Genomic DNA, 230686 nt, shown 5'->3' with positions numbered 1-230686 from the left:
AGGGTCGCAGATCAGCTCCGCATTCCCGTCATGTGTTTCGGTCTACGCACGGATTTTCAAGGCAAACTCTTTCCAGGCAGTGCCGCGCTTTTGGCTCTGGCGGACAATTTGAAGGAAATCAAAACAATCTGCTGGTGCGGTCGCAAGGCGACAATGGTTGCGCGCCTTGATGAAAATGGCGCGATTCTTGAAGAAGGTGATCAGGTCGTCATTGGCGGAAACGAAACCTATGTGTCCCTTTGCCGGCACCATTGGACGCAAAGGGCACTTGGCTAGTTTACGCAGAGCCTTCTGAAGCTGTGCCTCATCAGACCGACCAACGACTTCATAGAGCCCTTGCACCCCATTCCAGCGCCTCGTAAAAGGGAGGAAAGCAAGTCAGGAGTGGGCCCAAGATGCTTGGCAAAATGTTCAAATCGCTGTTCTCGTCGTCTGGCGAAGGAAAAGCGAAAAGCAGTTCAAAAGCCACCACCGTGCAGCACGATGCCTTTCGGATCATCGCTGAGCCGCAATCGAACAACGGTCAATGGCAGGTGTCCGGTCGGATTGAAAAAGACTTCGGCGAGACCACCAAGGTGCACACCTTTATCCGGGCAGACACGATGCCCGACGAAGAAGCTGCCGCCAGAGAGATGGTGCGTAAAGCCAAAATGATGATTGACCAACTAGGCGATAGCATATTCGATTGAAACCGGTAGACGGTTCCACGAGGCACTCGCGTTAGAGTAATTTTTGGGGCGTTGGGCTGAAACTCCGGACAAGGAAAATGGCAAGCGTTTTCCGATCCTGACTTCAGGCGCCCGCATCTGAAAGCCGATATGAAACGAAACGTTGTTCTGAGCCTGCCCAATCTATTGACCTATGGTCGCATTCTGGCGGTACCGGCGGTCGCGGCCTGCTTCTATTTTGAAGGCAACACGTCTCGCTGGATTGCCCTGGCTCTTTTTGTGGTTGCGGCGATTACCGATTTCTTTGACGGCTATCTTGCAAGAGCTTGGCAACAGCAGTCTGCGCTCGGCCGCATGCTTGATCCGATCGCCGATAAATTGCTGGTATCCGTTTGCCTGCTTATGCTTGCTGCAGATGGAACCATCGGTGGATGGTCACTGGTTGCAGCCATCATAATCCTGTGCAGAGAAATTCTGGTTTCCGGGCTGAGGGAGTTTCTTGCGGAGCTGCAAGTCAGCGTTCCAGTCACCCAGCTCGCGAAATGGAAGACCACGGTCCAACTGGTCGCCGTTGCATTCTTGCTTGCTGGACCAGCAGGCGATTCCGTATTGCCGGGAACAACGTTTGTCGGCTTGATTGCGCTTTGGCTGGCTGCCACACTCACCCTATATACGGGGTATGACTATTTTCGAGCCGGGATCGGCCACCTCATTACGGAGTGACCGACAGGTCAGATCCGGAATTGTAAAAACAGCCACTTTGTCGAGGAACTAATGAACATCCGCTATTTCGCATGGGTTCGCGAACGGGTCGGCCTTGAAGAAGAAACCATCGAAGTGCCTGCCTCCGTCAAGACAGTGGCAGACCTGATCGGGCACCTGAAATCGCTGGACGAAAATCATGCCGCAGCGTTTGAAGAAGAAGACGCGATCCGTGTCGCCCTCGATCAGCTTCATGTGGAAGCCGATGCAGAACTCGGCGACGCACGGGAAGCTGCTTTTTTCCCGCCGATGACAGGCGGTTGAAGAATGAAGGTCACACCGGTCGCCCGCGTTCAGTCAGAAGATTTTGATGTGCAATTGGAATCCCGCGCTCTTGCCGAAGGACGCAAGGATGTCGGCGCACTGGTGACGTTTACCGGATTGTGCCGAGATGAAGCGGGGACGCTGAGCGCCCTCGAACTGGAACACTATCCCGGGATGGCCGAAGCGGAGCTTATGCGCATCGCTGAGCAAGCGGTGCAACGCTGGCCATTGACGGGACTGACTGTGGTTCACCGATTTGGAAAGATACCGCCAGGGGAGAACATTGTTCTCGTTGTCGCCGCCTCGGCCCATCGGCGCGCCGCCTTCGAGGCCGCCGATTTCTTGATGGATTATCTGAAGACCCGCGCGCCCTTCTGGAAAAAGGAACACTTGGTGGACGGGGACAGTGGTTCCTGGGTTGAAGCAAAATCGGGAGATGAGGACGACGCTGCACGCTGGTCTTCGTAACAAAGCCCTGCTTTCGTTCTATCGCTACCACCGGCTGACAATTCCCGCTATACAATTCAGGCCATTGGCCTCCTGCCTCCATATTGGTTCCGACACCCGTGAAACAGCACAGTGATCCATCAGACGCCGCAATTGGCGGCAATCCGGCTTCGGAATCGAAGGACGGTTCGTGCGAGGTCGTCCGGGATCCAGGCATACCGTTCATCGAATTCGTCACCATCATCGCGATGATCATGGCGCTGAATGCCATGGCGATTGACGTCATGCTGCCTGCCCTGCCTGCCATTGGCGATGCCCTGCAGATCGTTGAGGAAAACAATCGCCAACTGATCCTGCTGTCCTATCTGATCGGCTTCGGTGGCGGTCAGCTGTTTTTTGGTCCGGTCACAGATTCCCTCGGGCGACGCAAAGTGCTGGTCAGCGGGCTTGCCGTTTATAGCGCAGCCAGCATCGCCGCCATTTTCGCACAGAACCTCGATCAGCTCCTGCTGGCGCGTGTGCTCCAGGGGCTTGGCTGCGCTGCCGCAAGGGTCGCCGCCCTCTCCGTCGTGCGTGATTGCTATACCGGCCGGCGCATGGGAAAGGTCATGTCGCTTGTCATGATGGTTTTCATGGCTGTGCCGGTTGTCGCACCTTCCATTGGGCAAGCCATCTTATTGACGGCGGGATGGCGCTGGATTTTTATCCTTCTGCTTCTGGCAGGCCTTGCCATGCTGGTTTGGACGGGGCTCCGCTTGCCGGAAACACTGCCAGGTGAAAAACGTCGGCCCATGGTGCTCTCGCACATTGTCGATGCATATGGTCTGGCGCTGAAAACACGGGTCTGCTTGGGCTACACCGTTGGATTGGCGTTCATTTTCGGCGGTCTTTTTGCTTTCCTGGCAATGTCGCAGCAGATTTTCGTCGACGTATTCGGCCTCGGAAAGCTGTTTCCGATAGTCTTTGCCGCCATTGCGATTGCCATGGCGGTGGCTTCCTTCACAAATGCCCAGCTTGTCGAGGCGATCGGCATGCGCCGGCTGTCTCACGGTGCAGCAGTGATCTATACCTCGCTCGGGATGGTGATCTTTCTCATGTCCGCTTTGGGTTTTGAAAACCTGTGGCTGTTCCTGATCTGCGCAAGCCTTGTGATGATGTCCTTCGGTTTTCTTGGGGCAAATTTCAACGCGATGGCGATGGAGCCTCTCGGCGCGATAGCCGGAACGGCATCGTCTGTCATCGGCTTCATCAGCACCCTGGGGGGCGCAATTCTCGGATACATAATGGGCCAGCTGTTCGACGGGACAACTCAACCTCTCGGACTGGCCTATATGGTTTACGGGCTGTGTGCGATCGGCTGCATCCTTTACGCTGAACGCGGACGGATGTTTCACGCGCTGGAACGCAAAGCATAGCCGCACCGCCGTCCATGCCTTAGAGCCGGCTCACGACCTGACTTTGATCCCGATCTTGCCGACAAACGACTTTGCTTGAAAGCTCTCTTGTGCCTTGCTCAGATCTTTCAGGACAAACGTTTCAGCGACAACGGGACGAATTTCACCGGCTTCTATGTAACCGACCAGATCCGTGAACACGTTTGCTGGCTGAAAGGTGCTGCCGAGGAGAGCCAGGTCGCGCAAATAAAGCGTCCTCAGATCCAGCTCGACGATTGGTCCCGCGATCGCACCTGAGGTGACATATCGCCCGCCATTACAAAGCGACGCGACGAGATCATCCCAACGCGGACCACCCACGAGGTCAAGAACCACATCAAATGCCCGGTCCGGCAATTCAGCATCCCGGTCAAGCGTCTCATCTGCGCCAATTTCTCTAAGCGCAGCTGCCTTGGAGGCACTCGTAAGTGCGGTCACATGAGCCCCGCGACGTTTTGCGAGCTGGATCGCAGCTGACCCGACGCCGCCGGACCCGCCGGTGATCAACACTCTTTCAGCCCCAAGGCCACAGCGCTGGATCATGCCTTCTGCCGTTGAAAATGCGCAAGGAAACGTCGCCAGCTCGATATCGCTCAGGTCGGAAACGACAGTGATCGCATCCAGTGACCGGGTCTTGGCATATTCGGCGAAGCCGCCGTCATGCTCGGAGCCAAAGGTCTGGACCGCCGGCTCATCGCTTTCGGCGTCAACCGCCTGCATCGACCGAACGAGAACCCGCTGACCGATGCGATCTCCAGAAACACCCTCCCCAACAGCGACGATTTCGCCGCAACAATCGGCTCCTTGAACACGCGGAAAGGAAAGCGGCGTTCCGGACCAGCTGCCATCGGCGTCCGCGTCCGTGCCGTAACCTCCGGTCGCACCGGAAGCGGTGTCGCCACGAACGCTTTTGGAATACCAGCCGGTGCGGGTGTTCACGTCGGTGTTGTTAACTGACGACGCTCCAACCCGGATCAGCACTTCGCCCTTTTCAGGAACCGGGACCGTCAGGTCTTCCCGCCACTCCAGCTTTTCCGGTCCACCGTGACCGGTCAGGACGATACCGCGCATCTTCTGCGGAATTTTCACGCTGTCACCTCATGTAGAATGATCGTTCTACTTGCTCATGTAGAACGATCATTCTACATAGTCAACCATGGCGTCCACATTCACCAAGATAGCGGCAGGACTGGAACGGGTTTTCGCCGAAAACGGCTTTGCCGCACCCAGTGTCGGCGAATTGCGGGACGCAGCTGGTGTCAGCCTTCGCACACTCTATAAATACACACCCTCCAGGGAAGAAATGGTCTATGCCGCTCTTGAGCACCGGCATCAGCGCTACATGGAGCTAATCTTCGGAGAGCTACCGGAGGAACCTGCGGAAGCACTGGGAACAATCTTCGATCGGATCGGGCTCTGGATGCAGACGGAATCAACCCGTGGCTGCCTTTTCCATGCAGCCGTTGCAACCGCTCCTCAGGACCAGCGCCTCATTCAACTGCTTAATGATCACAAGGTTGAAGTTGCCCAAAAAACTGCACAAGCCGTTAAGCTGGAAGGCAAGGAAATTGAATTGTCCCTCATCATGGAAGGCCTGACACAGTCCTGGCCGCTTTATGGTGCTCAGGCAGTCGAAAATGCCAAGAAACTTGGCGAAGGGCTGAAAAGCACACAGCATTGATGGCAATGACGGCAGTTTGCCACGAAAGAAAATGCTCAAGATCAAAGTCGGGACACAAATAAGGCGGGCCTGAAGCCCGCCTCGTTCATAAGATCCCCGCGCGATGCGATCAGCCGGCAACGGCCTTCAGCGAGGGCGCTTCCGGGCGCACTGCGGTATCGTAGTCTTCCATCAGGTTCTTGATGATATCGCCGACCTGGAACTGGTGACCGGCAATTTCCGACACCGGCGTGACTTCGGCAGCTGTTCCCGTGACAAAGCACTGTTCGAAGTCAGACAATTCGTCCGGAAGGATCGACCGTTCAATCACTTCTATACCCCGGTCTCTTGCAAGGCCGATCACCGTGCGACGCGTGATGCCGTCAAGAAAGCAGTCCGGCGTCGGGGTGTGGATCTTGCCATCCTTGATGAAAAAGACGTTGGCGCCGGTCGCCTCGGCAATCTGTCCCCGCCAGTCCAGCATCAGCGCGTCTGCATACCCTTTGGATTCGGCGGCATGCTTTGAAATGGTGCAGATCATGTAAAGGCCAGCGGCCTTGGCCTTGTAAGGCGCGGTCTGCGGATCTGGCCGACGATAGTCCGCCATATCAAGACGAATGCCCTTCAATCGCTCTTCCGGTGCAAAGTAACTGGGCCATTCCCAGGCCGCTATGGCCAGGTGAATGGTGTTTTTCTGCGCGGAAATGCCCATCATTTCGCTACCGCGCCATGCGACCGGTCGGATATAGGCGTCGACCAGGTTCATGCGGGCAAGGGTCTCTTCCTTGGCCGCATTGATCTGCTCTGCGGTCCAGGGAATGTCGAAACCCAGCATTCCGGCGGAGGCCAACAGGCGTTCAGTATGTTCTTCAGACTTGAAGATCCGGCCGCCATAGGCACGCTCGCCCTCAAAAACACTGCTGCCATAGTGCAGCCCATGGCTCAGGACATGGAGCTTTGCGTCCGACCAGGGCACGAAGGTGCCGTCGTACCAGATATCACCACTGAGCTGATCAAAAGGCTTCCCAGCCATCTTCCATCTCCCGCCCGCTCTTTGAGCGAATATTGTTGTCCTTGTGCAGAGGTAAATAACGCCAATGACTTGCGCTCTTTTTACCGCTGTATTTTTTGCACAGCACGCCTACTATCGGTATCCTGATGTCCGCTGCGATCTTGATCGGATTCGTTTAGCATCTGATGCGTAAAAAAGCATCTAAAAGACCGATCATTTCGTTCGCGGTGGCTAACAAGTAACAATCGACCAGAATTAAGTCAATATGGCTGACGTAAATTTCAAATCGACACTTTCTCCCGTTTCCGGCGGGGAACACGGGGCCAAATCCGGTGACCGGGATCGGGAGGGCGACGAAAACCTTCCTTACGATCTCATCGAACTTCTGTTCTTTGCCTATCGGGAATTTACCGGCGATCCGGATGACGTTCTGGCGAAGTTCGAGTTCGGCCGCGCCCACCACAGGGTTCTGCATTTTGTGGAGCGTAATCCCGGCATCATGGTCACCGACCTGCTTGGAATATTGAAGATCACAAAGCAGAGCCTCGGGCGTGTTCTGAAGCAACTGGTTGACGCCGACATCATCGAGCAACGTGAAGGTCATCATGATCGTCGCCAACGTCTTTTGTTCACGACCGATCAGGGCCATGCACTTGCTGTTGAACTGACCCGGCTGCAACAGCAGCGCCTTGAACGCGCCCTAATTGGATTGCCAGATGGAAGCGACGAAGTTATCCGCAAGTTCCTGTTGCAAATGATCGATCCAGAAGCGCGTGCAGACATCCTGAAGCTCGTCCGGACGCCTCACGACTTGCTGGACTAATTGAGACCAACAGCCAATCGGAGCGAAGACAACCGCAATGAATGTTCAGGTCCCGGACGACAACGCCAACCACATCCTTCTGGTCGATGACGACAGTCGCATCAGGGATCTCTTGTCCCGATTGCTGAAGGAGAACGGCTATCGGGTTTCTGCTGCAGCTAATTCCGCTGAAGCACGCCAATGCCTGTCGGGACTGGAGTTCGACCTGATCATACTTGATGTCATGATGCCCGGCGAAACAGGATTGGAACTTGCAGGTGCATTGAGGGAAGACTCGGAAGTTCCAATCCTCATGCTGACGGCCCGTTCAGAAGCGAATGATCGTATTGCCGGCCTTGAAGCCGGCGTTGACGACTATCTCTCTAAACCCTTTGAACCTCGCGAGCTGATGCTGCGGATTGCTGCAATTCTGCGTCGAGGCAGCCAGCAACCGGTGATCGCTCAGGAAGAAATCCGTTTCGGTCCGTTTTCTTACAATGCATCGCGCGGCGAATTGAAAAACGGCGATGCCATGGTTCGCCTGACGGATCGCGAAAAACAGATCCTGTCTATCTTTGCCGAACAACCAGGAGCGACCGTACCACGTCACAAGATCGTCGGCGATGAAAGCGGTCTAGGCGAGCGCACGGTCGATGTGCAGATCAATCGCCTCCGGCGCAAAATAGAGACCGATCCGGGCAACCCGATCTATCTGCAGACGGTGCGAGGAATTGGCTACCGATTGGCATGCGACTGAAACGCCTCCAGATGGTATTTACCTCCCTACTGCGTCGCCTGCCCTCAGCTGAACGATTGAAGCCAATGATCGCGCCGCTCAAACCATTTCTACACCTCTACGGCACGGTTTCCAGGTTCATGTACCGGGTGATGCCCAAGGGGCTGTTTACACGGACATTCCTGATCATCGTCGCACCGATCGTAATACTGCAGTCGGTTCTGGTCTTCGTCTTCATGGAACGCCACTATCAGCTGGTGTCACGACGCATGTCTGAGGCGGTCGTGCGAGAAATCGCAGCTGTTGTCTATGTTCTGGAAAACTACCCGCAGGATCCCGACCACCTCAAGATCGAGGAAATGTCCGCGCGGGCACTTGGCATGTCAATCACGATCCTGCCGCTGGAGCCCCTGCCGCCGCCAACTTCCAAACCCTTCTTCGATGTTATCGATCAGGAACTCAGTCTTGCGATCAGCCAACGGATCGGCAAACCGTTCTGGATTGATACCGTTGGACGATCCCGTTTCGTCGAAATCCGCATTCAGCTGGAGGACTCGATCCTTCGCATTTTCACCCGCCGCAGCCAGACCTACGCGTCCAATTCACACATTTTCCTGGTCTGGATGTTCTCAACCTCGCTGGTTCTGGTGTTCATCGCACTTTTGTTTCTGCGCAATCAGATCAGACCGATCATTCGCCTGGCGAATGCGGCCGAGGCGTTCGGCAAGGGCCGTCCGGTTGAAAACTTCCGCGCCAGCGGTGCGCGTGAAGTCCGGCGCGCGAGCGTTGCCTTTATCGATATGCGCCGCCGGATTGAGAGACAAATCGAGCAGCGAACGACAATGCTCGCCGGTGTCAGCCACGATCTTCGCACGATCCTGACCCGCCTGCGCCTTCAATTGGCCTTTCTCGGTGACACACCGGAAAGCGACGCCATGCGCAAGGACGTCGACGAGATGAGCAATATGCTGGAAGACTACCTTGCCTTTGCCAGAGGGGATGGCGACGAGGATATCCAGGTCACCGACATTGCGATCTTGCTGGAAGAGCTCGAAGAGGAAGCCGAGATTTCCGGGCAATCCGTGACGATCCGCTTTAACGGCCCGTCGGATGTTGAAATCAGGCGACTGGCCATGAAGCGATCTCTGGCCAACCTGGTGACCAACGGATGCAAATATGGCTCCCGCGTCGAGGTTGAAGGCCGCATTGCCAATGGTTGGCTGACAATTGTCGTTGATGACGATGGACCCGGAATTCCACCGGATCAACGTGAACTCGCCTTCCGCGCCTTCCATCGACTGGATCTCGCCAGAAACATGGATGAAACCGGCAGCGGTCTAGGTCTTGCCATTGCAAGGGACATTGCCCGCTCGCACGGTGGGGACATTTACCTGGAAGAGTCCCCACTGGGCGGTTTGCGGGCAAAACTGCGCGTCCCCGCGTGACCTAAGTCTCCTGACTGCAGATCGGCAAAACCAAGTCCCATGATTTCGCGCACAAGTTTGCGAACCATACCTTCCGTGTAGTCTTCATAGGTGTTGATCGGTTGGGCAAAAGCGCCTGGGCCCGTAATGACCTTGTTGACGAAATACCCGAAGGTTCTCTCTTCTTTTCGGATGACCAGCGCATTGACGGTAACATCAGCAAAATCGTGGGTCGCATAGGCGACCAACGGATCGTCCCCCTCGTTGTTGATGCCATCCGCAGACACGTCGATGACTTGTCGATCGCAGTGCTCAGGAGCTGTCGAGAGAACATCAGTTGCATGAACGAGCGCTGATCCGAGCGATGTCATGAATTCTCTATGATCGCGCTCTGTGGCCAGTATCGCATCTCCCGCTGCAGAAACACTTGCTTCGTCGTAAAGAAATCTCCAGTCAAGCAGCGTGTTCTGCTGGTAGCGCCCGCTCCATTCAAAACCGTGCAACCAAATGCCATCGACTGTCTCGATGGCCTTTATCACATCTGGATGCTTGAGAGCAGCGGCGATTCCGGATTGCTGCAGCTCGTATTCTTCCTCGGTGATGCTTGCCGAAACATCTACTGCCAGGACCAGGGCTAGCGAACAGGCCTTGGCGGCTGAGGCAGGAAACAACAGCAAGACTAGCAAGGCCATTTGCCGCAGTGCCGATTGAGCCGGAAATAATCCCGGCACGTCGCAGGCAGCTTTCCTGGTCAGATGGAACATGGAGCCGTCGGAGGGCCTTTCTCTGGATCTGGGGCACGGTTTTGTAGGCCGAAGACCAAATCCTAATAGAGACGACCACCGATGGGAACGTCCTTGTCCGGCGTGAGAAGCACAACCTCACCTTCATCGTCCGGCACGCCCAGTGTCAGCACCTCCGACATGACCGGTCCGATCTGGCGCGGTGGAAAGTTGACCACCGCCATCACCAGTTTTCCAATAAGTGTCTCGGGTGTGTAGTGCTTGGTAATTTGTGCAGAGGTCTTTTTGACGCCGATTTCAGGCCCGAAATCGATCTTCATTTTGTAAGCCGGCTTTCGGGCTTCGGGAAATTCCTCGGCTTCTACGATACGTCCGACGCGTATATCCACTTTCAGGAAATCATCAAAACTGATCTGGTCGCTCACGAAAGGATCCTTTCATTCCGCAAGCGACCTTGTCCGGTCAATTCCGCTATTGCAAGTCGGTTTCCGCCTTGCTGGTGCGGTTTCAAGCCCCGGCTGGTGCTTCATCAGCAAAGTCGGCGCTGTCATCGTCCGTTTCGTCGCCGCGCCTCCGCCGATGGTTGCGGCCTTGGGCAGCCTTTTTCAAGAACGAACGCATCCTCTTGGCGGCACTTTCAACGCCCTTGAGGCGCTTCATGAACGAAGTTCCCTTGTCGAGTTCCTTGTCCAGCTTCGCCATTGTCCGCGGCATGCCTTCGTCTGCTTCGTCCAACCACACATCAAGGACACGGCCAAAAGCAATTGAAAGTCCCTGCGAGACCACTGTTGCCTTTACCCCTGACACATCGATGCCAGCGGCAATCAGCATCCACTTTTGGGATCGCACTTCAATCGCATTGAAATCCAGAGCAAGCGCTGGATCCTTTTGGGCGGCAGCCCGCAAGGCCCGAACGGTTTCCTTGCATTCGGCCAGTGTGTCGATCCGTGTCATCAGGACGTCGAACAAGCGGTCGCGGGCCGGCTGATCGCCCATGTCCTCATCCCGTTCTTCCAGGACGCTTGTATCGATTTGCTCATAGAACGCAGCAACCAGCTTAAGCTTAGATGCATATGCGCTTCGCATATCCGACAATTTGACCTTTGCCTCTTCAGCAAGCAATGGGAGCGACACCTCGTCATAAGGGTGTGTCTCAAGCAGCTTCAGAAAAGTCTTAAGGATCTTCTGTTTGGTCTTTGCGGTCGCCATGAACGGGCCTCCAGTTTCCTTCGTAGGTCAAAGATAGGAAGCAAAGGCGCCCGCGAAAAGGGTGACCCCGCGCCGCAGGCCCATTTGAGCAAGGACTATTCGGCCAATTCCTTGGCGCGCCTGATTGCAGCAGCAACAGCGTCTGTCATGACAGGCTGTAGCCCTTCTGCGTGCATCAGCACGTCAAGAGCCGCCGCTGTTGTGCCATTTGGGCTGGTGACATTTCGACGAAGTTGCGAAGGGTGGTCACCCGTCTGGTGCATCAGTTCACCGGCGCCGCTGACCGTGGCAACGGCCAGTTCCTGGGCAATTTCATCAGGCAGTCCTGCGGCCTTTCCCGCTTCACAAAGCGCTTCCGCCAGGAAAAACACATATGCGGGCCCCGAACCGCTGACCCCGGTCACCAGGTCTATCTGATCTTCCGTATCGAGCCAGACCACCTTGCCGACAGACGACAACAACTTGGTCACATCCGCTCTTTGCGTATCAGTGACTTCCTGTGTTGGAAACACTGCAGTGATCCCGCGTTGGACCATCGCAGGCGTGTTCGGCATGCACCGGCAGACAGGAACCTTGCCGAAATGCTGTTGAAATTTGGAGACTGGTGTGCCGGCTGCGATGGAAAGCACAAGCGTATCGGCGCCAACGACCGTTTTAAGCTGCGGCAGTACCTGATCCATCATTTGAGGTTTGACGGCAACAAGCACAATCCCAGCCGTCAAATCTGGCGGAGCAGCGGTTAAATGGCGCACGCCATGCTTGGCAAGCAGCGCGCCCATTTCAGTGGAAAGGTTTGGATCGGCGACAACAATCGCGGCGGGGTCGACACCCTCTGCCAGCCATCCCGACAACATTGCCCCGCCCATCTTGCCGGCTCCGACGAGAAGCAAAGGGCGATCTTTGGAAAAACTCATGCTTCTCCTGCGGTTTCAAACAAGGCCGAGTTCATTGCCTCGGAAGCCGAATACCCGGCCCAGACAACGAACTGGAAGGCTTGATAGAAACGTTCGCAGTTTTCAAGTGCATTTGTGAGCATTGCTTCAATTTGCGCTGAGGAGGCCTCAGCCCCTCCGGACAAAAGCAGCGACTGGCGGAACATGATGACGTTCTCTTTGTGCCAGAGATCGAAATGTCCCATCCAGAGTTGCTCGTTCACCATAGCCAGCAACCGGAGAACTTCGGTTTTGCGTGGTTCGGTGACCTTGAGGTCGAACGCACAAGCCAGATGCAGAGCCTCGACCTCTTCCATCCAGGAAAAGGACACATGGTAGTCGCACCAGCTCCCGCCAAGGGAGATGGTTATTTCGTCCTCGTCCGACCGTTCAAACGTCCAGTCGTTCAAGGCGGCGACAGTCTCGATGGTATCGACGGGATTGCCAGGTCGCTCGAATTCGATCTCGATGAGGCTCATGTGCCTTCTCCCCTTTCGAGCCGGGGCCGAATACCCGATTACAACAACCGGGCGGGCCGCCGGGAAATGTCCCATGCCGGAGGAGCAAAACGCGTCCTTGATGGCCCTTTAGATCGAACCGGTTCCGTCTTGCTCCGACGAATCCCTGTTATCTTTGAGTATAGGATCAGGAATGATTTAAGCGATACATACCAACTGATCCGGAAAAGCCGAAACTTGTGGACGACGCCGCAAGAATTTTGATCATACTGCTCAAAAACACTGCAATTCTGCCGCGTGTGAGCGTCGTATTTCTGTCATTCACAATTAACAGAAATCGCTCACATCAACGTTAGAACTCAGTTCAGGCGTCGGCAGACGGGTCCGAACCCGGGTTTTCAAGCTTTGCGAGGCGCGATTCGAGCTCTTCGACCTTGTCGAGTGCCCGGGTCGCCATTTCCTTGACTGCTTCATGTTCTTCGCGAGAGACGACGTCCATTTCCGAAAGAAACCGCTCGGCCTGTGCACGAAACGCTGTTTCAACTTCGCGGCGCGCACCCTGGGCAACACCGGCTGCGTCTGTCATCAGCTTGGCAAAATCGTCGAGAACTCGGTTTGGGCCTTGGGTCATCGGACCCTCCTATTTGCGGTAGAAGCGAATAGGTGACACGTATGAGGGAATGCGCGCAACTTCAAGAACCAATTGCGCCGCACCCTGTGTCTTGACGAAGACGCCAAGATCCGCCAAGCGTTGCGCCTGGTTTTGCCCGTTCCGGATCTCGCCTTAAGGATTTGCCGTGCCGCCATTATTGGTTCTGCCGTTTCCCGCAATCGACCCAGTGATCTTCGAGGTCGGCCCTTTCGCCCTGCGTTGGTACGCTTTGGCCTATATTGTCGGCATCGTTCTGGCCTGGCGATATATGCGCATTCTCGCTCAAAACGAGCGACTTTGGGGCAACCAGAAGCGACCGAGCCCGGTCGATCTAGATGACTTCGTTTTGTGGGGAACGCTCGGGATCATTATCGGTGGCCGACTGGGGTATGTCTTTTTCTACAATCCCGCCTATTACCTTGCCAATCCAGCCGAAGCGATTGCCATCTGGAGTGGCGGCATGTCCTTTCACGGCGGGTTTGCCGGGACTGTTATCGCCATGATCCTGTTCGCCTGGCGCCGGGGGCTGTCCATATGGACGCTCTTCGATCTGGCAGCCTGCGCAGCACCAATCGGCCTGTTTTTCGGACGGATAGCCAATTTCATCAATGCAGAGCTCTGGGGACGACCAACCGACGTGCCGTGGGCCTTCGTATTTCCAGGCGCAGGGCCGGAACCGCGACACCCCAGCCAGCTTTACGAAGCTGCGCTGGAAGGTGTCGTCCTGTTTCTGGTCCTGCGCGTCTTGAGCCATCGGTTTGCGCTGTTAAAGAGACCTGGCTTCCTGGCTGGAGCATTCGCATGCGGCTACGGCATCGGTCGTTCAATCGTTGAATTTTACAGGGTTCCAGATGCCCATATCGGCTATTTCGGTGGGTTCCTGACAATGGGGATCGTGTTGTCGCTGCCAATGATCCTGGCAGGCATCATCGCCATGATCTGGGCATCTCGCAACAAGACCGGGGCCGCCGTTTCGTGACGGATCTGAAAGAGAGATTAAAAGCGCGCATTGCGGCAGATGGTCCGATCACCGTTGCCGAATACATGCGGGTATGTCTGAGCGATCCTGAAGCCGGCTACTACACGACCCGAGATCCATTTGGCCGCGACGGAGACTTCATAACCGCTCCGGAAGTCAGCCAGATGTTTGGCGAACTGATCGGTGCCGTCTGCCTTGCCGCATTTGATGCGATGGGATCGCCTGCCGAAGTCCAGTTGGCAGAAATAGGCCCAGGCCGCGGCACGTTGATGGCTGATGTTCTTCGCATGGCCTCACTTCGACCGGATTTTCTGAATGCTGCCCGCCTGAACCTGGTCGAAACAAGCCTTCGGCTTCGCAAGACGCAAGAGAAGACACTCCGCGACAGTCCGCTTCAACCCACTTTCAGGTCCGCCTTTCAGGAGTTGCCGGGCGGCCCTCTTCTGCTGATCGCCAATGAGTTCTTTGATGCGCTGCCCATTCACCAGTTCATTAAAACCGCTGATGGCTGGCGAGAGCGTCAGATTGGTCTGTCGAAGGTTGGTGAGCTCATGTTCGGGGCGGGAACTGCCCGTCTTCCAGAGAGCGCAGTGCCTCATGAATTGATTGCAGCGCCCGAAGGAACGATCGTTGAAACTCAACCGGCTGCAAACGCGATTGCCGAAGAAATCGGCAAGCATCTCACAGATCACGGCGGCGTTGCCCTGATAATAGACTATGGCTATCTGAAGACCGCGGCGGGGGACACGCTGCAAGCGGTCTACCGACATGCCTTCGATAACGTATTGAATCACCCTGGCGAAGCCGACCTTACGGCACACGTCAATTTCGAGGCGCTTGCCGCAAGTGCTATCAGGGGCGGCGCGATTGCTCTCCCGGCCAAGAAACAGGGCGATTTTCTGGTCAGTGCAGGACTTTTGGAGCGCGCTGGCGCATTGGGAGCCGGCAAATCACACACTGAGCAAGAGCATATTCGCGACGACGTGGAACGCCTGGCAGCACCCGATCAAATGGGGGACTTGTTCAAGGTGCTTGCAATCACAGGACAGGAAATTTCGTTTCCACCATTTGACAGAGCTGCGTGAAGATACCAAGGATTTGGAATTCGAATCTTTCCCACACCGGAGCAAAGCATGAGACTTGAGGCAGCGGAATTGCAGCTGGAAGGGTTGAACCACGGGTTCTTCACGCGGCAAGGCGGTGTTTCAGGCGGCATTTATGATAGTCTCAACATCGGCCTCGGCTCTGATGACGACCGTGACAGCGTTCTTGAAAACCGACGTCGTGTAGCAGCGGAAATGAACGTCGATACCGCCAACTTGCTCGCTCCCTATCAAATCCACTCCCCGGACGTGATTGCAGTAACAACACCGTGGCAAGACGGCACGGACCGCAGGGCGGATGCCTTGGTCACAAGCACGCCTGGCTTGGCAATCGGCATATCGACGGCTGACTGTGGCCCAATCCTTTTCGCCGACCCGAAGGCCCGGGTTGTTGGCGCTGCCCACTCGGGCTGGAAGGGAGCTGTTACCGGCGTTCTGCAAAACACTGTGTCTGCCATGGTGGATCTCGGCGCTTCGCCGTCCGGCATCACCGCCGTACTCGGACCTGCCATTTCACAATCGGCATATGAAGTCGGACCGGAGTTCCAACAGCGCTTCCTTGAAGCAAATCCGGCGAACGAAATCTATTTCTTACCATCTGAGAAAGCCGGTCACTTCATGTTCGACCTGCAGGCCTATATCGGCGACACGCTCCATGGGCTCGGCCTTGCAAAGGTGGCCAATATGGGCCTTTGCACCTATGCCGACGAAGACAGATTTTATTCCTACCGCCGCACAACACATCGTGGGGAACCGGACTACGGCCGCCAGATCAGTGCAATCGTTCTGACGCGATAAATTGGACAAAGGCTCATGGCACTTCATTTTTCCGACGAAGAATTCAAATCACGTCTTGCGAAACTTCACGCGACAATGGAGGCGGAGAAGCTCGACGCGATGCTTTTGTTCGCGCAAGAGAGCATGTACTGGCTCACCGGTTACGACACCTTCGGCTATTGTTTCTTCCAGTGCCTCGTCGTTACGAGTGACAACCGAATGGTGCTGCTGACACGTTCAGCCGACGAACGGCAGGCCAAACACACGTCCAACATTCCAGATATCCGGATCTGGATTGACCGGGGTTCGGCAAGTCCAGTGTCGCAGCTGAAGGAAATGCTGTTTGACATGGACCTTCTGGGAAGCCGCATCGGTATCGAGTACGATACGCACGGAATGACCGGCAAGATTGCACTTCAGATAAACGAAGAACTGTCCACCTTTGCAGACATTCGTGATGCGTCCCCGTTGATACCCGAATTGCGTTCGGTCAAGAGCCAGGAAGAGATCGTCTATGTCCGTAAAGCCGCCGAGCTGGCCGACAAGGCATACCTGGCCGGCCTCGACGAAATTCGGCCGGGCGCCGACGAGGGCCGCGTCCTGGCCGCCATGCAGGCCACAATCTTCGAAGGTGGAGGCGACTATCCAGGCAACGAGTTCATTATCGGGTCGGGTCGGGACGCCCTGCTCTGCCGCTACAAGGCGGGTCGCCGTGTACTTGAAGCCCAGGATCAGATCACGCTTGAATGGGCTGGTAGCTATCGACACTATCACGCTGCCCTGATGCGCACCGTGGTTATCGGAACACCGAGCGACCGGCACCAAGAGATGTATCTTGCCGCACGAGAAGCGTTGGCTGCGGTCGAAACGCAACTCGTTTCGGGTCGGACTTTCGGTGATGTCTTTGACGCTCATGCGGAACGGATCGACAGCCACGGCATGATGCCGCACAGGCTCAATGCCTGTGGCTATTCCCTGGGGGCAAGGTTCACGCCGAGCTGGATGGATACGCCCATGGCCTACAAGGCCAATCCGGCCGAAGTCAAAGAGAACATGGTGATCTTCATGCACATGATCTTGATGGATTCCATATCCGGAACAGCCATGACCCTTGGTCAGACCTACCTGACAACACAGGACACTCCGGAGAGCTTATCCACGCTGCCTCTCGACCTGCCGGTCAAGTCAGGCTAAACCAAGGGCAAATCTGCGGCCCGGTTCTTTCTTTGCGATTCTCGTGAAGGGCCCGCATCCACGGTAAATTGACAAAGAGAGCCAGGCATCTCCATGGTCCGTTTTTTAAATCAGACTTCTGTTTTTCCTCTGCGCTTGATCACCGGCTTTCTAGTCGCAGGTCTTTTGGCCGCCTGCCAGGCCTCGCCGCAACCACCGACCTCAATCACGTCAGCCGCACCCGCGCCATCTCTGTCTGGCCCTTCAGACGAGGCCCAAGGCGTCACATTTGCCTTTGAACCCTTTACCGGAGCACCCGGCAATATTGCTGACGAACTGTCCGAATTCATCGGAGCGGAGGCACGCAAACAGGGCATCACTCTGGTACGGCGCGTTGGCGCTAGCTCAACTTATCGCGTGAACGGCTATCTGTCCGCCACCGGACAACCCTCAACGGGAACCGTATTCTACGTATTTGATATCGTCGACGGGTCTGGACGCCGACTCAATCGAATCTCAGGCACCGAATCCACCGGAGGCGCATCCGGCGATCCATGGCAGTCGGTCAATTCGGGGACATTATCGCGCATCGCCAATCGCTCGATGGTAGAAATAAAGGCCTGGCTCAACCGATAATGAAACGGTTAGCCGGGTAATTAACGCCGTACGTCACATATTTTAAAAAAAACAGGTGTTCTGCCCCTTACGGCGGTTGTGGTCCAGGTGGTTGATTGCTAAAACGCCGCCGCCTGCCGAAGGATCTCCAGCAGATCTTGCGGCGTCCGGCAACTCGATAAGATCTAGTCCATTTCCGTGCCTTTCAGGGGCTTCCTCTTGAAACACGGTGTCGCACCAGAAGGACTTGCGGCTCATGAAGATCGTCGCGGGCAATTCGAACCGAGCCCTGGCGGAGGAAATCTCCACTTACCTGGATGTACCTCTGGCCAAATGCCAGGTCCGGCGATTTGCCGACCAGGAAATCTTCGTTGAAATTCAAGAGAACGTGCGTGGCGAAGATGTCTTCGTCCTGCAGCCAACCAGCTACCCGGCGAACGACCACCTTATGGAACTGCTCATCATCATCGATGCGCTGCGCCGTTCCTCCGCACGTCGTATCACCGCGGTAATCCCATATTTCGGTTACGCCCGGCAGGACCGCCGAGCTTCCGGCCGAACGCCGATCTCGGCGAAGCTTGTGGCAAACCTCATCACCGAAGCAGGTGCTGACCGCGTTCTAACCCTGGATCTGCACGCCGGACAGATCCAGGGTTTTTTCGATATACCGACCGACAACCTGTTTGCTGCTCCGGTCATGACACGCGACATCAAGGAACGTTATGCCACCGACAACGTCATGGTGGTGTCACCGGATGTCGGCGGTGTGGTCCGTGCCCGCGCCCTCGCCAAACGTATCGAGGCTCCTCTCTCCATCGTCGACAAGAGACGCGACAAGCCTGGAGAATCGGAAGTCATGAACATCATCGGCGAAGTGAATGGTTATGACTGTATTCTTGTCGACGATATCGTCGACAGTGGCGGCACCCTTTGCAATGCTGCGGAAGCGTTGCTTGCAAAAGGTGCAAAGTCGGTGACGGCCTATATCACCCACGGGGTCTTGTCCGGTGGTGCCGTTGCGCGTGTTGCGTCTTCTAAACTCAAAGAGCTGGTCATCACCAATTCAATCGAGCCGACAGCTGCAATCACGGCGGCCTCCAACATTCGGGCCATCTCGATTGCTCCCCTCATGGGCGAGGCAATCAACCGTACGGCGCTCGAAAAATCGGTATCCAGTTTGTTCAACTAAGTCCGACTGTATCGTCACCTTGAAAGAACGCCGGCTTGCCCGGCGTTTTTTGTTGCCTGAAATTCAAGTTGCTCCTGACGTGTCTGAATTCCAAATCGGCAAAAATTTTCCCAATTGATCAAAAAATATCGCTCTAGCGCGCTGCACAGCTTGTGGGCACGCATATTTTGTGATCAACTTTTTCCGCAAAAATACCTTCCAGGGGACTCAAATGCTCACTTCAAAACCATTTTCGAAGGCCCGCAGGGCCCTCCTGTCGGCTGCCTTGTCGGTCACAGTGGCCGCAGGCTTTTTGTATTCACCGGCAGAAGCTGCAGATCCGATCAAGGTCGCGGCCATCTACACCGTTCCAGTTGAACAACAATGGGTCAGCCGCATCGACAAGGCGCTGAAAGCTGCCCAGGAACGCGGTGAGATCACCTACACGTTCTCAGAAAACGTCGCCAACACCGACTATGAACGCGTTATGCGCGAATATGCCGAACAAGGCATGGACCTTGTCGTTGGCGAAGCGTTCGCGGTTGAACGTGCGGCCCGAAAAGTGGCTGCCGAATATCCGGAAACGGCCTTTCTGATGGGCTCGTCCTTCGGTCCGGCGCAGCCGAACTTTGCCGTTTTCGACAACTGGATCCATGAGCCGAGCTATCTGTCGGGCATGATTGCCGGTGCCACAACCAAATCCAACGTCATCGGTATGGTCGGCGGCTTTGCAATTCCGGAGGTCAACCGGTTGATGCATGCCTTCATGGATGGCGCTACAGCGGTCAATCCCGATGTGAAGTTTCTCGTAACCTTCATCAACTCCTGGTACGATCCGCCAAAGGCGAAAGAATCCGCGTTTGCCATGATCGACAAGGGCGCTGACATTCTTTACGCAGAGCGCTTCGGTGTGTCCGACGCGGCCAAGGAAAAAGGCCTTCTTGCAATCGGCAACGTGATCGATACGTCCGGTGACTACCCCGGCACAATTCTTTCATCCGCTTTGTGGCATATGGAGCCAACCATTGACCGCGCAATCGGAGCCGTTGTCGACGACAGCTTTGAACCGGCGGACTACGGTCCCTTCAGCTTCATGTCTTATGGCGGCGGCAGCTTCATTGTCGACGAGAGCCTTGCACCGGCCGATGCCGTTGCAGCTGCGAAAGAAAAAGAGCAGGAAATCCTGGACGGGCTGTTCCGTGTGAACGTGAACGACACCGAACCGAAATCCACCATGTAATGGTGATTGCCGGCGATCATTCGGTCGCCGGCCCTTCCCCGTCCCGCCCGATGGCGGTGGCCCACATTTCTTATTCCGGAGCTCTGCATGACCGCACCTGCACAGGAGGCTGCGCTCGTCCTGCGGTTGGACGGCATCACCAAACGGTTTGGAGCGCTGACGGCGAACGGCGAAGTTTCGCTTGATCTCCGCAGCGGTGAAATTCTTGCGCTTCTGGGCGAAAACGGCGCTGGAAAGACCACGCTGATGAACATACTCTTCGGCCACTATGTTGCCGATGAAGGACAGGTGCTGGTCAGCTCCGGAGATGGCGGTCTCAAAGAGCTCGAGCCAGGCTCTCCCCACGCAGCGCTTGAGGCCGGTATCGGCATGGTGCACCAGCACTTTACTCTGGCTGAGAACCTGAGTGCTCTCGACAATATCCTTCTGGGAACGCAAAGCCTCGCGACACTTTCCACCGCGCGTGCACCGGCACGTGCGAAACTCGAAGACCTGATGACGCGATCCGGGTTGACGGTGTCGCTGGATGCCCGCATTTCCCAACTGTCCGTCGGTGAAAAGCAGCGTGTTGAAATCTTGAAGGCTCTTTACCGAGATGCGCGCGTGCTTGTCCTCGATGAACCGACGGCGGTCCTGACACCGCAAGAATCGGAAACCTTGTTCGCAACGTTGAAGACGCTTGCTGAAGACGGTCTCGGCATCATTTTCATTTCCCACAAGCTTGCGGAAGTGATCGCATCGTCCCATCGCGTCGCTGTCTTGAGAGGCGGCTGCAAGGTTGCCGATCTACCGACAGCAAGCTGTGATCAGCGCAAACTGGCCGAACTCATGGTCGGGCACGAAATTGTTGAAACCATTCGGACCGAAAAGGAGGCCGGAGGATCGCTGTTCGTACTCAAGAGGATCTTCGCCGGTCACGGTCGTGATGCGCTGCAAGATGTGAATCTCGACCTGAAATCGGGTGAGATCCTCGGAATTGCAGGCGTATCCGGAAATGGTCAGGCAACTTTTGCCAAAGTCATTTCCGGACTGGAACCGGTGATTTCTGGCGAAATGCTTCTGGAGGACCAGCCGCTCACTCATCTTGACGCGCGCAAGATGATCGATATCGGCCTCGCCCGCATTCCCGAAGATCGACATCATGACGGCATTGTTGGCGCAATGAGTGTTTCGGAGAACCTGGCAATTGAATCCATTCGCAAACCAGAGAACCAGCGCTTTGGTCTGTTGCGTTTTGCCGCAATCCGCGAGCGCGCCCGCAGCCTGATCAAGGCCTATGACATCCGGTGCCAGAGCGAAGACAGTCCGGCACGCCTGCTTTCGGGGGGAAACATCCAGAAGATTGTTCTGGCCCGCACATTGGAAACAGTGCCAAAGGTCGTCCTCGCGGCTCAGCCGTCCCGCGGCCTTGATGTCGGAGCGACATCTGACGTGCACAAACGTCTTCTTGCGGCTCGCGACAGAGGCGCTGGCGTCATTCTGATCTCCGAAGACCTGGATGAACTGATGCGTCTTTCGGACCGCATTGCCGTGATCCATCGCGGAAAGCTGTCGGAAGCTGACCGGACTGAAACGCTCGACCGGAGCACACTCGGCTTGCGGATGGCGGGCCATGATGGAGAAGAAGCCGCATGATCCGCTTTGAACCCAGAGGCCCGGTTCCCGTTTCAAGGGTGCTCCTTGTATCCGTTGCTGCTGCAGTGGCAGCCTTGTTGCTGGCAGCCATACCCATGGCGTTCGCCGGCCTGTCCGTCTTTGGTGCCTACGGCCTGATGGTCAAGGGCGCTTTCGGATCAATGTTCGCCTTCACCGAGATGCTTACGCGCGCCACGCCCCTGATCCTGACCGGTCTGGCAGCCGCCGTCGCCTTCCGGGCAAAACTCTGGAACATTGGCGCTGAAGGCCAGCTCTATGCGGGTGCTCTAGCCGCAGTTGCTGTCGGCACGGGAGTCTTTGGAGGCCCTTCGTTGTTTCTCATTCCCCTGGTCATTCTGGCCGGGGCCCTGGCGGGCGGACTTGTCATGCTCGGCCCAACGCTTTTGAAAACCCGCCTTGGTGTCGATGAAGTGGTCACCACGCTCCTCTTGAACTTCATCATCCTGCTTTTTGTCCAGATGATGCTGGAAGGCCCGATGAAAGACCCGATGGGAATGGGCTGGCCACAATCGGAACCCATCCTTGATGAAGCTGCGTTGCCCAAACTGATGGCCAGAATGCGCATCCATTGGGGCCTGATCATTGCGCTCGTCGCCTCGCTCGGTGTCTACTTTCTGCTAAAGCGCACGGTCTGGGGTTTCGAAATCCGCGCAGTTGGTGAAAATGCTGCGGCAGCGCGCCATTCCGGTATTCCCGTCACCGCTACCTTCGTGCGGGTTGGGCTGATTTCCGGTGCTCTGGCTGGTCTTGCGGGCGTCGGTGAAGTTGCAGGACTGAAAGGGTATCTGACGGCGGACTTGTCTCCCGGTTTCGGGTATTCGGGAATTGTCGTGGCCATGCTGGCTGGCCTATCTCCCGTCGGCGTGATCATCGCAGCCCTCTTTATCGCCAGCATTTTCGTCGGCGCGGATTCCATGTCCCGCGCAACGGGTGTTTCCAATTATCTGGCGGACTTGATGGTCGCAATGTCTCTGCTCTGCGTCCTGGTGGCTGGACTGTTCTTGAGGTTCAAGATCCGCTTTGTTGGTGCCCCGTCTGCAAAGGAGACAGCAAAATGACAGAGATCTTGGACATTCTACTGTCTGCCAATTTCTGGGCGGCGGCGCTGCGCATCGCTACGCCTTTGATCTTCGGCGTGATCGGGGCACTGATTTGCGAGCGTGCCGGGGTTCTTAATCTAGGTATCGAAGGCATCTTTACTGCAGGCGCAATGGCAGGCTGGATGGCCGTCTGGCTTGGGGCCGGCTTGTGGGGTGGTGTCTTCGTTGCGGCATGCGCGGGGGCACTCTTCGGGCTGATTCACGCGATCCTGACAGTGCCACTCGGCTTGTCGCAGCATGTATCGGGGATCGGTGTAACGCTCTTTGCGACCTCGCTCAGTTATTTCATCTATCGCACGGCCCTGCCTGACGTCTCCTCGCCGCCACGCATCGACGCTTTTCAGCCACTCGACATTCCTGTCCTCAGCGAATTGCCATTCATCGGTCCGGCGCTCTTTCAGCAGACACCGCTGACGTTTCTCGCCCTCTTTCTTGTTGTGGCAACAGCATATGTTCTCTACAGGACCCCGCTGGGACTGGCGATCCGAGCCGTTGGCGACAATCCTTCCGCCGTTGAGTCTCAAGGCCTTTCTGTCTATGCGATCCGCATCGGAACAGTCGTCGCCGGATCCGCCATCATGGCACTTGGAGGTGCTTTCCTAACGATGTCCGCCTTTGACGCCTTTTTCTTCGGCATGGTCAACGGTCGCGGCTGGATCTGTATCGCACTCACCGTTTTCGCTTCCTGGCGCCCTGGCAAGGCGCTGATCGGTGCACTGCTCTTTGGAGCATTCGATGCCTTCCAAGTCAGGCTCCAGACGGAAGTCGGCAGTTTCATCCCCGGTCAGGTCTTCCTGATGATGCCCTATCTTCTGTCGATCGCGGCGCTGATCGTGGTTGCCCGCCGGGCAGACTACCCGAGAGCGCTGCTTGTTCCCTATTTCCGCGGCCAACGCTGAGGTGTGTCCCGATGAGCTTTGACCTTCTCGTAAAAAACGCCAATCTGCCGGATGGTCGAACCAGCGTGGACATTGCTTGCCGCAATGGTCGGATCGAAGCGGTTGAAACCGGCATTGCCGCAGACGCCCAGACCATCATCGACGCTGATGGCAAACTGGTCTCACCCCCGTTCGTGGACAGTCACTTCCATATGGATGCGACGCTCTCACTGGGATTGCCGCGCATGAACCAGAGTGGAACGCTCTTGGAAGGCATCGCGCTCTGGGGGGAGCTCAAGGAGATACTGACCGTTGACGCAGTTATTGAACGCGCCCTGAATTACTGCGACCTTGCCGTCTCACAAGGACTTTTGGCCATTCGAACACATGTCGATGTCTGCGATGACAGGCTGACCGGCGTCAAAGGGTTGCTGGAGGTTCGCGACAAGGTAAAGGACTATATCGACCTCCAGCTTGTCGCTTTTCCGCAAGACGGTCTCTATCGCTCTCCGAATGCCGAGGCCAACCTGTTAAAAGCCCTTGATATGGGCGTCGACATCGTCGGTGGTATTCCGCATTTTGAACGCACCATGGATGATGGCGCCCGGTCTGTCAGAAGGCTTTGCGAAGTGGCGGCTGAACGCGGCCTCATGGTTGATATGCATTGCGACGAGACCGACGACCCCATGTCTCGTCACATTGAAACGCTTGCCTATGAAACCCAACGCCTTGGCCTGGAGGGACGTGTCGCAGGCTCACACCTGACGTCGATGCACTCGATGGACAACTACTATGTTTCCAAGCTTCTGCCGCTGATTGCCGAAGCTGAGGTTCATGCCATTGCCAACCCGTTGATCAACATCACGCTCCAGGGCCGCCATGACACATACCCGAAACGCCGCGGCCAAACCCGCGTTCCGGAAATGCGCTCCTATGGCATCAATGTGGCCTTCGGTCATGATTGCGTGATGGATCCCTGGTACTCCATGGGATCCGGCGACATGCTCGAAGTGGCTTCAATGGGGCTCCACGTCGCACAAATGACGAGCCGAGAAGCAATCCGCTATTGCTTCGACTGCGTTACCAGTCATCCGGCAAATGCCATGGGCCTTGAAGGCTATGGCATTGCAAAAGACTGCAAGGCGGATTTCGTATTGCTTCAGGCGCGCGACGCAATCGAGGCAATCCGCCTCAAGGCGACACGGCTTAAAGTGGTCAAAGGCGGGAAAGTCATTTCCACAACACCAGCGCGTCAATCGCAACTGACATTAAAGGGTCGTCCGGACATCGTCGATCCAGCCTCTTATGCACCATCGGAGAACTGATCTGGAGAGCTGTGCCGGGTTTTTTCCGGCACAGCTGGTCTTAGTGATCTGCAAGTTCGCCCGGCAGGCTCAAGTCTCCAGAAGCAACGTCAAACACGTCAACAACACATAGCAGTGGTGCGTGGATACTCTGGTTGACCCTCAGCGCTGAAGTCACGCCGTCATATTTCAGGCCATCGACGACTGATGCATCACTGAACGAAACATTGATGGTGATTTCCTGTTCGTCCAGAACCGGTGAAAAACCGGGACTGTCGATATAAAGCGGAAGGCCCGGCCAGGTTGCCGGCATTTTGGGATTGGCCCCATCCGGGATATCCTGAACTGACAAGGCGCCCGGCCCGCACGCATCGTTCGGAGTCAGTACAACCCAGTGCGAATGCCACTTCGCGCCGTCATTGCCGACATCACCGTCCCCATCTTCGTCAAAGAGCGGTGTATCATCGAAATCAGGATGGCTCGTTGCAGCCAACGCCAGAATACCTTTGCCACCTTCAAAGCCGACGCTCGCCGGTTCAAGTGACGTTGGCCAGACGTAGGAATGCACAGGCGCACCAGCCAAGTCCCCATTCTTCTCAGGTACTGTTGCCCCGGCGCTTCCCGTAAGCGTCATATGAAAAGTGACGACACGGCCCTTTCGGTGCACATGCGCGGCGAGGATGTCATAGTTTTGGTCGGTCTCCCCATTTTCCGGGGAGAGGATCGCTCCGTCCTGATTGAGTGCGTGATGACCGTGGTCCCCGCCCGCAAGAGATGCGGCCGGCATTCCAGCGACCAAAAGACTTCCAAGGATCTGCTTCAACATTTGCCAATCTCCTTTTCTGAAGGCAGAACCTAATTAATAGCGAGTCGATACTATTGCAAGTTTAATTTCGACTCGCTACATATTGATTCATGACTGACTTCACAGAAGCGCAACAGATTCGAGACCTGATCGATCGCCTGACCCGTTTGAGCGCGGCAGAAGAGTGGAACGGCCCGTTGAACCCTTCGCAATTTGCAGCGCTCAGCTATCTGGCTCGGGCCAACCGCTTTTCGCGAGCGCCTTCGCATGTGGCGGACTATCTGGCGACGACGCGCGGTACGGCGTCCCAGACCCTCAAGGCGCTGGCACGCAAGAACCTGATTGATGAAACCCGTTCAGATGCCGACAAACGCAGCATCCGATATGACGTTGCGCAAGACGGTTTGGACCTTCTGAATGTTTCATCGGGTATGGACGAGGTCATTGATGATCTGCCAAAAGACACATCAACCGCGCTGGCGACCGGACTAAAGGCTCTCGTGAGCGCAATGCTGCTTCAGAGAGGCAATCGGTCCTTCGGGCTCTGCCGGACCTGCAAACATCACGAGAACCTTGAAAAAGGTGGATACTGCAAACTGCTCGAGGTTGGACTGTCGCCGGTCGAAACCGGCCAGATTTGCCACGAACACGCTGCTACATGAGGCAAGTGCATGACTTTGAAAGCGAAAATCCTCAGCATTTATACCGGCAAGCCTGAACAGCTTTGGCAGGACAAGGAACAATCCGCGATCCGAAAGACACTGACCGCCGGTCCGCAACAGGTCGGCCGTGAAGGCCTCTTAACGGACAGTCAGGCAGACCGTGCTGTTCACGGTGGACCAGACAAAGCCCTGCACATCTATCCTTCCGAGCATTACGCTTATTGGCGGGAAACATTTCCCGACCGGCAGGAAATATTCAAACCGGGAGGCTTCGGAGAGAACATTGCGTCGGACGGATTTACAGAAGCAGAGCTTTGCCTCGGCGACGTATTTGCCGCCGGCACGGTTCGTGTCCAGATCTCCCAGGCCCGCCAACCGTGCTGGAAGCTCAACATGCACACCGGCAATCCGGCACAGGCCGCCCATTTTCAGAAAACCGCGCGGACGGGATGGTATTTCCGGGTTTTGCAGGAAGGCCAATTTGAAGCGGGTGACGAGCTGATCCTGGTCGAGCGCCCCTGCCCGGAATGGAACCTGAAGGAAGTAATTCATGCCAGGTTCAGCCCACGCGTTGATCCGCAGATGGCACGCGCCCTGTCTGAGCTCCCTGAATTGGCCGAACCCTGGCAAAAAGCGTTTGCCAAAAAAGCCGATCCGGCTTTTCAGGAGGATACATCCCGTCGGCTTAAGGGGTGAACCACATCCTTAAGACAAAGAAAAATCACTTGGGTTTCAGCGTCATTGCATTTGCGACGGCAAGGTCCAGCCAGTCACGAAGGATGTCATCGGACGCATCGTCTTCTGCCACAAAGAACAGGCCACTCATCACACGCCCTCCCTGCATCATTGGTGTCGCTCCGGGCAACGTTTCCGCTGTTCCATGATTGTCTTTCCCAACCCGGAACATAAACCGACTTTCTCCATCCTTTGTGCGGTCAGCACCGCACACCATATGGCCATTGAGCAAGAAGCACGTGCCTCCCATCATCTTCTTTTCTGAAAGTCCCCCTTTGTCCGCAAGCGCATCACGCAGCCTGTTGTTGAGGTCCTCGTCGATTGCCATGGCAGCTCCACCCGTTTTGTTCTGGACAGTTTTGTCCGGACGCCAAAATCAGTCAACCTTTCAGTTGAGTAATTACTTTCCTCCAAAATAGAACGGAGCACTACCAGTCGCCTCTGGACATTGACCACACGAAATAACGCTCGAATTCGGCGCCTGAAACAACAAAATTGGAGCGGCAGACTTGCGTAATTGCGGGTGTTTCTGTATGTACGCGCTCGCGCCTGCACCCCTGGAGGAGGCGCATGTGGATCGATCCCGAACAACTGAAAGTCTTTTGAAGGCGCAAAGGTTCGCCGATCCGTTCTTAATACACCAAGGAGTTTCCCATGGCTTCCAGCTATGAGCTGAAGGCGTCGGCACGGGACCGGGTGGGCAAGGGGGCCGCACGGGCACTGCGTCGCGAAGGCCTTCTCCCCGCCGTTATCTACGGCGACAAGAAACCGGCACTGCCGATCACCATTCCGGTAAAAGAAACAACCATTACCCTGCACAAGGGTGGCTTTACCGCGCAGATCGGCACGATCAACATCGACGGTGAAAAGCATCAGGTTATCGCCAAGGACTATCAGCTGCACCCGGTGCGTGATGACGTCCTGCATGTCGACTTCCTGCGTGTTGCCAAAGGTGCGACCCTCACGGTCGAAATTCCGGTCCAGTTCATCAATGAAGAAGACTGCCCGGGCCTGAAAAAAGGCGGCGTCTTGAACATCGTCCGTCACACGGTCGAAATGAACGTGCCTGCAGACAGCATTCCTGAAGCTCTGGTTTTGGATCTTGCCAAAGCTGAGCCGGGCGACAGCCTGCACATCTCCGCAGTTGATCTGCCGGAAGGCGCTGAGCCGACCATCACCGACCGCGACTTCACCATCGCAACGATTGCGGCTCCGGCCGGCATGAAAGAAACCGACGAAGGTGAAGAAGCAGAAGGCGCTGAAGAGGGCGAAGAAGAAGCAAGCGAATAAGCTTCACTTCTGTTACAACAATAAGGAGGCGGTCACCGCCTTCTGCCCCGGCGCTCCATCACGGAGCAAATTCGGGGACGACTTCAAAGCAGCCGGTTGGGCTGCTTTTTCGTTTCAACAACGGACGTGAAAGGCACATTATGAAGCTGATCGTCGGTCTCGGTAATCCAGGTGCGAAATACGCAGGAAACCGGCACAACATCGGTTTCATGGCCGTGGACGAAATTCACCGCAGCCATTCGGCTTTTCAGCCCTGGCGCGCCCGGTTTCAGGGTCAGGTTTCCGAAGGACGCCTCGGAACAGACAAGGCTCTCCTGTTAAAACCTTCAACCTACATGAACGAAAGCGGCCGGTCGGTGGGTGAAGCCATGCGCTTCTATAAGCTTCAACCCGAAGACATCGTCGTTCTCTACGATGAGCTCGACTTGCCGCCTGCCAAATTCCGCATGAAAAAAGGCGGTGGTCACGGTGGTCACAATGGATTGCGTTCCATCTCCGCGCATATCGGGCCGGACTACCGGCGTCTTCGTCTCGGCATCGGACACCCCGGCGACAAGAAGCTGGTATCGAACTATGTTCTTGGTGACTTTGCAAAGGCGGATCAGGACTGGCTGGAACCACTTCTTGAGGAAATAGCGAACCATGCCGATCTGCTCGCAACCGGGCAGGACAGTCAATTTGCCAACAAACTGACGCTTTCACTGGAACCGCAAAAAGCACAGCGCAAGGGCAAACCTGAAGTAGTGGGCGAGCGCCCTGGCAGGCCTGCGGCAAAACCAAAGGGGCAAAGCCACATTCGGCAGGCCCGTCAGCCTAAGCCAACGGCCATGCCCAAATCCGGGCCGATGGCAGACATGCTGAAAAAACTGTTCCGTGGCGACTGACCCCAGCTCCAGCGAATACAGTAAATTGGCTGCTGTTACGCCGGAACCAAGCAAAGCACAAACAGGATCCGCAGCTCTCGTCATAAGAACGACATGGTGACACGGCAAGGATTAGGTCGTTCCCCCCGAGAAGACACCAGGAGCATTTGTTCGCGGTGTCCGTCCAGTGGTTCTGGGAGGTAGGCAATGCGTTTTCTTATTGCATTGATCGCAGGCAGCTTTTTGGTGACGACACCGGCATCGGCGTTCAAGAAATTGGAAGGCTATTTCATCGCCTTCGAAACCTGCGAAGCCTATCACAGCAAAAACAGGCAGACCAATCCGGGCAGCATCACCACCTCACCCAATATGGCCTATAAGATGCTCGGGTTGAACAAGGAAGGTGGAGACTATTTCCAGGTTCAGATGGACAACGCTCCCGTATCAACCGCTCGATGGGTCAGTGCGGACTGCGGCATTCACGTGGTCAAGGCCGATACCCGGACAGGTGGCACTGGAACAGGCGGTTCCGATGATGTCATCGAGCAGGAAGGCACAGAGTCCGTCGACAACCTTCTGACCCTCTCCTGGCAGCCAGCGTTTTGTGAATTCCGACCCGGCAAGAAGGAATGCCGTGACCTGAACGATGGCCTTCTTCCGCACACGACCCGCCAGCTCTCCATCCATGGCCTGTGGCCGCAGCCAAAGGACAACATTTACTGCGGAGTGCCGACCAGCATCATAGACCTGGACAAGCCCGATACCTGGGATCGTCTCCCTGCTCCGGCGATCGACACCGAAACCGCCGATGCCTTGCAAGCTGCCATGCCAGGATATGCCAGTTTCCTGCACCATCATGAATGGATAAAACACGGCACCTGTTTCCTGGGCGAAGGTGGCGCTGATGAGTATTATGATGACACGCTTTACCTGACTGAACTCGTCAATCAATCCGCTGTCGGGGACTTGTTCTTCAACAATGTCGGTGCCGAAATCACAGGGGCCGATATCCGCGCAGCCTTTGACACATCTTTCGGCCAAGGCACAGGAGACAGAGTTCTGATCAAGTGCACCAGTGACGGCAGCCGTACCTTGATCAACGAGATCTGGCTCGGCATGAAAGGCAAGATAACTCAGGAAAGCGACCTGGGTGAGTTGATGCGGGCGGCCGATACCGTCGCAATGGGGTGCAACCGTGGCATCATCGACAGGACGGGTCTGCAATAACGCAACGGTTCAGCCTTCCGTGTCTGAACTCGTCGCTCAAAGTCTTGACCTGCCGTCAAGGCTCGGGCATGTAGCCCGGCAACAGTTTCAGACCAAACCGAAAGCGAACTCCCATGGGTTTCCAGTGCGGCATTGTCGGACTGCCGAATGTCGGCAAGTCCACGCTCTTCAACGCGCTCACGAAAACAGCCGCGGCCCAGGCCGCCAACTATCCCTTCTGCACGATCGAGCCGAATACGGGTGAAGTTGCCGTTCCTGACCCGCGCCTTTATGCGATCCGCGATATTGCGGCTTCGAAGGAAGTCATCCCGACCCGAATTACTTTCGTCGACATTGCCGGTCTGGTGCGCGGAGCTTCCAAGGGTGAAGGTCTTGGCAACCAGTTTCTGGCCAACATTCGCGAAGTCGATGCCATCGCTCATGTGCTGCGGTGCTTTGAAGATGATGACATCACCCATGTCGACGGTGCGATTGATCCGCTTGCGGATGCCGAAACGGTAGAAACCGAGCTCATGGTCGCGGATATGGAAAGCCTTGAGCGCCGTATCGCCCCTTTGAAGAAAAAAGCGACGGGCGGCGACAAGGAAGCAAAAGTCGTATTGCCGATCATGGAGGCAGCCCTTGCCTTGTTGCAGGACGGCAAACCGGCGCGCATGCTGGAAACTGCAGACGCAGAGGAAGCAAAGCTCTTGAAGGGTTTGAACCTGCTGACCTCAAAGCCGGTTCTTTACGTCTGCAACGTTGATGAGGCTTCAGCAGCAACCGGGAACGCATTTACCGAAAAGGTTATGGCGAGGGCCAAGGAAGAAGGCGCTGTCGCCGTGGTGATATCGGCCGCAATCGAAGCCGAGATTTCTCAACTCGACAATGAGGAACAGGACGAGTTTCTGGAAACCATCGGACTGGAAGAACCGGGCCTCGATCGCATGATCCGCGCTGGCTACGACCTGCTCGGTCTGATCACCTATTTTACCGCTGGCCCCAAGGAAACCCGTGCCTGGACAATCACGGAAGGCACAAAAGCCCCCGGTGCCGCCGGTGTCATCCACACGGACTTCGAACGCGGTTTCATTCGTGCCCAAACAATTGCCTATGACGACTATGTTTCTCTTGGCGGTGAAAATGCTGCCAAGGAGGCAGGCAAGGCAAGGGATGAAGGCAAGGAGTATATCGTCAAGGATGGTGATGTACTGCTCTTCAAGTTCAACACCTGATAAGGGCACTCTGCAGCTGAAAACCGTCTGACTGTTGCGCAAAATGGATCCGGTGTGGAGTGCATGTCGGGCGATTTGGCTTTGCAGGCTGATTGCAGCGACGCCGGTCGGCTAATGGGGACCGCGCGTGCCATGCTACAGCGCATCCGCCTGAACAGGATATAGTCGCATGAAGTCATTGCTGTTGACGGGATTTGAGGCATTTGGCAACACACCGGTCAATCCGGCCGAACAAGTTGCAAGGCTTCTGGACGGCGATGTCGTGGCCGACACCCGCATTGTATCGAAAATTATCCCGAATACGTTTTTCGTATGCATCGAAGCCGTCAAGGATGCACTACAGAAAACTGGTGCTGATGCCGTCGTAATGATGGGAGAATTTGGCGGACGTGCCACGATAACCGTTGAACGCTTTGCGATGAATTTCAACGATGCCACCCGCTACGGTTTGAAAGACAATGCTGGCGTGGCTTTGCAGGACCAGCCAACCGTCAAAGACGGTCCCCTCGCCTACCAAAGCACACTTCCGGTCCGCGCGATGGTCAAGGCAATGCGCGCGGGCGGTATTCCCGCTGACATTTCCGATACGGCCGGAACTTTCTGCTGCAATCACCTTTTCTACGGTGTTATGCATCACCTTGCTGAGACTGAGAGCAAAGTTCGCGCTGGTTGGGTGCACCTGCCTCACCTGCCACAAGTGGCGGCGATGGAAGGAAATCTCGGAGCACCCAGCATGTCTGCGCAGACGTCGGCAGAAGGCCTTCGCCTTGCGATAGAAGCCCTGGCAAGCCATCAAAATGATCTGAACGTGCCTGTTTCCGGTCGATTGCAGATCTGATCCACAGTGCGTAGGTGTCGGCCTTTGATAGAGGTGCGTCGCAGGTGTCACTCGACAGAAATGATGGGATGCGGCAAACAGACGGTCATCGCCATTTCAGGAAGGTCGAACCATGCCGACGGTGTTTCCCGCCCCGCAACCCGCCATATTGCCAATCAGCGACAGTAAACTCGGGTTTCCCGTGCGACGGGTCTATTGTGTCGGTCGGAACTACGCGGCGCATGCTGTTGAGATGGGTCATGACCCTGACAAGGAACCCCCGTTTTTCTTCCAGAAAAACCCGGACGATCTCGATCCCTCCGGAACGTTTCCTTATCCCCCACTCAGCCAGGATGTTCATCACGAGGTAGAACTGGCGGTGATGTTGAAATCGGGTAACGCCAATATCAAGGCCGAAAACGCACTTCAACACGTTTATGGGTATGCGGTTGCTCTGGACATGACCCGGCGAGACTTACAAGGTGCGGCCAAAAAGGCTGGCCGTCCCTGGGAAGCCGGAAAGGCATTTGAACGTTCAGCCCCAGTCGGCCGGATTGTTCCGGCCGCCGATTGCGGTTTTCTGAGCGATGGCAAGATTTCACTCACCGTCAATGGTGACATTCGTCAGGACGGCGACCTTAACCAGCTGATCTGGAAAGTCCCTGAGATCATCGCAAAATTGTCCGAGCTTTTCCAACTGGGCGCTGGTGACGTCATTTTGACGGGAACACCTGCCGGTGTCGGTCCCGTTTCCAAAGGCGACGTGCTCCTGGCGACCATAGAAGGATTGCCCGAGCTGCGGGTCGCGGTTGGCTAACAGTTCGGCATCCTGGATTGCCAACTTTTCGGCAAGCAGGATGCCCTTGTTTTGGTTCTACGCTCAGCTTCGATCCAGACCGAGCATCAGCAGCGGATTGGGGCCTTTGTGGTTCCGCCATTTGTCGCTGTTCTCAGGTCGGCGCAGGCGAGCAACCCAATTCGTTCTTGGCACGCCATACTTTTTCAACAAATCGTCCACTTCGTAAAAACGATTGTTCTCGCGGGTCATTTTCCTTTCCTTTCCATTATACGGCTTTCGCCGTTTCCTACTGGAAATATGGGTATGAAAACGCACGGGTCCATTGTTCTGAGATTAACGTTTCGTCATGTTTGAAGTGCGCGATCAGAATGAGGCCACTCCCCTGTCCCATATCGGATTCAGATCACGTCATCGAATGGGACGTCCTGCGTTCCGACCGCGTGTGTCCGGATCAACAATCGTCACCCTCTTTGAGAGATAGGCAATTTTCCCCGACCGAGAGGCACGAGTTCTGGATCACGGAAACCGGATTTCTATTCTCAATCCTTTTCGTTCAGGAGCGTCCGGTTGACTTGAGGCCATTGAAAGCTCTGCCCGATGCAGGTTTGTGATGGTTTTGACAAGGGCCAGACCAAGGCCTGCACCGGGCGTTGTTCGACTTTCCTCAAGCCGGTACATCGGCTCCAGCACGCGGCCATAAAGATGTTCCGGTATTCCCGGACCTGTGTCTGCAAGGACAAGGCTTTTGCCCCGCGCAATGAGTGTGAGACGCGCGCTCTCCGGCGTGTGTTTCAAACTGTTTTCAATCAGATTGGCGACGGCTTGCAGGATCAAGCGCCGGTCCCCTGAAATGGCCTCCGTTTCTTGAACAACAAGATCGAAGCTCCGGCCACTGTCTTCTATGACCGCCCGGTAAATGTCCGCCGTTTCCTCGGCAAGCCTGGCGGGACTGAGGGTCTCGAACCTCTGCCGGTGTTCACCAGATTCAAGCTTGGCAATGCGCAGCAAGGCCTCGAACAGGTCGATGATCTCGTCAGTCTGTTCCATCGCCACGCTGATCGCATCTTCGTCGGCCGCTGTCGCTTCAATCATTTCCAGCTGGCCACGCAAACGGGTCAGGGGTGTCTTCAGGTCATGCGCAATATTGGCCGTCAGGTTTCGTGTCTGTCGCAGCAGGATTTCCAGCTGAGATGTTGTCTGATCGATCGATCGCGACAGACGAACGAAATCATCACTGCCGGACCCTGGTTCGATCCGCGCCGTCAAGTCACCTGCAGCCACCTTGTCGAGCACTCCTGAGATGGCGGACAAACGCCGTTGCGCCCGCCAACCCAAAAGGCCTCCGATCCCCAGCATGGCAACGAGTGTCAAACCGCCCGATACAGCGAAGATATTGATCAGGACCTCCAGATAGTCATCCCGATCGTCAAGGTTCGTCCCGACAGCCAAAGTACCACCTGCCGCCTGTGCGATATACACGCGCCAGATACCGTCGAGATCCTCACCAACAACCTTTCGACCAAGTTTGATGGTCCTCAGTCCCGGCCTGTTCTCGGTAAGCTTAGCCAAGGCGCCATACGTTGCGCCGCCAGGTCCCTGAAAGGCAACAAACCGGTCTTCGGTTTCATAGAAAAGGGCATTATCCGGGCCGATCGCAGCGATCCTGCCAGCAACATCGGCCAAACGGGTTTCCAGTTCAGCATCTATGCGGGCATTGATCTCCCGGTCGATGAAGAGGATCGACACGAATCCTGCAAAAGCGACAATAACGAGGAAGACAAGCGTGAGCTGCACAGTCTGACGCAGGACCGACATCTGCATCAGGGCTCGTATCTGATTAAGCAGTTTCAACAGCAGATGCTCCGGTCAGATACCCGATTTTCCGGATCACACTTCGAAGACATAGCCTGCTCCTCGCTTCGTCCGGATCAGAGATCCCTCGAACGGTTTTTCGATCTTTGCGCGCAATCGGCTGATATGAGTTTCAACGACACTGCTTGTCGGGTCGAAGTTGATATCCCACACACGCTCAAGAAGCATCGCCCGGGTCAGGACCCGGCCCTCGTTGCGCATGAACACTTCGAGAAGACGGAATTCTTTCGCGTTGAGATCGATTTTCTGCCCCTGTCGGACGCAAGTCTGTTTCAAGAGATCCAATTCAAGATCGCCCGATTTGAGCTTCACCGGCTCTGCATCTGGAACAGAAGACCTGCGACGGCCAAGCGCTGCAATCCGTGCCAGCAACTCGCTAGAGGCGAAAGGCTTGGTCAGGTAGTCGTCCGCGCCTGCCTCAAGGCCTTCGACCCTGTCTTCAACTGCTTCCATAGCTGTCAGAAACAAGACAGGTGTGCTGTTTTTAGAGGCTCGAATGGCCTTCAGAACCGACAATCCGTCAATACCTGGCGTCATCCGGTCGAGCACAATGACATCGAAATCTCCAGTCGTCGCACTTGCCAGCGCTTCTCTTCCATCCGAAACCCAGTCGACAACATGACCAGCCTCGCTGAGGCTGGAATGCACCCACTTGCCGATGCCACTATCATCTTCAAGAAGCAAAATGCGCATCTTCAGTTCAATGTCCTTGGCCTTAGACGGTCCTTATGCCGCCCTTCCTTTCAAGGCGTACAACGTTCGATCTCAATGAGGAAACCGAATTTCGCTTCTTTACAAAAATGTATATTTCGCGCCAGAGGCGGGCAAACTCCATCGCTTATCTCTTGGTCATCGGAGGGCACGACGCCGCCGCAGACAACCCAAGAGGACGAAGACATGAAAACCACCGCCAAGATTTTTGCAGCCAGCCTGATCGCAGTTGGGCTGACGGGTACCTCCCTTGCCATTGCCGCTCAGAAAAATGCATCGGACGCCCCGCTTCAGTCCGACCTTTCCATCGCGCAGGTCTCCGAAATCGCACTTGCGGCACAGCCCGGGGCAATTGAGGAAATCACGCTGGAAAACGAGGACGGCAAGACTGTCTTTGAAGTCGAAATCAACACCGACGCAGATGAAGTGGAAGTGTTGATCGACGCAGCGACAGGTGAGGTTCTATCCGTGGAAAAAGACAACGACCATGCGTGGTTCGGCGGCAAAGACAAGAAAGCCGGCACTCAAGAGAAGGGGTGACCTCGACCTCAAATGGAGCAGTGGGTCCCTTCCCGCTGCTCATTTCCAATCCCGTAAAGCTAACTTTGGAGACTGATATGAATACCATGAATTCCTACCTTGAAACCGGCAAGACTGCTCTTCGGCGCTGTGGCGCAGCCCTCGCCGGGATTGCCGGTCTCCTTGTCGGCGGCCTTCTGGTTTCCGCTTTTGCAACGCTGGGACTGGCGATCATCGGCATCGGAGCCGTTGCCATGTCGATCCTGCTTGCTGCCAGCGCCCTTGCACCCGGTGAGGACAAGAAGGTTGCAACAAGCTGACCCGGCGCTTTGAAGTCACGTGTCGTACGGCCCGGTCAAAGCACCGGGCAGACGTCATGCCGGAAACTCCAAAAAACGCGCGAAAAGGCCGGCGACCGAAGGGTCGAAATCCAATCGACGGCCTTTTTCTGGCGAATCTCGGCAATTCGTCCTAAAACCGGCTATTGCAAATTGGGGCCGCATCCGCCGGAGCTTACGTGACATTCGATCAAACCGCCCTTTTTGTGTTGTTCGGTGCCGTCTTTGCCCTGCTCGTCTGGGGCCGCATCCGGTTCGACCTGATTGCTTTTGCAGCTCTCATTCTGGGTGCGCTGCTTGGTCTTGTGCCGTCGGGAGAAATCTTTACCGGCTTCGGTCATCCTGCCGTCATCATCATCGCACTTGTACTGATTGTTTCACGCGGGCTTATGAATTCCGGTGCTGTCGAGCTAATTGCCGGACATCTCTTATCTGCCTCGCGAAGCCTTTCCGGACATATCGGCCTGATGTCGGTTGTCGGCGCAGGGCTTTCAGGCATCATCAACAACGTGGCGGCACTTGCGCTTTTAATGCCGCTGGATCTTGAGGCAGCCCGCAAGGGTGAGCGGTCGCCGGGCCTGACCTTGATGCCCTTGTCTTTCGCAACAATCCTCGGCGGTATGATCACCTTGATTGGTACGCCTCCAAATATTGTCATAGCCGAATACCGCTCCGATGCACTCGGTCAACCGTTTGCGATGTTTGATTTCGCTCCGGTCGGACTGGTGGTCGCCGTGACAGGGATCGCCTTTGTCGCTCTTTTTGGCTGGCGTCTGCTACCTGCCCATTTTCGAAAGCCGCCCAAGCAGGAAGGATTTGCAGAAAGCCTGTACTCGGCGGAACTCAAAGTCGGAAACATCCCGGATGACAAGCCACTTAGTGTCGGCGATCTCTACCCCGTTGCCGACGACAAGGACGTGGTCATCATTGGACTGATCCGCAACGGCAGGCGTGTCAGGGGCTTTGCGCGCCGCGAACCGATCAAATCGGGTGACTTCCTCGTCGTGGAAGGCGATCCCAAGGCCATCGAGGCCTTCATGGGGGCAGCGAAACTCGAATTCGCAGGCTCCGAGCGACACAAAGGCGGCTTGAGCGGAAGCGCCTTGTCGTTGCTTGAAGCCATCGTACCCGACAATGCGCGCATCATCGGACGGTCAGCCTTCGACATGCGCCTGCTCTATGGACAAAGCGTCACGCTGCTCGGTATTTCCCGCCAGGGACGCCGCATTCAGAAAAGGGTGCGTCACGAGATTATCCGGCCGGGAGATGTCCTCCTCATGCTCGGTACCGAAGATCGACTCGATCACGCCAGCAGCTGGTTGGGTGTCTTGCCCCTGGAAGGGCGCAAGACCGGCATGATCCAACGCAACAAGGCCTGGCTTGCCATCGCCGGTTTTGTTCTGGCTATTACCGCTGCCGTTGCCGGTCTTGCCTATCTGCCCGTCGCGCTGGCTGCATGCGTCGTTCTATATGCTGCAACCGGGCTGATCAGCGGTTCAGAGGTTTATACCGCCGTTGAATGGAAGGTCATTGTGCTGCTTGGTTCGTTGATCCCTCTTGGGCAAGCCTTTGAAAATGCAGGCAACGCTCAACTGATTGCCGATGGCATCGTTGCCCTGACTGCGGGAGCCCCTGCCTGGATCACGCTAGCCGTGCTGATGGTCGTGACCATGACCCTGTCGGATTTCCTGAACAATGTCGCCACCTGCCTGATTGCGGCGCCGATATCTGTCCAGATCGCAGGCAGTTTGGGTGTCAACTCGGATCCCTTCCTGATGGCGGTCGCTGTGGCTGCATCCTGCGCCTTCCTGACGCCGATCGGCCACAAGAACAACACCATCATCATGGGGCCTGGCGGTTATCGCTTCGGCGACTACTGGCGCATCGGTTTGCCACTTGAGCTGCTGGTGCTGGTCGTTTCCATACCGGCGATCCTGGTTTTCTGGCCACTTTGATCCATTTTACGCGGCCGGTTTGAGCGGCAGGCAGATATCGGTCAGAAGATCAGCAGGGGCCGTATCACGCGGATTGTTGAGATAGACTTCCATACAAGGCGCGTCATCGGGCACCCGTCCGGACTGCGTTAGCCATTCGCCATAGAGCCAGCGATAAGCCTTTTGCATATCGGCATAGGGACCTTTGTAATGAAGAACCGCATAGTCGCCACCGCGCGTTTCCACCGCCTCGAGCGGGGCTGTCATCGCAAATCCATCTGTAACGGCAACACCGGCAACTGACCGAAGTTCGTCTTCCGGAACGCGGGTCGGGTCGGAATAGTAGAGCGCCTTCATGGCACCCGATTGTCCGATCTGGTTGCGTGTGACCAGCATGCCGATCAGCTTTTCAAAAGCCTGACCAATCTGCAGATAGGATCCTTTGTGAGGCAATACGGCAAGCGTTTCGGAAGGCAGGGATTTGATAGTTACATCATGCATGAGGTCGGTTCCTTTTAAGCTGGGGATTGGGGCATCGACGAGGACCGGTTGCAGCTTGGTCAAAACCGTTTCGGCACGGTAGACCGACGGGCTCTGGCCATATGATTGTTTGAAGCTGCGCGAGAAGGCTTCTTGACTGCCATACCCGGCCCGGCTGGCGACTTTGGAAAGTGGAAGGTCGGTGTAGGAAAGATCAGCAGCCGCACGATGCAGCCGAAGCCGTTTCACCGTGGCGACGATGGACTCACCGTAGGTGGACTGCCAGACACGGTGCCAGTGCCAGGGTGAAAGGGCCGCCACGTTCGCGAGCGTCGCAAGATCCGGATCTTCATCCAGGTGGGCGTAGATATATTCGATCACTCGCGTGAAGCGGCGGATATAGCCATTGTCTTTCGAACTAAGATTGGTTGTCTGGTGCTGGGTCATGTGGCCGTCCTGGAAAAGTGATCGGACACTAGCACCGCACCAGATGATAAATCTTGCGGATTTGATCCACCGAGGGATCTCAGGTCACGTAGATTTTCCCGGGAAAGACGAAAGACAGACTGGTCTCTTCGAGCAAATTGCTCATGATGAGCGCCGTTCTTTCAAACTGGAGCTGTCGACAATGAACGCACGGAAACGCATCCTATTTACTGGCGGCTCCGGCAAAGCCGGCAAACATGTCATTCCCTATCTGCTTGAACAAGGCCACAGGGTAGTAAATGTCGATCTGACGCCGCTCGATTATCCCGGTGTCGACAATCTGACGGCCGATATCACCTCCTCCGGTGAAATGTTCAATGTCATGACGAGCTACGCCAATTTCGATGAGCTGGAACCCGGCAATGGTGTCCCGGCCTTCGATGCCGTTGTACATTTTGCCGCCGTACCGCGCATCCTGATCCAGCCGGACAACAAGACTTTCGCCGTCAATGCCGTAGGCACTTACAATGTCATCGAGGCAGCGGTGAAGCTGGGCATCCGGAAAATCGTGATCGCTTCGTCGGAAACGACCTATGGCGTCTGCTTCGCCGACGGTGTTGTCGACCCGAAAATTCTACCCGTCGAAGAAGACTATGATGTCGATCCCATGGACAGCTATGGCCTATCCAAGGTCGTCAACGAACAAACCGCACGTGCTTTCCAGCGTCGCTCCGGATACGACATTTATGCCCTGAGGATCGGCAATGTCATCGAGCCGCATGAATATGATCGTTTCCCCGGCTTCTTCAAGGATCCGGCGCAACGGCGCCGCAATATTTTTTGCTACATCGATGCGCGCGATCTCGGTCAGATTGTCGACCTTTGCCTGGAAAAGGATGGCCTTGGGTATCAGGTCTTCAATGCGGGGAACGACTCCAACTCGGTCGATATTCCCAACTCGGAAATCCTGGAACGGTTTTTCCCGAGCGTTCCCCTGAGTCGCGATCTCGGCGACCACGAAGCGCTGTTTTCCAACCGCAAGATCCGGGAGGTGCTTGGCTTCCAGGAAAACCACAATTGGAGGAAATACGTGAAAACCTGACCACGCCTTCAACCGGTGCTACCGGAAACAGGTTTACTTGCTGGAATCCGGTGGATAGCGTCTGATGGCGCCGGAAAAGGGGAATGGCTAGCATGAAGGAACGCCCATGAATTTTCTGAAGATAGTGGCCTGCGCCAGCATGCTTTGTCTGACCGGGACAGCCGCCATGGCGCAAGGAACCGGCTCGGAAGGCTATTTCCAAGTATACAACAATACCGAGGGCAACATCGTTGTCGGGTTCTACACTGATGACGGCAGTAGCTGGAGCGACAACTGGCTATCGGATGCCCTTGGTCCGGGCGAGAACGTGCGTGCTGAGTTTTATGCTGACACGGGCAACTGCGAGCAGGTACTTCAGATCGGCTGGCTCGGGAACGATGACAGCGAAGTTCTGGACGAGCCGATTTCAATCGATATCTGTGAAGCCAGCAATGTCTATTTGGATGATAATGAAATTTATTTCGACTGAACCTGGTCCAGCCTGGCTTCAGGAAGCCGGATACATCCTGACCTGCTCGACCGAATGATTCCGGAAAACACCTATGACGGATCTCCTTTATTTCGAGGATTTACAACCAGGTCAGGCGTTTGATCTCGGTTCAATCACGGTCACTCGGGAAGAAATCATTGGCTTTGCCGAAGAATTCGACCCCCAGCCATTTCATCTGGATGACGACGCCGGAGAAGCTTCACTGTTGGGCGGTTTGGCGGCTTCAGGCTGGCACACAGGGTCCCTGGTCATGCGGTTGTTGGCCGCGAACCTCCTCAACAGGACAAGTGGCAGGGGCTCTCCGGGCATCAGCAAGTTGCAATGGAAACAACCGGTCTTTCCGGGCGATACATTGACAGCCCGTGCAGAAATTCTGGAAACCAAGAACTTGCGCACCAAACCAGACCTCGGCATTGCTATTTTCCGGATCACGGCGACCAAGCAAAACGATACAAAAGTCATTCATTGGGAAAATCCGATCCTGTTTGCCAAGCGGGACATTGCCTGATGACGAAACCCTTCGACGAAATCGAAATCGGTGAAGCACTGGAGCTTGGGCAACACACCTTCACCCGAGATGAAATCATCCGTTTTGCCGAGCAATACGACCCCCAGCCGTTTCATCTGAGTGAAGAAGCAGCCGCGGGGACCCATTTCGGCCGACTATGCGCGTCCGGCTGGCACACGGCTTCAGTGTTCATGAAACTCTGGGTCGCGAGGCACAAAGAGCTTGTGGCCGAGATGCTCGCCAATGGAGTGACGCCTGCAAGAATGGGCCCGTCGCCAGGATTTGAGGATCTGAAGTGGATAAAGCCGGTTTTTGTTGACGACACGCTACGCTACAGGCGGATCGTCACCGGCAAAACAGAAAGCCGCAGCCGACCGGAATGGGGCTTGATTCATTCTGATATGCTGGCCGTCAATCAGGAAGACAAACTGGTATTTTCGTTCAAAGGCACGGTTTTCGTCGAACGCCGACAGGCCGCGACGCTTTCCTCAATCTGACGGGCTCAGGTGCGCAGCAGGCACCCACATCAAAGCGTGCGGGCAAACAGCACTTCATCGTGAATTTCGATCCCGTAGTCGCCCCGAAGCGGAATACCGGGCTTCTGCTCACGCTCCCGGTCAATTACGCCCTGGCCGATCCGCTCGAGCCGAAAGCCCCGTCGCTGATAAAACCGGAAAGCATCCAGATTGTCGTTGGACGTGCGCACGGTCAGGCGTGGCATGCCGATTGAACGCGCTTCCGTCACCACTGCATCCAGCAGCTGACTACCGACCCCGCCCCAACGGTTGAGGGAGTCGAGTGTCAGGATTTCCCACTCGTCAGCTCGCTTGATCAGAGTCACCATGCCGACAAGCTCTTCACCGTCGTAGGCGACGTATCCCGGCAGTCGTGATGCATCGACCATTTCATTGTCGAGCATGATTTCAGGAGCAGTCCAGCGATCCATCAACAACTGGTGGACGTCGGCGTGGTCACTCTCTTCGGTCGCACGAATAATCACAGGCATCTGGGATTCATCTCCTAACGGCGAAACAACCGTGTCTCCAACGGACTGCGCGATTGCCATCGCACACGCTCCAATTCCGGATCGATGTGTTCTTCTTCCGGAAAACCGACGCATAGATAAGCCACGAGCCGCCAGCTCTCGTCAACCTGAAGAATTTCGGAGACTGCAGCCGGATCAAGAATAGACACCCAGCCCACGCCAACTCCTTCGGCCCGCGCCGCCAGCCAAAAGGTGTGGATCATGCTGACCGTGGAATAGGCAAGCGTCTCCGGCATCGTCATGCGGCCAAGGCCATGTCCCTGTGCGGGGTCTTCGTCACTAAAGACGGCCAGGTGGACAGGTGCCTCTTTCAGCCCGGACAACTTGAGCTGACGGTAAAGCGCAGCCTTGTTGTCGTCATAAGTATTTGCTGCCGTTTCGTTTTCCGCCTCAAAACACGCAGTCACTTCAGACCGTTTGTCCGGGCTTTCAACAATCACGACCCGCCAGGGCTGACTGTTGCCGACTGAGGGTGCAAGATCGGCCAAATGCAGCAGATGATCCAGCAGACCGGTCGGCAACGGGTCCGTTCGGAAGCGGCGTACATCGCGCCGCCATTTCAGAAGCGTTTCGAAGTCCTGGCGGAACCTCTCCGAAAAGTCCGGTTTTTCGTCTTCGCCCACGGAACCTCCCGACATGGCAAGTCAGTGACCTGGAAATTCCACCAGGGTCCGGACCGGGACATTCATGGCTTCCAGTTTCTTGCGACCACCGAGATCCGGCAGGTCCACAATGAAACAGGCAGCTTCGATATTGGCACCCATCGAACGCAACAGCTTACAGGCAGCTTCGGCAGTTCCGCCGGTTGCGATCAGATCATCGACGACAATCACACGGTCACCTGCACTGATGGCATCTTTGTGCATTTCCATTTCGTCGAGGCCGTATTCCAGTGAGTAGGCGATGCGCACGGTCTCGTGCGGCAGCTTGCCTTTTTTACGGATCGGCACAAAACCCGCAGAAAGCTGGTGGGCAACGGCACCGCCAAGAATGAAGCCACGAGCCTCAATGCCGGCAACCTGTTCGACCTTCGATCCCGCCCAGGGTTGAACCAGTGCGTCGACGGCACGCCGAAATGCCCGTGCATTCCCAAGAAGCGTCGTGATGTCGCGAAACAGAATTCCATCGGTCGGATAATCCTTGATCGTCCGGATCGCTCCGATCAGTTCATCCTGGATTGTCTGGTCGGTCATCTATTCACTTTCTTTCGCTGGCTGTTCCTCTCCGACCGGTGCTTATAACAAGAATGTCGGACCGGTCGAAGCAAATTCAATTAGATCAAAACGTGGTGTTTCGTTCAGGATGGCCTGTTCAGAACGCGTCCTGCAACCGCATCAAGTTTGGCAACAAGTGCCGGGTCTCGTTTTTCCGGCGCAGTCATGAACGCAAACTCAAGCGCAGTGTCCGACCCTGCAGGACAGGACTGGTGTTGCCTCGGCAAGTCCCGTGCGACGCGGGCAACCAGGCGCTGTGCGTTTTCGGCATTGTCGTGCAGCACCTTGATGATGGCTTGAATATCAACCTCGCCATGGTCCGGGTGCCAGCTGTCATAATCCGTCACCATGGCAATGGTGGCGTAGCAGATCTCAGCTTCACGGGCCAATTTTGCTTCCGGCATATTCGTCATGCCGATTACATCGCAGCCCCAGGTCCGATAGAGGTGACTTTCCGCGAGCGATGAAAATTGCGGTCCTTCCATCGCCAGGTAAGTTCCACCCTTTGAATAAGCCAGATCCTCCGCCTCCGCAGCAGCTGCGACAGCTTCGACAAGCTTCGGACTGACGGGGGTGGCCATGGAAACATGCGCAACGCACCCCGTGCCGAAAAAGCTCTTTTCGCGGGCAATTGTCCGGTCGATGAATTGATCCACCAGAACAAAGGTTCCCGGTGCATGTTCTTCCTTGAGAGAGCCGCAGGCGGACACAGACAACAGATCGGTCACGCCGCAGCGCTTCATCACATCGATATTGGCGCGGTAATTGATAGTGGTTGGGGAATAGACATGGCCACGGCCGTGGCGCGGAAGGAATACAATCTTCAGGCCTTCAATGGACCCGACGCGAACCTGGTCGGAGGGCTCTCCCCAAGGGCTTTCAACACTGATCCATTCCGAGTTCTCTAGTCCCGGCAAATCGTAGATGCCGGATCCGCCGATAATGCCCAAAACTGCGTCTGCCATGTCCGCTCCAAAAATGATCTAAGTCCTGCCAGCCTTGTCCGAACAAAGCCCGGCTGCCGCTTCGAGGTGGGTTATTTCAATTGTTCTGCAATGGCGTCAAGACCGGCTTCAGCACATTTGGCCTCATTTTCAGTGCCCTCTCCGCCGGCCACGCCTATTCCGCCCAGCAGCTCACCGGACTGCGAGACAATCGGCAACCCGCCGGCAAGTGCAAGGACGCCGGAGAGCGTTCGAAGATCCTCACGCGCCTCATCCTGCGCCAGAGCGTCAATTTCGGATGTCGGCAGATTGAACGTTGCCGCGGTCCAGGCCTTGCGGCGCGCGGCGTCGGTCACATGGGCCCCTCCCATGTTGCTTCTCAAGGTGACTTGCTCCAGGCCGAACCGATCGACGACCGACACACCCACTTGGTGACCAGCTTCATTGCACACCAGCACCGCGCGAAGCGCGGCTTTCATCGCCAATTGCATGTCGAGCACCGACACCCGGTGCGTCGCCGCAGACCCGGCCACAGCGCTCCAGGAAAGGACAAGCGCTCCCAGTAACAACAACAAGCGGTGCATTAACATTCCCCCAAAGAAAAAGCCGCCGGAAACCGGCGGCTTTCATCATGCATTCTGCAGGCAATCAATCAATGCTCAACATTGCGCCATAGTTTCTTCTTGGTGAAGTACAGCAGTCCAGCAAAGACGATCAGGAAGATCATGACGCGGAAGCCGATTTTCTTGCGATCTTCCAGATGAGGCTCTGCTGCCCACATCATGAACGCCGCAACGTCCTTCGCGTACTGATCCACCGTCATGGGCGTGCCATCTGTATATTCCACGGCCTCTTCAAACAAAGGAGGAGCCATGGAGATGAACTCGCCAGCCAGGAACGAGTGGTTATAGTACTGCCCATCTGGCACTTCCACGCCTTCGGGAGCATCCACATAGCCTGTCAGCAGTGAGTAGATATAATCCGGACCGTTTTCCTGGTACTGCGTGAAGATGTCAAAGACAAACCACGGGAAGCCGCGCTGTGCAGCGCGCGCTTTTGCGAGCAGGGAAAAATCCGGCGGGTAAGCGCCGTTGTTGGCAGCACGTGCCGCCTGCTCGTTGGGGAATGGCGAGGGGAACCGGTCGGCCAAAATCGCCGGACGGTCATACATGTCGCCGAAATCGTCTGGTCCGTCGACAACAGTGTATTCCGCCGCGACTGCCTTGGCCTGGTCTTCAGTGAAGCTCGGGCCACCATCTTCGGCAAGGTTGCGGAAAGCAACAAGTCTCAGACCGTGGCAGGCCGAGCAGTTTTCACGATAGACCTTGAAACCGCGTTGCAGCTGGGCCCTGTCATAGAAACCGAACGGACCGGCAAAAGACCAGCTCTGATAGTCGATTTCGACCTTGGCGCCAGCAGCCATCGCCGGCGTCGCAATGGCAAGTGCTGCCACTGCTGCTAGGGAACGAACCATTTTGATCATGGTGCTCATTGTCTCAAATAACTCCTGATCCGGTTCGCGTTACTTCGTTTCCGGAGCTGCAGCTGCAGCAGCCGGTTTGCCTGATCCACCCTTCAACACCGATTCCGAAATCGATGCCGGAAGCGGCTTCGGTTTTTCAAGGAAACCGAGCATCGGCAAGATGACCAGGAAGTGCGCGAAGTAGTAGGCGGTGAAGATGCGCGAAAGCGTCACGTAGATGCCTTCAGCGGGCATTGCGCCCAGATAGCCAAGAGCCACACAGACCGCTGCAAAGATCCAGAAGAACTGTTTGAACAGCGGACGGTAAGCGCCGGAACGCACCTTTGAAGTATCCAGCCACGGCAGGATGAACAGAACTGCAATCGCACCGAACATCAACACAACACCACCAAGCTTGTCCGGAACGGCACGCAGGATCGCGTAGAACGGCAGGAAGTACCATTCAGGAACGATGTGCGCAGGCGTAACCAGCGGGTTGGCCTCGATATAGTTGTCGGCGTGACCCAGATAGTTCGGCAGGTAGAATGCGAACCATGAGAAGAAGATCATGAACACGACAATCGCGAACAGGTCCTTCATCGTGTAGTACGGATGGAACGGAAGCGTGTCCTGTTTGGTCTTCGGCTGAACACCGGTCGGGTTGTTGTTGCCTGTCGTGTGGAAGGCCCATACGTGCAGGATCACCACGCCGAAAATCATGAACGGCAGCAGATAGTGCAGCGAGAAGAACCGGTTCAGCGTCGGATTGTCGACCGCAAAGCCGCCCCAAAGCCAAGTCACGATAGCTTCGCCGACCAACGGGATCGCCGAGAACAGGTTGGTGATAACCGTTGCACCCCAGAAGGACATCTGGCCCCATGGCAGGACGTAGCCCATGAAGGCTGTGCCCATCATGATCAGGAAGATGATCACGCCAAGGATCCAAGAAATCTCGCGCGGTGCCTTGTAGGAACCGTAGTAGAGACCGCGGAAAATGTGAATGTAAACGGCGATGAAGAACATCGAAGCGCCGTTTGAGTGCAGATAGCGTAGCATCCAGCCGAAATTCACATCACGCATGATGTGCTCGACGCTGTCGAACGCTGCACCGGTGCTGGGCGTATAATGCATCACCAGAACGATACCGGTCAGGATCTGCGCAATCAGCACGAAAAACAGGATACCGCCGAAGGTCCACCAGTAGTTCAGGTTCTTCGGGGTCGGGAAATCTACAAAGGAACCGCGCATAAGCGAAATAACCGGCAAGCGGCTTTCAAGCCACTTAGCCGCAGCGCTTTGCGGTACATAGTTTGAATGTCCAGCCATGGCTGTCTCCTAAAAATGTCTGCCGTTAGCCGATCTTGATCGTCGAGTCGCCAACGAACTCGAGCGGCGGAATCAGCAAATTCTCGGGAGCCGGGCCCTTACGGATACGGCCGGCAGTGTCATAGTGGGAGCCATGGCATGGGCAGAACCAACCGCCAAACTCACCTGCGTCACCAATCGGAACGCAGCCAAGGTGTGTACAGATACCGATCTGCACCAGCCAGTTTTCCTTGCCCTCAACACCACGGTTCGGATCGGACGCATCCGCGTCAGCCGGCAGATTGGCGTTACGCGCCAATTGGTCCGGCAAATCCGCGATCGGCACGGACTTGGCTTCGTCCACTTCCGTTTCGGTGCGGTTGCGGATGAATACCGGCTTACCACGCCACTTAACCGTGATTGACTGCCCCTCTTCGACGGCAGACACATCAACTTCAATAGATGCCAATGCCAAAGCGGAAGCATCCGGGTTCATCTGATCTATGAACGGCCATACCAACGCGCCGGCGCCTACAACGCCCATTGCCCCGGTCGCGATGTAGAGAAAGTCACGGCGGTTCGGTTCTTCCGCATCCGTGTTGTGTGCCAAGGTCGCGTCCTCTTTTATGTTCAACCTGTACCGAAAGCCCACGCACGGCCCAAACCCTTCTGCCCCAGAAGGACCTCGGAACCATGCCGGGCTCTACGGAGACCGGGCACCCTCAAACGCGCACCGGTCAAGCGGTTTGTCTTTTTGCACCCTTCGAAACGCTTGTCCAGTTCAACAAACGCCCTAGAACGCATATGTCGCAGGCAAAACCGCTGCCGCGTTTGTTCAGACCCTATTTTGGCACGGAGTGCAAGACCGGAAATGGATTTCCCGGCCCTGCATTTTGTTATGGGTCCACTAGGCTGCCTGAACAGGAGCCAGGAAGCCACCTGATTGATGTTGCCAGAGCTGGGCATAAAGGCCATTCCGGTCAAGCAATTCCTGATGTGAGCCTTCCTCGATGATTCGGCCGTTGTCCATGACAATCAGCCGGTCCATCGCCGCGATGGTCGAAAGCCGGTGGGCGATCGCGATCACAGTCTTGCCTTTCATCAACTCAAACAGGCTTTCCTGGATGGCGATTTCCACTTCGGAATCAAGTGCGGAAGTCGCCTCATCGAGCACAAGGATCGGCGCATCCTTCAAGAGCACCCGTGCAATCGCAATCCGCTGCCTTTGTCCGCCCGAAAGCTTGACGCCGCGTTCACCGACATGAGCATCCAGTCCAGCCCTGTCGTTGAGGTCAGTCAGACCACCAACGAACTCAAGTGCATGGGCCTTGCTGAGCGCTGCTTCGACCTCTTCGCGGCTGACATCCGGCTTGCCGTAGGCGACGTTCTCGAAGATCGAACGATGAAGCAGTGATGTGTCCTGCGTCACCACCCCGACATTTGCGCGAATGTCATCCTGTCGAACACCAGCAATATCCTGCCCGTCGATCAGAATCTTGCCGCGCTCCAGATCGTAAAAGCGCAGCAGCAGATTGACCAAGGTCGATTTACCCGCACCTGAACGGCCGATCAGGCCGATCTTTTCACCGGGCTGAATGTTCAAGGTGAGGTCCTCGATCACACCGGACGCTTTGCCATAGTGGAAGCCGATCCCGTCAAAACGGATTTCGCCTGCAGGCACTTCAAGTGCAGTCGCCTCAGGCACATCCACAACATCGCGCTCACGCGAGATCGTATTGATGCCATCCTGAACCGTCCCGATGTTCTCAAAGAGGCCTGACACTTCCCAGAGAATCCATTGCGACATGCCCTGAAACCTCAGAACCAGTGCAACCGCAACAGCAATCTCGCCCGTGGAAACAGAGCCCGCCTGCCAGAGACTGATCGACATCGCGGCAACTGCGAACAGGAGCATCATGTTCAATGTCGTCAGCGTGATGTTCATTCCCGTAACCAACCGCATTTGCAAGAATACGGTTTTGAGGAAGGTCATCATCGAAGTCTTTGCATAGTCCTCTTCTCTCGCAGCGTGTGAAAACAGCTTCACGGTCGAGATGTTGGTGTATGCATCCACCACGTGTCCCGTCATGACTGACCGCGCGTCTGCCTGTTCCCTGGAAACGTTTTTGAGTCTCGGAATGAAGATCCGCATCGTCACCAGATAACAGCCCAGCCAGGCCATGAATGGAATGGCGAAATAAGGACTGGCCTCAGCCACGACGAACAGTGCTGCAACGAAGTAGACAATCACATAGACCAGAATGTCTGCGATCCGCGTGACAACCTCTCTCACGGCAAGCGCTGTCTGCATCAGTTTGTTGGCGATCCGTCCCGCAAAATCGTTTTGATAGAACGAAATGCTCTGACGCAGCAGATATCGATGCACCCGCCAACGCACCGACATGGGATAGGTTCCCATCAGGCCCTGGTGGAACAACATCTCCCAGATGGCAGCAACGCCCGGCAACAGTACCAGCACAACCAGCCCCATCCAGAGCAATTGTCGCCAATTGTCTTCAAAGAAGGTCTCTGCGTTCTCGGTGCTGAGCCAGGTGACCAGCTCGCCCAGAAACGTGAAGATCAGAACCTCCAGCACTGCGATAATCGCCCCCAGGACAGAGGCAGTGAGCAAAATGGGCCAGACTGGTTTGGTGTAGTACCAACAGAAGGCCCAAAAACCCTTGGGAGGAACGTCGAGTTCTGTGTTTTCGAACGGATCAATGAGCTTTTCGAACCGATCAAACATGATTACCTCTCAGACCCGCTCAACCGTAACACAGTCAAATGCGCCATGGCATCTTCCTGTCCCACGGGTTTCGAATACGGGCGTATCAATCGGCCAGATGCAAATATGAGCATGCTGGCAACGAAACTTGTGAAGGCCAGAGCCAGGACAAAAGTGCCCCAGAACAGCGCACCCAGCTGACCCAGGAACGCGGTCGCGGTGAGTTGCTGGCCTGCGATTTCCAAAGCCTCGATCCGGCTTAGGTTGAAAAAGAGCACCGGAATGAAAAACAGCCCGGCGACTGCAAATGTAGTGCCCAGAAAAAGAGCTGCGGAGGCAACTGTCCTTTTCAAACGCACAAAAATACCGGGATCCGGCTCTTCGGGAGGGGTCACCTCGAAGTCCGGACGGCCCGCCAATGCGGCCAGGTCCGGTGTGAATTGGACTGACATCGGATCGTCTCCGAAATGGGATGTGTCACTGGTGACGGCGGACATACAACGAAACGGTATGCAGCCACATATGAGCGGCTTGTGCCGGTCACCGCAGATCTTAGGATTATGAACGAGGACTGAGCGCGTCGCTAACGAAGGCGGACAGTAATCCCTGGGCAACCCTCAAGGGCGACAAATGGGTGGATCATGCAACGATCTATCATGTAGGCCCTCCTGGTTGCGTGGCGGGGAAGCCACTTGTGACTTGGAAATGAATCAACTTCTAGGAGCTGACTGGAAAATTAGGTACCCGCTTTCGCATCACTTGGGAAGGACAAATTCGCCACTTCCGTGCATGAGCAATGTAACTGTTGCGGATGAGACACAGACCCAACAGCCCCCTCGCCGAAGCGCTGCGAGAGCAACGGATCACCCTTTGGCAATAGCCAAATCAGGAGGATTGTTCTCTTCCAGCTCGAAAGACATCACATGCAATTCCGCTTCCCTCGGAGAAACAGGTGCTGAAACTGCGCTGCCCTGGATCTGCTTGCACCCAAGTGCTCTCAGGACATCGACCTGCCGTGACGTATCCACACCGACAGCAACCGTTTCCAGTCCGAATTGATCTGCTAGCCGAAGCACGGACTGGACAAGCTGATGCCGCTCGCAGTTGGCTTCCAAACCAGCAACGAGGTCTGGGCAGACTTTCATCACATTGGCCGCAACATGCAACAGCTGACCGGCGCCGCCATGCCCGCCGCCAAATCGATCAATAGCGACTTTGCAACCAATCCCTTTCAACGCTTCGATCGCGTCAAGGAGCCCGTCTTTCTCGTCAAAACGGATGATCTTCTCATCGAATTCCACGATCAGCGCTTCGAGTGGGATGCCATAGTCGCTGCTCAGCTTTTGAAGCGCTTCAATAAAGTCTGGTGACTTCAAGCTTGCCTGAGAAAGGTTCAGCGCCATGGTGAAGGGCGAATTTGAAACTTCCCTAAGGTTACGGATCTCCGCAAGACCACGTTGCAAGGCGAACATTTCAATCCTTGCAATGCGCTTCTGGTCTTCCTGGACCGATAGCAGCGTGACGGGGTCGACAAGACCTTCACTTGGATGAAGCCAGCGCGCATAGACTTCGTAACCGACTATTTTGCTCTCTCGAAAACAGTATTGGGGCTCCATCAAAAGCGTCAGGTTGCTGTTTTCCAGATCCTGGTCGAGTTGCGCCATAACCATTCGCCGATGGCGATGCGTCGCGCCAACCGCATCCGAATACCATGCGACCCGGCCCCGGCCCGTTTTCTTGGCTTCATAAAGAGCAATATCGGCCCAGTTGATAAGTGCCGATGCACTGACCTTGGCAGTGTCGGCCAGAACCAGTCCAACGCTGCCGGCCACGCGCAATTTGTGCCGGTCCACGGTGATCGGCCGCTCAAGACCGCTCATGATCTTCTTGCCAAGACTGTCCAGCTCATCCGCACCGCTCGGCTCCGGTATGACAGCAATAAATTCGTCACCGCCGATCCTCGCCACCAGTCCCTTGTCGCCGACCGCGGTTTGCAGAACCTGGGCGGCGTGCCGCAACACGGCATCACCAGCGCTGTGTCCGTGGTTGTCGTTGATGTCCTTGAAGTGGTCGAGATCAAACTGGATGATCCCGAGTTTTCGGCCCGTACCGTTTTTCTCCTGCACGAGTTCCTGCAGATAAGACGACAGCTTCGAGCGATTGGCGACGCCGGTTAGATCGTCGTGTTCTGCCTGAAATTTCAGCCTGTTACGCGCATCTTCCAGTTCCTTGACATGCTCAACCTGAGTGGTCACATCCCGGCAGATCAGGATGATTTTCGTCTGGTCAGACGTCGTCCCTTCAACAACAGCGAATGTCAGCTGGTTCCAGAATGTTTCGCCATTCTTGCGCTGGTTCATGATCAGCTCTTCGACACCTGAACGAAACCGGGTCAGATCGTATTTGAAGTCGGCGATCTCCTCAGAGGGCAGCTGGTTTTCGCTGGGCAAAATGAACTCTTGAGGTCGGCGTCCTCGAATTTCGTCTGCGCTGTAGCCTGTGATGCGGGAATAAGCAGGGTTTGACCACTCGATGCGCCCATAGATGTCCTGCATAACCAGGCCTTCATGGACATGCTCGACAACAAGCTGCAAGATCGCGGCATCGTTTCCGAAACCAGACAGGCTCTCCATCTCGGGAGACGCAGTCTTCCGCGTTCCCAATCGATAAGCGACGAGGAACACGACAACCGCTCCCAAGCAGAAAATCAGATACTGCACTGGCGGCGACGCCAAGATCTCTGCCATGGTCTTCTTCGATTCAAAACATGCTCCGCGTTAGTCTAAGGTATCAATCCTGAACCAATCTCTAAAAGAACGCAGATTTACTTACATATTGTCATTTTTAACTAGAATTTTTCTACAGATCACAAGTATAATCAGACCGCCCTGACGCTTTGTAGGAACTGGCCGACTTGCGATTGAAGGCTGTCGGAATAATTGCCAAGTTCGGAAGCTGCCGACAACATCTCTTCTGTGGCGCTCTGGCTGGTGTTCATCACGGAACTCAGGGTGTTGACGTTGGCAGTGACAAGTTCTGAGCTGCTTCGAGCCGCCAAAGCATTCTCGCCTATGTCCTGACTTGCCGCGGATTGTTCCTCGACGGCATCCCGGATTTTTCCCGAAATTTCACTCACGCGGCCAATTGTTTCTGCAATCGACCGGATTGCTCCTTCGGAGAGTTCAGCCACTTCCTGTACAGACGTCACTTGAGCAGAAATGTCTTCTGTCGCCTTTGTCGTTTGTTCAGCCAGCGCTTTGACTTCATTTGCGACCACGGCAAACCCGCGCCCTGCCTCGCCTGCGCGCGCAGCCTCAATGGTGGCGTTGAGGGCCAGAAGGTTGGTCTGACTTGCAATCTGGCTGATCAGTTCAACGATCTCGCCAATTGCACGGCCTGTTTCCGAAAGCCGCCCGACGACCTCATCGGTCTTTCGTGCCTCTTCAACTGCAGCGCTTGCAATCTCCGTCGCCTGATCGACATCTTCACGAACACGAAGCAATGAACCGGAAAGACGTTCAGCAGACACGGTCACGCAATCGACAGAACCACCTGCTTCCGAAGTTGCCTGATGCACTTCATCAACGGCAACAAGGGAAGAGTTCACAGCTTCGCTCAGCCGGGTAGAATTGTCTTCAACGCTGCCGGCAGCTTTCGTCAGTCCAGCGACCACACCGATAACCGACTTTTCAAAGTCATCGGCAACATCTTGCATCAGTGCTTTGCGTTCCTGGCTCATCGCATCCTGATGCGCCTGATCCTGCCGTGCCTGCTCCTGTGCCTTTTCAACCAAATTGGCTCGAAAACCCGTGACCGATCTGGCGATCTTGCCGATTTCGTCCGTTCGATGTTCACCTTCGATCCGGATATCCAATTCACCTTCCGACAATTTATCGAGACCGTTTTGAAGACGGCGGAGTGGTCGCGCAATTCCGAGCGCAAGCACCACAGCGATGCCGAGAAATGCCAGGCCGACAGGTGAGACTACGAGTCCGATCGTGACCATCTGGTCGAGAATGAGCGTATCAATTTTCGAAACGACATCACCGGTCAGGAAATTTTCTGCTCCGGTCTTTGTTCCAATTTCCTGCAAAAGCGCCTGTCGAAACACATAGAACGCAAATGCGGTACCGGCCATCATGATCGCAGCGGCCGTGAAGACCATTGCAACGAACCGGCCCTTTATTGAGAGTGTCACGCTACTTCCCCGATTGAAAATCAGCAGGCGATGGAAGACCGCGGGATCGCGTCCAATCACCTCATGAGAGAGACACTACCGGAATGCACGTAAAAATTCAGTAACGACCGGAGATGCGGGCAAATACTTAGGCTTGTAAGCAGCTTGTTTTCAAAAGTCAGGTCACAAGCCGTGTAAGGATGTAACCCATACCAGCAGAGAAAGCAGACAGAACCGTTCCCCATGAAATATCAACTACAGCAACAATAACCGGCCAGTTTTTCAAGGTTGCATAGTTGGTTACATCATACGTTGCGTAAGTAAAGAAACCGAACAATGCACCATAGACGATAGCGGTCATAAGACTCTCGCTCTTGAGAGCCGGTGCGACAGCGAAAATAACAATGCCCACAATATAGATAATGTAGAAGGCGCCTGCTGCCGCCATGTTCGGCTTGTCCATCAGGAGATGGCCAATGCGATCAAAATAGAACCGTGTCGCCACTTGCGACAACCACACATAATCCACCCCGAGGAAAACAAGAGCGGTTGCAAAATAGGCGATAACGTTCTGGAGCATCGAGACCTCTGAAGTTTTGAGCTCCTTCTACGCGCTCTGTCAGATACCAGATCAGCTCGTGCTTCATGGGTGCCAACACAACCCGTCGACATGAATTCAGGCTATTTGAGGCTCTTCGACGAGAAATCCACCCGATTGCCGACGCCAAAGTTTGGCATAAAGGCCTTCATCATCGGCCAACAGCACCTCATGCGTTCCTTCCTGCAGAACCCTGCCTTTGTCCATGACAATCAGTCGGTCCATTGCTGCGATCGTGGACAAGCGATGCGCAATAGCAATGACTGTTTTTCCTGCCATCAACCCTTGTAGATTTTCCTGTATGGCAGCCTCCACTTCAGAATCGAGTGCAGACGTTGCCTCATCAAGTACAAGGATCGGCGCATCCTTCAACAATACGCGCGCAATCGCGATGCGCTGTCTTTGCCCGCCTGACAGCTTGACACCACGCTCGCCTGCATAGGCATCGAACCCCTTGCGACCACGTTGGTCTTCCAGGGATTGAATGAAATCGAACGCGTGAGCCCGCCTGGTTGCTTCGGCAAGTTCTGCCTCACTGGCACCGGGCCGACCGTAAAGAATATTTTCGCGGATCGATCTGTGAAGCAATGATGGGTCCTGCGTCACCATGCCAACAGCATGCCGCACAGAATCCTGCGTGACGTCCCTGACATCCTGACCGTCAATCAGGATGCGCCCCGCCTCCACATCGAAAAAGCGAAGAAGGAGGCTTGCCAGAGTTGTCTTGCCAGCCCCAGACGGCCCGACCAATCCAACCCGCTCTCCAGGAGCAATGTCCAAATTGAGATGATCGATCACCCCACCCTTTTTGCCATAGTGGAAACGGATACTCTCAAACTGAACCCTGCCATCGGAAACGACCAATTGGGGCGCATCCGGTTGATCAGACAGAGCAATCGGCTTGACGACGGTTTCCATACTGTCCTGCAGGGACCCGAAATGCCGGAACAGACCGTTCAGCTGATTGAACAGCCGGTTCAGCAGGATATTAAGCCGCAGGATCAGACTGAGTGCGAAGGCGACATGCCCGGTGCTGATCCCGCCATCCTGCCAGATCTTCAGAGCCATTGCTGTAATCGCAACAATCATGACACCGTTGATCACGCTCATGACAATCCGAATGGAGGTCAAAAGCCGCGTAAATGTCGTCAGTTTCACAAGGTAGGATTCGACCGCCCCGCGAGTTCCGCGGTTCTCTGTGATCGTGGAACCAAAGAGTTTGACAGACTGAATATTGGTGTATGTGTCGACCAGTCTTCCGGTTACCCCGGAATAGCTGTTGGCAACGGCTCTCGAAGCATCGCGTATCCGCGGTACGAAAAACCGCGCGGTCACCCCGAAACACACAAGCCAAATCAAGACAATGCCGCCCAGCCTGATATCGAGGTCCGCAACCAGTATCAGCGTGGTGAGTGCGTAAACGACAATGAACCAAGCAACCTGCAGCAGGTTGGTCATGAAGTCGCCGGCGGACAGGCCCGACTGCATGACCTTTTGCGACAGCCGGCCTGCCAGATCGTCCTGAAAATAGCTGAGGCTCTGCCTCATCACGCGCTTGTGGCTCTGCCAACGAACCAGATTGAAAAAGCCTGGCACGATGGTCTGTTCTTCCAGCAACGCCATCAAGGAGTTGTTCAGCGTCCGCACGACCAGCACCACGAAGACCATGCCGAGCAGCGTCCAAAGGTGATCGCTGAAAAAGGTACCCCTGTTTCCGGTTTCCATAAGATCGACGATCGTGCCCAGAAAGTTGAATATCGAAACTTCGATGAAGGCAGCTGTCCCGCCGAGAACGAGCATGGCCACAAACGGCCAGCGTACTTGGGAGACGAAATATCCAAGCGCAGCAACACCGCCCTTTGGGATATCCTTGTCAGGTGCGGGTCGAAATGGATCGATCCAGGTTTCAAAAATGCGGAAGAGCGGGGACAACGAGGCACTCCATGGGCCGGGCGCGAATCTGTTTGATATCCTACGCGCCTGTCTGTCACATGGCCCAGACAATTTCGAAAACGAAAAGCGCGCAGTCGCATGACAAAACGGACTTCAGCTGTTAAGCACCCTTCCCCGCCAGCCGCAAAGACCCGGAAACGATGCCCGACATTGCCCTTTATCAGCCCGATATTCCGCAAAACACGGGCACCATTTTGCGACTGGCAGCCTGTCTGAACACAAAGGTCCACCTGATCGAGCCAGCAGGTTTTCCGATTTCTGACAGTGCACTCAGACGGGCCGGGATGGACTATCTTGAGCGCGCAGCCATGACGCGGCACATTTCATTTGCTGAATTTGAGGACTGGCGTACAGAGCGCCGTGCGCGCCTGGTGCTTCTGACAACGAAATCCGCAACGCCTTACACCGCATTCGGGTTCAAAGACGACGACATTTTACTGATGGGGCGTGAAAGCAGCGGCGTTCCCGATGATGTGCATGCGGGAGCAGATGCCCGCATCACCATTCCGATGGCCGAAGGCATGCGGTCCCTGAATGTCGCAGTTTCAGCAGGCATGGCTCTCGGTGAAGCCTTGCGACAGACAGGCACATTTCCTAAAAGCCTCACCGAAGCTAATTCCTGAAATCAGCATCAGTCAGCCGTCAACCAGCCAGGGGCAAATTCATGAACGCACCTTCACCGGAAAATCGCGGCGGACCGATCCCGGACGGCATCGAACAGAAGAAGGCGGACGCGCCATCCTGGTTTCGGGAACTCAGAGACAGGATCTGCAAGGCATTTGAAGACCTGGAAGACGAAATCAGCGACAAGAACGGCCCATTTTCGGATAAACCCGCAGGCCGCTTCGAGCAAACACCCTGGGAGCGCACCGACAGCACGGGGGCAAAAGGCGGCGGCGGCGTCATGTCGATCATGCACGGCCGGGTTTTTGAAAAGGTCGGTGTGCACATCTCGACTGTCCACGGAGAGTTCTCACCGGAATTTCGTGGCCAGATCCCTGGCGCCAGTGAAGACCCAAGGTTCTGGGCGTCCGGCATCAGCCTGATCGCACACATGCACAATCCGCATGTGCCCGCCGTGCACATGAACACCCGAATGGTTGTGACAACGCGCCAGTGGTTCGGCGGTGGTGCGGATCTGACCCCTGTCCTTGATCTGCGGCGCACGCAGGAAGATCCGGATACCGTCTCGTTCCACGAGGCCATGCAAGGTGCCTGCGAAGCACATGACGTTGCTGACTATCAGCGCTACAAGGCCTGGTGCGATGACTATTTCTATTTGAAACACCGCAATGAGCCGCGCGGCATAGGCGGCATCTTCTATGACTATCTGCATAGTGGCGACTGGGATGCGGATTTTGCATTCACCAAGGACGTTGGCCTTGCCTTTCTCTCAGTCTACCCAGAATTGGTGCGCCGAAACTTTGAAAAGCCCTGGACGGAAGAAGAGCGCGAGGAACAACTGATCCGACGCGGCCGATATGTCGAATACAATCTGCTCTACGATCGTGGGACGATTTTTGGGCTCAAGACCGGCGGCAATGTCGCCTCTATACTCTCATCCATGCCACCCGTGGTGAAATGGCCCTGATCTCTACGGCGCATCCATAAAAAGATGCATCGCTTGAAGGACGTGATCTAGGCTGCCGAACCGCGACGTACTTTCTGTTCAGAACGGTTGAGCTCTCCAAACCCTCTGTCGAGCAGCATGCGCGCAAAAGCGGACACCATTTTCTGATCTAGCTTTGGCCCCATGTCCTGCATCATGGAAATTGCAGTTCGCACAGGCAGGCCTTCCTTGTAGGCACGTTCTTCGGTCAATGCCGTAAAGATGTCACAGATCGTAATGAGCCGGACCTTGGGCGAGATCCTTTCGCCCTTCAGTCCATCAGGATACCCGGTCCCGTCCAGATACTCGTGATGCTGGATTGCCATCTTTTTGATGTCGATCGGCAATTCAAGCCGCGGCTTCAGAATTTCCCGGCCGTATAGAGGATGCTTGTCGATAATGGCCCGCTCCTTGTCCGTCAGCTTGTCGGCCTTGTCCAGGATGGAGAGCGGAATGCGTGTTTTCCCGATGTCGTGAACCAGACCACCGGCAATCACCTCTTCGCATTCCCCCTTCGACCACCCCAGATGGTTGGCAAACATTCCGGCCAAACCGGCAACTTTCAAGGAATGACTATAGGTTGGGCTATGATGCGAATTGACCGCTTCCATCCAGAATGACAAGCCTTCCTGGGACATCGCATCGAAGATATCGCTCGCGCTGCTCTTCAACACACTGACCGGGATCTTTGTACCTTCGGCGCTGGCAAGGCACATGTTTTCCAGAAAAACGTTGCCCTTTCTGTAGGCCTCGACGGTCTTTTGCGGCATCCGCGCGGGTAGAGTGTCCGCTACATCTTTTTGCGTGAGTGAATTCAGTCGGCGCAAGATCAGCGCCAGAGGCGTCTCCCGATCCAGCATCTCGGATTTTCCGAGGGCCCCGGCCTGGATCACTTCTCGACGGTTTTTCTTGGCCACAAAACAAATGACAGGGATCGCGGCAATGCTGCCCCATGCGGCTTTCAACGCAATCAAGCCGGCATCTGTTGCATCGAGCAGCTCCACGATTGCGATCTTGCCCTCACCAACTGTAGCCGGTGAAACCTTGTCCATGTCGATCAGACGGGCATGAAAAAACAGTGGCAACCGCCTGACCGGTGACTCCATCGGGAGCGGACCATCCGAGATCAGAACAATTTCCATTACGGCCTCATCTTGAACCGGCAAACAAGCGTCATGCGGTTACGCCATCGCAAAATTGATGAAGTTTCTCAGGTCATCTTGTCGGTATTTGCTTTAAAAAGCGCTAAATAGCGCCAGACCGGCACAAACTAAAGCTTGGACGGCAATTGCCCGATCAGCTCGTCCTTTCCGAGCGAAAACCCACTGTCCCGCCATGCGATTTCAAGTTGATCAAGCAGATCGCCAAGAGATGGTCCCGGAGCATGACCGCACGCGATCAGATCGGCACCTTTGAGCGGAAACTTTGGCTCCTCTGCCGTACGCAATCCCTTCAGTCTGGTGGCAAAGTCGGTTCCATCCGCCTGACTTTGCGCCAGCAAGGACGCCCATCTGACCAGCAGTCCATCGACGGCTCCCTGGCGACCGAAGTCATACAACAGTGCCGAGCAGGACGGAAAGACGTCGGCCTGCCGGAGGCATTTCATCGCCTCCCACGCGGTTTTCATGCGTTTGCGCTCTGCGTTCGAAAGACGAAATCGATCGCAGATCCGTTCCAGATCTTCGTGCACGAAACCTGCAAGCACCACCAGACCGACTTCAGGATCGAGCACTTCTGAAGCCTGATCCTCAAGGCTACGCAAAGCATCGAAATCGTTGATCCGCGCAAGACCGCCCGTCGCGATTTCCCAAAGTCCGCAATCGTTCATCAGACGAAGTGCGCGCGCAGCCAAGGGAGCGCGCAGAAGACGGCGCATTTCATGACCGATGCGTTCGGCCGACAGGTGCCTCAGACCCTCACGCTGTCGTAAGCATGCCCCTAACCCGGCCTCGTCAATGTCGCCGGCGCCATACGCCGCATAGATACGAAAGAACCGCAAGATCCTCAGAAAGTCTTCTCGAATTCGCTGATCCGGATCACCGATGAACCTTATGCGACGGTTCAAACAGTCGTCGAGCCCGCCAAGAGGGTCATGCAACACTCCATGCCTGTCGACATATAGCGCATTGAGTGTGAAATCGCGCCGCTTGGCATCCTTGACCCAGTCCCGCCCAAAGACGACCCTTGCCTGACGGCCGAACGTTTCAACATCCTCACGAAGTGTGGTCACCTCATAAGGCACTCCGTCACTGACAACCGTAATCGTTCCGTGATCGATCCCTGTCGCGATGGGTTTGAGGCCTGCAGCCTGAGCACGCCGTATCACATCCTGGGGCTGAGCGGTCGTGGCAATATCGATATCGGGCACGGGATGATCCAGCAGCGTATTACGAATAGCGCCGCCAACGACCCGGGCCTGATCTCCGTTCTGCTCAACAGCTGCAAAAACATTCTGGATGCCTTGCGACTGAAGCCAGTCTGTCTGCCGGAAAATGTCGTCAACATTCACCGTCATTTTTTCATTCATATCGGCCCGGAACAAATTGACCGTCACGCATTTCAGACGGCCTCCAACTGGTGCCTTCCGGTGCGCGATTGTAGGACGCCATGCCCACGAGACCGCCGACGACGAGAACCAGACCTGTCAGTGTCAGCCAGGCAATTGGCCCTTTCGACCAGTTGCCGGGTCGATCTTTTTTGTTGCTCAACCATAGCCACAATGCATAGGCGAAGAATGGCAACAGGAACAACAGAAGGTGGGTAAGAAAAACACGCAGCATTAGCCATAAACCGTTTCGTAAAGGGACCGGATGATACCGGCGGTAACACCCCAGATGTATCGTTCACCGTAAGGCATCTCGTAGAAATAGCGTCGTTTACCCTGCCACACGCGGCTTTGCTTGATGTGGTTGTCAGGATCCATCAGAAAACCGAATGGGACTTCGAAGACATCTTCGACTTCATCCGGATTTGCACGAAATGCAGCATCGGAGCCGATCAATCCGATCACGGGGACAACGCGGTAACCGGATCCGGTCAGATAGGGAGACAGCCGCCCGATCGGTGCGACGCGATCGGGTTTCAAGCCGATCTCCTCATCTGCTTCACGCAATGCTGCTTCAACTGGTCCGGCGTCGGTCGGATCGATTTTTCCACCCGGGAAGGCGACTTGACCTGCATGCGATTTCAGGTGCCCCGTACGCTGTGTCAGGACAACGCTCGGCCCGTCCTCGCGCGGCAAGATGCCGATCAGTACTGCAGCATCGCGCGGAGGTCCTTCCCAGCGGGCATAAGGCCCAAGATCAGGGTTCAGAACATGGTCACCAGTATCCTTGTCCGCGTTGTCACTCTCCGCGAGCGAAAGACGCTGCCGCAAGAGTTCGGTGACATCCGCACCGGGCAAAAATTGGTGCAAGGTGGAAGTGCTCATGCAGTCAGACAGTCCTTCTGCGGTTCAGTGCTCTTCGGTTTCACGCAGGAGGTCGGGCTCCACCGCAAAAAAAACACCTCCGCTCCAGATCCCCAGCTCCGTTTCAGTTTCACTGTCCCGTTCTTCCATCATTTCCGCCAGCTGATACATCAGCGCCCGTGTAAACAGCGCCTCCAGCCGGCCTCTGACATGTACATAGGGTTTTAAGCCGCCGCTGTCCGGTTCTTTTTCAAATCTCAAGGGATGGTCGGGCCCGGCCTCGACGAGATCACCGAGATTTGTCCGCAGCGTCAACACCTGGTTTTCACCCGTCCCTTCAACAGCCAACTCAACAGCCAGGAAGGGTGCATCCTCGACCGTGATACCGATCTTCTCAACTGGTGTGACAAGGTAGTGTTTGTCGTCTTCGTCCCGTCGTAGCACTGAGGCGAACAGCTTGACGAGCGCTTGCCGGCCAATGGGCGAACCGAGGTAAAACCACGTTCCATCCCGGGCAATGCGGATATCGAGATCACCGCAAAACGGCGGGTTCCACTTGTCGACCGGAGGTAAAGACCGGCCAGGCTTATCGGCTCGGCTCATCAAGGCTTTCAGTCCCTCAGGCATTGCCTGGCCAACAGTTTTTGTTCCATCCGCCATTTGCAAAAAGTCCTTGCAGCTGTCCTTCGACACACACCGGGATTTTTGACAATTCCCGATGACCTTTATTCGATCCAAGCCGGTTAAGCCGGGGAAGTAGTCACAAGCTTTTCCCCAGGCCAGGGAAAGAATCTTGGACCTTTCCACTGTATGGCGCACAATTGCGCCTTATCTACTCATTTATATGGTGTCAGACTGCTTGAGTCGCAGCAACTCCGGACGAATGAGCATTCATACCCGGCATGTTAATCGGCCGGAGTTTTAAAAAGTTACGGGAAAGGTGATTCATGAGCGTTGTTTCCCCCTCCAGCCCAACAGAAGCTGACCTCGCCGCGGTCGCGGAAAGCGCGGAGCGCGCGGTCAACCGCATCAGCGATGCAAAGGTTGATATCGCCCGCATCATTTTCGGCCAGGAGACAGTTGTTGAGCAATCGCTCGTCACCATTCTGGCCGGTGGACATGGTTTGCTGGTGGGTGTCCCGGGTTTGGCAAAAACCAAGCTGGTGGAAACACTTGGTACCGTTCTTGGCCTTGATGCCCGGCGTATCCAGTTCACCCCGGACCTGATGCCTTCTGATATTCTCGGCGCGGAGGTCATGGAACAAAGCAGTGATGGTGGCAGGTCCTTCCGCTTCATTCCAGGCCCTGTTTTTTCTCAGCTGCTGATGGCAGACGAAATCAACCGCGCTAGCCCCAGAACGCAATCCGCGCTTTTGCAGGCAATGCAGGAATATCATGTCACAGTGGCTGGTCACCCGCATGACCTGCCACGCCCTTTCCACGTACTGGCAACTCAGAACCCGCTTGAACAGGAAGGCACTTACCCACTGCCGGAAGCGCAGCTCGACCGGTTTCTGATGCAAATTGACGTGCACTATCCGGACCTGGATGCTGAGCGGCGTATTCTTCTGGAAACGACAGGCGCTGACCAGGCTGAAGCCCAGGTCGCCATGACATCGGAAGAGCTGATGGAATATCAGCAGCTCGTCAGGCGCATGCCCGTTGGGGAGTCAGTTGTAGAAGCAATTCTCAAACTGGTGCGGTCTGCCAGACCGGACGAGGGAACAGCCAATTCCGGTGTTACGGATTTGATCGCCTGGGGTCCCGGTCCGCGCGCCAGCCAGGCGCTCATGCTGACAGTTCGCGCAAGGGCACTTGTCGATGGTCGCCTCGCTCCCTCCGTTGACGATGTGTTGGCTCTTGCCGAACCGGTTCTGCAACACCGAATGGCTCTCACATTCGCAGCGCGGGCAGACGGACACACCGTCCGGGACGTCATTAGAAGGGTGAAGGAATCTATCACCTGATCTGACATGGTCTTTTTGAGGGAGCTGGACTGAATGGATTCCGGAAACAACACGGCAGGCATAGACCAGGCGACATGGCCGAACGTGATCGGCGAAGCCAGGTCTGTAGCCGATGCGTTACCGGATCTCCTTGTTGAAGCCAGCCATGTTGCAAGCTCGATCATCGCCGGCTGGCATGGTCGCCGCCGCGCTGGGCCGGGCGAAAGCTTCTGGCAATTTCGGCCCTTCAACATGGGCGAACCGGCAAAGCGGATTGATTGGCGCCGTTCTGCCCGGGACGATCATCTTTACGTGCGCGAACGCGAATGGGAGGCAGCCCATACTGTCTGGCTCTGGTCGGACCTCTCATCTTCCATGGTGTTTCGCTCGCGCCTTGCTGAAGTCACCAAACGCGACCGGGCAATCGTTTTGATGCTTGCCCTTGCCGACATGCTGGCCGAAACGGGCGAACGCATTGGCCTTCCCGGATTGACCCGGCCCTTTTCGGATCGTCGGGCCGCAGAGCGCCTGGCAGATGCACTCGCGCACTTGTCCAAACCTGTGGCACTTCCCGACACCATGTCGATCAAGAGATTTGCCGATGTGGTGCTGGTCTCAGATTTCCTCGATCCCATGGACGAGATTGCGGAATGGATAGCCAGGGTCGCCAGCACCGGCGCACGCGGGCATCTGGTTCAAGTGCTCGATCCGATTGAAGAGACCTTTCCATTCGATGGCAGGATTGAGTTTACCGATCCTGAGAAAGGCATCCGGCTGACCGCGGGACGTGCGGAAAACTGGCGCGAAGACTATCACAACCGGTTGGAAGCCCATCGGGCTGAAATTCGGGATATGGCGCGGCGGGCCGGATGGACCTATGTTCTACATCATACCGACCGGCCGGCATCCGAGCCTTTGCTGGTTTTGCACAGTGCGCTCTCAGGTGCGCTTGATGTGATGCAGAAAGGAGGCGTCTGAGCCGTGTTTGCAGGCCTGCCCCTGACGTTTACCGCACCGTGGATCCTGGCGGCCCTTGCCTTGCTGCCGGTCATCTGGTGGCTTTTGCGGCTCACGCCTCCGCGTCCGCGCGAGATCCAGTTTCCGCCCACTCGGCTCCTCTTGGATATTGATCAGCACGAGGAAACACCTCAGCGCAGCCCATGGTGGCTGACACTCCTGCGTTTGTTGCTGGCCGCGCTTTTGATCATCGCCCTCGCCGGTCCAATCTGGCGCTCATCAGAACCGGTTGCGACCGGAGACGGCGTCTTGTGGCTGCTGGTCGACAATGGCTGGACTTCAGCAAGCGGCTGGGATGCACAGGTGAGTGCAGCAGAACAGATCCTCAACACAGCATCTCAAGACGGCCAGCCTGTGCTTTTCGCGGCAACAGCTGAAGGACCGGGCCAGAGCTTCGTGCCGGAAGCAGCTGCAAGTGCACTTGAAAGGCTAAGGGCCTTGGAGCCCCGGCCCTACCCCCCAAGGCGCAGCGAACTGAGCATCGGCTTGCGAAAGTCCGCACAGGAGACACCGCCTGGCGCGGTGGTCTGGCTGTCCGACAACACGCACACCAATGGTGCGTTCTTGTCAGATCTTGCACAGATCATCGGCGCGGCCCCCGTGACGGTGATGTCCGGACTGGACACGCCAATGGGTCTGAAAGACCTTACCAACGATGCCGAAGCTCTTTCACTCAAGGTCATCAGGCACCCAGATCAGAAAGTGGGAGCCGCCACTGTTAGAGCGCTTGATCTCAAGGGACTGGTGCTTGGCGAAGTTCAGGCAACCTTCGATGCCGATGCGACGGAAACAGAGGCACGGTTTGAACTCCCAACGGAACTGCGCAACGACATTGCGCGTGTTGAGATTTCAGGCGAAGCGGCGGCTGGTGCTGTCCAGCTTGTAGATGACAGCTGGCGACGCCGGACGGTTGGTCTTATCTCGGGACAATCCGGCGACCTTGATCAGCCGTTGCTGTCACCCGTCTACTATCTGGAACGAGCGCTCGCACCCTTCTCGGACATTCGCCGCCCTCGTGACGCGGACATTGCAGAAGCCGTTCCAGGATTGATCGATCAGGGCATATCCGTGCTCGTTCTTGCAGATGTCGGCCGGCTCCCGGACACAACCGCCGACACATTGCGCGACTGGGTTCAAAACGGTGGAACACTGGTTCGCTTCGCTGGTCCGCGCACTGCAGGCGGCAGCGACGACCTGATCCCCGTCCGCCTTCGTGCCGGTGACAGATCGCTTGGCGGCTCACTCTCCTGGAAACAGCCTCAACACCTGGCAGCCTTCCCTGAAGGATCGCCGTTCTCGGGCCTCAAGGTGCCGGAAGAAGTCACCGTCACCCGGCAGGTTCTTGCTGAGCCGACGTCGGAACTTCCGGAAAGAACCTGGGCCATGCTGGAAGACGGCACACCGCTTGTGACAGCAGCTCCCATGGGAGCCGGCAGTGTCGTCCTTTTCCACGTCACCGCCGATTCAACGTGGTCGAACTTGCCCCTGTCGGGTGTCTTCCTGAACATGTTGCGCCGGATCCTGGCCGTGTCCAACGTGGCAGCCGCCTCGGAAACGGCAGAAGATGGACAACCCAGCCAGAGTGTTCTGCCTCCGCTGCGTCTTCTGGACGGGTTTGGCCGCTTCGGTCCGCCACCGGTTGAAGTCACACCGGTAAACAGCACGGTCTTCCGTGACGCACTGGCCAGCCGCCGCACGCCGCCCGGTCTCTACGGCACAGAGGATGGGTTCAGAGCACTCAATCTGCTGCAACGCGATGACAGCCTGGAAACGCTTGATTTGACGGCTCTTGGCGAACGAGCAGAAGCCGTGCCTTATCCTGCCTCCGACCCATTCGATCTGAGATCTCTTTTCTTTACACTGGTCTTTCTTCTCATGATCGTGGATGCGATTGCAGTTTTCCTTTTGGCAGGTGGGTTGGCTCGTGTTGGCTTGCGGAACCGAACCGCCAGCCTGGCGATCCTTGTGGCCCTTGCTGCGATCCCGTTGACGGGGATTGCGCCGCAAAACGCCCAGGCCCAGTCAACCTCATCTGAATTGCAGGCGCTTGAATCAACGCTTGATACCCGCCTTGCCTATGTTCTGACCGGCAATCCTGAAATTGATGACGCCAGCGCTGCGGGTCTCTCCGGACTGACGCAGTTTCTAGCAGAAAGAACAGCTCTGGAGCCTGGACCACCGGCGGCGGTGGATATCGCCCGCGACGAGCTGGCCTTTTATTCCCTGCTTTACTGGCCCATTGATCCGGCCATGGACAAGCCCGGCGACCAAACCATTGCACGCATTGATACTTTTATGCGCAATGGCGGCACGATCCTGTTCGACACCCGCGATCACATCAACGCTTCGACAACCGGCTTCGGGTCGACACCGGCGACGCTGAAGTTGCGGGAAATCTTGGAAGATCTGGACGTACCACCGCTTGAGCCGGTGCCACAGGACCATGTTCTGACCAAGGCTTTCTATCTGTTGGAAACGTTCCCTGGTCGTTACGCAACCAGTCCATTGTGGGTGGAAAGTCTTGAAGAAACCACGACCCGTGGCGACCGCCCTGTTCGGGCGGGTGACGGCGTTTCACCCATTCTGATCACCGGCAATGATTTCGCAGCCGCCTGGGCGATTTCGGACAGCGGAGAGTTCGTCTATCCGACGGTTCCCAACAATCCGATACAGCGCGATTATGCGTTCCGTTCGGGCGTGAACATCGTCATGTACAGCCTGACCGGCAACTACAAAGCCGATCAGGTTCACATCCCTGCTCTTCTAGAGCGGTTAGGACAATGAGGTCTCACGAGCGCTGATGGTCTGGTCACTCTCCTTCGACCCGCTTTTGCCCCTTTGGGCCCTGATTGCCGGTGCTGCCATTACACTGTTGCTCACAAGCCTTTCCGGCTTCTTGAGCCTGCGGGGTTGGTTCCTTCGGGGCCTTACGATGGCCTTGTTGCTGCTGGCGATTGCCAATCCGGCAATCGAGCGCGAAGACCGTGAGCCACTTTCCAGCGTGGTCGCCCTCGTCGTCGACAAAAGCCAAAGCCAACGTCTGGCCGAACGCGAGACAACAACGGACGAGACAGCGGCAGAAGTTCAAAGCCGTATCGAAGCCTTGAGTGGTTTTGACCTGCGCGTTCTGGAAGCCCGGAACTCAGGGGCAGGCAATGGCACGGAACTGTTCCAGACACTTTCCAACGGGTTGGCGGACGTTCCCCCTGAAAGGGTCGGCGGCGCAATCATCATCAGTGACGGGCAGATCCACGATCTGCCGGAAAGCGCAGCATCGCTCGGTTTTGACGCACCAGTCCACGGTCTGATCACCGGCACTGCCGATGAACGCGACCGCCGTATCGTTCTGGACAAGGCCCCCCGATTTGGTCTTGTGGGATCGGAGCAAACGGTCAGTTTGACGGTCGTGGATCAGGGACAAGGCACAGGGCCAGGTGACGCTGTACGCCTCACCGTCAAACGCGACGGCGACGTCATTACGGAAAGAACAGCCCGCACCGGCGAGAAAATCGATATCCCCGTCGGGATCGCCCATGGAGGCGACAATATCTTCGAATTCGAGGCAGAGCCACTTACTGACGAATTGACCACGCTGAACAACAGGGCGGTGGTGACGATTGACGGCATTCGGGAAAACCTGCGCGTCTTGTTGGTCTCCGGGTCGCCTCATGCTGGAGAACGCACATGGCGAAACCTGTTGAAGTCGGACGCCTCGGTTGATCTGGTTCATTTCACCATCCTGCGGCCGCCTGAAAAACAGGATGGTACCCCCATCAATCAGTTGTCGCTGATAGCCTTTCCCACCCGAGAGCTGTTCTCCGTCAAGATCGACGAGTTCGATCTGATTATATTCGACCGCTATGTCCGGCGCGGCGTGTTGCCGATGCTCTATTTCGACAACATTGCCCGCTATGTTCAAGATGGTGGCGCGGTGCTTCTGGCTGGCGGACCGGATTATGCGGAAGGCGGAAGCCTCTACCGCACACCGCTTGCGCCAATTCTGCCCGCCCGTCCGACGGGAACCGTTTTGGAGCAGCCCTATCACGCAACGCTGGCCGAACTGGGCGAACGGCACCCGGTCACGCGCGGTTTGCCAGGCTCGGAGCAGGATCCGCCGGACTGGAGCCGCTGGTTCCGTGCAGTCGATACCGAACTCGACAAGGGCCAAACCCTGATGTCCGGTCCAAGCGACACACCGCTGCTGGTATTGAACCGGGAAGGCGAGGGCCGTGTCGCCATGCTGCTCTCCGATCACGTTTGGCTATGGGCGCGCGGTTTTGAGGGTGGCGGACCGCATGTGCCACTGTTGCGCCGCTTGGCCCATTGGCTGATGCAGGAACCGGACCTTGAGGAAGAAGCTCTTAGCGTTTCCATGCGCGGTTCTGAACTGACTGTCGAGCGACAGACCTTGGGTGAGAGCGTCAGCAATGCCACAATCGTCACCCCGACGGGTGAACAATCCGATATCACATTGACGGAACAACAACCCGGCCTTTGGACTGGAAGCCTTCCGGTAACTGAAACTGGCCTCTTCACCGTAACTGAGGGGGACATGAGCACCCTCATCCATGTCGGACCGCAGAACCCGCGCGAATACACCGACGTGCTGTCGACCGCCGATTTGCTTGATCCGATCAGTGAAGCCACCGGTGGTGCAACGCAGAGGCTGCGGGATATTGGCGGCGATCTTGATGTTCCGCGTGTGGTCTCCATGCAGCAGTCAGCCAGCTATGCCGGCAATGGCTGGATAGGCCTGAAGACCACAGAAGCCAGCGTTCTAAATGGAGTGGATCACTATCCGCTCCTGATCGGCCTGCTGGGCCTGGCGGTGCTTCTGGGCGCTATTTCACTGACCTGGTATCGCGAGGGCCGCTAAGGTTCCTGGCCACCACGCACACCGCCATTGGGCATGTCGCCGTCGTTCAGTAGCGCGACCAACAGCCGCGCAGGGTCGACAGGTCCAGGCAGTGTCACGCGACCGAACGGGACCTGCTGAAATCCGAATGGGCTGTAATAGGGTGCGTCTCCGACAAGAAGAACCACTCTGTCACCCGCCGCGGCAGCAGCGTCCATTGCCGTGCGCATGAGTGACTTGCCCAGTCCTCTGTTCTTGAAATCCGGAGAGACCGTCAACGGCCCAAGCAGGAGCGCATCGGCGTCGCCGATTAGAACGGGTGACAACCTGATGGATCCAGCCACTTGCGACCCGGCAACCCCCACAAAGCTGAGATCTGGCCGATGCGGCACGCCTTCGCGAATCCGGAACGCGGTTCGTGCAAACCGACCTGGACCGAAGGCTTCGGCCTGCAGTGCTTCAATAGCGTCGTTGTCTGTGATGTCTTCGGGCCGAATGACCCACGGTGTCTGTTTCATGAATTGGTTCCCGGCGGGCAATCTTGCAGGAAAGCACAGCTGCCAGAAACCGGTCTATCAATCTTTCTTGGAAAACCCGGGATCTGGTCAGACGCGACGAAGCGGACGAGAGATTTCTCGTCGGATGGTTCGTCGTCGAAGTGTCAGACCTGTGGTCATTGATCCCAGTCTCGCCATGCGCCTTTCCACCATTGCGGGGACGGCTGCAAATTCATGGAGGAAAGCGGTTAGCACGCAAGCCCTTCCCGGTCCAGTGCTTTTTGCCGTTCATAGAAGCAGTAGATTGTTCACGCTTTCCGAACACAGCATTCAGCCGATTGATTTTGCGGTCGGACACACGACTTAATCCAGCAGCGAAAACAAAGGAGATGGACATGGGTTTGCTGGTTGACGGCGTCTGGACAGATCAGTGGTACGACACGAAATCGACCGGTGGCCGGTTCGTTCGCAAGGATGCTTCATTTCGAAACTGGATCACACCGGACGGTGCTGCCGGTTCTTCGGGCAAAGGCGGCTTCAAAGCTGAAGCAGGCCGCTATCATCTGTTTGTTTCCTATGCCTGTCCGTGGGCACATCGCGCTATGGTGTTCCGCAAGCTGAAGGGTCTGGAAGACCTTATCTCGCTCTCCGCCGTTCAACCCTTGATGCTGGAAAACGGCTGGGAATTTGCCGAGACCGAACCGGTGGCTGGTGCGAAATACGCCTGGAACATCTATGCCAAAGCTGACCCTTCCTATACCGGTCGCGCAACAGTGCCAATTCTTTGGGACAAGCACCAGAACACGATCGTCAGCAACGAGTCTTCGGAAATCATTCGAATGTTCAACTCCGCGTTCGATGATTTGACCGGGTCGAAACTTGATTTTTACCCCGCCGCGCTTCGCATCGAGATCGACGAGGTCAACGAGCGGATCTACCACACACTAAACAATGGTGTTTACAAGTCCGGCTTCGCCACGACACAGGAAGCCTATGAAGAGGCCGTAACAGCATTGTTCGATACGTTGGACTTCCTGGAAGACCGCCTTTCGACACGTCGCTACTTGGCCGGCGAACAATTGACGGAAGCCGATTGGCGCTTGTTCACCACTCTGGTGCGTTTCGATGCCGTCTATGTCGGCCATTTCAAATGCAACATCAGACGCATTGCCGACTATCCAAACCTGTCCAACTATCTTCTGGAGCTCTACCAGGTGCCTGGAGTTGCTGAAACCGTCGACATGCCGACGATCAAGCAACACTATTACGGTTCACATGAGAGTGTGAACCCAACCAGAATTGTCCCCGTCGGCCCGGACCTCGATTTTCTGGCGCCGCACAATCGCGACAGGTTGAAGGCTGCGGCCTGACGCAGTGCGAAAAGCGCTACCTGGTTTCACCAACGGCTGCCGGCGGTTCCTTCGCCGGCCAGCCATTCTTCGACACGTCGAACGGTTGCCGAGGTGACACCAGACGGAAGGTTCCCTGGCGCGAAAAAAGCTGCTTCAACGATCTCAGCGTTGGGGCTCAGGTAGTTTTCTGCCTCGGTCCATTCCGAAACAAGAAAAAGTCCCACATGGTCCCTGCCTGTTGCTTCTTCGTTGAGATAGACATTCATCAAGACAGGTTCACCTGAGGTCGAGATACCGGCCTCCTCAAGCACCTCGCGGCAGGCCGCCTCGACCATTGTTTCGCCCCGGTCGACGCCACCGCCAGGCAAATACCACCCTTCCAGATAGCTGTGTCGGACCAACAAGATCCTGTCCTTCGCATCAAGGACCAGTACCCGCACGCCGAGCGTATAGGGATTTCGGACGAGCCCCAGTCCCTGGATCATTCGCTTGGTCCAGTTTGAAGGCAGATAGGAAAGGACCTTCAGCATTCAATGCGGGCCCTCACCGGGCCAGCCAGAATCCGGCATCCAGCTTTGCGAACCATGCAGTTACCCCCTGTTAACCCATGCATTGCGTGCAAGGCAGCCCAGCCAGAATAACGCTCCTCATCGCGACTGCGAATGCCTATATATCAGGCAACATGATGATTTCGAAGGCAGCGCAATTCAGGCTGTCTGACCCCTGAAGGATACTCCGATGTTGAACGCTCTTTTCAGCAAACGCCGCCGTCGTCATTCCCACTATCAGTGGAAACCGGCTGTTGATCTCAGCAACCCCCGCGTTGTTGCTGCTCTGACGACGTTCGCGAGCAACTGATCAGCGACAGAAAAATCTGCCATTTTGAAAGAGGCGCTGCGTTATTTGCTTGACGCAGCGCCTTTTGCTTTGAAGATGCGCGCCCATGTCGCAATTCACGCTTGCCCACATCTCGGATCCGCATCTTGGACCTCTTCCGGATCCCAAGTTGCTCCAGCTTTTTTCCAAACGCATTCTTGGGTACCTGAACTGGCACCGGAACCGGTCCAAAATCATGGGTGCCAATTATCTGGAACAGCTTGTTGCGGACATGAAGGCGCAGGCACCTGACCACATTGCGGTCACTGGTGATCTGGTCAATATCGCGCTGCCGCTGGAGATAACCGGGGCACGGGCCTGGCTGGAAGAGATCGGCGAGCCGACAAACGTATCAGTCGTTCCCGGCAACCACGACGCTTATGTTCCCGGTGCATTTCGCAAGGCCCGAATGGCCTGGTGGCCCTATATGTGCGGTGATCAGGCAACCGCAGAGCCCGATCCGTCAGCAAAGTCCGGGGCAACCTTTCCCTATGTTCGCAAACGTGGCGATATCGCGCTCATAGGTGTCACAACCGGACGAGCCAGCGCACCTTGGTTTGCAACAGGCAGAGTGGGCAGCGCCCAGAGCAAGCGACTGAGAACCATTTTGGAAGAACTCGGCCGCGAGCGCTTGTTTCGGATCGTCATGCTGCACCACCCGCCCTTCAAACATGCCACCCGTTGGCACAAAAGACTGTCAGATGCGTCTCGCGTGCGTGCGGTCGTCAAGAGAGCCGGGGCTGAACTCATCCTGCACGGCCATACTCATATCGACAGTTTTGAAGAGATCGACGGCCCACATGGGCCCGTTCCGGTCGTCGGTGTTCCCTCAGCGACCAGCGCTCCGGGAGGCAAGAGCCGACCGGCACGGTACAATTTGTTCACGATCGAAAAAGGTAATGAAGGCTGGTCTTGCCGGATGGAGGAACATGGTTTCGATGTTCCCCACGAGCCGGTAAGCCTACTCGAACAAAGAGACATTTCGATTCCCGTTGCCCGATAGACCAAACGTTTCGGACTCAAAGAGGATTGGCAAACCAGGCGAACGCGACCAGCCCGATCACGCCGGCGGCAAGACCAATTCCAAATGCTCCAATGACGGACAGCCAGGGTGTGCTGCTTTCCTTGACGCGCACCACTTTTGAATCGAGCGCCACCTGGCGCAAGCGATTGTTGAGCCAGTCGCCTTCAAGTGCCTTTTCCCGTTCAAGCACCCGCTCGGCGATGTACTCCGTCAGGCAATCCGCCATGTCATCGATATTGGCCGTTTCCAGAATAACCACCCTGCCCAGACGGGTATCTTTCAAAAAACGATAGGTACGGCGATCACCGCCAACCACGACATGACTTGTTGCATCGATCCACAAACGCGGTGTTGAGCCTGAAATGATCTGTAGCGAAAACTGGTCGTCGTCCTCCGGGATTTCCTTGAAGACGTCCTTGAGTTCATCGGCCAGCATATCAAGCCGGGCCCGCTCGGTTTCCTGCAGCTCAACCACCACATCGGACCGCTCGACTTCACCGAGCTGAACTTTCCGGATAGCATCGCGTAATGAGCGCATGCGTGTATGTGGAACAACGTTATCCTGCATTTCAGACATGAGGCGCCTGACTCCGTGCTTCTGCCGATTGGTGAATCAAGTCTTAACCGACTCATTTCGGAGCGAAACAGCCTTGACGCCGTTACCACCAGCTATCCACCGGCATTGATCTGAACATGGTTAACAAAGCTTAAGGGATTTTTAACCCTGACGCCAGCAAGCCCATGCTGGCGTGTGGCATGTTCATGGGTTATGCAAAAACAATCCGCACCAGGTTCAAGGAGACGTTGCGATGAATGTGGACGGCAAGAAGTATCGCACCATCTGGCTTGCAGCAGACGGTGCGTCGGTCGAAATCATCGACCAGACAAAGTTTCCATACGCATTTGAAATCGTGAAACTGCACACGATGGAGGATGCCGCACATGCGATCCGCGTGATGCAGGTGCGTGGCGCTCCCCTGATCGGCGCAACTGCTGCCTATGGCGTAGCATTGGCCATGCGCGCGGATCCGTCTGATGATGCCTTGCACGCGGCCTGTTTCGCCCTGCTGGAAACACGTCCGACCGCGGTCAATCTCCATTGGGCACTCGACCGTGCTCGCAAAACTCTCATTCAGGTCGCTCCGGAAATACGCACCGAGGCAGCCTTTACGCTGGCGAACGACATCTGCGATGAGGACATTGCCATCAACATGGCAATCGGCATGCATGGCATGGAATTGATCGCGGCCATTGCAAGGACCAAACGTGAAGGCGAGCCAGTCAACATCTTGACGCATTGCAATGCCGGCTGGCTGGCAACGGTCGACTGGGGAACGGCAACAGCCCCTGTCTATATGTCTCACGACAGCGACATACCGGTCCATGTGTGGGTGGACGAGACCCGGCCCAGAAACCAGGGAGCTTTTTTGACCGCTTGGGAACTAGGCCATCACGGCGTGCCGCATACCGTGATTGTCGACAATGCAGGCGGCCACTTGATGCAGCATGGCGAGGTCGACATTGTTATCACCGGTACAGACCGCACGACAGCCACCGGAGATGTTTGCAACAAGATCGGCACCTATCTCAAGGCGCTCGCAGCCAAGGACAACAATGTGCCCTTCTTTGTTGCCCTTCCCTCACCGACCATCGATTTTTCGCTTTCCGATGGCGTTCGGGAAATTCCAATCGAAGAACGCGGTGGCAACGAAGTCAGCCAGATAACCGGCCGCACTGAAGGTGGTTCGATCGAGACGATCAACATCGTTGCCGATGGCTCTGCAGTCGGCAATCCGGCTTTCGATGTGACCCCTGCACGTCTTGTCACCGGGTTGATCACGGAAAGAGGTGTGCTCGATGCCAACCGCCAGTCGATCGCCAATGCCTTCCCGGAACGCGTCAAGGTCAGCGCGTGATCCGCTCAAGTTCGAGAGCGCGCCGAAGTGGCAGAACCATCAGGTACGAGAATCGAAGCGCTAACCGATAACCGGAATATGCGGCGCTCTTTCTTTGCCGTGAAGACCCAGAAGCCTTGGATCGTCGGCAATCTCGACAGCACGCTTGTAGGGCCTGTAACCGCAGGACATATAAAATTTCAGCGCCTGCGGACTGTCACCCGTACATGTGTGGAGCCAAAGACGTTTGGTCTGCGGCCGTGCCCAGGCCATTTCGACAGCTTGCGCCATGAGCCAGCGCCCTGCCCCCCCGCCAATTGCTTCTGGCACCAGGCCAAAATAGGCAACTTCCGGCTCTTCGGGATTGGCAAAGTCAAGCTCCAGAGTGCCGATTGGCTTTCCATTTCTAAGTGGCAAGTAGTTTTCCCGCGTCGGCTCACCGAGCATGTCACTTAAAGTGGCATCGTCATAAACAAGACGTCCGAACCAGATCCAGTCTTCACCGACCTGCCGAAACAGAGCGCGATAATCATCTAAATCAGGAGCAGCCCACCGCTCCAACGCAATATCGTCTCGAGGTGCCGCAATGGGCTTTTCCGGTGCACGAAGCATTTCCAGATAGGTGACGATAAAAGCGATCTTTCCATCAGGCACATCCGTATAGCCATCCACATCGAGCACTTTGGTGGTCATTTTCCCTCCAGGAAACCGTGTCTTCAGTTCGCAAATAGCAGTTGGAAGCCCCCTCACCAAGGGGTCAATTCGCGTATTGCGACGAGTTAACCGGCTGTTAACCAAGACTTGAGACCTTGGCGGGGTATCCAGGAAAGATGCGAAGATGCCCAAGGTCGGAAACTACGTCCAGCGCGACTATCACAACAAGTTCCGTTCACAACGGAAATCGACTTGGTCTGACTACAACAAGGCCTGGGCCAAACGACGCCAGGCATCCACTCAAAAAATGCAGGAACTTCGCAACCTTGCCAGCAACTTCACCAACATCGGTGTTCAGGCGAGCCAGGCAAACACTGTTTTCCTGATGCAAAACCAGGGTCAGGGCACGGCCTATGCGAGCCCCACTGCGGTCATGTCCCGCATCAACGTGATTGTCTGACTCAAAACCTGACGCCACCGTAATTGCCGATAGACCTTAATACTGTCGCATGTGACGACAGTCGTTGTGGCTCGATCAGGCTTCATCCCGTGGACGTGCACTGCTTTTCATCAAAGCTGTCTTGACCCACAATCAATTGCTGCAATCTTGAGAATTCGCTCACCAGCCGCCAGGCCTGATTCTAGTCAAAATTGTGTATAACTAAATTGCCACGTCCCTCGATTTCAGAACAGGGACCAACGAGTTGCGCCATGAAACCAAACATTCTGATCGTGGATGACGACGCACATTTACGTGGCATCGTCCGGATCGCCGCGGAAAACGCCGGGATGTCCACTGCCGAGGCCTCAAGCGGGCAACACGCGCTCGACATCATGCAGCAACAAATGCCGGACCTCGTCATTCTGGATGTCGGCATGCCGGTCATGAACGGCTTTGATTGTTGCAGGCACATTCGAAGTTTGTCGCGTGTGCCAATCCTGTTTCTGACCGCTCGCGATGAAGAAGTTGATCGTGTGGTTGGTTTCGAACTTGGGGCCGACGACTATGTTTCAAAACCCTTTTCTCCACGCGAACTCGTCTTGCGGATCAAAGCCATCCTTGGCCGCGGCAAAGGAACGGATGAGGACTTGCTGCAACACGGAGACTTACAACTCGACACGCGGGCACATCAGTGCCACCTCGGATCCAAAGAGTTGCCGCTGACCGCAACGGAATTCGCCTTGCTGACAACGCTCTTGCATCAACCGGACAAGATGCTCGACCGAAACACGTTGATTGAAGGAATATATGGCCGCAACAGCGCTCTGTCGGGTCGGACAATCGACAGCCACGTGCGCAATGTCAGAGCTAAGGCGGCTTCGCTCGATTGTCCTGATTTCATAAGGACAGTCCGCGGTGCCGGGCTGCGTCTTGGAACTTGCAGACTGGAGCAAGACACGCAGTGAGCGGGCGAGTTCAGAGATGGCAACCGCCCGTGTCATTCATGGTGCTGGTGGTCTGCTGTGTAATGTTTGCAGTGCCCGTGAGTGCAATCCTGATCCTGAAACTGGGGGTCAACCGCTTCATTCATGAGACCGAACAATCACTTATCCAACAAGGGGCAATCTACTCCAGCGCCTACGCTGCTGCGTTCGAGGCAGCGACACGCGAGACCGGCGGTGAAAAAATGCCCGGCTACTATCTGCCCCCCCAAAAACGGGTTTTCTGGAACGCGAGCGCAAGAACATTTCGGCCGTTGCTGGACCTGCGACAGGATAAGGTCCTCCCGGTTCGACCTGGCGCAAAACCAGTTTCGCTTGCTCCTGAGCACAGACACCGGGCAATAGCACCAGATCTTGAGCTTTTGTCAAAACGAGCTGGTCGCACAACGCTTTCAAACGTCTTGTTTCTCGATCACAAAGGCCGGGACCTTCATGCGGGCACTCCGGAAGGTTTTGCGGAGTTGCCCGAGGTCAACAAGGCTCTCAACGGCGGAATAGGCGCAGTACTGAGGTGGCGCAGTGGAGCTGAAAGGTCATCTTCCTTCATCCGACTGAATCGAGGAACCGGATTCAGGGTGTTTGTCGCCTATCCGGTGATCAGCGAAAATCGCGTGATCGGGGCTGTTTATCTCTCCCGAACACCCGACGAGCTGGGCACTTATCTTTCTGAGGAGTGGCTCTCAGTCATTGTCGTCGCAGCTGTGACCGCTATTGGCGCTACCCTTCTAGGTGTTTTGCTTGTTCGGCAGATTTCCAGGCCCATCATGGATCTACGAAACCGGGCACGCGCTCTGGCAAGGGGCGACCTGGAAAACCTGGACCACTTGCAGCACTACGGAACCCGCGAACTGGCGCAGCTCGGTGACGCCGTCGTTTCAATGGCAAGGACCCTTTCGGAGCGATCGACAGAAATCAGCACCTACACGACACATGTCACACATGAACTGAAGGCACCAGTGACTGCCATAATTTCTGCTTCCGAACTACTCGAAGAAAGCTCCCTGCCCGACGCCTCACGCAGGCAACTTCTTGAAACCCTGAAAGCCCAGGGGCAGCGAATGGAAAGGTTGTTAAATCAGCTTCGGGACATAACAAGACTGCGTCAACAAATGAGGGGCTCGCCTGCAAAATTGGCAGACATGCTGCCGGCGCCATCCGATTTGCATATCATCGCGACACCGGATGATGCCATCCTGCCGCTTTCTCTCCGACACGGGCAGACGGTTTTTGCACATCTTGTACAAAACGCAGTCGGCCATGGCGCCGGCCAGATCAGGATTGGCTGGCAGGACAATGTGCTTGAGATCCTGGACAATGGCGAAGGAATTGAAGACAAGGATATGAGCCGGCTAACCGAGCCCTTTTATACGACCCGGCGCGATAGCGGTGGGACCGGTCTCGGCCTCTCGGTTGTGAATGCCATTCTTGAGCGATATGGCACTCGGATTGAGGCGGCACCGTCACCGGAAGGCGCGCTCTTCCGGATTGCATTTCCCGTTGACAGTCAGCCTGAGAGACAACCCTGAACCTGACCTCATACCTGCACCAAATCTGCACCTGACATGCGCAACAGCAGGGCCGTAGTCCTAGACATCGTGGGTATTGTCCAAAGCGTCAAAATCACGCTCCAAGCACGATAATCCACGCAAGGCAAACTTCATGAACGCTCAGTTTTCTACAGCCGCGATTGCAATCGCGAGTCTTTTCATTGGCACCACGATCAGTCAGGCATCGGACAATCCCAGTGAAAAATATTTGAATGCCCACAAGGAGTATTCAGCCGCTTCTTGTCCGCTTGAAGCCGACAACATCACGCATTTCGTCTATTTCGCACGCGACCGTGCTTCGATCCGGGATCATCCCCTCTTGAAGAATGACCGGCTTTCCGGAGCGCAAATCATGTATTCCTGGAGACAGCTGGAACCTTCACAGGGGCGATATGATTTCTCAGCAATAGAAGACGACCTCGTCTATTTGGCCGCCCATGGGAAAAAACTCTTCGTACAATTACAGGACGCTTCGTTTTCACCTCATTTCAAGCCTGTTCCAAACTATCTGCTGTCTTCCCGATATGATGGTGGTGTTTCACCTCAATATACAGACGACGGCGAACTGGAAGGATGGGTTGCAAAACGCTGGAACAATTCCGTGCAGGGTCGTTTTGCAGCGCTCTTGAAAGCGCTCGGTGAAGAGTTTGACGGCGAGATCGAGGGGCTAAATCTTCAGGAAACCGCAATCGGCATCAGTTCTGAGACAGATCCTTCGTTTTCCTCCTCTGTCTACGCGAGTAGCGTGAAAACCAATATGCGCGCTTTAAAATCGGCCTTTCGAACGTCCACCGTGATGCTCTATGCCAACTTCATGCCCGGTGAGTGGCGCCCATGGGAGGACCAGGGATACTTGAGCGGGCTTTACGAATTTGGCGAAGAAACGGGAGTTGGTCTTGGTGGCCCGGATCTGATCTACACCCGGAAGGGTCAGTTGAACCATGCCTTGGCGATGATGCACGAACGGTCCTATTCAGCCCCTCTTGGGATTGCGGTCCAGGACGGTAACTACATCGGCGAAACGAATACGCTGAAAGTTCTCCATGAGCGAAAAAACATAGTTCCCGTCCTCCATGCCTTCGCGAAGGATTTCCTGAAAGTCGACTATATGTTCTGGAGAAATCAGAAACCCTATTTTGAAGAGGATCTTCTTCCCTGTCTCTGACAGGCCTGATCAAACCCAGGCAGTTCTTGATCGGGCTCTCGCTTGAAGAGCGCCCGATCAGATCGAGCCGATGGTCTTCAACTTGATGCGCGGATGCACTTCCGATTGACTCATGATCGTCGTATGCGCCCGGAAGCGCTCGACGATGGAGCGGACGAAGGGTCGGGTTTGCGGCGATGTCAGAAGCACGGGCACCTCGCCCTGCTGGGCTGCTTCTTCGAAAGCATCCCGCACTTTGCCGACGAACTCCTGCAACTTGCTTGGCTGCATGGCGAGCTGACGATCATCGCCTTCACCGACAATCGATTCCAGAAACGCCTGCTCCCATTGCGGCGACAAGGCGACCAGAGGCAGATATCCGCCGGGCGCAAGATTGGCTGCACAAATCTGTCTGCCGAGCCGCATGCGAACATGCTCTGCAATTGTATCCGTGTTGCGTGTCATGCCGGTTGCTTCTGACACGCCCTCCAGGATCGTGCCGAGATCGCGCACCGAAATTCGTTCATTGAGCAGCGCTTGCAGCACCCGCTGCAGACCGGACACGGTGATCTGCGAGGGCACAAGATCCTCAACGAGCTTGGCCTGTTCGCCTTGCAGTTCCTTCAGCAGCTTTTGAACATCACCATAAGTGAGCAACTCGCTGATATTGGCCTTGATCGTCTCGGTCAGGTGGGTGGACAAAACGGTTGCGGGATCGACCACCGTGTAACCACGCAAGGACGCATCTTCACGGTACTGCGCTTCGACCCAGGTTGCCGGCAATCCGAAAGTCGGTTCGGTCGTGTGCGTTCCTGGCAGCTTGACCTGACCGCCCGCCGGATCCATGACCATGAAGTGGTTCGGATAAAGAATGCCGCGCCCGGCTTCGACTTCCTTGACCTTGATGACATAGTCGTTCGCGCCAAGCTGGATATTGTCCAGAATGCGGACCGGCGGCATGATCACACCCATATCGCCGGCAACCTGCCGTCGAAGCGCCTTGATCTGCTCTGTAAGCACGTCACCATCGTTCTGTGCCTTGCCGTTGATCAGCGGCAACAAGGCATAGCCAAGCTCGATACGAAGCTCGTCCATTTTCAGAGCGTCTGTGATCGGCGGTTCGGGCGGTGGCTTCGGTGCGGCCTCAATGGCTTTCTTCTGCGCAACCTTGGCCGCTTCCTGTTTCTTGCCAGCGCTGATACGGAACGCGAGGTAACCGGCGACGCCTGCCAGACCGAAAAACGGTACCATCGGCATGCCGGGCAGAAGCGCCAAGATGACCATGACGGCTGCCGACATTCCGAGCGCTTTCGGATAACCGGTGAACTGGCTGGTCAGGGCCTTGTCTGCAGCACCGTGAACGCCGGCTTTTGAGACCAGAAGGCCAGCTGCAGTCGACACGATCAGTGCGGGAATTTGCGAAACAAGGCCATCACCGATGGTCAGAAGCGTATAGTTGTTGGCGGCCTCGGAAAATGACAGTTCCATCTGGGCCACGCCGATGAAGATGCCGCCCAGAATATTGATGAAGGTAATCAGAAGTCCGGCAATCGCATCGCCGCGCACGAATTTCGACGCACCGTCCATGGCACCGAAAAACGAGCTCTCATCTTCCAGCGCCTTGCGCCGTGACTTGGCTTCGCTCTCATCGATGAGACCTGCTGAGAGGTCAGCATCGATGGCCATCTGTTTGCCCGGCATTGCGTCGAGTGTAAACCTTGCGGCAACTTCTGCGATACGGCCGGAACCTTTGGTGATGACGACAAAGTTCACAATCACCAGGATCGCAAACACGATGATCCCAATGACAAAGTTCCCACCCATGACAAGATTGCCGAAGGACTGAATGACATTCCCGGCCGCAGATGTTCCTTCGTGACCATTGGAAAGGATCAACCTGGTGGAGGCAATGTTCAGGCCGAGCCGCAGCATTGTTGCAATGAGCAGCACTGTCGGAAAAGAGGAGAATTCCAGCGGCTTTTGAATGAACAGCCCGGTCATCAAAATCAGGACCGAAAAGATGATCGACACCGCCAGGAACATGTCCAGCATGACCGGAGGCATCGGCAGGATCAAAAGCGTCAGGATGATCAGAATGCCGGTCGCAAGACCGACGTCACCCTTGCGGAGGGTGTCGATCAACTCCTGCATGCTCGGAAAACCCGCAAAAGCGCCACCGGCTTGAGGTGCTGCCGCCTTCTGCTCCGGTGCTGGTCCGCCCGGTCCGCCTTGTCCGCCTGCTGCCGTGTCCGACATTCTTATTCCGGTTCCTTAAAAGTGCTTCTGGTCAAAAGCTTTGAAACACCATTCGTCAGTCAACAATTGCCTTGTCGAATCTTCACGCTCGTGCTTCACCGGGGCTGGGTACACTGACGCCCTCGTCCGTATATTGGTTCAGCTTGTTGCGAAGCGTACGGATGGAAATGCCCAGGATTTTCGCAGCATGGGTTCGGTTGCCAAGGCAATGATCCAGTGTGTCCAGAATGAGATCCCGTTCAACGTCCGCAACAGTGCGGCCAACAAAGGATCTGGTTACCGCTTCCGCTGTTTGCGCGGCACGTTCCGCAGGGCTCCTGGAAATGGCGAGCGGTGTACCATCCGGCATGCGGATCGCCTCAACGCCTATCTCTGCACCGGATGCCAACAGGACAGCCCGGTGCATCGTGTTTTCAAGCTCGCGCACATTGCCCGGCCAGGGATTGGCCATCAGCGCCTGTCGCGCTTCACCCGCAACGTTGCGCTGTGGGACTCCATTGGCTTCCGAATAGTGCTTGATGAAGAACAGCGCGAGTTCCATGATATCTGCCGGACGTTCACGCAGCGCAGGCAGTTTCAGGTTCACCACGTTCAGCCGGAACAAAAGGTCCTCACGGAACTGCCCCTGTCGGACGCTTTCGGCAAGATCCCGGTTGGATGTCGCCAAAATTCTGATATTGACCGGTACAGGACGCGTGCCGCCAACCCGGTCAATGACCCGCTCCTGAATGGCTCGCAACAGTTTTGCCTGCAGGCGCACATCCATTTCTGAAATCTCATCGAGAAGCAGGGTACCACCATCGGCTTCCTCGAATTTGCCAATCCTGCGGGCAACAGCTCCTGTGAACGCTCCCTTTTCATGCCCGAACAGCTCCGATTCCAGAAGATGTTCCGGGATCGCCGCGCAATTGATCGAAATGAATGGCTTCGACGCGCGGTTGGAGCACTTGTGGACGTGTCGTGCAATAACTTCCTTGCCCGTTCCGCTCTCACCGGTAATCAGCACCGAGGCCTCGGAAGGAGCCACCTGCTCAGCCAACTTCACGACGCTGGCCATCGCTTCGTCACGGTAGATAAGATCACCGCGCTCCTGGGCGACGGCTGCCAGAACCGCAGCGATCATTTCCGGGTCCGGCGGCAGCGGAATGTATTCCTTGGCACCGGCACGAATGGCTGAAACTGCTGCCTGTGCGTCCGTTTCGACGCCACAGGCAACCACCGGAACATGAACCCGTTCGTTCTGTAGTTTCGTGATCAGGCCGGCAATGTCCAGATGGACCTCGACCATCATCAGATCGGCGCCGCGCCCGGATCTGAGGACTTTCAGAGCACCTTCCACATCGTCTGCGTGGGTGACTTGCGCACCGCCCTGCATCGCAATTTTCGATGCCGTCGTCAGCTGTCCGCCAAGTGTTCCGACAATTAAGAGACGCATCCGCTTTTCTTCCTATCGATCCGTCTTGATGATTTCCGTCATGGTCACTCCGAGCTTGTCCTCAACAAGGACAACCTCGCCGCGCGCCACCAGCCGGTCATTCACATAGATATCAATCGCCTCGCCAACCTTGCGGTCCAGCTCCAGAACGGTTCCGGAAGCCAGTTTCAAGAGGTCGGAGACATGCATGCGCGAGTGTCCGAGCACCGCAGAAATTCGAACGGGCACGTCAAAAACGGCTTCAAGGTCGGCAGCGGATTGCGGCGCATGCACTTCGTCTTCTTCCAGACTGCGCTGCGGCGCTTCCAACTCGTCGAGCGGAATGCTGTGTTCCTGCTCTTCGCCTATCTGTTCGTCACTCATACGTCAGTCCCTTTCTCCGCCGACGTGTCGGACACTTGTGCCTTCTTCGCGGTGCCGCGGGCCCTCAAAAAAGACCGAATGGAAGTGTCGATCTCTGCTTCAAGAGCCTTCCGGTCGCGCCGAATGCCACCATCCGCCCATTCGATATGGCAATCGCCTCGGCTGATTTCGGGTTCCCCCAAAATGACAAGGCGGCCTTCAAAACCCTTTTCATGGACAATCGGATCCACTTTCGACTTCAGCGCCTCAACATCCTTTTCCGCAATGCGGATCACAAGATGAGGCGCCTTGCGAAGCGGACCCAGGCATTCTGACACCAATGCCACGGCTTCGGCCAGCGGTTGACGCGCGATCAGGTGGGCGCACAGTCGTCTAGCCACAAGAAATGCAAGGCCAATCGCATCTTTTTCTCGTGCGGCCTGTTGTTCGTCCAGAGAGTGCACGACGTCGCCGACAGCGACGACGAGGCGATTCACTTCTTCTGTTAGCAGAGTCTCCTGTTTGGTCTGCAAGTCCTGAAGCGCCTTTATCCGGCCTTCCTCGAAAGCCTGAGCCTTGGCCTTCTCCAGAATTTCCTCATGCTGGGCGACAGGGATCTTCGGGATTTCCGGCTCAGGCGGAGCAACGATCTCCGGCTCCTCTTCCTGAGCGGAAAAGTCCATGTCAAACAGAAATTTGGACGGGTTCGTCATGCTTCCCATTCTGTTGTAAGTTCGGTTTGGCTGCTGCATCAGTAGATAATCTCGTCGTCACCCTTGGACTTGGAGATCAAGATCTCGCCCTTCGCCGCCAGGTCCTTTGCCTTGTTCACCATGCTTGTCTGAGCTTCGTCGACATCACGCAGCCTTACGGGCCCAAGTGCATCCATGTCGTCCTGAAGCAATTTGGCCGCGCGCGAAGACATGTTGCCGAAGAAGAAGTCGCGCGCCGTATCGGTTGAGCCCTTCAATGCAATGGCCAGCTGATCTTTTTCTACGTGGCGCAGAAGTGTCTGACAGCTTGCTGCGTCCAGTTTCAGGAGATCGTCGAAAGTGAACATCAACGTCTTGATGCGGTCGGCGGCTTCACGGTTGTCTTCTTCAAGCGCCGCAAGGAACCTGGCTTCCGTTTGTCTGTCGAAATTATTGAAGATGTCGGCCATCATCTCGTGGCTGTCGCGCCTGGAGGTGTTGGTCAGGTTTGACATGAACTCTACCCTGAGGGTCTGTTCGACCTTCTCAAGAACTTCCTTTTGCACGGCGTCCATGCGCAGCATGCGGCTGACCACTTCAAGAGCCAGTTCCTCGGGTAGGATGCCAAGCACCCGTGCGGCATGATCTGAATTGATCTTGGAAAGAACCACCGCCACAGTTTGCGGGTATTCGTTCTTCAGATAGTTGGCCAGAACATTTTCTTGCACATTGGAGAGTTTCTCCCACATGTTGCGCCCGGCAGGACCACGGATCTCCTCCATGATGACGCTGACCTTGTCGCCGGGCAGAAAGTTCGCCAACAACCGCTCCGTCGCATCGACGTTGCCCGTCAAGGCTCCCTTTGAGCTGACCCTGCGGACAAAGTCCTTGAAAAGATCTTCCAGCATATTCGGCGTGACCGGCCCGAGATTGGCCATTGCAGCCGAAACCTGACGAACTTCGATCTCATCCAGCTTCGACCAGATCGGCGTACCGTGGGACTCGCCGAGCGCCAGCAACAGAACAGCTGCACGCTCCGCACCTTTAAGGTCGCGGTCTTCCTCGTCTAAGCTGACCTGAAGCTGTTGTTGGAGTTGATCGCTCACGCTCAGGCCGCCTGTTCATCCAGCCAACCGCGGACGATGTTGACCGCTTCGGTTGGGTGATCCTTGATCATGTCGCCCACTTTGGCGATCGAACTTGCCTGCATTGCGCCTTCCTGCTTGGCCTGCTCCAGCCACTCGATAACAAACTCGTCCTCAGCCTCATCCTCCTGCGGCACATCCGTTTCCACGACCAACGTGCCATCGGGACCGATCATCAACTCCTGCGGTTGCTTTTCCTCAGGCGTTACGATGCGACGCAGCAGTGGGCGAACCACAAAGAGAAGAAGAAGAACTGCGATCAGGAAGAGAACACCAAGCTCTGCGAAGCGAATGATGTCATCGCGTGTGAAGTCGAAAAGACCATCGCTTTCGGCCAGAAGATCTTCCTGCGGGGGCAGCGCGAATTGCAGATTGACGACTTCAACCAGGTCGCCGCGCTCTTCGTCGAAGCCAATTGCGGAGCGCACCAGCACTGCAATCCGGTCCAGCGTTTCCTGCGAACGCGGTGTATAGACAGGATCACCATTGCCGTCAGGCTGATAGGTGCCATCAACAAGCACTGCAACGGAAAGACGGTTGATTTGACCGGCCTCGATAACCTCTGTCCGTGTCGAGCGCGAAATCTCGTAGTTCACAATCTCTTCGGTAACGCTTGTGGTATCGCGGTCGCCGCCCTGACCGACATCGCCTTCGGCTTGCGGCAGCTGATTTCCAACTGTGACTTGTCCATTGCGAGAAATCGCCGAACTCGCCTCTTCCTTGGTTTGCGTGGACCGAACGACCTGCCCTTCCGGGTCGAAGGTTTCCGTCGTTTCGGTCAAACGGTTGTAGTCGACTTCGGCATTGACCCGAACACGTGCGCGACCCGGCCCAACGATGGAATTCAAAATCTCCTCGACTTGATTGCGCAAACGTCCTTCGATCGCCTGGTTACGCTCTTGCAGTGAGGCGGTCAGCATGCCGTCTTCGTCATTGCCAACACCGGACGCCAGCAGTCGGCCTGTTTCGTCGACAATGGAAACACGATCCGGATCAAGCCCGTCGACGGCCGTTGCCACAAGATGCTGCACAGCGCGGATCTCGCCGGGACCAAGCGCGCCACGCACACTCAGAACGATGGATGCTGAAGGCGGACGGCGGTCTTTCTGAAACAACTGCCGCTCAGGAATGACGAGATGAACCCGCGCTGCACGAATACGATCAAGCGAACCGATGGTTCGTGACAACTCGCCTTCCATCGCACGCAAGTGGTTGATGTTCTGAACAAAGCTGGTTGCACCCAGAGTATCGGTGCGGTCAAAAATCTCGTAACCGATCGAACCACCTGTCGGCAGACCTTCTGCGGCAAGCTGCATCCGCAAACGTGCAACCTGTTCTTTCGCGACCAGAATGGTTGCGCCCTGACGGGTCAGTTTGAATTGGACACCCTGGCTTTCAAGCTGTGTGACGATGGCAGCTGAATCTTCCAGGGTCAGCTCGTTGTAGAGCGTCGTCATCTGGGGAGACGTGACCCGGAAGATAATGAACGCGAAAACGCCGATCAGGATCGCCGCAACTGCTCCCATGGCAGCAATACGTGCTGGTCCCAACGCTTTTATGAATTCAATCAGTCCGTTCACGAGTGCCCGCCCGCATCTGAAGCATGTCTAAAGCTGTTATTGTTGGAGTCGGTTCGACACACCACACTCCTGATGGGCAAAATTTGCCGCCCAGATGGTTAACAAGCAGTTAACGATTATGTCGCCAAAGCGACGAATTGGCGGCTTTCTGCGGAAACGGCGTGTGCAAAATGCGACGGAAGTGGGGAAAAACTGCCTACTTTATTAATTTTTGGATAAGTTCCAACAAAACGGCAATATCAAATCATCAACAAAAAAGGCCGGCGCAGCCGACCTTCTTCAAGCACGCCCTTCGCGTGCCCGGATATTAAATTGTGCCTTGAGGATCAGGCGCGATATTGCTGGATGCGCGTTGCCCGCAGCCCGGCAAGACCGTGCTTCTCAATAGAGCTTTGCCAGGAGAGGAACTCCTCTACCGTCAGAGTGTATCTCTGGCAGGCTTCTTCAAGGGATAGAAGGCCCCCACGAACGGCAGCTACCACTTCAGCTTTGCGGCGGATAACCCACCGCTTTGTCGAAGTCGGAGGCAAGTCTGCTATAGTAAGCGGACTACCATCGGGCCCGATGACATATTTTACACGCGAACGAATATGTTCGGTCATTGTACTCTCACACTAACCATGACCAAGGTTCAATTGAGACTACATGACGACGCTTAACAAACGCCTAAAGCAAAATTGTGTTTTTATTAACTATAGAATCTAAATTTAGTGAATGATATTTAGGATTCTACAAAGATAATCATTCAATTGTTTAACTAATGAATATGGTTTTATTAACCATAATTACTATCTCGTGCAAATTGCAACGCAATCCGGTTAACCAGTGCAAATGGCATCAGGTCCAAGAGACCAGGTTTGAGATTTTTCTTGAGCAAAGCAACGGTCTCTACCGAACGCATTGAAGAACGTCCGGTCACGCGGCCGGCTGAAATACAGCGAGATTTCAGGTTTGAGCAAGCAGCCTCAATGGTGGGCCTCAGCTTGGCCTGGACACTGAGAGCACCGACGAGACAGGTACACTTCGCCCATCGACACTTAGTACCGCCGAGCCGCTTGACCAGTCGACGCTGTCGACAATGCCGGAGACTGCGGTCGTGACTTTTTCCGGACGGCTGTTGGCATCCCTCAGATCGAACGAGATCGAATAAACACCATCAGCCGCATCGGTTCCCGCATCGGTCTGTCCCGCCCAATTGAATGTGCCCGATCCGGCTTTAAGCTCGACTTCGCCGCTATACACAAGATCGCCACTCGAATTGCGGATCTCAAAGCTGCCTGAAGCGTCTTCTTGCAGCTCGTACCCCCAACTGGCGGCACTGCCGGACAGCAAGGTGCTGGACGCATCTGCGGTAATCTCGTTCCCGATATAGCTGACATAGCTCATGCTCTGGTTGGACTCCAGAGAAGCTATGATGCTTTCGAGGTTCTTGTTCTGCTGAATGGATTGCTCGACGTTGGAATATTGAACCAGCTGATTTGTGTACTCAGCTGAATCCATTGGATCGAGCGGATCCTGGTTCTGGATCTGCGTTGTCAGAATGCTCAGGAACAGCTCATAATTCGCCATCAAGCCGTTCTGGCTTGTCGTGCTGGCGCTTTCAGCGGCCGTCGACGTTGCAGAAGAAATTACAGTCATTGTCAGCTCCTGGGGCGCAGTCCCGCCCCACCTTAGATTTTCAGATCAAGACCACCGCGTTGCTGGGCAAGCGTCATGCGCACGATGTCCTCGACTTCAGGCTCCAGCTCCGCAGCCTCTGCTCCATTGGCGTCGTTCCTGCCAGCGGGCTGGTCACCCTGGCCATTTCCGGACGCAAATTGTTGTTCGCCATCCCGCTTCAGAGAAAACTGCAGATTGTCTGAATCCGGGTTCAGACCCGCAGCTTCCAAAGCGCGTTCAAGCCCACGTTGGTCGCGCAGGAACATGTCGAGTGTTTCCGGCCTCTCAACGATCAGGTGCGCCTGCACGCTTCCGTCCGAGCCCACCTTCATATTGACTTCAACCCGCCCGAGTTCAGGCGGATCGAACCGCATCTGGAAACGGGTCTGGCCGTTTTTCAGATTGCGGGCAATTTCCGCAGCCACCTGAGAGGCCACTTGTGCCGATTGAGCCTGATTAGGCGTTTGAAGGCTTTCAGTGCGCATCGCACCGGTAAGATCGCCACCCCGTACGGTCGCCGAACCGATTTCACTGCTCAAGCTCAGGTCAGCTGTGACCAGTGAGAGATCAGGTTTTTCCGTCGTCACACCGGCGGACACTGCAGCAGCTGCTGCTGCCGGCAGTGCTCCGTTTGCCAGGCGTGCCTCCGGACGTGGTCCTGCGTCAGCGCTCGTGTTTGCTGCAACCGGTCTCTCTCTTGAAGTCTCTGCGTTGACATCAGGCGCTGCATTGCCAGCCACTTTCGCATTGGCCTTGTCGGCCTGAGGAGATGCTTCGGTAACCGGCTGCACCAAGGCATCTGAGCTCTTCAAGCCTTTGTTTGGTGGCGCTGCCTGCGGAGCCACATCAGCGGCTCCGGAAGGAATTCCAGCGTCTTTGGCCTGACTTGCAGGGCTCGCCTGCGTCGCAAGCGTCGGCTTCTGCTCTACTCCGTCCTGTTTCAGAAGTTGCGGCAGCTGCGCACCATCATCATTCGAGACAAGGGGTGTCGAAACTCCGACGGATGGCTTTGCCGTCTCTCCTGCCGGGCGAAGCAATTCAACAGCCTGACCCTTTTCAGGCCCACCTTCCTTCAAGGATGCACTTGCCAGCATCAAGTCACCCTCACTCGGCACTGCGCCGGATACCGGCTGCACTGGCGATTGAATGCTCTGCTGCTGTACGACCTGCTTTGACCCCGCACCAGGGGTTGACGCTCGGAATTCTTCCGGCAACTCGGATTGCCAACGACGCGTATTTGTTGAAACGGGGACAGGAACATCTTGCCCCGTATCAACTCCCGCCTGACCTCCCTGCAGCGGTGCTGCGGGCCCGGCCTGACCGGCCGCGCTCGACACCGGACGAACTGGCTCAGGCAAGCCCGTGCCAAAAGCCGGCACTGACCCGGCCGATAGACCGTTCGCTGCCCCCGAAACGCCGGCACTGGCAACCAGCGCCTGGCCGGAATTGCTTGCACCGACACCGGCCGCGCCGGTAGTAGAAGCTGCGCCGGACACACCTCCCTCAGGCACGAGTGCAGAGAAACCTGTCTCAACGCTCGGCAGAGTTGACAGCGCCAACAGCGGGTCGGCAGCTCCTTCTTCATTTTCCGGCAGATCCTCAGAGGATATTTCCTGCCCAGGCTGCGCCTCTACCGCTTCAGCCGGCAATTGACTGGCGCCAGCTTCATCAAGTGCGCCCAGCGCGACATCCACAAGGCTCGCACCATCTCCGGCTGGCGTTACAGATACCGCATCAGCCAGGGACGGAACCTTCGTGCCTTCCGCCTCCGCACCTGCAAGACCCGCATCGAGCAGGGAAAGCCGACCCTCCGGACCAAGAGATTGACCAGCAGACCCGACGTCGCCGACCTCAAGCGCCCCAAGCTCGCGCGCAAAGTTGGAGACCTTGCCGCCAACACCAGGTATTTGGACCGAACCACCCAGACTGCTTGCACCGGCAGCCAGGGCATTGGCCGAAACATCATTCGTCATTCCAAATGGCAGCACATTTGCCCCCAATTCGCTTACCCGCCACAGCAGGCACATTTCATCACCGGATTGAAAGCAAGCACCGGGCCAGTTTTCAAACACTGGACAAACCATTGAAAAATATAAACTAAAATATGCCTTCTCTGTTATAAACCGAAAAAGCAGGCGGCAAGCTTTGCCGATCCGGCAAAGCGTGCCTGCCATGCGGGGGATGCAATTGGCAGACGCCGGGCTTATCTGTATAGTGCCGCCGAATTTGAAAAGACAAAGGATCTGAGCGGCCGGCAAAAATCCATAGTGGAGACCGGGACCGCTGTTGTCGGCACAAAGCGGTGCCGGTCAGGTTGATCCGTCAGAACTTCTGGAAGTTGAATTTATGCGAAACAGTCTGGATCTTCCCGGCCGCCCAGAAGACACGCGTGTCGTCGTTGCCATGTCAGGTGGCGTCGACAGTTCAGTCGTCGCGGCGCTGATGAAGGCAGAAGGATATGACGTCATTGGCGTCACGCTGCAGCTTTACGACCATGGCGCTGCCGTGGCCAAGGCAAAATCCTGCTGCGCCGGTGTCGACATTCACGATGCGCGAAGGGCTGCGGAAAAGATCGGAATTCCGCATTACGTGCTGGACTATGAGAGCCGCTTCAAGGAACAGGTGATGGACCGGTTCGCCGACAGCTACATTGCCGGCGAAACACCGATCCCGTGTGTCTCCTGCAACCAGACGGTCAAGTTCACCGATCTGCTGAAGACCGCACGCGACCTCGGTGCGGATGCCCTTGCCACCGGACACTATGTGCGCTCGTCCCAGAAGGGCAACAAGCGGGCGCTCTTCCGCCCGACGGATCTTGACCGTGACCAGAGCTACTTTCTGTTCGCAACAACACAGGAGCAGCTTGATTTCGTGCGCTTTCCCCTTGGTGGTATGCCGAAGGAGAAAGTCCGTGAACTCGCGGCCGAGTTCGGCCTGTCCGTTGCCAACAAACCTGACAGCCAGGACATCTGTTTTGTGCCCGACGGTGACTATGCTTCTGTGATCCGCAAGCTGCGTCCCAACGCGGCTGAGCCTGGCGACATTGTTCACATGGACGGACGCGTCTTGGGCCGGCACGAAGGGATCATTCATTTCACGATCGGTCAGCGGCGCGGCATAGGCGTGGCGACAGGCGAGCCGCTTTATGTGGTCCGGCTAGACGCGGACGACCGGCGCGTGGTGGTAGGGCCAAGAGAAGCCTTGGCGACCCGGACCATCCTCTTGCGCGAGACCAACTGGATCGGCGATCAGCCATTGGATGAAGGCGACGAAATCGAAGTCTTTGCCAAGGTCCGCTCAACCCGTCCGCCGGCACCTGCAACGGTTCGGATCCTGAACGGAAAGGCCTTTGTCGACCTTGCAAACGGCGAAACAGGCGTTGCACCCGGTCAGGCCTGCGTTTTCTTTGACGGCGATGATGAAACCGCAAGGGTTCTTGGGGGCGGCTGGATCCATAAAACCGAGCGCACCGGCGAACAGGCCATTGATTTTCCACAAGCGAACGCCCCGGTTTCGGCTGCTTGAGAAGCTGCAAAAAAGAATGCAGGCGGGCGCTCATTCAACGCTTGACGCCCGCCTGCCCGCTCACTATAAGCACCCCACATCGCGCGGACCTTACAAGGTCTTGCCGCTTTGTATGGCGGAGTAGCTCAGCTGGTTAGAGCAGCGGAATCATAATCCGCGTGTCGGGGGTTCAAGTCCCTCCTCCGCTACCATCAATCCCCCGACCCTTTGATGCCGTTTGGATGGCGTCTAACGATCTGCCGAACCAAGATGCCAAATTATCCCTGCATGGGACGTTGCGCATTTCTGGGCAAGTTGACGTCAATCTCGCTTCTGCTCATGGCAATTTCAGCAAAATAGACTGGTCGCTCAGTGATTTTCTAGCATTCGGCGATATCTTGAACTTCGTTTCTTTCGAGGAATTTTTGCTCGGATGCTCTGATCGATGGCCGGCCTGATATTCGGTTCCCCAACCAGCCAAATTCGGTGCCTGCATTCGATATGCTTGGTAAAATAGGTTCTGGCGATATCTTTTTGAACTGACCATCCACGTATTCGGCAATTGCAAACCGAAAGATGTAGCTTGGTGTTAAACCCAGGCGATAGTCAGAGGCGATAATTCTGCCGTCGATCAGATCTGTCCTGACAAAGCCATCGCTGAACCAGACCATCTTTTGATATTCAGGATCATCGAGAACACACGAAACGAGAGCAGAATCAAACTCATGCTTATAAACGACGGCATCGTGATCATCATCGAAGAGCGACACATATAAATTGTAATATTCACCGTCCGCCTGCCCAATCACACGCCAAAGAAGTGTGTTGAAGGGTGTGACGACCGTCTTCACGTTTGTTACGTCGATACCTCGTTCGGCGAAAATGGATTTGCCCCGCGCGTGAACATGTTGTTGGACGATCAAGCCCCAGACCAGATAGCCGGTGCTGAAAACGAGTGACGCTACAAGTATCCTTTTCAAGCCGGCTGACCAGTTTGTACTGGCGATTGCCCACGCGACGGCGACAAGCAACGGCACAGTGAAAACAGGATCAATAATAAAGATGGAACCTGTCCCGACAGGATCTGGGAAGAATGGCCAGAACACCCGTGCGCCGTAGGCGTTCATTGAATCGAGAAGCGCGTGGGTCGTCAGACACAGGAAAACGGTCATCCAAACGAGTATCCGGTTACCCTGAAGAGATTTGAACAAACGGAGAATCAATTCACCAATCACCGGAGCTGCAACAGCATGAATGAAGAACGAATGCGACCAGCCGCGATGATAGACAAATTGATCAATCTTCGTCTCAAACGGGATCAAGACATCCAGGTCTGGCAAGGTTCCCAGCAGTCCCCCGATCAAAACGGCTTTTCTGGGTCCCAGTTTCGATCCAAGGCAAGCGGCAGAGATTGCTGCCCCGAACGTAAATTGTGTTAGTGAGTCCATAATCTACGTACTCTCCAGAGATATGCTCAGTCTTCGATCTCGCTTCACAATACGGTCAATGCGGATTTTGCATCGTGTGAGAGACGTGCTCGATGGCGGTGTATCTATGTGCGCAAAACCAGCCGTTTATGGCTGCCGCAGTCATCTTTCGAACGGGGCAAATTGCTGGAATGCTGTTTGGGACAAGAAATGCCAGGCCAATAGGAAAACACCCCAAACTGTGAGAAAAATGCGGGATCACATACAATTTTCTTCGACGGCAGGACTGTCGTCTGCCCGTCAAGCCTGGTGCAAGTCCTGATCATCTCGGTGGGATCGTCAATGGTAGACTTAGCGCTAAAAGTGTTTTTCATTTCGCATAACCACGCACCTACTTTGCCCGTAATTTCCAAGTGAGCCGGATGGCTGTTCATTTGCTGACCTGCAAACAATTCAATTCACTGGGCGCGACGTCCAAACGTCTACCGCCTCTTGACGCCCGCGGATCTCATAGTGGCCCGCCCTGTAAAGACCCGGTGCAACATCAAACGGATCCGCTGCGCTGGCCCTGACGGCCGCAATCAACTCATTGCTGACGACGAACTCTGTGCCGATCTTGCGTGTTAACTTTTCCATCCGGCTGGCAACATTCACGGTGTCACCAAGAACCGTGTATTCCAGCTTGTGTTCATCACCGATATTGCCAACAACGGCGGGACCGTAATGTACGCCAATTCCGACACCCACCGGCGGGTCACCAGCCCCTTCCCTTTCCGCGTTCCAGTCCCTGATTGTCTCTGCCATCTGTGCGGCGCATCTCAGAGCCCGAACAGCATCGTCAGGCCGGGAGCGTGGAGTGCCGAAATGAACCATCACGGCATCACCGATAAACTTGTCGATCGTTCCGTCTTGATCAAAGGCCACCTTGGCCAGGCGTCCGTGAAAGGTCCGCAACAGCGCGATGAGGTCCTGCGGCGGCAGCTTCTCTGAAATCGACGTGAAATCGACCATGTCCGCAAAAAGCACTGCAACGGGCCGGTTGCCAGGCTCATCAGGCTCCCAACGGCCCTCAGCAAATTCGCGGACGATATTTGGCGAGAAGTAACGCGATAGCATCGCTCGCTGCGCTTCTGCGGCCACCTGGCGGCGAACAAGTGCGCGCGATCGGACCACCACGATCGTAAGGATGACCGAAATCAGTATTAGAAACACCACTTGGTTCGATAGCCGGGCGAGACCGACGGCGTTCGGATCAAGTATCTTGGCGAGCGCTATCTCCGCACCCATGCCCTCATCGAGCACGTCTCCCGATGTGAAAGGGATGGCACCTTCTCGTGTCGCAACCCAGACATATCCAAGCGTCCAGGAACCAACAGCAGCAAACCCTGTCCAGATCACCAGCCCGGGTTTGTAGCTGAGTGCCATGCTGACGACGAAAACACCGAGGTAGAGGAACGCAGGCGTCCGCAGGTTCATCTGCTGCGTCCAACCTTCAAATTCAAAGGGAGTGGGAACGATCAGAACAAAACTAAGCGCCGCCGCATCAAGGAAAATGAACCCCAGCACCAGAAGTTTGTTTTCGGAGTATCGATGCCGTAGCGCGAACGGCACAATTCCAAGAAGTGCAAAGGCCAGGATCGCGCTCACATAAAGCAACGAACGTTCAAAAGGAAGCGTGAGCGATACCCATACGGCCAGGAGGAAAAGAACCGCGTTCCGTCCCCAGAAGACATAGGCAAGGCCGGATGCTTCCTCGCGCGCGATGGCTTCGCTCACGGACCGGGAGGTCATCGGTCGACGTGCGGGTTCAGAAGAATGCAAGTGTATCCCTTCGCACTGCGCTGGTATGGCGGCATTCCAATTGAACGAGATGTTTCGGCAGAAACACGCGATTTGTCTTAGCGGCGCTTGAGTGTGCTCAGAATTCTTCAGGAGCGCGACACAAGGTACTTGCCCGTAACGCTCAGGTAGAAAATGCATGGGTCGTTTCCGGTGCAAGTCACCGCATGAACCGCTGCTGCTTGAGAGCCAAAATAACTGCCCGGGTTGAGTAGTGTGGCCTCGCTTGCACCGGATACCTGATGCGTCGCGGATCCTTCAATAACGACGGCACGCAGCCAAGCGTTCCCGCCGGTGATCGTTCCTTCGAACCCGGCTGGCAGCTTTAGGAAAGATCCGTTTTTACCGACTTCCGAAAGATCTCCCCACAGAAACGCGATCCTGGCTTCATCCGATCCGGACGAAGTGCCCGGTACGTCGACCCAAGACACATCAGCTGCATCGATCCAGACAATGTTGTCTGCTTCAACGTTGACCGGAAATTCGCCATTTGCAAACGCCCGGTCCTTTGGCTGAACGAGATAGGGGCCTTGCTGGATCTCCAGAAATGCACTGGAAAGTCCCACATCTTCACGCGCGGCTGTGATGTGCGTTGCTCCGGCAGGCTGGGTCCAGAACGACCCCGGGCCCATCCACATAAGCTCCGCGGAGGGATCGTCATTGTGCACCGCTCCGCTGATGACCACGGCTCTATACGTGATGTTGTGTATGTGAGGTGGAGAACTGAAGCCTGGTTGGAACCGGATAATGGTTCCGGTTGGAACGTCTTCTCGGATGTCGCCCCACAAGACCCCAGCTTGCGGACCGGCATCACCACGAGCGGGGTTCAAGGGTTGAAAGGCGACTGCTTCGCGTGGCACTACCACGACCGTCTCCGACGATTTGGAGCCTTGTGAAGCGGCCAGAGGTACAGCAAGCGCACCGAAGACGGCCAAGGCGACAGCCAGGATGGAGAAGCGCATCGTGAAAATCCCGATTTTTGTACGGCAAAGACGCCGTCTTGATGTCTCCTCCTTTAAATAGGCTCCAGAAACCATTAATAATCCGCCGAAAATAAAAATTACTATTTGGAAAAAACAAATAATGTCCATCGATCTCAAATCGCTTGAATTGTTTGTTCGCGTGGCGGCGCTGGGGGCAATCGGCAAGGCGGGCACAGAATTCGGCCTGTCTGCAACGGCCGCAACACAGCGTCTGCAAGCCCTTGAGGCAACGGTTGGAACGCAGCTGTTTCACCGGACCACTCGTGCAGTGTCCCTGTCGACCGATGGTGAAATTTTCCTGGCGCATGCAAAGCGCATTTTGGGAGACGTTGAAGAAGCTCTTGCGGACATTCAGCCTGATCCGCGAGATATCAAGGGAGAATTGCGGATTGCTTGTTCCGCTTCTTTCGGGCGCCTGCACATCGCGCCACACGTGACCGAGTTCCTCGACAGGCATCCTGGTGTTTCGCTACAGCTCGCCATGAGCGACTCTGTCATAGACATCGTCGAACAGGGAATTGATATAGCGATCCGCATCGGTGCGTTAGCGCCCTCAACACTCAAGGCGCGCAAGCTGGCCGTAAGCCCGAGACGCCTCGTCGCAGCGCCAAGCTATCTTGAAAGGTATGGCACTCCTTCTTCGCTGGACGAACTCAAGACCCACAACTGCCTCGCAAGGGAAGACATGCGAACCTGGTCGCTTGCAGCGCCTGACGGAACGGTTCACGACATAAAAACCAGCGGCAATTTCTCTAGCACAAGCGCAGAAGCGATTACTGAGGCCGCGTTGTCCGGCCTTGGCATTGCACGCAAATGCACCTGGGAAATTGCTGATCAACTGGCTGCCGGCGCATTGAGGCCTGTACTGGGTAGCTATTCCGTCTCACCCTTTTGGAAAGTGTTTGCTGTCCGCCCACCCTCGAGATTGCCTTCGGCGCGTGTGCGCGCCTTCACCGATTTTCTGGAATCCAAACTCAACAAGATCCCGGAGCTTTGCGGTGATTGAACTCAATTCGATCGCGCCAACGCACCACCACTTATCATTCCAGGGGGATCTGAAGAGCATAGCGCCCAGGTGGAACAATTCTCGCCCTTAAGGCTCCGCCCAAACACTGCCAGATGCAGACACTACACTCGAAGTTTAGAGGGCTGGAAAGTGGAAGTATCCAACGAATATCGCGGTGACCACCTGGGCATTCCACCGGGATTATGCATTTCGATCGAGACGCTTTGACGGATCATCATGTGCGGCCATTGTCACTCGGCTTGCCGAGCACCAAGACGAAGTAAAGGCGACATTCCTCTCTCCAAAGCCAAACCAAGAGCGGCTTTGCGGCTTAGAGAATAGAATAGGTGACTGTCTTCATAACGGTAGACTAGCGCTTAGTTTCAAAGAAACTTAGCTGACTAATTTACTGGAAAAACACAACCATTTTTCAAATATTCTGGGAATAATTCACGAGAGATTTCCACGTAAAAATGCCGATACTTTCTATTTAAAGTTGCTTATTTTGATTACACAATAAAAACAAGAAAAATTCGAAAAATCCCCTTATTTTTGAAGCGTTATCGCTGAGATACAGGCAGGGTCAGAGCTTTTGTTCTGATCGGCTAAGGACTTACGTAAGCACCAAAGAGCGACGTATCGGCTGAGTGATCCCGAGTTTCTTTGGTGTCACCTTCCGCGGGGATAGCCAGAAAATGATGCCGACAATCAAGGACAACAACGCCTTTCTTATGGCCATGGGTCAGGGCAGCCGAATAGAAATCCATGCTCAGGATGCTGAGAAGGAGAGTTGGGTCCAGCTCGCCAAAACGGCGGAGGCCGGATCCTCGTTTCTCACCCTTTCCGGCAAGACCAAGTGGCAAGCGGGAGACAGGGTCGCTCTGGCATCAACAAGCCAGGACGCGCATGAAGCCGAAGAAGCGGTCATCAAAAAGGTAACCGTCAATGCAAACGGCACGACCACGCTCACGCTTGATGCACCTCTGAAATACACGCACTTCGGCGAGAAGCAGACTTACGACAACGGCAAGTCAGGCGCGGACTATAGGGAGTGGACTGTCGACACACGCGCTGAAGTTGGTCTTCTCAGCCGCAATGTGAAAATTCAAGGCGATGAGGACAGTAAGGCAGACGGCTATGGTGGCCACACCATGGTTATGAACGGCGCGGAGATGCATATCTCAGGCGCTGAATTTTACCTCATGGGACAAAAGGGTCTGATGGGCCGCTACCCGCTTCACTGGCATATGAATGGCAATGTCAAAGGCGAGTATGTTGAGAACAGTTCAGTCCATCATTCTTTCAACAAGGGCATTACGCTGCACGGTATCCAGAATGCCTGGATCGAAGACAATGTCGTCTTTGACACCATCGGGCATGGTTATTTCCTGGAAGACGGGTCCGAATTCGGCAACGTCCTGAAGGATAATCTGGGCTTTGTGACACGGCAGACGGAGACGGCAGCCGGAGCGTCACACAAGTCAGACTTTACCGGCGTTTCCACGTTCTGGCTGACAAACCCGCAGAATCATATGGTGGGCAATCACGCCGCCGGTTCGGATAATTCCGGCATCTGGTTCACCCATCAGGACAAGGTGATGGGCACGTCCGCGACCGTTGATGAACACAAGGGATACGCACCCAAGCACAGGATTCACGGCGTCTTCGACGACAATACATCCCACAGCAACAGCGTGAACGGTCTCGCCCACGCACAATCGATCAATGAAGCGAACGGCACATTCTCCGATTCCCACTACAAGGGCGACTTTCTGATCGAGGATTTCACGACCTATAAGTCAGGCGATCAGGGCATCTGGACGCGATCCACCAGCGGCGTGATCATCGACAATTCCGTGTTTGCAGATAACAAATCCGGTTCTTTCCTGGCAGGTCGTCATCTGGTGAAAGACAGTTTGTTCGTCGGTCGCTCCAAGAACGTGACGAACGACAGCGACAGTGAAAGCTCTGGGTCCAGTCAGTTCGGAGCGGCTTCCGGTGAAGGGGTGCGGGGGCACCAATTCTACGATTCACCTGTCGCGCTCGACGGCGTGCATTTCGCAGGGTTTACCAATGACAAGGACAGCGCGCTACTGGCCGGAAGCGGCTTTCACCGACGGACAAACAATTCAACGAAGGACCTGACCTTCGAAGACGACACGCCCGGGCACAACCGGATGGACCGGTTCCTGGGGCCGGGAAACAGATCACCAGAAGACACAAATGCAGCAACATTCGCATTGGTTGATCTGGATGGCAGCCTCGCCGGAACCCGGGGAGCGTCGATCACCCAAAAAATCATCGATCGCTTTCCAGGTGACCGGATCGATGTCCTGGAACAGGGAACAACGGGTTTCAACGCACTGGGAAATGCCCGTTTCGACAGCCAGCAGAATTTGTGGGTCAACAGCGGCAACGTCGATTTTGGCATCCAGCGGTTCGACACAAGTGCTGGAAAGCGCGTCAAGCTGGAGATCGAACGTTCAGACAACGGTGCAAAGCTTCTGCTCAACGAAGATACCGGCGGCAACAATGTCTACCTCGACCTTGTCGCAATAGAGGACCGTGGACAGACGTCTGGCACCGGCTTCGACCACTACACCGTACGCTATCCTGACGGATTGCCGAATGTGATCGACGTAGAACTACGCGACATGAAAAAGGGCAGCGCGGTCTATTACAAATTTGTTGACCTGCCCACCGGGTTAACTGTCCGGGGCGCAGATCAGGTTGGTGGTCTGGGCGCGCTGAAATCCGCAGACGGCACGGCCTATTTTAGGAACGGAGACACCCTGTATGTAAAAGCCGTCGCCGACGTGGGGGAGAGCGTGCCGAATGTTCCGGACACGCGGGTTGCCAAAGACAATTACGGTGACGAATTCCAACTGCATATCAAGAATTCCGGGGCTTACAATGCGAGCGGTAACAACGCACCACAGGATGCCGACACAACAGTCTTCGATCCTTACATCCTCCCAATTCCAGAAAAACCAGAGTCAACCTCTGTCACGTCAGAGATTTCCAGCGGAGATGACCGTTGGTCGAGCAACGCCAGTTGGCAGGGCCGCAAACCGCGCATGGAGGATATTGTCGTCATCGGCAAGGATGATCGGCTGGTTCTGAATGAGAATGCGCGGGTGAAAGGCATCATCATCGATGGCGGCGAGCTGCTTGTCGAAGACGCCAAGGACCTCTCACTGACCGCCGATTGGATACTTGTCATCAATAGTGGCCTGTTCCAGGTGGGCACGGAAGACAAGCCTCACAAACATGATTTCACACTGACACTGACGGGCGACGACCCAAAGAACGACGTACATTTTGCAAATCTGCTGAAGCCCGGCGCGGCCGGTGTCGTGCATTCCGTCGACAACAATGACGGTGAAGCCTTCGCCGGCACTGAGCGCGATCAGGACCTGAACGGCCTGGCAATCACGGGTGACCGCCAATTCGGTGGAGACAGAGACGACGTTTTCCAGGGTACCGACCACAACGATCTCCTCCTCGGGGGAGCAGGCGACGACCAGCTCTACGGAAAAGCTGGAGATGATTTGCTGAAGGGTGAGGCCGGTGCTGATGCTCTTTATGGCCAGGACGGCAATGACACGCTCTATGGCGGATGGGCTGACGACACGCTCAACGGCGGTGATGGTAACGATCGCCTTTACGGTGGCACGGGCAAGAACCAGCTTCAGGGCGGCGAAGGCAATGACACAATTTATGGCGGAGGATATGCCGACAAAGCATATGGCGGGGGTGGCAACGATACGATTTGGAGTTCTTGGGGGGATGACCTGCTGAACGGCGGCGATGGCGCCGATCATCTTTACGGCGGCACCGGGAACGATCTGCTCTTTGGCGGCGATCAAGATGACCGGCTTTATGGGGAGGCTGGCGCTGATGAACTTCATGGTCAAGACGGCAATGACACGCTTTACGGCGGATGGGCTGATGACAAGCTCAACGGCGGAGATGGTGACGATTTCCTCCACGGAGGAACAGGTAAAAATCAGCTCAATGGCGGTGAAGGCAACGATACCATCTACGGCGGCGGTGATGTCGACAAGGCGCAAGGAGGCGGCGGCAACGACACGATCCGAGGCTCCTGGGGCGCGGATTTTTTGAGCGGTGGTACGGGCAACGACAAACTATTCGGCGACACCGGGAATGATGAATTACGCGGCGGCGCAGACAACGACCAGCTTTTTGGTGGTGCTGGGAACGATACCTTGCAGGGAGATGCGGGTGTAGACCTCCATATCGATGGAACCGGACTCGATAAGATCACAGACTGGGACCCGTCAGCTGATAGCTTTGTTTTTGTTCCTGACGGAGAGTTGGACGAGCTCCACGGTCTTAGAGGGGGCGGAAAACTCTACTTCGAAGATATTAGCCAGCTGACGGCAGAGCGTTCCGGCATCGATCTTACGGTCAAGATTGAGGGTGTCGCCGAGGTAGTGCTGAAAAACTTCCACGGCGCGAACACCAAGCAGGATCTTCTGGATATGGGTCTGCTCTTCGAGCATTCGGCCCTGTCGCCGGCCGTGCAAGATCTGTTCTGATTTCCGAAACAATAAAAACCGGGTCTGGATCCGGTTCCAGGGAGCAAAGCTACCCTGGCTGAATGGTGAGACTATAGCCGAAATAGAATTCGAGCTCACTTATGCCGTACATGCGGACAAAATCGGGAACGGAAACGTTCTGAAAATTGGAAGTTTGGTGTTCAGCCTCGACGTATTTGAAATGGCATAAACTTCGCTCGTGCAAACAATTCACTGCAAGGATCAGCCGTCGAATTCTCTGACATGTTGCGACGGCTGATGATCCACTCGGTTGAGAGTGCTGCTGACTTGGCGTTCGGAACGGATCAATCACAGCAAAGAAAAGTCATGCTCTTGGTGACGCGAGAAACCCGGTTAGCATTGACTCAATGGCGGCGACGACACGCTGGTTCTTGTGAGCGTCCAAGGCATCGTGATGCGGATTGGCGAACCGACCTTGATCGTTGTCGAAATAACGGCCGGAAGAATCAGAGAACTCTTTGCTCAATGCAGCACTGATCAGGATATCCGCACCAACGTTCAGGTCATTGCCTTTCACCCCATAAGCCTCCTTCACCATTTTACTGGCCAGGAACGAAGAAGGGTTCACGGCAATAAGGGCTGGTCCGTCCTTGCCGAGTGTTTTCGCAAGATGCATTGACCACATGGTCAGGCCTAGTTTGCTTTGTGCATAAGCTTCGCTGTCGCTCAAGGACGCTCTACCGGTAAATACATTGAGGTCGACAGAGGCCTGTGCAGCAGAAGACAAGTTAACAACGCGCCCCTCGATCGGAATGATCGGCAAAAGCAACTTGGTCAGGAGATAGGGCGCAACGGTATTTACGATGATCCTGAGATCGAACCCGTCTTTTGTCACAGCATTGGGAACCTTGAACACACCTGCATTGTTGATCAGCACATCGAGGGTTTCGTATTTCGCAATGATGTCCCTTGCCAGTGCCTCGACGTCTTCCATTTTGGAAAGGTCGGCGACGAAAGCCTCAGCAGTCCCACCGACCTCAGCCAATGCGATTTCCAACTTTTGTTTGCTACGGCCATGCAAGAGAACCTTGTGACCCATGGCTGCAAGCTTTTTGGCTGTTAAAAGCCCAATACCATCTGTCGAACCTGTTATGAGAATGGTTTTGCTCATGAAAGATTTCCTCTAATTCCAAAGTCGGGCAGAAGCTCTTCTGCCAAGAGTTTGAGTGTTGTTTTTGTGTCTCTCGCATTCAAACGAAGGTTTAAGGCCACATGATTGACGCCAATGTCCTGAAGGTCTGACAGGTATTTTTTCAGAAATTCAGTGCCGGACTGGAAGCCCAGATGAATGGGACGTGGTTTGGCATTGCGGTCATCCAAAAGATCCACATAGAGAGACTGCATCACAGGTCTGTTTTCCGCCTCCCCCTTGGCAAGGCGGTTTCGATACTCACTGATGACACGGTGTTGAGAGGTGACGTCACGCGGAAAGGTGACCCATCCATCCCCGTGGGCGGCAATCCAGTCGGGTGATTGCTGGCTGCCTCCGGTGATCAGCATGGGGATGCGTCCTCCGACAGGTTTGGGCAACATGTCCATGGTTCCGTTCAAGGCACCCTGGTGACCCTCATGACGCGGACGATCATTTGCCAGGGCACGAATGTAGCGGTAGCTATCGCGGAACCGGGCTCCCCGGTCAGGAAAGCTCATATTGAGAGCTGGATATTCTTCTGGGCGGTCTCCCGACGCGACACCCAGGATCAAACGTCCATTGGACAACACATCTGCTGTTGCTGCTGCTTTGGCTATATGAGCCGGATGACGAAGCGGCAAGATGATGCTGGCAGTCCCAAGAGCGATATCGTTGGTAAGCGCTGCAAGCGTGCCGAGATAGACAAACGGATCGAACATCTGCCCCACATCTCCAAACGACGGCACGTCGAACGGGACATCGCGTAACCAAAGCGCGGAGAAGCCGAGAGATTCCGCCAGTTGCGCCATCTCGATATGCTTCGCCATCGTCGGCTTGGCACCAATCGCATAGCCTTCGATTGGCACCACAAGGCCAATGCTCAATCGGTTTGGCGAAAACACCGAATTGTATCCCCGATTGATTATCGGAAAGTCTGAAAGGTTTGCTCCGTCCGGCATGTCTCGTGTCTCTCAATCAGTATCGAATGAGCGTTCGGCTTTCGATGCTCTTCCTGATTGTGTGAACGCTTTCGTCTTCGGTCATATCGAGGGCGCTATGGGCAATCGAAGGCAAACCACAGTTGTCGTAGATGTTGAAGATTGCGACTTCATCTGGAGTCATCCTGGATTGATAAATCCATTCATGATCCGGATTGGCAACAAGCCCGAGTATCTGGCCTTTCCTGTCCGGGTAGATAAGATCAAGCAGCACCCAGTCAGTTTCATTGAGACTGGAAGGTCGAACGAAACCAAGGGGCGCGCTGTTGATCGGATTATCTACAGGGCGCCAGACATTGATAAAGGCGTAGTGGTCTTTGCTCCACTCGGCAGCCTGATCACCACCCAGGATATCGATCAGACGCTGTTTTGCACCGTCTTCGCTGTAATCGCTGTGAACATTGCGTGCCGGGGGACGGACGGCATTTGGATCGTCAATTCGTATTGTATGGTCAAATATGATGACTTCTTTTGCCCCAAGTTTGGTTTTGAGAAGTTCGGTTAGCTCTGTGTCATATGTTTTTTCCCAGAGTGCTCTTTCTGCGGAAAAATTCACCATGGTCGGTGCGTCGGCGAAGGTGACCGAATCCTTGTCAAATGACACTGAAATGTCGCCTTCTCGGGCATCCAGGACAGCAATGTCCGTGGACCGCAGTTCGGGAGAGATCAGATTTCCCTTAATGCCATCCGCGTCCAGGTGAAAGGCCTGCTGTTCCGGCTTATGTACATGGTAATTGACTGTGGCAGTCTTGGTCATCGCCATCTCGCTTTGCTTGCTGCGCTCTTGCTTCCTTTTCCTCTATGGGGAACATAACCATTGTCATTTGCAAAATTAATTGCGAAGATCCCATTTCAGAATTCGGGATTTGAATATAATGGGTTTGGAAACAGACGGCCTGCGTCTATTCATTCTGGCTGCCGAAAAACTGAATATCAGTGCAGCCGGGCGTGATCTTGGGTTCGCTCCAGCTGTCTCAAGTGCAAAACTTGCCAAGTTGGAACAGTCCATCGGAGCAGATCTCCTTCACCGATCGACACGGAAGGTTTCGCTCTCGCTCGAGGGGTCTGAGTTTCTTCCCTATGCGCGAGAGATCGTTGCCCAGGAAGATGCAGCTCGCGCCGTTCTGGGTCAGCGAGACGCCGAAGCAACAGGGACGCTTCGCTTTACGGCCCCCAGCACTTTCTCCCAGCTCTACATAGCGCCAATCCTGCCGGAGTTTTTCAAAGCTCATCCGAACGTCAAACTCGATCTGAGATTGTCCGATATCCGGCTCAATCTGATTGAGGGCAGTTTTGATCTCGCACTCCGCAACGCGGTTTTGTGTGACAGCAGCATGAAAGGCCGCAAGCTGGCGGATGACACACGAATACTGTGTGCATCGCCGGCTTATCTTGAAGTCTTTGGCACACCTGCAACACCTGATGATTTAAAGAAACATCATCTGATAGGGTTCCAGGACGCATCGCCTCGTGAGCTTGTGTCGCAATCGGGTGAAAAAGGTATTTTTGACCCGCAGAGCGCGTCGAACCGCCTTGTTGTCGACGATGGAATGGCCCTGAAACTCACGACTTTGGCTGGAAGCGGTATATCTTCAAACTCGCTTTGGAGCGTGGCCCGCGACCTCGCCGAAGGCAACCTCGTCAGAGTGTTGCCGGACTATCGCATGGCTGAGGAAACCGTCCTTTGGCTCATGTATCCTCATACCAACGTCCTTTCCGCGAAGGTGAAGGTCTTCATGGACTTCCTTCTAAAGCACATCGGCCGCAACCCGCCCTGGCAGGCAACGAGCAGTTAGCCAAGGAAATTCGTGAGGTGAAACGCTGTCGTCGAGTGCTGCCTATTTTTGGCCGCCTGTCAGCTGTAACCTCCTTCTCCAGAACCCTCAACATGCGCAACCCGAAGATCGTTCAGGACCTTACCCGCGCCGGCGATCCCAACCTTGCCCTCACCCGCAACAACTAACGTTTTTTGCGTTGAATTCTCTTCGTGAAAACAAGGGCGTTATCTCTTTGCCGCGAGGCTGGACAGCGATCTTTGGCCAAAGACCGAAGCCTCAAAGGGATATGGCGCGAATATGTGGTATGCGCTCCCTGCAATGGTACTCGGTCAGCAGCGATCCCATCTAAGGTGAAATCGTGGAGACAGCTCCCGGATCTGTCCCCACTCTCAGCCCTTAATCGGAGATCCAGTTGATGACTACACAGGTATCGCAATCAACCGGGCTGGACCACGTGTCGAAAGCCCTGCAAGCAGTGCATAAGCATCTCTTGACCTTTCAAACGGAACAAACCGGTTTCAATGGAAGCCCGCTACAATTGTTTGATCGCGTCACAAAAGATGGCGCTTTTGCCTGGCTGAAGCCACTTCGGGACACGATCGTTTCAATTGACCAGCGTCTCGCGGACGAGAAACCCATCTCAGATGAAGAAACGAAAGCCTTCGGCAACCAATGTCGCAGTTTGCTGGACGCGAAGTCTGGCCTGTTTCGCGATGGTCTGAACGCCGCATACCAGTCTCACCCTGAGGCGATTTTGGCGGTGGCTACAGCCCGAAAGTCTATTGAAGCAATAAGATAGGCGTACCGGGCCGTTTGCCTAGGCGCAGACACAGTCGAACTTGGTGCATGCAAACCAACGCATGAAGTTCAAAAGACTTCAGCAGGGTAGCGCGGCAGTCCTTTGATCCGCCCAGCGCTATCCTGTCTCCCGACTACACTGCTTGAAGACACTTGAAAGATGATGGATCTGTTCGCGCACGAGGACTTGGGGCCACGGAATGTTCTGCCTCATAGCGGCATCGCAAATTTCTTTGGCGCTGTTCTCTCGCATGAAGGTGCCGACAAAGCTCTGGCCAGTCTCATGTCTGATATTGAGTGGCGCAATGACGAGTATAATTTTGCCGGCAAACATATTGTCACGGCGCGAAAAATTGCCTGGTATGGCGATGCGCCCAGTCATTCAAACCAACGGCGCGTTTTTCCCTGGGTGCCCGCATTACTCGAATTGAAAGAGCTCGTGGAACGGACCTGTGGCCATAAATTTCAAAGCTGTCTTTTGAATCTGTACCATTCAGGTGAGGAAGGCCTGGGCTGGCACAGCGATGGAGAGAAAACACCCGTTGCATCTTTATCGCTTGGCGCGACGCGGCGTTTTGTGTTCAAGAACAAGGCTGACAAGGAAACTCTGGAGGTCCAACTCGCGCATGGCGATCTTCTTGTCATGGAAGGGGAAACCCAGGATTATTGGCTTCATCGAGTGCCGCCAATGAAAAGCGTTAAAGAACCGAGGATCAATTTGACATTCCGTCAAACGGCTTAAGGTTATCAGGAAGCCTCAGCGAAGCTCCAATTCCTCAAACCAGTCCAACATGCGCGGTCCCCACCCTTCAGGTGCACTGTGCCCTCCCTTGTGCAACATCAAGTCAATGCGTCCGGCATCGCAGTCGGTCCAGTGCCTCAGCCAGAGTTCACCATCAAAAGTGCTCGTTTCCGGTTGGCGTTTGCCGCAACCATTGGTCTCGCGCAGAACTTTGAGGGATGCCCATACGTCTCCCTGAACAACCGTGTCGTCAAAGAATGATCGGCCCTCCAGGGGAACAACCCTGTCCGTCCAGCCGTGAGTGTGAAAGAGATACAAAGGTTGCACACAGCGCGTTGGCAGTCGCTCCCAGAAAGCACCTGCCAGAGGTGCGTAGGCATCAGCAAACTCTGGTTGCCAGCATGCCATATTCCAAACCATGGATCCTCCGCGGGAAAATCCCGACAGTAGAACCGGCGCTTCTGAGAGATCTGTGTTGGACCGGATATCGGTCAGAACCCTGGCGAGAAACTCTGCGTCGTCGCGCTCAAATTCCATGTTGTCTGCGCGGACCGACCAATCCTTCGTCCATCGCGCTTCGGGATGCTCGCCATTTGGAGCAACGAAAATATAGCCGCGCGAATGCGCCTCTCCCGCAAGACCAGACTTGAGTGCGCTAGCACCAGTGCTGCCACCACCATGCAAATGCATCACAATTCCCAAAGGCTCGGGCACTTCAGGATAGATCACATGATAGCTTCCACCTTCGATGGTACAGGGTGTCTGGGGATCTCCACACGCCTGGGCGTGCAAGCTGGCGGGGCTCAAAAGGGCCGCGAAGGCAACGCAAGAAATTTGGAATAAAACCCTGTCCAACATCTCGGTCTCCAATTGTTTTGTGCCCGTTCAGCCCAAAGCACAATTAATTCAATCAGGTTTGGGTTTTGTTCGCCAAAGGTATTTGCAAGGCAGCAATAAATCGCTGGCCACCACGAGACGTGGTGGCCAAGACATTTCCGTTCCAGATCAATTGATTTCTTGGACTTTCATGACGAGCTCACCCCATTTGCGCTGATTTTCGATGTCATGTTCCAGGCCCTGCTCATCAGCAATGCCAAAGCGCTTGACCGCAGGTGTTTTGCTGGTCGCCTGATAAAGCCAATAGGCCTCGGCCTTCAACGCATCCTGGATCGGGCGGTCGATGGATTCATACACCATCTGTTTACAGGCATTGATCGACTCCGCCGGGAACTGGGCGATACGCTTTGCTAGGGCATCCACATAGGGACCGATCTCATCGGGGTCGAGTGCCTTGTTGATTGTACCCAAACGTTCCGCATCGTCCGCGTCGTAGTCTTGCGCACTGAGGATGATCTCAAGCGCCTTGCCCAACCCGGTCTGGCGGGCCATGCGTGACGCGCCCCCGCCGCAAGGCAGGATGCCCATCCCGACTTCCATTTGCATGAACTTGTATTTTCCGCGCGCAACAAACCGCATGTCGAGAGCAAGCGCCAGCTCATGGCCACCGCCGCGCGCAAATCCTTCGATCTTCGCAATCGTGGCCTGAGGAACTTTGCTGATGCGCTCACACACAGCCTGAAGATCCAGGAGTTGTGCCTCATCGCGAGACACTGCTTCGGTCGACATGTCCTTCAGCAGCTCGGTGTCATAGTGACATACCCAGACCTCAGGATTGGCCGACTGGAAAACAACAACCTTCACCGACCGGTCGCGCTCCAGACGCATGGCAAGGCTGTTGAGATCCGCCAACATCTCCTGCCCCTGTACGTTCACAGTACCAAAGTCAAAAGTCACGGTCGCAATCGAGTCCTGAACGTCAACTGTGAACGTCTGAAAATTCTCGTACTTCATGGGGCTTCCTTCTTTTGTTGCCCTGCACCAAAGGTGTGGGGACTGTTGAAAACGATTTGGAGCTATCGGTGTCGAGCGTGACGCGGGTTTGTTTATGTTATGACTTCTGGTATTTAACAAATAAAGCGGCTCTTAAAGTATTCAGAATTCGGAAATTTGATATAATGGGCATTGATACAGATGAACTGCGATTGTTTATCCTCGCAGCCGAGTTACTGAACATCAGCGCGGCAGGTCGAAAGCTGGGCATGGCCCCTGCAGTTGCCAGCGCGAAGCTTTCCAAACTTGAACACAGGGTGGGTTCAGAACTGCTACACCGAACCACGCGCAAGGTATCTTTATCCGTTGAAGGATCGGATCTCCTGCCGTTTGCACGGGAAATAATTGCTCAGGAAGAGGCAGCCCTTGCTGCCCTGGGTCATGGGTTGGCGAATGCGACCGGCACGCTGCGCTTTACGGCACCGAGTACCTTTGCTCAGATGTACATCGCCCCCATCTTGCACGAGTTCCTGGCCCAGTACCCTGAGGTTTCTTTGGATTTACGCCTCTCGGACCTTCCGTTCAATCTCACCGAGGGCAGCTTTGACCTTGCGCTTCGCTTTGCTCCATTGTCCGAAACGAGCCTCAAAAGAAGAAAGCTGGCGGACGGCAAACGCATTCTTTGTGCGTCTCCATCTTATCTCGACGTATATGGGACACCCGAAACCCCTTCTGATCTGGCGCATCACAAACTCATTGCGTTCGGGCATCTGGATCCCAGGCCCCTCAAATCCACTCAGGGCGATATTGCGATGTTCGAATACGGAGACAAAAAGAACCAACTGATCATGGATGACGGGCTAAGCCAAAAGCAGGCGACTATATCGGGAGCTGGTATTTCGATGAACGCGCTCTGGAGCGTTCACGAGGAACTGTCTTCGGGACTGCTTAAGCGCGTTCTGCCCGATTATGAAGCCGCTGAAGAAAATGTATTATGGATGATCTATCCGAAATCCAACGTGCTTTCCCCCAAGGTGCGGGTATTCATGGATTTCCTCATCGCCAAGATCGGTAAAAACCCACCCTGGGAAAGTGAGTTACCCGAAAAGTCCAGTGACCATGGCAGCCACTGAGCGTAGCGCTGATTGAAGTATCAAATATAAAACGCCGCTCTGCCGGCCATGCCTGACGTCCTGCACCGGGACCGTCTGGTCGGGAAAACCGCAAGCCTCAACCGAAAAATCGCGAAGCAATTTAGCCGCTCCGCGATTCTTCGAGATTCAGAGCTTAAAAGGGCGCAAAATCATCGTTTTTGACGTCTGGCAAGCTCCAGCGTTCCGAGGGTTCAATTTTGGGCACAGACGCGCCTTCGATCGGCAGCTGCCCATGATCTCCGTAAAGCCAAAGAACGAAGTTGAAGCGTTCGCCGCTGGTAATGGGCTCCGATGCATGGGGCACGCTACCGTGGTGGATCAATGCTGTTCCGGGTTCAAACGTGAGTTTTTCAATCCGGCGGGTGGCAGGATCAATGAAACTGACGGCAGAACCGGAATAGTCTTCACCGGGTAGGTTCAGATTGATGTTCAACGTTACCGCCGAAGCATCCGAGTGCGGCCGCAAAGACGTGTCCTTATTCTCCTGCCATTGGATTGAGAATCCGAATGTCTGTGTGTCGAAGCCGACGACATCTGGAAACAACAGACGTGATACGGGACGCATGTAACGGTTCATCAACTCCTGATAGAACGCTTGGAATGTTGGTGCGGCAAGATAGCCCTCGGAGCGAGGATCAAGCATGGCGCCGCCACGATTGAGGACGATGCCATAGGGTGGGCGCAAGGGAATCTCAGCCTCCCCGACCGCATCCATATAAGCGCGCAGAGTGTGAAGTTGGTCTACATTGAAAAACTGCGTGCGATAGACGCCCGGGAAGACTTCTTTCCAAAGCTCTTTGACCTTGTTTTCTTTGGTCGGATCGATCCACGCTGCCTCAATGGTATCGCGTAGACGCGGATCGAAGATCGAGCTATCCAGCGCCGGAGATCCGCTGTTGCGGCCGCCGTCCCATTCGGACCAGGCTTTGGCGAAAAGTTCTTTGTTCTCGGTCCAGAATCGCTGAACGGAAGGCGCGCGTTGCAACATCGCCTCACGCGAAGGCCGCTCAATGGTGCGGGCGTGGTGTAGGGAAGTCTGTGACATGACAGCTAGTCCTTATCAGTATGCGGTTATTGTGCCTGACCACATACTTATTTTATTGAAATCATAATTAAACGGACCAAAATTGAATTCATAATTCTGTTTTTTATCATAATTAGCGATCATCCCGGCCGACGCGGATTTCCAGCCTGTCCCGAAACATTCATAGGGGCGTGTTTGCGAAGAGCACCTTACGGCGCCTTCGCCTCGTGGTCCGCAAGTATCGCTTCCAGATCCTCTTCGGTCGGCGGATGCCAGCCACGGTCTGTGCTGAGATCAAAAACGTCGCGTTTCCCGAATATCTGCTCCTCACGCTCTTTCATGAGAGTTTTGGACTTTTCGATATAAGCGGTGTTTTGACTGACCGGTATCTTGGGATCATGAACAAGCGCCATCTCTTTAAGGATATGACGGTCGTCCTCTGCAAATTTCCGCGCCGCCAGTTCGGCATCAAATGGGTGCATCCCAAGCCGCTCCAACGCAGAACGCCCTGTACGCACGCTGGAATCAAATGTTTCACGAATGATTTCAACGCAGCCCATAGCAAAGAGATCATAAACATGCTGCCGATCAACCGCGCGGGCGATGACAGGCACGTGGGGATAGTTTTCGCGTACGTAAAGGACCAGTGCGTTAATCTGCTCTTTGCCGTCGATGGCAACGATCAGAAGCTTCGCTTTCTCAATACCGGCTGCGTGGATCAAATCGGGGCGTGTTGCATCTCCGAAAAACGCCTTGAAGCCAAAGCTGCGCAACATATCCAAATGGCCGGCATTGTAGTCTACAACGGTGGTGGAGTAGCCCGTTGCGCGCAGCATCCGGTTGACGATCCCTCCGAAACGGCCGTGACCTGCAATGATCACCTCTCCCACTTCATCGATCTGGTCCGCATCACGTTCCTGCGTTTTCACAAAACGTGGCGCAATGACCTTCTCATAGAGGATAAACAACCCCGGCGTCAGCAGCATGGACAGAGCCACAATCAACAACAGCTGATCCGCCAGGTTCTGAGGAATAACATCATTGGCAACCGTGAAGGACAGGAGAACGAAACCAAATTCACCGGCTTGCGCAAGCCCCAGCCCGAAGAGCCATTTGTCAGCCCCTTGCAGCTTAAACATCCAAGCCAGCGCCAATAGAACAAGAGATTTGAGTGCAATAAGCCCAAAAGTCATGCCCAGGATCGAAGCTAAATTGCCGAGGAGTAACTCGAAGTCGATCGCTGCGCCCACAGTGATGAAGAACAAGCCCAAAAGCAGGCCACGGAACGGATCAATATCGGATTCCAATTCATGACGATATTCGCTGTTGGCCAACACCACGCCCGCAAGAAAGGTGCCCAGAGCAGGCGAAAGCCCCACCAGTGTCATCAGCAGTGCAATTCCGATAACGAACATCAGAGCTGCGGCAACAAACAGTTCGCGCAGACCTGCCATGGCGATAAATCGGAATAGCGGACGCGTCAGATAAACACCGCCAAGGATCACGGCTCCGATTGCGCCGATGGTTATCAGCGCAGCTTGCCAGCCCGGCAAACCATCCACCAGGCTTATGGACGCGCCGTGGTCCCCTTGCCCATGGTCGCTTGCGTGACTGCCGCCATGCCCATCGGCTACATGCGCACCGGCTCCATGGCCCCCATCAGCTGCCAAATCCATGAGCTCCGGCATGGCGAGCAGCGGGACAAATGCCAGCATTGGAATGACCGCGATATCCTGGAACAGCAGGACCGAAAAGCTTGATTGTCCACCGTTGGAACGCATCAAACCCTTTTCATTCAAAGTCTGCAGCACAATTGCTGTCGAGGAAAGCGCAAGCACAAGGCCTATCGCAAGCGAAATGGTCCACGGTTGCCCCAGGATCATGGCCACGCCCATGACGAAAACTGTTGTGCCCCCTACCTGCAGGCCGCCAAGGCCAAGCAGCTTGGCGCGCATGTTCCAGAGCATTCTGGGCTCCAGTTCCAGCCCCACCAGAAACAGCATCATCACAACGCCGAATTCAGCGAAGTGCTGAATGGAGATCACATCAACACCCAGGGTGGCCAAAAGTGGACTGATGACAATGCCGGCGATCAGGTATCCGAGAACGGAGCCCAGACCCAGCCGCGAAGCAATCGGCACAGCAACCACGCCGGCGACCAGAAAAACAAAGGCCAGAAGCAGAAAATCGGTCATGAATCACTCCTCGCTGAGGCTAAGAATGTCGCTGGCGCAAGTAAGCTCTTCAGCGGTTGCATCTTTTAGCTTGAATTTGTCATCCCGGATCCGGGTCAGGAGCTCGACATACCCATCGATGTGATGAGTCAGTTCAACGCCCTCGTCTGCCTTCAGTGCACCAAACAGCACGTAAGGCGGTGGAAAACGCATCTGGCACAGTCCAGCTGTCTGCTCGAGCGGCGTCAGGAACGTGCGCATCGTATGCTGCTGATAGCCATCTCGTGTATAGGCCTCATCAGAGCCGCCGGCTGTGATAGCCAGAAGCAAGGTCTTACCCGCAAGCTTGTCACCACCGTGGCCATAGGCAAAACCGTGCTGCAGCACGAGATCCTGCCATTCCTTCAAAAGACTTGGTGTGGAATACCAATAAAGTGGAAACTGGAACACGATCACATCGTGCTCCAGAAGGCGCGTCTGTTCCTTGCCGACATCGATATCATGACGCGGATATTCCGCATAAAGGTCTACAAAAGTAATGCCTTCGATGTTGCTGGCCCGCTTCGCCATTGCGCGGTTCGCCCGGCTGAATGTCTGGCCAGGATGCGCGTAGTAAACAATGATCTTGGCCATCAAAAGCACCTTCCTGCTGTGTCGTTGACAGGCAGATGTGCTGAAATGCCCGTATGTTCTAGTGTTGTTTTTGCCGGCAACCGCATCGCAGATACGGCCAGCACACCACTGTCTTATCAGGAAGCTAGAGTTCGATGACAACTTTGCCGATTGCCTGCCCACTCTCGAGACGTGCATAGGCCTCGTTGACATCGGCAAATCCGAATTTCTTCTCGTCCAGTACGGGCTTCACCGCGCCAGCATCCACAGCTTCAGCAAGGGATTTGAGGATGTTGCCATGAACTTCGCGGCCCACATCGTGTATCATCGGCAACAGCATGAAAACCACATGCAGCGACAGTCCCTTGAAATGCGCGGGTGTCAGGTCAATCTCCAGAAGTGCGACGGTTGAAGATACGTGACCGTTGAGTTTCGCTGCTTCGAAGGAGTTGGCCATATTGGCACCCCCCACGGTGTCAAAGACCACATCAAATCCAACGCCGCCGGTATTGTCTGCCACAACATCAGCGGTTTTCGCGGTCATGAAGTCAACCGGACGTGCTCCCAGATCGGAGATCAGCGTCATTTGCGCAGCTCCGGTACCCGTGGCTGTCACGTCCGCACCCAAGTGATTGGCCAATTGCACAGCAACATGACCGACACCGCCTGCACCTCCCTGGATCAGAACCTTCTGCCCTTTTGACACATTGGCCCGGGTCAAACCCTCATAGGCGGTGATCCCGACAAGAGGCAGCGCCGCTGCCTCGCGCATCGAAAGCGCTTTTGGCTTGTGCGCGACCAAGCGCGCGTCGGCACAGATGTATTGCGCAAGAGTCCCCTGAAGTCCCAACAGACCGCCTGCACATCCATAGACCTCATCGCCTGCTTCAAACCCTGCGATGCCCTCGCCCACAGCTTCAACTGTACCGGCAAAATCCATGCCCAGAACGGCAGGCAAGGCTGGCGATAGAGGGAGATCCGTGCCCATGTTTCGGATCATGGTGTCAACAGTATTGACGCTGGTGGCGGCAATTCTGACGAGGACATGGCCCGGTTTCGCCACGGGTTTATCGATCTCGGCCAGTTCAAAAACCGAGTCCGCACCATAGCTGTTCAGAGACATAGACTTCATGGGTTTGCTCCTGCGTTCTGTATTTGCAGGTTTGGTACAATCTCTTCATTTCAGAATAAACGGATAAAAAACAGAATCAGAATTTAGATTTTCAATATAATAAGGATGCGGATGTCACGTCCGACATGGTGCGATGTCCCGCATGTGCCAATCAGTTGATTTCCAGGGCGGCAACCGGGCCCTCATCCTCAGGCAGGCCCAACCGGGAATAATTGTGCGTCAGCAATAGCTTACGTTTGCCCAGTTTTCCGCACACAGATACCGTGTATCTGTTTGCGGGCACATCGTTTCAAAAAACGTTTGGCAACCATCACTTCAACATTTTATCGAGGAATTTGAGTTGGGTAGCAGCAAGTCGTCCCTTTGCGACTGATCCGGTCCACTTAGTTGGCGCAGGTTGCAGATGCCGCATGTGAAAAGGCCTCAAGCCTGGTTGGCAGTTGCTCAATGGTTCGACAACTGACATTTGCGAAGGCAAATCTCAAATACTGGTCCTGGCCAGGTCCAAAATAACTTCCTGGAAGGGCCAGGACGCCACAGCTCCCGGCCAACCACTCAGCGACCCTGGCCCCTGAAACATCAGGAAAGGGGTGACGGACATAGGCAAAGTAGGCACCGATTTGCTCGATCTTCCAAGCAGGATGATGAGCAAGTGCCTTGCGGAAGGCTGCTGCCCTCTCTGCGATTTGTGCATTGATCTCAGCGCGCCAATCACCCAAGTTCGCCATGGCCCAGGGTAGAGATATCTGTGCCGCCCGTGCCGGGCAAATCTGAACACAATCAAGGATCTTGCCAACTTCACGCAGCACTTTCCTGGACGCGGTCAAAGCGCCGAGGCGGTGCCCAGGAATGGCGTAGCTTTTGGAGAAGCTGTAAAGACTTACGAGTGTGTCCTGCCAACGTCGATCCTTGAACAAACCATGAGGGGCAGCATCGTCAATCAGAAAATCGCGATAAGTCTCGTCCAGGATCAGTTTGATGCCTTTTTCATGGGCAAGATTGAAGAAAGCCTCAATCAAGCCAGATGGATAGACGGCTCCCGTGGGGTTGTTGGGCGTCACGAGGACAATGGCCTTAACACTGTTGTCAATCAGCTCTGCGGCATCTTGCACATCTGGCAAGAAGCCGTTTTCAGCATGCAACGGCAGGGGTCTCGCCTCGATACCCAGCATATCAAGGGTCATCTTGTGATTGAAATACCAGGGGACCGGCAAAAGGATGGCATCGCCAGCTGCGGCAAGCGCCATGATTGAGACAAAGAATGCCTGGTTGCAGCCTGCGGTAATCGCAACCTCTTCAAAATCAATCGGAGCTTTAAACAGACTGGAGCAATTTGCAGCGTAAGCGGTTCTAAGTCGATCGTCACCGAAGATGTCGCCGTACTGCGTTGCCTCTGTAGTACCTGCAGCCAATCCGATCTTTTCCAAAAACACCAACGGCGGCGGGTCACCTGGAACCGCTTGACTCAAATTGAGAACTGGACCCAACCGTCCGTCATATGCCGACAACCAATCTGTCGCCTCCGGGATCGGAGGCGTGGCTGTGTCGATAAGATTCAGATTCAATTTCGAAGTTGCCACGCTTGCGTTGTGAATTTGTGCCTGCACGCTTGTTGAAAGCGCGCAAAAACGACCATAGTTCGCGCAAGCCTCCTTCAAATGGAAACTTATCAATCAAAACATGGATAAATATGAACGTATCTATTTCTGAAAAAGGCGGACTGCTCGGGCCGGAGCGCCTCGCCCTCAACCTGTCCTGCTATGTGACCAAATATCCTCATAAATTTGGCAGGAACACGCGGTGAGACGAGCTGTTCGCCACCCATGACTTTGATCACTTCTGAGCCAATCTGATGAAAAGCAGTTCAGTCGTGCATACTTTTTCATCCAAATCGTGAAGCTTGTATTTTTTTGCAAGAAAAATTCGATTCAATGAAGTGTTAATGCAAACGACAAGACCGGAGCTTACCTCAGATAATTCGAAGCGGTCGCATAAGACCGAAAATCAGAGGTGGAACCGTGACTTTCAAACTAACCCGACGAGGCATCCTGAAGGCAAGTGCTGCTACTGCAGCAACACTCGCGATGCCTTCAGTTGTAACAGCCGCCGGTAAAAGCGATTTCAGCGGCAAGGAAATCCGGCTCTTGACCTGGTCCGACAATACCGGACTGGCAATTCTTGAGAACATAGCAAAACCCTTTGAGGAAATGACGGGCGCAAAAGTCATTGCCGACCGAACCGGTTCAACCTCGGAGATGGTCGCAAAACTCAGGGCTTCTGGTGGCAAGGCGCAATACGACGTGATTACGCTGGCCGGCGTGGGTGCGGTTGAACTTGCCGGTGACGGTCTGTTGGCAAAACCCGACCTCAACATGCTGCCAAATCTTGAAAAAGTGGATCCGCGCTTCCGTTCAGGTGCGGAAGGTCACGGCATCGGTTACCTGCTTTGGACCGGTGGCATGATCTACAATACGAAAACTTTCAAGGAACCACCGAAGTCTTATGCAGAAATGTGGGATACAGCCCACGCTGGTCGCCTGTTCCTGCCACCAGCAACCTGGACAGATGCGCTGGATACGATTTTTGCAACAGGTAAGATGATTGGCGGAGATGGAACGAACTCCGAAGAAGCCTTCGCCAAGCTTGCTGAACTGAGAAGCAGCATATTGACCTTTGGAGAAAATCCGGGCCAGATCTCGGAACTGTTCCGATCCGACGCCCTCGACATTGGCGGCGTATACGCACCAGCATTTTTTGCCAAAGAACTTGCCAATCCGGCAGAGTCCAACATGGGGGCAACCTACGACCTTGACGAAGGCTTTTTCGCGGATCTGATGTATACGATCGTGCCGAAATCCAAACCAGGTGACGACGACGTAGTGCATGCTTTCATCAACTACACTCTAGACGACAAGGTTCAAGGCGTGATGGCCGAGGCCGTCCTAAACGGGCCGATCAACCAGCAGGCCGTGATGAGTGAAGCGGCAAAGGCAAGTCCGTTTATCATCAAGCCTGAACAGTTAAGCGAAAAAGCCGTTGTACATGACAAAGCCTTTGTCGCTGACGTTCGGGAAAAGTGGATTGCGACCTATCAACAAACCTTGTCTTAGAAGGCAAGGATTTAAGTGACCCTCAATCGTGTCGACTGAATTTCTTCCAAAGAAACAGGCGCTGCTGTTCGCAGCGCCTGCATTTATTGCCATTCTTCCGTTTCTGGGAGCGTGTTTCTACATACTGCGTTTTTCGCTGTCGGCTGAACAGGGAACAATTGAAGGACTATCGATCCAGGCCTATCGGGATTTGATGACTCCGTTTTTCGGCAGATCCGTTTGGCTGACCCTGAAACTGGCGTTTATCGCGACGATTATCGTGATGGTTCTCGCAGTGCCGCTGGCCTTTGTCATGACATCGTTACGCAGCTCGTTTTTCAGGCGTTTGCTGACAATTTCCATCCTTCTGCCGCTCATCTTGAACCTCTTGGTCCAAGCCTATGGCTGGATCCTGCTGCTTGGCCCATCCGGTGTCCTGAACTCGACCCTTAAGGCAATGGGGATAATCGAACGTCCGTTGTTTCTACTTTTCAACGAGACAGGCGTTTTGCTGGGGCTGGTGCAAACGTCCTTACCGCTTGCTGTCTTTCCGATCGTCGGAGCTGTAAGAGCCATTTCACCGGAATACCTGGAGGCAGCAAGTTCTTTGGGGGCCGGACATTGGCGCACCTTCAGGGACGTTACAGTCCCCCTTTTACGACCTGAACTTGTCGGGGCAGCTTCCATTGTTTTCGCGTTCAACGCCAGCGCTTTTGCCATTCCTTTGCTTCTTGGCGGACGCCGCGTACAGATGATGGGCTTGGTCATCCGCGACATGATCTCTCCCCTGTTCAACTGGTCGGGCGCTGCCGCTGCCGGAATGATCCTCATTGTTTTGACACTTTTCGTTCTTGTCGCCTCTTCCTGGCTGGTTCGATTGACGACAACTGCAAAGGAATCCAGTTGATGCGGGTCGGACTTCTCCCAACAGAAGGTGGTGGAACCTACCGGTTCGTGATCCTTTTTCTGGCAAGCATTGGAATTCTCATCTCCGCGCTGCCGGTGATCGTTGTGACGATCATGTCGTTTTCCGCATCCGAATATTCGAGTTTTCCGCCCACGGAGTTTTCGTTCCGCTGGTATTTCGAAGTCTTGCAGCTGTTCACAAACGAGGATCCATCCAGCGCGCAATCGGTCGTCGATTCCACCATTACGAGCCTCCTGGTCGCGTTTTTGGTGATGATCATTTCAACACTGGTTTGTGTTCCGCTTGCCTATGCGCTGGCACGCAGCGGCCGAAACTTGCGTGAAGGCATGGAACTGCTATTCACTTTGCCCTTGGTGTTTCCATTGGTGATGCTGGGCATTGCCTTTCTTCTCATTGCCGAAAGTCTGCAACTGGATCTCGGCATATGGCGAATTGCGATTCCGCATATTGCGCTTGTATTGCCGTTTGTCTTGCGCAACTGCTTGAGCGCCATGAACGGCATCAGCGTCGAAATCGAAGAAGCCGCGATTTCACTCGGCGCGTCGCCACTACGGGCGATTTGGGATGTTGTCATCCCGCTGATGAAAGCTGGCATTCTCGCCGGTTTGATCTTTGCGCTCATAATAAGTTTCAACGAATTCACCGTCACCTTCTTCATGTACACGATTGATGTCAGCACGTTGCCCATCTGGATGTACAGTCGAACAGTGTCGTCGCTGGATCCTGCGACTCTGGCGCTTTCCGTCTTCATAATTGTGGTTGATGTTTTCCTGGTGCTGCTTGTCGACAAGCTGATCGCCGGACGTGGCAACCTGTTCTGACAAAAGGCTCAACGTGACTAATACGCATTTGAACATTGAAGCGGTTTCAAAGTCGTTCGGGCCCGTAACTGCGCTTAATCGAGTTGACCTGAAGATTGAACGTGGTTCGTTTGTCTGTCTTTTGGGACCATCCGGCTGCGGCAAGACAACACTGCTGAGAATTATCGCTGGTTTTGAAAAACCCACGGAAGGGCGTTTGCTGCTGGATGGCGCCGATATCTCAGAAGTGCCGCCGCACAAGCGTGGGTTCGGAATGGTATTCCAATCGCTTGCTTTGTTCCCTCACATGAGTGTCGCTGAAAACATCGCGTATGGGCTGAAACTTCGCAGGACGACGGCAAAGGAACAGCGTGAACGTGTAGAAGAACTTCTCAACGTTGTTGAGCTTCCCCACATTGCAGATCGCACCGTTTCGGCGCTGTCAGGCGGACAGCGACAGAGAGTGGCAATTGCCCGAGCACTCGCAATCAAACCAAAGCTATTTCTTCTGGACGAACCATTGTCTGCACTGGATGCGAAACTTCGCGACAACATGCAGATTGAACTGCGTAGGTTGCAGCAAAAATTCGGTGTTACAACGGTTTTGGTCACGCACGATCAAACCGAAGCAATGATGCTGGCTGATGAACTTGTGGTTCTGGACCATGGGAAGGTTCAACAGGCAGCCACACCAACTCAAGTTTACCGCCAACCAGCCAACAGCCTGGTGGCTGATTTCATTGGTGCTGCAAACCTTGTTCAAGCCGAGATTGGTCAGAACAGGCAACTGGCAATCTTTGGGAATAGCTTCAAAGCGGCGGCTGACTATGAACCCGGCACAGCTGTCAACGTTGCTGTGCGAGCAGAGAACATTTCCTTGCGTCCAGCGCAGGCAAATGAGGGGTCAACCGGGCGTGTTGTGTTTGCCCGTGATCTCGGCGCCTTCAAAGAGTGGCTCGTCAGTGTAAAGGATCAGGAAATCCGGGTGCGCGGTTCGGCCTCCGATGACAGCGAATTCCAGGTAGGAGATCTCGTCCACCTGACTGCTGATCCGGCTCGATTAGCTGTCTTTCCCGTCGACTAGTCTGAAGAGACGCAGAAACAGAGGAATTGTTGCGCTTTTCATGGAGAGCCGTTGTGAGGCTGGCCTGAATGGCCAGCCAAAATCAAGGCTCTGTCGTTTCAGCGAAAGGCACAACCAACCGCGTGTCGCAAGGGTAGTCCCGCAAAGGCCGCGGGAAGAAATCGTCGACCGCAACAAACAAGGGTCCCCCAAGCCTAAGCGTCAACGACACTCCGACCCTTGCGCCCCCACGAGCCGCTATTCCTTGGCGGCGATAATCATGACTTCGACCAAGAAATCAGGCGAAACGAGCTTACTTTCCACACAAGCGCGCGCTGGTGGATTTTGCACATCGATCCATGCATCCCAGACGTTGTTCATAGCGTCAACATCTCCCATGTCGGAAACCCAGATCTGTGCGGACAATATGCTGGACTTGCTGCTTCCCACAGATGCCAGGAGACGATCCACTTCGGCCAGCATGGACTGTGTTTGACGTGTCATGTCCGGACCTTCGCCAATCTGACCTGCCAGATAGACTGTGTTACCATGAACCACAGCCTGGCTCATACGGCTTCCTTTCTCAAAGCGCTCGATGGTCATACGTCTTTTCCTTGTGTCCTGGGAAGGGAGGGTGAAAACTGCATGAGGCTCAAGATTTCGAAGAGCATCTGAGCACCTGCATGGGCAGTGTTGGTGCTTTGATCATAGGCAGGAGCAACTTCAACGACGTCGCCACCAACGAAATTGAGGCCCTTGAGACCGCGGATCAGACGCAGTGCTTCCCGCGTGGTCAGGCCGCCTATTTCCGGTGTGCCGGTGCCAGGGGCAAAGGCGGGATCCAGACTGTCGATATCAAAGGACAGATAGGTCGGGCCACTTCCGACAACCTGACGCGTTTTCTCAATTATGTCCGGAAAATTTGCATCTGTTATGTCTTTGGCTTCGACCACCGTCATGCCGGACATTTCAGAAAACTCCCAGATATAACCGGCGGCACCGCGAATACCGATCTGGATCGTACGCTCAGGCGACAAAACGCCATCCAGTACAGCGTTACGGAAAGGCCCGCCATGGTGGAATTTCTCATTCTCATAAGCGCCGCCCGTATCGCAATGCGCATCAATATGCACCATGCCCACAGGTTCGTTTTGGCCGACCGCACGCAAGATTGGATGCGTGATGGAATGATCGCCGCCAACACCGATTGGTATCGCCCCGGCAAGAACAATCTGCCTCACGTAATTTTCAATTTCTTCGTGACTTAGGCCAAGGTCGAACCGGCTGCTGAAGGGCACATCGCCAAGATCAGCGACAGCCATTTCGTGCAATGGCGCTGTTTCGAGAGCATCATTGTAAGGGCCTACGCGCTCGATGGAGCGCAAAGCTCGCGGCCCGAAACGAGCGCCGTTTCGATTTGTAACGCCCAGATCCATGGGCGCACCGTAAAGGGCAACCTGGAGCTCGCTCGCCTGTTCCAAGGTCGCTTGCGGAGCATCGAGAAGTGTCGGAATTCCGGAATAAGGGGCTGGTCGCTTTCCGCCTTCGGCGAATATTTTCGAGGCGATCTTCTGATACTTTGGTGTGAACAATGTCCCGCCATCGGCGTTGCCGAACTTTTCCCTGAGAGCTTCGAGTTTTGGGTTCACCATATGTCGCTCCTCAACAAGATGTTTGGAACTGAATAATGCGGTTTTTAATCGTCACAAAGTTGAACAATCCAAAGAATACTTGCATAAAAATGCATGCGATTTTTGAGGTGTATTTGAACCATGGCCCGACGAAAGAATGCTTTTTCAGGAACCGTTAGCGGTGCAGATATTCGTCTGATGCGGGTCTTCAAGACCGTTATCGAGTGCTCCGGTCTTTCTGCGGCCCAAACAGAGCTTGGCGTTGGGGCTTCAACGATTTCAAGACAGATTTCTGATCTGGAAACGCGCCTTGGTATCCGACTTTGTCATCGTGGAAGAAGTGGTTTTTCTCTTACCCAACAGGGCGAAATCGCATTGGAACATATAGAGCGGCTCCTCGCCGCGGCCGATGAGTTTGCCACCAGTGTCGCTTCGATCAACCGACAGCTTGTCGGGAAAATCGACATAGGCATGATCGATTACACGTTGTCAGACGAACGCAATCCTTTGGTCTCAGCAATACGGCGTTTCAAAGACGATGCGCCGGAGGTCGATGTCAGCCTGATGACTGGAACACCGGCTGAAGTGGAGCGGGCAGTCATCGACGGGAAGCTGCATTTTGGAATTGTGCCGGATTACCAGCGTCATCCCAGTTTGAAGTATCGTCACCTGTATGATGAGGAGGTGGGGCTATTTTGCGCCGGTGAACACCCGATGTCGGTTGCGCTTGATGCCGGGAAAGACCTGAGCCAGGAAGAAATTCTAGAACACGCGCTGGTCTATCGCGGCTATTTTGAAAGCAACAAAATACGAAACCTCAAACAAAATTTCCCGGTTGGGACCATCGTTTTTCAAACCGAAGCTGTACTGGCTTTGGTAGGAGCCGGGGTTTATCTCGGTTTTTTTCCAACTCATTGCACGAGCCAGGCGCTCTACGAATTCAAGGAGTTACGGTCAGATATTTTCCGCTACTCCTCGCCAATTTGCGCTGTGTGGCGCGGTGATCGGAATCAATCACCTGTTCTGCAACAGTTTCTGGAGCTGATCACAGTCGACGCACCCCACTAGCGCTACAAGGTCAGTCCTGTGGATTTTGTTCCGCCTGAAAGCGACCTTCACTCTCTTCGGGACAACTCACTCAGAGAGGGCATTTGGCAAAACAGAAATAGCGGGCGAGATATGTCTCGGTCTGAGCCTGGGTTAATGTAAGCTGGCCAGTTGAACTTCACCGTAAGCGCGCTTTTTGGTACTTTGATAGTTCAAGAAACGCGGCGTTGGCCTCCTGATTGGATCTATGTTTTGGAATTGGTCATTCTTGCGACACCCTACTTCAATCTTGCTGCGACCATGTCGTTTATCGATCCCTTTCGAGCTGCAAACTACCTGATTGGGTCTTCGAAATTCCAATGGAATATTTATTCGGCTCAAGGAGGACTTTTACCATCCAGCAGTGGCCTCGAAGTACATACAAAGGCATTGACAGATGCCGCCTCGTTAAAAGCCGACCTTGTCGTGGTCAGTTCGAGCTGGACGCCCGAACAAAGCTATGCGGATGTCATTAATTCATCGCTGAAACGGTGGGCGCGCGATGGGAGGACAATCGGTGGAATTGACACTGGCGCTTTCGTTTTGGCGAATGCCGGCCTTTTGAACGACAAGAGGGCAACGGTTCACTACGAGCATATCGATGCCCTTAAAGAAACAGCGACCAACACATCAGTTTTGGAAGACCTCTTTGTTGTTGATGGCAGAATTTTTACGTGCTGTGGCGGGACAGCGGCTTCCGATGCCGCGTTGTACTTTCTGAACAGATTTTGCGGATTGAGTATTGCGAATGCGGCCGCAAGATATGTGTTTCATCACGACGTACGCGGACCCGGCAGATCGCAGAATCCCAAGGTGATCGAACCTACGGGACAAGTGACGCCAAATACAGTCAGAAGAGCAATAGACTTGATGGAAGCAAATCTCGAAGACCCGATATCCATCCCAGAAATCTGCAGGCGCATAGCAATTTCGCAGCGGCAGCTGGGTCGTCTGTTCACTCAGTTTGTTCGCAAGACGCCTGTAGAGTACTACCGCGACATCAGACTGGACCGTGCACGCGGACTGGTTACGCAAACGGAGATGAAACTCAGTGAGGTGGCGGCAGCCTCAGGATTTAACAGCCAAGTCCATTTCAGTCGCTCTTATCAGCAAAAATTTGGTTTGCCACCCAACAAGGACCGCGTCGAGGGACGTGTGCCCTTTGAGTTCAGGGCTTGGCCAATGCACAGTCCGACAGCGCACCAGCACAGTGATACTGAGACGAATTCAGATTTGGGCGACTAGCGTAAATCGCGTGTAGCAGTTTGAATTGCCACCAGCATTTTATCTCGAACACGCGACAGATCTTCTGGAGTTTGTCCGCATGCCTGCTCTTCCAGTCCAGCCACGAGTTGCTCGACAATCTGGTCGTCTAAGCGTGGGTCACCGAGGTCGTCCCACCAACCATTGAACGTATCCTTGAAGTGCTCGCAGAACGACCGGAGCCCCCCTTCTCCCGCCCCAAGGTGAAACAGCATGGTCGGCCCCATTGAGGCCCACCTCAAACCGGGACCAGCCCACATTGCCTTATCGATATCTTCGACACTCGCAACGCCTTCGATTGCCATATAAATCGCTTCCCGCCAAACAGCGGCCTGCAAGCGGTTGGCAACGTGACCGGGCATGCCTTTGTTTATGCGTATCGTGACCTTCCCTACGTCCTGATAGAATGTTTCCGCCCTCTCCAAAACGTTCGCGCCGGTTCTTGAGTTTGCGGTAAGTTCCACGAGCGGGATCAAGTGTGGAGGATTGAATGGATGTCCGAGTAGAAAACAAGCCGGGTCTTTCCAACCATCCTGCAAAGCTTCCAACGTTAGGCCGGACGTAGAACTCGAAACAATCGTATCCTGTTTCAAAGCCGCTTCGATTTCGCGATAGGTAGCATGTTTGACAGGAAGACGTTCAGGAACGTTTTCCTGGACGAAATCGGCTTCCGCAACGGCTTTTGCGGCCGTGTTTGCAAATGACAATGCATCAGGTTGAGCCCGATCTACGAGCCCGAGTTTCTCAAGTGCAGGCCAGGCTTTTTCGATATATGCCCGGACGCTCCCTTCTGAATCTGTGTCTGGGTCGAATACTGAAACACTACGTCCGGAGGCCAGGAACAAGGCTGCCCAACTGGCGCCGATTACGCCCGCTCCCAGAATGGCAACATGGGAAATCCGTTTCATTAGAACAATCCAGGGTTAAGCGGTGAGGCAGCAGTCATACCGCCATCGAGTGTGAACATTTGCCCCGTAGCAAAGCTCGCATCGTCAGAAGCAAGCCAAACTGCCATCGCTGCAATGTCTGATGGTTGGCCGAAACGCCGGATTGGATGACGTGCAATCGCATCAGTCTCGGCCTTCTTCGGATCCATCGCGAGGTCGAATCCGGCTTCCAGCATGCCTGTTTCGATCCAACCCGGGCAGATTGCGTTACATCTGACAGCCGGACCATGATCGACGGCAACCGAACGCGTCAACCCATGCACAAACGCTTTGGAAGCATTGTAAAGAGCCAAGGATGGATCGGCGACTGTTCCGGAAATTGATCCGATATTTATGATTGAACCGCCCAAAGACATTTGCGGTATGAACGCCCGACAAACATTGAAGACGCCGCGTGCATTGGTTCCGATAACCCGGTCCCAGTCCTCATCGGAACTGTCCACAACCGTTTTTTCTACCTGAACGCCTGCATTGTTCACCACAATATCGAGTGCACCGAGAGATCTTGCCGCATCAAAAACAGCGTTCGGGTCGGAAACATCGAGGCGAATCCAGCGCGCTTCAAATCCGTCAGGCTGCTCCCCGCGACCGCAGGCGACAACGTCCGCTCCCTCGGCGCGAAAGGCGTCGACGATACCCCGTCCAATGCCAGAACGTCCTCCGGTAACGAAAGCCTTCTTCCCTGAAAGTCTCATCAGTGCGCTACCATGACGTGACGGATCGATGTGTAGGCGTCCAGTGCATAGACTGACATGTCGCAGCCGGTACCCGACCCTTTCATGGCAGCCCACGGCATCTCTGGTGTCGCTACACCGTGCGTGTTGACCCAGGTGAAACCGTAGCGCAGCTTCGACGTCATACGCATTGCAAGTCCGACATCTTTTGTCCAGACGGAGGATGCCAGCCCGTAAGATCCGGAATTCGCCGTTTTCAGTGCCTCGTCAGCGTCGCCAAATCGTGAGACCGATACGACGGGTCCAAACACTTCATTTCGCGTAATCTCAGAATTGTTGTCTGCATCTGCAACAATGGTAGGTCTATAGAAGAAACCACTCCCCTCACCGCTTTCGCCCCCAGCGACCACTTTGCAGGAAGACCGCGCTCGGTCCACAAAGGCGGCCACACGGCTCCTGTGACCTGAAGACACAAGGGGCCCCATCTCCGTACCCTCTGTCCTGGGGGCACCGACTTGTATCTGGTCGACCTGATTGACAATCGCAGTCAGCAGTTTCTCATAAGAGGCTTCGGCAACAAGAATCCGGCATGGCTGCGCACAGTCCTGCCCCGCATTGAAAAAGCTGCCGTAGCGAATGGTCTCGGCAACAGCTTCGAGATCGGCATCGTCAAAGACGATCACCGGCGCTTTGCCCCCCAATTCCAAGTGAACATGCCGGATCTGATTGGAAGCGGCCCGCATCGCGGCCATTCCCGTTGCAGGCGACCCCGTGACGCTGATCGCTTCCATCTGAGGACTGTTGATGAGCTGATCACCAACGGTGGGTCCTGGGCCATGAACGACATTCAACAGCCCGGCCGGCAAGATGTCTTTAAGAAGCTCTGCCATTCGTAAGGTTGATAGGGGTGTCAGCTCTGACGGCTTGAGGACGATAGAGCATCCGGCCGCGATAGGTGCGGCCAGTTTCCAGGCAGCCATCATCAAAGGGTAGTTCCAGGGCGCGATGGCCGCGACCGGCCCCACCGGATCTCGGCGGATCATGGACGTGTGGCCGGCAACATATTCACCTGCCGCAGACCCCGTCATCGTTCTTGCCGCGCCTGCAAAGAAACGGAAAACATCGATTGTCAAAGGCATTTCGTCGTCATGTGCCGATGGCCATGGCTTACCAACATCAAGGCTTTCAAGCTCAGCAAGATCCCGGCTATTGGTTTCAATAGCATCCGCGATCTGCAGGAGAAGAGCTGAACGTTCCGCAGGCGAGGACGACGAGAATGTTTCAAAGGCTTCCGCTGAGCCTCTAACTGCCGCTACGACCTGTTCGGGGCTGGCATCTTTTACCTTGGCAACTTCATTGCCTGTCGCGGGGTCGAGCACACTCCGCGCCTCGCCGTCACCGTCCACCAGTTCGCCGTTTATCAGCAGTTTCGTCTGCATGGTCTGTCCTCTTCAAAATCCGACACGGTCAGCCCCTTTCAAACCCAGACGCTCGCGTGCTTCGGCCGGGGCAGCCACCGTCAGTCCCAGATTTTCAATGATTGTACGAACGCGCTTTACCTGCTGTGCATTGGACGTCGCCAATTCACCTTTGCCGATGAAAAGGCTGTCTTCCAGACCAACGCGGAGATTGCCGCCAAGTATTGCGCTTTGAGTTGCGAACGGCATTTGGTGGCGGCCTGCCGCCAAAACGGACCACTCGTAGGAATCGGCACCAAACAGTTCGTTTGCTTTCTTGTGAAGATGAACGAGATTGTCGATATCTGCGCCCATTCCACCCAAAATTCCGAAGACCATCTGGATAAAGAAAGGCGGTTTGATCAGTCCCTGATCGACGAACCATTTTACGGTGTAGAGGTGGCCGAGATCATAACACTCGAATTCGAATTTGGTTCCATGCTCACCACCAAGCTTTTCTATCGCGTAGCGGATGGTCCGGAAGGTGTTCGGAAAGATGAAATCCTCGGTCATTTCCAGAAAAGGGCGCTCCCAGTCGAACTGGAACTCATGGTATTTCTGAAGCATCGGGAAGATCCCGAAATTTATCGACCCCATGTTGAGCGATGCCATCTCAGGACTGGCATCCGTGGCCGCAAGCAGCCGTTCATCGATGCTCATTCCGAGACCGCCACCTGTTGAAACGTTCACGACCGCGTCGGTCGCCTGCTTGATGACCGGCAGAAATTGTTTGAAGGTTTCGGGCCTCGGATCCGGCTTGCCCGTTTCCGGATCGCGTGCATGGAGATGGATAATTGATGCTCCGGCCTCCGCCGCCTCGATGCTAGCGGTCGCAATTTCGGCAGGTGTGACCGGCAGATACGGCGACATCGACGGCGTATGAATACCGCCTGTCGGCGCGCAGGTTATGATGACGGATCGCGGCATTACAACTTCATCTGCTGCACCTGTGCAGACAGACCTCCGTCAAGTACCCAAAGCTGGCCAGAAGCGTAACGTGCCTCGTCCGATGCAAGCCAAGTCACCAGATTGGCGATATCGGTTGGTGTGCCGTATGTGCGCAGAGGATGCACATCCCGGACAGCTTGCTGCAATGATTCAATGTTTCCACCAGCTCCGCCGGATCCTTCGCCGCTGAAGAAACTCTGCAACATCGGTGTATCTATGTAGCCCGGACAGATTGCATTCACCCGAATGCCTTCGGGGCCATGATCGCAGGCCATGGCGCGTGTCAGAGCATGGACGGCTCCCTTGGTCGCGCAATAGGCCGCGAGACCCGGATCGGCGATGAAGCCATCATAGGACCCGAAATTGATCAGGCTTGCGCTCGACCCAGTTTTGGCGGCCTCACGCATCAGCGGCAAAGCATATTTGGACGTCAGGAACGTCCCCGTCGCGTTAACCGCAAAGCTGCGGTTCCAGTCCTCCAGCGTGGTTTCCTCGATGGTCTTTTCAATTTCGATACCCGCGGCGTTTACGAGAATATCAAGCTTGCCCGCATGGGCACCAACGGTTTCCATCGCATTGATCGCGTCCTGCTCCAGCGTGACGTCAAGCTTCACAAAGGTGCTGCCGTCATCGGCATCGCTTGACAGCGACCCTCCAGGCGTCAAATCAGCTGCGAAAACCGTTGCGCCCTCTTTGATGAAGCGTGCAACGATCGCGCGTCCAATACCTCCGCGCCCTCCGGTCACAAGGGCCGTCTTGCCAGTCAGCATCATGGGTCTTTGTCCGTGGTTGGAGGAAATCGATATCGTCCGGCAGCAGCGGTCCAGTCCATGTGATTGCGTACATACTGGCGGCTGGCATCCGATGGCGGGTCATAATCCCAGGTCTCACCTGCACCTGCTTCCATAGCCGCATGCAAGGCGCGCCGCGCCTTTTGCGTGGCAACCACCTTTGCTCTGAGATCGTCGCCGTCCCATCTTCTTGCGACCTCCGCGGCGAACTCCGCTGCTGCCTCGGCATAAGCGGGGTCGTTCGCCAGATTTGTCGCCTCAAACGGATCCTTGCTCAGATCATAAAGCTGGGGCGGATCAGCGTCACAATGGATGTACTTAAGCCGGCCCCGCCGGATCATGACGACGGGATAGGGCGTCATTTCTGCGCAGTATTCTCCGATTGCCTCATCGACCGGGTCCGGTTCACCGCGCGCCAGCGGCAACAAACTGCGGCCATCGATAGGCATTCCGAGCATGTCTTTTCCACCGCCGCCAATTTCAAGAAATGTCGGCAGCAGATCGACCAGGGAGCAGGCATTTTCCGCGTGCCCATGCACAATGCCGGGTCCTGCCATGACCAGTGGCACGCGCGCGGAATGCTCGAAGAAATTCATCTTGTACCAAAGACCGCGTTCACCCAGCATGTCTCCATGGTCCGCGGTCACGACGATGATCGTGTTCTCAAGTTCTCCTGTCTCTTCAAGAGTTTGAACCAACAAACCCAACTTGCTGTCGAAGTAGCTGACATTCGCCAAATAGGCGTGCCGCGCCTTGCGAATTTCCGCTTCCGTCAGCGGGACATAGGACGCCTCGATACCGTCCATCAGGCGGCGAGAGAACGGATCCTGGTCTTCCGGGGCAGGCGTGAAATGCGGAAGCGCAATATCGACATCGTCATAAAGGTTCCACCACTCCGGCCGCGCAACATAAGGGTCATGAGGATGGATGAAGCTGGCCACAAGCGCAAAGGGGGCATCGAGACCCTGCGCCTTGTCTCTTGCGGCATCAATCAGCCAGCGCTGGGCCGCAAAACCGACTTCCTCGTCATAGTCGATCTGGAATGTCGCCAGGCCAACACCGCTTTCCTTGACGGTCTGCATGTTGTGATACCACTTGTCGATCCGCTCATCCGGTGCTTCCCAATCCGGTGTCCAAGCAAAGTCGGCAGGATAAATATCTGTCGTCACTCTGTTTTCGAACCCGTGCATCTGGTCCGGGCCGACAAAATGCATCTTGCCGGACAGACAGGTTCGATATCCAAGGGCTTTCAGGTAATGGGCAAAGGTCGGGATTGAGGCCTTGAATTCGGATGCGTTGTCATAGGCAGCGATCCGGCTGATCAATTGTCCCGACATAAACGCAAAACGTGACGGGGCGCATAGTGGGGAATTGCAATACGCCGCGTCAAACCGCATGCCTCGCTTAGCGAGCGCATCCAAATGTGGGGTCTTTGCGACGGGATGTCCGTAGGCTCCGGTAAAGTGGGGCGCTAACTGGTCCGCCATGACCACCACAATGTTGGGGCGGTTCACGCAGCACCTCGTGTGTAAGCGTCTAGGACCAGACCGTGAAAGTGGTGGACCGCATGCTCGGATTTCCCCGATCCCTCAGGATCGTGCACAATCCGTCCTTGCGTGAAAGCCGGTGTGCTCATACCCCTTTGAACGCTTTCAACGAGGCCAATGTCCTCAACCTGCAGCACTTCGTCCAAATAGCGGATGGCATCTCGTTCCATCTCATTTGGTTCCGGGGTCTCCAGGAAGAAGTCATAGGTTTCCAGTGTGCGGTCCGGACCGACCGGAATGATATTCAGCACAATCATGCTGGACCGTCCCGGGTAACGCATAAGGCAGGTTGTCGGCCACAACCACCAAACCGCATGCGTGCGAACCGTGGCATTCGAAACATTATAGGCGGTGTTGGAGGATTGACCGGCATCGGCCATATGGCTTGAATAGATCCCATGCGTGGTCACCTTGTAGGTGTCCATGTCCACAAGATCGCAAAAGTCCTTGTGCGCCGTCGGGCAGTGGTAACATTCCAGAAAGTTGTCGACGACATTTTTCCAGTTGGATTTGATGTCGTATGTCAGCCGGTGCCCGAAGGTCAGTTTATCGACGTCCGGCGCCCAATGGCGGATCTCCGTTTCCAGGTCTCCTGACTGTTCAGAAAGTGCGGCAGCATCAGGATCAAGATTTACGAACACAAAGCCGCAGAATTCTTCAACTTTAACCTGATCAAGGCAGATTTCACCGACGTGAAAATCATGAAGGTTTTCAGTATGCGGTGCGCGGGCAAGCTGGCCGTCAAGCTTGTAGACCCAGGCATGGTAGGGACACATGATCCGAGTCGTCGTGCCTTCTCCCGACATGAGCTCATGTGCTCGATGCTTGCAGACATTATAAAACGCTCTAAGGATACCATCACGTCCACGAACAACCACGATGGGATGGCCGGCAATCTCAGCGGTCACATATGAACCGGGTTTTCGTGTCTTCTCGACATGACACACCCACTGCCAGGTGCGACCAACAATCGACTGAATGTCCGCTCGAAACCACTCAGCATCCGTATAAGCTGAAGCAACAAGTGAATTCGACCGCGCCGGATCCACATCGTAGCCGGCTGTAACGTGCGACAAAGATGACATGGCAAAAAGTCTCCATCCTGGAGATTCAGTCTGCCGTTGAATTGGTGAGCTGAGTTAACTTTTTTGGACACCCAATTAACTATTTTGGTCACAGCGCATAAATGTAATTGCGCGACTCAGTTGTTGTCGAATTGGCTCCGGATTAATAAAGCCTTCTTCGCAGGCATTGAGGCAAGCCACGATAGGCTCGGGCACTTTCAGTCACGATTTCAAAGGGAACGCGTGGCACAAATCACCAGGGAAAGTTATCCCGAAAACGAAGGGCATGGTGCCGAGTGCCAATGCTCCCTCTGAGATGATCCTGCGCTTTGAATTGGCCCACCGGTAATCTTAGAAGAACGGGGCATCCAAGATATGAGAAGGTACCACCAAGCAGAAATACAAATCGTCGGGCTGGGGTAGTGCCGGTAGCGGTCCTCCGCTGCGAAAATTTACAGCTTTTGAATTCTTGGCTGCGCACTAGTTTTCGCTGCGTTGTCATATAACCAAACTTGACAACCGGTGTTGCACGAGATGCCGTACGCCCGGCAGTCAGCTGAAAGCACCGGAGCGTTTTTCCAAGTTTCAAAAACGTGCACGCGTGCGACAGAACAGGACGAACTGACGACTTTCTGGTCGGGTTTCCCTTTCGGTCTGGTTTGCAACTTCCAAAACGCCTGAAGAACTCATCGCCTTCATGGTTGCCCGCACATCCATCTCACGCGCAGGAATAGTCTCCAATAAACGAGCGGAAAGATTGACACAGTTCGTTGTGTTCAAAGGTCTACGCCGCCGCATGATAGCAGGTTGTAGCCGCGCAGGATTAGAGCTCAAGCCGACATCATCGGATCCAGCAATTTGTTCCGCATGATCATCGGAAGAAAAAGGTCCCCAAGTTCAGCTATCTTTGAGGCAGGATCGATTGACCAGCCGCACCTGAAGTAGTCCAGATTTGATTGTTAGTGCGCGACTGGGGTTTGGCCCGTCCGGACGATGGTGTCCGGTGCCGGTGGTCGGTAGCCAAGGTGCTTTGTGGGCGCTTGAAATTGAACGGTTTCCAATACCGTTCAATCAGGATGCGCAATTCTTGCAGCAGAACAGAAGCCAATCGCGGCGTCAGGCCAAGGCGGTTTTCAAATGAGTTGCCCAGTCTTGGGAAACGAAGACCAGATCCCGTGGAAACCATCGCTAGGACACTATGCCCGCACGGATTGCCAATGCAATTGCGTGCGCCCGGTTCAACGCACCGAGTTTCTTGGCAGCCGAGATCATATAGCTGGAGACGGTGTTTTCAGAAATCGACAAGATGACACCGATCTCATTGTTGGTCTTTCCCTCAGACGACCAGTAAATGCATTCGCGTTCGCGCGGTGTCAGTTGATCATTGGGTTCAGAGACCGCGTCGGCAACCTCAGACACCTGATTGTAGGTGTAAAGAGCAAGCAAGTGTAACGTGGCCAGTTCGTCCGGGTCGAGTTTGCCGCGTTGGCCTGCAAACGACACCGCCCCCCTTCGTCCCAAAGCATCGTATGTCGGAAAGTATACGCCGCCCAGCATACTAAAGTCCTTGAAAAGACTGACAGAGTTCTGGATTTCTTCCGGAGTGCGCTCTTTGTTGACGGTTTCAAGTTCCCATTCAAGCGGTGCAAGAGACCTCCGCAGCTCTGCGACGATAGGACTGTTCACCAACAATTTCATTTCGTCGTAGGCGCGAATGAGCTCGGGTGGCCAATTGCTGACGATCATGTGCGACGACAACTCGGTCGAATTTTGATCCGGCAAAAACAGCACGGCAAATCGCTCGAAACAGAACTCGTCGCCAAGCTTCTTGAGAAACTTGAAAACATCGTAGTTGGTTCGCACCTGCGAGAGTTGCCTGTAACACTCCCCAACAAATAAAGTCTTGCCCATTGCCCACTCAATAAATCCCGCATCCAGATTTGTTCATTTGTTTGAACGGATGCCGTGACCCAATTGCCTGAACCTTGTCGAAGGGCCAATGCTATCGAACTGCCCAGGCATTTGCTTTCTTCTTCTTATTGGAAGAATTGCTTACCCTTATGTTGGTATTGGGAGATGTTCACGCAATAAAAAAACGACAATGACAGCGAAAAAGCAGTCCTGTGATTTGCCCACGTTTGTAAACAAAGACTTAAGAGAGCACCTGTGTTTTCTCACCCACGGTTAACCTGAGAACTACGTTCAGTTGTTTTTCGCAACCTCTAGGTCATGCTCGAACCAGATCCAGCTTTAGCGCGCAGGGGTGGCTTGATGCACGCATCAGACAACATCAAAGTAACTGAACTCGAAGGAACTTCGGTCAGGCAACACAGCAACCAGAAACTGCGCATGCGCATTTTCCAGGGCATTTCCGGACGGCTCGTCGTTGGGCTTGGGCTCATTGTCCTGCTTGGAGTGGCGATCGGGGCGACAGGTCTTTCTTTTCTTTCCTCGGTTGAACGCACTTTGAACCAGATCACCGATGTGACGGCACCTTCGGTTGAAACAGCTGACGATATGATCGCCAATATCTGGGAAACCAACAAGATCGCCGAGGAAATCATCGCCGACGAAGAAATTTCAGATGTTGAACAGCTTGCCATCGAGTTTAGAGAAAAGTCTGAACTCTTCCACGTCTACATGACAGAGCTGGAAGCTCTTGTCGTGGATGAGAGCTTGCTCGCGAACATTGAAGACGCCAGGAGAGAGCATCGCGAATTCATCAAGCACACGAATGAGATGATCCTGGCGCATACAGAAGAACTCAACGAGGAGAAAGCTGCTGTCGAGTTGCTTTCCGAGTTCGACAACAGCGGTGCACAACTTATCAAAATGCTCGATGAATTTGCACTGGAAAATGAAGAGGAAATGGCCAAGGCACAGGCAGAAGGCGATCGAATAGCAAAGTCATCAAACGCGTCGGCAGCGGACGTGAACTATATCTTGAAGGAACTTTTTGAAAGGGACTATCCGGTCGTTGAGGCTGCCCTGAAATTGCAGCGTATCATTATCGAGATGCAGGACACCGCAGGCGAATACCTCGCGGTAGAAGATCCCGATGCGCTTGAGATCCCGTTTGAGGAGTTCCAGGACCTTGCTGAAAATGCATGGCCTTATCTGGAGATCCTCGACTCATTGGCCGAGTCCGAAGAAGACAAGGACGATGCCGCGAAGCTCCGGGCTGCATTTGAGACATGGTTCTCGACGGCAGCGCTGGATGAGCAGCTTTTCGATACGCATCGAGACATGCTGAAGAAAGAATACGAAGCGGACCTTGCCACGGAGATTTTGGAAGAAGATGCCGACGCCGTCGCGACCGCGTTGGAAAAAGTTGCCTCCGCTGCTGACGCGATCAGTGATGGTGCCGACGAAGCAAGCGCTGTGACTGTCGCCAACGCGCAAATGGCCATCGCCGCAGCCGTTGCCTTGCTGATCGCAGTTTCTGCTGTGCTTATGTTGATCGTCAGGAAAACAGTCGTCCATCCGATCGTGGATATGACCAATGCCATGCAGTCGCTAGCCAACGGCAAGCTGGATGTTGAGATACCCGCAGTCGGCAAACAGGATGAGGTTGGCGAAATGGCTGCGGCAGTCGAGGTATTCCGGGACAATGCCATTGAAACGGAAACATTGAGACAGAAGCAGGTAGAGAACGAACGGCGTATTGAGGAAGAAAAGAGAAACGCTACGTTGAACATGGCCGACGAGTTGGAGTCGAGTGTCATGGGTGTTGTTGAACACGTTTCCAACGCCACACATGAAATGACGGTCACCGCGAAGTCGATGTCAGACTCTTCGGCTCAAACAAGATCAAAAGCAACAACCGTGGCAAGTGCTTCTGAGGAAGCAACAGTGACGGCTCAGACTGTTGCGTCTGCGGCCGAGCAGTTGTCGCAATCTATCCAGGAAATTTCCAGGCAGGTAGAAGACGCCAAAAACGTCGTTTCGAATGGTGAGCAACAGGCCATTTCGACAAACGCGACGGTTCAGAGCCTTGCAGAAGGGGCTCAGAAAATCGGAGATGTCGTAGATCTCATCAATGACATCGCAGAGCAGACCAATCTTCTGGCCCTCAACGCGACAATCGAAGCCGCACGCGCTGGCGAATCCGGTAGAGGGTTTGCCGTTGTTGCGGCAGAAGTTAAAGAACTTGCCTCGCAAACGGCCAAAGCCACCGAAGAGATCAGGCAGCAGATAAGCTCGATGCAGGATTCGACCCAGAAGACGGTCGGGGAAATCGAAACCGTTGTCGAGGCAATGTCCAAAATCAGCGATATGACGACCGCGGTGTCCGCTTCCGTGGAAGAACAGAATACGGCGACACAGCACATTGCCCAAAACATCCAACAGACCGCATCAGGGACGAGGGACGTGTCGGAAAATATCGTCGATGTCAATTCGGCCGCCCAACAGTCCAGCGATGCCGCCGGTCATGTTGTGAAGGTCGTTGGCGAATTGTCGACGCAGGCAGATATTTTGCAAGTTGAGTTGAGCAAGTACTTGGCGACCCTAAGGGCTTCGTGAGAATTCTCAAAAATGTTCGTGCGTCGTTTGGGAATTCGAGACACATCCCGGTAATGGTCAGTGAGGGAATGTCAGCGGATCCTGAATGAAAACAGCCGGCAATATCGCAACGGGACACCAGGTTTACCGAGTGATTGATCCCGGGTTTCGACAATGCGGTCTGGTCTCACGATCAAAATCAGGAAAATTCCGCCCCCCAGTTCGAGAGGGAAGCAACCTGGGCTTTGGTAAGGTCAAGCATCATCGTCATCGCATGATTGGCTTCCAGGCTTCTCCGGTATATCGGACCTGAAGCAAATCGGATTGCGGGGAGATCGGTTGACACAATTTTCAAACCTTTTCCGCTGTCAGAATTCAAAAAACTGCTTGGCAAAACCGCCAGATAATCGCCTTGTCTGAGGAGTTCCAGCGCCGTCAACATGGAATCGCACTGCAGGTTTGCACCTATACTAATCTCCGCCGTGTCATCCAGAGTGGCATTGATGGTGTCCAGATAGGCAACTTCGCTTTGATATGAGAGCCATGTTTGCGCGAGCAAATCCTCTGCGGCGGCGCTGCGGTCATGAATTGGATGTTCTGCATTCGCAACGATCACAAGCTTGGCGTTAAAAAGTGCTTTCCGAACCAGATATGAGGGCAGAGACTCGCGTCTTTGAAACCCACCAAAAAAAGCATCAAACTCCCCCTCTTTCAGACCCTCCACACCTTCGGTGTAGTTGGTCGATTTCAGCTTGATAAAGAGTTTGGGAAACCGTTGATGCATCTTTGCAATTGCAGGAGGCAGTATTGTGGTCATCCAGACAGGAGCCGCGGCAATGCGCAGTTGACCCTGTTCTCCGTTTTGAAGTGCATTGAGTTCAGCTTCTGCGAGTTGATGTTCTCGCAGAAGATGCCGCGCCTGAGCATGTACAAGTTTGCCCAGCGCTGTCAGATGCAGACCTCTGTCGCGCCGCTCGAACAACACGCCGCCAACCGCGGCTTCAAGAAGCTTGAGGCTACGTGTAAGGGCCGGCTGTGTAACCCCCATCATCTCTGCGGCCGCGCGCATGTTGTTTGTCTCAACAATAGCCACCAGCCTACGGAGGAGTTCTGGTTCGTAGATCATTGATCAGATTTTCTAATCAAAAATTTAGAAAAATTCAAATGCGTTATCAATTGAAACACATTAGCATTTTTTCAATTGGGTGCGCCGCACCTACTGGGAGGAAAAAATGAGTACATTTGAACTTTCGCGTCGTTCGTTTTTGACCCGCGCAAGTGCTGCTGTTGCAACGACTGCATTTGGGACAGGAGCTTCGATTGCACAGACCGTGCCCGCTCCGGTGAATACCGTTCCCGAGGGAGCCAAATTCCGCTGGATCGACAGTGGTGACCAGAAAGCAGTCTTCTTCAAGAAGTTCTTTGAGAAATATGGAGAAGCCCGGGGCATCGATGTTATTTATGACCCCCTTCCCTGGAATGAAATTGCCAAAGTCGTTCCCCTTGGTGTTCGCAACAACACTGCGCATGACGTGTTTGTTTTGCCGCGCAACTTCAGCCTTGCAGATGCGGTCAGCCAGGGCTGGGTTCAGCCCTATGACGAATTCATCCCCAACATTGAAGAGTGGAAAAAAGGCTTCCCGTCCGGAGCGTTTCTACCTGGCATCAACGAGTTCGAGGGCAAGACATATGGCCTGCCATTCACCTCGAACAAACGCTACGCATCTCACCTGCTCTACAACAAAGCCTATATGGATGCAGCTGGATTTGACCCTGAAGCCAAGCCACTGACCCACAGCCAGTTCCGGGAAGCGGCGCGCAAAATTACTGAAGCAGGCCAGGGCAGATACTTCGGTTTCATCATTGGTGGATCGCAGCTCAATCGTTGGGCCGACGTTGTGCGAAATATCGGTCGCATCGCTGGCGCGAGCGCGGGCGGGGACGGCATCCTGGACGCTGACATTGACTTGCGTACGGGAGAGTATGTCTTCGATAGCGATGAGTATATCGCCGCGATCGAATTGCTTCTTGCCATGCAGTCCGACCGGAGCATGTTCCCTGGCTTCATCAACCTGAACGCCCCCCAGGCAAGAGCGTACATGCCTCAGGGCGCAGCAGGAATGATCCTACAGGGACCGTGGAACATTCCCTCCTGGGAGAGCCAGAATCCCGATTTCGACTTTGGCCTGTCCTCAGCTCCTGTGCCGGAGTCCGGCAAGCAGGGCAAGTTGACGATCAGTCAGGGTGGTGCAAAACCAAACACCATTAGCTTGTGGTCAGGTTCCGAAAATGGTGCGATCGCTGGAGAGATCTTCCACTATCTTGGCACGCTCGAAGGACAGATCGAGTGGGCAAATGTGGTTGGTGCGGGCGATCCGCCAATCATGCCTGAAGCAGTGGCCAAAGCCGACATGTCGCCGCGTTCGAAACAGATCTTGAACCTTTTCAACGATCAGATCCGTGTCGGTCCCAATCCGCTGGTTCGCAATGGCGAAATGTCCAAGGTGGTTGCCGCCTATGTTGCTCCGGACGTTAATTTTGCGCGGACCGTGCAGGGTCTGGTCGCCGGTCAGCTGTCCGGTGTCAAGGAACAGATGTCCGAACTTAAAGATCGCTACAATAGCGCGCTGGATGCCGCGTTCGCGAAAGCAAAAGCAGACGGCGCAAATGTGGATCGCTCCGAACTTGTCTTTGCAAATTGGAACCCGGACGTCGATTTCGGCGCGGCAGACTACTGACGAAGGTCTCCATTCAGGGGCCACATTCTCGCATGTGGCCCCTAACCCAATTCTGTAAGGTCAACTCTTTCCATGCGCGTCCTTGGAACTCTCCGGGTACACCGGTTCCATTACCTTATGATGCTGCCTGGCCTCGTACTGGCAGGCATGTTTGTCTTTTATCCAATCTTCGCGGCCATGTTCTATGCAATGCATGACTGGTCCGGGTTCACCGCACAAAAGATCTTTGTGGGGTTCGGTAATTTTCTAGCCCTGTTTCAAGACCCGATTTTCTGGAATGCCTTTGGACGCTCAATCGTGTTCCTTCTTGGAACCGTTCCGCTACAGATGGCAATCTCACTCATTCTGGCAATGGTGTTGAACATGCAGCTTCTGAAGCTGTCAACATTCTTCCGCACCATGATCTTCCTGCCGGTTGTGACCCCGGTCGCGGTTATCGGAATTGTCTGGACGTTTCTTTTGAGTCCTTTCAACGGCCCTGTGAACGGCCTCCTCCTGGATCTGGGACTGGTTTCTCAGCCGATCGATTTCCTTGGCTCCACTCAATCCGTCATGCCGTCCGTCATTGGAGTATACGTATGGAAGTGGCTCGGAATAACGCTGATTTACTGGCTTGCCGCTTTGCAGACGGTGCCGGATGAAGTCTACGACGCAGCTCGCCTGGACAACTGCAAAGGTCACCGGCTCGCTTTTTATGTTGTTCTTCCGATCATCAAACCATTTGCACTTGCAATATTGCTGATTTCCTCCGTAGCCGCTTTGAACGTGTTTCCTTTGATCATGTCGATGACGAACGGCGGCCCGTTTTTCGGTTCCGAAGTGATGGAGATTTTCATTTATCGCACTGCCTTTGCAGCTGATGACGGCAGCATTCCGCAGTTGGGGTATGCGGCCGCGGCCGGCGTGCTGTTCGGTGCAGTGCTTTTGGGCCTGACCGCCCTTCAGGCGCTCGCAACACGGCGCACCCGAATGGCAACTGCAGGATCAAAAGCATGATTGCGCGCCTCTCCCCCAAACGGATCGTTTTTGGTGACCATGCGCCAACCCTGCGGATCACATTGACGTCGGTAATCCTTGCGCTGTTGTGCCTTGTCTGGATTTACCCCTTCCTCTGGATGGTTTCGACATCCCTGAAGTCCAATATGGAGATGTTTGCCAATCCGGGCCTGATCCCGCAGGACTTCATGTGGGACAACTACCGCCGCGCCTGGGTCGAAGCGAATATGGGGCGCTACTTCTTCAACACGCTGATTGTAACGGTAGGGTCTGTTTTTCTGGTCACGGTCAGCACGGCAATGCTGGGATACGTGCTGGGACGCTATCGGTTTCCAGGACGCACCACCTTCTTTATCGCATTCGTTGCAACGGTCTTCATCCCACAGGGCTTCACGATCATTCCCGTGTTCGAACTGCTGAGCATGATGGGCCTTTCCTCCAACCTGTTTGGACTGACGCTCGCAACCTCCGGTCACGCGATGGTCGTTTTCGTGGTGCTTTTTGCGGGATATTTCAGCCAGTTACCCAAGGAACTGGAGGAGGCTGCTCGTGTCGAAGGCGTCACCTTCTTCAAGATTTTCTGGTACGTCATGTTGCCTTTGGCACGGCCAATGGTCGTAACCGTGGTCATCATGCAGGTGTTGCACGCCTGGAATGACTTTCTATTGCCGCTCGTCATCACACTTGCAAACCCGGCAATCCGGACGCTCTCCGTCGGGATCTATGCGTTCAAGGGTGAACAATCGATCGATTGGACTGGCATGTCGGCAGCGGCAACGATCTCGATCGTACCCGTCGTTATTCTCTTCGTTCTTCTTCAGCGTTACTTCATCAACGGCCTTGCTGGCGCCGTCAAAGGATGACGAAATTGACAAAGCGTACCAACATCTTGCTCATCACCACCGATCAGCAGCACTTCAGCGCTCTCGGTGCCGTCAATCCAAAAATCGACACGCCAAATATCGATCGGTTGTGCCGGAACGGCACGCGCTTCGACAAGGCATATTGTCCTGCGCCCACCTGCACACCATCACGATCAAGCATTATTACAGGCTTATATCCCTCTCAGCATGGAGCCTGGACGATTGGCTGCAAACTGGACGAGACTATTCCGACAATCGGAAATTCATTGTCTCAGCACGGCTATGCCACAGGACTTATCGGGAAAGCCCATTTTCAACCGCTCGCGGGCGACAGCCTGGAAAAACAGCCACTGCTGAGGGACATCCCATTCTGGCGCGAATTCAATGGGCCTTTCTATGGTTTCGAGCACGTAGAGCTTGTGCGCAACCATGCGGATGAAAGCCACGTTGGTCAGCATTATGCCGCTTGGCTTGAAGACAAGGGATTGACTGATTGGCCTGACTATTTTCAGCCGCTTCCTGGCGACGATGCCTCCAAAGCGCCTGCGCGCGCACCAGATGCTCCCTATTGGGCCCGCAAGGACCGGAATTGGCAATTGCCTCAGGAGTTGCACTACACGCCCTGGATCGGTGAACGGTCTGTCGCCTTCCTGGAAAAAGCAAAGACCGAAGGAAAACCCTTCTTCCTATGGACAAGTTTTCCGGATCCTCACCCTCCCTACACGGTTCCCGAGCCGTGGGCCTCAATGTACGATCCGCAGGACATGGAACCGGGTGAAGTCGTCCCGGGAGAACACGATCTCAACGCACCGCATTTCGCGAAAACTCAAGAGCCTGATCCAGACTTTGCAAGCTGGCATGACCCGCACGAAGCTCACGGCTGTGACAGCCACCTTTATCCAAAGGACGAGCTCAAGAAGGATATGGCCGCCTATTACGGTATGATGAGCTTCCTGGATCAGGAGGTTGGACGCATCCTTGATTATCTTGATGCCGAGGGCCTGACTGAAGACACGCTGATCGTCTTTACCACAGATCACGGGCACTTTTTGGGACAGCACGGACTGGTCGCCAAAGGGCCATTTCACTATGAAGACATGCTCCGAATTCCCTTTATTGTCAGTTGGCCGGGACGAGTACCTGAAGGTCATGTGAGCAAGGCTATTCAAAGCCTGCTCGATCTGACACCAACTTTTCTTGAAGTTACAGGTCTTGGTCCAGCCCCCGAATTGCAAGGAGTTTCGCAGTTGCAAACCTGGCTGGGAACAGGTCCGGACGCTCGCAGTTTTGCAATCTGTGAAAACAGACACAATCCGGTCATGCCCCATGTAACGACCTACATCGAAGACCGTTTCAAGATTTCCGTCTACAGAACCGAAGAGCATGGAGAACTGTTCGACCTGGAGGAAGACCCGAAAGAGATCAAGAACCTGTGGCACGACCCAGAAAGTCAGTCATTGAAAACTCAAATGCTCCTTCGGATGATGCAAGGCGTCCAATGTTCTGAGCCTTTGAAATCTCCTCGCGTTGCACAGGCCTGAAGAGTGAAATTGAACCAGGCATCACACAAGGCGTGCTGCACCCCGAACAGGGGCCTCATCGATCGTCCTGACTGTGCCGAACAAAAGACCCCAACATCAAGCGACGGAAGGCCAGATCTCGACACGGCGGTCATCCCCGGCGGGAACGCAATTCTCGGAACGAGGTTCCCGCTGATACCGAATGATGGAGAGGAAAGCCGGAAGGCCCCTGTGTTGCGTCAATTCAAAATGACGACAACCACAATCACGAATGCAGAATATGCGGCCTTCGTCCAAAGCACCGGTTATGTAACAGACGCAGAGCGATACGGTTGGTCGTTCGTGTTCTGGGCACAGCTTCCCGACAGCACAAGCGAAACGCAGGCAGTCGCCGGGACGGAATGGTGGCGAAAAGTTGAAGGAGCGAACTGGCGACATGTGGCAGGACCGGGAAGCGAAGCAGGCTGGCAACCTGATCATCCTGTCGTGCATGTTTCGTGGAACGATGCCAAGGCATTTGCCAGCTGGGTGGGTGGACGTCTGCCCACCGAGGCTGAATGGGAACATGCCGCACGAGGAGGATTGGGAGATATCCCTTATCCGTGGGGAACCCGGGAACCCGACGATGAAACTTTCCAACCCTGCAACATATGGCAAGGCCGGTTTCCGCAAGACAACCTTGCTTTGGACGGACACCTAACAACGGCACCTGCGAAGTCGTTCGAACCCAATGGCTTCGGCCTCTACAATATGGTTGGAAATGTCTGGGAATGGGCGGCAGAACCTTACAAAATTCCTTCCTTGAAAAGGGCAGTTCGGCAAAAGCTCGCTTCCATGAAGGGGTTCAAGTTGCTCAAGGGAGGTTCATTTCTGTGCCATCGAACCTATTGCTGGCGCTACCGCATTGCAGCGCGAAGCGGCGCGTCGCCCGACACGTCTTTGGCCCATCAGGGATTTCGAGTGGTTTTTGATCAATGAGCGCAACATCCACTAGCGTGGACACATCAGATGCCAGCTGCATACTCCGCGTGAAGGCAAATGCTCAAACAGCCTGACAATCGATCTTTGGTTCGGAAAAAAGAATGTACGCCAAGCACAGGATAGACCTGCGACTGCTGACATATTTTCACACCGTCGCGGCGACCGGCAACATCACAAAAGCGGCTGAAGAATTGAACATCGCTCAGCCGACTTTGTCGAAAGCCCTGAAACTTCTGGAACGACAGACAGGCACAACCTTGATGGAACGCAGCGTGCATGGGATCAAACTGACCCCCATAGGGGAACGGCTCCAGCAACATGCAACCATTGTCCTGGCGCAAGTCGGCAAGGCGCTGGACGAAGTCGACCAGCTCCGCACAGGTGGACTGGGCGAGGTTCGGGTGGGTGCAGGTCCTTCCTGGGTAAGGCGGTTTCTGCCAGAAATCGTCGCTGAGATGATGCAAGAAAGCCGCGACATCAAAGTGGAAATTGTCGGCGGTTTCGATGACAGCCTTACGGAACGGTTGGAAGCCGGCGAACTGGACTTTATTGTAGCTGAACTTCCTCTTGCCGGTGTTGACGAAAATGAAGTCGACAAGCTGACCACCGACAATCTTGTTGTCGTCGGCCGGCCGGAACATCCATTAGCAGGCCGAAAAAATGTCTCCGCTGCGGAAGCTCTGTCACATGACTGGGCGCTCCCACCGGCAAACAATCTGGCAAGACGAAAACTGGATGGTGGCGCAACGACACTTGGCTTGGCACCGCCACGGCCGGAAGTCGTCTCATCATCGCAAACGTTTCTGATGACCGTTGTGCATCTTGCCGATTTGCTCCTCTACACGACCAGGACACAGCTAAAATCACCAGAAGGCAAAGGACTTGTCGAAATGGATGTGCCGCAACTCATCACCAGCCGCGAAGCCGGAATTATCTACCGAACACCCCGCCTGCTTTCCCCGGCGGCTGCACTGCTGGCAGAGCGATTGAAGGAAGCCTGCAAACAGGATCCATTTAATTAGTGGCAGAAATCCAACATTGATCCCATAGCTATTAGCTATGGAATTGCTCAATAATATCATTTTTTCATGCCATCGGGACACGCTACGCTTGGAGCAATCTGAAGGAGTAACTGACTTCGTTCAGATGATGGGAGGATCAAAATATGCTTTTTCGAAATAACTTCGCCAAACGCGCCTTGCAAACCACCGTGGCCCTGGCTGCATTGACAGGTACGGCATTCGGACCAGCTGCAGCCGCGGACCAGGAACCGATCACAATCGTGATCAATCAGTCCCCCTGGTTCGCGGGATTCCAGGCCGTTGTCGAAAAATATGAGCAAGAGACAGGTAACACCGTCGAGCTCGACGTAAACCCATTTGCCGGCAGCCTTGAGAAACAACGCACGGCGGTCCGCTCCGATGAAAGCCCGTTTGATCTTGTCATCATGAACGCGGGCTTCTTCACCGAATTCTATACCGGTGGATTTCTTGATCCACTGAACGCGATCGATCCGGAATTCAAACTCAGCAAAGACATCTATACGTTCGATGACAGTGTCTGCTGGGATGCCAAAGCCGTCCGCATAACATGCGAAACCGGTGAATTGATGTCGGTCCCGGTAAACCCGAACATTCTTATTCTTCACTACCGATCGGATCTGTACCAGGAACACAATCTGTCGGTGCCTAAAACCTGGGACGAGTTGCTGGAGAACGCAAAGGTTCTGAAGAGCAAGAACATGTATGGCATCTCGCAACGCGGTCAACGCGGAGCCTTCGACGTCACCTACGATGTCTTTCCGTACATCTGGGCATATGGCGGTGGGATCATCGATCAGCAAGAAGACGGCAGCTACCGCATTTCCATGAACAGTCCTGAGACACGGGCAGGTATGGAAATGTATTTGAAACTCGCCGAAGAAGTCGGTCACCCGTCAACTGCCGGACAAACCCAGACAAATGTCATCCAGAACATGGCGACCGGCCGTGCCGCGCACATTGATTCCGTACTCGCTCCGGGGCTGTTCGATAATCCTGACAAGTCTGCGGTTGTCGGCAAGGTCGATTATGCGGCTCCTCCAGGCACTGTAGAACATGGTTCTGCGACCCCGTTGGGGCATTGGCTCGCCGGGGTTCCAATGAACATTCCTGATGCCAACAAAAAGGCTGCGCTCGCATTCCTGACCTGGTTCCAGACCGACGCAGCTCAGCGGGCTTATGCAGAGGCAGGATCAGCTCCTGTCAGCCGTGCTGTCCTAACCTCAGAGATGGCGGATACGCAGGAGTTCCGTTGGATGAAAGCGCTTGCCGATGCGCTGCCAAATGCCCGGCTGACGTTCACAATTCCCGAGGCCAGTCAGCTCCTGGCGGTGACCGAGCTGCGTTTCAACCAGGCGATCGGTGAAGAAATGCCATTGAACGAAGCCTTGAACACAGCAGCGGCTGAGATCGCCAAAGTGCTCGAGGACGCGGGCTACAAGTACCAGAAACTTGAAGATCTGAACTAGTCGCACTCCTCCCCAACTCACGGGGCTGTTTGTCACCGGACAGCCCCTTTTTTCTTACGATTTTGCTGGATTCGACCCTATGAGTGCAGACAGGTTTTGGCGGCATGCAACTCTGTGGCCAGCTATTTTGCTCTTTGTCGCGCTGACGATACTGCCATTGGCCAATCTACTCGCACTGAGTTTCAATGATGTCGAATGGGTGAACAGAACACCTGTGTGGAACTGGGTCGGTGTCTCTAACTATCAGAAATTACCCGACGACAATCTGCTGCGCGCAGGATTGCTGAACACCGTGATTTTCGCGGTCGCCGCTGTCGCGATCCAGATGTTGATCGGCTTCATTCTGGCGCTGTTGACCACCCAGATCACCCGCGGCCGCAGCTTCTACCGCACCATCTTCATCCTGCCCATTCTGGTGCCTGGGATTATCATCGGAGCGATCTGGAAATTGATGTATTCCTACGATTTCGGCGTTCTGAACCAGGTGCTCGGTTTCTTGGGAATATCAGCGCTTGATTGGCTCGGAAGCCCGAACTTGGCTCTCCTGTCGGTTATCATTGTCGACGTGTGGCACTGGACGCCATTCTGTTTCCTTCTTTTGCTGGCCGGTTTGGAGTCTTTGCCCGACGATATTTTTGAGGCGGCCCGCATTGACGGCGCTACTGGTTGGCAGATCCTGCGCGACATCACGCTTCCACTCATGATGCCAGCCATCATAGTGACCTTCGTCTTTCGAATGATCCTCGCTTTCAAGGTTTTCGACGAGATCTACCTTCTGACCGGCGGCGGTCCGGGGACCGCCACGGAGGTGATCAGTTTCACGATTTACCGCCGCTTCTTCACCGAAGACCAATCTGGATACGGTGCGGCTATGTCCATTGCCGTCATCGCGATCATCGCCGCAATGATCATCGTCGCGACGAGGGCAACTGCTGGTCGAGGGAGCAAAGTATGAGCGAACGCCTTCGATCTGCAGATCTGCTGCGTCATGCGGTTCTCTTCACCTTTGCCGTAATTGTGCTGTTCCCATTTTTGTGGATCGTTATGGCGGCCTTCAAGACCCAGATCGACCTGCTCATGGGTCGGTTCTTTTTCCAGCCGAACCTGACGGGTTTTGTCGATGTGATCTTCGACAAGACGTCAGACTTCGGCAGGAACTTCATGAATTCGATGATCGTCGGCATCGGCAGCACCATTCTGGTTCTGGTCGTGGCGACACTCGCGGCCTTTTCTTTGTACCGATTGCAATGGCCCGGCTGGGTATTGCATTCGTTGCTCGGATGGTCGGTCATCTTTCACATGGTGCCGCCAATCACGCTTGCCGGCGCCTGGTATACAATGATGCGTTCCGTGGGACTGGATAACACCTATACGGGCCTCATCCTGGCTCATGCGACCTTGAACCTGCCAATGGCTCTCTGGATGATGGGTGTTTTCATCCGTGACGTTCCAAAGGAACTTGTCGAGGCTGCGCAAATCGATGGCGCCAACGTTCCAAACATACTCTGGAACGTCGTTCTTCCCATCGTCCGCCCCGGCATCGCTGCGACAAGCATCCTGACGTTTGTTTTCAGCTGGAACGAGTTTCCCGTCGCGCTGGTTCTGACACAGAGGCAAACAGCGACCGTCCCGCTCGGGATCGGTAAATACGCCCAGGAGAACACAATCGCCTTTACGGAAATGGCGGCAGCTTCGACGCTTTCAATTGTTCCAGCACTAATCCTGCTGGTCTTTGCTCAAAAACTGATCGTTCGCGGACTGGTTTCCGGCGCAGTTAAATAGGTGAATTATGAAAACGGTTTTCGTGCTCTTCGATTCTCTCAACCGGCACATGCTCTCACCCTATGGCGGCACTCGAATTCCAACGCCGAATTTTGACCGTCTGGCGGCAAGGAGCACCACATTCGACAAGCACTATGTCGGTTCGATGCCCTGTATGCCCGCCCGACGGGATCTTCTTACAGGGCGTCTCAGCTTCCTGCACCGCAGCTGGGGCCCCATGGAGCCTTTCGACAATTCGTTCCCCGAAATTCTCGCAAGGGAAAAGGGCGTCTACAGCCATCTGGTAACGGACCATTTTCACTATTTCGAGGACGGCGGTGCCACCTATCACACAAAATATGACAGCTACGACTTTATCCGCGGACAGGAAGGTGACCGCTGGAAGGCCATGGTGCAGCCGCACTGGGAACGCTTGAGGGAAAAATACGCTGAGGGTCAATTTTCCAAGGAGCGACGAACTTACAAGGCGCAGAACATCATCAACCGGGAGTTCATCCGGGAGGAAAAGGATTTTCCGTCAGTACAGGTTTTCGATGCCGGTATGGATTTCATCGACCGGAACAAGGATGCCGACGATTGGCTTCTTCAGATCGAGACCTTTGATCCTCACGAGCCATTTCATGCCCCTGAAGCGTACAAGAAACCATTCGAAACCGGTTGGACAGGCCCTATTCTCGACTGGCCGAGATACGGCCGTGTAGACGAGCTTCCAGAAGAATGCGAGGAGCTGCGCGCCAACTACTATGCAACTGTTTCGTTGTGTGACGCTCTTTTGGGCCGTCTGTTGGATCAGTTCGACCGTGAGAATCTGTGGGACGATACTCTTCTGGTGGTCACAACAGACCATGGTTTTTTGCTTGGAGAGCACGATTTCTGGTCCAAAAACCGGATGAATATCTATGAGGAAATCGCGCATATTCCGCTGTTCGTATTTGACCCGAGAAGACCCGGAAGTCATGGAACGCGCGTCGACGGATTGACACAGACGAGTGATATCGCACCAACATTTCTGCACGCCTATGACGCGAAGGTTCCTGGAGAAGTCTGCGCCCAGTCGTTGCTTCCAATGCTTGACGGTGCCCCTTCGACCTACGAAGCGATCCTCTACGGCTATTTTGGAGGGGCAGTGAATATCACGGACGGGCGCTATACCTACCACAGGTATCCGCCCGACTTGCGAACGCAGGAAATCTATCAGTACACGCTCATGCCAACGCATATATATGAGCCCTTTGCCCTCAAGGAGTTGCGCGAAACAACCCTGGCGGATCCCTTTCCGTTCACCAAAGGAACGCCATTGCTGCGCGTACCGGTCAAGCCGGGAACGGCAATGTCCCGTGCTTACGGGCCGGATTGTTTCATTGAAGACGACACTCGCCTCTACGACCTTGAAACGGATCCAGGTCAGCAAACACCGTTGGCTGAGGCAGACATCGAGGCCAGATTGGCCACCGCAATGGCGCGTATAATGGACACATTAAGCGCACCGCAGGAAGCTTTCGACCGCCTCTCGCTAAGCACCACGATGAGTGCAGCAGAATGAGCGCCAACTGGCCAATATCTGAGCGGGCCCTGCTGGAAGCCTTGGTCGGCGACCGGCGGCAACTGGCCTCCATTCGACAGGTGGAGCTGCAGGACGGTGCAGAACGCGGTGTGCGAGCGCTTGTGTTTTCTACCGGCGCCGGACTTGATTTCTGGGTTCTCCAGGATCGCAGCATGGACATTGGCCTGCTGAGCTGGCGGGGAACTCCCCTTGCCTGGCATCACCCGGACGGTTTTGCAGACCCAGCGCTGCGCCCATCTTCAAGCGACGCGGGTAGAGGTGTGCAGCGTGCCCTGGGAGGATTTCTCGTCACGTGCGGTCTGGACAATGTTCGTCAACCGCGTGGCGATCTTCCTCTACATGGCTCGCTTCCGTTTACCCCCGCGCGGTTGATTTCCTCATTCGAAGACTGGTCGTCACCTACTCCTGCCCTCATAGCGGAAGGTGAAATCGTTTCCGCGCATCTGGGTAAGTCCTGCTACCGAATGCGCAGACGCATCGAAGCACCGATTGCCGGATCGAGTCTCACGATAAAGGACTGGGTGGAAAATATCGGGCCAAACGAAGCTGAACTCATGATCCTCTATCACATGAATTTCGGCTTTCCGGTTGTGGCTCCAGGGACGACTGTCTCACTGAACCATTCACCTGTCCCTTTCAAGGCCCCGATTACGTCCGGCTGTGCGAAAACCGACCTTGAAGCAGATTGCCGACCCTCAGCTGGAACCAACGGTCGCTTCCAGGTGGATCTTCATCGAGATGCCTCCGGGCCATGGCCTGGAATTCACGTGAGGCTTTCAGGAGAGGCGTCTGCGTTGCCATATATGCAGTTCTGGCGGGATCCTCGCCCAAGACGAAATGTCCTGGCTATTGAGCCGGCCAATTGCGATCGCAACTCCGACGGCACCAGCGGACCTGGCACGACGCTCGCGCCCGGTGAGGTGTGGACCTCAACCCTTCAAATCGAATTTTCCGGACCTTAACGGACAGCCGACAAAGGAAACAGTCATGGCAACCGTATCGCTGCGAGGCGTCAACAAGTCATTCGGCAGACATCAGGTCATCAAGGACATCAGTCTTGATGTCGAAGAAGGTGAATTTGTCGTGCTGATCGGCCCGTCCGGCTGTGGCAAATCCACTCTTTTAAGAATGATCGCCGGTTTGGAATCCATTACGACCGGCGAATTGCTGATCGACGGCAAGCGTATGAACGACGTTCCCCCGCGCGAACGCGGCATCTCCATGGTGTTTCAGTCTTATGCGCTCTACCCGCATATGACGAGCGAGAAGAACATGTCGTTTTCGTTGCGGATCGCGGGCGTCTCAGAAACAGACAGAAAGCAAAAAGTGCAGCACGCTGCTGACATACTCGGACTGTCTTCCTACCTTGAGCGCCTGCCTCGGCAGTTGTCTGGGGGGCAAAGGCAACGTGTCGCCATGGGGCGTGCCATCGTTCGCGAACCCTCCGTGTTTCTGTTCGATGAACCGCTTTCCAATCTCGATGCAAAACTGCGTGTAAAGATGCGGGCCGAGTTGAAGGAACTGCATCAGAAATTAAAGACGACGACAATCTATGTGACTCACGACCAGGTCGAGGCCATGACACTCGCAGACAGGATTGTTGTTCTGCGTGACGGAGTGATCGAACAAATGGGGGCACCGCTCGACCTCTATGACGCTCCAGCAAATGCCTTTGTAGGTACCTTTCTGGGGTCCCCGTCGATGAACCTATTTGACGGAGAGATCCGCCAAGGTGAACCGGACGCAGTTTATTTGCCTGATGGAGAACGCTTCCCGTTGTCGCAACGCTCAGAACATCGCGGCCAGGTGCAAGTGGGCATACGCCCTGAGAATCTGAAGCTTGTTGCGCAATCAGATCCCAACACGATTACGGCAGAAGTCGTCGTTGTGGAACCAACTGGAAGCATTACGGAAATCGTTCTCAGAAAAGGCGAAAGGGACTTTACAATTACATCATCCGAACGCCTGAACTTGCAGGCTGGAGAAACGGTATCGCTGGCCGCAGACGCAAACGCCATACAAGTGTTTGAGGCCGACGATAAACTGCTTCTGAATGAAAGCGCTTAGCGCCGCACAACATGGCATCCGCTTTCGGACATTCATTTCATTGGTTCAGACTCTGCTTGAGCTACTCTCTGAAGTTCGGACACATGCGTACGCTGCTGACCTTCAACAACAAGGTATTCTGGTCGTCGATGTGTCTCAGATTGATGTTGGCGGCCACAGCACTTTTGCAGGTTCATTGCTTGTGCTGTTACCCAAAATGGTCCTGTCCACCATGAGAACGACAACGACGGCAAGATGATCGCCCCCCGGTTTGCAGCCTCTGTTCAGGTTGAATGAGAATGCCGCCTTACTTGCGTTGCACAGTCGTGAGCATGTCACCAAAAGGTCCAAAAAGTCGCCGTGTTAATGTGTTGATCAGCTGGCAGTTTTTGGAGCACGGCCCTGCAGCAAACGGCAGCCCGCTATAAAGGCCTCTTCACCTTGAATACACGTGATGGAGTGTCCGTGCCGGGTAAATGCCAGATGGTAGGCGCTCAGGAGTTGCTGAGATCCAATGACGATCAGTTCGCCGGAACGATCTGCTTTCATCTCTGCTGTTGCCGCGGCTATTTCCGAACCGATCATGACGCCGGACACAAATGACTTTCGCTCCACGGGGCTGCGATGCGGATCCGCGACGAACTCAGCGCGCACCCGAAAGGGTGCTTCCAACAGATTGCCGTCCGAGCGCACACATTCGACACCGGCGACAAAGGTGTTCCTGTCCATCTCAGCGCCAGCGTGCCGCATGCAATCTGCAAGAACACTTTGACCACACATCAGGTCGAAAAGTTCTCCAGTCATAAAGGTGCGGATCGATGTGATGCTGCCTTCACTGACATTCACCCATTTGCTGTGAGAACCTGGCAGGCAAAAGACGGCATTCTTTTCGTTCTGCAATGCCATGCCTCCAAGAACCTGCACCTCCTCACCGCGCATGATCCCGCTGACATGCCCGGTGTCTTCGCATGAGGCGACCCCGGGAACGATTTGGATTTCGGCACATTGGGAATGTTGGGCCGTAAATAGCTTTTCGGCGATCATGGCAGCAACGCAAGGCGCGCGAACAAGAGGCACCGCACACCAGCCCAGATCACTGCCGACCATGCCAGCCATCAAGATCTTTGCAACCCGATCTCCCTCAAGCCAATCGCCTATGTTTTCCTGCAAGACTGCTTCACAGCTGCCGGGATCGATCTTCTTGACGCCCTGCACTGAAGCTCTTTGGTCCAGACAATTCCCGGTCTCATCGACAAGGTAGGCCCGAAAACTGCTTGTGCCCCAGTCTACATAAACTGCATTGGCCGTTGGCTTATTCACTTGACACTCTCCACTTCCAACGAGACGGTCCTCAACCTGGCGACGCCCGGTCAACAGTTCTCCGAATTGTCGTAAACAAGCCTGAAACCCATATGAGTGGAGGCGGAATCCGCCGTATTTGCGGTACGGGCGGCGATGCGGTACCGGAAGCAATAGCTTTGATGGCAAAGGAATGAACCACCCTTTAGAAGAGCCATGTCCTTGAGAGACGACATCGCCACTTTGCTGCTGCTATGCCGCATCGGTTCGTTGACGAAAGAATCCGCGGTCCACTCCCATACATTTCCAACCATATTCTTGAGGCCGTAACCGTTGGCTTGAAAACTGTCGGAAGGGGCTGTGGCTTCAAAGCCATCAGATGCCAGGTTCGCATTCGGAAAATCGCCTTGCCAAATATTGCAGGGCGTGAAGGCGTCGTCTGGGTCCTGATCTCCCCAGGGATAACGCACATCGCCCAAGCCACCACGCGCGGCATGTTCCCATTCCAGTTCTGTTGGCAATCGACCTCCTGCCCACTGTGCAAATGCAATCGCATCGTTCCTGGAAACGTGGACGACCGGATGATGCGCCAATGCGCTGCGGGTGTCTTCCCGTCCGCAAAGGCTACTCCAACAGGCACCTTCCGCAACTCGCCACCAAGGCGTTTGCGCAACCGCTTGCGTGGGGGGAAAATCATCCGGCAACTGATGATGGAAAACAAATGACCAGCCGATGCGTTCTGCATCCGTCTGATATCCGGTCGCCTCAATGAAATGTGCAAATCGCTGAGTTGTAACGGCAACCCTATCTATCTCGAAAGACTGGACCTTTCCAAACCGTATGGGTCCTTCGAAATCTGATCGGATAGCAGGAAAATCTGTGCCAAGCATGGCCTTTGAGGCCTGGATTTGAGCGACCATTCGTTCGCTTCGATCCTCGGCGGCAAGAGGAAAACTGCAGGCTGTTTTCCTGATTGCCGTTTCACCGCCTTGCCTCACCGCGCAGCAAGATCGATCTCCATTCAAATTGGCTTCCATGCAGACCTCCCTGGAGCCTCTTCCGCGTTGCGGTCGAGTAAACCAAAAAAAACAAATTGACATTTTGGCCCAACCAATTCAACCTTTGAAGGACAGAAAGAGCCAAATACTGAGCATCTCAGGCTCTGGGAGGAGATTTAAGGCACATGAATCTCGGAAAAGCCGAAAACCAAAAAGACAATGTGAAGGCAGATGAAGAAGATCGTCCGAACATTATCTTTATCATTACTGATCAACAGCGCTTTGATACGATTGCGGCCCACGGCCACGATCATATGGAGACACCGCATCTGGACCGTCTGGTCAGCGAAGGTGTGTCCTTTACAAACTGCCACATCACAGCAGCGAGCTGCGTGCCGTGCCGTGCGAGCCTTTTCACCGGCTACTATCCTCACGTGAACGGAGTGCTGGAAAACGAACAGTTGTGGCAGCACACATGGGTCGAGAAGCTGCGCGACGCCGGATACACATGTGTCAATGTCGGCAAGATGCACACCAATCCCTTTAACGCGGATGCAGGGTTCGACGAGCGCTACATCGTCGAAAACAAGGACCGCTATTTGCAGGGCCGCTGGTACTTCGATGAATGGGATAAAGCACTTGCCGCGCATGGATTGGTGAAACAACAGCGCGAAAAGTATCGGGAAAGGGACGATTACGGTCGGGCGCTTGGTGCTTTCGAATGGGAACTGCCGGAGAACCTGCATTCAGACGTCTTTGTCGGCAATTTTGCCAAATGGTGGTTGGACACGAAACCGAAAGCAGAACCGCTTTTCATGCAGATCGGATTCCCCGGTCCGCATCCCCCCTATGATCCAACGCCCAGATTTGCCGAACGGTACATGGGCAAAAACAACATACCAGCCCCAAAAGTCAGCGATACCGACCTTTCAGGGCAACCGTCTTACCTTGAGCACAAAAGGGTGCACGACGCAGAGGTGGACCACGATTCCATCCTTTGGAACCCTGACAGATCCGACGAAGACATACGCCGGATGCGCGCTTACTACTACGCCAATGTCACGATGATCGATGAAAGCATTGGCCGGCTAATGCAGTCGCTTGAAGACAATGGTTACATCGACAACACGGTCATTATCTTTGTTTCGGATCACGGAGACTGTCTGGGGGATCACGGCGTGTCTCAGAAGTGGTCGATGTATGACGTGGTGACCAAGGTCCCGGCGATTGTATGGGCGCCTAAACGCTTCGAAGGATCGCGTACGCTCGATGGGCTTTGTCAATTGTTTGATTTTGGTCCAACCATTCTTGAACTGGCCGGGCTTGCCGTCCCTGACGACTACGAAGCTCAAAGCCTCCTGCCTGCCCTAAAAGGTGAAGACTGGACGCCCCGGGAACGCGTTTACTGCGAACAGGCCGGAGACATGGCGCTCACAGGCGCTGACTTCATCACCATGGTTCGCGATGAAAGATACAAGCTCGTGCATCTCATGGGCTCTCAGGAAGGTCAACTTTTCGACCTTAAGACCGATCCGGATGAAATGATCAATCTATGGGATTGTGAAGCCCACGCCGAAATCAGAACCAAAATGAAAGAGGACATTTTGAACTGGTTGATCGCAAGCAATCACAAGACACGCGACAGGTTCGCGCTCGCTCGTTAGCGCAAAAAAGGGAATTCACTCACGCGAAGCGGAAACAATACTGAACCATACATCGGGAGGAGAAGATGTCTTTATTCAAATCAACGCGCAGGACGATCCTTGGATTGGCCGTAGCAGCCGCCGCAACCCCCGGCTGGCTCGCGCTCGGCACATCTGAGGCAGCCGCAGAGTTTCCGACCAAGCCGATCAAGGTCTATGTCGGTTTCAAACCAGGCGGTCGCACGGATACCATTGCCCGCAAGATCTCGCAGTACATCAATGACAACGAGTTGCTCGCGCAACCCATGGTGATCGTGAACAAGCCCGGCGCTGCATCGGCAAACGCTGCCCGGGAAGTCCTGAGCGCTGACCAAGATGGCCACACCATCATGCATTGGTCGCATGGAATGCTGATTTCAAATGCGTTGGGCGTCAATGAGATCCATCCGGAGGATTTCACGTCTCTCGGCTTTTCAGGTGGCGGCAGTCCGGTCTGGGCCGTCAGGAGCGATTCTGAAATCAAATCCCTCAACGACCTGGTCACGAAACTCAAGGCAGAGCCTGAGAGCCTGGTCGAGGCAGTTGGCATTGGAACCGTGCCGCACCTTATCGGCGCATGGCTGGCTGATTCAGCCGGGTTCAAAACGCGTTTGATTGGTGCTCCCGGTGGTGCAGACCGACTTGCCAGATTGATTGGAGGCAACGCGGATATCGCCCTGTTTTCGGCTCAGGAATATAAGAAGTTCCAGCCGAACGGCGTGAACGCAGTTGTGTTTTTTGGGGCTGAACGCCTCGCCAATCTGCCGGACGTGCCGACAGCCAAGGAACTCGGTTATGACGTGGTCTGGGCAAATCCCGCCTGGTGGCTCGGCCCAAAGGATATGGATCCGGAGGCCGCCGAAAAACTCTCTGCGGCGATCAAGACCGCCATTGAGAGCGATGAGATGAAGGCATGGTTTTCAGAAAACTCTCTTGATCCGTACTGGACGGCCGGACCTGAAGCAACAGAACAGTCCCTGGCTGTTCTGACGACACTGAAGAAGGTCGCGGAAGACAACAACATCAAGAAATAGGCGCCAGTCATTACCCGTGGCTCGTCAGAGCCACGGGCGGATAGTGCGGAGGAACAAAACTATGTCGGCCAGACAAACGGCGAAGATGGAGGTCTTCGTGGGCGTCGCCCTCATTCTATTCAGCGCTGCAATCTATTCCGCTGCGGGGTCCCTTCCGCCGCCGAACTTCGAGCCACTTGGATCAGCAGCTCTGCCGCGCATATTGGCCGCTATCATGGCTGGTCTTTGCCTGATCATGATGCTCCGCGGTTTCCGCACCCTGCGAGCACCGGCACCGTCTCTGAACAACGCATCTGCAAAGGGCGAGGACGCCCCCGACTTACCGCCTCAAAGACCATACCTCTCTGCAATCGTATTTGTCTGCACGGTGTGTTTTGTCGCCGCAATGGATCTGAAGCTCCTGTCCTTCCCACCTGCAGGCATCGCTTTCATGTCTTTGATCCTCTTTTTGATGAACGACATGAAGGTAAGGCAATTACCTCTAATTGTTGGGTTTTCCGCGGCACTGGTTCTATCCAGCTACTGGGTCTTTACCCGGTTCTTCTTTATCGACTTGCCTTAAGTGAGAGGAACGCAGGTATGCAGCCTTTCTTGGATTCCCTGTTTTATCTACTTCAGCCATTGCCATTCTCGCTTGTCTTCCTGGGTGTCGCACTGGGCATCGTTGTGGGCGGAATTCCCGGTCTGACGACCACGATGCTTATTACGCTCACACTGCCACTGACTTTTTTCATGGACAGCGTGAACGCAATCATCTTGCTGATCGGTATGTATGTCGGGGGTATCTCAGGCAGTCAGATTTCAGCGACACTTTTGCGCATGCCAGGCACCCCATCATCGATCATGACGACCTTTGATGGCTATCCGCTGACACTCAAGGGCCGTGCGGAGCGTGCGCTCGGTCTCGGCATTACCGCTTCTTTTGTCGGAGGCATTGTCTCCTTTCTGTTTCTTGCTGTCCTTGCGCCTCCGTTTTCTCGGCTGGCCGTAACTTTTGGCCCCTGGGAGTATTTCACAATGGTGCTGATGGCACTGGTGATGCTGTCAAGCCTGAGTCAGGGATCGCTGCTGAAGGGCTTGATCGCCGCCTGTTTCGGGATGCTTCTGCACATGCCGGGCATCGACCCCTCGGCCGGCATAACCCGATTGACATTCGGATTTGAATCGCTCGAAAGCGGCCTCAGTCTCCTGCCGGTTTTGATCGGTGCCTTCGCGGTCAGTCAGATATTCAAGGACATCATCAACATTGACATGCGTCCACCGCGCGCCAAACTCGGCCGCCGAGGCATGTTGCTGTCATTCGGTGATTGGACCCGTTTCGCACCGAATTTTCTCCGCTCGAGCCTGGTTGGCACATGGGTGGGGATCCTCCCCGGCATCGGCGCAAACATTGCGTCGATGCTGTCCTATTCCATGGCACGAAGCGCCTCTAAGGAACCCGAAAAGTTTGGCACGGGCCACGAACCCGGCGTGATCGCCGCTGAAACCGCCAACAATGCATCCGTAGGCGGTGCATTAATTCCGCTCATCACTCTTGGCATTCCAGGCTCGGTGGTCGACGCCATCCTGATTGGGGCATTGATCATGCACAATCTGGAACCCGGGCCGCTCTTGTTCATCTCCAACCCGGAAATCGCCTACGGCGTGATCACGGCGTATCTGGTTGGCAATGTGATCATGTTCGCCATCATGATGTTCGCGGTCGTTTACATTGCAAAAATGCTCTACGTACCAAGATCGTACCTGCTCGCCTCGATACTCCTCTTCTGCGTTATCGGTATTTTTGCGGTCGCCAACAGCTTCTTCGATGTCTGGATCATGCTGGCACTCGGTGTCGTCGGCTTCGTTATGGAACGCGCTAAAATGCCGCTCGGGCCTTTTGTAATCGGCTTTGTCCTTGCGCCGATCGCGGAAGAACAATTGCGATCCGGCCTGATGTCGACCGGGGGCAGCATAGAACCCTTGTTCACACGCCCGTTTGCTGCGGCGTTTCTCGCGATCTCCGTATTGTCGCTCTGCTGGCCCCTCCTTCAGGCCTGGTTGAAGCGCCGAAGACTTGCGTCCGCGTAACAGGTTCCCTCAAGGCTAAGAAAAGAAACGGGCCAGGCGATATGGCAACAAAACCCAATATACTCTGGTTCTGTGCCGATCAGATGCGATATGACACGATTGCATCGCTCGGGAATAGCGAGATACGCACACCGAATATCGATCGGCTCGTGGCTAGCGGAACAACCTTCGAAAATTGCTATGTGCAAAACCAGATCTGCACACCCAGCCGGGCCAGTTTTCTGACCGGCCGCTATCCGGCTGCACATCAGGTCTACCGAAACGGGAACAGCCACTTTCCCGTTGAAGAAAAACTGATCACCAAGACATTCGACGAAAATGGCTATGATTGCGGGCTCGTCGGGAAACTGCATCTGTCGACAGCGGCTCATCTTGAATCAAGGCCCGATGATGGATACCGGCACTTCGAGTGGTGCCAGAACCCCGCTTGGGAGCGGGTACCGGCCAGCAACGCATATTGGACCTGGTTGCGAAACAAGGGCGTTGACCCGAAAATGCTGTTTTCTGACGCCAAGCAGTATTTGCGCATTGGACCCGAACCGGAGTTGCATCAGGCAAACTGGATTGCCGAACGCGCCATATCTTTCATGGAAGAAGCGCGCTCGGGGCCCTGGCTCTTGAGCCTCAACCCCTTCGATCCGCATCCTCCCTTCGACCCGCCGGAAAGGTTCCTTGCCAGATTTGGAGACGGCGAAACGCTGACACCGCCGCTTTTCCGGCAGAGCGACATTGCACACCAAGCCCGTTTTTTTGATGTCAGGACACAAAAACGGGTCGCTGTGAACCCTGTTCTGTCGCCTGAAGAAAAACGAACTCAGCAGATCGAGGAAGGCGACATTCGCGGATCGAAACCACCTGATCGATTTGACGGAAAAAAGGTGAAGGCGGCCTACTATGCCATGATTGAAAACCTCGATGCCGCTTTCGGTCGCATCCTGGATCATCTGGAAAACACCGGCGCGATCGACAACACGGTCATTATTTTTACGAGTGATCATGGCGAATTGCTCGGCGACCACGGTCTCATCTACAAAGGTTGTCGGTTCTTCGAGGGGCTGGTTCGCGTACCTCTCATCTTTGCCGGCAAGGGAATTGGCAAAGGTCATCGCTCCAGGGCGATGGTTGAAACAATCGACATCGCGCCGACATTGTTGGACTTGGTCGGACTGGACATCTCTCCCGCCATTCAAGGCAAATCACTCGGCCCTTTGATGACCGGGAAATCCATTCCGGATACGCACAAGGACTGCGTGGTAACCGACTTTAACGACTCGCTCGGCAACAGCGCCGTCACTCACTACACCCAGGCAAGCATGACTTGCGATGGCCGCTACAAGCTGGCGGTTTACCACTCGCATCCCGGCCTCGGTGAGTTGTTTGATCTGCACGAAGATCCCGACGAATTTGTCTGCAGGTGGAACGATCCCGCCTATGCCTCCCTGAAATCGGATTTGCTCGCACGCCATCTCGACCGCATGATGGGCACGGTACCTGCCGGACCTGAGCGAGTAGCGCCTGCTTAGGGGAATTGAAATGCCCCAAACCCTGACTTTTTTTGTCACGCTCAGATCGCCTTATTCCTACCTCGCGGCCGAGCGGATTGCTCAAATAGTCGCAAAAAGCGGTGTCCAACTGGATTTTCGCCCCGTCTATCCCCTGGCAATCCGGAACCCGGAATTTTTCAGCAAGGCAAACCCTGCCTTGCTCAGCTACCTGCGGCGCGATGCCGAAAGGGTCGCCGTCATGAATGAAATCCGGTTTTCCTGGCCGAACCCTGATCCAGTCGTGCAGGATCTGGACACCGGCGAAATCGCCGATCACCAGCCTTACATCTATCGATTGACACGTCTGTGCGCAGCGGCCTGCAGGAGCGGAGAAGGTTTTGAATGCCACAGGCGCTTATCCGCATTGTTGTTCTCGGGCACTCCCGGCTGGCACACCGGTGACCAATTGGCGGCCGCGATGTCGCATGCCGGGCTCGACTATTCAATGTTGGATCAGATGGTCCGCGATGATCCTCACCAGTTGGATGCGGAGCTCGGGCAAAATGCAGAGCTCCAGAAATCGCTTGGACACTGGGGCACACCAATGGTCCATGTGGCCGGCGAAACATTCTTCGGACAGGACCGGCTGGATATGTGTGTTTGGCATATGATCCGGCAAGGTCTCTTACCTGCCGGTGCGGACCGTGCTCTCCAAAAAGAACCAGATTCCGACATTTCATAAATTGGTTAGACCAATCTATATTTTTGTATATAATGGTCATACCAATTTCACCGGAATGGTGACAGTCTCACAACGGATCGGAACGGAAGATGCAGAGGACAGGTGCAGATATCATCGCGGACGCAATCGACAGCCAGGAGGATGTGGATCACGTCTTCTTCGTTGATGCAGTCCTTCGGCACACCTTGATCGAGTTGGAGAAGCGCGGTGTAAAACGCATTTTGGCACATAGCGAAAAGGCAGCGGCCTATATGGCTGACGGCTACGCGAGAGCCAGCGGAAAGACAGGTTTTTGCATGGCTCAGGCTGTTGGCGCTGCCAACCTCGCCGCCGGGCTGCAGGATGCGTATCTCGATCGCGTTCCGGTTGTCGCTATCACAGGACGGAAACCCGACACCCATCAGCATCGGAACGCTTACCAGGAGGTGTCACACGCACCACTTTACCAGCCGGTGACGAAGTTCACCGCAGAGGTTCGCACGGTCGACCAGCTGCCGCGGTTGCTGGGACATGCGCTGCGTGCCACCAAGACTGGAACCAGAAGACCAGTGCATCTCGACTTGGATGGCCTCAAAGGTGACCGCGTTGAAGAGGTAGCCTATGACGGACGTCCGGCCGACATCGCATTCTCCAGTTCAGGAGCAACACTCAACAGCACCGCCCATCCGGAAGACATTGCAAATGCCGCGTCTTTTTTGGAATCTGCGTCCAGGCCAATACTGGTTTGCGGCGTGACAAGCCTCTATGAAAACGCCGGTGACGCAATCAAGGTTTTGGCCGAAAAACACGCCATTCCTATTGCTACATCTGTGGGCGGGCGTTCAGTTGTTGAAACCTCACACCCAAACCACATTGGCGTTGTCGGCACTTACTCGGCACCTTATGCCAATCGCCTACTGAACGAAGCAGATCTTGTCATCTATGTCGGATGCCATGGCGGCGATCAGATCAGTTCAGACTGGACAATCCCCGCACCCACCACACAGGTCATTCAAATTGACGCTGATCCGATCGAACTCGGCCGCGGGCACCCCAACACCTGCGGCTTGGCAGGTGATCTCACTCTAAACTGCCTTGCTTTGGCGAAGAACAGCAAGATCACACACGACCGCAAGGCCTGGCTGGATGCTTGCTCAGATGAGGCACGTAACTGGCTGCAGAAGGCGATCAGCAAAAGCAAGGAGCCTAGAGACCTAATTCCCGCCGAGTTGCTCGCCCATGAGGTCGGGAAAGCTCTCCCCGAGAACGGGATACTTGTTGCGGACACAGGTTTTTCCGCAACATGGACAGCGCAACTCACCGAATTCCGTCAGCCCGGCCAGAAATATCTTCGCGCAGCAGGTTCCCTGGGCTGGGCATTTCCAGCTGCGATCGGCGCTCAATGCGGCGCCATGGACCAGCCGGTATTGTGCTTTTCAGGAGATGGCGCGTTTTACTATCACATGGGAGAGCTTGAGACCCTCAAGCGCTGGAACCTGCCTCTGGTCACTGTCATCAACAACAATTCAGCACTCGGACAGGGCCTGCGCAGCGTGAAAAAGCTGTACGAGAACCTGGATGGCAGGATGGGTGATCTAGTGGAATTCCATCCCACCAATTTTGCCGAGCTTGCCAAAGTTTTCGGTATCGATGGCTACCGCGTGGACAGGGCAAACGAGATCGGTGGCATCATAAAAACCGCCCTAGCCAACAAAAGACCCGCAATTATCGACGTTGTTACGGACCCGGACTGCAATCCGGAACCGGCCTGGAAGATATAACATGACAACCTATGACAATGTGACAATCGTCGGTGCGGGTCTTCTTGGCCATGCGCTTGGTCTTGTGCACGCTCTTGGCGGATGCAGGGTTATTCTGCAGGACATTTCAAAGGAACGTCTGAACTGGGCTGAAGGACGGCTACCAGCGTTGCTGGACGACCTCGTCGAATTTGGCTTGATTGAAAAGACTTCAGCAGAAGCAGCGCTCACCCGCATCAGCACAAGCCACGAGCTCAATGAAGCTGTTGCTGAGGCCGATCTCATCGTCGAGGCAATCGTCGAGGATGCTCATGTCAAACAGGAATTATACTGCAGGCTCGAACCACTTGCCGGTCAGAACGCTGTCCTTGCCAGCAACACTTCATTCCTTGATATCTTCCCGCTTGTACCGCCAGCCTTGCGCGCGCGTTCCTTGATCGTCCACTGGTACACGCCACCTTACTTGATCGATCTTGTCGACGTTGTGCCATCACCTGTTGCCGATCCAGAGGTCGCGACAAAGATGGTCGGCTTTCTGCGCGGAATTGGCAAGAAACCGGTTCTGCTCAAGAAATTTGTTCCGGGCTATATCGCCAACAACATCCAGATGGCGATTGAAAGCGAAGTGTTCCGGCTTCTGGATACAGGTGTTGCCGACATTGTCGATATCGATGATGCCTTACGCTTTGGCCTGTCTCAGCGTCTCAGCCTCATGGGTCAGTTCAAAAAGATTGACTACACCGGCCTTCAGGTTGTGCGCGATATTCATGCGACGGGTCTCTATACGCCGCCGGGCAAGCCAACCGGGACACCCAAGCTGGATGAAAAGCTGGCCGACGGAAGCAGTGGCGTTCTGGCTGGCAGTGGATTTTACGACTATGGCGATACGGACTCGCAGGAACTTTTCAAGCGTAGAGACAGCAAACTCGCCCGCCTGAAATTGCTCATGTCAGAATTTGAAGACGATCTGTGACCGCCAGTCGTCAATAGCTTAGGAACCGGGCAATCATCCAGTCAATGTGATATTGCATTGCCGTGCGGGCAGCTTGCGGGCGCCGCGCCGTCAGCGCGTCGGTAATTTCCTGGTTGTTGTCTACGACTTTCAAGCGGTTTTTCAACGACCTTGTTCCGCGATACCATCCCTCCCACAGCTTGCCGCTCTTCTGCTCCCAAAGAAAGTCAAGCAGTTCAGGAAAAAGGCTGTTTTCCGACGCGTGGGCGATACTCATGTGAAAAGCGCGGGTTGCCTCATGAAACTCGGGAGTATCGTCCGGAGGGACCGCAGCGTTGGCCTGGTTGGCGTGAACAATACGGGAAAGACTTTGCTCAGATGCGTTTGACGCTACTAAAAAACAGGCTTCACCTTCTATAAGCCTGCGCATTTGCAGCACTTCGTAAGGCCCAGGAGTGCTCTTGATCGCTTGCAAAAGCGAAATGTCATCATTTTGGTTGGGCATGACATACGCACCGGAACGATCGCGTATCTCGATGAGCCGCGCAGCTTCCAAAGCAAGCAGAGCTTCACGAACGGTTGTGCGGCTGACGTCAAAATGAGACGCCAGTTCTCGTTCTGCAGGGAGGCGGCTCAAAGGTTTATAATCGCCGTCCTCAATCTTCTTCTTTATTAGAGAAACAACCCGTTCATACGTTCGTTGCACCATATGAAGTCCAAAAATTATCGATTTGCCGACCTTCGTTTTACCAACTCAAACAGAACTTTACATCTGCCAATTTGGGTCGAGCATCTAAGATAGGACTTCCAAATTCATTTTGCTCCTCATGGATCAATCCGGCATCCGCAAAAATGATCAGCCCAACCTGAGCAGTCCGACGTTATGTGCAGTAAATCGGAGGATCAAAGCTCGGAAGCAAGCGTCTCAAGCTGGAAGAGATTGGTGCGAAGTTCAGCTCTGGTGAGGGATGCAGGCTAACAGGTAAACGGCAGTTTCCGAGCTAAGCGATCATTGGCAGCAATGTCGTTTCGCTGTGTTTTGCACGCTCTCCTAAGACAAGAAGCTATCGAGCAATCAAATGCACCGATTGCAGCGAAGAATAACCTCAATAGGCTGCACAGACTACCAGCAGCAAAACCCACCGTCGACGAGAAGATCAACGCCGGTGCAATAGGAGGCGGCGTCGGACAAAAGGAATACTGCCGGTCCGACCATTTCGTTGACATCAGCCATCCTCTGCATCGGGGTCTGGCTTTCGAAATCCTTGGTTTGATGCACCATTTCCGGGCGCGTGTTCATCGGTGTGGCTGTGTAACCTGGAGAAATCGAGTTGACCCGTATGCCGCGATCGACCCATTCCATTGCCATGGATTTCGACATGTGAATGACACCAGCCTTCGAGGCGTTGTAATGCACTTGCATCAGGCCCCGGTTCACAATCACACCTGACATTGAGGCGATGTTGACGATTGACCCACCGTGCCCGTGGGCCAGCATGGCACGCGCCTCGGCCTGGCAGGAAAGCCAAACGCCCTTCATGTTGATGTCCATCAACGTTTGATATTGCTCCTCGCTCATGCTTTCGCAAGCCTCGGCATTGGCGATGCCAGCTGCATTGAGCGCCAGGCGAAGTGGGCCGAGTTCCGCTTCGGTGCGCTCCACTGCTGCGGCCAAGTCCGTTGCCGATGTCACGTCTGCCGTGATTTGAATGGACTTACGTTTCGTTGCCGCGATGAGTTCCGCAGTATCCTGAAGGCCGCCATCGGAGCGGCGATCCACGAGCGCCACATCGGCTCCACATTGCGCCAAGCCAAGCGCAATCCTCTGACCGATGCCGCTGCCGGCACCAGTCACCAGTGCCGTGCGATCAGACAGATCGAACAACGCCGGTGTATTCAGGTTCATAGTCGACATGGGAAGCCTTCTCGCTCTTTCGCCATTCGTTGTTACATCGTTGCCAGTTCCATGACCGAGACGTCGTTTGCCTCGCCCCGGTTCAATATTCCGGAAAGCTTGCCCTGAGCCATGACCATCACGCGATTGGATACTCCAAGCACTTCTTCCAGGTCTGAACTTATCACGATGACCGAGACGCCTTCCCGAGCCAGACCGACTATAATGTCGTAAATTGAAGAGCGCGCGCCGACGTCGATCCCGCGCGTCGGTTCATCCAGAACAACCACACGCGGATTTCGGGCAAGCCATTTGGCAATCACCACCTTTTGCTGGTTCCCGCCCGATAGTTCGTCGGCATTCTGATGGCTTTGCCCTTTGACTCCAAACTTCAATATGCCACCGTCAGCAAATGCGCGGGCGCGTTTTCTGGTAACCCAACCTTTCCGGGCCACCTGGTTCATATTCGCATACGCGAAGTTTTCAGCGATCGAATGCGGTAACACGAGGCCCTGCTGCTTGCGGTCCTCCGGCACCAGAACAATGCCATTGCGGATGGCATCCCGCGGTTTTCGGGGCGAAATGTCTTTTCCATCAAGCAGGACCTGCCCCTTTGAGACCGGATCGACACCTACGATGGCCCGCGCGAGCTCCGTGCGGCCCGCTCCCACCAGTCCGGCAATGCCGAGTATTTCCCCCCGGGCGACATCGAAGTTGATGCCCGTAAAGCTTCCAAGCCCCGAGGACAGGTCACGGACTTCAAGCACGGTGCGGTCTTGTGGACTGGGAATCGGAGGGAACATACGTTCCAGGCTTCGGCCCACCATGGCTTCAACTATTGTTCGAACCGGGACGTCCGCGTTTTCAAATTCCTGAACCTTGGAGCCGTCCCGCATGACAACAATGCGGTCGGCGATCTGTTTGATCTCTTCAAGCCGGTGCGAAATATAAATGATCCCCACGCCGTCCTGTTTTAACCGTTCGATCTGCTCGAACAGTTTGATGGTTTCATCTCCACCCAACGCTGCAGTCGGTTCGTCCAGTATCAAAAGCCGGGCGTTGAGCGTCAGCGCTTTTGCGATTTCTATCAATTGCTGGTTGGCAGTGGACAGGCCCTGCACAAGACGCCGAGGTGAAATGTCGAGACCAAGACGTTGTAGTCCCGCATGAGCCCGTTGTTCCATGGTCTTGCGATCAACGACGCCAGCCTTCTTGGGATAGCGGCCAACAAAAAGGTTCTCGGCAATCGAAAGATGCGGCAAGAGCAGAAGCTCCTGATGGATCATGCCGACACCGGCGTCGATCGCCTCACGTGGACTGGCGGGCGCGAAGACCGCGCCCTGCCACTTCATTTCCCCGGAACTTGGGAGAATTGTCCCGGAGATAATGTTCGAAACCGTCGATTTGCCTGCACCGTTTTCCCCCAGAAGCGCCACAACTTCACCGGCTTTGATGTCCAAATCAATTCCGTGCAGGACTTCGATCGGCCCGAAGGACTTTCGAACATTCCTCAGCGAAAGGAGCGGCGTGGACTCTTCAGCCGTCATGGTCTTGGCGCTTTCAGCTTTCCTAGGCAGGCAGGGTTTCTTACGGGTGCTTTTCCACGAACTTCGCCGCGTTTTCACACGTTGTCAGTACAGCGTTCGGGATCTGACGTGCTGGCACCGAAGCGTCATTGGCAACTGCGATTGCGGAGTTAACAGCCAGAACACCCATAGCCTGCGTGCTTTGTGTAGCCGTCACGATGAAAGGCGTGTCACAAGCCACCAGCGATTCCAGCGCAGCACCGTCGCCGTCATATCCGCCAATGATGACTTGATCGGCAAGACCTGCAACTTCTACTGCCTTTGCAGCCCCCATTGCCAGACCATCGGCTTGACCAAAAATGATATTGATATCGGGATTGGCCTGCAACATGTTCTGAGCGATCTGAAAGCCTTCGTCGGGAGACCACTGCTGGCTCCACTGTTGTGCCACCAATTCTACGCCCGGATTCTCGTCAATGGCCATCTTGCAGCCTTCGAAACGCTGAACTTCCGGTGTCGTGCCTTTCTGACCATGGATGACAACCATTTTGCCTTTGCCGTCTGCAAGGCCGATGATGTGATCGCAGACCTGATAGGCGGACAGAACATTTTCGCCATAAATCACTGTGTCACCCGGCTCGCCTTCCGGCTCACGGTCGACGTTGATAACGGGTATGCCTTCGGCGCGTGCCAGACGCGTCGGAACAGCGGCCGCAGCGGCACCGGCAGGAATATAGATAAACGCGTCAATGCCTTGGGTGATCAAATCCTGAACCTGGCTCACCTGAGTGGCAGTGTCGTTCTTTGCATCGACAACAATGACCTCAATGCCCAGTTTGCCGGCATAGCCTTCAACACCAAGCTTGATCTGGTTGAAGAAGTCAGCTTGCAGATTTGGTACCGCGAGGCCAATCTTTTTGATGCCAATTCCTTCGGCAAAGGCGGCGCCTGATGTCGCAACCATCGCGGCTGCGACGATCAAGCTCTTAAAACTGGTTCTCATGGTATCTCCTCCTGGTTTGGTGGTCCGTTTCATTTTGTTGGACCTTTGGAAGTCCGAGCATTCGGACCATTTGAAAACTTTGAAAACCTGGGGTTGGTGTCATCGGAACTCATCGTGAACCACGGTGCTTGAAGGTTTCGGCGGCCACCGCCAGAACGATGACAAGACCGATAATGACGGCTTGAAGGAACGGAGACACACTGAGAAGATTGAGACCGTTGCGCAGTACGCCGATAATCAGGACGCCTATGATCGTGCCGACCACTCCTCCCGTTCCACCGGACAGGCTGGTGCCTCCAATCACAACTGCAGCAATTGCATCCAGTTCATAAGCGACACCCGAACTTGGTTGCACCGAGTCCAGGCGGGCGGCCAGCAAAATACCGGCCAGCCCTGAAAGAACGGCGCACACGACATAGACCATAACCGTGGTAAGTCGGACGTTGATGCCCGCAAGCCGGGCCACCTCAGGGTTGCCCCCGATCGCGTAAAGAGATCGGCCTTCTTCACGAAACCGCAGAAACAGCATGGCGACTGCGAAAACAACAAGCATGACCGCTACGGTTACAGTCAGAAATCCGAAGTGCCGGATAATGGCTCCCAAGTTGAACCAGGTCGGAAACCCGATGATCTGAGATCCATTGGTAATCATGTTCGCAAGTCCGCGCGCTATCGACATCATTGCCAAGGTCGCAATGAACGCGGGAACCTTAAACTCGGTTATCAGCAGCCCCGACACGGCACCCGCCAGGGCCGCCGACAGCAGAGCGCCGGTGATGGCCACGCTCATGGGCAGGCCGGCCTCAACATTGAGGTACCCCAGCACCATCATTGACAAGGCAAGGATCGACCCGACTGACAAGTCGATACCGCCGATCAGAATGACGAAAGTCATACCAACAGCCATGATGCCGAGAACCGTAATCTGATCGGCAATGTTCAGGAAATTCCGAAAGGAAAGGAAAGAGTCGGTTGCAAAAGACAGGAATGCGCACAGCACCAAAAGCCCGATCAAAGGCCCTGTCGCCCCGCTGAGCGAAAATAAATCCGAATATTTCGGCTTTGCCTCCGACTCGGTAGACGTCGTCATTAGTTCGTTATCCTCCCGTATCGCATATTTATTCATGTGCGATATTTATTTCGTACCTGCTTCTTTTTCGCCTGTCAATTGGGCAAACAAACCAAATTCTCCAAACCACTGAGCTGCCGACTGGATTAGGAAGTCGCTTGACACTCGCTTTGTTTGCATGTTTTTTTGCATGTGAATTTTTATACACAGGCCAACGATGAACACGCATGATCTTCAAACAATTGCAAACCGCATCAGACGACGTGACCTGCAAGCCGTCTTTGATGCAGGGGCAGGACATATCGGTGGAGAGCTTTCAGTCATTGATCTGCTAACGGCCTTGTACTTCAAGATCATGTCCGTTGATCCGGATGATCCATTGGCTCCGGACCGAGATCGGTTCGTTTTGAGCAAAGGCCACACCGCGCTCGCGCTTTATACAGTTCTGGCTGAAAAGGGATTTATTCAGAAGGATGAGATCTCGACCTTCCTGAAACCTCATTCACGGCTGAACGGGCATCCAAACCGCACAAAGGTCCCGGGTGTGGAAACCAATACCGGTCCGTTAGGGCACGGGTTACCCATTGCTGTTGGCATGGCAATGGCCGCAAAGCTGAGCGGGGCATCCTGGCGAACGTTCGTGATTACCGGCGATGGTGAAATGCAAGAAGGCTCAAATTGGGAAGCAATCATGAGTGCTGCGCATTTCCAATTGGGAAACCTGTCACTGATCATCGATCACAACCGACTGCAACAGGGTGCGCGTCTTGAAGAAACCAATGACATTGCACCGTTCAGACCCAAGCTCGAAGCCTTTGGATGGACCGTAGAGGAGATTGACGGTCACGATATGGATCAGATTTGCGCAGCGCTCGCTTCAGTATCAATAACGACGAACAAGCCAAAGTGTATCGTTGCTCACACGAACAAGGGACACGGTGTCTCGTTCATGTCCGACAATGTGGCTTGGCACCACAAGGTACCAAACGAAAGTCAGTACAAACAGGCTATGGCTGAACTGGAAAAGGCGGCGCCATGAATGCAACCTTCGATACAGCCAAATTGCATGACTGCCGGGATGCGTTTGTCGGAGCACTGGAACAACTGGGTGCAGCCAACGAACACATTGTTGCTGTATGCAACGATTCAGTTGGATCGTCCAAACTTGCAGGATTTCGTGACAAATTTCCGGACCGATTGATCAATGTCGGCATCGCCGAACAGAACATGGTTGGTGTCGGTGCCGGACTTGCAAATGGCGGAAAGATACCGTTCGTTTGCGCCGCATCACCGTTTCTGACCGGTCGTGCGCTGGAACAGATCAAAGCAGACGTCGCCTACTCTGAAGCGAATGTGAAACTGGTCGGCATCAGCTCCGGTCTTGCCTATGGTGAACTGGGCGCTACACACCACTCGATTGAAGATTTTGCCTGGGTGCGTGCCCTCCCCAATGTCCCTGTGGTTGCACCAGCAGACCGAAATGAAACAGCTGCGGCCATCAAATGGGCTGCAGACTATCAAGGTGGTCTTTTCCTGCGTCTGAGCAGAGTTGGCGTGCCGGACCTGTTCCCGGAAGATCACGTTTTTAAACCAGGGCAAGCCAATCTGCTGCGCAGTGGCTCAGACGTGACCATCATCGCCAACGGAACTTTGACTTATCGGGCGATGATTGCGGCGGAAATGCTCGACTTGCAAGGGATATCGGCGCGCGTTTTGAATATGGCCACGGTGCGCCCAATCGATACTCCGTCAATCGTCAATGCAGCTACCGAGACCGGTGCCATTGTCACATGCGAAGAGCATACGGTGTATGGCGGGCTTGGCAGTGCAGTCGCAGAGGTTGTCGTGGACGAATGCCCGGTTCCTATGAAACGCCTTGGCGTTCCGGGTATCTTTGCGCCCACAGGGTCAGCCAATTTTCTGCTGGACGAATTCGGAATGTCACCAGAGGGTATTGCCGGAAGTACCGCTGATCTGTTGAAGCGCAAAGGATAGGCCGTGTCGCGTGATGTCATTCTTGCGATTGACGAAGGTACGACGAATTCCAAAGCCGTGCTTGTGTCGCTATCCGGAGAGATAATCGCTTCAGGAACTGCGCCGGTGCCGATCCAGCATCCTCAATCGGGATGGGTTCAACAGGATGCTTTGTCGATATGGACTGCAACTCAAGACGCGATCTCGGAATGCCTCGACCAAGCTCCAGACGCCAGTGTACTCGCCCTCGGGATTTCCAATCAGCGTGAATCGATTCTGATTTGGGATCGCAAGTCGGGTGCGCCACTTGGGCCGGTATTGACCTGGCAATGCCGCAGAACATCAGCAATTTGTGCAGACCTGAAAGCAGCGGGGCATGAAACGGAGGTGATCGCACGCACCGGTTTGCCGCTAGATCCACTGTTTCCGCCAACAAAAATTGCCTGGCTTCTGGAGCATCACGCAGCAGGCATCGAAGATATCTGTATTGGTACGGTGGACAGCTGGCTGATCTGGCAGTTTTCGGGCGGTCGCGTACATGCCACCGACCGTTCAAATGCAGCGCGCACACAACTGTATAATCTTGCTCTGGGTAAATGGGACGACGGTCTTTGCAATTTGTTCGGTGTAAACCCGGCTTCACTGCCTGAAGTTCGGGATTCCGCCCATGTCTTTGGTGAAACCCGGGATGTTGGCGTGTTGCCTGAGGGCATTCCTATTTCTTCTGCCATCGGCGATTCACATGCTGCCCTGTTTGGCCACGGCGCATTCGAACATGGCGACGGCAAAGTCACCTTCGGCACAGGCTCGTCGATCATGACCACGATCCCTGAATTTGTTTTGCCACCGAAGGGACTGACGACGACCATCGCATGGTCACTTGACGGCCAGGCGACCTATGCTCTTGAAGGCAACATTCTGGTCAGTGCGTCGGTTTTTCCCTGGGCGGCGAAAATCCTGGGTTTAGAGAATGTGGATGAACTGCTCAACCTGGCGCAAACTGTCGAGAGCGCCAATGGCGTCTGCCTGGTGCCGGCCCATGTTGGCCTTGGGGCGCCTCACTGGGACGCGCAGGCACGTGCACTGATCTCCGGCCTGTCATTTGTGTCTGAGCCTGCTCATATCGCCAGGGCCGCAGCAGATAGCATGGCTCATCAGGTAGCTGACATTTTTGATGTCATCTTAGAAGCAGGAAAGAATGTAGGAAGGCTTTTTGTCGATGGAGGCCCGAGCGAAAACGGCTTCCTGATGCAATTGGTGGCCGACTTGATTTCGCACCCGGTAACGCCTTGCAAGAATTCTGAAACGTCGGCCGTCGGCGCGGCATACCTTGCCGGTCTCGCCACAGGTTTTTGGCCTGATCTGCATGCGTTGAGAAGCCTAATGTCTCATGACCAACCCATCGAGGTAGGGATTACGAACAGGGAAAGAAAGGAATTACGTGCTGAATGGCGAGATGCCATTGCACGCACAACACTCCGGTTGTAGTGAATAAATATTCACTATCTGTCCTCAAAAGGTCCACCGAATGTCCCGGCTAAACGAACTTCGAATGATTGCGCGCGTTGCTCAGATGTACCACGTGGAAAATCAACGCCAAGCCGATATCGCTAATCATCTCAGGATCTCGCAGGCTACGATTTCGCGAATGTTGAAACGTGCGCAGGAAGAGGAAATCGTGCGCACCACTGTTGTGGCTCCTTCCGGCACTTATGCTGATCTGGAAGCGGGTCTACGCAGCAAATTTGGTCTGTCCGAAGCAATCGTCGTCGAGTGTTCAGAAGACAGAGACGGTGCGATCATGGCGCGGATTGGCGAGGCAGCGGCGCACTTTGTTGAGGCAACGTTGCAGCCAGGCGAAATCATCGGTGTTTCAAGCTGGTCTGAAACGATTTTAAAGATGGTGGACAACATTCATCCAATGAAATCCGGCAAGGCGAAATTTGTCGTGCAGACACTCGGCGGCATGGGCGACCCCACAGTCCAGATCCACGCCAACCAACTCACGACCCGCTTGGCCAAGCTCACAGGTGCCGAGGCATCTCTGTTGAGTGCCCCGGGTGTTGCACAATCGCGCGAAGCCAAACTTGTTCTATCGGGGGACTCCTATGTGCGCGAAACAATGGATCTTTTTGAGAAAGTCACCCTCGCAATTGTAGGCATCGGCGCGGTAGAACCTTCCAGTATGCTGGCACGCAGCGGCAACGTATTCTCCACGCGAGAACTCGCCGCCGTGAAGGAGGCGGGCGGGGTTGGTGACGTCAGCCTGCGGTTCTTCGACATTGATGGAAATCCGGTGAAAACACCTCTCGACGAACGTGTCATCGGCATGACCTTGGACGAGCTTGCCCGGATCGACAGGGTGATTGCGCTTGCCGGCGGACAGTCCAAAACCCGCGCCATCCAAGGCGCATTGAAGGCCGGTGTCATAGACCTTCTCGTGACAGACAAATTCACAGCTGGGCGTCTGGTATCTGACGCCCAAGATCAGACCTTATCGGAGCAGATGTAATGGACAGATTTGCGGGCAAAAGCGTGGTCATCACAGGTGGCAACAAAGGGATCGGATATTCCATTGCTGAGCGCTTCGTGTCCGAGGGCGCGAATGTCGTCATCGCTTCCGTCGAAGACCAGGTGATGGAGGCCGCAACCAAACTTGGTCCGAACACCCGGAGCTTTGTCTGCGACGTAACTGACAAGGAGCAGGTCGCGGCACTCTACGAATTTGCCAAGAGTGAATTCGGTGGGACTGACGTGTCTGTTCAAAACGCCGGCATTATCACCATAGCCAAGGTTGAGGATCTGACCGAGCAGGACTGGGATGCGACGATGGAGGTGAACACCAAAGGTGTTTTCCTGTGCTGCCAGGAGGCCATCCGCCACATGCGGGCGTCGGGCAACGGTGGACGGTTGATCAACACCGCCTCGGGACAGGCCCGTGACGGGTTCATCTACACACCACATTATGCTGCTTCGAAATTCGGCGTTATGGGGCTGACCCAAAGCCTTGCCAAGGAAGTTGCACTTGAAGCCATCACGGTGAACGCCATCTGCCCTGGCATCATCCGAACCGACATGTGGGACTACAACGATCGGATCTGGGGCAAGATGCTTGGCAATTTCGGACCCGGCGAATTGATGGAGAACTGGGTTCAGAACAATATCCCGATGAAGCGCGCTGGCGAAGGAAGTGACGTGGCCGGTCTGGTAGCATTCCTTGCAAGCAAGGACGCCACCTACATTACCGGCCAGACAATCAACGTGGACGGCGGCTTAATCATGTCCTGACGCTCAAAGGCAAAAATCACACGGCAACTTACGCGGCAGGTGTGTCCAGATCCTGATAGAGCTTCACAATGTCCAGGGCGGAATCGGCCGCTTCTCGTCCTTTCTTGACGAAATGCTCAGCGAAGAAATTGATATGGTCGTCGGTTGGCTGGAAATTGTGTGGTGTCAGGGACACTGACAGAATAGGAACGCCGGTTTTCAATCCGACATCCATCAGGCCCGTAACGACGGCAGCTGCCACGAAATCATGCCGGTAGATGCCGCCATCAACGACAAGAGCAGCAGCCGCTATCGCATCATATTCGCCGGTTTCCGCCAGCTTTTGCGCAAGCAGCGGCAACTCGAACGCGCCTGGAACGTCAAAAACCGAGATCTCCGCGTCTACGCCGGACTCATCAAGTCTTTTCTGGAACCCAATGAGAGCTTGATCCACGATTTCTGCATGCCAGCGCGCTTTAAGAAAGGCGAATTTTGGGGGTTTTGTCATTGTTATCTAACCTATCAATTTACAGGATCTCATGGCATCTAAACAATCAGGCCTATGCTTGATTATACCATTCTCTCCCATACAGACTATCACCGTAAGCCCCTAAATTTCCTCGGTTTCTTTTGGTTCACTCGAACCGGGTCGCGCGCGCGGTATATTGCCGCCAGTGGAAAATTTCACCCAGCACTGAGAGTCTACCTCCTCTAGCCCACGCCACTGTTTTCGTCAAAACAAATGAAACAGATCTGAACTCCACAATTTTCCAGCCTGCGAATGCAAGAACCATGGGTTTGGAAACTGCCACTACTGTCTCCAAACCCTGACCTTTGCTCCCAAAACACATCCATCGATTTGACCTGGGCTAAGACCCAGATGCTCTCCTGGCTTCGGACGGCAACGCTTTAGTAACCGATAGCAGCATTTGGAGATCGATTGACGCAGTCAGGCGCACCGCGGTTTCACGCAGAGCTGTCGATTGAAAGGTGGCAGACAAACGCGTCGAGCGATTTTGCAAATTAAACGTCTCTAACCCGCGAAATCGAACTAATCCGATCCATAAAAGGTGCGAGTGGTGACTCGTGCAAGCATTGACAATCCAATTTGACCACTCGAAGAGACTGATCAGCGTTGCAAATAATTCCGGAGCCCATGATGCCGTCTTAAGCCGCGTGGACGGTAATGTTTGTTTCCGTCCCCTCGGTGTCGAGCACCACACGAATGGTGTCGCCAATCGATGCGTGGTCCTGAAGGGTCGCTACTTCCTGCCAAGCGTGATCTCCTTCCTTGCCGACTTCGACGCGAACCTCACCATTCTCACCGCGTTGGGCGCGGATGTTTTCAGCCGCATCGACCGTTGAACCAAAGGCATTGGCCAGAAGCTGGCCGAGGTCGAGCTTGTCGCCTTCTCCGAACTGGTAGTCGGTGATGATGTCGGCTTCCGCCAGGGAATTGAGCACGAATGTGTCAGCACCAGCGCCACCTGTGAGCGTGTCCGATCCGAGACCACCGATGAGAATGTCATCACCGTGGGTGCCAACCAGGATGTTGTGACCGTCGTCGCCGGTGATGACGGATCCGCTGACAGTCACCGTGGCCGCAGTTTCAGGTGCGCCAGCGTCATCGTCGGACGTGTTCGTGTTGTCAGCCACAGTTCCGGGCGCCTCTGAGCTCCCGGAAATGGTAGAGGTCGTCAGAGCCGTTTCGTCCGATTGGACATCCAGTTCGATCGAGCGCGTCACGGTGGTGCCGTTGGCAAAGACCAGCTCCAGTTCGACCGCATCCTTGCCGTCATATCCTTCAACCGGTGTGTAGGTCACCGTGAAGTCTTCGCTGATATCAACACTGCCGATAGACGGATCGCCTTTGATATCGACAGAAGCAAGGCCTGCTGCAACCTCTTCCGCGGTCGCTGTATAGAGCACTATCGCAACCCCGGCCGCGATGACCGCGGACTGCCGGTTGGTGTCTTCGATGTCGGCAACATCATCGTTAGCGGCGCGGAAGCTCACGCCGGCATAGGCGCCCTCAGATCCGTCCACTTTGGTGTAGGTGCCTTCCGCAAAGACCGTGTTGCCGTCGACGGTCCGCTCGGCCCTGGCGGCGTCGAGGTCGATCGAAGAGATGCCGTGTTCGGACAGGTTCTGCAGTTCACCCGCCTGGCTGATGCCGTCGGAATTGGCATCCTGCCAGACCTTGATGTCGCCGAATGCGGCATCTTGAATGTCGATCACGCCGTCAACGTTGTCATCGAGCGAGGCAAGTGCTTCCAGAGAGTCCGCAAAAGAACCACCGTTGAAAACTTCGGAGAACACTTCCGATCCGTTTTCAATGGCTCCGGACCCGTCAAGATCGACCACCAGCATGCCATCATCTGGGCCAACCCAGCCGATGGTCTCAGCTGTTCCGTCGGCGTCAATATCGAAGGCCACCGGACCGCCCAGAAGCTCTGTGCCATCGCCGTCAAGATCGAGAATGATCGGGTCGGAGACTGTCACCAGCAGACCGGCATCATTGATCGTGTAGGTCTCGCCTCCAGATGAGAAGCCAAGGGTGGCGAACGCTACGATGGTCGGGTCGGCCGCGCCCGCCAGGGTGTATGCGGTCGCAAAATCGGCATCCAAGCCGTTACCGGCTGAATTGAATTGAACGAGCAAATCGGAACCACTTTCGAGAACACGCACATAATCGGACGAAGCGCCTCCACTTCCAATCGCCGCCTCAAGGGCGTCTAGATAGCTCTGAAAAGTGGTGCTGTCAGGCGGTGTCAGGGTGATCATCACATCATCGAAATTGATGACCTCAACGCTGTCTGTGATCGTGTCGGCGCCGTCCCGACTGTCGATCGTGTCCTTGATCGTGATTGTTCCGTCGACATTTATAGTCAGGACATAGTCCGCTGCATCACCGGTCAGGGAGAGGCTGTCTGAGCCTTCGCCACCATCAAAGAAGTCGTCACCGGCACCGGATTGGTAAGTATCACCCCCGCCATTGCCATTGAACACGACGCTGTGGCTGCTGGTCATGTCGGACGCATCGACGGTATCGTCATCGCCGCCGCCATTGATCGTGATCGTCGTCGGATCGAGATCAGTGCCGGTGAAATCGCCGGACACAACAAAGTTGTCGGCACCGCCAAGGCCATTGACGTCAATATCTTCAATGCCGTCGAGTTCGGCGATGACGGTCGAAGCGCCGGTCGGCCCGGCCAGGCTGCGCGACACCACGATCTCCGTGTCGGCATCGAGCAAGCCGCCAAGGCCGGTCCGGATGTTGTAGTCGGTTACCGTCTCGATGAAGAAGGTCTCATCGGCGGAGGCATCGCCGGTGACATCAAAGATGTCGGTGTCTGCGCCGCCATCGACAATGTCGCGGCCATCGCCGACGGTCCAGAAGATCGTGTCGTCGCCGGCACCGGTGTCGATCGTGTCATCGCCGGTGCCAAGAGTAACCTGGTCGTTGAAACCCGTTCCGGTGATATCGTCATTGCCGGCGCTGTTATCGTAGATGCTGACCTCTGGCGCATCGCCGGAGAAGGTGTTGGTTGTGCTGACGATCGCGCTGACATCTGTTGCGCCAGAGGTCTCAACACCGATGCCGATCTGCTCAAGTTCATTGTCGATAAAGCTGTTGCCGGAAATAGCATCAGCGTCGGCACCGTCATTGGCCAGGCCGACAAAGTTGTCTTGCAGAACGTTGTCGGTGATCGTTGCATTCGAGCCCGGATTGAGGAAGATGCCGGTCGTGAAGCCCGAAATCTTTGAATTGCTGACGTCCAGCCCGTCTGCGTTGCCAGTTTCGTTAAGCACGCCGCGCGCATTGGCGAAACCGCCCGTGCGCTCGATCAGCATATTGGTGATGGTGATGTCGTCCGCCACGACGTAGATGCCGGGCGTCGTACCTGCCGATGCATCCTGCAGTATGTGTACACCGTCGATCGTGCTGTCTTCTGAGCCTGTGTCAAAGGTGAAAGAGCCGGTGACCACGCTTTCCGTGCCGCGCGACGCATCGTCTCCGGAAACGCCCTCATTAGCGCCAAGGATCGTCAAATCCTTGTCGACGGTGACGTCTTCATCGTAGGTGCCAGGCCCGAGCAGGATCGTGTCGCCATCTAAGGTGCCGGCATTGTCGATGGCGTCCTGGATCGTGGTGTAGGTCGCTTTCAGGGCGTTCGTCGTGCCGTCGAACACCCGCACCAACCCGGTATGCGTCACGGTCACGGAAAACTCGCCCGCGGCGCTGTCGCCGTCGCCGTCTGTCGCCGTGATGTTGAATGTCAGGTTGATCTCATTGGCCGCGGCGCTTGGGACCGCCAGGGTGTCGAGATTGGCCAGCAACGTAAATGTGTATTCGACCGTCGTGTCGTCGAGCGACACGGTGAAGACCTGGTTGGCATCCGGATCGGCGCCGGTGTAGCCCACAAGGGTGCCGTTCACGAAGTCAAAACTTACCGTAGCGCCATTCGACGTAAGTGTAATGCCGGTACCCGAACCGTCGGTCACCGTCACATTGTTCTCAGCGGTCGTTGTATCGGTGAACGTCGCCGAGCGGTCACCCGTCGCGTTGCTGCCATTGTTGCCGTCGTCGGCACCGAAATTGATGCCGAGCGAACCGCTGATAGTGTTATCGTCAGCGCTGGATGTCAGCAGGACATCCGCGTTGATTGTGCCGTCTTCAACGCGGGCTGCAACGATTTCCGGTACGTCGTCGGCGACATTCACCGTCACCAGGCCGGTCAGCGTGACTGCGTCGCCATCGCCGTCGACGGCGTCGATGAACTGACCGAGCTCGAGCGCGATCGGGTCGTCGGTGCCGTGATCGAACTGCTGGAGCAAGGTGAAGACAGCGTCTGTTCCGTCGAGCGTCAGGGTGAAGAGAATTGTGTCGTCATCGTCGAGCGTGCCGTTATCCGGATCGGTCGTGCCATCGTCGACGAAGCCGCTGATGGTTGTGCCGTCCGAGACGATGCGCACTTGAGTGCCGCCGGCAGTCAGCGCACCAAAGTCCTGCGCTGCAAACGTCTGGAGCGCGAAACCTCCGCCGTCGACGCCGAAATCGACGGTAGACGTGAGGTCAAGGGTGGCGATGAAGGAGCCTGCGCCGGCCTGGAATACATAGACCTGGCCAACTTCCGAACCCTGCGTTGCGTCTCCCGGCGCACCGACGGCGATGGTGTTTCCGTCGATTGAAACCGATGAACCCAAGTCGTCTCTGCCGAATGAGGACGGCGTCGGGTCCTCCAGCGTTTGGATCAGGTCTCCCGTCGTCGCGTCGAAAACGTAGCTGCGGCCGCCTTCATTTCCACCCGCATCGCGGGCCGACGCGCCGACAATGACCTGGTTGCCGTCGATGGCGACGGAAGTACCGAAGAAGCCGCCTTGCACAGGATTCGGGTCATCGAACGTGTAAAGCAGCTGGGATGTAGGTGCTGTCGGGTCCGTAACATCGAAGGAATAGAGATAGGCCTGGCCGCCATCTAGTGCGGTGGTGTCGTCCCCTCGCGCGCCAACCACCACGAGATTGCCCTGGATCGCGACATCAATCCCGAAATTGTCCAGGTTCACCGGACTGGGGTCGGTAAAGGACAGGATGTGGTTGCCGGCGGTATCGAACAGATGCACTTCGCCAGAGGACGTTCCATTGCTCGGGGCGGAGACGACAAGGTAATCGCCGTCGATGTCAACCGCATCGCCGAACCGGTCTTCTCTCGAAGGGTTCGGGTTTCTGATGACAATTGACGGATCCGGGTTGCTCGGGTTGCTGGCATCGAACAGATATGCTTGCCCACCTCTTGTCCCCCCGTCAGGAACCCCGACGGCGCCAATCAACAGCAGATTACCCGATATGGCCACATCGGAGCCAAACAGAGCTTCTCCGGGGCGGAACGCCCCGTTGAACAACGGCACATCGTAGCTCGTGATCAGGTTGCCCGTCGTTGCGTCAAACAAATGAGCTTCGCCCTGACGGGGCCCGCCCTGGGTATCGAAAGGAGCACCGACAAGGATGAGGTTTTCTTCAATGTCGACAGAAACGCCGAACTGCGGTCCGCCAAAGAAACCGCCACGACTGAAACCGGCGCCGTCGAAGGTGTGGACGAGGTCGCCGGTGGCCAGATTGAAAAGATGGAGGTCGCCGAAATCTCTACCATTGCGCTCATCGCGCGGCGACCCTACCAACAGAAAGTTCTCAAAAACGGCGACGGACGCCCCGAAACCGTCGGCGCTGGTCACCGCGGGGTCGTCGAATATGACGGGTGCACCCGCCTCGTCCACCGTCGCCGTCACCGCAACGTCTGTCAGCTCCGGGCCATCGTCGGTGATGCGGATGATCTCATAAAATTCGCTCCCTAACGGATCCGTCAGATCTCCTTCAACATCTCCGTCGCCATCGGTGACGGTGAAGTCCAAGTACAGATCAATGGGATCATTGTCGCCTGTCCCCGGATCGGGGTGGTCGAAAGCCGCCAGTTGCGTGAAATCATAACTACCGTCCGACCGAACCACGACCTCAAAGACGTTTTCCAGTGAGGTCTCCGTCTTACCGAAGATTGTTATCACCCCGGTGGCAGTGTTCGTACTTACGTCGGTGGTTACCCGTTCGCCGCCGACCGTTAAATAGTCAGTGTCTTCAATCAACGGAAAGCTGGAAAGAAAAATGTTGTCGCGGATGACGAAGCCATCATCATCGGAGAACACTGCGGCGTTGGTTACGACTGCGCCATCGGCACCCGGATCAAACTGGAGCTGCCCGCTGACTATGGTCTCCAGACTATCTGCTTCATTAACTTCAACAGGATCGAAGGGGTTGGGTTCAATGGGATCGGGCCCGTCATCGTCGAAGGTAAGCCGGTCGCTGATGTCCTCGCGTGTTGAAACGGTATCACCGTCAGCGTCGGTTACCGTGAGCTGAGCCCAAACCGAACCTGGATTAACCGTGCTGTCGTTGCCAATCGCGATGTCTTCATCAGAGCTGTCGGGATCGTCGTGCCAAAGCGACACATACTGGGCAATGCTGATGCTGCCATCATCTTCAATGGCTATGGCAAAAGCGGCCGGGTCGTTAGCGTCCGCAGTCGCGCCAATTGCATCATACCGGCCAACGATCAGATTGCCTTCCACAAAGAGGAAGATCTCCTCTCCTGGGCCAGTGTCTGCTTCACCCGTTGTGTAGAGGCCGGACGAAACCGGACCCGTTGAATCGGCACCTGCGGCATCCACCAGCACCAATTCAAGCGCCTGATCCTGGATAGGTGCGTCGGCACCGGCATCGAGCGACGCGTCCACATCAATCACGGTGTCCCGTGCATAGATGGGACCGAATGGAAGAAGGTCGTCGTCGGAGCCAACACCACCAGCACTGGTGAGCACGCTGGCGAAAAGATCGATCACATCCTGATCGTATTCCCCTGTGGTCTCATCGAACACATTGTCGCTGTGCTGCTCACCGTCGGACGTCTCATCGACGCGAACAGTACCGGGGCTAGGGTCACGACGCGTCGGGGTCGAGTCCAGAAGTACGAGCTGCGGATCAGGCACATCGTCGTTGATGACGACGGCGAAACTGCCGGTCATGCTGTCGCCGTCGCTGTCAGTTGCGGTGAAGTCGGCGCTGAGTGTCAGAGCGTCGCTTTCGTCCTCACCGCCAGAGCCGGTCTGATCAAGGTGGTCCACATTGTCATGCAGGGTGAAGCTGTAGTTGCCTTCGTCAGAAGCCGAAGAGCCATCATCAAGGCTCAGGCTGAACACAAGACGGTCACCGGCGGTGCGGCCCTCGATGGATGTGACCGAACCGTCCGTATTCGTGCCGTTGATAACAACAAGAACCGCTTCCCCGTTGGACGTCAAAGCTGTGCCGCCGGTCGTAACCACCGCAACACCGCCGGTGACGTTGAGGGCGACCTGACGGTCAATGCCATCGGAGACTGTACCCTGGCCTTCGTCCCAACTGTCCGCTCCCCAGTTGATACCAAGCGAACCGGTCGCCGTTGCAGGGGTAAACGCGTCCGTATCCGCGTCAGCCTCCTCGCTCACCATTCCAAGGATATCACCCGCGATCACAGGCGTATCGTCGTCCACAGTCACCGTCAGTGTGGAGCTTGCGGAATCGCCATTGAAATCGGTGGCGGTGAAGCCGAATAGCAGAGGCAGACTAGTACCCTGGTTCGCACCGTCATGATCCAGGTTTTCATAAAGGATGATTTCGTACGCTCCGCCGAAATCCTGAACATCGCCGGTGATGATGAGCTCGACAGTGAAAACAATTTCACCCGAACCGTCAGTCTTTGTCGCGGTCAAGAACTCACCGCCAGGAGAAGCTACGTTTTGCGAGAAGGTCAGTTCCAAGGGCACGCCGTCAGACGTCAGATCTGCCGGGAGGTTATCCTGATCAAATAAGAGACTGATCTCGTTGATCGTTCCGGCGTTCTGGCCGAAACTGAGACCCAAATCGCCGGTGGCCGTCAGGGGAAGATTACCGGCCCCATTGGGATCCGTTCCGTCGGTCAGATTGGCCTCGTCGAGCGAGACTTCAACCGCACCGCCAATAACAGGGGCCGAATTCGGCAAATCCGGTGTCTCGTCCGCGCTGCTGCCATCGCTTTCCGGCCCTTCGCCGGATAAGAGGTCGTCCGTACCCGCGCCATCGCCGCCTGGCGCTTCGCCCGTCAAAAGGTCGCCAAAGCCCAAGCCGTCGCCGAGGTCCCCAATCGAGACGTCTTCAAAGGTCTGGCCGCTTCCCTGCGGGCCACCCAAAGCCGTTGCAAGATTGGTTGTTTCGCCCGCTGCAGTCTGAATCTCGTCGGCAAACTGAAGATTGGCGAGCGCCGTGAATTCATCGATAGAGAGCGTCTCGCCTTCTCCCACCAGGGCGATTTGCGAATTGGCGTCACCTTCGAAGAAACTCTGGATGATGACCATTCCGCCATCAGGAAAAATCATCTGCAGGTCGCTGCCGATCCTGATGAAGGAAATGTCCTCGCTCAGGATCTGCCTGAAATCAACCAGCTGGCCGGACGCAAGAAGCGTGACGATGCTCTGCTGCGCGTCAGGATGTGCAATAACCAGAGGCCCACCTACTGGCTCGTCGTTCGCGTTGTTGGAGACGTTGGCTTGGGCGATCTGCACGATCTCATTCATTACTGCGCACTCTGCACATTGGTGGTTTTAACTAGAGTCTTACTCCCACCATTTACAGTTTTTTTACCCTTATAAATAGCCCACGTTTCATTAACTTTATTAAAGGTAAATGCGCGAGTTCAATTTTGAGCGCAACCACCAAATAAGGTTAGAAAAGCGGCAAGCTAACAAGCACTTTCAGGCAACTATCTGAATTAATTGCATATTTCGGATCGCGGGATCCAAAAACACCGGACTGGTTCTGCAAAGCCGCAATAGTGCGGACGCGGAAACAAAGCTGACTGCCGCGAAAGTGATCTAGCTGGCCCCGTAATAGAGAGCGGCAACCACGAGCCCGAGCCCGATTGTGGACGCTATTCGATCGATCCACCTTTTCAGGGGCCTTCGTCTGCGGTCGTCGAAAAACTGTCCTAGGAGAATCGTGAGAAGGAAGATGGCTGCCAGGCCGGTGGACACCAGAACATCGGGGAAGCGGATGAAGGCCGCTTCCATGCTCAGCCAGAAGCTCTGCCCCGGCATGTCCGTAAGCAATTGCAATCCGTCATAAAAGGCAATGAACCCGCCGACACCGGCCACTGCAGCCAAAACGTTGCCGCTCGTAACCTCAGAATTGCAAGTCAGGTGCTATTTTGTTGATCTTGGATTTAAGTCGATTGAGCATTTCGCCAAGGTGGCAAAATAACACTACTGGAGACATCCCAAGTAAAGGGGATAGGAAAACAGGCAGCGCAGTATTTTAACGGTGCCGCACCAGGTGAATAATCCCTACGAGAGCGGCAAGCTGCTGTGAAAGCCAGAAAATCGTTTCTTCGTCATCTGGGCACTCCTCTTTCACCGGAAGTGCACACAAAATTCGCAATCGGGTCAGACCCGTTTCTGAAGGCATGAGCAGTTTCGCAATTAGCATCACAACCATGCCGCTATTAGGAAGCGACGATCGACACCTCATGATCGAGCAAAAGAAACGCTGATGCCTTTGGGCATCAGCGTTTCACAATCAGGCTCTTGTGCCAGAATATTTTCGCTGCTGCAGGGAAACTCTTCGAACAGCCAGCTGGCAGCTTGCACCTGATTGAACCAGTGGCAAAGGGAAACCGGCACCAGGTTGGGAGGCCTGACCAGAATATCCCGGTCCCCTTTGCCAATTTTACGGCTTATTGCGGGATCGCTGAGAATTCAGCTTCATCCAACATGCCGTCCTGGTTCCCATCGGCTGCTTTGTAGGTTTCTTCCGCAAGTGTAGCACCTGCAGCCTGAATCTCTTCATACGTCACAAAGCCATCCTGGTTTGCATCCAGCGTCGCAAAATCAACGGCTTGCGCAAATGCGGCTGAAGACACGAACAGGGCACCAAATGCAAGTACTGCGGACATAGACTTTTTCATGGGTAATCTCCATCTATCTAGTTCTCGTCCCACGAGGTGACATCTCGGTGAGACACCCGCATAAGGTGCGCAGACTTTACGGCCTCAATTAGATGTTGCTGGGGTATTAAATGGTCACAACAATGATCATAGAGCGGCAGTTAATTTGAATTTTTGTCAATCTCGGCAAGTCTGGTTTGTTTGTAGTTTGTCTTTGCCAATGATGAGCCCAGTGTTTCTAGGGTCGCTCAGCTTTCACCTTCTGTTTCCATTCAAGTTCGACTGGCGACAGGAACTGGTTCCTGAAGTTTGCGCTTTGAAGTGGCGCACGCCATGGTCCGATCCAATACCTCCGCCTGGCTTTCTCGCGGATTTTGAAGGACTACAGCGAAAACAGGTGAAACAACTATTGCTCCAACAGAGGCGTCGCGGTTCCTGCAGCGAAGCAGAAGCCAATCGCAGCCTCAGCTGATTGTTGGAAACTGAGACCGCATCGGCGATCTACGACATCTGACAGTAGGTAAAAGGCGGGCAGGCAGGTGAAGGGTGGCCGGTCGTCAGGGGAACCGAATGTCCAGATCCGCGAACAAGTCGGCAAAATCCGCAGATGGTGCTCTGTCGGTCACGAGATAGTCGCCGGGTTTCAATGTTGGCTGACGGAGCGCCGGCTTGCGCATTTGTGGCTCAAATTTGGAGTGATCGACCGCCATGATCGCACGCGCCGCATTTGCCAGCATTGCGCTTGCAATGTCGACCTCGCATTGCTCGTGGACGAGAAAGCCCTTCCGGGCGTCGACCAGCGAGGCCGACAGCAGAACGTAGTCCACCTGCATCCGCTCAATGACGTCAAACGCTGACCGGTCGAAAGATGCACCGTCATGGTCCCGCAATTGCGTTCCCGCCATGGAGACATTGTTGCCCGGGATCATCGCAAGCGTGCTTGCCACATAGGCCGAATTGGTAACAACAGTGAGTTCGCGCCGGTTTCGCAGTGCCTGTGCAACGAAACCGGAGGTTGATCCGGTATCGATTGCGATACTGTCGCCATCCTGGATGATTTTCACGACCTCTTCGGCAATCGTCACCTTGGCTTCACGGTTGAGGTTCATCCGGGCCAGATATGGCAGATCCGCCGCCGACTTGGTCGAAACCAGCGCGCCGTGCACCTTCTGCAGTGCGCCCCGGTCAACCAGGGGGCGCGAGACCCGGCGGATGGTCTGGTCCGAAACTCCGAGGAGACGCGACAGCTCTTGCACACTGACGGTGCCACGCATGTCCACGGTCTGTAAGAGCGTTGTTTCGTATTTCGACATGAAGCCTGTTTACACCAAAGTTTCTGGTCGAATAAGTCTATTTTGCACTTGGAATTCAACAAATTTCAACAACTCTATTGTGGTGGTGTTGATTTTTGTTAGGATTTGAGCTGTCCCTCAGCATTTGGATCTGCAAATTGACCCAACATTCGGCCAAACACCTGATCATCGGCGGCGGCATTATCGGATGCTCGATCGCATATCATCTGACCCGGATGGGCGAAAAGAATGTGATTCTCCTGGAACGTGCAGGCTTGACGGAGGGAGCGACATGGCACGCTGCCGGACTGGTCGGGCAGCTGCGCTCATCGCGCAATACCACGCGTATGCTTAAAAAGTCGGTTGAAATGTATGACCGGCTTCAAAACGAAGAAGGCATGCAGTTCGACTGGAAAAAAACCGGTTCGCTCAGGCTTGCCGCGACAAGGGAACGTCTTCTGGAAGCAAAGCGTCTGGCCACCATGGCGCGCAGCTTTGAGCTGGAAATGCAGATCATAACTCCTGACGAGGCAAAGGATCTGTTCCCACTGATTGAGGCGCGCGGTCTCGAGGGTGCTGCTTTCATTCCCTCTGATGGCTATGTCGACCCGGCTTCGCTTTGTCAGGCTGTCGCGGGTGCAGCCCGCCGCCAGGGCGCTGAAATCCGCCAAGGGGTCGAGGTGCTCGACTTTGCTGTCTCGAATGGCCGGATCACGAATGTCGAGACAAGTGAAGGCACGTTCGAAGCCCAGACAATCATCCTTGCAGCCGGCATGTGGAGCCGGGAACTCGGCTCGAAACTCGGCATTCGCGTTCCCGCTTGCGCGGTCGAACACCAGTATATCGTCACCGAGCCGACCGGCACCGAAGTTGGCCATTTCCCGACGCTGCGTGATCCGGAGCGCCTGGTCTATTACAAGCCGGATGTGGCCGGTCGGCTGGTCATCGGTGGCTATGAAGAGGATACGCTTCCTTTTGGAGACCGGGGCATTCCAGGTGCTTTCGTACGTCAGTTGCTGCCGGAAAACCTGGATCGCTTTCTGCCGCTTGCGGATCTGGCCAGCCAGGTCACGCCGGTCGTCAACGAGGTCGGCATCCGCCAGGTCATCAACGGGCCGATCCCCTATTCCGCCGATGGTGATTTTGTCATGGGCTGGCAGCCCGGCTTCAACAATCTGATGATGGCAACCGGATTTCTCTACGGCATCGCCGCAGGCGGCGGAGCCGGTGAAATGATTGCCGAATGGGTTGTCGAGGGGCAATCTTCTCTCGACCTATGGCCGCTTGATGTGCGCCGTTTCGGGCCACACCACGGAACTCGCACTTTCATGTATCCGCGCGCGGTTGAACACTATGCCCACCACTACAAGAAGAGATATCCGGGCCAGGAACACGAGAGCGCTCGTCAATTGCGATTGTCACCGCTTTACCAGACGCTCAAGGACCAGGGCGCGGTCTATGGCTCAAAGAACGGCTGGGAACGACCGCTCTGGTTCGCCCCTGAAGGCGTGGCACCGGTTGACCAGTTGGACTTCCTGGATCCTGGCTGGAAAAAATACGCAGCCGAAGAACACAAGGTCGTCCGGGAGCGGGTCGCGTTGATTGACCAGTCGAGCTTTTCCAAGTTCGAGATTGTCGGTGCGGACGCTCTCGCAGTCTTGCAACGGCTGGCTGTTTCCAACATGGACAAGCCTGTCGGCTCGGTCATCTATACCCAGCTTTGCAATGATCGTGGGGGCGTTGAGGCGGATGTAACGATCATTCGGCTGGATCAGGATCGGTTCTATCTGGTGACCGGATCCGGTTTCGGCGTTCACGACAGCGACTGGATCAAACGCAATCTGCCTGAAAACGCTTCAGTACACATCATCGAGGTGACGAGCGGATATGCGGTCATCAACATTGTCGGGCCGCGCTCACGTGACGTTTTGGCGACTGCCTCCGAAAGCGATGTCTCCAATCAGGCGATCCCTTTCTCCACGATGAAGGAAATCGTCGTCGGCGCGGCTCCGCTTCGGGCAGCCCGTATCGGCTATGTCGGTGAGCGCGGCTATGAACTGCATATTCCGACCGAATTTGCCACCCATGTCTACGACACGCTCTGGGCGGCTGGTAAAGCCCACGGCATAACGAATGTCGGGTACAGGGCGATCGAGAGCCTCAGAATGGAAAAGGGCTATGTTTATTGGTCCGGCGATGTCACACCGGACTATACCCCCATCGAGGCTGGCCTCGGCTTCAGGGTTCACCTCAAATCGAAAGGTGATTTCCTTGGGCGTTCGGTCCTGGAGAGGCAAAAGAACAAGGGTATCGAACGCAAGCTTTGCACGTTCGTCACGAAGGACCATCTGCCACTGACAGGAGGAGAAACCGTCCTGCTTGGAGACCAGGTGGTCTCGTCCGCGACCTCGGTTGGCTATGGGTATACTGTCGGACGGACAATTGTGCGCGGATATCTGGACAAGGCGCACTGGAACCGCACTGATTTCAGTCTGGAAGTCTTTGGGGAACGTCACCCGGTCACACAGGCCACCAGTCCACTTTACGATCCTGAAAACAGCGCACTCAAGGGATAAACGGGGGGAACATGACGGAACACGCTGAAAAGGTGCTCACGGCACTGCGCTCCGCGCCGCAATTTGCAGACATTGTCTCGGCAAAGCAGATAACCCGCCTCGGCGGATTGACCAATCTCGTGCACCGCGTCGACCTCGACGATCAGTCGGTTGTCGTCCGTATTCCGGGCGAAAACACCGAAGAATACATCGATCGGAGCGTCGAGAAGCACAATGCAATCGCTGCAGCCCAGGCCGGTGTTTCCGCCGATGTCCTTTACGCCGACGCCGCATCCGGCGTGATGATCACGCGCATGATCGACGGGATCGAAACCATGACCCCCAATCTCTTCAAGTCGCGTGCCGGATCGCCGGGCCGGGCCGGGGCCGCTCTCGCCAGACTGCATGCATCGGGCGAAACATTCCGGTTCCGCTTCGAGCTTTTTTCCATGATTGACGATTACCTCAAGGTTTTATCGACCAAGGATGTCACCCTGCCGGACGGGTATGAGGACGTGGTAGTGATCGCAATGCCCATTGGTGAGGTTCTGGCTGCGGCAAACCTGCCCCTGGCACCTTGCCATTGCGATCCTCTTTGCGAAAATTTCCTGGATGACGGCGAGAGGATGTGGATCGTCGATTGGGAGTATTCCGGCATGAACGATCCTTTGTGGGATCTCGGAGATCTCTCGGTTGAGGCTGGAATGAATGCGGCGCAAGATGCGGAAATGCTCGAAGCCTATTTTGGCCGCAAACCGACAGCCGCGGAGACTGGCCGGGTTGTGATCTACAAGGCTATGTGCGATTTGCTCTGGACCCTGTGGGGGCTTATTCAGCTTGCCGACGAAAACCCGGCCGAAGACTTCTGGGCCTACGCCACCGGCCGGTTCGAACGTTGCCGGACACTGATGCAGGATCCGTCCTTTCAGTCACATGTTGCTGCCGTCAGGGCCGGTTGAGCACCTCCAGAAGTTCGGCATGCAACTCCGTAGTAGCTGCCGTGACAGTGCGTCCGTCTGATGTCATTGTCAGCGGATTGCCTTGCCAGTCCGTCATGACCCCGCCTGCCGCCTCAACCACGGCAGATACCGGCAGATAATCGTAGGGCTGCAAATCGTAGTCCACGACGGCATCGACATGGCCCCGCGCCAAAAGCGCATGCGGATAACAATCGGCACCCAGTCTGCGCAGCTGTCCCGAACGAACGAGGCGCTGAAATGCTTCCGGTTCAGACAGAGCCAGTTTGTCGCCCTCATTGATGAACAGGTGGGCCTCTGCAAGAGAACGGCAGGAGCTGACATGGATGGCTGTCCCGTTGCACGTGGCCGGAAGGTTTTTGCCCCCGGCATAGACTTCGCCGAGTGCCGGCATCCGGATCACACCCATCTTCGGACAGCCTTCGATCAGAAACCCAAGCAACATGCCGAAAAGCGGCAGGCCGGCGATGAACGAACGCGTGCCATCGATTGGATCAATGATCCACATCGCAGCCGCCTCCCCGGTCTGTCCGAATTCCTCTCCGAAGATCGCTTCATCAGGAAAATGTAGCTGGATGCTGTCCCTGAGAGATCTTTCTGTCGCCTTGTCTGCCTGGGTGACAGGGCTCAAATCAGCCTTGGTTTCGGTCTTAGGATTTTTCCTGAAATAAAAAAGGCTGACTGCTGCAGCCTCTTCAGTCATCGCCAAGGCCTTTTCCAACCTGTTCGAAAGATCCGGCATTCCGCGCTTCTCCGCATTTCCGACGATTATTGACTAACGAATGATCGCTTTATGCTCAAAATGTATCCAAAACCGACAAAATTTGAAGCCATATGTTGCTTTTTGTTGATTTATGCTGGCAGTCTAAGAAGGTGTTGTGCCGAGATGGCATCTGCTGAGGGGGTGATGCCTGGGCAGTCCCGCATTGGCAAAATTCGTCAGGGAGGAAAATATGAAGCGCGTTTCTTTAGCACTGTCCGCAATGTTGGCAGTCGCGCCTGCACTCGCGGCCGAGTCCAGTGATCCGATCAAACTTACTCTTCATGACTGGTCCGGCCAGCTGATCACAACCAAGCTCATGGGCGAAGTTCTGAAGGAAGCCGGCTATAACGTCGAATATGTTCAAGCCGACTATATTGCCCAATTCGCAGGCCTGAAGACGGGCGACTTGCATGTCGCCATGGAAATTTGGGAAACGACCGGGCGCGAAGCGATGGACGAGGCCTTCGCGACAGGAAATGTCGTCAATCTTGGCGAAACCGGCCTCCAGGCAATCGAGGAATGGTGGTACCCGTCCTACATGAAAGAGCGCTGCCCCGGCCTCCCCAACTGGGAAGCTCTGAAGGATTGTGCTGAAGAATTCTCGACGCCTGAAACTGCGCCATTCGGCCGCTACCTTGGCGGACCCGTTACCTGGGGCGGCTTTGATGAAGAGCGTGTCGAGGCTCTCGGACTGGACTTCGAGGTGGTTCATGCCGGCACTGACGCGGCCCTTTTCGCCGAACTGGAAGCAGCTTACCAACGCCAAGACCCGATCATGCTTTGGGTCTATGCGCCCCACTGGGCCCCTGCGAAATATGATGGTGAATTCGTTGAATTCCCGCCGTTCTCACCGGAATGCTACGCCGATCCGTCGGTTGGTGTGAACCCGGATGCGGCCTATGACTGCGGCAAGCCGCGCGGCCCAATCTGGAAAGTCAGCTGGGCCGGTGTCGCCGACAAGTGGCCGGGCGCTGCGAAGGCAATCGGGAACTTCAACCTCTCCAACGCCGATTATGGCGCCATGGTCACCGAAGTCGATCTCAACGGCAAATCCGTTGATGACACGGTTGCCGCATGGATGGCCGACAACAAGGACACATGGTCGGGCTGGATTGCCAAATAAGGCCGTTCCATACTTCCTGCACGCAGCAATCCGAATTTGATGCGTGCAGGACACCAGTCCGGATGACTGGCAAGACAGTTTCCCGACACAGGGAATAAAACCTCCACCGAGGACTGGATGACGAAGCCCGTAATTCTCGATTGCCGGAACGTATGGAAGTTATACGGCCCGCAGGCCGATACTTTTTTAAAGACCAACGCCACTCCTTCTTCCGCCGATCTGGAGGCGGCCAATCTCATCGGAGCGGTACGGGCGGTGAATGTCCAGATCCGGAAGGGTGAGATTTTCGTCATCATGGGGCTGTCAGGCTCCGGCAAGTCCACGCTTGTGCGTTGCATGTCGCGGCTTGTGGATTCCACAGCTGGCGAAATCCGTTTCGAGGACAAGGACCTGCTCAGTGCCAGTGAAGAGGAACTGATCCAGATCCGACGCAAGAAAATGGGCATGGTGTTCCAGCAATTCGCCTTGCTGCCGCATCTGACGGTTCTGGAAAACGCTGCTTTTCCGCTCGACATCCAGGGCGTTGACAAGAAGACGCGCGAAGAACGGGCTCGAGAAGTCGTGGAACTGGTTGGTCTCAAGGGGCGTGAGGGCTATTTCCCGCGCGAACTTTCAGGCGGTCAGCAGCAGCGCGTCGGCATTGCCCGCAGCCTCGCCGCCGAACCGGAAATCTGGTTTCTGGACGAACCGTTCTCCGCACTTGATCCTCTGATCCGGCGCGAAATGCAGGACGAGTTCCTTCGGCTTCAGAACATTCTTCACAAGACGATTGTCTTCATCACCCATGATTTTGACGAGGCCATCCGGCTCGCGGATCGAATTGCGGTCATGAAGGACGGGATCATTGAACAGGTAGCGACCCCTGAAGATCTCGTTTTGCAACCGGCAACAGACTATGTCGCTGAGTTCACGCGCCATGTCAGCCGGGCGAAGGTAATCCGCGCAGCATCCGTGATGGAACCGCTGAACGGCGACAGCTTCGCCGGCGAAGTTTTCCATAACGCCGTGATCGAAGCCATTGCCGATCCGGTGGAAGCTTCGGACCTCCCGCACAAAGTCATGGACGGTGACAAGCCGGTCGGACAGATTTCCCGAAAGGCGGTCATCGACGTGCTGGTGGGACGCAGATGATTGCGCGCGCGGCAAAGTCCGGCTGGATGTTCTGGGGAACGCTTTTCGCAGTCACCTGGCTGCTGTCGAGCTACTCCTTTCAGCTCTACAAGGCACTCGATGCCCGTTGGATCGTTCGCTACCCCAAAGGTTGGGAATTGCCACTCGAAGACCGCATCAGTGCGTTTCTTGACTGGCTGGTTGAAAGCGCCGGCTTCTACTTCTTTTCGTTTCGTGACCTGACCCGTGCCATCTCGGCGTTGATCGAAGCCCCCTATCAGGTGTTGCGCAATCTGCTGGTCGAAGGCTTCAGCAGCGGCGTCGGCGATGCCGCCGCACAGATAGCCCCGGCACTCAGCTGGGTTGCGGTGATCGTGACGATCATGGCGATAGGGCACTACGCGCGCGACTGGTTTCTATCCGTTCTTGTCGGGGCCTGTTTTCTCTATCTTGCCGTATTCGGGCAATGGGAAAGCGCCATGGTGACGCTTGCCTCGGTGCTTATCTCGGTTCCGATTGGCGTCGTTGGCGGTCTTTTTCTTGGGATCCTGGCGTATCGGGTCCGCTGGTTTGAGCGCATGCTGCGGCCGATCCTGGACCTGATGCAGACCGTTCCGGTTTTTGCCTATCTCGTACCCATCCTGATCCTGTTCGGATTCGGTCCCGTCGCAGCACTCGTTGCAACGGTGATTTATGCCATGCCACCCATGGTCCGTATAACCATCGTCGCGCTGAACTCGGTACCGAAGGAAGTGATCGAAGCGGGCCGCATGGCAGGTTGCCGCAATCGGCAGATGATGTGGAAGGTCCTCGTTCCGTCAGCGGTTCCGACCCTGATGGTCGGTGTGAACCAGGTAATCATGCTGACGCTCAACATGGTGATCATCGCGTCCATGATCGGCGCCGGCGGCCTCGGCTTCGATGTTCTGTCCAGCCTGCGACGGTTGGATATCGGCGGAGGCATCGAGGCTGGGCTTGGCATCGTGGTGATGGCGATCGCGCTCGATCGGGCAAGCCAGGCCTTCGCGGAAAGGAGCGCGCGTCACCCCTTGGAAGGGAACCTCCTGCAGCGCCACCCATGGTCCGGAACGGTCTTTCTTGTGATCGCGTCAACGCTCATTCTGGGCCAGTTCGTCCCGGCTGTTCAGACTTATCCGGATGCCCTGACGATTACGACGGGACCGTTCTGGTCTGATGCCATGCAATGGATCAACGTCAACTTCTTCGACACGTTCGAAGCCATCAAGACGGTGATCCTTCAATGGTTACTTCTCCCGGTGAAGAAGTTTTTCAGCGGAATTCCCTGGGCCTGGGGGATCGTTGCGACCGCTCTCATCGCCTGGCGGGTCGGTGGTTGGAAGATCGGCTTGCTCGCAGGACTTCTGATGGCTTTCATCGCCGCCTCCGGGCTTTGGTCCAAGGCCATGGTGACGATTTACTTGTGCGGTGTCTCGGTTCTGATTGCGACGATCATCGGCATACCGCTTGGTGTCTGGGCTGCAGAAAGTCCACGCGCCGGACGCGTCATCCTGGGGCTGATGGATACGCTGCAGACCCTGCCCAGTTTTGTTTATCTGATCCCGGTTGTCATGCTGTTTCGCGTCGGCGATTTCAGTGCCATGATTGCCGTGGTCCTTTATGCACTGGCTCCCGCCGTCCGCTACGCAGCGCACGGCCTCAAGGAGGTTCCGCCGTCCCTGATCGAGGCAGGACTGATGTCCGGTTGCACCAGGCAGCAACTGCTTTGGCGCATCAAGCTGCCGCTCGCGACACCGCACCTCTTTCTGGGTTTGAACCAGACAATAATGCTCGCACTGTCCATGCTGGTAATCACCGCGCTCGTGGGCACAAGGGACCTTGGTCAGGAAGTCTATATCGCTCTGACCAAGGCCAACGCGGGCCAAGGTATCGTCGCAGGCCTTTCCGTCGCTTTCATTGCAATCATCACCGACAGGGTCATCAACGCGCTTGCGACAGGCCAGCGCGAAAGGCTGGGGATTTAAGCATGTCTGAAACCGCAATTGCACGAGCCACGGCACTTGCCTGCTTCTCCGACCCTCAGGACATAACCCCATTGGGAGGCGGCATCACCAACATCAATCTTCTTGTGCGCGACGGTGACCGCCGTTTTGTCGTCCGCCTTGGCGACGACATTCCCGAACACGGTGTCATGCGCTGGAACGAACTCGCACTCAGCCAGGCTGCTGAAATGGCAGGCGTTTCTCCGGCTGTCTTTCATCAGGAACCCGGAGTTCTGGTCCTAAATTTCGTGGAGGCGCGAACCTTCCAGGAAGCAGACGTCCGTGACCCGGCGAACCTGAACAAGATAATTGATCTGGTCGCCAGAGCTCATCGGGAACTGGGCGGCCATCTGAGCAGCCCGATCCTCACATTCTGGCCGTTTCAAGTGAACCGGACCTACGTAACGCGCCTGAAAGCCGATAGATCGGCACATTCTGACTTACTCCCTGGTCTGATGGACACCCTCTCCGATCTCGAAAAGGCCGTTGGCCCGGTCGACCTTGTTGTCGGGCACAATGATCTGCTCGCAGCCAATCTTCTTGATGACGGTGAAAGACTTTGGCTGATCGACTGGGAATATGGCGGATTCAACTCACCGCTCTTCGATCTTGCCGGCCTCGCATCCAACAATGGTCTGTGCGAAGCACAGGAAAACACGATGCTCGAGCAGTATTTCGAGGCACCGGCAGAGACGCACTGGCGGGCCTACCAGGCCATGAAATGCACGTCCCTGATGCGAGAAACGCTCTGGTCGATGACATCGGAAATCCATTCGCGCCTTGATTTCGACTATGCCGCCTATACCCGTGAAAACATGGACCGGCTGACCGCCGCCCTTTCTAAATTCCGTGAATTGTGAGAGCCCTCATGACACTTCCCTCATCCTCGAAGATCATCATTATCGGCGGCGGCATTGTCGGTTGTTCGACGGCCTATCATCTGGCTCAGATGGGGCAGGAAGTTCTGCTTCTCGAAAAGGCAGCCCTGACGTCCGGCTCCACATGGCACGCCGCAGGTCTGGTCGGTCAGCTGCGTTCCAACGCCAATATCACGCAGCTTCTGGGTTACTCGATCTCGCTATACGACAGGCTGGAAGCCGAAACTGGTCAGGCGACCGGCTGGAAAATGAACGGCGGCCTCCGCCTCGCCTGCAACAAGGAACGCTGGACCGAGGTCAAACGCCAGGCAACCACGGCCCACAGTTTCGGCCTGGACATGCAGCTGCTGACGGCAAGGGAAGCGCAGGAGCTTTGGCCGCTGATGGATATCAGCGATGTCGTCGGGGCCGCCTATCTGCCAACGGATGGTCAGGCAAGCCCCTCCGACATTACCCAGGCACTCGCCAAAGGCGCGCGGGCTGGTGGTGCAAAGCTGGTTGAAAATACATCGGTTCTTGAGATTTTGACCGAACGCGGGACCATTAAAGGTGTACGCACCGCCAAAGGCGATATCGCTTGCGAGAAACTGGTGCTGTGCTGCGGACAATGGACCCGGGAGCTCGCGGCAACGATAGGGGTCACCGTGCCGCTGGTTTCCGTCGAACACCAGTACATGATCACGGAAGCCTTCGGCGTCCCCTCCAACCTGCCGACATTGCGCGATCCGGACCGGCTGACCTACTACAAGGAGGAAGTCGGCGGTCTTGTCATGGGCGGATATGAGCCGAACGGTATTCCCTGGGCGGTCGACGGTGTACCCGACCCGTTCGACTATCAGCTGCTGGACAGTAACTTCGACCACTTTGAGCAATTGATGGAACTGTCATTGCCGCGCGTACCCGCTCTTGAAAATGTCGGCATCAAACAACTGGTCAACGGACCGGAAAGCTTTACGCCGGACGGCAACTTCATTCTGGGCGAAGCACCTGAGATGGCGAATGTCTTCGTCGGTGCCGGTTTCAACGCTTTTGGCATTGCGGCGGGCGGCGGTGCAGGAATGGCACTGGCCGAATGGGTCGCAAAGGGTGAACCGCCCTACGACCTCTGGCCGGTCGATATCCGCCGCTTTGGACGGCCCCACACCGACACCGACTGGGTGCGAACCCGCACGCTGGAAGCCTATGGCAAGCACTACACGATGGCCTGGCCTTCGGAAGAACACGACAGTGGCCGGCCCTGCCGCCGGTCGCCGCTTTATGATCGGTTAAAATCGGCCGGGGCTGTTTTCGGTGAGAAACTCGGCTGGGAGCGCCCAAACTGGTATGCCGAAGCCGATGAGGAAGCACGCGATATCTACACGTTCGAACGTCCGAACTGGCACGCTCCGGTCGGCAGGGAACACAAGGCAGCCCGTGAAGCCGCCGTCCTGTTTGACCAGACGTCTTTCGCAAAATTCATCCTGAAAGGCCCGGATGCCGAAGCCGCACTGAGCTGGATCGCCGCAAACCGCGTGGACAAGCCGGTGGGCTCGATCATCTATACGCAGATGCTGAACGACCGCGGTGGGATCGAATGCGACCTCACCTGCGTGCGAACGTCCATCGATGAATATTATATCGTCACCGGAACCGGCTTTGCCACACACGACTTTGACTGGATCGGACGCAACATTCCGGACGGATTGAGGGCCGAGCTCATCGATGTCACATCGTCGAATGCGGTGCTCTCGCTTTTCGGGCCAAAAGCGCGGCACATTCTTGCTGCCTGCACCCGGGCTGACGTCGGCAACGACGCGTTTCCCTTCGGTCAGGCGCACCGGATCGGAATTGCCGGCTGTCCGGTCCTCGCGCTGCGCATTACCTATGTCGGTGAACTTGGCTGGGAACTGCACTTGCCGACCGAATACGCACAATCAGTCTATGACGCGCTGCACGATGCCGGGAAAGAATTCGGCCTGCGCAACGCCGGCTACCGCGCAATAGAAACGCTGCGCCTTGAAAAAGGATATCGCGCCTGGGGATCAGATATCGGGCCGGACCATACACCGGACGAGGCCGGCCTCGGCTGGGCTGTCAAGATGAAGACCAATGCCGACTTCAAGGGCCGCAGCGCCGTGCAGCAACAGCGCGAGAACGGCGTGAAGAAAATGCTCGCAACCTTCACGACCGACGGCGACGTCATCCTGTCCGGACGGGAAACGATTTACCGCAATGGTGAACGCTGTGGCTGGCTGAGTTCGGGCGGCTATGGCCATACGCTCGGCAAGAGTATCGGAATTGGCTACGTCCGGCATCCGGACGGCGTTACGAGAGACCATGTCCTATCCGCCGACTATGAAATTGAAGTCGGAACCGAGCGGGTAAAAGCCGACGTCACGCTTGCTCCGCTGTTTGACCCAAAAATGGAGCGGATCAAGACCTGAGTCAGTTAGCGGTCTTGAAAACTCAAAATGATGCTTCGTTTGCTACCTTTTGAGGGCTCCTCACCGGGTGCCCGGAAACGTTACGGAGAGTACGTTCGAGATGCATTAGTTCCAAAGCTTTTCAACACCTTGAATGATCTGCTCGCTTTCGGCAACGCAAGCTTCGACCACCAGATTGAGACGATCTCTCAGTGGGTTCTCGTCGTCGGCGAACAAACCCCATGCGTAGCTAATCTTGGCCGTCAAAGGCCGGATTGACACACCTTCAATCGGCACGCCAAGTGCAGTTACCGGATCACAGAGAGCGACCCCCAACCCTGCCCGCGCCGCCATTGCCGCGCTCAGGGACGAGTTGGTGGCAATTTCAGACGAAGGTCTTATGCCTGCTTCGCCAAGTGCGCGATTGATGGCGTCACGAACACCGTAACCGTTGCAGATGGTTGCCATTCTTTCGCTTGCGAACACCGAGAGCGGGATCGGCTCGTCACCATCAAAGCGGCTCCCCTTCCGGACCACGGCGACGACCAGAGAGTCAAAACGAGCAAGGCATTTCAAGCGGTCGTGCTCACTCGGATAGGCTGAAAACCCAAGGTCGGCCGTGCGTTGACGAAGTGCGTGCAGAACCCGTTCTGAAGTTGTCGTTTCGACATGAACAAAATCAGGCAATACGTCAGCGACGCGTGACAGCACCGGTCCGACCAGTCCTGCGGACATTGTCGGAGTCGCAACGATGTCGATAGCAGCTAACCTTTCGTCTCTGATCGCATGAGCCCGTTCCGTCAATTGCGACAGGTTTGCCATAACACGCTGGGATTCTTCAAAAAATTTGATCCCCTTGGCGGTCGGAGAGATTTTTGGCCCGTTCCGCTCGAACAACGCAAAACCTACGCGCGCCTCCAAATCCTTGACCATTCTCGTCACAGCCGGCTGGCTGATTGACAACCTCTGGGCGGCGGCCGTCATGGACCCGTAGCGGACCACAGCGGCAAAAGCTTCCATTGAGCGAATGTCAGGCCGCCCATTATTCAGTGTTGACATATTAGAGAACCTATCATTACGGTAAGCTATCATTGACGCGTCAGTATGCAAAATTAGCATAGCAAGCTACTATGCGATCGGTAAGGGGACCGGCGCAATGACACTTGGATTTGTGAACGCGGTTGTTGGGGGCAAGTTCGGCCAGGATCAGATCTGTTCGAATACTTCTGCTCCGAAATCCAGGGGCTTCGCTGTTGCAGGCGACTCAATCTGCCAAGCTTTTCCCAGGCAGCCCTGCAAAACGCACTTCTCCAACCCGGGTCGAGGTGTCAACTTGCCAATGATCGTCGGTTCTAAGAAATTCCTGGAGGGCATGTAAGATGACAAAAATACTGTCCTCAATAGACTCGCAAGGCCTGGCGGTGCTCGAAGCCCGTCTCAAGGATGATCTGGATCTGCTTTGCTACCCCTCCAAGGACTGGATACCGCGAAGAGCGGATGTGACAGACGTCGTCATCATTGGTGGCGGAATGTGCGGGATGGTTGCCTGGCTGGCTTTGAGAACAGGCGGAATTCACAATATCCGCGTTCTCGATCGGGCCACCAAAGGCTACGAAGGTCCCTGGCTGGGATACGCCCGCATGGAAACCCTTCGGTCTCCCAAGTTTCTGACCGGCCCTGCCTTCGGACACGGTTCCCTGACATTTCAGGCCTGGTTCCGTGCCCAGTTCGGCACGAAAGACTGGGACGAACTGGACAAGATCCCCCGCACGATGTGGATGGACTACCTTTGCTGGTATCGCAAGGTCCTCAAGATCCCGATCGAAAACAACGTTTCGGTCGATCATGTGGAGCCCGATGGGGACCTGTTGCGGCTCACAGTCTCGGGTGCGGAAACGGGAACCATTCAAACCCGCAAACTGATCTTTGCAACGGGACGCGACGGAACGGGCGGCCCGAATATTCCCGAATTCATGAAGGAGCTGCCGAAGCATCTTTGGGCGCATAGCGCAGACGAAATCGACTTTGCCGCTCTGAAGGAGAAGCGCGTTGCCGTTATTGGTGTTGGCGCGTCGGCAGTCGACAATTCGGCAGAAGCACTGGAGCACGGCGCAGCGGAAGTGCGTCACCTGGTTCGCCGCAAGGAGATGCCGACAATCAATAAAATGATGGGCATTGGCAGTTATGGATTTACTGCCGGTTATGCCGCCTTGCCCGACGAATGGCGCTGGCGTTTCATGCAATACAGCTTCGCAACGCAAACCCCCTCTCCGCGCGGATCAACCTTGCGGGTCAGCCACCACCCGAATGCTTACTTTCATTTCGACAAGGCAACGACGCGGATAGATCAGTCCGGCGGCGGAGCACTCCTCCATTTTGCAGACGGTACATCCTACCAGGCGGACTTCGTCATCCTTGGGACCGGATTTGTCATTGACCCAATGGCGCGGACGGAATTCGGTGAAACGGCAGCGGAGATCCTTCTCTGGCATGACGTCTACACCCCACCTGCCGGCGAAGAGTCTGCGGATCTGGGGCGGTTTCCCTATCTGAATTCCGATTTCACTTTCAGGGAGAAGAACCCAGGCAAAGCTCCATGGCTGAAGAATGTCTACTGCTTCAACTACGGCGCATCGGCGAGCCTGGGCAAGGTGAGCGGCGACATTCCAGGCATCAGTGATGGTGCCGCATGGCTGTCTCGCTCCGTCGCGGCTTCGCTCTACGGAGAGGATATAGAGGCCCACTGGCAGGGGATGCAGGACTACGACACGCCGGAACTTCATGGCGATGAATGGCAACCGACCGAGCTGCCGCTGGAAGCACAACGAAGGGAGAGCGAGGCGGTATGAATATGTCTGACCTCACAATCCTTACCCAGGCCGGTGTTGCACCGGATAGCACCTTGTCCAGGGTGGTATCGATGCGCGGCAACATCATTGGCATGACGCAGTCTGCCGAGGAAGCCGTTTTGCGTCCGAAGGAAACAGGCGCCTTTCCCCACGACCTTCGCGCAGCGATAGCCGCACGCGTCTCGCGCCTCGCCGGAGATGAAGCATTGACGGCATATTATGTAGCTCAGGCCGGACAATACGCGGCTTTGGGAGAGCTGGGAGACCCGTGTGAGCAGCATGCAGATTTGGCTGTGGTTTTGTCTTTCGTCGACAAAATCGCAAATCAGACCCGGGATGCTGCTGCCAACGATATTTCGGACCTGCAGGAAGCAGGTGTTGCCGATGCCGATATCGTTCGGCTGTGTGAATTGGTTGCCTTCCTTGCTTTCCAGATACGTGTGATTTCCGGATTGCGCCTGATGAATGGAAAAAGCACGTGACCCGGATCGTCCACAAATTCACGCGCAAGGTTCCCGAATGGCGTCCGCGCCTGAAGCCGGTGAAACTGGAAGAAGCCACTCAGGAGCAGCTCGACGCGCTCAAGGTGACCCCCTCCAACACCAAGGTGTCGGCCTACGTCTTGACCCTTGCCCATGATGTCGAGAGCCTTTCGGTTCGCTCCCCGCTGTTCAACGCGATCATGTATGATCGTGGCGGCATGTCACGTGAAGAGCGTGAACTTGGTGCTTTGGCGGCATCCATGGTCAATCGCTGCATTTATTGCGCAGCAGTTCATGCGGACCGCCATGCAAAACTTGCCAAAGACGAAACCGTGACGGACGAGCTGTTCCTGAACGGCAGCAATGCCGATCTCAGCCCGAGAAACCGTGCGATTTTCGACTTTGCGCGCAAGGCCGCTGAGGCACCGCCTTCAGCTGGTCCTGAAGATATCGAAAAACTGTCAGATGCAGGCCTCTCAGATGAAGAGATCTTCGATCTGATCTTGTCATCCTCTTTGTTCGGATGGGCAAATCGCCTGATGCACGTTTTGGGCGACCCGGTGGGTCGAAAGGAGACGGCATGAAGGATCAGATGCGTATAGGCATTGCAGGTGCCGGATCAATCGCGTGCGGCACGGCAGCACTTTTGTACAGGAACAAGCATCTTCCGACACTCTGGTCGCCGTCGGGTAGAAGCACGACCGCCTTCGAAACAAAGCCCTTGCAGGCTCACGGGGTGTTCGAAGAAGAATTTATGCCTGCAATAGCCCAATCGGCACAGGAGCTGGCCGAGGCGAACGATGCACTGATCATCGCCTTGCCGGCAACCGGGCACAAACAAATCATGGATGCGCTGGCCCCCCATATTCGCGAGGGGCAGCACGTCATTATCTCATCCCATGCGTCTTTCGGCGCTGTCTATCTTACGCAGGCTTTGGCAGCGCGTGGCGTATCGGCACCCGTCACCGCATGGGGCACGACTATCGTCTCGGGCCGCCGCGAGCAAGGACCCAGGGTACGCGTCAACACCATACGAAACCGGGTTGATCTGTGCACCGTGCCCGAAGCTGAAACAGATCACGGACTGGCCCTTTGCAAGAGTTTGTTCGGCGACCGCTTTATGCCACGCGATGGCTTGCTGGCCATTTTGCTGTCCAATCTCAATCCGCAGAACCACCTCGGAATCGCCCTTTGCAACATCACCCGGATGGAGCGTGGTGAGGACTGGAGCCAGGGACTGAATGTCACGCCGAAGGTAGGACGATTGCTGGAGAAACTCGACCTTGAGCGTCTTGCAATCGCCAAGGCGCTGGATCTGAAGGTTAAAACGATCTTCGAACACTTCCACCAGAGTTTCCACGTGCCTGTTGGATCCATTTCCGAAATGAACCAACAGATGCACACGCATGGTTATGGCGGCCTTGGACCGGCAACGGCAGACAGCCGTTACGTGACCGAAGATGTTCCATATGGACTGCAGGTGACCGTAGTTCTGGGCCGGTTGGTAGACAGGCCTGCCACGTTACATGAAGCCGGCATTAGGTTATTTTCAGCAATGTATGACCGGGAATTCGCGCTCGAAAACGAATTCCTCCATGCGTTGGAATTGGAAAGCTTCAGCCTTTGCGACTTGCAGCATGCGTCCCGCACCGGGGTGCTGCATAGACCATCCACGCCACAAACTTAAACAAAAAAGGATGGACCAAACTTAACCGACTAGGAGACGCTAAGATGACCAAACTTACCATTGACCGCCGACGCTTCCTGGGTACTGCTGCCATTGGGGCAGCAACTCTTGCCAGTCCTGCCTATCTTCGCCGTGCGAGTGCTGCAGGCGGTGAAGTGAACATCTGGACGTACAACGATTTTGTTCCCGAGGCCTTCAAGAAACAGTTCGAGGCGGACACCGGAATTAAGGTGAATATTCGCCTGGTTGATGACCAGGGCAAGCAGTTCAACCTGCTCGCCGCCGAAGCGCCCAATCCCACAGTGGACATCATGACCGTGGCCGGTCACCGTTTCCTGCAATTCATAGACAGCGACCTGCTTGCCCCGCTCGACACCGGTCGGCTGAGCAACTGGGGGAACATCAACCCGACATTTTCCGAGAGCGACTGGTCGACCATCAATGGGCATAAGTGGGGTGCACCTATCCTGTCCGGCATGGAAGTACTCGCTTACAACACCGAGCTTGTCACCCCCGAGGAAGCCAGGAGCTGGGACGTTCTCTTTTCGGAAAAGTATAAGGGCCAGACCGCCTATATCATCCAGGACATGATGTCGATCGTCATGCTCAAGATGGGCTACGACGGGAATATGGTTGCTTATCTCGATGACCCTGAAAAAGCAGCTGCGATTGTCGAAGAAGCCAAGGCGTTCCTGATCGAGAAGAAACCGCTTGTCAGGAAATATTATGACAGTGGCGCTGAAGTACAGCAGATGTTCATCAACCAGGACATTGCTCTTGGGCACAGCTGGAATGGCCCTGCCGCGGCGCTCATCAACGATGGGTTCCCGCTGGCCATGACCATCCCGCAGGAAGGGTCTTACGGCTTTGTCTACACCTACAACATTGCCAACAACGCTCCGAATGCTGACAACGCTTACACGTTCCTGGATGCCATCTTGGCCTCTCCGGAAATCGGTGCGTCGATGACCAAGGCCTCCGGCTTCATCTCCACCTACAAGGATGCATCGAACTATCTGACGGACCTTGAAAAGAAATCGACTTCATTCTCGGACGACGAACTTGAAAACCTGCAGTTCTTCCGCGCTGAAGCGAATGAGATGAAGTACGGGCTTGTCGATCCGGCCGTTGAAGCCATCAAGGCTGCCTGAGCTGTCGCTCTGAAGATCAGAAAGACCTTGTCCGCCCGTGAGGCGGGCAAGGCAATCAAGTCACATTGGGGGAAACTGGCATGAGCGATGATGTCGCTCCACGCACTGGCCGCGGCTCTGACACCATGGAAAGAAAAGGTCTGACCTTCTGGGGCACATTGTCAAGCTGGACGCCTTATCGGGTTGTTGTCGGGCTCGCAACCGCGTCGCCGCGACGTCAGTTCCTGATCCTTGCTACCTTTCCTTTGCTATGGGTGCTCACGCAACACCTTGGACCAATGCTGCAGATGCTTCGGGTGAGCTTTACCGATGCCTATCCGGTTGCACCCGGGGTGGAGCAGCATTTCACCCTCGACAATTATGCGCGTTTCTTTGGCGACTATATTTTCTGGCAGCCGTTTTTCCGCACGCTCATCTTTGCCAGCGTCTTCACTTTTTGCACTTTGATCCTGACTTATCCCGTCGCCTATTTTCTGGCGCGTCACGTCAGCCGCAAGAACCAGATGCTGATGCTTCTTCTATTGCTGATCCCGTTCTGGGTCGGTGAAATCGTCCGCACCTATGCAATCATGATCCTTCTGGGAAACACCGGAGCGGTGAACCAGTTGCTCAAGTGGCTGGGCCTTATCGATCAGCCGATCCCGTTCATGTACACCAGCTTTTCCATGGGTGTCGGGATCGTCTACCTGACTGCACTTTACATGCTTTTACCGCTGTATTCGGCATTGGAAAAACTTCCCAGAAGCTACAATGAAGCTGCCGCCGACCTCGGCGCTTCGGCATGGACCCGCTTTCGCCGGGTTACTCTTCCCCTCACGCTGGAAGGGATCTCGTCAGGATGTACGCTGGTGTTCCTGATATCGACAGGGTTCTATGCAACTCCGGTTCTGCTCGGTGGTCCTTCCACGACCGTATTTGCCGAAACGATCGCCGGGTTCTTCCATGTCGCTGGCGATGAATGGCCGACAGGTGCCGCCTTTGCGACAATCATGTTCATTGCCGCGATATTCCTGACCGGCGTCTTCCAGAAACTGATGAACTCTCTACGCAAAGGAGACAGGAATTGAACCGGGGCAATCGTATCCTGCTCTCTTGTGTCTACTGGGCGTTTGTTCTCTACGTCTTCGTCCCTCTGGTCCTGATGATTGTCATGGGCTTCAAAGACAGCAAGTTTATCGGCTTTCCGATCCGCTCGTGGACACTCGACTGGTACACCGGCGTCTTCGACGATGCGGCGGTACCGTCGGCATTTATCTATTCGGTTGTCATTGCAGTTCTCGCAACGGTCATCTCCGTTTTCGTCGGAACCTGGATTGCAGTCCTCTTGGAAGGCAGGAAGTTCCTTGGCCGGACCGCAATTTTCGGCCTGACAATTTTGCCTGCGCTCGTCCCCGGTATTATTTCCGCGATTGCCTTTCGGATCTATGCAAGGTGGCTCGGCATCGAACCGGGAATGGGCGCTATTGTGTGGGCGCACGCTGTTCACAACGTACCTTTTGTGGCCTTGGTGCTCATGGCACGGCTGTCGACATTGCCGAAAAGCCAGATTGAGGCGGCGCGAGACCTTGGTGCCGACCCTATTCTGGCGTTCTTGCGGATCACCCTGCCCTATCTTGTTCCTGCAATTCTGGGAGCCAGCATCTTTTGCCTGTTGCTCAGCTTTGATGATTTCGTCCGTTCCTTCTTCCTGGGAGGTTATGAGCCGACGTTGCCTGTCCTGATATTCGCCAAGCTCAGATCCGGCATGTCGCCGGAAATCAATGCCATTGCGACAATCGCGCTGATCCTGACGGCTGCAATCGGCATATGGGCGGAACGTTTCACCCGACGTATGAACAAGGAGTCCCGAAATGACTGATACGAATGCCCTTGTTCGCATCGAGGGTGTGACCAAGAAGTTCGGCGAGACCGTCGCGTTGGACAACCTCACGCTTGATATCGCCCGGGGTGAATTCGTCACCTTCCTTGGCCCGTCCGGTTGCGGCAAGTCCACGACGCTCAGAATTCTTGGGGGCTTTGAGCGACCAACATCGGGGCGCGTCATTCTGGATGATGTTGACGTTACGCGGCAGCCACCGGAGAAGCGCCATGTGAACATGGTGTTTCAGGATTATGCTCTGTTCCCTCATATGACCGTTCGCCAGAACATCTCTTTCGGCCTTGAACTCAAAGGGATGAACAAGACTGATATTCGCCTCCGGCAGGATGAAATTATGTCGTTTCTGGAATTGGACAATTTTGGAGACCGATACCCAGGTCAACTGTCGGGTGGACAGCGACAGCGTGTGGCGTTGGCTCGGGCGCTCGCACCTGATCCCGCCCTACTGCTACTTGATGAGCCGCTCGCGGCGCTTGATGCGAAACTTCGCGGTCAGGTTCAGCAGGAACTCAAGGCAATCCAGCGGCGAACCGACAAGACTTTCTTCTTCGTAACCCACGACCAGGAAGAAGCTCTGACAATGTCAGACCGGATCGTGGTCATGAACCAAGGCCGCGTTGAACAGGACGGAACGCCCGAGGAACTTTATTTCCATCCCGCAACCAGGTTTGTCGCCGAATTCATCGGTGAGACAAACCTCCTGACCTGCAAAATGCGCGGTCAAGATGGCGATGCGATTGTGATGGACTGGTTTGGCAAGACGCTAAAAGGTCTGTCGCCAGGTCATGTCCCCCAGGTTGGCGATACCATCACGGCATCAATCCGATTGGAAAAACTCGCCTTCCACGCGGCACGTCCGGAGCACTCTAATGCAGTTAAGGGAACCGTTGTCGGCAAGACTTTTCTCGGCAGCCGCATGACGCTCGACCTGATTGTCGAAGAAGCACAGGGCGCAAGACTTCGCGCCTTCGTAGATGCGGATGTCGGACAATCAATCGGCTCAGAGCCGGTTTGGATTGGATGGGATAGTGACAGCATGGCGGTGCTTCGCACATAGAGCTGAAGACGACACGAATGTCCGTCACAGGCGAATTTGCAATAGTTAGCCGTCTATAGTTTCCAGTTTCAACATTTCGTCTGCGATCTATTGCCGTTGTCGCTTTCCGCTCCAATCCGATTGAAGACACCTTTTGGACGTCGCAGCAGAAGCAACGTCGTGGGTGAGCTGTTCAATAAAGCTCAAGGCTATTTTTTGATCGTGAACGCTGGAACTGTGCCGAAATGCCTAAGAACTTTAGGGTCCCCTTCTAGGGAAAAGAAGCGTCACCAATCCTCTCACGCGTAAGTCTCTCCAAACACCTGAAACAAACGCAGGTCCGGTCCTTTCAGGACCGTGAACGGCTTGGGATTCGTTGTTGGCGATATCCCGGCAATCTCCAAGGGGAATTTCGCGACCATCTATATGATTGGTTGCGTTTTCGGGCTGATACAACTTTCTACAAATCAGTGGTACGCCTGGCACACTTCTACGACAAATTGACAATAGTCTGCCTGTCCGAAGCGAAATTCGGCTCTCTCGGATCAGGGCAGAGAACCAATTGAAACTAAGGTGAATATTTGAATTCTCACCCACCATGATGACTGCAGGCCGCTTCAACCAACACATCATTTCTTCGCATCAATAGGTCTATTGGAATTGATATGAGTTCGGAACTAGCGCGCCTTGTGCAAATAGCCTTGTCTCATCAACATGCTGGACGACTTTCCATCGCATTCGGTCTTTTTGAAGACATTCTCAAACGGGATCCGAACAACGCTCAGGCAAATTTCACGCTTGGCATCGCAGCTTATCAGGCCGGAGATATTGGGTTGGCGATTGCCCGTCTTAATATTGCCGCCGACAAAGCTCCCAAACACCCGCAGGTTCATCAACTTCTCGGATTGGCACTGCTGAATGCCGGTGATCTGAAGTCCGCTCAAAAGTCTCTCAAGAAAGCGATTTTGCTCAGCCCCAACGTTGCCGACTTTCACGCCCAGCTTGGAGATCTTTATACAAGAAAGAGGCAACCAGACCTGGCCCGCGCAAGTTTTGAAGCTGCGCTGAAGATTGAGGCGAACAATGGCTATGCCTTGATTGGTATGGGGCAGCTTGAGGTTTCGGTAGGCAATATCGAAGACGCGGTCACTTGGTTTGAACTCGCGATTTCCCAAAAGAAAGAACTGCCGGCGGCTTACCAATTTCTAACAATGACAAAGACTTACCAGTCGAGACCGGAGGAACTCAGCCAGATCGAAGAGCTGCTGAAAAACGTGGCTCAGGCAAATACAGAAAAGTCCAATTTGCATTGGGCTGCAGGCAAGATTTACTACGACATCGGCGATACTGAGCGCGCGGTGCAGCACTATCGCAGCGCTCGGAAACTTAGATATTCGGACTTTGATCAGGTTAAGTATGAAGAACGCATGGCTTTTATGAAGGAAGTTTTTAACAAGGACTTCTTTTCAAGCCGGCTGGAATTTGGAGACAAGAGCAAGCGACCGGTTTTCATTTTTGGGATGCCAAGATCCGGAACCACGCTGGCAGAGCAGATTATCAGCCGTCATTCGCACGTCGCCAGCGGAGCGGAGATTTCCTACTTCAGACATCTTCAGCAAGACCTTGGCTTGACCCGGGCACCAAGCACGGCACTTGAAACACGGCTGAAGAGCATGGAAGCTCGTGATTTCAAGACTTTTGCCAAAGGCTATTTGAGTGCGTTGAACGATGTCGACAAACGAGCCGACCGTGTCACCGACAAGATGCCGCACAATTACGAAATGCTTTGGCTGATGAGCCTTCTATTTCCAAATGCGGCCTTTGTTCATTGTTGTCGTTGTCCTGCCGATACCTGCATTTCGCTTCTGTCTCACGCACTATCTCCGGCACATAGCTATTGCCTGACGCAGCAATCGGTTGGTCGGTATTTCCATGCATATGCGAATTTAATGGAGCATTGGCAGCAAGTGTTGCCCGTACAGTTACATCGGTTGAGTTATGAAAAGCTGGTCGATGACCAGCTGGGTGAGAGCCATAAACTATTGGAACAATGCGGGCTCGAATGGGAAGAGGAATGTCTCGAGTTCTATAAGGGCAGCAGCCCGATCACGACTTTTTCCAACCTGCAGGTTCGCAGGCCGATATTTCGATCCTCTATAGGACGCTGGCGCCGATACAAAAACCTGCTCACGGATCTCTTCGATGCGCTTGGCTCGTTGGCTCCACGTGAACTGCGCGAAGGAGAACAGTCTCATCTCCCCAAGCCTGGCTGCACGACAAACAATCCTGACAATGATGCCTCAATAGAGAGACAAAGAGGTGCTTGAAGGAGGTCTCTTCATTTCTCGCATCCGGTTGGAAGTCTGTTTTCGAATAAGGCAGCACCTTAGACAAGCATCGCGACCTGACCTGTAAAATGGGTCACCATCCACCTTACCTCTCCTGCTCGCGTATCCAACCTGATCCAACTTTTTCACCTGTCGGCAGTGGACCACGCTTTCCAATTGGATTAAGTTTGTTATGTTATATCGTAACATAGAGGATGAAGATGTTCTTCAACTATCCACATGCCATGGTCGCCGCAGGTGCGCTTGCCATGGCGTTGGGCTCCACCGTGCCCGCAATTTCTGCCGATGAAACAAAGGAAACCTGGCGTCTCTTCATCACCGACCAGGCTGAAGGACTGATCACGGTCGTCGACCCCGCGAAAAACTCCGTGCTCAATCGCTTCTCGACGCTCGGCTATGTGACACACCTCAAACCGACAGAGAGTGGCAAAGCGCTGTTCGCGGTTCAGATGGATCATGACGCAGTCCACGTTGTCGAAACTGGCATCGTCCTTACGGACCACGGTGATCATCAGGATATCGAGATCAAGGATGCAGCGCTTCTGCCGACAGTGATTGAAGGCCCCAGACCTGTTCACGCCGTAATGCATGACGACAAGGTACTGCAATTTTTTGACCTTGATGGCGAAGCCCGGGTCTATACGGAAAAGAACCTCTTGGAGGGCAGCGCTGAGCACAAGGTCGTCAAGACCGCGGCTCCACATCACGGCGTGGTTGTTCCAATCAATGATCACTTTGTCGTATCGGAACCCAATCTCGACACAGCGACGCCTGCAGACAAGTTACCGCCGCGGTTTGGCGCAAAGGTCGTCGACAATAAGGGCAAGCAGGTTGGAGAAGTTGCGACTTGCACAGGTCTACATGGCGAAGCGACATCCGCCGGTCTTGTGGCATTTGGCTGTGTTGAAGGTGTCCTCGTCGCGCAGTCGGATGGCAGTGGTCCACCGAACCTTGAACTCATTGAGTATTCCGCAGACATGCCCGATGGTCGCGTTGGCACGCTTGTTGGCGGAAAAGCCCTCCAGTTCTTTCTTGGCGACTACGGCGATGACCGGCTCGTCTTGATCGAACCGTCCAGCGACACTCCCTTCCGTTTGGTCGACCTTAAAATTCGAGACGTTCACTTCGTTCTTGACCCAATCCGCGTGAAATATGCCTACGTTTTCACTGAAGACGGAAAACTTCACGCTCTCAACGTCCTGAGCGGCGAGCTCGTCCGTTCAGCCCAAGTCACCGAACCTTACAGCAAAGATGGCCATTGGCGGGCCCCGCGGCCCAGGCTTGCCGTTATGGGTGACCTGATCGCCGTCACAGATCCGCGCGAAAGCCTTGTCAGGCTTCTTGATGTGAATACGTTCGAAGAAGATCGGACCATCGCTATTGGTGGCTCGCCTTTCAACATCGTCGCCATCGGCGGATCGGGCCTTCAACACTGAATGTCAAACAGCTCACAAAGGGTCGGCTGTCTCTTAAGGAGCAGCCGACTATTTCGTGTGACCCCACATCTGGACCGAAGCTCTATTCAATCGCAAACCTATCGGATCCACCTGTCTCTTGAGCAGCCTGCTTGGCACATTCAAACAAGGCCCATCTGTCTTCGGGTTCCTTCATCAGACCAAGGTTTGTGACTGTCGTCATGACACAGGCCAGTTCCTGCCGCGCGTCGAAAACGGGCACTGCCTGACCTGTAATGCCGGGAGATAGATGGCCTATAAGTTCTGCCCAGCAGGAATCGCGCATTTGTTTCAGTTCACGCTTTGATGGTTTCTTGTTGCGATACCCGGCAGGTTGCAGTTTCCGGGCAACGTCCGCATGGGCCTCGGACAGGTAAGCCTGGAACAACAGCCCGCACGCAGAGTTGTCCAATGGTAGGACATTGCCAAGACTTACTGTGTTGACGGCAAAATAAGCACTTCTAAACCACCTGACGATGGTTGGCCCGCGTTCCGTCCATATCGCAACACCGGCGCCAAGGCGACATTCTAGGTCTCTTAGTATGTCTCAAATAATTGAGCCGCTGGCAGGACTGATATCCTGTCAGCGGCTATTTTGCTGGTCTGTTATGTCAGGCCTTAGAACGTAATCGCCCGATCACCCGCAGCATCCTTTATCCGGGTCGGCAGTCCGATGCGGTTCAAGATGGCAAGGAACGGGTGCGGCGGAAGTTCTTCGACGTTGGCCATCTTGCTCACGTCCCATTCGCCAGTGGCGATCAGCATCGCGGCAGCAACTGGCGGTACACCTGCGGTGTAGGATATGCCCTGACTGCCGACTTCCTCGTAGGCTTCCTTGTGGTCGGCGACGTTGTATATGAAGACCTCATGATCCTTGCCGTCCTTGACGCCTTTCACGAAGTCACCAATGCAGGTTTTTCCCTCGTATTCCGGCGCTAGTGAAGTTGGGTCCGGAAGGCAGGCCTTTACCACTTTGAGCGGGACAACATCCAGGCCCTCTGCCGTCGTGACCGGCTGTTCGGAGAGAAGACCGATATTCTTCAAAACGGTGAAGACATTGATGTAGTGCTCACCGAATCCCATCCAGAAACGGACGTCGGCTCCATCCATATTTCTGGCGAGAGAATGGACCTCGTCATGGCCACACAGATAGGCCATGCGCTTGCCGACAACCGGAAGATCATATTCCTTGCCGATTTCGAACATCTTGTTCGCCTGCCAGTCGCCATTCTGCCAGGAATATACTGTGCCGGTGAATTCGCGGAAATTGATTTCCGGATCGAAATTGGTGGCGAAGTAGCGGCTGTGGCTTCCCGCATTGATGTCAACAATGTCGACCTCGGTGACTTTGTCGAGATAGTCGTCCTTGGCAAGACGGGCATAAGCATTGACGACACCCGGGTCAAAACCTGCTCCCAAAATGGCCGTCACGCCGGCTTGTTCGCATTCCTTGGCCCGCTTCCATTCATAATTGGCGTACCAGGGCGGTGTCTCGCAAATCTTGCCGGGCTCCTCATGGATCGCTGTGTCAATGTAAGCCGCACCGGTCTTCAAACACGCGCTCAGGACAGACATGTTCAGGAAGGCCGTGCCGACATTGATGACAATTTGCGCTCCCGTCTTGCGGATCAGTTCAGCGGTCGCTTCGATATCGAGCGCATTCAGTTCGTGTCCTTCAAGGACGCCCGGCTGTTTAAGAGCTTTTTTCTCGTGCACGGTCTCGATAATCTTGTCGCACTTGGACTTGGTGCGCGAGGCAATATGGATGTCACCGAGCACATCGTTGTTTTGTGCACATTTGTGACCAACGACCTGGGCAACACCGCCTGCACCGACAATGAGAACGTTCTTTTTCATGTGTTCCTCTACCTTCCTTGGAACGTGAGCCTTGTTTCGTGCAACAGATCTCAGGAGAGACTCTGCTCGTAATCCTGGTAGTTAAATTCGCGGACAGGCACGATCGTCCCATCCAGTTCCTTCATGGCAATGGCCGGCATTTTTACACCGTTGAACCAATTCTTCTTAACCATCGTGTAACCGGCGGCATCCTGGATCGACACACGGTCGCCAGGCTTGAGTTCATTGGAAAATCTGAACTCGCCGAAAATGTCTCCAGCAAGGCAGGATTTTCCGCAAATCATGTAAGGATGTTCTCCCTGATCCGGGGCCACCCTGGCGCTTTCCCGATAGATCAGCAGATCGAGCATATGCGCTTCTATGGACGCGTCGACGATCGCCAGGTTCTTGCCGTTGAACAGGGTATCGAGCACCGTGGTCTCGAGGGTGGTCGAATTGGTGATCGCAGCTTCGCCTGGTTCCAGATACACCTGAACACCGTATTTGCCCGCAAAAGTCTTCAACCGATCTGCAAAGCGATCGATCGGATACCCCTCCCCTGTAAAATGGATGCCGCCACCAAGACTGACCCATTCGACTTGCTCAAGCAGTGAACCGAACTTTTGCTCTATGTCGGCCAACAGCCTATCGAACAGGTCAAAATCAGCGTTTTCGCAATTGTTGTGGATCATGAACCCACTGATCCGATCAACGACCTTTTCAACTTCCGCAACATCCCATTCGCCAAGCCGCGAAAACGGCCGGGCGGGATCTGCCAGATCGAAACTCGAAGAGGACACCTGCGGGTTCAGGCGCAGGCCACGCACAATGCCGTCAGCCTTGTCCGCAAAGCGTTTCAGCTGATTGATCGAATTAAAGATGATCTTGTCGGCGTGCGAGATTACCTCATCGATTTCGTAATCGGCATAAGCAACCGAATAGGCATGCGTTTCCTTACCGAACCGTTCATGCCCAAGTCGCACTTCGTTCAAGGACGACGACGTTGTGCCGTCCAGGTAGTCGCGCATGAAATCGAATACGCACCAGGTTGCAAAACACTTGAGCGCCAGGAGCGCTTTGGCACCAGATCGCTCCCTTACATAGGCGACTTTCTCCAGATTTTGACGAAGGCTTGCCTTGTCGATCAGATAGTAAGGTGTCTGAGGCATGTATCTAAATGTCCAACTATTCAACTGGCTGAGAACCAACGCTGCAGAACTGACCATCTGCAGTCTTTTCACTCCAACTAGGTGGATTGGGACTTCAAATCCAGTGCTAATCTTTGGGCCGAAGCACAAAAAGTGACTTACCAAGCGCCAGTTCGAATGCTGGCTTTTCAGGTCGCAACCGCTCTACCACAAAATCCCGGTACCATCACAAAATCGGGCTGTATCCGAACAAGCCCATTTTGCCAATGAATGATCGTAACCGTGTGCCTTAAATGAATTGCTTCGGTTGCCTGAGAGGTTCCGTCCCGATCTCGCGCGATTAGGTCTTCGTTGACCAGATTGTCTAACACACGTTCCAAGTGGTCAGCCTGAACATCCGTTGAAATTGCAAGCTCGGACAGCCCAATTCGACTAGAACCCGAACGCCCATTTTGCACCAACTCATTAGGGAGGTTCTTTGCACGACTGTGCCGCGCTAGCCGCCTTTCAGTCGCGCGACATAGTGCCAAAACCATCCAAACAAGCCCGAAGAACAATTGTAAACAAACTACTCACAAGGTGATGAGAATTTGCTCAAGAGGTTTAGCCCGTTTTTTGCACCTCTCCCCTATGGTGATTTCCCAGTTTTCTTTCGATACGGAAACGTCTTTTTGGGGGACAGGAACAATGCTCACGACAGGTTTTGATGCGACAACAAATGATGCGGAGACCAATGAAACAGAGACTCCCAATGCGCGCTCAAAATTCTATCCAATCATGGGCTCAAACATCAGCGTACAGGCAATAGTCGAAGGGTCGCTCCTTGCCGATATCGACCTTGACCCCGTTCCCGAATACGGCATCCATTATTGAGCGGTGTCTACCTATCGCCGCCGCTCGCTACGTCGAAATCCCAAATGCAACTGCCTACCAACTGTTGGATTATCAGCGCTTAAGCAATCGTTTGTTTCGACCCGGAAGGCACCATTCTAACCAGGGCAATTGTTCATTGCAGCGACCTGGACTAAAGCGACGCCAGATCCCTGAGCATCAACGCAATGCCCGGGAAGAAGATTAGCAGAGCTGACATCACGAAGAGGATCACGAAGAACGGAAACGTTCCTTTGATCACCTCCATGTAGGGCCGGTTGAAGATCGCGATCGCAGTGAAAATGTCACATCCGAATGGTGGAGTTGCGGACCCGATAGCCATTTGCAACGTAACCATCACACCGACAAGAACCGGATCAAGTCCCGACGCATCGACAATCGGCACGAAGATGGGTGTCAATATAACCAACACCACCAGTGAATCGACAAACATGCAGCCAACGAAGAAGCTCAGCGCGATAACTGCAAGAATATACTTGTCCGATGCACCTTCCAGGTTGAGTGGTTCAAGCAGCCCCTGAGGTATTTGCTCAAAGGAGATATACCAGGAAAACGCCTGCCCAACACCGACCAGAATGAACACAACAGCCGTGATCAGACCTGTGCTGAGTGCCGCATTCAAGACGTCGTTCAGCTTCAGCTCGCGGTAGATCACGCATTCAACAATCAGCGCATAAAGAACTGAAAAGGAGGCGGCTTCAGTCGGCGTCACTGCTCCTGAATAAATGCCGCCCACGATAAGGGCGGGAAACCCCAGAGGCAGCAGCGCTTTCTTGATCGCGGCAAGCCGCTCGGCAGCGGTTTTGCGCTCCACGAGAGCAATCGTTTCGCCTTGAACTAGGCTGTAAACGTAACAATAGCCCGAAAATAGAACCGCCAGAACGACACCAGGACCAATCCCCGCGATGAACAGCTCACCGACACTGGTGTTGGCAAGAGTGCCGTAGAGAATGAGACCGATACTTGGTGGAATGAGAAAGGCAATGTCGCTGGCATTGATGATCAATGCCATGACGAAACTGTCCTTGTATCCTGCCTTCAACAGCTTCGGGCGCATGATCTGACCAACGGAAACCACCGTGGCTTGCGTAGAGCCAGATACCGACCCGAAAAGCGTGCAGCTGAGGCAGGCAGTGATTGGCAGCCCACCCCTTCGATGACCAAAAAAGGCTTCAATCAGTCCCAATAGATTGTTGGCCGTATGACCCCGCGCCATGATATCGGCTGCCAATATGAACATCGGCACGGCAATCAATGCATTCGGCGAAATACCGGTCACGATCTGTTGGATGATGACGCCGGTGTCAATTTGAGAAAAGTGGACCAACCCGACCATTGCCGCAACGGCCAAAGGCACAACCATCGGGAAACTGAGAAACAGCAGCACGATCATCGTCACGACCAGGGTGAAGGTGATGACAAAAATGTCCAGTTCGCCTGCGACTATATCGTTGAGGAAGCTCATAACATCGCCCATCTCAGACACCGATATCTTCAGCTTCACCGTCCTGAACATCCAGTGACAGATAGGTTCCCCTTTGCGTGACATTCATCAGAAACGCGATCAGGTACTGGAGACTGGCCATCGCAAGACCGACGGGAATGACTGCGTAAATCAAATAGACCGGAAACTGCAGAGCTGGCGATAGCCGATTGATTTCCTTGACTTCCTGAACATAGAGGACCGATTTGTAGGTCAGAAACATCAGCAAAAGCCCTGTCGTCAGTGAGATCAACGTCAGCAGGACCTTCTTGGAACGCGGTGAAAGCGCATCATAGACGGCGGTCATACGGATGTTCCGCCCACTTCGGACCGCATAGGCGAAGCCCACGAATGTGACGCCCACAATCAAAAACTGGTTCAATTCTTCAGCGAAAAACAGGCTTTGCCCAAATGCATATCGACCGATTGCATTGGCTGTTGAGTTCACCATCATCAGCAATACCGCGATGATGATGATTGCCTTTTCGGCAAACTCAATCCCTCTGTTTGCAGTTAAGAGAAGCGTTTTCATTTTCAACTCCCGTCTGCCGGCCGTTCATCGGCTCAGCCGCCCCCTCCTCGCGCGTAAAACGCAAAAGGCACGGGAATACATCCCGCACCTTTCGCGCGTCTTTATGGGCCTATGAGGCGTCCTTTACCTCTTGAATCAGGTTTTCAAGAATTCTCTGGGCGCGGTCTCGAGCCTCTGACTTTTCCTCTTCGCCGTAAGCGTTTTCCACGACTGCGTAGTAAGTTTCATGCAGGCCCGTGCTGAGCTCCTTGAAGACCGCGCGCTCTTCTTCACTCAGCACAACAACTTTAAGGTCAGGACGCTCCGCCAGGATTTTGTCCATGTTTTCCTTGTTGATTTGGAGCTGATAGTCGTGAGCAGCCTGCTCCGCAGCTTCTATCGCCTTGTGAACCATGGCCTGCTTCTCAGCACTCAGGCCGTTGAACCATTCGCTGTTGGTAGAGACCGTACCGACATAGGGCTGCTGCCCCGGGAACATCAGGTAGTCTTGGACCTCATGCCACTTGGCGTTGTAGATAAAGTAGATCGGGTTGACCATGCCATCGACGGTCTTCAGCTGAAGAGCACCATAGACCTCCCCCCAGGAAAGCGGCGTTGGCGTTGCCCCGAAAGCTTTATAGGTTTCCACTGGAATTGTTGACGTGAAGGTCCGGATTTTCTGCCCTTCAAAATCCGCAGGGCTGCGAATTTCCTTGTTGGCTCCCCAGGCCATTTCGCCTTCGGAAATCATGGTCAGCAGTTTCAGATTGACCTTTTCGAACCTGTCGCTGAGGTCGTTGTAGATTGTTTCACTGCCCGTCAGAACCTTACGGACAACATCCACATCGCTTCCGAGGACATACGGAACACTGAGTGCCTGCACTTCTGGCACGTAGGACCCCAGGTGACCGGTGCCGACTGAAACAAATTGAACGACACCTTTGGCAGTCAGTTCAACGATGTCGTTTTCGGTACCCAATTGGCCGTAATAGAAGATCCTGACCTTAATATCGCCGCCCGACTCTTCCTTGATCGTCTCGGCAAATTTCTTTGCAAAAATGTCCTGCACATCGTTTTTGTCCTCTTCTGAGGCAAACTTCCATGTCTCAGCGCCGGCACCGGTCGCCAGGCCTATGGCCAGCATTGCTGGAATGACGAATTTCGTGAATAGTTTCTGCATGTTGCTTCCTTTCACGACCCGCTCACGCGGGCCCCTCTGAGATTATGACAAGGGGTAAAAAATCCTTGCCGGTTGTTATGTCGGGGAGCTGTGTGCACAAGGCGCCAAACCCTGCTGCGCCTGAAGGTGTGGTCGCTATGCCAAGCCTTGTCATAGCTGTGGCCGCTGCTGATCCATCTGTTTCGGAAAGTGTCTGGTAGATCACGTTGCAGCGCTCAAGCACGCGCCACGCAACGATTGAGGGTTCTTTGCAGTCCAGACGCCCCATGTTGGAATCCGGCCCGTCGGATCGAGCAGGCCGACCTGCGTCATGGCTCGCCTTCAGACAAGCCGCAGCCTCAGGCTCAACAACAATCAGCTCCGGCTGGACTGTCCAGTTCAAGCGGATCATGTGAGACATCGCAGCTGCGAGGCCTCCGACACCGGCCTGGAGATAGACATGGCTCGGCCAATCGCCCGATGCTTCGAACGAAGCCCGTAATTCTTCTGCGATGACGCAGTAACCTTCCATCACCCATTTCGGGATCTCGGTGTATCCGGGCCAGGTGCCGTCAGCCAGCAGCGTTGCACCGGTTTGCGCCGCATCGTCAATCGCTGCTGCGACGCTCTCGTCATAAACGTCGCCGGACCACACAACCTCCGCGCCCAGCGCACAAAGTCTCTCAGCAAAACTTGCCGGAACGGTTCTTGCCAGATGAATACGCGACTTGGCACTCACCCATTGTGCGCCTGCGGCAACGCCCAGCCCATGATTGCCTGCACTTGCGCAAACAAAGGTCTGCGTGTTGGCCATAGAACGCACATCAGCATCCAGGAAGCGTGGCGGTGTCAGGATTTCGCCGGTCTTTGCAAACCAGGCTTCACCGACGAGGCGGGCGACGGCGTAAGGAGCGCCGAGCGCCTTGAAGGCGCCCAGGCCCATTCGAGAGGTTTCATCTTTGGCCAGAAAGGAAAAGCCGCCGGGCCCTTGCAGTCGTCGCATTGGTGAGACGGCGTAGTTTTTCTGTGCTTTGAAGAAAGCAACCGCCTGTTTGAAATCAGGAGAAAAGTCGAGAATGTCTGTGTGTTTCATGCTCCATGATGTAGCATTTTCGAATTATTTGATTTTTTCATTATCTGGCTTAAGCTCGACGAAATTTACCGTTCAGACATTCAAACCAGAGAATTTGCATCATGCTTGACAATTTGGACGATGCGGACCGAACAATCCTAAGATTGATGCAGCGGGACCGTCGGATTGGGCTGGAGGTCCTGGCTGAAGAATGCGGATTGTCCGTCCCGTCAGTGCAACGGAGGCAGAAGCGGCTAAAGGATAGCGGGGTCATTCAGCAGGAAGTTGCCATTCTCGATGCATCGAAGCTCGACTGCAACATGACGCTTATTGTGATGGTGGAACTGGAGCGCGAAAGCCTTCAGCAGCTCGATATGTTCCGCAAGCTTGCCCGTTCCGAGCCACAAGTGCAGCAATGCTATTACGTGACCGGAGAAGCAGACTTTATCCTGATCTGCACAGCGCGCGACATGCAGGATTTTGAAGAACTGACACACCGGCTATTTTTTGAAAACTCAAATGTAAGACGGTTTCGTACGTCCGTTACCATGGAGCGCACCAAAGTCGGGTTGACCTTGCCGATATAGCCAGATCGCTGCCTAAAGCACGTCGAGAGATACCTTGACCCTGTCCATTACAACCGAGGTCTTGAAGCGGCTGATATTGGACTCGTCAAAGAAATGGTCCTGTGTGAACTGCTCGTATTCCTTGATGTCCCGAACCGTCAGGATCAAGGTGAAGTCGGCTTCGCCAGTCGTGTAGTAGCATTGTTGTACACACTGGGCATTCTTCATCTTTCGCTTGAATTCATCCAAGTGGCGCCGGCTTTCCCTCTCAAGAATGACATCGACAATAATTGTCATGTCCCGCCCCAGCATCGACGGCGAGAGAACTGAAACATCTCTTTCGATCACACCGCTTTCGCGGAGCCGTTTCAAACGCTTTTGCGCAGCTGCGGGAGACAGCCCGACGTCCTGACTGATCGTTTCAGCCGTCAATCTCGCGTCCTGTTGCACGAGCCGCAGTATTTCCAAATCCTTGTCATCCATCGTCTGAAATTGATCGCCTTTTCCCGATTTTTCAATGTTTTTCGTCGCCCAACGACCAAAAAACGACGCCATCCAGCCCTTAAGACATTGTAGTTAGAGATGAGGATACGGGAGGCATTTTCATGCAAACGTTTGACCAACGTCTGACCGCACGACGGCGGGACTTTCACCGCAATCCTGAACTCGGATTTCAGGAAAAGCGAACCAAACTTGAAATTGCCCGCGAACTGCGAGCACTCGGTCTTGACGTGCATGAAGGCTCAGGGGTCATTGGTGTTCTGCGCAGTGGCCGCGGCAACCGGGCCATCGCATTGCGTGCGGATATGGACGCACTGCCGATTGGAGAAACATCATCCCACGGCCATCGTTCCAAAACGCCCGGCGTCATGCATGCCTGTGGTCATGACGGTCATATGACCATGCTTTTGGGTGCAGCGGAACGGCTAGTCAAAGAACCTGATTTCGAAGGCACTGTCGTGTTCTTGTTCCAACCCAACGAAGAACTCGGGCTTGGCGCTAAGGCAATGATCGATGAAGGCGTGTTAAAGCAATTCCCGATTGATGAGATTTATGCGATCCACAATTTGCCAGGGGCACCGACCGGCCAGGTGTCCACCCGGGCAGGTATTATCTGCAACAGCGAAACACTCTTTGAGATCACTGTGACTGGCAAAGGCGGGCATGCCTCCATGCCGCACACCGGCGTTGATGCAATCACGGTCGCTGCAGAGCTTGTCCTTGCCTTGCAGAGCATTGTCTCCCGAAAGCTTCCGCCAGGAGCAGGAACAGTCGTTTCCGTCACCGAATTTGTGACGGATGGACAACGTAATGTCCTGCCTGGCCAGGCTGTCCTGAAAGGGGACTACAGAGCCAGATCGCCGGAGGACCGGGTTGCAGTGGAACAATTCATGCGGCAGATCGCCGACGGTGTGGCTGCGGCTCACGGCGTAAAGGTGACGGTGAACTGTGAGACGGAATTCATCGAGACGATCAACGCATCCGTACCGACGGAAGCAGTCTACCGCGCGGGACGAGCGGCCGGATGCGAGGTTATCGAAGACCGGCAGCCGATGAGTTTTTCCGAAGATTTTGCGCATTTTTGCGCGGCTGTTCCCGGTTGCTTCCTGTTGCTGGGAAACGGCGAGACGGGTGCAAACGGTCAGCCACTGCACGCTTCCGATTATGATTTCAACGATGCCTTGTTGCCAATCGGCGCGGAGTTCTGGGTGCAGCTGGTGCGCGATCGGTTGCCGCGGCGAAAGGACAGTCAATGACCGAAGTGCCTTCCCGCGGATTTCCCGAAACAGAATTTGAGGCGCGGACGCACCGGGCCCAATTTCGTATGGCTGCAGCTGCTATCGATGGGATCCTTTTCACCAGTGAGCCCGAAATTCGATACTTCAGTGGTTTTCAGACTTTGTTTTGGCAAAGCCCGACCCGTCCATGGTTTCTCTATCTACCTTCAACCGGCAAACCGATTGCGATCATTCCTGAAATCGGTGCGCAGCTGATGCACAGCACCTGGCTGGACGACATCCGCACCTGGAGCGCGCCCTGCCCTGAAGACGACGGCGTGAGCCTTTTGACGGAGCTGCTCACACCGCTTGCGAGAGAACGAAAAACACTTGGCGTGATGAAAGGCCACGAAACCGGACTTCGTATGCCACTGGGCGACTATGAAAGGCTGTTACAAGGTCTCCCGAACCTTTCAATTGCTGACGCAACTGGCCTTGTTAGGTCGTTGCGCATGATCAAGTCCGAAAGGGAAATCGAAAAACTGGCACACATTTGTGCCATTGGCTCACGGACATTTGCGAAGATTCCCGAGCTGGCACATGAGGGGCAACCGTTTGAAGACTTGTTTCGCGCATTTCGCCGAGAAGGCCTCGCGCAAGGAGCCGACGATGTTCCGTATCTTGTCGGTGGTGCGGACCAAGGTGGGTACCATGATGTGATTTCACCCCCCTCTCGCCGCCCCTTGGCTCGTGGTGACGTCCTGATGTTGGACACGGGCGCTGTCTGGGATGGATACTACTGCGATTTCGATCGCAATTTTGCCGTCGGAACCGCCGATGAGGCTACCCAGAGAGCTTATGACGTGCTGTGGCGCGCGACCGAAGCGGGGATCAATGCCGCCCGTGCCGGCGTCACTTGTCATCAGCTTTATCAGGTCATGCGAGGCGTTATCGCGGAACTGGACGACCGGGGTGGTGATGTTGGCCGATTGGGTCACGGACTGGGTATGCAACTCACCGAATGGCCTTCGCACGCTCCCTTTGATCACACGCCCATCGCGGAGAACATGGTTCTGACGCTGGAACCTTCGCTGAGCTATGGCGATGCCCGGATCATGGTTCATGAGGAAAACATCGTCATTCGCGAAGATGGTGCGCAGTTGCTTTCCGAACGCGCCTCCCGCGACCTTCCCGTCATCTGAGGTGACCTTATGAAACTGGAATTCGACACGGATGCAGGGATCGGAACGCGGGCAACGATGGGCGTGATCGTTCTTGCGACCGACGAAACGCTGGAGCCAGAATTTTCCAGGCTCATGGCACTCGACGGTGTCGCGCTTTATCACAGCCGCATTCCAATGGTGTCCGACGTTCGTGCCGACACGCTTGCCAAAATGGAGAGAGATCTGCCGTATTCGGCAGGCCTCTTGCCGCAATCGCTTGATTTCGATGTGATCGGGTATGGATGCACTTCGGCCTCAACGGTGATCGGCTCGCAGAACGTTGCCCGTGCCATTCAAACGGTCTATCCCAACGCCCTGGTTTCTGACCCTTTAGCCGCTGTTATTGCCGCAGGACGAGAGCTCGGTGCAGAAAGGCTCGGTTTCATAACACCCTATGTGCCGGACGTATCTGAGCGCATGCGTTTGAAACTGATTGATGCCGGTTTTGAAATTGCGGGATTCGGATCCTTTGAGGAAGGCAATGACAGGGTCGTTGCGCGGATCAGTGAGCAGTCGATCATTCACGCAGCCAAGCGGATCGCCGCGAAAGCTCCTTGCGATGCAATCGTCGTTTCATGCACAAACCTCAGAACTTTGAATATACTCAAGAAAATTGAACACGCGATCAGCGTGCCCATCATGAGCAGCAATCAGGCACTGGCATGGCACATGCTGCGGCTCGCAAACATCAATGACCCGCGACCCGATTTTGGCACCTTATTCGGCCAACACTGATTTTGATGACCTTCGCATCTGGCACGCACAGTTTGGCTTGGGATCGGCAACAATCGTCTTGGTCACCCGGCTCCCTCTTCGCCTTCAAGGTCATGGCGCAAATTGCAGAGTTGTTTGCAAGTCCCGCATGATTCTCACGATCATGCACAAAAACATCTGGACAATCAAAACATCAGATGTTTAATATCATCTCATGTCTGAATTGCTCTACTATGATCTCAAAGACACCGCTGGTGTTGTTCCGTCGCTTTCGACGCAGGTTTGCCGCGAATTAGGCAGGCGCATCGTCGGAGGTGTCGTTCGTGAGGGCGACCTGATCGACGACGAGAACAAGCTTTGCGAGCGGTTTGGCGTTTCAAAGTCTGTGGTTCGCGAAGCGGTCAAACTTTTGGTTGCAAAGGGGCTTCTGGAGGTTAAGCGCGGCAGCGGCACACGCGTCCGGCGGCGCGCCAGCTGGAACCTTTTGGATGATGATGTCCTGGCGTGGCATCTCAGCGTTGAGCCAAGACCCAGCTTCTTAAATCAGCTGCTCGATGTGCGTCAGGTTTTCGAACCGAGTGCGGCGGCCTGGGCGGCAAAATCAGCGACCAAGGTTCAAATCGATGAAATCCGTGCTGCGCAACAAAAGATGGAAAGCGCTTCGGAGATCCAGGATTACGTGGTGGCGGACGCCCTGTTTCACCGTGCTGTGCTTCGTGCGGCAAACAATGAAGTCCTGATGGCAATGGAAGGTGTGATCTTTTCTGCGCTTTTAAGCTCAATCCGACTGACTAATGCCGACCCAAGGGACAACAAGCGTTCCGTCCCCCTTCATCAAAAAGTGCTCGCCGCAATCGAAGCGCAAGACGCTGCAGCGGCAGAAGCTGCCATGAAAGAACATCTGGAGGACACTCGCGAGCGCCTTGCTCACATCATGTCAGGGGCCAGCGGAAAATAGGAAACACTCGCCTGCCTGGAGGGGCAGTTGCAGAACTTCACGCCTGTTGGTGGTCAGGCTAGTGGCCGGCGGTTCGAGCTTGTTTGGAACCATACTCGTCCCGCCGGATCGATCGCTTAATCGAAGGAATTCCACCAGAAGATCCGGCGCTGAAAGCGCTGAAACATCGACGAGGAGGATAGGATGTTTCCAAGCACTATGAAAGGCTTATTGATAACAGGCACGGCATTGGCCACACTTTTGGGAGCCGGGGCAGCCGCCGCGGAGGACATGGTTGCCTTGCTGTTGCCAGAGAATGTAAATCCACGCTGGGAACAGCAGGATGCGGCAGCTTTCGTATCGACAATGAAGGAAATCGCCCCGGACGTTCGGGTGGAAGTCTTCAACGCCAACAACGACACGTCCGTACAACAACGCCAGGCCGAACAAGCGCTCACGCAAGGGGCAAAAGTGCTTGTCGTCATTCCCATCGACGGTGAAAGCTCCGCGGTCATCGCGGATATGGCTGCGGAAGAAGACGTGCCAACAATCGCCTATGACCGAATGATCAATTCGGCGAACACCTCTTTCTGGGTGCAGGCGGACTTGGAGGGAATGGGTTTCGATCAGGCCAGTCACGTCATTGAAAACACCAAGGACGGCGACACCCTGGTTCTGCTCAAGGGCTCTCCGACGGATCCGAATGCTGCGGTCATTCACAATGGACAATTGCGCGCTCTTACCCCCCTGTTTGACAGTGGCAAGCGCATCATGGGGTATGAAAATTGGACACAGGGTTGGGACCCGGCAATTGCCAGGCGCTCTATGGATCAGGCCCTGACCCAGCTCAACAATAATGTTCAGGGTGTTGTCTCGTCAAATGATGGCAACGCCGGCGCTGCCATTGCGGCACTGGAAGAACAGGGCATGGCCGGAACGATGCCGGTTTCCGGGCTGGATTGCACGGTTCAGGCCCAACAGCTGATGCTTCTCGGCAAGCAGACTCAATGTGGCTGGCGTCCGCTTGCCGATATGGCAAACGCAGCGGCCAAGGTGACTGTGAGGCTCATCAAGGGTGAGGACTTTGCCGATCTGGCTCCGCAAAAGGTCAAGAATGGCGTAGGGGCCGAAGTCGCCTATGTTCCAGTTGGCTCCTATTCCGCCATTGGCGCTGAGGGCGTTGCCTACGTCATCGAAAACGACCCATCGATCACAAAGGAAATGGTCTGCCAGGGCGAAGCCGCGGCAACCGATTTCTGCAAGTAACCGGGCAATCCATGTCTTTGGAAAACAACAAGCAGGTGGGGCCGACGGCCCCGCCACCGCACTTGCGCGTTGCGGGCATCGAAAAACGCTTTGGTGGTGTTCACGCACTCAAAGGCGTCGACTTCGAGGTTGCGCGCGGTGAGGTCATGGCACTTGTCGGCGACAATGGCGCCGGCAAGTCGACGCTCATGAAAATTCTGGCCGGGGCGCTCACGTCAGACGAAGGTGATTTCTTCATCGACGAAAAGCCGGTCGTGATCAGCAATCCTCATGATGCCGGCGCACTTGGCATTCAGATTGTTTATCAGGATCTGGCCCTTTGCGAGAACCTTGATGTCGCGGCCAATCTCTCGCTTGGAGCTGAACCGGTGAAATCCGGCTGGCAGTTTCTACCGCGCATCTTGCGCCCCCTCGATGATCTTGAGATGGAAGTTCGCGCCCAAGCCGCCATAGACCGGCTTCAGGTACGAACGCTCAAATCCGTGCGTGCCAAAGTCGGTGGCCTTTCGGGCGGACAACGCCAGGCGATTGCCATTGCCAGGGCCGTCGGCGCGGAGTGCAGTGTCGTGATGCTGGACGAACCGACTGCGGCTCTGGGTGTTGCACAGACCCGACAGGTTCTGGATGTCGTCAAGCGGCTGCGCGACACCGACCATGCCGTTGTCTACATCTCTCACAATATGCGCGACATTTTCGAAGTTTCCGACCGGATCTGCGTTCTGCGCCACGGAGCCAATGTCGCAACCTGGAAAACATCCGAGACCACAGCCGACGAAATCGTCGTTGCCATGACTGCCGGATTGGACAACGGGGCGAATAATGCAGCCTAACTCTTCATTTTCACCGGTTGAACGGTTGCGACGGCTGCGCGAGACGCGCCTCGGTTCGTTCGTGCCAGTGCTTCTCGCCTTGGCAGCAATCTGGCTCTATTTCGGGATAGCACTTCCCATATGGGAATTCTGGGGTGATCAGGATGCAACCAGTATCCGTTTCATCTTTCTCTCACCGCGCAACATATACAATCTGTTCATGCAGTCAGCGGTGATCGCGACACTGGCCGTCGGAATAACCGTTGTTCTGCTTTTGGGAGAGATCGACCTCTCCGCAGCAGCCACGGCGGGTGTTTGTGCCGCCCTTCTTGGCGTCCTCGTGCTCGCCGGTATCCCGGGATGGGCAGCTTGCCTGATTGTCATGGCCGTTGGCATCGTTATGGGGGCAGCACAAGGGTTACTGATCGCATATGTCGGCATACCCTCCTTTGTTGTCACGCTAGCCGGTTTGCTTGGCTACCAGGGTCTGATGCAGAAAATCCTGCCGACGGGAAACCTCAACATAGGCGACCCTTTCGTTCGGGCCATCGCTCGCATCCTGGTTCCAGATATTTGGGGCCTCCTACTCGCAACCCTCCTTGTCGTTGCAATCGCCGCGCTGGCTTTGCGCCGTCAGGCAGAGCGCAAACTTCGAGGCCTTGAACTCGACACCGCCACCACGCTTTGGGGGCAGGTCGCGTTCTTTGCGATTATTGTCTTTGCAGCGGTCCTGACGATGAACGCCTATCGATCGGTTCCACTCCTGATCGTTCTGCTGACAGGTGTCACCGCAATCGTCGGCTGGGTCACGACTTCGACACCCTTCGGCAGATCGATCTTCGCTGTCGGCGGCAATGCCGAAAGCGCGCGGCGCGTTGGCATGAATGTCAAGCGCATCCGGGTAGCAGCCTTCGGGATTGTTGGCCTTCTGGCTGCAATCGGCGGCATATTCGGAGCATCCCGCTACGGGTCCGTGTCTTATACCGCTTTCGCCGGCGGTTCCCTTTTACTGGAAAGCATTGGTGCGGCAGTCATCGGCGGCACGTCTCTGTTTGGCGGTCGCGGTTCTGTCTGGAACGCAATCCTTGGCGCACTTGTTATCGGGTCTTTGGGCAATGGTCTGGACCTATCTGGAGCGAGTGCAGCAGACAAATTGATGTTCTCGGGCGCCATTCTTCTTCTTGCCGTGGCGATTGACGCGCTGTCACGCCCGGCAGGCAACGGACAGCGATAGGAGGTGCCAATGTCGACCGCAGAAACTCAGACGCTCCTCCTGAAAGTTCTCGACGAAATCATTCCGGCCGGCGGTGCACGGCGCATGCCGTCTGCCGGTGTGAAGGCAGTTGCCGATGGTGTCCTCACGGCAACTGCCTATTCAAACCGGTCTCCAGGAGCAGTGACCCGGCTCCTGGAGGCAATCTCACTGAAATCGCCCGACTTCCAAAACCTCTCATCGGACCTGCGGGTTGATGTTCTCAAGGAGGTTGAAGCAGCCTACCCGGCCGACTTCACCGAACTCGTTCGCCTCACATACACCGCCTATTACAGCCGGGCGGATATTCGCCCGATGCTTGGTGTCGGCGCTCACCCGGTGCACCCGGATGGATATCCCGTGGAACCGGAAAGCGACGCTCTGATGGATGAATTGACAACCCCGGTACGTGCCCGCGGCACCGCCTACCGGCTGACTTGAGGCTCTGGAAAGGCAAGATGACCAACGAACCTGTCGACGTCCTGATAATCGGTGCCGGAGCCTCGGGCGCTGCAATCGCCTGGTCCCTTCTGGAAACCAGGATGCGCATCCTTTGCCTGGAACAAGGCGATCATTTGCAGGACAAGGATTTTCCGAGCCGTAGGGAAGACTATGAGCTTGCCCGCTATGGCGCATTTTCATGCGATCCGAATGTCAGGAAACTGAAGCAGGACTATCCGATAAATTCAGATGACAGCTGCATCACACCTGTGAACTGGAATGGCGTCGGTGGATCGACCATCAATTTTCTAGGCCACTGGCCGAGGATGAAACCATCGGACTTCAGAACACGAACTTTGGACGGCGTCGCGGAAGATTGGCCGGTGGACTACGCCACTCTCGAGCCGTTTTACAATTTGAACGATGAGAACACGGGCGTCTCGGGGCTGGGTGGCAATCCGGGATATCCAGACTATTCCCCGCCACTCCCACCGATACCGATCGGACGTCTCGGTCAGACCCTCGCGAAAGGCTTCAACAAACTGGGCTGGCACTGGTGGCCCTCGGACGTCGCCATCCTGAGCAAGGACAGGGATGGCCGGCAAAAATGCGTGAATGCCGGAACGTGCGATCTGGGCTGCGCTGCAGGGGCCAAAGGCGGCACCAACTTCACTTATTGGCCGATACTGGAAAATGCAGGCGTCGAACTCAGAACCAATTCCCGTGTCCGCGAGATCGTAATCGATCAGGAGACCGGCTTTGCAACGGGAGTTCTTTATCACGATGCGGAAGGCAAGCTGCATGAGCAGAAAGCGGAGTTGGTCGTCGTCGCCTGCAATGGTGTTGGAACGCCGCGACTACTGTTGAATTCAAAGTCGAAACTCTTTCCTGAAGGAGTGGCCAACAGGTCCGGTCTGGTTGGCAAGAACCTGATGTTTCATCCACTGACAGGTGTAGCCGGTGTCTTCGATGAACCCATGCGTGGGCACGAAGGTCCGATGGCCTGTTCGATCCTGTCGCAGGAGTTCTACGAAACGGATCCAGAACGCGATTTCGTTCGTGGTTATGGATTGCACTCAGGCCGCTCAACGACCCCGATGACATTCGCGCTTGGAGGCTATGGGA

General features: G+C 55.1%; 209 protein-coding genes, 1 tRNA gene and 1 pseudogene (2 of these 211 running past the window's edge). 119 read left to right on the top strand and 92 right to left on the bottom strand.

Annotated features, from left to right (window positions below; translation table 11 throughout):
- From K1718_RS08765 to K1718_RS08740, 6 genes are all read left to right on the top strand, one after another.
- Window positions 1–276, top strand: partial view of a thymidine kinase gene (locus K1718_RS08765; protein ID WP_152500574.1) — the end only. It extends 303 nt beyond the left edge of the window; the window shows 276 of its 579 coding nt (coding positions 304–579); the start codon falls outside the window, past its left edge; its stop codon occupies window positions 274–276.
- A 119-nt stretch (window positions 277–395) separates the two neighbouring features.
- The gene (locus K1718_RS08760) at window positions 396–689 is read left to right on the top strand and encodes an HlyU family transcriptional regulator (RefSeq protein WP_152500573.1); all 294 of its coding nucleotides are present in this window, start codon (window positions 396–398) and stop codon (window positions 687–689) included.
- Window positions 690–818: 129 nt separating this feature from the next.
- Window positions 819–1391, top strand: coding sequence for a CDP-diacylglycerol--glycerol-3-phosphate 3-phosphatidyltransferase (gene pgsA / locus K1718_RS08755; RefSeq protein WP_265683839.1), 573 nt, complete (start codon window positions 819–821; stop codon window positions 1389–1391).
- A 51-nt stretch (window positions 1392–1442) separates the two neighbouring features.
- On the top strand, window positions 1443–1694 hold the full coding sequence (gene moaD, locus K1718_RS08750) for a molybdopterin converting factor subunit 1 (RefSeq protein ID WP_152500571.1): 252 nt from the start codon (window positions 1443–1445) through the stop codon (window positions 1692–1694).
- A 3-nt stretch (window positions 1695–1697) separates the two neighbouring features.
- A complete protein-coding gene (locus K1718_RS08745; protein ID WP_152500570.1) occupies window positions 1698–2162 on the top strand; it encodes a molybdenum cofactor biosynthesis protein MoaE in 465 nt (154 codons plus the stop codon).
- 98 nt (window positions 2163–2260) lie between these two features.
- Complete coding sequence (locus tag K1718_RS08740; protein WP_247649369.1) at window positions 2261–3556, top strand: multidrug effflux MFS transporter; 1296 nt, start codon at window positions 2261–2263, stop codon at window positions 3554–3556.
- A 30-nt stretch (window positions 3557–3586) separates the two neighbouring features.
- Here the strand turns inward: K1718_RS08740 and K1718_RS08735 are convergent, their stop codons facing one another.
- A complete protein-coding gene (locus K1718_RS08735) occupies window positions 3587–4645 on the bottom strand; it encodes a zinc-binding dehydrogenase (RefSeq protein WP_418068133.1) in 1059 nt (352 codons plus the stop codon).
- A gap of 85 nt (window positions 4646–4730) precedes the next feature.
- Here K1718_RS08735 and K1718_RS08730 point away from each other — a divergent pair, with 85 nt between their 5' ends.
- Window positions 4731–5255: a TetR/AcrR family transcriptional regulator gene (locus K1718_RS08730; protein ID WP_265683833.1), complete on the top strand. Its 525-nt coding sequence runs from the start codon at window positions 4731–4733 to the stop codon at window positions 5253–5255.
- A gap of 109 nt (window positions 5256–5364) precedes the next feature.
- On the opposite strand, the gene K1718_RS08725 is transcribed toward K1718_RS08730, so the two are convergent.
- Window positions 5365–6267: a branched-chain amino acid aminotransferase gene (locus K1718_RS08725; protein WP_265683831.1), complete on the bottom strand. Its 903-nt coding sequence runs from the start codon at window positions 6265–6267 to the stop codon at window positions 5365–5367.
- 244 nt (window positions 6268–6511) lie between these two features.
- Between K1718_RS08725 and K1718_RS08720 the strand changes: the two genes are divergently transcribed.
- The 3 genes from K1718_RS08720 to K1718_RS08710 all read left to right on the top strand — a co-directional run bounded on the left by K1718_RS08720 (window position 6512) and on the right by K1718_RS08710 (window position 9229).
- Window positions 6512–7069, top strand: coding sequence for a MarR family winged helix-turn-helix transcriptional regulator (locus K1718_RS08720; protein WP_265683828.1), 558 nt, complete (start codon window positions 6512–6514; stop codon window positions 7067–7069).
- Window positions 7070–7106: 37 nt separating this feature from the next.
- Window positions 7107–7805: a response regulator gene (locus K1718_RS08715; protein WP_152500566.1), complete on the top strand. Its 699-nt coding sequence runs from the start codon at window positions 7107–7109 to the stop codon at window positions 7803–7805.
- Window positions 7806–7924: 119 nt separating this feature from the next.
- Window positions 7925–9229 carry an ATP-binding protein gene (locus K1718_RS08710; RefSeq protein ID WP_265684680.1) on the top strand — a complete coding sequence of 435 codons (1305 nt, stop codon included), beginning with the start codon at window positions 7925–7927 and terminating at the stop codon, window positions 9227–9229.
- Here K1718_RS08710 and K1718_RS08705 read toward each other — a convergent pair.
- The 6 genes from K1718_RS08705 to K1718_RS08680 all read right to left on the bottom strand — a co-directional run bounded on the left by K1718_RS08705 (window position 9172) and on the right by K1718_RS08680 (window position 13181).
- Window positions 9172–9900 (bottom strand): DUF1194 domain-containing protein, encoded by a 729-nt coding sequence (locus K1718_RS08705; protein ID WP_265683827.1) that lies wholly within the window; start codon window positions 9898–9900, stop codon window positions 9172–9174. The genes K1718_RS08710 and K1718_RS08705 overlap by 58 nt on opposite strands.
- Window positions 9901–10034: 134 nt before the next feature.
- Complete coding sequence (locus tag K1718_RS08700) at window positions 10035–10376, bottom strand: tRNA-binding protein (protein WP_265683825.1); 342 nt, start codon at window positions 10374–10376, stop codon at window positions 10035–10037.
- A gap of 82 nt (window positions 10377–10458) precedes the next feature.
- Complete coding sequence (locus K1718_RS08695; RefSeq protein ID WP_265683822.1) at window positions 10459–11160, bottom strand: TetR/AcrR family transcriptional regulator; 702 nt, start codon at window positions 11158–11160, stop codon at window positions 10459–10461.
- Between the two features lie 95 nt (window positions 11161–11255).
- Window positions 11256–12074, bottom strand: coding sequence for a pyrroline-5-carboxylate reductase (gene proC / locus K1718_RS08690; RefSeq protein ID WP_265683818.1), 819 nt, complete (start codon window positions 12072–12074; stop codon window positions 11256–11258).
- Window positions 12071–12571 (bottom strand): type III secretion system chaperone family protein, encoded by a 501-nt coding sequence (locus tag K1718_RS08685; protein ID WP_152500561.1) that lies wholly within the window; start codon window positions 12569–12571, stop codon window positions 12071–12073. The genes proC and K1718_RS08685 overlap by 4 nt, the downstream gene beginning before the upstream one ends.
- A gap of 343 nt (window positions 12572–12914) precedes the next feature.
- Window positions 12915–13181 carry an accessory factor UbiK family protein gene (locus tag K1718_RS08680; protein WP_152500560.1) on the bottom strand — a complete coding sequence of 89 codons (267 nt, stop codon included), beginning with the start codon at window positions 13179–13181 and terminating at the stop codon, window positions 12915–12917.
- Between the two features lie 166 nt (window positions 13182–13347).
- On the opposite strand from K1718_RS08680, the gene lgt reads away from it, so the two are divergent.
- From lgt to K1718_RS08625, 11 genes are all read left to right on the top strand, one after another.
- Window positions 13348–14181, top strand: a complete 834-nt coding sequence (lgt, locus tag K1718_RS08675) for a prolipoprotein diacylglyceryl transferase (RefSeq protein ID WP_265683816.1) — start codon at window positions 13348–13350, stop codon at window positions 14179–14181.
- The gene (locus K1718_RS08670; RefSeq protein WP_265683813.1) at window positions 14178–15266 is read left to right on the top strand and encodes a class I SAM-dependent methyltransferase; all 1089 of its coding nucleotides are present in this window, start codon (window positions 14178–14180) and stop codon (window positions 15264–15266) included. Before lgt ends, K1718_RS08670 begins: the two co-directional genes overlap by 4 nt.
- 48 nt (window positions 15267–15314) lie before the next feature.
- Complete coding sequence (gene pgeF / locus K1718_RS08665) at window positions 15315–16082, top strand: peptidoglycan editing factor PgeF (protein WP_265683812.1); 768 nt, start codon at window positions 15315–15317, stop codon at window positions 16080–16082.
- Window positions 16083–16097: 15 nt separating this feature from the next.
- Window positions 16098–17255, top strand: a complete 1158-nt coding sequence (locus K1718_RS08660; protein ID WP_265683810.1) for a M24 family metallopeptidase — start codon at window positions 16098–16100, stop codon at window positions 17253–17255.
- A 93-nt stretch (window positions 17256–17348) separates the two neighbouring features.
- Complete coding sequence (locus K1718_RS08655; RefSeq protein ID WP_265683807.1) at window positions 17349–17870, top strand: hypothetical protein; 522 nt, start codon at window positions 17349–17351, stop codon at window positions 17868–17870.
- A gap of 235 nt (window positions 17871–18105) precedes the next feature.
- Window positions 18106–19038 carry a ribose-phosphate pyrophosphokinase gene (locus tag K1718_RS08650; protein WP_152500556.1) on the top strand — a complete coding sequence of 311 codons (933 nt, stop codon included), beginning with the start codon at window positions 18106–18108 and terminating at the stop codon, window positions 19036–19038.
- Between the two features lie 211 nt (window positions 19039–19249).
- Window positions 19250–20257, top strand: a complete 1008-nt coding sequence (locus K1718_RS08645) for a BMP family protein (protein ID WP_152500555.1) — start codon at window positions 19250–19252, stop codon at window positions 20255–20257.
- A gap of 87 nt (window positions 20258–20344) precedes the next feature.
- Window positions 20345–21892 (top strand): ABC transporter ATP-binding protein, encoded by a 1548-nt coding sequence (locus K1718_RS08640; protein ID WP_265683803.1) that lies wholly within the window; start codon window positions 20345–20347, stop codon window positions 21890–21892.
- Window positions 21889–22971, top strand: coding sequence for an ABC transporter permease (locus K1718_RS08635; protein WP_152500553.1), 1083 nt, complete (start codon window positions 21889–21891; stop codon window positions 22969–22971). Before K1718_RS08640 ends, K1718_RS08635 begins: the two co-directional genes overlap by 4 nt.
- On the top strand, window positions 22968–23912 hold the full coding sequence (locus K1718_RS08630) for an ABC transporter permease (RefSeq protein WP_152500552.1): 945 nt from the start codon (window positions 22968–22970) through the stop codon (window positions 23910–23912). Before K1718_RS08635 ends, K1718_RS08630 begins: the two co-directional genes overlap by 4 nt.
- A gap of 11 nt (window positions 23913–23923) precedes the next feature.
- The gene (locus K1718_RS08625; RefSeq protein WP_152500551.1) at window positions 23924–25216 is read left to right on the top strand and encodes an amidohydrolase family protein; all 1293 of its coding nucleotides are present in this window, start codon (window positions 23924–23926) and stop codon (window positions 25214–25216) included.
- 40 nt (window positions 25217–25256) lie between these two features.
- Here the strand turns inward: K1718_RS08625 and K1718_RS08620 are convergent, their stop codons facing one another.
- Entirely contained in the window at window positions 25257–26021 is a 765-nt protein-coding gene (locus K1718_RS08620) for a hypothetical protein (protein ID WP_265683801.1), read from the bottom strand.
- 89 nt (window positions 26022–26110) lie between these two features.
- Between K1718_RS08620 and K1718_RS08615 the strand changes: the two genes are divergently transcribed.
- Window positions 26111–26662 carry a MarR family winged helix-turn-helix transcriptional regulator gene (locus K1718_RS08615; protein ID WP_152500549.1) on the top strand — a complete coding sequence of 184 codons (552 nt, stop codon included), beginning with the start codon at window positions 26111–26113 and terminating at the stop codon, window positions 26660–26662.
- Window positions 26663–26671: 9 nt separating this feature from the next.
- Window positions 26672–27358, top strand: a complete 687-nt coding sequence (locus K1718_RS08610; RefSeq protein ID WP_152500548.1) for an MOSC domain-containing protein — start codon at window positions 26672–26674, stop codon at window positions 27356–27358.
- A 25-nt stretch (window positions 27359–27383) separates the two neighbouring features.
- On the opposite strand, the gene K1718_RS08605 is transcribed toward K1718_RS08610, so the two are convergent.
- Window positions 27384–27725: a TfoX/Sxy family protein gene (locus tag K1718_RS08605; protein ID WP_152500547.1), complete on the bottom strand. Its 342-nt coding sequence runs from the start codon at window positions 27723–27725 to the stop codon at window positions 27384–27386.
- A 326-nt stretch (window positions 27726–28051) separates the two neighbouring features.
- Here K1718_RS08605 and K1718_RS08600 point away from each other — a divergent pair, with 326 nt between their 5' ends.
- The 6 genes from K1718_RS08600 (at window position 28052) to K1718_RS08575 (ending at window position 33625) form a co-directional block, all read left to right on the top strand.
- Window positions 28052–28687: a 50S ribosomal protein L25/general stress protein Ctc gene (locus K1718_RS08600; protein ID WP_265683795.1), complete on the top strand. Its 636-nt coding sequence runs from the start codon at window positions 28052–28054 to the stop codon at window positions 28685–28687.
- A gap of 140 nt (window positions 28688–28827) precedes the next feature.
- On the top strand, window positions 28828–29571 hold the full coding sequence (gene pth, locus K1718_RS08595; RefSeq protein WP_265683794.1) for an aminoacyl-tRNA hydrolase: 744 nt from the start codon (window positions 28828–28830) through the stop codon (window positions 29569–29571).
- A 186-nt stretch (window positions 29572–29757) separates the two neighbouring features.
- The gene (locus K1718_RS08590) at window positions 29758–30777 is read left to right on the top strand and encodes a ribonuclease T2 family protein (protein ID WP_265683792.1); all 1020 of its coding nucleotides are present in this window, start codon (window positions 29758–29760) and stop codon (window positions 30775–30777) included.
- Between the two features lie 113 nt (window positions 30778–30890).
- Window positions 30891–31991 (top strand): redox-regulated ATPase YchF, encoded by a 1101-nt coding sequence (ychF, locus tag K1718_RS08585; protein ID WP_152500543.1) that lies wholly within the window; start codon window positions 30891–30893, stop codon window positions 31989–31991.
- A 169-nt stretch (window positions 31992–32160) separates the two neighbouring features.
- The gene (gene pcp / locus K1718_RS08580) at window positions 32161–32829 is read left to right on the top strand and encodes a pyroglutamyl-peptidase I (protein ID WP_265683789.1); all 669 of its coding nucleotides are present in this window, start codon (window positions 32161–32163) and stop codon (window positions 32827–32829) included.
- 112 nt (window positions 32830–32941) lie between these two features.
- The gene (locus K1718_RS08575; protein WP_265683788.1) at window positions 32942–33625 is read left to right on the top strand and encodes a fumarylacetoacetate hydrolase family protein; all 684 of its coding nucleotides are present in this window, start codon (window positions 32942–32944) and stop codon (window positions 33623–33625) included.
- A 63-nt stretch (window positions 33626–33688) separates the two neighbouring features.
- Here K1718_RS08575 and K1718_RS08570 read toward each other — a convergent pair whose 3' ends face one another.
- From K1718_RS08570 to K1718_RS08560, 3 genes are all read right to left on the bottom strand, one after another.
- On the bottom strand, window positions 33689–33856 hold the full coding sequence (locus K1718_RS08570; RefSeq protein ID WP_173005929.1) for a hypothetical protein: 168 nt from the start codon (window positions 33854–33856) through the stop codon (window positions 33689–33691).
- A gap of 267 nt (window positions 33857–34123) precedes the next feature.
- Window positions 34124–35458: a sensor histidine kinase gene (locus tag K1718_RS08565; protein WP_265683784.1), complete on the bottom strand. Its 1335-nt coding sequence runs from the start codon at window positions 35456–35458 to the stop codon at window positions 34124–34126.
- A gap of 36 nt (window positions 35459–35494) precedes the next feature.
- Entirely contained in the window at window positions 35495–36172 is a 678-nt protein-coding gene (locus K1718_RS08560; protein ID WP_265683782.1) for a response regulator transcription factor, read from the bottom strand.
- Window positions 36173–36376: 204 nt separating this feature from the next.
- Here K1718_RS08560 and K1718_RS08555 point away from each other — a divergent pair, with 204 nt between their 5' ends.
- The 3 genes from K1718_RS08555 (at window position 36377) to K1718_RS08545 (ending at window position 39002) form a co-directional block, all read left to right on the top strand.
- Window positions 36377–36730, top strand: coding sequence for a PepSY domain-containing protein (locus K1718_RS08555; protein ID WP_265683779.1), 354 nt, complete (start codon window positions 36377–36379; stop codon window positions 36728–36730).
- Window positions 36731–36807: 77 nt separating this feature from the next.
- Window positions 36808–37029, top strand: a complete 222-nt coding sequence (locus tag K1718_RS08550) for a hypothetical protein (RefSeq protein ID WP_265683778.1) — start codon at window positions 36808–36810, stop codon at window positions 37027–37029.
- A gap of 197 nt (window positions 37030–37226) precedes the next feature.
- On the top strand, window positions 37227–39002 hold the full coding sequence (locus tag K1718_RS08545; RefSeq protein ID WP_152500536.1) for an SLC13 family permease: 1776 nt from the start codon (window positions 37227–37229) through the stop codon (window positions 39000–39002).
- Between the two features lie 6 nt (window positions 39003–39008).
- On the opposite strand, the gene K1718_RS08540 is transcribed toward K1718_RS08545, so the two are convergent.
- Window positions 39009–39908 carry an AraC family transcriptional regulator gene (locus K1718_RS08540; RefSeq protein ID WP_265683776.1) on the bottom strand — a complete coding sequence of 300 codons (900 nt, stop codon included), beginning with the start codon at window positions 39906–39908 and terminating at the stop codon, window positions 39009–39011.
- 181 nt (window positions 39909–40089) lie between these two features.
- Between K1718_RS08540 and K1718_RS08535 the strand changes: the two genes are divergently transcribed.
- The 4 genes from K1718_RS08535 (at window position 40090) to K1718_RS08520 (ending at window position 42484) form a co-directional block, all read left to right on the top strand.
- Window positions 40090–40989: an NAD-dependent epimerase/dehydratase family protein gene (locus tag K1718_RS08535; RefSeq protein ID WP_152500534.1), complete on the top strand. Its 900-nt coding sequence runs from the start codon at window positions 40090–40092 to the stop codon at window positions 40987–40989.
- Window positions 40990–41095: 106 nt separating this feature from the next.
- Complete coding sequence (locus K1718_RS08530; RefSeq protein WP_265683774.1) at window positions 41096–41458, top strand: hypothetical protein; 363 nt, start codon at window positions 41096–41098, stop codon at window positions 41456–41458.
- A 73-nt stretch (window positions 41459–41531) separates the two neighbouring features.
- The gene (locus K1718_RS08525; protein WP_152500532.1) at window positions 41532–41987 is read left to right on the top strand and encodes a MaoC family dehydratase; all 456 of its coding nucleotides are present in this window, start codon (window positions 41532–41534) and stop codon (window positions 41985–41987) included.
- Window positions 41987–42484, top strand: a complete 498-nt coding sequence (locus K1718_RS08520) for a MaoC family dehydratase (RefSeq protein WP_265683773.1) — start codon at window positions 41987–41989, stop codon at window positions 42482–42484. The genes K1718_RS08525 and K1718_RS08520 overlap by 1 nt, the downstream gene beginning before the upstream one ends.
- 29 nt (window positions 42485–42513) lie before the next feature.
- On the opposite strand, the gene K1718_RS08515 is transcribed toward K1718_RS08520, so the two are convergent.
- The 14 genes from K1718_RS08515 to K1718_RS08450 all read right to left on the bottom strand — a co-directional run bounded on the left by K1718_RS08515 (window position 42514) and on the right by K1718_RS08450 (window position 57389).
- The gene (locus K1718_RS08515; RefSeq protein WP_152500530.1) at window positions 42514–42993 is read right to left on the bottom strand and encodes a GNAT family N-acetyltransferase; all 480 of its coding nucleotides are present in this window, start codon (window positions 42991–42993) and stop codon (window positions 42514–42516) included.
- A gap of 14 nt (window positions 42994–43007) precedes the next feature.
- Window positions 43008–43670 (bottom strand): 5,6-dimethylbenzimidazole synthase, encoded by a 663-nt coding sequence (gene bluB, locus K1718_RS08510; RefSeq protein ID WP_265683772.1) that lies wholly within the window; start codon window positions 43668–43670, stop codon window positions 43008–43010.
- A gap of 6 nt (window positions 43671–43676) precedes the next feature.
- Window positions 43677–44225, bottom strand: a complete 549-nt coding sequence (locus K1718_RS08505; RefSeq protein WP_152500528.1) for an adenine phosphoribosyltransferase — start codon at window positions 44223–44225, stop codon at window positions 43677–43679.
- Between the two features lie 104 nt (window positions 44226–44329).
- Window positions 44330–45211 (bottom strand): S-methyl-5'-thioadenosine phosphorylase, encoded by an 882-nt coding sequence (locus tag K1718_RS08500; protein WP_265683771.1) that lies wholly within the window; start codon window positions 45209–45211, stop codon window positions 44330–44332.
- 71 nt (window positions 45212–45282) lie between these two features.
- Entirely contained in the window at window positions 45283–45774 is a 492-nt protein-coding gene (locus tag K1718_RS08495; RefSeq protein ID WP_265683768.1) for a GlcG/HbpS family heme-binding protein, read from the bottom strand.
- 68 nt (window positions 45775–45842) lie between these two features.
- Window positions 45843–46682, bottom strand: coding sequence for a cytochrome c1 (locus K1718_RS08490; protein WP_152500525.1), 840 nt, complete (start codon window positions 46680–46682; stop codon window positions 45843–45845).
- 30 nt (window positions 46683–46712) lie between these two features.
- Window positions 46713–47978 (bottom strand): cytochrome b, encoded by a 1266-nt coding sequence (locus K1718_RS08485; protein WP_265683766.1) that lies wholly within the window; start codon window positions 47976–47978, stop codon window positions 46713–46715.
- A gap of 25 nt (window positions 47979–48003) precedes the next feature.
- The gene (petA, locus tag K1718_RS08480) at window positions 48004–48567 is read right to left on the bottom strand and encodes a ubiquinol-cytochrome c reductase iron-sulfur subunit (RefSeq protein ID WP_152500523.1); all 564 of its coding nucleotides are present in this window, start codon (window positions 48565–48567) and stop codon (window positions 48004–48006) included.
- A 297-nt stretch (window positions 48568–48864) separates the two neighbouring features.
- Window positions 48865–50703 carry an ABC transporter ATP-binding protein gene (locus K1718_RS08475; RefSeq protein ID WP_265683763.1) on the bottom strand — a complete coding sequence of 613 codons (1839 nt, stop codon included), beginning with the start codon at window positions 50701–50703 and terminating at the stop codon, window positions 48865–48867.
- 2 nt (window positions 50704–50705) lie between these two features.
- Window positions 50706–51134 carry a hypothetical protein gene (locus tag K1718_RS08470; protein ID WP_152500521.1) on the bottom strand — a complete coding sequence of 143 codons (429 nt, stop codon included), beginning with the start codon at window positions 51132–51134 and terminating at the stop codon, window positions 50706–50708.
- Between the two features lie 411 nt (window positions 51135–51545).
- Window positions 51546–53429 carry a putative bifunctional diguanylate cyclase/phosphodiesterase gene (locus K1718_RS08465; RefSeq protein ID WP_265683761.1) on the bottom strand — a complete coding sequence of 628 codons (1884 nt, stop codon included), beginning with the start codon at window positions 53427–53429 and terminating at the stop codon, window positions 51546–51548.
- A 131-nt stretch (window positions 53430–53560) separates the two neighbouring features.
- Window positions 53561–54880 (bottom strand): methyl-accepting chemotaxis protein, encoded by a 1320-nt coding sequence (locus tag K1718_RS08460; RefSeq protein ID WP_265683758.1) that lies wholly within the window; start codon window positions 54878–54880, stop codon window positions 53561–53563.
- A gap of 157 nt (window positions 54881–55037) precedes the next feature.
- Window positions 55038–55439, bottom strand: a complete 402-nt coding sequence (locus tag K1718_RS08455) for a DUF2177 family protein (protein WP_152500518.1) — start codon at window positions 55437–55439, stop codon at window positions 55038–55040.
- Window positions 55440–55535: 96 nt separating this feature from the next.
- Window positions 55536–57389, bottom strand: a complete 1854-nt coding sequence (locus K1718_RS08450) for an ABC transporter ATP-binding protein (protein ID WP_265683755.1) — start codon at window positions 57387–57389, stop codon at window positions 55536–55538.
- A 161-nt stretch (window positions 57390–57550) separates the two neighbouring features.
- On the opposite strand from K1718_RS08450, the gene K1718_RS08445 reads away from it, so the two are divergent.
- Window positions 57551–58033, top strand: coding sequence for a tRNA (cytidine(34)-2'-O)-methyltransferase (locus K1718_RS08445; protein ID WP_152500517.1), 483 nt, complete (start codon window positions 57551–57553; stop codon window positions 58031–58033).
- Between the two features lie 41 nt (window positions 58034–58074).
- Entirely contained in the window at window positions 58075–59001 is a 927-nt protein-coding gene (gene hemF, locus K1718_RS08440) for an oxygen-dependent coproporphyrinogen oxidase (protein ID WP_265683753.1), read from the top strand.
- A 47-nt stretch (window positions 59002–59048) separates the two neighbouring features.
- Here the strand turns inward: hemF and K1718_RS08435 are convergent, their stop codons facing one another.
- The 5 genes from K1718_RS08435 to K1718_RS08415 all read right to left on the bottom strand — a co-directional run bounded on the left by K1718_RS08435 (window position 59049) and on the right by K1718_RS08415 (window position 63088).
- Window positions 59049–60161: an HD-GYP domain-containing protein gene (locus tag K1718_RS08435; protein WP_265683751.1), complete on the bottom strand. Its 1113-nt coding sequence runs from the start codon at window positions 60159–60161 to the stop codon at window positions 59049–59051.
- Window positions 60162–60289: 128 nt separating this feature from the next.
- The gene (locus K1718_RS08430; protein WP_152500514.1) at window positions 60290–61534 is read right to left on the bottom strand and encodes a CCA tRNA nucleotidyltransferase; all 1245 of its coding nucleotides are present in this window, start codon (window positions 61532–61534) and stop codon (window positions 60290–60292) included.
- 4 nt (window positions 61535–61538) lie between these two features.
- On the bottom strand, window positions 61539–61799 hold the full coding sequence (locus K1718_RS08425) for a DUF6111 family protein (RefSeq protein WP_152500513.1): 261 nt from the start codon (window positions 61797–61799) through the stop codon (window positions 61539–61541).
- Entirely contained in the window at window positions 61799–62449 is a 651-nt protein-coding gene (locus K1718_RS08420; protein WP_265683749.1) for a CoA pyrophosphatase, read from the bottom strand. Before K1718_RS08420 ends, K1718_RS08425 begins: the two co-directional genes overlap by 1 nt.
- Window positions 62450–62473: 24 nt before the next feature.
- The gene (locus K1718_RS08415; protein WP_418068108.1) at window positions 62474–63088 is read right to left on the bottom strand and encodes a DUF1285 domain-containing protein; all 615 of its coding nucleotides are present in this window, start codon (window positions 63086–63088) and stop codon (window positions 62474–62476) included.
- A gap of 287 nt (window positions 63089–63375) precedes the next feature.
- On the opposite strand from K1718_RS08415, the gene K1718_RS08410 reads away from it, so the two are divergent.
- From K1718_RS08410 to K1718_RS08395, 4 genes are read left to right on the top strand one after another with little or no spacing between them, the layout of a single operon-like run.
- On the top strand, window positions 63376–64395 hold the full coding sequence (locus tag K1718_RS08410) for an AAA family ATPase (protein WP_152500510.1): 1020 nt from the start codon (window positions 63376–63378) through the stop codon (window positions 64393–64395).
- Window positions 64396–64428: 33 nt separating this feature from the next.
- A complete protein-coding gene (locus K1718_RS08405; protein WP_152500509.1) occupies window positions 64429–65352 on the top strand; it encodes a DUF58 domain-containing protein in 924 nt (307 codons plus the stop codon).
- A gap of 3 nt (window positions 65353–65355) precedes the next feature.
- Complete coding sequence (locus tag K1718_RS08400; protein ID WP_265683745.1) at window positions 65356–68175, top strand: DUF4159 domain-containing protein; 2820 nt, start codon at window positions 65356–65358, stop codon at window positions 68173–68175.
- 16 nt (window positions 68176–68191) lie between these two features.
- Window positions 68192–70267, top strand: coding sequence for a hypothetical protein (locus K1718_RS08395; RefSeq protein WP_265683743.1), 2076 nt, complete (start codon window positions 68192–68194; stop codon window positions 70265–70267).
- On the opposite strand, the gene K1718_RS08390 is transcribed toward K1718_RS08395, so the two are convergent.
- Entirely contained in the window at window positions 70264–70764 is a 501-nt protein-coding gene (locus K1718_RS08390) for a GNAT family N-acetyltransferase (protein WP_152500506.1), read from the bottom strand. The genes K1718_RS08395 and K1718_RS08390 overlap by 4 nt on opposite strands.
- Window positions 70765–71138: 374 nt before the next feature.
- Here K1718_RS08390 and K1718_RS08385 point away from each other — a divergent pair, with 374 nt between their 5' ends.
- Window positions 71139–72113 (top strand): glutathione S-transferase family protein, encoded by a 975-nt coding sequence (locus K1718_RS08385; protein ID WP_152500505.1) that lies wholly within the window; start codon window positions 71139–71141, stop codon window positions 72111–72113.
- A 26-nt stretch (window positions 72114–72139) separates the two neighbouring features.
- Here the strand turns inward: K1718_RS08385 and K1718_RS08380 are convergent, their stop codons facing one another.
- Window positions 72140–72625 carry an NUDIX domain-containing protein gene (locus K1718_RS08380; protein WP_265683740.1) on the bottom strand — a complete coding sequence of 162 codons (486 nt, stop codon included), beginning with the start codon at window positions 72623–72625 and terminating at the stop codon, window positions 72140–72142.
- A gap of 413 nt (window positions 72626–73038) precedes the next feature.
- Between K1718_RS08380 and K1718_RS08375 the strand changes: the two genes are divergently transcribed.
- Window positions 73039–73974, top strand: a complete 936-nt coding sequence (locus tag K1718_RS08375) for a metallophosphoesterase family protein (RefSeq protein WP_265683738.1) — start codon at window positions 73039–73041, stop codon at window positions 73972–73974.
- 16 nt (window positions 73975–73990) lie between these two features.
- Here the strand turns inward: K1718_RS08375 and K1718_RS08370 are convergent, their stop codons facing one another.
- Window positions 73991–74572, bottom strand: coding sequence for a hypothetical protein (locus K1718_RS08370; RefSeq protein ID WP_152500502.1), 582 nt, complete (start codon window positions 74570–74572; stop codon window positions 73991–73993).
- 232 nt (window positions 74573–74804) lie between these two features.
- Between K1718_RS08370 and mtnA the strand changes: the two genes are divergently transcribed.
- Complete coding sequence (gene mtnA, locus K1718_RS08365; RefSeq protein WP_265683736.1) at window positions 74805–75911, top strand: S-methyl-5-thioribose-1-phosphate isomerase; 1107 nt, start codon at window positions 74805–74807, stop codon at window positions 75909–75911.
- A gap of 60 nt (window positions 75912–75971) precedes the next feature.
- Here mtnA and K1718_RS08360 read toward each other — a convergent pair whose 3' ends face one another.
- Window positions 75972–76583: a GNAT family N-acetyltransferase gene (locus tag K1718_RS08360; RefSeq protein WP_265683734.1), complete on the bottom strand. Its 612-nt coding sequence runs from the start codon at window positions 76581–76583 to the stop codon at window positions 75972–75974.
- Between the two features lie 145 nt (window positions 76584–76728).
- On the opposite strand from K1718_RS08360, the gene K1718_RS08355 reads away from it, so the two are divergent.
- From K1718_RS08355 to K1718_RS08340, 4 genes are all read left to right on the top strand, one after another.
- Window positions 76729–77004, top strand: a complete 276-nt coding sequence (locus tag K1718_RS08355) for a flagellar biosynthesis protein (protein ID WP_152500499.1) — start codon at window positions 76729–76731, stop codon at window positions 77002–77004.
- Window positions 77005–77255: 251 nt separating this feature from the next.
- Window positions 77256–77951 (top strand): response regulator transcription factor, encoded by a 696-nt coding sequence (locus K1718_RS08350; RefSeq protein WP_265683729.1) that lies wholly within the window; start codon window positions 77256–77258, stop codon window positions 77949–77951.
- Between the two features lie 62 nt (window positions 77952–78013).
- The gene (locus K1718_RS08345; protein ID WP_265683727.1) at window positions 78014–79513 is read left to right on the top strand and encodes a HAMP domain-containing sensor histidine kinase; all 1500 of its coding nucleotides are present in this window, start codon (window positions 78014–78016) and stop codon (window positions 79511–79513) included.
- 133 nt (window positions 79514–79646) lie between these two features.
- Window positions 79647–80699 carry a hypothetical protein gene (locus K1718_RS08340; protein ID WP_265683725.1) on the top strand — a complete coding sequence of 351 codons (1053 nt, stop codon included), beginning with the start codon at window positions 79647–79649 and terminating at the stop codon, window positions 80697–80699.
- Window positions 80700–80756: 57 nt separating this feature from the next.
- Here the strand turns inward: K1718_RS08340 and flhA are convergent, their stop codons facing one another.
- The 9 genes from flhA to K1718_RS08295 all read right to left on the bottom strand — a co-directional run bounded on the left by flhA (window position 80757) and on the right by K1718_RS08295 (window position 91814).
- On the bottom strand, window positions 80757–82934 hold the full coding sequence (gene flhA, locus K1718_RS08335; protein ID WP_152500495.1) for a flagellar biosynthesis protein FlhA: 2178 nt from the start codon (window positions 82932–82934) through the stop codon (window positions 80757–80759).
- Between the two features lie 82 nt (window positions 82935–83016).
- Window positions 83017–84369: a sigma-54-dependent transcriptional regulator FlbD gene (gene flbD, locus K1718_RS08330; RefSeq protein ID WP_152500494.1), complete on the bottom strand. Its 1353-nt coding sequence runs from the start codon at window positions 84367–84369 to the stop codon at window positions 83017–83019.
- Window positions 84370–84381: 12 nt separating this feature from the next.
- The gene (gene fliN, locus K1718_RS08325; RefSeq protein ID WP_152500493.1) at window positions 84382–84732 is read right to left on the bottom strand and encodes a flagellar motor switch protein FliN; all 351 of its coding nucleotides are present in this window, start codon (window positions 84730–84732) and stop codon (window positions 84382–84384) included.
- Window positions 84729–85424 carry a FliH/SctL family protein gene (locus K1718_RS08320; protein WP_265683720.1) on the bottom strand — a complete coding sequence of 232 codons (696 nt, stop codon included), beginning with the start codon at window positions 85422–85424 and terminating at the stop codon, window positions 84729–84731. The genes fliN and K1718_RS08320 overlap by 4 nt, the downstream gene beginning before the upstream one ends.
- Before the next feature lie 38 nt (window positions 85425–85462).
- Window positions 85463–86509 (bottom strand): flagellar motor switch protein FliG, encoded by a 1047-nt coding sequence (gene fliG, locus K1718_RS08315; protein ID WP_152500491.1) that lies wholly within the window; start codon window positions 86507–86509, stop codon window positions 85463–85465.
- Window positions 86510–86511: 2 nt separating this feature from the next.
- Window positions 86512–88128 (bottom strand): flagellar basal-body MS-ring/collar protein FliF, encoded by a 1617-nt coding sequence (gene fliF, locus K1718_RS08310; RefSeq protein WP_265683714.1) that lies wholly within the window; start codon window positions 88126–88128, stop codon window positions 86512–86514.
- A gap of 326 nt (window positions 88129–88454) precedes the next feature.
- Window positions 88455–88730 carry a CtrA inhibitor SciP gene (sciP, locus tag K1718_RS08305; RefSeq protein WP_152500489.1) on the bottom strand — a complete coding sequence of 92 codons (276 nt, stop codon included), beginning with the start codon at window positions 88728–88730 and terminating at the stop codon, window positions 88455–88457.
- Window positions 88731–89106: 376 nt separating this feature from the next.
- Window positions 89107–89766 carry a flagellar hook assembly protein FlgD gene (locus tag K1718_RS08300; protein WP_152500488.1) on the bottom strand — a complete coding sequence of 220 codons (660 nt, stop codon included), beginning with the start codon at window positions 89764–89766 and terminating at the stop codon, window positions 89107–89109.
- Window positions 89767–89798: 32 nt separating this feature from the next.
- Window positions 89799–91814, bottom strand: a complete 2016-nt coding sequence (locus K1718_RS08295) for a flagellar hook-length control protein FliK (RefSeq protein WP_265683711.1) — start codon at window positions 91812–91814, stop codon at window positions 89799–89801.
- Between the two features lie 319 nt (window positions 91815–92133).
- Here K1718_RS08295 and mnmA point away from each other — a divergent pair, with 319 nt between their 5' ends.
- Complete coding sequence (mnmA, locus tag K1718_RS08290) at window positions 92134–93312, top strand: tRNA 2-thiouridine(34) synthase MnmA (RefSeq protein ID WP_265684678.1); 1179 nt, start codon at window positions 92134–92136, stop codon at window positions 93310–93312.
- A gap of 114 nt (window positions 93313–93426) precedes the next feature.
- A tRNA-Met gene (locus K1718_RS08285) sits at window positions 93427–93503 on the top strand.
- A gap of 168 nt (window positions 93504–93671) precedes the next feature.
- Here the strand turns inward: K1718_RS08285 and K1718_RS08280 are convergent.
- From K1718_RS08280 to K1718_RS08270, 3 genes are all read right to left on the bottom strand, one after another.
- Complete coding sequence (locus K1718_RS08280; protein WP_265683709.1) at window positions 93672–94739, bottom strand: metal-dependent hydrolase; 1068 nt, start codon at window positions 94737–94739, stop codon at window positions 93672–93674.
- 432 nt (window positions 94740–95171) lie between these two features.
- Window positions 95172–96509: an adenylate/guanylate cyclase domain-containing protein gene (locus K1718_RS08275; RefSeq protein WP_265683708.1), complete on the bottom strand. Its 1338-nt coding sequence runs from the start codon at window positions 96507–96509 to the stop codon at window positions 95172–95174.
- 137 nt (window positions 96510–96646) lie between these two features.
- On the bottom strand, window positions 96647–97519 hold the full coding sequence (locus K1718_RS08270) for a DUF4437 domain-containing protein (protein WP_265683706.1): 873 nt from the start codon (window positions 97517–97519) through the stop codon (window positions 96647–96649).
- A gap of 121 nt (window positions 97520–97640) precedes the next feature.
- Here K1718_RS08270 and K1718_RS08265 point away from each other — a divergent pair, with 121 nt between their 5' ends.
- Entirely contained in the window at window positions 97641–98546 is a 906-nt protein-coding gene (locus tag K1718_RS08265) for a LysR family transcriptional regulator (protein WP_265683704.1), read from the top strand.
- Window positions 98547–99241: 695 nt separating this feature from the next.
- Entirely contained in the window at window positions 99242–103108 is a 3867-nt protein-coding gene (locus K1718_RS08260) for a G8 domain-containing protein (RefSeq protein WP_265683703.1), read from the top strand.
- A 325-nt stretch (window positions 103109–103433) separates the two neighbouring features.
- On the opposite strand, the gene K1718_RS08255 is transcribed toward K1718_RS08260, so the two are convergent.
- Genes K1718_RS08255 through K1718_RS08245 form a run of 3 tightly spaced genes read right to left on the bottom strand, consistent with a single transcriptional unit; the run spans window position 103434 to window position 106016 of the window.
- Entirely contained in the window at window positions 103434–104240 is an 807-nt protein-coding gene (locus tag K1718_RS08255; protein ID WP_265683702.1) for an SDR family NAD(P)-dependent oxidoreductase, read from the bottom strand.
- Window positions 104237–105220 carry an LLM class oxidoreductase gene (locus tag K1718_RS08250; protein WP_265683700.1) on the bottom strand — a complete coding sequence of 328 codons (984 nt, stop codon included), beginning with the start codon at window positions 105218–105220 and terminating at the stop codon, window positions 104237–104239. The genes K1718_RS08255 and K1718_RS08250 overlap by 4 nt, the downstream gene beginning before the upstream one ends.
- Window positions 105221–105236: 16 nt before the next feature.
- Window positions 105237–106016 carry a CmcJ/NvfI family oxidoreductase gene (locus K1718_RS08245; RefSeq protein ID WP_265683699.1) on the bottom strand — a complete coding sequence of 260 codons (780 nt, stop codon included), beginning with the start codon at window positions 106014–106016 and terminating at the stop codon, window positions 105237–105239.
- Window positions 106017–106134: 118 nt separating this feature from the next.
- Between K1718_RS08245 and K1718_RS08240 the strand changes: the two genes are divergently transcribed.
- From K1718_RS08240 to K1718_RS08225, 4 genes are all read left to right on the top strand, one after another.
- Window positions 106135–107055, top strand: a complete 921-nt coding sequence (locus K1718_RS08240; RefSeq protein ID WP_265683697.1) for a LysR family transcriptional regulator — start codon at window positions 106135–106137, stop codon at window positions 107053–107055.
- 17 nt (window positions 107056–107072) lie between these two features.
- Entirely contained in the window at window positions 107073–107222 is a 150-nt protein-coding gene (locus K1718_RS08235) for a hypothetical protein (protein WP_173005925.1), read from the top strand.
- A 230-nt stretch (window positions 107223–107452) separates the two neighbouring features.
- Window positions 107453–107836: a hypothetical protein gene (locus tag K1718_RS08230; protein WP_265683695.1), complete on the top strand. Its 384-nt coding sequence runs from the start codon at window positions 107453–107455 to the stop codon at window positions 107834–107836.
- A 159-nt stretch (window positions 107837–107995) separates the two neighbouring features.
- Entirely contained in the window at window positions 107996–108577 is a 582-nt protein-coding gene (locus K1718_RS08225) for an alpha-ketoglutarate-dependent dioxygenase AlkB family protein (RefSeq protein ID WP_265683692.1), read from the top strand.
- A 15-nt stretch (window positions 108578–108592) separates the two neighbouring features.
- On the opposite strand, the gene K1718_RS08220 is transcribed toward K1718_RS08225, so the two are convergent.
- Window positions 108593–109306 (bottom strand): CE1 family esterase, encoded by a 714-nt coding sequence (locus K1718_RS08220; RefSeq protein ID WP_265683690.1) that lies wholly within the window; start codon window positions 109304–109306, stop codon window positions 108593–108595.
- 276 nt (window positions 109307–109582) lie between these two features.
- A complete protein-coding gene (locus K1718_RS08215) occupies window positions 109583–110428 on the bottom strand; it encodes an enoyl-CoA hydratase/isomerase family protein (protein WP_152500474.1) in 846 nt (281 codons plus the stop codon).
- Between the two features lie 68 nt (window positions 110429–110496).
- Between K1718_RS08215 and K1718_RS08210 the strand changes: the two genes are divergently transcribed.
- Window positions 110497–111540: a LysR family transcriptional regulator gene (locus tag K1718_RS08210; RefSeq protein ID WP_265683685.1), complete on the top strand. Its 1044-nt coding sequence runs from the start codon at window positions 110497–110499 to the stop codon at window positions 111538–111540.
- A gap of 154 nt (window positions 111541–111694) precedes the next feature.
- On the opposite strand, the gene K1718_RS08205 is transcribed toward K1718_RS08210, so the two are convergent.
- From K1718_RS08205 to K1718_RS08185, 5 genes are all read right to left on the bottom strand, one after another.
- Window positions 111695–112606: a 2OG-Fe(II) oxygenase family protein gene (locus tag K1718_RS08205; RefSeq protein ID WP_265683676.1), complete on the bottom strand. Its 912-nt coding sequence runs from the start codon at window positions 112604–112606 to the stop codon at window positions 111695–111697.
- Window positions 112607–112794: 188 nt separating this feature from the next.
- Window positions 112795–114780: a cation:proton antiporter domain-containing protein gene (locus K1718_RS08200; protein ID WP_265683675.1), complete on the bottom strand. Its 1986-nt coding sequence runs from the start codon at window positions 114778–114780 to the stop codon at window positions 112795–112797.
- A gap of 3 nt (window positions 114781–114783) precedes the next feature.
- On the bottom strand, window positions 114784–115392 hold the full coding sequence (locus K1718_RS08195; RefSeq protein WP_265683673.1) for an NAD(P)H-dependent oxidoreductase: 609 nt from the start codon (window positions 115390–115392) through the stop codon (window positions 114784–114786).
- Window positions 115393–115516: 124 nt separating this feature from the next.
- Complete coding sequence (locus K1718_RS08190; protein ID WP_265683672.1) at window positions 115517–116503, bottom strand: zinc-dependent alcohol dehydrogenase family protein; 987 nt, start codon at window positions 116501–116503, stop codon at window positions 115517–115519.
- Window positions 116504–116886: 383 nt separating this feature from the next.
- Window positions 116887–118068 carry an aminotransferase gene (locus K1718_RS08185; RefSeq protein WP_265683671.1) on the bottom strand — a complete coding sequence of 394 codons (1182 nt, stop codon included), beginning with the start codon at window positions 118066–118068 and terminating at the stop codon, window positions 116887–116889.
- 453 nt (window positions 118069–118521) lie between these two features.
- Here K1718_RS08185 and K1718_RS08180 point away from each other — a divergent pair, with 453 nt between their 5' ends.
- Genes K1718_RS08180 through K1718_RS08165 form a run of 4 tightly spaced genes read left to right on the top strand, consistent with a single transcriptional unit; the run spans window position 118522 to window position 122404 of the window.
- Complete coding sequence (locus K1718_RS08180; RefSeq protein ID WP_265683669.1) at window positions 118522–119613, top strand: ABC transporter substrate-binding protein; 1092 nt, start codon at window positions 118522–118524, stop codon at window positions 119611–119613.
- A 28-nt stretch (window positions 119614–119641) separates the two neighbouring features.
- Window positions 119642–120499: an ABC transporter permease gene (locus K1718_RS08175; RefSeq protein ID WP_265683666.1), complete on the top strand. Its 858-nt coding sequence runs from the start codon at window positions 119642–119644 to the stop codon at window positions 120497–120499.
- Window positions 120499–121341 (top strand): ABC transporter permease, encoded by an 843-nt coding sequence (locus tag K1718_RS08170; protein ID WP_265683664.1) that lies wholly within the window; start codon window positions 120499–120501, stop codon window positions 121339–121341. Before K1718_RS08175 ends, K1718_RS08170 begins: the two co-directional genes overlap by 1 nt.
- Window positions 121342–121354: 13 nt before the next feature.
- Entirely contained in the window at window positions 121355–122404 is a 1050-nt protein-coding gene (locus K1718_RS08165) for an ABC transporter ATP-binding protein (protein WP_265683662.1), read from the top strand.
- A gap of 237 nt (window positions 122405–122641) precedes the next feature.
- On the opposite strand, the gene K1718_RS08160 is transcribed toward K1718_RS08165, so the two are convergent.
- Window positions 122642–122986: a RidA family protein gene (locus K1718_RS08160; RefSeq protein ID WP_152500466.1), complete on the bottom strand. Its 345-nt coding sequence runs from the start codon at window positions 122984–122986 to the stop codon at window positions 122642–122644.
- Window positions 122983–124035 carry an agmatinase gene (gene speB / locus K1718_RS08155; protein WP_265683661.1) on the bottom strand — a complete coding sequence of 351 codons (1053 nt, stop codon included), beginning with the start codon at window positions 124033–124035 and terminating at the stop codon, window positions 122983–122985. Before speB ends, K1718_RS08160 begins: the two co-directional genes overlap by 4 nt.
- A 120-nt stretch (window positions 124036–124155) precedes the next feature.
- Here speB and K1718_RS27505 point away from each other — a divergent pair.
- From K1718_RS27505 to K1718_RS08145, 3 genes and pseudogenes are all read left to right on the top strand, one after another.
- A pseudogene (locus tag K1718_RS27505) lies at window positions 124156–124323 on the top strand (LysR family transcriptional regulator); the annotation flags it as partial.
- 162 nt (window positions 124324–124485) lie between these two features.
- The gene (locus tag K1718_RS08150) at window positions 124486–125082 is read left to right on the top strand and encodes a substrate-binding domain-containing protein (RefSeq protein WP_285806064.1); all 597 of its coding nucleotides are present in this window, start codon (window positions 124486–124488) and stop codon (window positions 125080–125082) included.
- A gap of 231 nt (window positions 125083–125313) precedes the next feature.
- A complete protein-coding gene (locus K1718_RS08145) occupies window positions 125314–126345 on the top strand; it encodes a GlxA family transcriptional regulator (protein WP_265683660.1) in 1032 nt (343 codons plus the stop codon).
- Here the strand turns inward: K1718_RS08145 and K1718_RS08140 are convergent.
- From K1718_RS08140 to K1718_RS08105, 8 genes are all read right to left on the bottom strand, one after another.
- Window positions 126342–127271 carry a 3-hydroxyacyl-CoA dehydrogenase NAD-binding domain-containing protein gene (locus K1718_RS08140; RefSeq protein WP_265683657.1) on the bottom strand — a complete coding sequence of 310 codons (930 nt, stop codon included), beginning with the start codon at window positions 127269–127271 and terminating at the stop codon, window positions 126342–126344. The two genes, K1718_RS08145 and K1718_RS08140, sit on opposite strands and share 4 nt — an antisense overlap.
- On the bottom strand, window positions 127271–128005 hold the full coding sequence (locus K1718_RS08135) for an SDR family NAD(P)-dependent oxidoreductase (protein WP_265683655.1): 735 nt from the start codon (window positions 128003–128005) through the stop codon (window positions 127271–127273). Before K1718_RS08135 ends, K1718_RS08140 begins: the two co-directional genes overlap by 1 nt.
- Window positions 128005–129423: an aminobutyraldehyde dehydrogenase gene (locus K1718_RS08130; RefSeq protein WP_265683653.1), complete on the bottom strand. Its 1419-nt coding sequence runs from the start codon at window positions 129421–129423 to the stop codon at window positions 128005–128007. The genes K1718_RS08135 and K1718_RS08130 overlap by 1 nt, the downstream gene beginning before the upstream one ends.
- Before the next feature lie 12 nt (window positions 129424–129435).
- Window positions 129436–130368: a 3,5-dioxohexanoate:acetyl-CoA acetone transferase gene (kce, locus tag K1718_RS08125; protein ID WP_152500460.1), complete on the bottom strand. Its 933-nt coding sequence runs from the start codon at window positions 130366–130368 to the stop codon at window positions 129436–129438.
- Entirely contained in the window at window positions 130368–131162 is a 795-nt protein-coding gene (locus tag K1718_RS08120; protein ID WP_152500459.1) for an SDR family NAD(P)-dependent oxidoreductase, read from the bottom strand. Before K1718_RS08120 ends, kce begins: the two co-directional genes overlap by 1 nt.
- Window positions 131159–132694, bottom strand: a complete 1536-nt coding sequence (betC, locus tag K1718_RS08115) for a choline-sulfatase (protein ID WP_265683651.1) — start codon at window positions 132692–132694, stop codon at window positions 131159–131161. Before betC ends, K1718_RS08120 begins: the two co-directional genes overlap by 4 nt.
- Complete coding sequence (locus K1718_RS08110) at window positions 132691–133812, bottom strand: aromatic ring-hydroxylating oxygenase subunit alpha (RefSeq protein ID WP_152500457.1); 1122 nt, start codon at window positions 133810–133812, stop codon at window positions 132691–132693. Before K1718_RS08110 ends, betC begins: the two co-directional genes overlap by 4 nt.
- Window positions 133813–134979: 1167 nt before the next feature.
- Window positions 134980–135702, bottom strand: a complete 723-nt coding sequence (locus K1718_RS08105) for a helix-turn-helix transcriptional regulator (protein ID WP_152500456.1) — start codon at window positions 135700–135702, stop codon at window positions 134980–134982.
- Between the two features lie 360 nt (window positions 135703–136062).
- On the opposite strand from K1718_RS08105, the gene K1718_RS08100 reads away from it, so the two are divergent.
- The gene (locus tag K1718_RS08100) at window positions 136063–138315 is read left to right on the top strand and encodes a HAMP domain-containing methyl-accepting chemotaxis protein (protein ID WP_265683636.1); all 2253 of its coding nucleotides are present in this window, start codon (window positions 136063–136065) and stop codon (window positions 138313–138315) included.
- Window positions 138316–138493: 178 nt separating this feature from the next.
- Here the strand turns inward: K1718_RS08100 and K1718_RS08095 are convergent, their stop codons facing one another.
- The gene (locus K1718_RS08095) at window positions 138494–139420 is read right to left on the bottom strand and encodes a LysR family transcriptional regulator (RefSeq protein ID WP_265683634.1); all 927 of its coding nucleotides are present in this window, start codon (window positions 139418–139420) and stop codon (window positions 138494–138496) included.
- A 106-nt stretch (window positions 139421–139526) separates the two neighbouring features.
- Here K1718_RS08095 and K1718_RS08090 point away from each other — a divergent pair, with 106 nt between their 5' ends.
- The 12 genes from K1718_RS08090 (at window position 139527) to K1718_RS08035 (ending at window position 153314) form a co-directional block, all read left to right on the top strand.
- Window positions 139527–141032 carry an ABC transporter substrate-binding protein gene (locus K1718_RS08090; protein WP_152500453.1) on the top strand — a complete coding sequence of 502 codons (1506 nt, stop codon included), beginning with the start codon at window positions 139527–139529 and terminating at the stop codon, window positions 141030–141032.
- A gap of 72 nt (window positions 141033–141104) precedes the next feature.
- Window positions 141105–142028: a carbohydrate ABC transporter permease gene (locus K1718_RS08085; RefSeq protein WP_152500452.1), complete on the top strand. Its 924-nt coding sequence runs from the start codon at window positions 141105–141107 to the stop codon at window positions 142026–142028.
- Entirely contained in the window at window positions 142025–142891 is an 867-nt protein-coding gene (locus K1718_RS08080) for a carbohydrate ABC transporter permease (RefSeq protein ID WP_152500451.1), read from the top strand. The genes K1718_RS08085 and K1718_RS08080 overlap by 4 nt, the downstream gene beginning before the upstream one ends.
- Window positions 142892–142896: 5 nt before the next feature.
- Entirely contained in the window at window positions 142897–144432 is a 1536-nt protein-coding gene (locus K1718_RS08075) for a sulfatase family protein (protein ID WP_265683629.1), read from the top strand.
- 9 nt (window positions 144433–144441) lie between these two features.
- A complete protein-coding gene (locus K1718_RS08070) occupies window positions 144442–145389 on the top strand; it encodes a formylglycine-generating enzyme family protein (RefSeq protein ID WP_265683627.1) in 948 nt (315 codons plus the stop codon).
- A 104-nt stretch (window positions 145390–145493) separates the two neighbouring features.
- Window positions 145494–146414, top strand: a complete 921-nt coding sequence (locus tag K1718_RS08065) for a LysR family transcriptional regulator (protein WP_265683625.1) — start codon at window positions 145494–145496, stop codon at window positions 146412–146414.
- Window positions 146415–146557: 143 nt separating this feature from the next.
- Window positions 146558–147901 carry an ABC transporter substrate-binding protein gene (locus tag K1718_RS08060; protein ID WP_265683623.1) on the top strand — a complete coding sequence of 448 codons (1344 nt, stop codon included), beginning with the start codon at window positions 146558–146560 and terminating at the stop codon, window positions 147899–147901.
- 79 nt (window positions 147902–147980) lie between these two features.
- Window positions 147981–148856 carry a carbohydrate ABC transporter permease gene (locus tag K1718_RS08055; protein WP_152500447.1) on the top strand — a complete coding sequence of 292 codons (876 nt, stop codon included), beginning with the start codon at window positions 147981–147983 and terminating at the stop codon, window positions 148854–148856.
- The gene (locus tag K1718_RS08050; RefSeq protein WP_265683620.1) at window positions 148853–149683 is read left to right on the top strand and encodes a carbohydrate ABC transporter permease; all 831 of its coding nucleotides are present in this window, start codon (window positions 148853–148855) and stop codon (window positions 149681–149683) included. The genes K1718_RS08055 and K1718_RS08050 overlap by 4 nt, the downstream gene beginning before the upstream one ends.
- Window positions 149684–149690: 7 nt before the next feature.
- Entirely contained in the window at window positions 149691–151226 is a 1536-nt protein-coding gene (locus K1718_RS08045; RefSeq protein WP_152500445.1) for a sulfatase, read from the top strand.
- Window positions 151223–152209, top strand: coding sequence for a DUF4432 family protein (locus K1718_RS08040; RefSeq protein ID WP_152500444.1), 987 nt, complete (start codon window positions 151223–151225; stop codon window positions 152207–152209). Before K1718_RS08045 ends, K1718_RS08040 begins: the two co-directional genes overlap by 4 nt.
- Window positions 152210–152234: 25 nt before the next feature.
- Complete coding sequence (locus K1718_RS08035) at window positions 152235–153314, top strand: ABC transporter ATP-binding protein (RefSeq protein WP_152500443.1); 1080 nt, start codon at window positions 152235–152237, stop codon at window positions 153312–153314.
- A 354-nt stretch (window positions 153315–153668) separates the two neighbouring features.
- Here the strand turns inward: K1718_RS08035 and K1718_RS08030 are convergent, their stop codons facing one another.
- Window positions 153669–154613: a 2-dehydro-3-deoxygalactonokinase gene (locus tag K1718_RS08030; RefSeq protein WP_265683615.1), complete on the bottom strand. Its 945-nt coding sequence runs from the start codon at window positions 154611–154613 to the stop codon at window positions 153669–153671.
- 50 nt (window positions 154614–154663) lie between these two features.
- Complete coding sequence (locus K1718_RS08025; RefSeq protein ID WP_265683613.1) at window positions 154664–155629, bottom strand: formylglycine-generating enzyme family protein; 966 nt, start codon at window positions 155627–155629, stop codon at window positions 154664–154666.
- Between the two features lie 146 nt (window positions 155630–155775).
- Between K1718_RS08025 and K1718_RS08020 the strand changes: the two genes are divergently transcribed.
- The 8 genes from K1718_RS08020 (at window position 155776) to K1718_RS07985 (ending at window position 165314) form a co-directional block, all read left to right on the top strand.
- The gene (locus tag K1718_RS08020; RefSeq protein ID WP_265683611.1) at window positions 155776–157254 is read left to right on the top strand and encodes a sulfatase family protein; all 1479 of its coding nucleotides are present in this window, start codon (window positions 155776–155778) and stop codon (window positions 157252–157254) included.
- A 65-nt stretch (window positions 157255–157319) separates the two neighbouring features.
- Window positions 157320–158306 carry a Bug family tripartite tricarboxylate transporter substrate binding protein gene (locus K1718_RS08015; RefSeq protein WP_265683609.1) on the top strand — a complete coding sequence of 329 codons (987 nt, stop codon included), beginning with the start codon at window positions 157320–157322 and terminating at the stop codon, window positions 158304–158306.
- 61 nt (window positions 158307–158367) lie between these two features.
- On the top strand, window positions 158368–158868 hold the full coding sequence (locus K1718_RS08010) for a tripartite tricarboxylate transporter TctB family protein (RefSeq protein ID WP_265683606.1): 501 nt from the start codon (window positions 158368–158370) through the stop codon (window positions 158866–158868).
- Window positions 158869–158885: 17 nt separating this feature from the next.
- A complete protein-coding gene (locus K1718_RS08005; protein ID WP_265683605.1) occupies window positions 158886–160376 on the top strand; it encodes a tripartite tricarboxylate transporter permease in 1491 nt (496 codons plus the stop codon).
- 41 nt (window positions 160377–160417) lie between these two features.
- Window positions 160418–161899: a sulfatase family protein gene (locus tag K1718_RS08000; RefSeq protein ID WP_152500436.1), complete on the top strand. Its 1482-nt coding sequence runs from the start codon at window positions 160418–160420 to the stop codon at window positions 161897–161899.
- A 10-nt stretch (window positions 161900–161909) separates the two neighbouring features.
- The gene (locus K1718_RS07995; RefSeq protein ID WP_265683602.1) at window positions 161910–162602 is read left to right on the top strand and encodes a DsbA family protein; all 693 of its coding nucleotides are present in this window, start codon (window positions 161910–161912) and stop codon (window positions 162600–162602) included.
- A gap of 89 nt (window positions 162603–162691) precedes the next feature.
- Window positions 162692–164362, top strand: coding sequence for a thiamine pyrophosphate-binding protein (locus tag K1718_RS07990; protein ID WP_265683600.1), 1671 nt, complete (start codon window positions 162692–162694; stop codon window positions 164360–164362).
- 1 nt (window position 164363) lies between these two features.
- The gene (locus tag K1718_RS07985; RefSeq protein ID WP_265683598.1) at window positions 164364–165314 is read left to right on the top strand and encodes a 3-hydroxyacyl-CoA dehydrogenase family protein; all 951 of its coding nucleotides are present in this window, start codon (window positions 164364–164366) and stop codon (window positions 165312–165314) included.
- A 10-nt stretch (window positions 165315–165324) separates the two neighbouring features.
- Here the strand turns inward: K1718_RS07985 and K1718_RS07980 are convergent, their stop codons facing one another.
- The 5 genes from K1718_RS07980 to K1718_RS07960 form a co-directional block, all read right to left on the bottom strand.
- Window positions 165325–166002, bottom strand: coding sequence for a FadR/GntR family transcriptional regulator (locus K1718_RS07980; RefSeq protein WP_265683596.1), 678 nt, complete (start codon window positions 166000–166002; stop codon window positions 165325–165327).
- A gap of 414 nt (window positions 166003–166416) precedes the next feature.
- Window positions 166417–167208 (bottom strand): SDR family oxidoreductase, encoded by a 792-nt coding sequence (locus tag K1718_RS07975; RefSeq protein ID WP_265683594.1) that lies wholly within the window; start codon window positions 167206–167208, stop codon window positions 166417–166419.
- Between the two features lie 32 nt (window positions 167209–167240).
- Complete coding sequence (locus K1718_RS07970) at window positions 167241–168734, bottom strand: sugar ABC transporter ATP-binding protein (RefSeq protein WP_265683591.1); 1494 nt, start codon at window positions 168732–168734, stop codon at window positions 167241–167243.
- Window positions 168735–168774: 40 nt separating this feature from the next.
- Window positions 168775–169716, bottom strand: coding sequence for a substrate-binding domain-containing protein (locus K1718_RS07965; protein WP_265683589.1), 942 nt, complete (start codon window positions 169714–169716; stop codon window positions 168775–168777).
- Window positions 169717–169825: 109 nt separating this feature from the next.
- The gene (locus K1718_RS07960) at window positions 169826–170806 is read right to left on the bottom strand and encodes an ABC transporter permease (protein ID WP_265683587.1); all 981 of its coding nucleotides are present in this window, start codon (window positions 170804–170806) and stop codon (window positions 169826–169828) included.
- Between the two features lie 196 nt (window positions 170807–171002).
- Between K1718_RS07960 and K1718_RS07955 the strand changes: the two genes are divergently transcribed.
- The 5 genes from K1718_RS07955 to K1718_RS07935 are packed head-to-tail and all read left to right on the top strand — an operon-like array spanning window position 171003 to window position 176047.
- Complete coding sequence (locus K1718_RS07955; protein ID WP_152500427.1) at window positions 171003–171824, top strand: transketolase; 822 nt, start codon at window positions 171003–171005, stop codon at window positions 171822–171824.
- Entirely contained in the window at window positions 171821–172780 is a 960-nt protein-coding gene (locus tag K1718_RS07950; protein ID WP_265683585.1) for a transketolase family protein, read from the top strand. Before K1718_RS07955 ends, K1718_RS07950 begins: the two co-directional genes overlap by 4 nt.
- Before the next feature lie 3 nt (window positions 172781–172783).
- Complete coding sequence (locus K1718_RS07945; RefSeq protein WP_265683582.1) at window positions 172784–174247, top strand: FGGY family carbohydrate kinase; 1464 nt, start codon at window positions 172784–172786, stop codon at window positions 174245–174247.
- 40 nt (window positions 174248–174287) lie between these two features.
- Window positions 174288–175271, top strand: coding sequence for a sugar-binding transcriptional regulator (locus tag K1718_RS07940; RefSeq protein WP_265683581.1), 984 nt, complete (start codon window positions 174288–174290; stop codon window positions 175269–175271).
- Entirely contained in the window at window positions 175271–176047 is a 777-nt protein-coding gene (locus K1718_RS07935; protein ID WP_265683580.1) for an SDR family oxidoreductase, read from the top strand. The genes K1718_RS07940 and K1718_RS07935 overlap by 1 nt, the downstream gene beginning before the upstream one ends.
- Window positions 176048–176075: 28 nt before the next feature.
- On the opposite strand, the gene K1718_RS07930 is transcribed toward K1718_RS07935, so the two are convergent.
- From K1718_RS07930 to K1718_RS07910, 5 genes are all read right to left on the bottom strand, one after another.
- Window positions 176076–176534, bottom strand: a complete 459-nt coding sequence (locus K1718_RS07930) for a 6,7-dimethyl-8-ribityllumazine synthase (protein ID WP_265683576.1) — start codon at window positions 176532–176534, stop codon at window positions 176076–176078.
- Between the two features lie 659 nt (window positions 176535–177193).
- Window positions 177194–185164 (bottom strand): DUF5801 repeats-in-toxin domain-containing protein, encoded by a 7971-nt coding sequence (locus K1718_RS07925; RefSeq protein ID WP_265683574.1) that lies wholly within the window; start codon window positions 185162–185164, stop codon window positions 177194–177196.
- 297 nt (window positions 185165–185461) lie between these two features.
- Window positions 185462–185749 carry a hypothetical protein gene (locus K1718_RS07920; protein ID WP_265683572.1) on the bottom strand — a complete coding sequence of 96 codons (288 nt, stop codon included), beginning with the start codon at window positions 185747–185749 and terminating at the stop codon, window positions 185462–185464.
- 569 nt (window positions 185750–186318) lie between these two features.
- A complete protein-coding gene (locus tag K1718_RS07915; protein ID WP_209006867.1) occupies window positions 186319–186549 on the bottom strand; it encodes an EF-hand domain-containing protein in 231 nt (76 codons plus the stop codon).
- 536 nt (window positions 186550–187085) lie between these two features.
- Window positions 187086–187841 (bottom strand): DeoR/GlpR family DNA-binding transcription regulator, encoded by a 756-nt coding sequence (locus K1718_RS07910; RefSeq protein WP_152500419.1) that lies wholly within the window; start codon window positions 187839–187841, stop codon window positions 187086–187088.
- A 137-nt stretch (window positions 187842–187978) separates the two neighbouring features.
- Here K1718_RS07910 and K1718_RS07905 point away from each other — a divergent pair, with 137 nt between their 5' ends.
- Both K1718_RS07905 and K1718_RS07900 read left to right on the top strand, forming a co-directional pair.
- Window positions 187979–190396, top strand: a complete 2418-nt coding sequence (locus K1718_RS07905) for a GcvT family protein (RefSeq protein WP_265683568.1) — start codon at window positions 187979–187981, stop codon at window positions 190394–190396.
- An 11-nt stretch (window positions 190397–190407) separates the two neighbouring features.
- Window positions 190408–191334 carry a choline/ethanolamine kinase family protein gene (locus tag K1718_RS07900; RefSeq protein ID WP_265683566.1) on the top strand — a complete coding sequence of 309 codons (927 nt, stop codon included), beginning with the start codon at window positions 190408–190410 and terminating at the stop codon, window positions 191332–191334.
- Here K1718_RS07900 and K1718_RS07895 read toward each other — a convergent pair.
- The gene (locus K1718_RS07895) at window positions 191321–192094 is read right to left on the bottom strand and encodes an inositol monophosphatase family protein (RefSeq protein ID WP_265683563.1); all 774 of its coding nucleotides are present in this window, start codon (window positions 192092–192094) and stop codon (window positions 191321–191323) included. The two genes, K1718_RS07900 and K1718_RS07895, sit on opposite strands and share 14 nt — an antisense overlap.
- 211 nt (window positions 192095–192305) lie before the next feature.
- Here K1718_RS07895 and K1718_RS07890 point away from each other — a divergent pair, with 211 nt between their 5' ends.
- The 5 genes from K1718_RS07890 to K1718_RS07870 all read left to right on the top strand — a co-directional run bounded on the left by K1718_RS07890 (window position 192306) and on the right by K1718_RS07870 (window position 199670).
- Window positions 192306–193238, top strand: coding sequence for an ABC transporter substrate-binding protein (locus tag K1718_RS07890; RefSeq protein WP_152500416.1), 933 nt, complete (start codon window positions 192306–192308; stop codon window positions 193236–193238).
- A gap of 117 nt (window positions 193239–193355) precedes the next feature.
- Entirely contained in the window at window positions 193356–194369 is a 1014-nt protein-coding gene (locus K1718_RS07885) for a quaternary amine ABC transporter ATP-binding protein (RefSeq protein ID WP_265683560.1), read from the top strand.
- On the top strand, window positions 194366–196351 hold the full coding sequence (locus K1718_RS07880) for an ABC transporter permease (RefSeq protein WP_265683558.1): 1986 nt from the start codon (window positions 194366–194368) through the stop codon (window positions 196349–196351). Before K1718_RS07885 ends, K1718_RS07880 begins: the two co-directional genes overlap by 4 nt.
- A 2-nt stretch (window positions 196352–196353) precedes the next feature.
- The gene (locus tag K1718_RS07875) at window positions 196354–197229 is read left to right on the top strand and encodes a phosphotransferase (RefSeq protein ID WP_265683556.1); all 876 of its coding nucleotides are present in this window, start codon (window positions 196354–196356) and stop codon (window positions 197227–197229) included.
- 8 nt (window positions 197230–197237) lie between these two features.
- Window positions 197238–199670 carry a GcvT family protein gene (locus K1718_RS07870; RefSeq protein ID WP_265683554.1) on the top strand — a complete coding sequence of 811 codons (2433 nt, stop codon included), beginning with the start codon at window positions 197238–197240 and terminating at the stop codon, window positions 199668–199670.
- A gap of 105 nt (window positions 199671–199775) precedes the next feature.
- Here K1718_RS07870 and K1718_RS07865 read toward each other — a convergent pair whose 3' ends face one another.
- Window positions 199776–200708 carry a LysR family transcriptional regulator gene (locus tag K1718_RS07865; protein ID WP_265683552.1) on the bottom strand — a complete coding sequence of 311 codons (933 nt, stop codon included), beginning with the start codon at window positions 200706–200708 and terminating at the stop codon, window positions 199776–199778.
- Between the two features lie 320 nt (window positions 200709–201028).
- On the opposite strand from K1718_RS07865, the gene K1718_RS07860 reads away from it, so the two are divergent.
- The 10 genes from K1718_RS07860 to K1718_RS07815 all read left to right on the top strand — a co-directional run bounded on the left by K1718_RS07860 (window position 201029) and on the right by K1718_RS07815 (window position 212517).
- Complete coding sequence (locus tag K1718_RS07860) at window positions 201029–202498, top strand: NAD(P)-binding domain-containing protein (protein ID WP_265683550.1); 1470 nt, start codon at window positions 201029–201031, stop codon at window positions 202496–202498.
- Window positions 202499–202500: 2 nt separating this feature from the next.
- The gene (locus K1718_RS07855) at window positions 202501–202980 is read left to right on the top strand and encodes a CMD domain-containing protein (protein ID WP_247649363.1); all 480 of its coding nucleotides are present in this window, start codon (window positions 202501–202503) and stop codon (window positions 202978–202980) included.
- Window positions 202977–203564, top strand: a complete 588-nt coding sequence (locus K1718_RS07850; protein WP_152500408.1) for a peroxidase-related enzyme — start codon at window positions 202977–202979, stop codon at window positions 203562–203564. Before K1718_RS07855 ends, K1718_RS07850 begins: the two co-directional genes overlap by 4 nt.
- An 8-nt stretch (window positions 203565–203572) precedes the next feature.
- Window positions 203573–204667 carry an NAD/NADP octopine/nopaline dehydrogenase family protein gene (locus K1718_RS07845; RefSeq protein WP_265684676.1) on the top strand — a complete coding sequence of 365 codons (1095 nt, stop codon included), beginning with the start codon at window positions 203573–203575 and terminating at the stop codon, window positions 204665–204667.
- Window positions 204668–204711: 44 nt separating this feature from the next.
- Window positions 204712–205818, top strand: coding sequence for an ABC transporter substrate-binding protein (locus K1718_RS07840; protein WP_152500406.1), 1107 nt, complete (start codon window positions 204712–204714; stop codon window positions 205816–205818).
- Between the two features lie 80 nt (window positions 205819–205898).
- Window positions 205899–206885, top strand: a complete 987-nt coding sequence (locus K1718_RS07835) for an ABC transporter permease (protein ID WP_152500405.1) — start codon at window positions 205899–205901, stop codon at window positions 206883–206885.
- Entirely contained in the window at window positions 206882–207676 is a 795-nt protein-coding gene (locus K1718_RS07830; RefSeq protein WP_152500404.1) for an ABC transporter permease, read from the top strand. The genes K1718_RS07835 and K1718_RS07830 overlap by 4 nt, the downstream gene beginning before the upstream one ends.
- A complete protein-coding gene (locus K1718_RS07825; RefSeq protein ID WP_152500403.1) occupies window positions 207669–208754 on the top strand; it encodes an ABC transporter ATP-binding protein in 1086 nt (361 codons plus the stop codon). Before K1718_RS07830 ends, K1718_RS07825 begins: the two co-directional genes overlap by 8 nt.
- A gap of 644 nt (window positions 208755–209398) precedes the next feature.
- Complete coding sequence (locus K1718_RS07820) at window positions 209399–211060, top strand: tetratricopeptide repeat-containing sulfotransferase family protein (RefSeq protein WP_265683545.1); 1662 nt, start codon at window positions 209399–209401, stop codon at window positions 211058–211060.
- A 221-nt stretch (window positions 211061–211281) separates the two neighbouring features.
- Window positions 211282–212517, top strand: a complete 1236-nt coding sequence (locus tag K1718_RS07815) for a hypothetical protein (RefSeq protein ID WP_265683544.1) — start codon at window positions 211282–211284, stop codon at window positions 212515–212517.
- 82 nt (window positions 212518–212599) lie between these two features.
- Here K1718_RS07815 and K1718_RS07810 read toward each other — a convergent pair whose 3' ends face one another.
- From K1718_RS07810 to nspC, 3 genes are all read right to left on the bottom strand, one after another.
- Window positions 212600–212947 carry an IclR family transcriptional regulator gene (locus K1718_RS07810; protein WP_285806063.1) on the bottom strand — a complete coding sequence of 116 codons (348 nt, stop codon included), beginning with the start codon at window positions 212945–212947 and terminating at the stop codon, window positions 212600–212602.
- A 206-nt stretch (window positions 212948–213153) separates the two neighbouring features.
- Window positions 213154–214392, bottom strand: a complete 1239-nt coding sequence (locus tag K1718_RS07805; RefSeq protein ID WP_265683542.1) for a saccharopine dehydrogenase family protein — start codon at window positions 214390–214392, stop codon at window positions 213154–213156.
- A gap of 50 nt (window positions 214393–214442) precedes the next feature.
- Window positions 214443–215540: a carboxynorspermidine decarboxylase gene (nspC, locus tag K1718_RS07800; RefSeq protein WP_152500398.1), complete on the bottom strand. Its 1098-nt coding sequence runs from the start codon at window positions 215538–215540 to the stop codon at window positions 214443–214445.
- A 666-nt stretch (window positions 215541–216206) separates the two neighbouring features.
- Between nspC and K1718_RS07795 the strand changes: the two genes are divergently transcribed.
- The gene (locus K1718_RS07795) at window positions 216207–216392 is read left to right on the top strand and encodes a hypothetical protein (protein WP_265683540.1); all 186 of its coding nucleotides are present in this window, start codon (window positions 216207–216209) and stop codon (window positions 216390–216392) included.
- 151 nt (window positions 216393–216543) lie between these two features.
- Here the strand turns inward: K1718_RS07795 and K1718_RS07790 are convergent, their stop codons facing one another.
- The 4 genes from K1718_RS07790 to K1718_RS07775 form a co-directional block, all read right to left on the bottom strand.
- On the bottom strand, window positions 216544–217887 hold the full coding sequence (locus K1718_RS07790; RefSeq protein WP_152504178.1) for a TRAP transporter large permease: 1344 nt from the start codon (window positions 217885–217887) through the stop codon (window positions 216544–216546).
- Window position 217888: 1 nt separating this feature from the next.
- Window positions 217889–218425: a TRAP transporter small permease gene (locus K1718_RS07785; protein ID WP_265683539.1), complete on the bottom strand. Its 537-nt coding sequence runs from the start codon at window positions 218423–218425 to the stop codon at window positions 217889–217891.
- 109 nt (window positions 218426–218534) lie between these two features.
- A complete protein-coding gene (locus K1718_RS07780) occupies window positions 218535–219584 on the bottom strand; it encodes a TRAP transporter substrate-binding protein (protein WP_265683537.1) in 1050 nt (349 codons plus the stop codon).
- A gap of 22 nt (window positions 219585–219606) precedes the next feature.
- Window positions 219607–220656, bottom strand: a complete 1050-nt coding sequence (locus K1718_RS07775) for a pyridoxal-phosphate dependent enzyme (protein ID WP_265683534.1) — start codon at window positions 220654–220656, stop codon at window positions 219607–219609.
- Between the two features lie 101 nt (window positions 220657–220757).
- Between K1718_RS07775 and K1718_RS07770 the strand changes: the two genes are divergently transcribed.
- Window positions 220758–221222, top strand: a complete 465-nt coding sequence (locus K1718_RS07770) for an Lrp/AsnC family transcriptional regulator (protein ID WP_152500392.1) — start codon at window positions 220758–220760, stop codon at window positions 221220–221222.
- A gap of 12 nt (window positions 221223–221234) precedes the next feature.
- On the opposite strand, the gene K1718_RS07765 is transcribed toward K1718_RS07770, so the two are convergent.
- Window positions 221235–221756, bottom strand: a complete 522-nt coding sequence (locus K1718_RS07765) for an Lrp/AsnC family transcriptional regulator (RefSeq protein WP_265683531.1) — start codon at window positions 221754–221756, stop codon at window positions 221235–221237.
- A gap of 50 nt (window positions 221757–221806) precedes the next feature.
- Between K1718_RS07765 and K1718_RS07760 the strand changes: the two genes are divergently transcribed.
- The 9 genes from K1718_RS07760 to K1718_RS07720 all read left to right on the top strand — a co-directional run.
- Window positions 221807–222958 (top strand): amidohydrolase, encoded by a 1152-nt coding sequence (locus tag K1718_RS07760; RefSeq protein WP_265683529.1) that lies wholly within the window; start codon window positions 221807–221809, stop codon window positions 222956–222958.
- Entirely contained in the window at window positions 222955–224121 is a 1167-nt protein-coding gene (locus tag K1718_RS07755) for a M24 family metallopeptidase (RefSeq protein ID WP_265683528.1), read from the top strand. Before K1718_RS07760 ends, K1718_RS07755 begins: the two co-directional genes overlap by 4 nt.
- Window positions 224122–224130: 9 nt before the next feature.
- On the top strand, window positions 224131–224877 hold the full coding sequence (locus K1718_RS07750) for a maleate cis-trans isomerase family protein (RefSeq protein WP_265683527.1): 747 nt from the start codon (window positions 224131–224133) through the stop codon (window positions 224875–224877).
- Window positions 224878–225070: 193 nt separating this feature from the next.
- On the top strand, window positions 225071–225814 hold the full coding sequence (locus tag K1718_RS07745; RefSeq protein WP_265683524.1) for a FadR/GntR family transcriptional regulator: 744 nt from the start codon (window positions 225071–225073) through the stop codon (window positions 225812–225814).
- Window positions 225815–225997: 183 nt separating this feature from the next.
- On the top strand, window positions 225998–227059 hold the full coding sequence (locus tag K1718_RS07740; protein ID WP_152500386.1) for an ABC transporter substrate-binding protein: 1062 nt from the start codon (window positions 225998–226000) through the stop codon (window positions 227057–227059).
- A gap of 11 nt (window positions 227060–227070) precedes the next feature.
- Window positions 227071–227889, top strand: coding sequence for an ATP-binding cassette domain-containing protein (locus K1718_RS07735; RefSeq protein WP_265683523.1), 819 nt, complete (start codon window positions 227071–227073; stop codon window positions 227887–227889).
- The gene (locus tag K1718_RS07730) at window positions 227879–229102 is read left to right on the top strand and encodes a sugar ABC transporter permease (RefSeq protein ID WP_152500384.1); all 1224 of its coding nucleotides are present in this window, start codon (window positions 227879–227881) and stop codon (window positions 229100–229102) included. Before K1718_RS07735 ends, K1718_RS07730 begins: the two co-directional genes overlap by 11 nt.
- A 9-nt stretch (window positions 229103–229111) precedes the next feature.
- Window positions 229112–229561, top strand: coding sequence for a hypothetical protein (locus K1718_RS07725; protein WP_265683519.1), 450 nt, complete (start codon window positions 229112–229114; stop codon window positions 229559–229561).
- A 17-nt stretch (window positions 229562–229578) separates the two neighbouring features.
- A protein-coding gene (locus tag K1718_RS07720; RefSeq protein WP_265683516.1) for a GMC family oxidoreductase crosses the window boundary here: on the top strand, window positions 229579–230686 show its 5' portion. The gene runs 512 nt beyond the window's last position; 1108 of the gene's 1620 nt are visible here — the first part of the coding sequence; it begins with the start codon at window positions 229579–229581; the stop codon falls past the right edge of the window.

Source organism: Roseibium porphyridii (assembly GCF_026191725.2).
GTDB lineage: Bacteria > Pseudomonadota > Alphaproteobacteria > Rhizobiales > Stappiaceae > Roseibium > Roseibium porphyridii.
The sequence above is the reverse complement of the archived record's forward strand: the minus strand, read 5'-3'. Positions and strand labels throughout refer to the sequence as shown.

Bases quoted from the DNA above. Each gene is read 5' to 3' on its own strand.
- K1718_RS08760 (WP_152500573.1), top strand. From the start codon at position 396: ATGCTTGGCAAAATGTTCAAATCGCTGTTCTCGTCGTCTGGCGAAGGA.
- pgsA (WP_265683839.1), top strand. From the start codon at position 819: ATGAAACGAAACGTTGTTCTGAGCCTGCCCAATCTATTGACCTATGGT.
- moaD (WP_152500571.1), top strand. From the start codon at position 1,443: ATGAACATCCGCTATTTCGCATGGGTTCGCGAACGGGTCGGCCTTGAA.
- K1718_RS08745 (WP_152500570.1), top strand. From the start codon at position 1,698: ATGAAGGTCACACCGGTCGCCCGCGTTCAGTCAGAAGATTTTGATGTG.
- K1718_RS08735 (WP_418068133.1), bottom strand. From the start codon at position 4,645: ATGCGCGGTATCGTCCTGACCGGTCACGGTGGACCGGAAAAGCTGGAG.
- K1718_RS08730 (WP_265683833.1), top strand. From the start codon at position 4,731: ATGGCGTCCACATTCACCAAGATAGCGGCAGGACTGGAACGGGTTTTC.
- K1718_RS08725 (WP_265683831.1), bottom strand. From the start codon at position 6,267: ATGGCTGGGAAGCCTTTTGATCAGCTCAGTGGTGATATCTGGTACGAC.
- K1718_RS08720 (WP_265683828.1), top strand. From the start codon at position 6,512: ATGGCTGACGTAAATTTCAAATCGACACTTTCTCCCGTTTCCGGCGGG.
- K1718_RS08715 (WP_152500566.1), top strand. From the start codon at position 7,107: ATGAATGTTCAGGTCCCGGACGACAACGCCAACCACATCCTTCTGGTC.
- K1718_RS08710 (WP_265684680.1), top strand. From the start codon at position 7,925: ATGTACCGGGTGATGCCCAAGGGGCTGTTTACACGGACATTCCTGATC.
- K1718_RS08705 (WP_265683827.1), bottom strand. From the start codon at position 9,900: ATGGCCTTGCTAGTCTTGCTGTTGTTTCCTGCCTCAGCCGCCAAGGCC.
- K1718_RS08695 (WP_265683822.1), bottom strand. From the start codon at position 11,160: ATGGCGACCGCAAAGACCAAACAGAAGATCCTTAAGACTTTTCTGAAG.
- proC (WP_265683818.1), bottom strand. From the start codon at position 12,074: ATGAGTTTTTCCAAAGATCGCCCTTTGCTTCTCGTCGGAGCCGGCAAG.
- K1718_RS08685 (WP_152500561.1), bottom strand. From the start codon at position 12,571: ATGAGCCTCATCGAGATCGAATTCGAGCGACCTGGCAATCCCGTCGAT.
- K1718_RS08680 (WP_152500560.1), bottom strand. From the start codon at position 13,181: ATGACCCAAGGCCCAAACCGAGTTCTCGACGATTTTGCCAAGCTGATG.
- pgeF (WP_265683812.1), top strand. From the start codon at position 15,315: ATGAGACTTGAGGCAGCGGAATTGCAGCTGGAAGGGTTGAACCACGGG.
- K1718_RS08660 (WP_265683810.1), top strand. From the start codon at position 16,098: ATGGCACTTCATTTTTCCGACGAAGAATTCAAATCACGTCTTGCGAAA.
- K1718_RS08655 (WP_265683807.1), top strand. From the start codon at position 17,349: ATGGTCCGTTTTTTAAATCAGACTTCTGTTTTTCCTCTGCGCTTGATC.
- K1718_RS08650 (WP_152500556.1), top strand. From the start codon at position 18,106: ATGAAGATCGTCGCGGGCAATTCGAACCGAGCCCTGGCGGAGGAAATC.
- K1718_RS08645 (WP_152500555.1), top strand. From the start codon at position 19,250: ATGCTCACTTCAAAACCATTTTCGAAGGCCCGCAGGGCCCTCCTGTCG.
- K1718_RS08640 (WP_265683803.1), top strand. From the start codon at position 20,345: ATGACCGCACCTGCACAGGAGGCTGCGCTCGTCCTGCGGTTGGACGGC.
- K1718_RS08635 (WP_152500553.1), top strand. From the start codon at position 21,889: ATGATCCGCTTTGAACCCAGAGGCCCGGTTCCCGTTTCAAGGGTGCTC.
- K1718_RS08630 (WP_152500552.1), top strand. From the start codon at position 22,968: ATGACAGAGATCTTGGACATTCTACTGTCTGCCAATTTCTGGGCGGCG.
- K1718_RS08625 (WP_152500551.1), top strand. From the start codon at position 23,924: ATGAGCTTTGACCTTCTCGTAAAAAACGCCAATCTGCCGGATGGTCGA.
- K1718_RS08620 (WP_265683801.1), bottom strand. From the start codon at position 26,021: ATGTTGAAGCAGATCCTTGGAAGTCTTTTGGTCGCTGGAATGCCGGCC.
- K1718_RS08615 (WP_152500549.1), top strand. From the start codon at position 26,111: ATGACTGACTTCACAGAAGCGCAACAGATTCGAGACCTGATCGATCGC.
- K1718_RS08610 (WP_152500548.1), top strand. From the start codon at position 26,672: ATGACTTTGAAAGCGAAAATCCTCAGCATTTATACCGGCAAGCCTGAA.
- K1718_RS08605 (WP_152500547.1), bottom strand. From the start codon at position 27,725: ATGGCAATCGACGAGGACCTCAACAACAGGCTGCGTGATGCGCTTGCG.
- K1718_RS08600 (WP_265683795.1), top strand. From the start codon at position 28,052: ATGGCTTCCAGCTATGAGCTGAAGGCGTCGGCACGGGACCGGGTGGGC.
- pth (WP_265683794.1), top strand. From the start codon at position 28,828: ATGAAGCTGATCGTCGGTCTCGGTAATCCAGGTGCGAAATACGCAGGA.
- K1718_RS08590 (WP_265683792.1), top strand. From the start codon at position 29,758: ATGCGTTTTCTTATTGCATTGATCGCAGGCAGCTTTTTGGTGACGACA.
- ychF (WP_152500543.1), top strand. From the start codon at position 30,891: ATGGGTTTCCAGTGCGGCATTGTCGGACTGCCGAATGTCGGCAAGTCC.
- pcp (WP_265683789.1), top strand. From the start codon at position 32,161: ATGAAGTCATTGCTGTTGACGGGATTTGAGGCATTTGGCAACACACCG.
- K1718_RS08575 (WP_265683788.1), top strand. From the start codon at position 32,942: ATGCCGACGGTGTTTCCCGCCCCGCAACCCGCCATATTGCCAATCAGC.
- K1718_RS08570 (WP_173005929.1), bottom strand. From the start codon at position 33,856: ATGACCCGCGAGAACAATCGTTTTTACGAAGTGGACGATTTGTTGAAA.
- K1718_RS08560 (WP_265683782.1), bottom strand. From the start codon at position 36,172: ATGCGCATTTTGCTTCTTGAAGATGATAGTGGCATCGGCAAGTGGGTG.
- K1718_RS08555 (WP_265683779.1), top strand. From the start codon at position 36,377: ATGAAAACCACCGCCAAGATTTTTGCAGCCAGCCTGATCGCAGTTGGG.
- K1718_RS08550 (WP_265683778.1), top strand. From the start codon at position 36,808: ATGAATACCATGAATTCCTACCTTGAAACCGGCAAGACTGCTCTTCGG.
- K1718_RS08540 (WP_265683776.1), bottom strand. From the start codon at position 39,908: ATGACCCAGCACCAGACAACCAATCTTAGTTCGAAAGACAATGGCTAT.
- K1718_RS08535 (WP_152500534.1), top strand. From the start codon at position 40,090: ATGAACGCACGGAAACGCATCCTATTTACTGGCGGCTCCGGCAAAGCC.
- K1718_RS08530 (WP_265683774.1), top strand. From the start codon at position 41,096: ATGAATTTTCTGAAGATAGTGGCCTGCGCCAGCATGCTTTGTCTGACC.
- K1718_RS08525 (WP_152500532.1), top strand. From the start codon at position 41,532: ATGACGGATCTCCTTTATTTCGAGGATTTACAACCAGGTCAGGCGTTT.
- K1718_RS08520 (WP_265683773.1), top strand. From the start codon at position 41,987: ATGACGAAACCCTTCGACGAAATCGAAATCGGTGAAGCACTGGAGCTT.
- K1718_RS08515 (WP_152500530.1), bottom strand. From the start codon at position 42,993: ATGCCTGTGATTATTCGTGCGACCGAAGAGAGTGACCACGCCGACGTC.
- bluB (WP_265683772.1), bottom strand. From the start codon at position 43,670: ATGTCGGGAGGTTCCGTGGGCGAAGACGAAAAACCGGACTTTTCGGAG.
- K1718_RS08505 (WP_152500528.1), bottom strand. From the start codon at position 44,225: ATGACCGACCAGACAATCCAGGATGAACTGATCGGAGCGATCCGGACG.
- K1718_RS08500 (WP_265683771.1), bottom strand. From the start codon at position 45,211: ATGGCAGACGCAGTTTTGGGCATTATCGGCGGATCCGGCATCTACGAT.
- K1718_RS08495 (WP_265683768.1), bottom strand. From the start codon at position 45,774: ATGCACCGCTTGTTGTTGTTACTGGGAGCGCTTGTCCTTTCCTGGAGC.
- K1718_RS08490 (WP_152500525.1), bottom strand. From the start codon at position 46,682: ATGAGCACCATGATCAAAATGGTTCGTTCCCTAGCAGCAGTGGCAGCA.
- K1718_RS08485 (WP_265683766.1), bottom strand. From the start codon at position 47,978: ATGGCTGGACATTCAAACTATGTACCGCAAAGCGCTGCGGCTAAGTGG.
- K1718_RS08475 (WP_265683763.1), bottom strand. From the start codon at position 50,703: ATGTTTGATCGGTTCGAAAAGCTCATTGATCCGTTCGAAAACACAGAA.
- K1718_RS08470 (WP_152500521.1), bottom strand. From the start codon at position 51,134: ATGTCAGTCCAATTCACACCGGACCTGGCCGCATTGGCGGGCCGTCCG.
- K1718_RS08465 (WP_265683761.1), bottom strand. From the start codon at position 53,429: ATGGCAGAGATCTTGGCGTCGCCGCCAGTGCAGTATCTGATTTTCTGC.
- K1718_RS08455 (WP_152500518.1), bottom strand. From the start codon at position 55,439: ATGCTCCAGAACGTTATCGCCTATTTTGCAACCGCTCTTGTTTTCCTC.
- K1718_RS08445 (WP_152500517.1), top strand. From the start codon at position 57,551: ATGCCCGACATTGCCCTTTATCAGCCCGATATTCCGCAAAACACGGGC.
- hemF (WP_265683753.1), top strand. From the start codon at position 58,075: ATGAACGCACCTTCACCGGAAAATCGCGGCGGACCGATCCCGGACGGC.
- K1718_RS08435 (WP_265683751.1), bottom strand. From the start codon at position 60,161: ATGGAAATTGTTCTGATCTCGGATGGTCCGCTCCCGATGGAGTCACCG.
- K1718_RS08430 (WP_152500514.1), bottom strand. From the start codon at position 61,534: ATGACGGTGAATGTTGACGACATTTTCCGGCAGACAGACTGGCTTCAG.
- K1718_RS08425 (WP_152500513.1), bottom strand. From the start codon at position 61,799: ATGCTGCGTGTTTTTCTTACCCACCTTCTGTTGTTCCTGTTGCCATTC.
- K1718_RS08420 (WP_265683749.1), bottom strand. From the start codon at position 62,449: ATGAGCACTTCCACCTTGCACCAATTTTTGCCCGGTGCGGATGTCACC.
- K1718_RS08415 (WP_418068108.1), bottom strand. From the start codon at position 63,088: ATGGCGGATGGAACAAAAACTGTTGGCCAGGCAATGCCTGAGGGACTG.
- K1718_RS08410 (WP_152500510.1), top strand. From the start codon at position 63,376: ATGAGCGTTGTTTCCCCCTCCAGCCCAACAGAAGCTGACCTCGCCGCG.
- K1718_RS08405 (WP_152500509.1), top strand. From the start codon at position 64,429: ATGGATTCCGGAAACAACACGGCAGGCATAGACCAGGCGACATGGCCG.
- K1718_RS08395 (WP_265683743.1), top strand. From the start codon at position 68,192: ATGGTCTGGTCACTCTCCTTCGACCCGCTTTTGCCCCTTTGGGCCCTG.
- K1718_RS08390 (WP_152500506.1), bottom strand. From the start codon at position 70,764: ATGAAACAGACACCGTGGGTCATTCGGCCCGAAGACATCACAGACAAC.
- K1718_RS08385 (WP_152500505.1), top strand. From the start codon at position 71,139: ATGGGTTTGCTGGTTGACGGCGTCTGGACAGATCAGTGGTACGACACG.
- K1718_RS08380 (WP_265683740.1), bottom strand. From the start codon at position 72,625: ATGCTGAAGGTCCTTTCCTATCTGCCTTCAAACTGGACCAAGCGAATG.
- K1718_RS08375 (WP_265683738.1), top strand. From the start codon at position 73,039: ATGTCGCAATTCACGCTTGCCCACATCTCGGATCCGCATCTTGGACCT.
- K1718_RS08370 (WP_152500502.1), bottom strand. From the start codon at position 74,572: ATGTCTGAAATGCAGGATAACGTTGTTCCACATACACGCATGCGCTCA.
- mtnA (WP_265683736.1), top strand. From the start codon at position 74,805: ATGAATGTGGACGGCAAGAAGTATCGCACCATCTGGCTTGCAGCAGAC.
- K1718_RS08360 (WP_265683734.1), bottom strand. From the start codon at position 76,583: ATGACCACCAAAGTGCTCGATGTGGATGGCTATACGGATGTGCCTGAT.
- K1718_RS08355 (WP_152500499.1), top strand. From the start codon at position 76,729: ATGCCCAAGGTCGGAAACTACGTCCAGCGCGACTATCACAACAAGTTC.
- K1718_RS08350 (WP_265683729.1), top strand. From the start codon at position 77,256: ATGAAACCAAACATTCTGATCGTGGATGACGACGCACATTTACGTGGC.
- K1718_RS08345 (WP_265683727.1), top strand. From the start codon at position 78,014: ATGTTTGCAGTGCCCGTGAGTGCAATCCTGATCCTGAAACTGGGGGTC.
- K1718_RS08340 (WP_265683725.1), top strand. From the start codon at position 79,647: ATGAACGCTCAGTTTTCTACAGCCGCGATTGCAATCGCGAGTCTTTTC.
- flhA (WP_152500495.1), bottom strand. From the start codon at position 82,934: ATGTCGGACACGGCAGCAGGCGGACAAGGCGGACCGGGCGGACCAGCA.
- flbD (WP_152500494.1), bottom strand. From the start codon at position 84,369: ATGCGTCTCTTAATTGTCGGAACACTTGGCGGACAGCTGACGACGGCA.
- fliN (WP_152500493.1), bottom strand. From the start codon at position 84,732: ATGAGTGACGAACAGATAGGCGAAGAGCAGGAACACAGCATTCCGCTC.
- K1718_RS08320 (WP_265683720.1), bottom strand. From the start codon at position 85,424: ATGACGAACCCGTCCAAATTTCTGTTTGACATGGACTTTTCCGCTCAG.
- sciP (WP_152500489.1), bottom strand. From the start codon at position 88,730: ATGACCGAACATATTCGTTCGCGTGTAAAATATGTCATCGGGCCCGAT.
- K1718_RS08300 (WP_152500488.1), bottom strand. From the start codon at position 89,766: ATGACTGTAATTTCTTCTGCAACGTCGACGGCCGCTGAAAGCGCCAGC.
- K1718_RS08295 (WP_265683711.1), bottom strand. From the start codon at position 91,814: ATGTGCCTGCTGTGGCGGGTAAGCGAATTGGGGGCAAATGTGCTGCCA.
- mnmA (WP_265684678.1), top strand. From the start codon at position 92,134: ATGCGAAACAGTCTGGATCTTCCCGGCCGCCCAGAAGACACGCGTGTC.
- K1718_RS08280 (WP_265683709.1), bottom strand. From the start codon at position 94,739: ATGGACTCACTAACACAATTTACGTTCGGGGCAGCAATCTCTGCCGCT.
- K1718_RS08275 (WP_265683708.1), bottom strand. From the start codon at position 96,509: ATGACCTCCCGGTCCGTGAGCGAAGCCATCGCGCGCGAGGAAGCATCC.
- K1718_RS08270 (WP_265683706.1), bottom strand. From the start codon at position 97,519: ATGCGCTTCTCCATCCTGGCTGTCGCCTTGGCCGTCTTCGGTGCGCTT.
- K1718_RS08265 (WP_265683704.1), top strand. From the start codon at position 97,641: ATGTCCATCGATCTCAAATCGCTTGAATTGTTTGTTCGCGTGGCGGCG.
- K1718_RS08260 (WP_265683703.1), top strand. From the start codon at position 99,242: ATGATGCCGACAATCAAGGACAACAACGCCTTTCTTATGGCCATGGGT.
- K1718_RS08255 (WP_265683702.1), bottom strand. From the start codon at position 104,240: ATGAGCAAAACCATTCTCATAACAGGTTCGACAGATGGTATTGGGCTT.
- K1718_RS08250 (WP_265683700.1), bottom strand. From the start codon at position 105,220: ATGCCGGACGGAGCAAACCTTTCAGACTTTCCGATAATCAATCGGGGA.
- K1718_RS08245 (WP_265683699.1), bottom strand. From the start codon at position 106,016: ATGACCAAGACTGCCACAGTCAATTACCATGTACATAAGCCGGAACAG.
- K1718_RS08240 (WP_265683697.1), top strand. From the start codon at position 106,135: ATGGGTTTGGAAACAGACGGCCTGCGTCTATTCATTCTGGCTGCCGAA.
- K1718_RS08230 (WP_265683695.1), top strand. From the start codon at position 107,453: ATGACTACACAGGTATCGCAATCAACCGGGCTGGACCACGTGTCGAAA.
- K1718_RS08225 (WP_265683692.1), top strand. From the start codon at position 107,996: ATGATGGATCTGTTCGCGCACGAGGACTTGGGGCCACGGAATGTTCTG.
- K1718_RS08215 (WP_152500474.1), bottom strand. From the start codon at position 110,428: ATGAAGTACGAGAATTTTCAGACGTTCACAGTTGACGTTCAGGACTCG.
- K1718_RS08205 (WP_265683676.1), bottom strand. From the start codon at position 112,606: ATGTCACAGACTTCCCTACACCACGCCCGCACCATTGAGCGGCCTTCG.
- K1718_RS08200 (WP_265683675.1), bottom strand. From the start codon at position 114,780: ATGACCGATTTTCTGCTTCTGGCCTTTGTTTTTCTGGTCGCCGGCGTG.
- K1718_RS08195 (WP_265683673.1), bottom strand. From the start codon at position 115,392: ATGGCCAAGATCATTGTTTACTACGCGCATCCTGGCCAGACATTCAGC.
- K1718_RS08190 (WP_265683672.1), bottom strand. From the start codon at position 116,503: ATGAAGTCTATGTCTCTGAACAGCTATGGTGCGGACTCGGTTTTTGAA.
- K1718_RS08170 (WP_265683664.1), top strand. From the start codon at position 120,499: ATGCGGGTCGGACTTCTCCCAACAGAAGGTGGTGGAACCTACCGGTTC.
- K1718_RS08160 (WP_152500466.1), bottom strand. From the start codon at position 122,986: ATGACCATCGAGCGCTTTGAGAAAGGAAGCCGTATGAGCCAGGCTGTG.
- speB (WP_265683661.1), bottom strand. From the start codon at position 124,035: ATGGTGAACCCAAAACTCGAAGCTCTCAGGGAAAAGTTCGGCAACGCC.
- K1718_RS08150 (WP_285806064.1), top strand. From the start codon at position 124,486: ATGATCGATTACACGTTGTCAGACGAACGCAATCCTTTGGTCTCAGCA.
- K1718_RS08140 (WP_265683657.1), bottom strand. From the start codon at position 127,271: ATGAAACGGATTTCCCATGTTGCCATTCTGGGAGCGGGCGTAATCGGC.
- K1718_RS08135 (WP_265683655.1), bottom strand. From the start codon at position 128,005: ATGAGACTTTCAGGGAAGAAGGCTTTCGTTACCGGAGGACGTTCTGGC.
- K1718_RS08130 (WP_265683653.1), bottom strand. From the start codon at position 129,423: ATGCAGACGAAACTGCTGATAAACGGCGAACTGGTGGACGGTGACGGC.
- kce (WP_152500460.1), bottom strand. From the start codon at position 130,368: ATGCCGCGATCCGTCATCATAACCTGCGCGCCGACAGGCGGTATTCAT.
- K1718_RS08120 (WP_152500459.1), bottom strand. From the start codon at position 131,162: ATGATGCTGACTGGCAAGACGGCCCTTGTGACCGGAGGGCGCGGAGGT.
- K1718_RS08110 (WP_152500457.1), bottom strand. From the start codon at position 133,812: ATGTCATCTTTGTCGCACGTTACAGCCGGCTACGATGTGGATCCGGCG.
- K1718_RS08105 (WP_152500456.1), bottom strand. From the start codon at position 135,702: ATGGGCAAGACTTTATTTGTTGGGGAGTGTTACAGGCAACTCTCGCAG.
- K1718_RS08100 (WP_265683636.1), top strand. From the start codon at position 136,063: ATGCACGCATCAGACAACATCAAAGTAACTGAACTCGAAGGAACTTCG.
- K1718_RS08095 (WP_265683634.1), bottom strand. From the start codon at position 139,420: ATGATCTACGAACCAGAACTCCTCCGTAGGCTGGTGGCTATTGTTGAG.
- K1718_RS08090 (WP_152500453.1), top strand. From the start codon at position 139,527: ATGAGTACATTTGAACTTTCGCGTCGTTCGTTTTTGACCCGCGCAAGT.
- K1718_RS08085 (WP_152500452.1), top strand. From the start codon at position 141,105: ATGCGCGTCCTTGGAACTCTCCGGGTACACCGGTTCCATTACCTTATG.
- K1718_RS08080 (WP_152500451.1), top strand. From the start codon at position 142,025: ATGATTGCGCGCCTCTCCCCCAAACGGATCGTTTTTGGTGACCATGCG.
- K1718_RS08065 (WP_265683625.1), top strand. From the start codon at position 145,494: ATGTACGCCAAGCACAGGATAGACCTGCGACTGCTGACATATTTTCAC.
- K1718_RS08060 (WP_265683623.1), top strand. From the start codon at position 146,558: ATGCTTTTTCGAAATAACTTCGCCAAACGCGCCTTGCAAACCACCGTG.
- K1718_RS08055 (WP_152500447.1), top strand. From the start codon at position 147,981: ATGAGTGCAGACAGGTTTTGGCGGCATGCAACTCTGTGGCCAGCTATT.
- K1718_RS08050 (WP_265683620.1), top strand. From the start codon at position 148,853: ATGAGCGAACGCCTTCGATCTGCAGATCTGCTGCGTCATGCGGTTCTC.
- K1718_RS08045 (WP_152500445.1), top strand. From the start codon at position 149,691: ATGAAAACGGTTTTCGTGCTCTTCGATTCTCTCAACCGGCACATGCTC.
- K1718_RS08040 (WP_152500444.1), top strand. From the start codon at position 151,223: ATGAGCGCCAACTGGCCAATATCTGAGCGGGCCCTGCTGGAAGCCTTG.
- K1718_RS08035 (WP_152500443.1), top strand. From the start codon at position 152,235: ATGGCAACCGTATCGCTGCGAGGCGTCAACAAGTCATTCGGCAGACAT.
- K1718_RS08025 (WP_265683613.1), bottom strand. From the start codon at position 155,629: ATGGAAGCCAATTTGAATGGAGATCGATCTTGCTGCGCGGTGAGGCAA.
- K1718_RS08020 (WP_265683611.1), top strand. From the start codon at position 155,776: ATGAATCTCGGAAAAGCCGAAAACCAAAAAGACAATGTGAAGGCAGAT.
- K1718_RS08015 (WP_265683609.1), top strand. From the start codon at position 157,320: ATGTCTTTATTCAAATCAACGCGCAGGACGATCCTTGGATTGGCCGTA.
- K1718_RS08010 (WP_265683606.1), top strand. From the start codon at position 158,368: ATGTCGGCCAGACAAACGGCGAAGATGGAGGTCTTCGTGGGCGTCGCC.
- K1718_RS08005 (WP_265683605.1), top strand. From the start codon at position 158,886: ATGCAGCCTTTCTTGGATTCCCTGTTTTATCTACTTCAGCCATTGCCA.
- K1718_RS08000 (WP_152500436.1), top strand. From the start codon at position 160,418: ATGGCAACAAAACCCAATATACTCTGGTTCTGTGCCGATCAGATGCGA.
- K1718_RS07995 (WP_265683602.1), top strand. From the start codon at position 161,910: ATGCCCCAAACCCTGACTTTTTTTGTCACGCTCAGATCGCCTTATTCC.
- K1718_RS07990 (WP_265683600.1), top strand. From the start codon at position 162,692: ATGCAGAGGACAGGTGCAGATATCATCGCGGACGCAATCGACAGCCAG.
- K1718_RS07985 (WP_265683598.1), top strand. From the start codon at position 164,364: ATGACAACCTATGACAATGTGACAATCGTCGGTGCGGGTCTTCTTGGC.
- K1718_RS07980 (WP_265683596.1), bottom strand. From the start codon at position 166,002: ATGGTGCAACGAACGTATGAACGGGTTGTTTCTCTAATAAAGAAGAAG.
- K1718_RS07975 (WP_265683594.1), bottom strand. From the start codon at position 167,208: ATGTCGACTATGAACCTGAATACACCGGCGTTGTTCGATCTGTCTGAT.
- K1718_RS07970 (WP_265683591.1), bottom strand. From the start codon at position 168,734: ATGACGGCTGAAGAGTCCACGCCGCTCCTTTCGCTGAGGAATGTTCGA.
- K1718_RS07965 (WP_265683589.1), bottom strand. From the start codon at position 169,716: ATGAGAACCAGTTTTAAGAGCTTGATCGTCGCAGCCGCGATGGTTGCG.
- K1718_RS07960 (WP_265683587.1), bottom strand. From the start codon at position 170,806: ATGACGACGTCTACCGAGTCGGAGGCAAAGCCGAAATATTCGGATTTA.
- K1718_RS07955 (WP_152500427.1), top strand. From the start codon at position 171,003: ATGAACACGCATGATCTTCAAACAATTGCAAACCGCATCAGACGACGT.
- K1718_RS07950 (WP_265683585.1), top strand. From the start codon at position 171,821: ATGAATGCAACCTTCGATACAGCCAAATTGCATGACTGCCGGGATGCG.
- K1718_RS07940 (WP_265683581.1), top strand. From the start codon at position 174,288: ATGTCCCGGCTAAACGAACTTCGAATGATTGCGCGCGTTGCTCAGATG.
- K1718_RS07935 (WP_265683580.1), top strand. From the start codon at position 175,271: ATGGACAGATTTGCGGGCAAAAGCGTGGTCATCACAGGTGGCAACAAA.
- K1718_RS07930 (WP_265683576.1), bottom strand. From the start codon at position 176,534: ATGACAAAACCCCCAAAATTCGCCTTTCTTAAAGCGCGCTGGCATGCA.
- K1718_RS07925 (WP_265683574.1), bottom strand. From the start codon at position 185,164: ATGAATGAGATCGTGCAGATCGCCCAAGCCAACGTCTCCAACAACGCG.
- K1718_RS07915 (WP_209006867.1), bottom strand. From the start codon at position 186,549: ATGAAAAAGTCTATGTCCGCAGTACTTGCATTTGGTGCCCTGTTCGTG.
- K1718_RS07910 (WP_152500419.1), bottom strand. From the start codon at position 187,841: ATGTCGAAATACGAAACAACGCTCTTACAGACCGTGGACATGCGTGGC.
- K1718_RS07900 (WP_265683566.1), top strand. From the start codon at position 190,408: ATGACGGAACACGCTGAAAAGGTGCTCACGGCACTGCGCTCCGCGCCG.
- K1718_RS07895 (WP_265683563.1), bottom strand. From the start codon at position 192,094: ATGCCGGATCTTTCGAACAGGTTGGAAAAGGCCTTGGCGATGACTGAA.
- K1718_RS07890 (WP_152500416.1), top strand. From the start codon at position 192,306: ATGAAGCGCGTTTCTTTAGCACTGTCCGCAATGTTGGCAGTCGCGCCT.
- K1718_RS07885 (WP_265683560.1), top strand. From the start codon at position 193,356: ATGACGAAGCCCGTAATTCTCGATTGCCGGAACGTATGGAAGTTATAC.
- K1718_RS07880 (WP_265683558.1), top strand. From the start codon at position 194,366: ATGATTGCGCGCGCGGCAAAGTCCGGCTGGATGTTCTGGGGAACGCTT.
- K1718_RS07875 (WP_265683556.1), top strand. From the start codon at position 196,354: ATGTCTGAAACCGCAATTGCACGAGCCACGGCACTTGCCTGCTTCTCC.
- K1718_RS07870 (WP_265683554.1), top strand. From the start codon at position 197,238: ATGACACTTCCCTCATCCTCGAAGATCATCATTATCGGCGGCGGCATT.
- K1718_RS07865 (WP_265683552.1), bottom strand. From the start codon at position 200,708: ATGTCAACACTGAATAATGGGCGGCCTGACATTCGCTCAATGGAAGCT.
- K1718_RS07860 (WP_265683550.1), top strand. From the start codon at position 201,029: ATGACAAAAATACTGTCCTCAATAGACTCGCAAGGCCTGGCGGTGCTC.
- K1718_RS07855 (WP_247649363.1), top strand. From the start codon at position 202,501: ATGTCTGACCTCACAATCCTTACCCAGGCCGGTGTTGCACCGGATAGC.
- K1718_RS07845 (WP_265684676.1), top strand. From the start codon at position 203,573: ATGCGTATAGGCATTGCAGGTGCCGGATCAATCGCGTGCGGCACGGCA.
- K1718_RS07840 (WP_152500406.1), top strand. From the start codon at position 204,712: ATGACCAAACTTACCATTGACCGCCGACGCTTCCTGGGTACTGCTGCC.
- K1718_RS07835 (WP_152500405.1), top strand. From the start codon at position 205,899: ATGAGCGATGATGTCGCTCCACGCACTGGCCGCGGCTCTGACACCATG.
- K1718_RS07825 (WP_152500403.1), top strand. From the start codon at position 207,669: ATGACTGATACGAATGCCCTTGTTCGCATCGAGGGTGTGACCAAGAAG.
- K1718_RS07820 (WP_265683545.1), top strand. From the start codon at position 209,399: ATGAGTTCGGAACTAGCGCGCCTTGTGCAAATAGCCTTGTCTCATCAA.
- K1718_RS07815 (WP_265683544.1), top strand. From the start codon at position 211,282: ATGTTCTTCAACTATCCACATGCCATGGTCGCCGCAGGTGCGCTTGCC.
- K1718_RS07805 (WP_265683542.1), bottom strand. From the start codon at position 214,392: ATGAAAAAGAACGTTCTCATTGTCGGTGCAGGCGGTGTTGCCCAGGTC.
- nspC (WP_152500398.1), bottom strand. From the start codon at position 215,540: ATGCCTCAGACACCTTACTATCTGATCGACAAGGCAAGCCTTCGTCAA.
- K1718_RS07795 (WP_265683540.1), top strand. From the start codon at position 216,207: ATGCTCACGACAGGTTTTGATGCGACAACAAATGATGCGGAGACCAAT.
- K1718_RS07790 (WP_152504178.1), bottom strand. From the start codon at position 217,887: ATGGGCGATGTTATGAGCTTCCTCAACGATATAGTCGCAGGCGAACTG.
- K1718_RS07785 (WP_265683539.1), bottom strand. From the start codon at position 218,425: ATGAAAACGCTTCTCTTAACTGCAAACAGAGGGATTGAGTTTGCCGAA.
- K1718_RS07780 (WP_265683537.1), bottom strand. From the start codon at position 219,584: ATGCAGAAACTATTCACGAAATTCGTCATTCCAGCAATGCTGGCCATA.
- K1718_RS07775 (WP_265683534.1), bottom strand. From the start codon at position 220,656: ATGAAACACACAGACATTCTCGACTTTTCTCCTGATTTCAAACAGGCG.
- K1718_RS07770 (WP_152500392.1), top strand. From the start codon at position 220,758: ATGCTTGACAATTTGGACGATGCGGACCGAACAATCCTAAGATTGATG.
- K1718_RS07765 (WP_265683531.1), bottom strand. From the start codon at position 221,756: ATGGCGTCGTTTTTTGGTCGTTGGGCGACGAAAAACATTGAAAAATCG.
- K1718_RS07760 (WP_265683529.1), top strand. From the start codon at position 221,807: ATGCAAACGTTTGACCAACGTCTGACCGCACGACGGCGGGACTTTCAC.
- K1718_RS07755 (WP_265683528.1), top strand. From the start codon at position 222,955: ATGACCGAAGTGCCTTCCCGCGGATTTCCCGAAACAGAATTTGAGGCG.
- K1718_RS07750 (WP_265683527.1), top strand. From the start codon at position 224,131: ATGAAACTGGAATTCGACACGGATGCAGGGATCGGAACGCGGGCAACG.
- K1718_RS07745 (WP_265683524.1), top strand. From the start codon at position 225,071: ATGTCTGAATTGCTCTACTATGATCTCAAAGACACCGCTGGTGTTGTT.
- K1718_RS07740 (WP_152500386.1), top strand. From the start codon at position 225,998: ATGTTTCCAAGCACTATGAAAGGCTTATTGATAACAGGCACGGCATTG.
- K1718_RS07735 (WP_265683523.1), top strand. From the start codon at position 227,071: ATGTCTTTGGAAAACAACAAGCAGGTGGGGCCGACGGCCCCGCCACCG.
- K1718_RS07730 (WP_152500384.1), top strand. From the start codon at position 227,879: ATGCAGCCTAACTCTTCATTTTCACCGGTTGAACGGTTGCGACGGCTG.
- K1718_RS07725 (WP_265683519.1), top strand. From the start codon at position 229,112: ATGTCGACCGCAGAAACTCAGACGCTCCTCCTGAAAGTTCTCGACGAA.